Annotated in this window: 216 protein-coding genes, 1 tRNA gene, 1 pseudogene and 3 riboswitches (2 of these 221 only partly in view); of the genes and pseudogenes, 134 read left to right on the top strand and 84 right to left on the bottom strand. The window is 73.2% G+C overall.

Annotation, left to right across the window (positions count from 1 at the left end; translation table 11 throughout):
• On the top strand, positions 1-1,122 hold the 3' portion of the coding sequence (ftsW, locus tag ABD223_RS06610; RefSeq protein ID WP_344035008.1) for a putative lipid II flippase FtsW. 324 nt of this gene lie to the left of the window's left edge; 1,122 of the gene's 1,446 nt are visible here — the last part of the coding sequence; its start codon lies beyond the left edge, outside the window; the stop codon is at positions 1,120-1,122.
• Between the two features lie 346 nt (positions 1,123-1,468).
• Positions 1,469-2,077, top strand: coding sequence for a hypothetical protein (locus ABD223_RS06605; RefSeq protein WP_344035007.1), 609 nt, complete (start codon positions 1,469-1,471; stop codon positions 2,075-2,077).
• 170 nt (positions 2,078-2,247) lie between these two features.
• Here ABD223_RS06605 and ABD223_RS06600 read toward each other — a convergent pair whose 3' ends face one another.
• Entirely contained in the window at positions 2,248-2,784 is a 537-nt protein-coding gene (locus ABD223_RS06600; protein WP_344035006.1) for a hypothetical protein, read from the bottom strand.
• Positions 2,781-3,371, bottom strand: coding sequence for an RNA polymerase sigma factor (locus tag ABD223_RS06595; RefSeq protein ID WP_344035005.1), 591 nt, complete (start codon positions 3,369-3,371; stop codon positions 2,781-2,783). Before ABD223_RS06595 ends, ABD223_RS06600 begins: the two co-directional genes overlap by 4 nt.
• A 279-nt stretch (positions 3,372-3,650) precedes the next feature.
• Between ABD223_RS06595 and murG the strand changes: the two genes are divergently transcribed.
• The 12 genes from murG to ileS all read left to right on the top strand — a co-directional run bounded on the left by murG (position 3,651) and on the right by ileS (position 16,882).
• Positions 3,651-4,769, top strand: coding sequence for an undecaprenyldiphospho-muramoylpentapeptide beta-N-acetylglucosaminyltransferase (murG, locus tag ABD223_RS06590; protein WP_380645728.1), 1,119 nt, complete (start codon positions 3,651-3,653; stop codon positions 4,767-4,769).
• A gap of 94 nt (positions 4,770-4,863) precedes the next feature.
• Positions 4,864-6,261, top strand: coding sequence for a UDP-N-acetylmuramate--L-alanine ligase (gene murC, locus ABD223_RS06585; RefSeq protein ID WP_380645726.1), 1,398 nt, complete (start codon positions 4,864-4,866; stop codon positions 6,259-6,261).
• Complete coding sequence (locus ABD223_RS06580) at positions 6,258-6,980, top strand: cell division protein FtsQ/DivIB (protein ID WP_344035001.1); 723 nt, start codon at positions 6,258-6,260, stop codon at positions 6,978-6,980. The genes murC and ABD223_RS06580 overlap by 4 nt, the downstream gene beginning before the upstream one ends.
• Before the next feature lie 94 nt (positions 6,981-7,074).
• Complete coding sequence (locus ABD223_RS06575) at positions 7,075-7,572, top strand: DinB family protein (protein WP_344035000.1); 498 nt, start codon at positions 7,075-7,077, stop codon at positions 7,570-7,572.
• 208 nt (positions 7,573-7,780) lie between these two features.
• Positions 7,781-9,115 carry a cell division protein FtsZ gene (gene ftsZ / locus ABD223_RS06570; protein ID WP_344034999.1) on the top strand — a complete coding sequence of 445 codons (1,335 nt, stop codon included), beginning with the start codon at positions 7,781-7,783 and terminating at the stop codon, positions 9,113-9,115.
• Between the two features lie 232 nt (positions 9,116-9,347).
• Positions 9,348-10,052 (top strand): peptidoglycan editing factor PgeF, encoded by a 705-nt coding sequence (gene pgeF, locus ABD223_RS06565; RefSeq protein ID WP_344034998.1) that lies wholly within the window; start codon positions 9,348-9,350, stop codon positions 10,050-10,052.
• Between the two features lie 95 nt (positions 10,053-10,147).
• A complete protein-coding gene (locus ABD223_RS06560; RefSeq protein WP_380645724.1) occupies positions 10,148-10,846 on the top strand; it encodes a YggS family pyridoxal phosphate-dependent enzyme in 699 nt (232 codons plus the stop codon).
• 72 nt (positions 10,847-10,918) lie between these two features.
• Complete coding sequence (locus ABD223_RS06555; RefSeq protein ID WP_344034996.1) at positions 10,919-11,536, top strand: cell division protein SepF; 618 nt, start codon at positions 10,919-10,921, stop codon at positions 11,534-11,536.
• 20 nt (positions 11,537-11,556) lie between these two features.
• Positions 11,557-11,847, top strand: coding sequence for a YggT family protein (locus tag ABD223_RS06550; protein WP_344034995.1), 291 nt, complete (start codon positions 11,557-11,559; stop codon positions 11,845-11,847).
• 51 nt (positions 11,848-11,898) lie between these two features.
• Complete coding sequence (gene wag31 / locus ABD223_RS06545) at positions 11,899-12,717, top strand: DivIVA-like cell division protein Wag31 (protein ID WP_344034993.1); 819 nt, start codon at positions 11,899-11,901, stop codon at positions 12,715-12,717.
• 28 nt (positions 12,718-12,745) lie between these two features.
• Complete coding sequence (locus tag ABD223_RS06540; RefSeq protein ID WP_344034992.1) at positions 12,746-13,291, top strand: hypothetical protein; 546 nt, start codon at positions 12,746-12,748, stop codon at positions 13,289-13,291.
• A gap of 474 nt (positions 13,292-13,765) precedes the next feature.
• Entirely contained in the window at positions 13,766-16,882 is a 3,117-nt protein-coding gene (gene ileS / locus ABD223_RS06535; protein WP_344034991.1) for an isoleucine--tRNA ligase, read from the top strand.
• 398 nt (positions 16,883-17,280) lie between these two features.
• Here the strand turns inward: ileS and ABD223_RS06530 are convergent, their stop codons facing one another.
• The 3 genes from ABD223_RS06530 to ABD223_RS06520 all read right to left on the bottom strand — a co-directional run bounded on the left by ABD223_RS06530 (position 17,281) and on the right by ABD223_RS06520 (position 19,012).
• Positions 17,281-17,847, bottom strand: coding sequence for an RNA polymerase sigma factor (locus ABD223_RS06530; protein ID WP_344035374.1), 567 nt, complete (start codon positions 17,845-17,847; stop codon positions 17,281-17,283).
• Positions 17,848-17,945: 98 nt separating this feature from the next.
• Positions 17,946-18,488, bottom strand: a complete 543-nt coding sequence (locus ABD223_RS06525; RefSeq protein WP_344034990.1) for an RNA polymerase sigma factor — start codon at positions 18,486-18,488, stop codon at positions 17,946-17,948.
• Positions 18,489-18,562: 74 nt separating this feature from the next.
• Entirely contained in the window at positions 18,563-19,012 is a 450-nt protein-coding gene (locus ABD223_RS06520) for an SRPBCC family protein (protein WP_344034989.1), read from the bottom strand.
• Between the two features lie 48 nt (positions 19,013-19,060).
• Between ABD223_RS06520 and ABD223_RS06515 the strand changes: the two genes are divergently transcribed.
• The 7 genes from ABD223_RS06515 to ABD223_RS06485 all read left to right on the top strand — a co-directional run bounded on the left by ABD223_RS06515 (position 19,061) and on the right by ABD223_RS06485 (position 26,126).
• Positions 19,061-19,609 carry a TetR/AcrR family transcriptional regulator gene (locus ABD223_RS06515; RefSeq protein ID WP_344034988.1) on the top strand — a complete coding sequence of 183 codons (549 nt, stop codon included), beginning with the start codon at positions 19,061-19,063 and terminating at the stop codon, positions 19,607-19,609.
• Positions 19,602-19,883 (top strand): DUF167 domain-containing protein, encoded by a 282-nt coding sequence (locus ABD223_RS06510; RefSeq protein WP_344034987.1) that lies wholly within the window; start codon positions 19,602-19,604, stop codon positions 19,881-19,883. The genes ABD223_RS06515 and ABD223_RS06510 overlap by 8 nt, the downstream gene beginning before the upstream one ends.
• Positions 19,884-20,113: 230 nt before the next feature.
• Positions 20,114-21,586, top strand: a complete 1,473-nt coding sequence (locus ABD223_RS06505; protein WP_380645659.1) for a potassium/proton antiporter — start codon at positions 20,114-20,116, stop codon at positions 21,584-21,586.
• Between the two features lie 250 nt (positions 21,587-21,836).
• Positions 21,837-21,952, top strand: a riboswitch (SAM riboswitch).
• A 33-nt stretch (positions 21,953-21,985) separates the two neighbouring features.
• Positions 21,986-23,302 (top strand): aminotransferase class V-fold PLP-dependent enzyme, encoded by a 1,317-nt coding sequence (locus ABD223_RS06500; protein ID WP_344034983.1) that lies wholly within the window; start codon positions 21,986-21,988, stop codon positions 23,300-23,302.
• A gap of 15 nt (positions 23,303-23,317) precedes the next feature.
• A complete protein-coding gene (gene lspA, locus ABD223_RS06495; protein WP_380645657.1) occupies positions 23,318-23,890 on the top strand; it encodes a signal peptidase II in 573 nt (190 codons plus the stop codon).
• A 41-nt stretch (positions 23,891-23,931) separates the two neighbouring features.
• Positions 23,932-24,819, top strand: a complete 888-nt coding sequence (locus tag ABD223_RS06490; protein WP_344035372.1) for an RluA family pseudouridine synthase — start codon at positions 23,932-23,934, stop codon at positions 24,817-24,819.
• Positions 24,820-24,905: 86 nt separating this feature from the next.
• Positions 24,906-26,126 carry a multidrug effflux MFS transporter gene (locus ABD223_RS06485; protein WP_344034980.1) on the top strand — a complete coding sequence of 407 codons (1,221 nt, stop codon included), beginning with the start codon at positions 24,906-24,908 and terminating at the stop codon, positions 26,124-26,126.
• Here ABD223_RS06485 and ABD223_RS06480 read toward each other — a convergent pair.
• On the bottom strand, positions 26,123-27,028 hold the full coding sequence (locus ABD223_RS06480) for an AsnC family protein (RefSeq protein WP_344034979.1): 906 nt from the start codon (positions 27,026-27,028) through the stop codon (positions 26,123-26,125). The two genes, ABD223_RS06485 and ABD223_RS06480, sit on opposite strands and share 4 nt — an antisense overlap.
• A 148-nt stretch (positions 27,029-27,176) precedes the next feature.
• Here ABD223_RS06480 and dnaE point away from each other — a divergent pair, with 148 nt between their 5' ends.
• The 3 genes and pseudogenes from dnaE to ABD223_RS06465 all read left to right on the top strand — a co-directional run bounded on the left by dnaE (position 27,177) and on the right by ABD223_RS06465 (position 33,294).
• Positions 27,177-30,710 carry a DNA polymerase III subunit alpha gene (gene dnaE / locus ABD223_RS06475; RefSeq protein ID WP_344034978.1) on the top strand — a complete coding sequence of 1,178 codons (3,534 nt, stop codon included), beginning with the start codon at positions 27,177-27,179 and terminating at the stop codon, positions 30,708-30,710.
• Positions 30,711-30,790: 80 nt separating this feature from the next.
• Positions 30,791-32,024: pseudogene (locus ABD223_RS06470) on the top strand (cytochrome P450 family protein); the annotation flags it as partial.
• On the top strand, positions 32,011-33,294 hold the full coding sequence (locus ABD223_RS06465; RefSeq protein ID WP_344034976.1) for an adenosylmethionine--8-amino-7-oxononanoate transaminase: 1,284 nt from the start codon (positions 32,011-32,013) through the stop codon (positions 33,292-33,294). The pseudogene ABD223_RS06470 and the gene ABD223_RS06465, both read left to right, overlap by 14 nt.
• Here the strand turns inward: ABD223_RS06465 and ABD223_RS06460 are convergent.
• Entirely contained in the window at positions 33,274-33,888 is a 615-nt protein-coding gene (locus ABD223_RS06460; RefSeq protein WP_344034975.1) for a hypothetical protein, read from the bottom strand. The genes ABD223_RS06465 and ABD223_RS06460 overlap by 21 nt on opposite strands.
• Position 33,889: 1 nt before the next feature.
• The gene (locus ABD223_RS06455; RefSeq protein WP_344034974.1) at positions 33,890-34,135 is read right to left on the bottom strand and encodes a glutaredoxin family protein; all 246 of its coding nucleotides are present in this window, start codon (positions 34,133-34,135) and stop codon (positions 33,890-33,892) included.
• Between the two features lie 60 nt (positions 34,136-34,195).
• On the opposite strand from ABD223_RS06455, the gene bioD reads away from it, so the two are divergent.
• The 4 genes from bioD (at position 34,196) to ABD223_RS06435 (ending at position 37,118) form a co-directional block, all read left to right on the top strand.
• Positions 34,196-34,912: a dethiobiotin synthase gene (gene bioD / locus ABD223_RS06450; RefSeq protein WP_344034973.1), complete on the top strand. Its 717-nt coding sequence runs from the start codon at positions 34,196-34,198 to the stop codon at positions 34,910-34,912.
• Positions 34,913-35,008: 96 nt separating this feature from the next.
• Positions 35,009-36,025, top strand: a complete 1,017-nt coding sequence (gene bioB, locus ABD223_RS06445) for a biotin synthase BioB (RefSeq protein WP_344034972.1) — start codon at positions 35,009-35,011, stop codon at positions 36,023-36,025.
• Positions 36,022-36,213, top strand: coding sequence for a biotin synthase auxiliary protein BsaP (bsaP, locus tag ABD223_RS43835; protein ID WP_465269813.1), 192 nt, complete (start codon positions 36,022-36,024; stop codon positions 36,211-36,213). The genes bioB and bsaP overlap by 4 nt, the downstream gene beginning before the upstream one ends.
• 308 nt (positions 36,214-36,521) lie before the next feature.
• On the top strand, positions 36,522-37,118 hold the full coding sequence (locus ABD223_RS06435; RefSeq protein ID WP_344034971.1) for a DUF2567 domain-containing protein: 597 nt from the start codon (positions 36,522-36,524) through the stop codon (positions 37,116-37,118).
• Here ABD223_RS06435 and ABD223_RS06430 read toward each other — a convergent pair.
• The 5 genes from ABD223_RS06430 to ABD223_RS06410 all read right to left on the bottom strand — a co-directional run bounded on the left by ABD223_RS06430 (position 37,115) and on the right by ABD223_RS06410 (position 41,593).
• A complete protein-coding gene (locus tag ABD223_RS06430) occupies positions 37,115-37,927 on the bottom strand; it encodes a putative hydro-lyase (protein WP_344034970.1) in 813 nt (270 codons plus the stop codon). The genes ABD223_RS06435 and ABD223_RS06430 overlap by 4 nt on opposite strands.
• The gene (locus ABD223_RS06425; RefSeq protein WP_344034969.1) at positions 37,924-39,177 is read right to left on the bottom strand and encodes an MFS transporter; all 1,254 of its coding nucleotides are present in this window, start codon (positions 39,175-39,177) and stop codon (positions 37,924-37,926) included. Before ABD223_RS06425 ends, ABD223_RS06430 begins: the two co-directional genes overlap by 4 nt.
• Positions 39,178-39,470: 293 nt before the next feature.
• Positions 39,471-40,187: a type I 3-dehydroquinate dehydratase gene (locus ABD223_RS06420; RefSeq protein WP_344034968.1), complete on the bottom strand. Its 717-nt coding sequence runs from the start codon at positions 40,185-40,187 to the stop codon at positions 39,471-39,473.
• A 45-nt stretch (positions 40,188-40,232) separates the two neighbouring features.
• The gene (locus ABD223_RS06415) at positions 40,233-40,907 is read right to left on the bottom strand and encodes an LON peptidase substrate-binding domain-containing protein (protein ID WP_344034967.1); all 675 of its coding nucleotides are present in this window, start codon (positions 40,905-40,907) and stop codon (positions 40,233-40,235) included.
• A complete protein-coding gene (locus tag ABD223_RS06410; protein WP_344034966.1) occupies positions 40,904-41,593 on the bottom strand; it encodes an NUDIX hydrolase in 690 nt (229 codons plus the stop codon). The genes ABD223_RS06415 and ABD223_RS06410 overlap by 4 nt, the downstream gene beginning before the upstream one ends.
• 60 nt (positions 41,594-41,653) lie before the next feature.
• On the opposite strand from ABD223_RS06410, the gene nadA reads away from it, so the two are divergent.
• The 3 genes from nadA to nadC are packed head-to-tail and all read left to right on the top strand — an operon-like array spanning position 41,654 to position 45,149.
• The gene (gene nadA, locus ABD223_RS06405; protein WP_344034965.1) at positions 41,654-42,673 is read left to right on the top strand and encodes a quinolinate synthase NadA; all 1,020 of its coding nucleotides are present in this window, start codon (positions 41,654-41,656) and stop codon (positions 42,671-42,673) included.
• A complete protein-coding gene (locus tag ABD223_RS06400; RefSeq protein ID WP_344034964.1) occupies positions 42,670-44,289 on the top strand; it encodes an L-aspartate oxidase in 1,620 nt (539 codons plus the stop codon). Before nadA ends, ABD223_RS06400 begins: the two co-directional genes overlap by 4 nt.
• A complete protein-coding gene (gene nadC / locus ABD223_RS06395) occupies positions 44,286-45,149 on the top strand; it encodes a carboxylating nicotinate-nucleotide diphosphorylase (RefSeq protein WP_344034963.1) in 864 nt (287 codons plus the stop codon). The genes ABD223_RS06400 and nadC overlap by 4 nt, the downstream gene beginning before the upstream one ends.
• A gap of 111 nt (positions 45,150-45,260) precedes the next feature.
• Here the strand turns inward: nadC and ABD223_RS06390 are convergent, their stop codons facing one another.
• Positions 45,261-46,127, bottom strand: a complete 867-nt coding sequence (locus ABD223_RS06390) for a DUF2382 domain-containing protein (RefSeq protein ID WP_344034962.1) — start codon at positions 46,125-46,127, stop codon at positions 45,261-45,263.
• Positions 46,128-46,238: 111 nt separating this feature from the next.
• Complete coding sequence (locus ABD223_RS06385) at positions 46,239-47,048, bottom strand: carbon-nitrogen hydrolase family protein (RefSeq protein ID WP_344034961.1); 810 nt, start codon at positions 47,046-47,048, stop codon at positions 46,239-46,241.
• Positions 47,049-47,077: 29 nt separating this feature from the next.
• On the opposite strand from ABD223_RS06385, the gene ABD223_RS06380 reads away from it, so the two are divergent.
• Together ABD223_RS06380 and ABD223_RS06375 are read left to right on the top strand one after the other, a co-directional pair.
• Positions 47,078-48,637: an ABC transporter substrate-binding protein gene (locus ABD223_RS06380; RefSeq protein WP_344034960.1), complete on the top strand. Its 1,560-nt coding sequence runs from the start codon at positions 47,078-47,080 to the stop codon at positions 48,635-48,637.
• A 19-nt stretch (positions 48,638-48,656) separates the two neighbouring features.
• Positions 48,657-49,787 carry an aminotransferase class V-fold PLP-dependent enzyme gene (locus ABD223_RS06375; RefSeq protein ID WP_344034959.1) on the top strand — a complete coding sequence of 377 codons (1,131 nt, stop codon included), beginning with the start codon at positions 48,657-48,659 and terminating at the stop codon, positions 49,785-49,787.
• Positions 49,788-49,847: 60 nt separating this feature from the next.
• On the opposite strand, the gene ABD223_RS06370 is transcribed toward ABD223_RS06375, so the two are convergent.
• Entirely contained in the window at positions 49,848-51,167 is a 1,320-nt protein-coding gene (locus ABD223_RS06370; protein WP_344034958.1) for a M14 family metallopeptidase, read from the bottom strand.
• A gap of 151 nt (positions 51,168-51,318) precedes the next feature.
• Between ABD223_RS06370 and hisD the strand changes: the two genes are divergently transcribed.
• From hisD to ABD223_RS06350, 4 genes are all read left to right on the top strand, one after another.
• A complete protein-coding gene (gene hisD, locus ABD223_RS06365) occupies positions 51,319-52,635 on the top strand; it encodes a histidinol dehydrogenase (RefSeq protein ID WP_344034957.1) in 1,317 nt (438 codons plus the stop codon).
• Between the two features lie 74 nt (positions 52,636-52,709).
• On the top strand, positions 52,710-53,813 hold the full coding sequence (locus ABD223_RS06360; protein ID WP_344034956.1) for a histidinol-phosphate transaminase: 1,104 nt from the start codon (positions 52,710-52,712) through the stop codon (positions 53,811-53,813).
• The gene (gene hisB, locus ABD223_RS06355; RefSeq protein WP_344034955.1) at positions 53,810-54,412 is read left to right on the top strand and encodes an imidazoleglycerol-phosphate dehydratase HisB; all 603 of its coding nucleotides are present in this window, start codon (positions 53,810-53,812) and stop codon (positions 54,410-54,412) included. Before ABD223_RS06360 ends, hisB begins: the two co-directional genes overlap by 4 nt.
• On the top strand, positions 54,413-54,568 hold the full coding sequence (locus ABD223_RS06350) for a hypothetical protein (RefSeq protein ID WP_344034954.1): 156 nt from the start codon (positions 54,413-54,415) through the stop codon (positions 54,566-54,568).
• Between the two features lie 4 nt (positions 54,569-54,572).
• Here ABD223_RS06350 and ABD223_RS06345 read toward each other — a convergent pair whose 3' ends face one another.
• Positions 54,573-55,088: an RNA 2'-phosphotransferase gene (locus tag ABD223_RS06345; RefSeq protein ID WP_344034953.1), complete on the bottom strand. Its 516-nt coding sequence runs from the start codon at positions 55,086-55,088 to the stop codon at positions 54,573-54,575.
• Positions 55,089-55,138: 50 nt separating this feature from the next.
• Positions 55,139-55,600 carry a redox-sensitive transcriptional activator SoxR gene (soxR, locus tag ABD223_RS06340; RefSeq protein WP_344034952.1) on the bottom strand — a complete coding sequence of 154 codons (462 nt, stop codon included), beginning with the start codon at positions 55,598-55,600 and terminating at the stop codon, positions 55,139-55,141.
• A gap of 53 nt (positions 55,601-55,653) precedes the next feature.
• Between soxR and ABD223_RS06335 the strand changes: the two genes are divergently transcribed.
• Genes ABD223_RS06335 through priA form a run of 5 tightly spaced genes read left to right on the top strand, consistent with a single transcriptional unit; the run spans position 55,654 to position 59,117 of the window.
• The gene (locus ABD223_RS06335; RefSeq protein WP_344034951.1) at positions 55,654-56,343 is read left to right on the top strand and encodes a thiamine pyrophosphate-dependent enzyme; all 690 of its coding nucleotides are present in this window, start codon (positions 55,654-55,656) and stop codon (positions 56,341-56,343) included.
• Positions 56,340-57,239: a transketolase family protein gene (locus ABD223_RS06330; RefSeq protein ID WP_344034950.1), complete on the top strand. Its 900-nt coding sequence runs from the start codon at positions 56,340-56,342 to the stop codon at positions 57,237-57,239. The genes ABD223_RS06335 and ABD223_RS06330 overlap by 4 nt, the downstream gene beginning before the upstream one ends.
• Positions 57,240-57,248: 9 nt before the next feature.
• A complete protein-coding gene (locus ABD223_RS06325; RefSeq protein ID WP_344034949.1) occupies positions 57,249-57,725 on the top strand; it encodes a hypothetical protein in 477 nt (158 codons plus the stop codon).
• A gap of 12 nt (positions 57,726-57,737) precedes the next feature.
• Positions 57,738-58,373: an imidazole glycerol phosphate synthase subunit HisH gene (gene hisH / locus ABD223_RS06320; protein ID WP_344034948.1), complete on the top strand. Its 636-nt coding sequence runs from the start codon at positions 57,738-57,740 to the stop codon at positions 58,371-58,373.
• 9 nt (positions 58,374-58,382) lie between these two features.
• Entirely contained in the window at positions 58,383-59,117 is a 735-nt protein-coding gene (gene priA, locus ABD223_RS06315; RefSeq protein WP_344034947.1) for a bifunctional 1-(5-phosphoribosyl)-5-((5-phosphoribosylamino)methylideneamino)imidazole-4-carboxamide isomerase/phosphoribosylanthranilate isomerase PriA, read from the top strand.
• On the opposite strand, the gene ABD223_RS06310 is transcribed toward priA, so the two are convergent.
• From ABD223_RS06310 to cspE, 3 genes are all read right to left on the bottom strand, one after another.
• The gene (locus ABD223_RS06310) at positions 59,080-59,805 is read right to left on the bottom strand and encodes a Clp protease N-terminal domain-containing protein (RefSeq protein ID WP_344034946.1); all 726 of its coding nucleotides are present in this window, start codon (positions 59,803-59,805) and stop codon (positions 59,080-59,082) included. The two genes, priA and ABD223_RS06310, sit on opposite strands and share 38 nt — an antisense overlap.
• 32 nt (positions 59,806-59,837) lie before the next feature.
• The gene (locus ABD223_RS06305) at positions 59,838-60,212 is read right to left on the bottom strand and encodes a PPOX class F420-dependent oxidoreductase (RefSeq protein WP_344034945.1); all 375 of its coding nucleotides are present in this window, start codon (positions 60,210-60,212) and stop codon (positions 59,838-59,840) included.
• A 64-nt stretch (positions 60,213-60,276) separates the two neighbouring features.
• Complete coding sequence (gene cspE, locus ABD223_RS06300; protein WP_344034944.1) at positions 60,277-60,480, bottom strand: transcription antiterminator/RNA stability regulator CspE; 204 nt, start codon at positions 60,478-60,480, stop codon at positions 60,277-60,279.
• Between the two features lie 218 nt (positions 60,481-60,698).
• On the opposite strand from cspE, the gene hisF reads away from it, so the two are divergent.
• From hisF to hisI, 3 genes are read left to right on the top strand one after another with little or no spacing between them, the layout of a single operon-like run.
• Complete coding sequence (gene hisF / locus ABD223_RS06295) at positions 60,699-61,472, top strand: imidazole glycerol phosphate synthase subunit HisF (protein ID WP_344034943.1); 774 nt, start codon at positions 60,699-60,701, stop codon at positions 61,470-61,472.
• The gene (locus tag ABD223_RS06290; RefSeq protein ID WP_344034942.1) at positions 61,472-61,843 is read left to right on the top strand and encodes a hypothetical protein; all 372 of its coding nucleotides are present in this window, start codon (positions 61,472-61,474) and stop codon (positions 61,841-61,843) included. Before hisF ends, ABD223_RS06290 begins: the two co-directional genes overlap by 1 nt.
• Positions 61,840-62,184 (top strand): phosphoribosyl-AMP cyclohydrolase, encoded by a 345-nt coding sequence (gene hisI, locus ABD223_RS06285; RefSeq protein WP_344034940.1) that lies wholly within the window; start codon positions 61,840-61,842, stop codon positions 62,182-62,184. The genes ABD223_RS06290 and hisI overlap by 4 nt, the downstream gene beginning before the upstream one ends.
• On the opposite strand, the gene ABD223_RS06280 is transcribed toward hisI, so the two are convergent.
• Positions 62,177-62,791: a TetR/AcrR family transcriptional regulator gene (locus ABD223_RS06280; RefSeq protein WP_344034939.1), complete on the bottom strand. Its 615-nt coding sequence runs from the start codon at positions 62,789-62,791 to the stop codon at positions 62,177-62,179. The two genes, hisI and ABD223_RS06280, sit on opposite strands and share 8 nt — an antisense overlap.
• 93 nt (positions 62,792-62,884) lie before the next feature.
• On the opposite strand from ABD223_RS06280, the gene ABD223_RS06275 reads away from it, so the two are divergent.
• The 7 genes from ABD223_RS06275 (at position 62,885) to ABD223_RS06245 (ending at position 70,469) form a co-directional block, all read left to right on the top strand.
• Positions 62,885-64,426, top strand: a complete 1,542-nt coding sequence (locus ABD223_RS06275) for an anthranilate synthase component I (protein ID WP_344034938.1) — start codon at positions 62,885-62,887, stop codon at positions 64,424-64,426.
• Positions 64,419-65,045, top strand: coding sequence for a Trp biosynthesis-associated membrane protein (locus tag ABD223_RS06270; protein ID WP_344034937.1), 627 nt, complete (start codon positions 64,419-64,421; stop codon positions 65,043-65,045). Before ABD223_RS06275 ends, ABD223_RS06270 begins: the two co-directional genes overlap by 8 nt.
• A 188-nt stretch (positions 65,046-65,233) precedes the next feature.
• A complete protein-coding gene (gene trpC, locus ABD223_RS06265; RefSeq protein WP_344034936.1) occupies positions 65,234-66,046 on the top strand; it encodes an indole-3-glycerol phosphate synthase TrpC in 813 nt (270 codons plus the stop codon).
• A gap of 13 nt (positions 66,047-66,059) precedes the next feature.
• The gene (gene trpB / locus ABD223_RS06260; RefSeq protein ID WP_344034935.1) at positions 66,060-67,283 is read left to right on the top strand and encodes a tryptophan synthase subunit beta; all 1,224 of its coding nucleotides are present in this window, start codon (positions 66,060-66,062) and stop codon (positions 67,281-67,283) included.
• Complete coding sequence (gene trpA, locus ABD223_RS06255; RefSeq protein ID WP_344034934.1) at positions 67,280-68,065, top strand: tryptophan synthase subunit alpha; 786 nt, start codon at positions 67,280-67,282, stop codon at positions 68,063-68,065. The genes trpB and trpA overlap by 4 nt, the downstream gene beginning before the upstream one ends.
• Positions 68,066-68,712: 647 nt before the next feature.
• Positions 68,713-69,798 (top strand): prolipoprotein diacylglyceryl transferase, encoded by a 1,086-nt coding sequence (gene lgt / locus ABD223_RS06250; RefSeq protein WP_344035370.1) that lies wholly within the window; start codon positions 68,713-68,715, stop codon positions 69,796-69,798.
• Positions 69,799-69,803: 5 nt separating this feature from the next.
• Positions 69,804-70,469 carry a response regulator transcription factor gene (locus tag ABD223_RS06245; RefSeq protein WP_344034933.1) on the top strand — a complete coding sequence of 222 codons (666 nt, stop codon included), beginning with the start codon at positions 69,804-69,806 and terminating at the stop codon, positions 70,467-70,469.
• Between the two features lie 7 nt (positions 70,470-70,476).
• Here the strand turns inward: ABD223_RS06245 and ABD223_RS06240 are convergent, their stop codons facing one another.
• Positions 70,477-71,001: an AMIN-like domain-containing (lipo)protein gene (locus ABD223_RS06240; protein ID WP_344034932.1), complete on the bottom strand. Its 525-nt coding sequence runs from the start codon at positions 70,999-71,001 to the stop codon at positions 70,477-70,479.
• A gap of 176 nt (positions 71,002-71,177) precedes the next feature.
• Positions 71,178-71,708, bottom strand: a complete 531-nt coding sequence (locus tag ABD223_RS06235) for an AMIN-like domain-containing (lipo)protein (RefSeq protein WP_344034931.1) — start codon at positions 71,706-71,708, stop codon at positions 71,178-71,180.
• Positions 71,709-71,785: 77 nt separating this feature from the next.
• On the opposite strand from ABD223_RS06235, the gene ABD223_RS06230 reads away from it, so the two are divergent.
• Positions 71,786-73,144 (top strand): sensor histidine kinase, encoded by a 1,359-nt coding sequence (locus tag ABD223_RS06230; protein ID WP_344034930.1) that lies wholly within the window; start codon positions 71,786-71,788, stop codon positions 73,142-73,144.
• Between the two features lie 259 nt (positions 73,145-73,403).
• Here ABD223_RS06230 and ABD223_RS06225 read toward each other — a convergent pair whose 3' ends face one another.
• Positions 73,404-74,333, bottom strand: a complete 930-nt coding sequence (locus tag ABD223_RS06225; protein WP_344034929.1) for a TAXI family TRAP transporter solute-binding subunit — start codon at positions 74,331-74,333, stop codon at positions 73,404-73,406.
• 140 nt (positions 74,334-74,473) lie between these two features.
• On the opposite strand from ABD223_RS06225, the gene dctA reads away from it, so the two are divergent.
• The 6 genes from dctA to ABD223_RS06195 all read left to right on the top strand — a co-directional run bounded on the left by dctA (position 74,474) and on the right by ABD223_RS06195 (position 84,631).
• Positions 74,474-75,844: a C4-dicarboxylate transporter DctA gene (dctA, locus tag ABD223_RS06220; RefSeq protein ID WP_344034928.1), complete on the top strand. Its 1,371-nt coding sequence runs from the start codon at positions 74,474-74,476 to the stop codon at positions 75,842-75,844.
• A gap of 883 nt (positions 75,845-76,727) precedes the next feature.
• Positions 76,728-81,266, top strand: a complete 4,539-nt coding sequence (gltB, locus tag ABD223_RS06215; RefSeq protein ID WP_344034926.1) for a glutamate synthase large subunit — start codon at positions 76,728-76,730, stop codon at positions 81,264-81,266.
• Entirely contained in the window at positions 81,259-82,764 is a 1,506-nt protein-coding gene (locus ABD223_RS06210) for a glutamate synthase subunit beta (protein ID WP_344034924.1), read from the top strand. The genes gltB and ABD223_RS06210 overlap by 8 nt, the downstream gene beginning before the upstream one ends.
• A gap of 57 nt (positions 82,765-82,821) precedes the next feature.
• The gene (locus ABD223_RS06205) at positions 82,822-82,983 is read left to right on the top strand and encodes a hypothetical protein (RefSeq protein WP_344034923.1); all 162 of its coding nucleotides are present in this window, start codon (positions 82,822-82,824) and stop codon (positions 82,981-82,983) included.
• Positions 82,984-83,212: 229 nt separating this feature from the next.
• Positions 83,213-84,184: a trypsin-like serine protease gene (locus ABD223_RS06200; protein ID WP_344034922.1), complete on the top strand. Its 972-nt coding sequence runs from the start codon at positions 83,213-83,215 to the stop codon at positions 84,182-84,184.
• 66 nt (positions 84,185-84,250) lie between these two features.
• Entirely contained in the window at positions 84,251-84,631 is a 381-nt protein-coding gene (locus tag ABD223_RS06195; protein ID WP_344034921.1) for a carboxypeptidase-like regulatory domain-containing protein, read from the top strand.
• Between the two features lie 42 nt (positions 84,632-84,673).
• Here the strand turns inward: ABD223_RS06195 and ABD223_RS06190 are convergent, their stop codons facing one another.
• Complete coding sequence (locus ABD223_RS06190; RefSeq protein WP_344034920.1) at positions 84,674-86,677, bottom strand: helicase-associated domain-containing protein; 2,004 nt, start codon at positions 86,675-86,677, stop codon at positions 84,674-84,676.
• 93 nt (positions 86,678-86,770) lie between these two features.
• Between ABD223_RS06190 and ABD223_RS06185 the strand changes: the two genes are divergently transcribed.
• The gene (locus ABD223_RS06185) at positions 86,771-87,427 is read left to right on the top strand and encodes a DUF2461 domain-containing protein (RefSeq protein WP_344034919.1); all 657 of its coding nucleotides are present in this window, start codon (positions 86,771-86,773) and stop codon (positions 87,425-87,427) included.
• A gap of 104 nt (positions 87,428-87,531) precedes the next feature.
• On the opposite strand, the gene ABD223_RS06180 is transcribed toward ABD223_RS06185, so the two are convergent.
• Entirely contained in the window at positions 87,532-87,873 is a 342-nt protein-coding gene (locus tag ABD223_RS06180; protein ID WP_344034918.1) for a VanZ family protein, read from the bottom strand.
• An 82-nt stretch (positions 87,874-87,955) separates the two neighbouring features.
• Here ABD223_RS06180 and pyk point away from each other — a divergent pair, with 82 nt between their 5' ends.
• Both pyk and tesB read left to right on the top strand, forming a co-directional pair.
• Complete coding sequence (pyk, locus tag ABD223_RS06175) at positions 87,956-89,380, top strand: pyruvate kinase (RefSeq protein WP_344034917.1); 1,425 nt, start codon at positions 87,956-87,958, stop codon at positions 89,378-89,380.
• Between the two features lie 8 nt (positions 89,381-89,388).
• The gene (tesB, locus tag ABD223_RS06170; protein ID WP_344034916.1) at positions 89,389-90,315 is read left to right on the top strand and encodes an acyl-CoA thioesterase II; all 927 of its coding nucleotides are present in this window, start codon (positions 89,389-89,391) and stop codon (positions 90,313-90,315) included.
• Between the two features lie 5 nt (positions 90,316-90,320).
• Here tesB and ABD223_RS06165 read toward each other — a convergent pair whose 3' ends face one another.
• Positions 90,321-91,715, bottom strand: coding sequence for an aminotransferase class V-fold PLP-dependent enzyme (locus tag ABD223_RS06165; protein WP_344034915.1), 1,395 nt, complete (start codon positions 91,713-91,715; stop codon positions 90,321-90,323).
• A gap of 249 nt (positions 91,716-91,964) precedes the next feature.
• Here ABD223_RS06165 and ABD223_RS06160 point away from each other — a divergent pair, with 249 nt between their 5' ends.
• The gene (locus tag ABD223_RS06160; RefSeq protein WP_344034914.1) at positions 91,965-93,830 is read left to right on the top strand and encodes a sigma-70 family RNA polymerase sigma factor; all 1,866 of its coding nucleotides are present in this window, start codon (positions 91,965-91,967) and stop codon (positions 93,828-93,830) included.
• Between the two features lie 163 nt (positions 93,831-93,993).
• Here the strand turns inward: ABD223_RS06160 and ABD223_RS06155 are convergent, their stop codons facing one another.
• The 3 genes from ABD223_RS06155 to ABD223_RS06145 form a co-directional block, all read right to left on the bottom strand.
• The gene (locus ABD223_RS06155) at positions 93,994-95,358 is read right to left on the bottom strand and encodes a hypothetical protein (RefSeq protein WP_344034913.1); all 1,365 of its coding nucleotides are present in this window, start codon (positions 95,356-95,358) and stop codon (positions 93,994-93,996) included.
• Between the two features lie 186 nt (positions 95,359-95,544).
• Positions 95,545-97,428: a ricin-type beta-trefoil lectin domain protein gene (locus tag ABD223_RS06150; RefSeq protein ID WP_344034912.1), complete on the bottom strand. Its 1,884-nt coding sequence runs from the start codon at positions 97,426-97,428 to the stop codon at positions 95,545-95,547.
• 156 nt (positions 97,429-97,584) lie between these two features.
• Positions 97,585-98,592, bottom strand: a complete 1,008-nt coding sequence (locus tag ABD223_RS06145; protein ID WP_344034911.1) for a LacI family DNA-binding transcriptional regulator — start codon at positions 98,590-98,592, stop codon at positions 97,585-97,587.
• A gap of 121 nt (positions 98,593-98,713) precedes the next feature.
• Here ABD223_RS06145 and gndA point away from each other — a divergent pair, with 121 nt between their 5' ends.
• From gndA to ABD223_RS06130, 3 genes are all read left to right on the top strand, one after another.
• The gene (gndA, locus tag ABD223_RS06140) at positions 98,714-100,159 is read left to right on the top strand and encodes an NADP-dependent phosphogluconate dehydrogenase (RefSeq protein WP_344034910.1); all 1,446 of its coding nucleotides are present in this window, start codon (positions 98,714-98,716) and stop codon (positions 100,157-100,159) included.
• A 24-nt stretch (positions 100,160-100,183) separates the two neighbouring features.
• Positions 100,184-100,813: a rhomboid-like protein gene (locus ABD223_RS06135; protein WP_344034909.1), complete on the top strand. Its 630-nt coding sequence runs from the start codon at positions 100,184-100,186 to the stop codon at positions 100,811-100,813.
• Between the two features lie 691 nt (positions 100,814-101,504).
• Complete coding sequence (locus tag ABD223_RS06130; RefSeq protein ID WP_344034908.1) at positions 101,505-103,709, top strand: SulP family inorganic anion transporter; 2,205 nt, start codon at positions 101,505-101,507, stop codon at positions 103,707-103,709.
• Between the two features lie 179 nt (positions 103,710-103,888).
• On the opposite strand, the gene ABD223_RS06125 is transcribed toward ABD223_RS06130, so the two are convergent.
• Positions 103,889-104,209 (bottom strand): hypothetical protein, encoded by a 321-nt coding sequence (locus ABD223_RS06125; protein ID WP_344034907.1) that lies wholly within the window; start codon positions 104,207-104,209, stop codon positions 103,889-103,891.
• A 170-nt stretch (positions 104,210-104,379) separates the two neighbouring features.
• Between ABD223_RS06125 and ABD223_RS06120 the strand changes: the two genes are divergently transcribed.
• The 12 genes from ABD223_RS06120 (at position 104,380) to ABD223_RS06065 (ending at position 124,050) form a co-directional block, all read left to right on the top strand.
• Positions 104,380-105,228, top strand: coding sequence for a helix-turn-helix domain-containing protein (locus tag ABD223_RS06120; protein ID WP_344034906.1), 849 nt, complete (start codon positions 104,380-104,382; stop codon positions 105,226-105,228).
• 17 nt (positions 105,229-105,245) lie between these two features.
• Positions 105,246-105,437 carry a DUF397 domain-containing protein gene (locus ABD223_RS06115; protein ID WP_344034905.1) on the top strand — a complete coding sequence of 64 codons (192 nt, stop codon included), beginning with the start codon at positions 105,246-105,248 and terminating at the stop codon, positions 105,435-105,437.
• A 272-nt stretch (positions 105,438-105,709) separates the two neighbouring features.
• A complete protein-coding gene (locus tag ABD223_RS06110; protein WP_344034904.1) occupies positions 105,710-106,366 on the top strand; it encodes a DedA family protein in 657 nt (218 codons plus the stop codon).
• Positions 106,367-106,893: 527 nt separating this feature from the next.
• Entirely contained in the window at positions 106,894-109,743 is a 2,850-nt protein-coding gene (locus tag ABD223_RS06105; RefSeq protein ID WP_344034903.1) for an AfsR/SARP family transcriptional regulator, read from the top strand.
• Positions 109,744-109,850: 107 nt separating this feature from the next.
• Positions 109,851-112,178, top strand: coding sequence for a chitinase C-terminal domain-containing protein (locus ABD223_RS06100; RefSeq protein ID WP_344034902.1), 2,328 nt, complete (start codon positions 109,851-109,853; stop codon positions 112,176-112,178).
• A gap of 199 nt (positions 112,179-112,377) precedes the next feature.
• Entirely contained in the window at positions 112,378-115,356 is a 2,979-nt protein-coding gene (locus tag ABD223_RS06095) for a helix-turn-helix transcriptional regulator (protein ID WP_344034901.1), read from the top strand.
• Positions 115,357-115,681: 325 nt separating this feature from the next.
• Positions 115,682-116,434 carry an ABC transporter ATP-binding protein gene (locus ABD223_RS06090; protein WP_344034900.1) on the top strand — a complete coding sequence of 251 codons (753 nt, stop codon included), beginning with the start codon at positions 115,682-115,684 and terminating at the stop codon, positions 116,432-116,434.
• A 5-nt stretch (positions 116,435-116,439) separates the two neighbouring features.
• The gene (locus ABD223_RS06085) at positions 116,440-118,944 is read left to right on the top strand and encodes an ABC transporter permease (protein ID WP_344034899.1); all 2,505 of its coding nucleotides are present in this window, start codon (positions 116,440-116,442) and stop codon (positions 118,942-118,944) included.
• A 480-nt stretch (positions 118,945-119,424) separates the two neighbouring features.
• Positions 119,425-120,711: an extracellular solute-binding protein gene (locus tag ABD223_RS06080; protein WP_344034898.1), complete on the top strand. Its 1,287-nt coding sequence runs from the start codon at positions 119,425-119,427 to the stop codon at positions 120,709-120,711.
• A gap of 83 nt (positions 120,712-120,794) precedes the next feature.
• On the top strand, positions 120,795-121,691 hold the full coding sequence (locus tag ABD223_RS06075; RefSeq protein WP_344035369.1) for a carbohydrate ABC transporter permease: 897 nt from the start codon (positions 120,795-120,797) through the stop codon (positions 121,689-121,691).
• A 5-nt stretch (positions 121,692-121,696) separates the two neighbouring features.
• On the top strand, positions 121,697-122,626 hold the full coding sequence (locus tag ABD223_RS06070) for a carbohydrate ABC transporter permease (protein ID WP_344034897.1): 930 nt from the start codon (positions 121,697-121,699) through the stop codon (positions 122,624-122,626).
• Between the two features lie 56 nt (positions 122,627-122,682).
• Positions 122,683-124,050, top strand: coding sequence for a GH1 family beta-glucosidase (locus ABD223_RS06065; RefSeq protein WP_380645720.1), 1,368 nt, complete (start codon positions 122,683-122,685; stop codon positions 124,048-124,050).
• Positions 124,051-124,173: 123 nt separating this feature from the next.
• Here ABD223_RS06065 and ABD223_RS06060 read toward each other — a convergent pair whose 3' ends face one another.
• The gene (locus ABD223_RS06060; protein ID WP_344034895.1) at positions 124,174-125,208 is read right to left on the bottom strand and encodes a LacI family DNA-binding transcriptional regulator; all 1,035 of its coding nucleotides are present in this window, start codon (positions 125,206-125,208) and stop codon (positions 124,174-124,176) included.
• Positions 125,209-125,249: 41 nt separating this feature from the next.
• Complete coding sequence (locus ABD223_RS06055) at positions 125,250-126,362, bottom strand: GNAT family N-acetyltransferase (RefSeq protein ID WP_344034894.1); 1,113 nt, start codon at positions 126,360-126,362, stop codon at positions 125,250-125,252.
• 225 nt (positions 126,363-126,587) lie between these two features.
• Between ABD223_RS06055 and ABD223_RS06050 the strand changes: the two genes are divergently transcribed.
• On the top strand, positions 126,588-126,878 hold the full coding sequence (locus tag ABD223_RS06050; RefSeq protein ID WP_344034893.1) for a hypothetical protein: 291 nt from the start codon (positions 126,588-126,590) through the stop codon (positions 126,876-126,878).
• Between the two features lie 513 nt (positions 126,879-127,391).
• On the opposite strand, the gene ABD223_RS06045 is transcribed toward ABD223_RS06050, so the two are convergent.
• Positions 127,392-127,787 carry a hypothetical protein gene (locus tag ABD223_RS06045; RefSeq protein WP_344034892.1) on the bottom strand — a complete coding sequence of 132 codons (396 nt, stop codon included), beginning with the start codon at positions 127,785-127,787 and terminating at the stop codon, positions 127,392-127,394.
• A gap of 116 nt (positions 127,788-127,903) precedes the next feature.
• On the opposite strand from ABD223_RS06045, the gene ABD223_RS06040 reads away from it, so the two are divergent.
• Positions 127,904-128,470 carry a DM13 domain-containing protein gene (locus tag ABD223_RS06040; protein WP_344034891.1) on the top strand — a complete coding sequence of 189 codons (567 nt, stop codon included), beginning with the start codon at positions 127,904-127,906 and terminating at the stop codon, positions 128,468-128,470.
• A gap of 243 nt (positions 128,471-128,713) precedes the next feature.
• Positions 128,714-129,724, top strand: coding sequence for an AraC family transcriptional regulator (locus tag ABD223_RS06035; protein WP_344034890.1), 1,011 nt, complete (start codon positions 128,714-128,716; stop codon positions 129,722-129,724).
• Here the strand turns inward: ABD223_RS06035 and ABD223_RS06030 are convergent, their stop codons facing one another.
• Together ABD223_RS06030 and ABD223_RS06025 are read right to left on the bottom strand one after the other, a co-directional pair.
• On the bottom strand, positions 129,725-131,788 hold the full coding sequence (locus tag ABD223_RS06030; protein WP_344034889.1) for a 3-hydroxyacyl-CoA dehydrogenase NAD-binding domain-containing protein: 2,064 nt from the start codon (positions 131,786-131,788) through the stop codon (positions 129,725-129,727).
• Positions 131,789-132,991: an acetyl-CoA C-acetyltransferase gene (locus ABD223_RS06025; protein WP_344034888.1), complete on the bottom strand. Its 1,203-nt coding sequence runs from the start codon at positions 132,989-132,991 to the stop codon at positions 131,789-131,791.
• 195 nt (positions 132,992-133,186) lie between these two features.
• On the opposite strand from ABD223_RS06025, the gene ABD223_RS06020 reads away from it, so the two are divergent.
• The 8 genes from ABD223_RS06020 to glyA all read left to right on the top strand — a co-directional run bounded on the left by ABD223_RS06020 (position 133,187) and on the right by glyA (position 140,605).
• Positions 133,187-134,335 (top strand): acyl-CoA dehydrogenase family protein, encoded by a 1,149-nt coding sequence (locus tag ABD223_RS06020; RefSeq protein ID WP_344034887.1) that lies wholly within the window; start codon positions 133,187-133,189, stop codon positions 134,333-134,335.
• A complete protein-coding gene (locus ABD223_RS06015) occupies positions 134,336-135,466 on the top strand; it encodes a CaiB/BaiF CoA transferase family protein (protein ID WP_344034886.1) in 1,131 nt (376 codons plus the stop codon).
• Between the two features lie 609 nt (positions 135,467-136,075).
• Positions 136,076-136,237: a hypothetical protein gene (locus ABD223_RS06010; RefSeq protein WP_344034884.1), complete on the top strand. Its 162-nt coding sequence runs from the start codon at positions 136,076-136,078 to the stop codon at positions 136,235-136,237.
• A 190-nt stretch (positions 136,238-136,427) separates the two neighbouring features.
• Positions 136,428-136,913, top strand: a complete 486-nt coding sequence (locus tag ABD223_RS06005) for a helix-turn-helix transcriptional regulator (protein WP_344034883.1) — start codon at positions 136,428-136,430, stop codon at positions 136,911-136,913.
• Between the two features lie 260 nt (positions 136,914-137,173).
• Positions 137,174-137,545 (top strand): hypothetical protein, encoded by a 372-nt coding sequence (locus ABD223_RS06000; RefSeq protein WP_344034882.1) that lies wholly within the window; start codon positions 137,174-137,176, stop codon positions 137,543-137,545.
• Between the two features lie 15 nt (positions 137,546-137,560).
• Positions 137,561-137,863, top strand: coding sequence for a DUF3817 domain-containing protein (locus tag ABD223_RS05995; RefSeq protein WP_344034881.1), 303 nt, complete (start codon positions 137,561-137,563; stop codon positions 137,861-137,863).
• A 62-nt stretch (positions 137,864-137,925) separates the two neighbouring features.
• A riboswitch (glycine riboswitch) is annotated at positions 137,926-138,017 on the top strand.
• A gap of 1 nt (position 138,018) precedes the next feature.
• Positions 138,019-138,108: riboswitch (glycine riboswitch) on the top strand.
• Between the two features lie 111 nt (positions 138,109-138,219).
• A complete protein-coding gene (gene gcvT, locus ABD223_RS05990; protein WP_380645644.1) occupies positions 138,220-139,320 on the top strand; it encodes a glycine cleavage system aminomethyltransferase GcvT in 1,101 nt (366 codons plus the stop codon).
• Between the two features lie 19 nt (positions 139,321-139,339).
• On the top strand, positions 139,340-140,605 hold the full coding sequence (gene glyA / locus ABD223_RS05985; RefSeq protein ID WP_344034880.1) for a serine hydroxymethyltransferase: 1,266 nt from the start codon (positions 139,340-139,342) through the stop codon (positions 140,603-140,605).
• A gap of 556 nt (positions 140,606-141,161) precedes the next feature.
• Here the strand turns inward: glyA and ABD223_RS05980 are convergent.
• Positions 141,162-141,857: a COG4315 family predicted lipoprotein gene (locus tag ABD223_RS05980; RefSeq protein WP_344034879.1), complete on the bottom strand. Its 696-nt coding sequence runs from the start codon at positions 141,855-141,857 to the stop codon at positions 141,162-141,164.
• A 163-nt stretch (positions 141,858-142,020) separates the two neighbouring features.
• On the opposite strand from ABD223_RS05980, the gene ABD223_RS05975 reads away from it, so the two are divergent.
• From ABD223_RS05975 to ABD223_RS05960, 4 genes are all read left to right on the top strand, one after another.
• Positions 142,021-142,452, top strand: coding sequence for an SRPBCC domain-containing protein (locus ABD223_RS05975; protein ID WP_344034878.1), 432 nt, complete (start codon positions 142,021-142,023; stop codon positions 142,450-142,452).
• Positions 142,439-142,777 carry an ArsR/SmtB family transcription factor gene (locus tag ABD223_RS05970; protein WP_344034876.1) on the top strand — a complete coding sequence of 113 codons (339 nt, stop codon included), beginning with the start codon at positions 142,439-142,441 and terminating at the stop codon, positions 142,775-142,777. Before ABD223_RS05975 ends, ABD223_RS05970 begins: the two co-directional genes overlap by 14 nt.
• Before the next feature lie 66 nt (positions 142,778-142,843).
• Positions 142,844-143,602 carry a DUF899 domain-containing protein gene (locus ABD223_RS05965; protein WP_344034875.1) on the top strand — a complete coding sequence of 253 codons (759 nt, stop codon included), beginning with the start codon at positions 142,844-142,846 and terminating at the stop codon, positions 143,600-143,602.
• A 135-nt stretch (positions 143,603-143,737) separates the two neighbouring features.
• Entirely contained in the window at positions 143,738-145,867 is a 2,130-nt protein-coding gene (locus ABD223_RS05960; protein ID WP_344034874.1) for a S9 family peptidase, read from the top strand.
• Between the two features lie 76 nt (positions 145,868-145,943).
• Here the strand turns inward: ABD223_RS05960 and ABD223_RS05955 are convergent, their stop codons facing one another.
• The 4 genes from ABD223_RS05955 to ABD223_RS05940 form a co-directional block, all read right to left on the bottom strand.
• Entirely contained in the window at positions 145,944-146,786 is an 843-nt protein-coding gene (locus ABD223_RS05955) for a spermidine synthase (protein WP_344034873.1), read from the bottom strand.
• A complete protein-coding gene (gene speD / locus ABD223_RS05950; protein WP_344034872.1) occupies positions 146,783-147,196 on the bottom strand; it encodes an adenosylmethionine decarboxylase in 414 nt (137 codons plus the stop codon). The genes ABD223_RS05955 and speD overlap by 4 nt, the downstream gene beginning before the upstream one ends.
• Before the next feature lie 53 nt (positions 147,197-147,249).
• Positions 147,250-148,434, bottom strand: coding sequence for a type III PLP-dependent enzyme (locus ABD223_RS05945; RefSeq protein WP_344034871.1), 1,185 nt, complete (start codon positions 148,432-148,434; stop codon positions 147,250-147,252).
• A 98-nt stretch (positions 148,435-148,532) separates the two neighbouring features.
• Positions 148,533-149,756: a metallophosphoesterase gene (locus ABD223_RS05940; protein ID WP_344034870.1), complete on the bottom strand. Its 1,224-nt coding sequence runs from the start codon at positions 149,754-149,756 to the stop codon at positions 148,533-148,535.
• A 112-nt stretch (positions 149,757-149,868) separates the two neighbouring features.
• Here ABD223_RS05940 and ABD223_RS05935 point away from each other — a divergent pair, with 112 nt between their 5' ends.
• The 3 genes from ABD223_RS05935 to pabB all read left to right on the top strand — a co-directional run bounded on the left by ABD223_RS05935 (position 149,869) and on the right by pabB (position 153,591).
• Positions 149,869-150,372: a SigE family RNA polymerase sigma factor gene (locus ABD223_RS05935; RefSeq protein WP_344034869.1), complete on the top strand. Its 504-nt coding sequence runs from the start codon at positions 149,869-149,871 to the stop codon at positions 150,370-150,372.
• On the top strand, positions 150,369-151,292 hold the full coding sequence (locus tag ABD223_RS05930) for a hypothetical protein (protein WP_344034868.1): 924 nt from the start codon (positions 150,369-150,371) through the stop codon (positions 151,290-151,292). Before ABD223_RS05935 ends, ABD223_RS05930 begins: the two co-directional genes overlap by 4 nt.
• An 82-nt stretch (positions 151,293-151,374) precedes the next feature.
• Positions 151,375-153,591 carry an aminodeoxychorismate synthase component I gene (gene pabB, locus ABD223_RS05925; protein WP_344034867.1) on the top strand — a complete coding sequence of 739 codons (2,217 nt, stop codon included), beginning with the start codon at positions 151,375-151,377 and terminating at the stop codon, positions 153,589-153,591.
• A gap of 66 nt (positions 153,592-153,657) precedes the next feature.
• Here the strand turns inward: pabB and ABD223_RS05920 are convergent, their stop codons facing one another.
• A complete protein-coding gene (locus ABD223_RS05920) occupies positions 153,658-153,999 on the bottom strand; it encodes a histone-like nucleoid-structuring protein Lsr2 (RefSeq protein WP_033430611.1) in 342 nt (113 codons plus the stop codon).
• 271 nt (positions 154,000-154,270) lie between these two features.
• Here ABD223_RS05920 and ABD223_RS05915 point away from each other — a divergent pair, with 271 nt between their 5' ends.
• The 5 genes from ABD223_RS05915 (at position 154,271) to ABD223_RS05895 (ending at position 156,396) form a co-directional block, all read left to right on the top strand.
• Complete coding sequence (locus tag ABD223_RS05915; RefSeq protein ID WP_344034866.1) at positions 154,271-154,552, top strand: metal-sensitive transcriptional regulator; 282 nt, start codon at positions 154,271-154,273, stop codon at positions 154,550-154,552.
• Between the two features lie 105 nt (positions 154,553-154,657).
• Positions 154,658-154,731 (top strand) — tRNA-Leu (locus ABD223_RS05910).
• Between the two features lie 230 nt (positions 154,732-154,961).
• Complete coding sequence (locus ABD223_RS05905) at positions 154,962-155,354, top strand: hypothetical protein (protein ID WP_344034865.1); 393 nt, start codon at positions 154,962-154,964, stop codon at positions 155,352-155,354.
• A gap of 387 nt (positions 155,355-155,741) precedes the next feature.
• Positions 155,742-155,972 (top strand): sigma factor-like helix-turn-helix DNA-binding protein, encoded by a 231-nt coding sequence (locus ABD223_RS05900; RefSeq protein WP_344034864.1) that lies wholly within the window; start codon positions 155,742-155,744, stop codon positions 155,970-155,972.
• A 46-nt stretch (positions 155,973-156,018) separates the two neighbouring features.
• A complete protein-coding gene (locus ABD223_RS05895) occupies positions 156,019-156,396 on the top strand; it encodes a DUF6355 family natural product biosynthesis protein (protein WP_344035367.1) in 378 nt (125 codons plus the stop codon).
• A gap of 60 nt (positions 156,397-156,456) precedes the next feature.
• Here ABD223_RS05895 and ABD223_RS05890 read toward each other — a convergent pair whose 3' ends face one another.
• The 5 genes from ABD223_RS05890 to ABD223_RS05870 all read right to left on the bottom strand — a co-directional run bounded on the left by ABD223_RS05890 (position 156,457) and on the right by ABD223_RS05870 (position 161,994).
• A complete protein-coding gene (locus ABD223_RS05890; RefSeq protein ID WP_344034863.1) occupies positions 156,457-157,332 on the bottom strand; it encodes a dioxygenase family protein in 876 nt (291 codons plus the stop codon).
• 118 nt (positions 157,333-157,450) lie between these two features.
• On the bottom strand, positions 157,451-158,341 hold the full coding sequence (locus ABD223_RS05885) for an AraC family transcriptional regulator (protein WP_344034862.1): 891 nt from the start codon (positions 158,339-158,341) through the stop codon (positions 157,451-157,453).
• A gap of 162 nt (positions 158,342-158,503) precedes the next feature.
• Positions 158,504-159,274, bottom strand: a complete 771-nt coding sequence (locus tag ABD223_RS05880; protein ID WP_344034861.1) for a pentapeptide repeat-containing protein — start codon at positions 159,272-159,274, stop codon at positions 158,504-158,506.
• Positions 159,271-161,079, bottom strand: a complete 1,809-nt coding sequence (recQ, locus tag ABD223_RS05875) for a DNA helicase RecQ (RefSeq protein WP_344034860.1) — start codon at positions 161,077-161,079, stop codon at positions 159,271-159,273. The genes ABD223_RS05880 and recQ overlap by 4 nt, the downstream gene beginning before the upstream one ends.
• Positions 161,080-161,088: 9 nt before the next feature.
• The gene (locus tag ABD223_RS05870) at positions 161,089-161,994 is read right to left on the bottom strand and encodes a phosphorothioated DNA-binding restriction endonuclease family protein (RefSeq protein WP_344034859.1); all 906 of its coding nucleotides are present in this window, start codon (positions 161,992-161,994) and stop codon (positions 161,089-161,091) included.
• A gap of 44 nt (positions 161,995-162,038) precedes the next feature.
• On the opposite strand from ABD223_RS05870, the gene ABD223_RS05865 reads away from it, so the two are divergent.
• The 3 genes from ABD223_RS05865 to ABD223_RS05855 all read left to right on the top strand — a co-directional run bounded on the left by ABD223_RS05865 (position 162,039) and on the right by ABD223_RS05855 (position 165,114).
• Complete coding sequence (locus tag ABD223_RS05865; protein ID WP_344034858.1) at positions 162,039-163,127, top strand: HNH endonuclease; 1,089 nt, start codon at positions 162,039-162,041, stop codon at positions 163,125-163,127.
• Positions 163,128-163,137: 10 nt separating this feature from the next.
• Positions 163,138-164,610: an AAA family ATPase gene (locus ABD223_RS05860; protein WP_344034856.1), complete on the top strand. Its 1,473-nt coding sequence runs from the start codon at positions 163,138-163,140 to the stop codon at positions 164,608-164,610.
• Between the two features lie 66 nt (positions 164,611-164,676).
• A complete protein-coding gene (locus ABD223_RS05855) occupies positions 164,677-165,114 on the top strand; it encodes a hypothetical protein (protein ID WP_344034855.1) in 438 nt (145 codons plus the stop codon).
• On the opposite strand, the gene ABD223_RS05850 is transcribed toward ABD223_RS05855, so the two are convergent.
• Complete coding sequence (locus ABD223_RS05850) at positions 165,083-167,098, bottom strand: NACHT domain-containing protein (RefSeq protein WP_344034854.1); 2,016 nt, start codon at positions 167,096-167,098, stop codon at positions 165,083-165,085. The genes ABD223_RS05855 and ABD223_RS05850 overlap by 32 nt on opposite strands.
• 94 nt (positions 167,099-167,192) lie before the next feature.
• On the bottom strand, positions 167,193-167,990 hold the full coding sequence (locus ABD223_RS05845; RefSeq protein ID WP_344035366.1) for an alpha/beta fold hydrolase: 798 nt from the start codon (positions 167,988-167,990) through the stop codon (positions 167,193-167,195).
• An 82-nt stretch (positions 167,991-168,072) separates the two neighbouring features.
• Between ABD223_RS05845 and ABD223_RS05840 the strand changes: the two genes are divergently transcribed.
• Complete coding sequence (locus ABD223_RS05840) at positions 168,073-168,453, top strand: RidA family protein (RefSeq protein WP_344034852.1); 381 nt, start codon at positions 168,073-168,075, stop codon at positions 168,451-168,453.
• A gap of 3 nt (positions 168,454-168,456) precedes the next feature.
• Here ABD223_RS05840 and ABD223_RS05835 read toward each other — a convergent pair whose 3' ends face one another.
• The gene (locus ABD223_RS05835; RefSeq protein ID WP_344034851.1) at positions 168,457-168,876 is read right to left on the bottom strand and encodes a CoA-binding protein; all 420 of its coding nucleotides are present in this window, start codon (positions 168,874-168,876) and stop codon (positions 168,457-168,459) included.
• An 84-nt stretch (positions 168,877-168,960) separates the two neighbouring features.
• Here ABD223_RS05835 and ABD223_RS05830 point away from each other — a divergent pair, with 84 nt between their 5' ends.
• The gene (locus ABD223_RS05830; protein ID WP_344034850.1) at positions 168,961-170,253 is read left to right on the top strand and encodes a phosphoinositide-specific phospholipase C-related protein; all 1,293 of its coding nucleotides are present in this window, start codon (positions 168,961-168,963) and stop codon (positions 170,251-170,253) included.
• Here ABD223_RS05830 and ABD223_RS05825 read toward each other — a convergent pair.
• From ABD223_RS05825 to ABD223_RS05815, 3 genes are all read right to left on the bottom strand, one after another.
• Positions 170,250-171,056 carry a S1 family peptidase gene (locus ABD223_RS05825; RefSeq protein WP_344034849.1) on the bottom strand — a complete coding sequence of 269 codons (807 nt, stop codon included), beginning with the start codon at positions 171,054-171,056 and terminating at the stop codon, positions 170,250-170,252. The two genes, ABD223_RS05830 and ABD223_RS05825, sit on opposite strands and share 4 nt — an antisense overlap.
• A gap of 75 nt (positions 171,057-171,131) precedes the next feature.
• Positions 171,132-171,641 (bottom strand): DinB family protein, encoded by a 510-nt coding sequence (locus ABD223_RS05820; protein WP_344034848.1) that lies wholly within the window; start codon positions 171,639-171,641, stop codon positions 171,132-171,134.
• Positions 171,638-173,224: a thiamine pyrophosphate-binding protein gene (locus tag ABD223_RS05815; RefSeq protein ID WP_344034847.1), complete on the bottom strand. Its 1,587-nt coding sequence runs from the start codon at positions 173,222-173,224 to the stop codon at positions 171,638-171,640. Before ABD223_RS05815 ends, ABD223_RS05820 begins: the two co-directional genes overlap by 4 nt.
• 309 nt (positions 173,225-173,533) lie before the next feature.
• Between ABD223_RS05815 and ABD223_RS05810 the strand changes: the two genes are divergently transcribed.
• From ABD223_RS05810 to ABD223_RS05780, 7 genes are all read left to right on the top strand, one after another.
• Positions 173,534-174,496, top strand: a complete 963-nt coding sequence (locus ABD223_RS05810; RefSeq protein ID WP_344034846.1) for a hypothetical protein — start codon at positions 173,534-173,536, stop codon at positions 174,494-174,496.
• Between the two features lie 241 nt (positions 174,497-174,737).
• Positions 174,738-175,343 (top strand): ANTAR domain-containing response regulator, encoded by a 606-nt coding sequence (locus ABD223_RS05805; RefSeq protein ID WP_344034845.1) that lies wholly within the window; start codon positions 174,738-174,740, stop codon positions 175,341-175,343.
• 292 nt (positions 175,344-175,635) lie between these two features.
• Positions 175,636-176,811 carry a branched-chain amino acid ABC transporter substrate-binding protein gene (locus ABD223_RS05800; protein WP_344034844.1) on the top strand — a complete coding sequence of 392 codons (1,176 nt, stop codon included), beginning with the start codon at positions 175,636-175,638 and terminating at the stop codon, positions 176,809-176,811.
• A gap of 126 nt (positions 176,812-176,937) precedes the next feature.
• Positions 176,938-177,897, top strand: a complete 960-nt coding sequence (locus ABD223_RS05795; RefSeq protein ID WP_344034843.1) for a branched-chain amino acid ABC transporter permease — start codon at positions 176,938-176,940, stop codon at positions 177,895-177,897.
• Positions 177,894-179,054 (top strand): branched-chain amino acid ABC transporter permease, encoded by a 1,161-nt coding sequence (locus ABD223_RS05790; protein WP_344034842.1) that lies wholly within the window; start codon positions 177,894-177,896, stop codon positions 179,052-179,054. Before ABD223_RS05795 ends, ABD223_RS05790 begins: the two co-directional genes overlap by 4 nt.
• A gap of 32 nt (positions 179,055-179,086) precedes the next feature.
• Positions 179,087-179,827 (top strand): ABC transporter ATP-binding protein, encoded by a 741-nt coding sequence (locus ABD223_RS05785; protein WP_344035365.1) that lies wholly within the window; start codon positions 179,087-179,089, stop codon positions 179,825-179,827.
• On the top strand, positions 179,817-180,521 hold the full coding sequence (locus ABD223_RS05780; RefSeq protein WP_344034841.1) for an ABC transporter ATP-binding protein: 705 nt from the start codon (positions 179,817-179,819) through the stop codon (positions 180,519-180,521). Before ABD223_RS05785 ends, ABD223_RS05780 begins: the two co-directional genes overlap by 11 nt.
• Before the next feature lie 45 nt (positions 180,522-180,566).
• On the opposite strand, the gene ABD223_RS05775 is transcribed toward ABD223_RS05780, so the two are convergent.
• Positions 180,567-181,010 carry a DUF4352 domain-containing protein gene (locus ABD223_RS05775; protein ID WP_344034840.1) on the bottom strand — a complete coding sequence of 148 codons (444 nt, stop codon included), beginning with the start codon at positions 181,008-181,010 and terminating at the stop codon, positions 180,567-180,569.
• Positions 181,011-181,240: 230 nt separating this feature from the next.
• Positions 181,241-181,663: a hotdog fold thioesterase gene (locus ABD223_RS05770; protein ID WP_344034839.1), complete on the bottom strand. Its 423-nt coding sequence runs from the start codon at positions 181,661-181,663 to the stop codon at positions 181,241-181,243.
• A gap of 75 nt (positions 181,664-181,738) precedes the next feature.
• Here ABD223_RS05770 and polA point away from each other — a divergent pair, with 75 nt between their 5' ends.
• Complete coding sequence (polA, locus tag ABD223_RS05765; protein ID WP_344034838.1) at positions 181,739-184,414, top strand: DNA polymerase I; 2,676 nt, start codon at positions 181,739-181,741, stop codon at positions 184,412-184,414.
• A 143-nt stretch (positions 184,415-184,557) separates the two neighbouring features.
• Here the strand turns inward: polA and ABD223_RS05760 are convergent, their stop codons facing one another.
• Complete coding sequence (locus ABD223_RS05760) at positions 184,558-185,001, bottom strand: winged helix-turn-helix transcriptional regulator (protein ID WP_344034837.1); 444 nt, start codon at positions 184,999-185,001, stop codon at positions 184,558-184,560.
• A gap of 74 nt (positions 185,002-185,075) precedes the next feature.
• On the opposite strand from ABD223_RS05760, the gene ABD223_RS05755 reads away from it, so the two are divergent.
• From ABD223_RS05755 to ABD223_RS05745, 3 genes are all read left to right on the top strand, one after another.
• Positions 185,076-185,579, top strand: a complete 504-nt coding sequence (locus ABD223_RS05755; RefSeq protein ID WP_344034836.1) for a GNAT family N-acetyltransferase — start codon at positions 185,076-185,078, stop codon at positions 185,577-185,579.
• A 183-nt stretch (positions 185,580-185,762) separates the two neighbouring features.
• Complete coding sequence (locus tag ABD223_RS05750) at positions 185,763-186,359, top strand: AAA family ATPase (protein ID WP_344034835.1); 597 nt, start codon at positions 185,763-185,765, stop codon at positions 186,357-186,359.
• Positions 186,356-186,940 carry a Rossmann-fold NAD(P)-binding domain-containing protein gene (locus ABD223_RS05745; RefSeq protein WP_344034834.1) on the top strand — a complete coding sequence of 195 codons (585 nt, stop codon included), beginning with the start codon at positions 186,356-186,358 and terminating at the stop codon, positions 186,938-186,940. Before ABD223_RS05750 ends, ABD223_RS05745 begins: the two co-directional genes overlap by 4 nt.
• Before the next feature lie 59 nt (positions 186,941-186,999).
• On the opposite strand, the gene ABD223_RS05740 is transcribed toward ABD223_RS05745, so the two are convergent.
• From ABD223_RS05740 to ABD223_RS05720, 5 genes are all read right to left on the bottom strand, one after another.
• Positions 187,000-187,593 (bottom strand): TetR/AcrR family transcriptional regulator, encoded by a 594-nt coding sequence (locus tag ABD223_RS05740; protein ID WP_344034833.1) that lies wholly within the window; start codon positions 187,591-187,593, stop codon positions 187,000-187,002.
• Positions 187,590-189,485 carry a YhgE/Pip family protein gene (locus ABD223_RS05735; RefSeq protein ID WP_344034832.1) on the bottom strand — a complete coding sequence of 632 codons (1,896 nt, stop codon included), beginning with the start codon at positions 189,483-189,485 and terminating at the stop codon, positions 187,590-187,592. The genes ABD223_RS05740 and ABD223_RS05735 overlap by 4 nt, the downstream gene beginning before the upstream one ends.
• On the bottom strand, positions 189,482-190,105 hold the full coding sequence (locus ABD223_RS05730; protein ID WP_344034830.1) for a P-loop NTPase family protein: 624 nt from the start codon (positions 190,103-190,105) through the stop codon (positions 189,482-189,484). Before ABD223_RS05730 ends, ABD223_RS05735 begins: the two co-directional genes overlap by 4 nt.
• An 80-nt stretch (positions 190,106-190,185) precedes the next feature.
• Positions 190,186-191,109: a GNAT family N-acetyltransferase gene (locus tag ABD223_RS05725; protein WP_344034828.1), complete on the bottom strand. Its 924-nt coding sequence runs from the start codon at positions 191,107-191,109 to the stop codon at positions 190,186-190,188.
• Positions 191,110-191,119: 10 nt separating this feature from the next.
• On the bottom strand, positions 191,120-191,950 hold the full coding sequence (locus tag ABD223_RS05720) for a class I SAM-dependent methyltransferase (RefSeq protein ID WP_344034827.1): 831 nt from the start codon (positions 191,948-191,950) through the stop codon (positions 191,120-191,122).
• 191 nt (positions 191,951-192,141) lie between these two features.
• Here ABD223_RS05720 and rpsA point away from each other — a divergent pair, with 191 nt between their 5' ends.
• The 3 genes from rpsA to coaE all read left to right on the top strand — a co-directional run bounded on the left by rpsA (position 192,142) and on the right by coaE (position 195,581).
• Complete coding sequence (gene rpsA, locus ABD223_RS05715) at positions 192,142-193,635, top strand: 30S ribosomal protein S1 (protein ID WP_344034826.1); 1,494 nt, start codon at positions 192,142-192,144, stop codon at positions 193,633-193,635.
• Between the two features lie 163 nt (positions 193,636-193,798).
• Positions 193,799-194,398 (top strand): hypothetical protein, encoded by a 600-nt coding sequence (locus ABD223_RS05710; RefSeq protein WP_344034825.1) that lies wholly within the window; start codon positions 193,799-193,801, stop codon positions 194,396-194,398.
• Positions 194,399-194,426: 28 nt separating this feature from the next.
• Entirely contained in the window at positions 194,427-195,581 is a 1,155-nt protein-coding gene (gene coaE / locus ABD223_RS05705) for a dephospho-CoA kinase (protein WP_344034824.1), read from the top strand.
• Here coaE and ABD223_RS05700 read toward each other — a convergent pair.
• Both ABD223_RS05700 and ABD223_RS05695 read right to left on the bottom strand, forming a co-directional pair.
• The gene (locus ABD223_RS05700; RefSeq protein WP_344034822.1) at positions 195,557-196,075 is read right to left on the bottom strand and encodes a ribonuclease FAU-1 family protein; all 519 of its coding nucleotides are present in this window, start codon (positions 196,073-196,075) and stop codon (positions 195,557-195,559) included. The genes coaE and ABD223_RS05700 overlap by 25 nt on opposite strands.
• A gap of 136 nt (positions 196,076-196,211) precedes the next feature.
• Positions 196,212-196,724 carry a ribonuclease FAU-1 family protein gene (locus ABD223_RS05695; RefSeq protein WP_344034821.1) on the bottom strand — a complete coding sequence of 171 codons (513 nt, stop codon included), beginning with the start codon at positions 196,722-196,724 and terminating at the stop codon, positions 196,212-196,214.
• A 107-nt stretch (positions 196,725-196,831) separates the two neighbouring features.
• On the opposite strand from ABD223_RS05695, the gene ABD223_RS05690 reads away from it, so the two are divergent.
• Together ABD223_RS05690 and uvrB are read left to right on the top strand one after the other, a co-directional pair.
• Positions 196,832-198,076, top strand: a complete 1,245-nt coding sequence (locus tag ABD223_RS05690; protein ID WP_344034820.1) for a DUF5685 family protein — start codon at positions 196,832-196,834, stop codon at positions 198,074-198,076.
• A gap of 118 nt (positions 198,077-198,194) precedes the next feature.
• Positions 198,195-200,351 carry an excinuclease ABC subunit UvrB gene (uvrB, locus tag ABD223_RS05685; RefSeq protein WP_380645635.1) on the top strand — a complete coding sequence of 719 codons (2,157 nt, stop codon included), beginning with the start codon at positions 198,195-198,197 and terminating at the stop codon, positions 200,349-200,351.
• 126 nt (positions 200,352-200,477) lie between these two features.
• On the opposite strand, the gene ABD223_RS05680 is transcribed toward uvrB, so the two are convergent.
• Positions 200,478-201,419, bottom strand: coding sequence for an SDR family NAD(P)-dependent oxidoreductase (locus ABD223_RS05680; protein WP_344034817.1), 942 nt, complete (start codon positions 201,417-201,419; stop codon positions 200,478-200,480).
• A gap of 95 nt (positions 201,420-201,514) precedes the next feature.
• Between ABD223_RS05680 and ABD223_RS05675 the strand changes: the two genes are divergently transcribed.
• The gene (locus tag ABD223_RS05675) at positions 201,515-202,168 is read left to right on the top strand and encodes a TetR/AcrR family transcriptional regulator (protein ID WP_344034816.1); all 654 of its coding nucleotides are present in this window, start codon (positions 201,515-201,517) and stop codon (positions 202,166-202,168) included.
• Positions 202,169-202,466: 298 nt separating this feature from the next.
• The gene (locus ABD223_RS05670; RefSeq protein WP_344034815.1) at positions 202,467-202,856 is read left to right on the top strand and encodes an MmcQ/YjbR family DNA-binding protein; all 390 of its coding nucleotides are present in this window, start codon (positions 202,467-202,469) and stop codon (positions 202,854-202,856) included.
• Between the two features lie 10 nt (positions 202,857-202,866).
• On the opposite strand, the gene ABD223_RS05665 is transcribed toward ABD223_RS05670, so the two are convergent.
• From ABD223_RS05665 to ABD223_RS05650, 4 genes are all read right to left on the bottom strand, one after another.
• Complete coding sequence (locus ABD223_RS05665) at positions 202,867-203,439, bottom strand: hypothetical protein (protein ID WP_344034814.1); 573 nt, start codon at positions 203,437-203,439, stop codon at positions 202,867-202,869.
• Positions 203,436-203,675 (bottom strand): acyl carrier protein, encoded by a 240-nt coding sequence (locus tag ABD223_RS05660; protein ID WP_344034813.1) that lies wholly within the window; start codon positions 203,673-203,675, stop codon positions 203,436-203,438. Before ABD223_RS05660 ends, ABD223_RS05665 begins: the two co-directional genes overlap by 4 nt.
• Before the next feature lie 70 nt (positions 203,676-203,745).
• Positions 203,746-204,687, bottom strand: coding sequence for an ABC transporter permease (locus tag ABD223_RS05655; protein ID WP_344034812.1), 942 nt, complete (start codon positions 204,685-204,687; stop codon positions 203,746-203,748).
• Positions 204,684-207,548, bottom strand: a complete 2,865-nt coding sequence (locus ABD223_RS05650; RefSeq protein WP_344034811.1) for an alpha/beta fold hydrolase — start codon at positions 207,546-207,548, stop codon at positions 204,684-204,686. The genes ABD223_RS05655 and ABD223_RS05650 overlap by 4 nt, the downstream gene beginning before the upstream one ends.
• A 319-nt stretch (positions 207,549-207,867) precedes the next feature.
• Between ABD223_RS05650 and ABD223_RS05645 the strand changes: the two genes are divergently transcribed.
• The 5 genes from ABD223_RS05645 to ABD223_RS05625 all read left to right on the top strand — a co-directional run bounded on the left by ABD223_RS05645 (position 207,868) and on the right by ABD223_RS05625 (position 212,866).
• Positions 207,868-208,881, top strand: coding sequence for a TerC family protein (locus ABD223_RS05645; RefSeq protein ID WP_344034810.1), 1,014 nt, complete (start codon positions 207,868-207,870; stop codon positions 208,879-208,881).
• Between the two features lie 63 nt (positions 208,882-208,944).
• Entirely contained in the window at positions 208,945-210,852 is a 1,908-nt protein-coding gene (locus ABD223_RS05640) for a S9 family peptidase (protein WP_344034809.1), read from the top strand.
• Positions 210,853-210,922: 70 nt separating this feature from the next.
• Complete coding sequence (locus ABD223_RS05635; protein WP_344034808.1) at positions 210,923-211,603, top strand: Crp/Fnr family transcriptional regulator; 681 nt, start codon at positions 210,923-210,925, stop codon at positions 211,601-211,603.
• 68 nt (positions 211,604-211,671) lie between these two features.
• Positions 211,672-212,265, top strand: a complete 594-nt coding sequence (locus ABD223_RS05630) for a hypothetical protein (protein ID WP_344034807.1) — start codon at positions 211,672-211,674, stop codon at positions 212,263-212,265.
• A 46-nt stretch (positions 212,266-212,311) separates the two neighbouring features.
• Positions 212,312-212,866, top strand: a complete 555-nt coding sequence (locus ABD223_RS05625; protein WP_344034806.1) for a GNAT family N-acetyltransferase — start codon at positions 212,312-212,314, stop codon at positions 212,864-212,866.
• Positions 212,867-212,927: 61 nt separating this feature from the next.
• Here the strand turns inward: ABD223_RS05625 and ABD223_RS05620 are convergent, their stop codons facing one another.
• The 4 genes from ABD223_RS05620 to ABD223_RS05605 all read right to left on the bottom strand — a co-directional run bounded on the left by ABD223_RS05620 (position 212,928) and on the right by ABD223_RS05605 (position 216,153).
• On the bottom strand, positions 212,928-213,584 hold the full coding sequence (locus ABD223_RS05620; protein WP_344034805.1) for an RES family NAD+ phosphorylase: 657 nt from the start codon (positions 213,582-213,584) through the stop codon (positions 212,928-212,930).
• Positions 213,585-213,789: 205 nt separating this feature from the next.
• Positions 213,790-214,374, bottom strand: a complete 585-nt coding sequence (locus ABD223_RS05615) for a DNA-binding protein (protein WP_344034804.1) — start codon at positions 214,372-214,374, stop codon at positions 213,790-213,792.
• Between the two features lie 388 nt (positions 214,375-214,762).
• Positions 214,763-215,602, bottom strand: a complete 840-nt coding sequence (locus ABD223_RS05610) for a hypothetical protein (RefSeq protein ID WP_344034803.1) — start codon at positions 215,600-215,602, stop codon at positions 214,763-214,765.
• Between the two features lie 176 nt (positions 215,603-215,778).
• Positions 215,779-216,153 (bottom strand): FKBP-type peptidyl-prolyl cis-trans isomerase, encoded by a 375-nt coding sequence (locus ABD223_RS05605; protein WP_344034802.1) that lies wholly within the window; start codon positions 216,151-216,153, stop codon positions 215,779-215,781.
• A gap of 171 nt (positions 216,154-216,324) precedes the next feature.
• On the opposite strand from ABD223_RS05605, the gene ABD223_RS05600 reads away from it, so the two are divergent.
• Entirely contained in the window at positions 216,325-218,289 is a 1,965-nt protein-coding gene (locus tag ABD223_RS05600; protein ID WP_344034801.1) for a beta-propeller domain-containing protein, read from the top strand.
• Here the strand turns inward: ABD223_RS05600 and ABD223_RS05595 are convergent.
• A complete protein-coding gene (locus ABD223_RS05595; protein WP_344034800.1) occupies positions 218,282-219,043 on the bottom strand; it encodes an EI24 domain-containing protein in 762 nt (253 codons plus the stop codon). The genes ABD223_RS05600 and ABD223_RS05595 overlap by 8 nt on opposite strands.
• A gap of 171 nt (positions 219,044-219,214) precedes the next feature.
• On the opposite strand from ABD223_RS05595, the gene ABD223_RS05590 reads away from it, so the two are divergent.
• Complete coding sequence (locus ABD223_RS05590) at positions 219,215-220,534, top strand: helix-turn-helix domain-containing protein (protein WP_344034799.1); 1,320 nt, start codon at positions 219,215-219,217, stop codon at positions 220,532-220,534.
• A 133-nt stretch (positions 220,535-220,667) separates the two neighbouring features.
• Complete coding sequence (locus ABD223_RS05585; protein ID WP_344034798.1) at positions 220,668-220,904, top strand: hypothetical protein; 237 nt, start codon at positions 220,668-220,670, stop codon at positions 220,902-220,904.
• Positions 220,905-220,952: 48 nt separating this feature from the next.
• On the opposite strand, the gene ABD223_RS05580 is transcribed toward ABD223_RS05585, so the two are convergent.
• The 6 genes from ABD223_RS05580 to ABD223_RS05555 form a co-directional block, all read right to left on the bottom strand.
• Positions 220,953-221,132 carry a hypothetical protein gene (locus ABD223_RS05580; RefSeq protein ID WP_344034797.1) on the bottom strand — a complete coding sequence of 60 codons (180 nt, stop codon included), beginning with the start codon at positions 221,130-221,132 and terminating at the stop codon, positions 220,953-220,955.
• Between the two features lie 33 nt (positions 221,133-221,165).
• Positions 221,166-221,321, bottom strand: coding sequence for an N-acetyltransferase (locus tag ABD223_RS05575; RefSeq protein ID WP_344034796.1), 156 nt, complete (start codon positions 221,319-221,321; stop codon positions 221,166-221,168).
• 211 nt (positions 221,322-221,532) lie between these two features.
• On the bottom strand, positions 221,533-221,688 hold the full coding sequence (locus tag ABD223_RS05570; protein ID WP_344034795.1) for a hypothetical protein: 156 nt from the start codon (positions 221,686-221,688) through the stop codon (positions 221,533-221,535).
• Positions 221,685-222,134, bottom strand: a complete 450-nt coding sequence (locus ABD223_RS05565; RefSeq protein WP_344034794.1) for a DUF309 domain-containing protein — start codon at positions 222,132-222,134, stop codon at positions 221,685-221,687. The genes ABD223_RS05570 and ABD223_RS05565 overlap by 4 nt, the downstream gene beginning before the upstream one ends.
• 231 nt (positions 222,135-222,365) lie before the next feature.
• Positions 222,366-222,557, bottom strand: coding sequence for a VOC family protein (locus tag ABD223_RS05560; protein WP_344035364.1), 192 nt, complete (start codon positions 222,555-222,557; stop codon positions 222,366-222,368).
• Positions 222,558-222,623: 66 nt separating this feature from the next.
• On the bottom strand, positions 222,624-223,424 hold the full coding sequence (locus ABD223_RS05555; protein ID WP_344034793.1) for an SDR family NAD(P)-dependent oxidoreductase: 801 nt from the start codon (positions 223,422-223,424) through the stop codon (positions 222,624-222,626).
• A gap of 48 nt (positions 223,425-223,472) precedes the next feature.
• Between ABD223_RS05555 and ABD223_RS05550 the strand changes: the two genes are divergently transcribed.
• Complete coding sequence (locus ABD223_RS05550; protein ID WP_344034792.1) at positions 223,473-223,874, top strand: winged helix-turn-helix transcriptional regulator; 402 nt, start codon at positions 223,473-223,475, stop codon at positions 223,872-223,874.
• Positions 223,875-223,993: 119 nt separating this feature from the next.
• On the opposite strand, the gene ABD223_RS05545 is transcribed toward ABD223_RS05550, so the two are convergent.
• Entirely contained in the window at positions 223,994-224,704 is a 711-nt protein-coding gene (locus ABD223_RS05545) for a S1 family peptidase (protein WP_380645631.1), read from the bottom strand.
• A 117-nt stretch (positions 224,705-224,821) separates the two neighbouring features.
• Here ABD223_RS05545 and ABD223_RS05540 point away from each other — a divergent pair, with 117 nt between their 5' ends.
• Positions 224,822-225,655, top strand: coding sequence for an ADP-ribosylglycohydrolase family protein (locus ABD223_RS05540; RefSeq protein WP_344035362.1), 834 nt, complete (start codon positions 224,822-224,824; stop codon positions 225,653-225,655).
• Here ABD223_RS05540 and ABD223_RS05535 read toward each other — a convergent pair.
• The 3 genes in view from ABD223_RS05535 to ABD223_RS05525 are tightly spaced (at most 33 nt apart) and all read right to left on the bottom strand, a layout consistent with a single transcriptional unit that may run on beyond the window.
• Complete coding sequence (locus tag ABD223_RS05535) at positions 225,643-226,509, bottom strand: SRPBCC family protein (RefSeq protein WP_344034791.1); 867 nt, start codon at positions 226,507-226,509, stop codon at positions 225,643-225,645. The genes ABD223_RS05540 and ABD223_RS05535 overlap by 13 nt on opposite strands.
• Positions 226,509-226,814 (bottom strand): ArsR/SmtB family transcription factor, encoded by a 306-nt coding sequence (locus ABD223_RS05530; RefSeq protein ID WP_344034790.1) that lies wholly within the window; start codon positions 226,812-226,814, stop codon positions 226,509-226,511. The genes ABD223_RS05535 and ABD223_RS05530 overlap by 1 nt, the downstream gene beginning before the upstream one ends.
• Positions 226,815-226,847: 33 nt before the next feature.
• Positions 226,848-227,434: the 3' portion of an alpha/beta fold hydrolase gene (locus ABD223_RS05525; RefSeq protein ID WP_344034789.1), read on the bottom strand. 154 nt of this gene lie beyond the right edge of the window; only the last 587 of its 741 coding nucleotides appear in the window; the start codon falls outside the window, past its right edge — the gene reads right to left on this strand; its stop codon occupies positions 226,848-226,850.

The raw sequence follows: 227,434 nt of genomic DNA, 5'->3' as shown, positions 1-227,434 counted from the left end.
CTGGTCAGCGTGATCCTGCTCGGCCTGGTGCTCACCCCGCTGGGCACGTCGATCTACGGCGCGCAGTCGTGGTTCAAGGTCGGGCCGGTCTCGTTCCAGCCGATCGAGCCCGCCAAGCTCGCGCTGGCGCTGTGGGGCGCGCACGTGCTGGTCACCAAGCGGGCGCTGCTCAACCAGTACCGGCACCTGCTGGTGCCCGTGGTGCCGGTGGCGTTGCTGCTGTTCGCGCTGGTGATGCTGCAACCCGACCTCACCGGCACGATCACCCTCGGCGTGGTGCTGATGAGCCTGCTCTGGTTCGTCGGCGCGCCGATGCGGCTGTTCGGCGTGCTGGTCATCGCCGCGGTGAGCGGCGCGGTGGTGCTGGCGATCACCGCCGCCTACCGGCTCGACCGCCTCCAGTCGTTCCTGAACCCGGAGGACGACCCGACCGGCGGGGGCCTCCAGGCGACGCAGGCGCTGTACGCGCTGGCCGAGGGCGGGTTCTTCGGCAAGGGCCTGACCAACGGCAGCTCGAAGTGGCGCTATTTGCCCAACGTGCACAGTGATTTCATCTTCGCGGTGATCGGCGAGGAGCTGGGCTTCATCGGCTGCCTGCTGGTGCTGGGGCTGTTCGGCCTGCTCGCCGTGGTCGGCCTGCGGATCGCCGCGCGCAACACCGACCCGTGGATCCGCATGGTGTCCGCGACGCTGACCGTGTGGCTGGTCGCGCAGGCCGCGATCAACATCGGTTACGTGGTGCAGTTGCTCCCGGTCACCGGCATCACGCTGCCGATGATCTCCTCCGGCGGCACGTCGGTGGTCACCACCATGGTCGTGTTCGCCATCCTGGCCAGCTGCGCCCGCCACGAGCCGGAGGCGGTGGCCGCGCTGCGCTCGCTGGGACCGGGCCGGGTCGGCGGCGTGCTGAAGCTGCCCGCGCCCGAGGCGTACAAGCCGCCGCCCCGCCGCCGCCCGTCCCGGCCCTCCACGCCGCCCCGCGGGCGCAAGGCCGCGCCGCCGCCGGTGGACGAGAGGCGGATGGCCGGCCGTCACGCTCCGCCGTCGGAGTACCGTCGTCGCGAATCCCGCAAGGCCGGCCAGGACCGGGACGTGCGGTCGCGCCGCCGCGACGGCCGCTGAACCCGGCTTTCGGCGGCGGACCGGCGCGCATTCGTCGGAAAGCATTTCCGCAATGATCGGGCTGTGCCGCGCGCACCGCAAAAATCGGTGCGCGAGCCTGTCCCATCATCCCATGTCCACGGCGGGTTCCGTGCTGGTCGAGTGATTCCGTGGTGTTTCTTCGACCTGATCGGACTATTTCGTGGGTATGTAAACACCGCTGATACTTGTCGCGCCGGAAGTTGGGGTCGGGGGTCATTCAACCAGTGCTCCGGCGCCGCTCTGACCGTGATGAACAGGGCGGTGATCGTTCTTCTTGGTCTGTTCTCCCCAACCATTTCCGCTGAATGCGCAGGAGTGTGAAAACATGCAGACGAACCGAAGAAAGAAGATCACGGCCGCGTTCGCCGGGCTCGTGCTCGGCCTGGCCTGGGTGGTCTCCGCCCCGACCGCCTCCGCGACCGGGTCCAAGCCCGCCGCGGCGACGGCCACGGGCAACCACTGCACCATCTCCGTGGACACCAAGGCGGTGAGGTGCTTCGCCACCATCACCGAGTCGATCGCCCACGCCACCGGCGGTCGGGTGACCGACGCGCCCGCCGACGTCCTCGCCGCCGTCACCGACCCCGACGTGACGGCCAGGATCAACGGCGGCGGCCCCGGCGCGCTGGCCGTGCTCGGCATCCAGTACTACCTGGCGAACTACGGCAGCTACTCGTTGGCCGTCAACGGGCCCGACGTCGGCTGCGACCTCCCGGTCGACCCGCCGGAGTACTACGTCGCCCCGCTGCCGGACTTCACGTCCACCGGCGGCATCAACTGGAACAACAACATCCGGTCCTTCCAGGCGTACTCCGGTTGCTACCAGTTGATGTTCGACGACTCCGCCTGCACCGCCGCGATCTACGGTTGGGCCGGTTCCGCCGCCGACCTCGGCGCCGCCAACGACCGCACCGAGTGCATCTTCTGGTCTTAGTCGTCTTCTGGTCTTAATCGTCCGGTGGGTCCCCGGGGAGAATTCTCCCCGGGGACCCACCCGCGCCCGTCGGTCGTCCCGGTCGAGGCTTCGGCGGACGGCTACACCGCCCTTTCCCGGTCATTTCCGTCGAATTCCGCGACGCGCGTGCCACCGGACGCGGAACCCGTTCAGCTGTCGAGTTCCCCCAGCTCCGGCAGGCCGAGCCGCCCGCAGAGGCCCGGACCGCCCGGGAACACCCCGGCCACCCCGTCCGACACCACGCAGGCGGCCAGCGGCGGGATCGCGCGCCGGGCGAGGGGCGGGCCGGCTTTGGGGTCGTGGCCCCCCGGCGCCACCTGGGCCGAGGCCGGGCCGGCGGTCAGCGCGCCCACGCCCCACAGCTCGGCGCACAGGGCCACCGCCTCGTCGGCGACGTCGGCGGGCTTGCCCTCCAGGGTGACGCCCACCGCGTCGCTGCGGTGACCCCCGGGGTCGGCCTCGGTGTAGCAGCGGACCTGCTCGCGGACCGCGGCCGGCTGGGTCGCGACGTAGGCGGCCACGGCGACCCCGCCGGACAGCGCGCACAGCACCACCGCGCCGGGCACCGCCCAGCGAACGGCCCGGCGGTCCGGGCCCGTCCGCTCGGCGACCTCGGCCACCAGGTGCCTGCCGCGGGCGTCGAGCCGGTGCGGCGCCATGGGGATCTGGTCGAAGGGCTCGGTCATCGCAACTCCCTTTCCAAGGTGGCGGGCCGGTCGAGCAGCGCGCGCAGGTGCCGGCGGGCCCGGTTGAGCCGGGAGCGGACGGTGCCGACGGGGACCGCCAGGGCGATCGAGGCGTCCTCGTAGCTCAGGCCCGACCACGCGCACAGCGCCAGCACGTCCTGCTCCTCGCGGCGCAGTCGGTGGTAGGCGGGCAGGATCGAGGCCATCTCCACCTCGGCGTCCACGCGGAGCGCGGCCACCTCGGCCGGGTCCGCCTCGTCCACGACCGGGGGCAGCCGGGTCAGCGCCCGCTCGTACCGCCGCAGCGCCCGCACGTGGTTGCGCACCACGTTCGTCGCGATGCCCAGCAGCCACGGCAGCACCGACCCGGTGGCCGACGGCCGCAGCCTGCCCCGCTGCCGCCACGCCTCCAGGAACACCACCGAGGTCAGGTCCTCGGCCGTGCTCCAGTTCCCGGTGCGCCGGAAGCAGTGGTTGTAGACGGCGTTGGCGTGCCGCCGGAACAGCGCGCCCATGCCCGCCGCGTCGCCCGCGGCGGCACGGCGCCACAGCGCCTCGTCGGTTTCGACGGGCTCGACTGGGTCCATAGTCCACTCATGTCCGCTCGGCCCGGTGCGGTTCCACCCGGCGCCGGGTGGAACCGCCGCCGGGTTCGGCGCGTCGACCCCGGACCGCTCGCCTTGGACCGCTCGCCCCGGACCGCTCGCCTTGGACCGCCGGCCTGGGATCGTGCGCCTTGGACCGCCGGCACTGAGTCTCGTCGACCCGGGCGCACCCGGGCAGGTGTGGTTCCGCAGGGCGCCCCGCGCCGCCGTTGCTAGGCTCGGCGCGTCGAGTGGACGAGATCCCGACGAGATCCCGCAGCCCTGGAGGTTCCCCTGTCCGGCGATCGGCTTGTCCCCAACGGACCGTGCGTGGTGGTCGCCGGAGGCGGCACCGCCGGGCACATCGAGCCAGCCCTGGCCCTGGCCGACGCGGTCATGCGGCTGAGGCCCGACGCGCGCGTGGTCGCCCTGGGCACCGAGCGCGGCCTGGAGAGCAGGATCGTGCCCGCCCGCGGCTACCAGCTGGAGCTGATCCCGCCGGTGCCGATGCCGCGCAAGCCGTCACCGGACCTGCTCAAGCTGCCGCTGCGGGTGCGCGGCGCGGTCAAGCAGACCCGTGACGTGCTGGAGCGCGTCGGCGCGGACGTGGTGGTCGGCTTCGGCGGCTACGTGGCGCTGCCCGCCTACCTCGCCGCGCGCGGCCGGGTGCCGATCGTGGTCCACGAGGCCAACGCCAAGGCCGGCCTGGCGAACAAGGTCGGCGCGAAGTTCGCCGAGCGGGTCGCGGCCGCCGTGCCCGACTCGGGCCTGGCGGACGCCGAGGTCATCGGCATCCCGCTGCGCCACTCGATCACCACGCTGGACCGGGCGGCGCTGCGGCAGCGGGCCCGCGCCCAGTTCGGCCTGCACCCGACCGCGCCGACGCTGCTGGTGTTCGGCGGCTCCCAGGGCGCGCGGTCGATCAACACCGCGGTGGCCTCGGCGGCGCCGGCGTTCGCGCGGGCCGGGATCGGCGTGCTGCACGCGCACGGTCCGAAGAACACCGTGGCCGTCCAGTCGGTGCCGGGCGCGCCGCCGTACGTGCCGGTGCCCTACCTGGAGCGCATGGACCTGGCCTACGCGGCCGCGGACGCCGTGCTGTGCCGGTCGGGCGCGATGACCGTGGCCGAGGTGTCGGCGATCGGCCTGCCCGCGGTGTTCGTGCCGCTGCCGCACGGCAACGGCGAGCAGGCGCTCAACGCCGGCGCCGTGGTGTCGGCGGGCGGCGGCCTGCTGGTGCCCGACGAGGAGCTGACCCCGGAGTGGGTCGCGGCGAACGTGGTGCCGCTGGTCGCCGACCGCAACCGGTTGGCCGCGATGACCGCGGCGACGCTGAGCACGGGTCACCGCGAGGCCGACGAGGTGCTGGCCCGCATCGTGCTGGAGGTGGTCCGGAAGTGACGGCCCCGGTCGGCGGCCGTTCGAGCGCGAGGGGGATGGTTCGGTGAGCGACGTGTTGGAGCGGGTGCACCTGGTCGGCATCGGGGGCGCGGGCATGAGCGGCATCGCCCGCATCCTGCTCGCGCGCGGCGCGCAGGTGTCCGGCTCGGACGCCAAGGACTCGCGCACGGTGCTGGCGCTGCGCGCGCAGGGCGCGGCCGTGGCGGTGGGCCACGACGGCGCGCACCTCGACCAGCTGCCCGGCGGGCCCACCGCGGTCGTGGTGTCCACCGCGATCCGGGAGGACAACCCGGAGCTGGTCGCGGCCCGCGAGCGCGGGGTGGCGGTGCTGCGGCGGGCGGAGGCGCTGGCCGCGCTGATGGAGGGCCACCGCGTGGCCTGCGTCGCCGGCACGCACGGCAAGACGTCCACCACGTCGATGCTGACCGTCGCGCTCCAGCACTGCCGGCTGGACCCGTCGTTCGCCATCGGCGGCGACCTGAACGAGTCGGGCTCGAACGCGCACCAGGGCACGGGCGGCGTGTTCGTCGCCGAGGCCGACGAGAGCGACGGCTCGTTCCTGTCCTTCTCGCCGTCGGTCGCGGTGGTGACCAACGTGGAGGCCGACCACCTCGACCACCACGGCACGCCCGAGGCGTACGTGGGCGTGTTCGACTCGTTCCTGGAGCGGATCGAGCCGGGCGGCGTGCTGGTGGCCTGCGCGGACGACCCGGGTTCGGCGGCGCTGGCCGAGCGGGCCGCGAAGCTCGGCATCCGGGTCCGGCCCTACGGCCGCACCGCGGGCGGCCCGGGTTCGGCGCGGCTGGTCGACTACCGGCCGGAGGAGGTCGGCGGCCTGGTCCGGGTCGAACTGGCGCCCGTCGCCGGTGTCGCTGCCGGTGCCGCCGCTGTCGCCTCGGCCGAGGACGTCCAGGTCGTGGACGTGCGGGTCGCGGTGCCCGGCGAGCACATGGCCGGCAACGCCGTCGCGGCGCTGCTGGCCGCGCTGGAGCTGGGCGCGGACCGGGACGGCGTGCTGGAGGGCCTGGCCGCGTTCGGCGGGGTGCGCAGGCGGTTCGAGTACAAGGGGCGCGCCGCGGGCGTGCGGGTGTACGACGACTACGCCCACCACCCCACCGAGGTGTCCGCGCAGCTCACCGCGGCCCGCCCGCTGACCGGCGAGGGCAAGCTGGTCGTGGTGTTCCAGCCGCACCTGTACTCGCGGACCCGCCTGTTCGCCGACGAGTTCGGCGCCGCGCTCGGCCTGGCCGACGAGGTCGTCGTGCTCGACGTGTACGGCGCGCGCGAGGACCCGCAGCCGGGCGTCACCGGCGGCACGGTCGCCGAGCGCGTGCCGCTGGCCGAGGGCAAGGTGCACTACGAGCCGTCGTTCGACCGGGTGCCCGCGCTGGTCGCGGGACTGGTCGGGGACGGCGACGTGGTCGTCACCATGGGCGCGGGCGACGTGACGGTGCTCGGGCCGGAGATCATCGGGGAGCTGGACCGCAGGTGAGCACGAAGACGGCGCGTCGCCGCCCGCGGCCCGCGCCGCGGCGGCGCCCGTCACGCGCGCCGTCCCGGCGCACGGTGCTGCGCAGGCGGCTGGTCGCGGTCCTGGTCCTGGTGGTCGTCACCGCCGCCGTGTGCGCGGTGTGGTTCACACCCGCGCTCGGCGTCCGCGAGGTGCAGGTGCGCGGCGTGGCGGAGCTGACGACCGCGGAGGTCGTCGAGGCCGCCGCGATCCGGCCCGGCGCACCGCTGGCCCGGTTGGACGGCGGCGAGGTGGCCGAGCGCGTGCGCGCCCTGCCGCGGGTGGCCGACGTGCGGGTGGAGCGGGTCCTGCCCGGCCTGGTGCGGCTCACCGTGGACGAGCGGGACCCCGTGGGCGTCGTCAACGGGTCCGACGGCGCGCACCTGGTGGACGCCACGGGCCGGGACTACGCCACCGTGGCGCAGCCGCCGGCCGGGTTGCCCGAGCTGAAGGCGGCCGGCGACGCGCTGGCCGCGGTAGTGGCCGTGGTCACGCAGCTGCCGGAGGCGTTGCGGAGCGAGGTCCTGGTGGTCTCGGCCGACTCGCCCTCGGGGGTGCGGCTGACCCTGAGCGCCGGCCGCGAGGTCCGCTGGGGCTCCGCGGACGACACGCCGCGCAAGGCGGCCGTGCTGGACGTGCTGCTGACCCGGAAGGGGACCGTGTTCGACGTCTCCAGCCCGCAGCTGCCGACCGCGTCGTGAGGTTCCCCCGGTGAATCCCGCCACACCCGCGCACTCGGCCGACCCGGCCACACCGGCCACACCGGGCGGCGATACTGCCGACGTGACAGGGGAGATGAAGGACGATCGCGTCGAGGTGCCGTTCACGGGGGACGAGCGGACCCTGCTGACCGCGTTCCTGGACTACTTGCGCGGGACGATCGGGTTCAAGTGCGCCGGGCTGTCGGAGGAGCAGGCGCGGCGCGCGGTGCTCCCGTCGCAGCTCAACACCGCCGCGGGGGTGGTCAAGCACCTGCGGTGGGTGGAGAACTACTGGTTCCGGGTGGTGCTGTGCGGGCAGCCGAGCGAGGCGCCCTACACCCAAGAGGACCCCGACGCGGATTGGCGCGTCGAGCCGGGTGAGACGATCTCCGGTCTGCTGGCCGACTACGCTTCGGAATGTGCGGCGAGCCGGGAAGTCGCCGCGGGGCTCGACCTCGACCACGAGGTGGCGTTCCGCGGTGGTCGGATTTCCGCGCGCTGGGTGCTGATCCACATGATCGAGGAAACGGGTCGGCACGCGGGGCACCTGGACGTGGTGCGGGAACTGCTCGACGGCGCGACGGGCGAGTAGTGACCGCTCACCCGGTCAGGACACAACACGGCGTGGCTGCTGGACCGAGGCATTCCCGATGCATAACGTCCAGCAGGAACATACGGGGTTGACATAACTCTCCACCTCTGGTTGAGAGTTTCAATCCGGGTGGTGATCCGTCCGGGTGTGACACCGGTGGTCATCCACTCCAGCACATGAGCACGGACACGATCAGGAAGGCGGACCGATGACGCCCCCGCACAACTACCTCGCGGTGATAAAGGTCGTCGGCATCGGCGGTGGCGGCGTGAACGCCGTGAACCGGATGATCGAGGTCGGGCTCAAGGGCGTCGAGTTCATCGCGGTGAACACCGACGCGCAGGCTCTGCTGATGTCCGACGCCGACGTGAAGCTCGACATCGGCCGCGAACTGACCCGCGGCCTCGGCGCCGGAGCCAACCCGGAGGTCGGCCACAAGGCGGCCGAGGACCACCGGGAGGAGATCGAGGAGGTCCTCAAGGGGGCCGACATGGTGTTCGTCACCGCCGGCGAGGGCGGTGGCACGGGCACCGGCGGCGCGCCCGTGGTGGCCTCGATCGCCCGCAAGCTCGGCGCGCTGACGATCGGCGTGGTGACGCGGCCGTTCTCGTTCGAGGGCAAGCGGCGCGCCAAGCAGGCCGAGGAGGGCATCCAGGCCCTGCGCAACGAGTGCGACACGCTCATCGTGATCCCGAACGACCGGCTGCTCCAGCTCGGCGACATCGGCGTGTCGCTGATGGACGCGTTCCGGTCGGCGGACGAGGTGCTGCTGTCCGGTGTCCAGGGCATCACCGACCTCATCACCACGCCGGGCCTGATCAACCTGGACTTCGCCGACGTGAAGTCGGTCATGTCCGGGGCGGGCAGCGCGTTGATGGGCATCGGCTCGGCGCGCGGCGAGGGCCGGGCGGTGACGGCCGCCCAGAAGGCCATCAACTCGCCGCTGCTGGAGGCGTCCATGGAGGGCGCCCACGGCGTGCTGCTGTCGATCGCGGGCGGCAGCGACCTGGGCCTGTTCGAGATCAACGAGTCCGCGTCGCTGGTGCAGGAGGCCGCCCACCCGGACGCGAACATCATCTTCGGCACGGTCATCGACGACTCGCTCGGCGACGAGGTGCGGGTGACGGTGATCGCGGCCGGCTTCGACAGCGGCGGGCCGACGCACAAGAAGCTGGAACCGCAGGCGCTGGCCGGCTCGCAGCGCGGCAACCCGGTCGTCTCGGCGACGGCGGGTGAGCTGTCCGCGCCGCAGGTGCAGCAGCCGCCGCCGGTGGCGGCGCAGCCCACCGTGCCCGCGGTGCAGCCGGTGACGCCCGTGCAGCCGGTGTCGTCCGTGGAGCCGACCCAGGTCGTGCCGCAGCGGCCGACCGTGCCGCAGCAGCCGCAGGGCAACGGGGCGCCCTACGCGCCGCCGACGCCGCCGGCCGTGCCGCGCTCCCTGTCGCCGGGCCTGCCGACCAGCGGCAGCCTGCCCAACCGGGCCGTGCCGGTCACCGACGACCCGGACGACGAGGTCGACGTCCCGCCCTTCATGCGCCGCTGACCCCGCGCCCCCGGGCCCCCGAGCACCGCTCGGGGGCCCTTCGCGTGTCCTCCACTCAGGCATCGCGTGTCCTCCACTCAGGCATCGCATGTCGTCCAGTCCGGCACTGCGTGTCGTCCGGTCCGGATTCGCGGACCCTGCGTGTGGTGGTTTGAGCGGTGGGTTCGCGGTGTCCGAGTGGAGGACACGCGGTGCCGGAGTGGAGGACACGCGGGTCTGGGAAGCTGGTGGGGTGCGGATCCGTCGTGTTGTGACCACGCGTGAGGGTGGCGTGTCGAAGCCGCCGTATGAGTCGTTCAACCTGGGTGACCGGGTGGGGGACGACCCGGCCGCGGTGGCCGCCAACCGGGAGAGGTTGGCCGAGGGCGTCGGGTTGGGCGCCGGGCGGCTGGTGTGGATGGAGCAGGTGCACGGGAGGACGGTCGGCGTCGTCGACGGGCCCGTGGACGAGCCGTTGGAGGCGACCGACGCCGTGGTCACCCGGGAGCCGGGGTTGGGGCTGGCCGTGCTGACCGCCGACTGCGTGCCGGTGCTGATGGGCGACCCCGAGGCCGGGGTCGTCGCGGCGGTGCACGCCGGGCGGGTCGGCGCCCGGGTCGGCGTGGTGCCCGCGGCGCTGGCGCGGATGGTCGAGCTGGGCGCGGAGCCGGGGCGGGTCGAGGTGCTGCTGGGGCCCGCGGTGTGCGGGCAGTGCTACGAGGTGCCCGCCGCCATGCGGGCGGACGTGGAGAAGCACCTGCCGGGCAGCGCGAGCAAGACCCGTGGCGGCAAGCCGGCGCTGGACCTGCGGGCCGGGTTGTGGCAGCAGCTGGCCGACGCGGGGGTCGGCAGGATCGGAGTCGACCCGCGCTGCACGGTGGAGGAGAGGTCGCTGTTCAGCCACCGGCGGGAGCCGGGTACCGGGCGGCTCGCCGGGGTCATCTGGGTGGAGGCGTGAGCGAGGGCGTGGAGGCAGTGGAGGCCGCGGAGGGGGAGGCCGTGGAGGTTGCGGAAGGAGAGGGCGTGGAAGGCGGGGGAGTGGAGCTCGGGAGCGTGGAGCGGCGCGAGGAGTTGGCGTTGTCGCTGGCCGAGGTGCGCGCCCGGATCGCGAGGGCCTGCGCCGCCGCCGGGCGGGACGTCGCCGAGGTCGGGCTGCTCGCGGTGACCAAGACGTTCCCGGCCGAGGACGTGGCGGTCCTGCACGACCTCGGGCTGACCGAGTTCGCCGAGAACCGCGACCAGGAGGCCGGGCGGAAGACCCGCGAGTTCGCCGAGCTGCGGCCCGGCGCGCAGGTCCGGTGGCGCATGGTCGGGTCGCTCCAGCGGAACAAGGCCAGGTCGGTGCTGCGGTGGGCCGACCGGGTCGACGCGGTCGACTCGACCCGCCTGGCCGACGCCCTCGCCAAGGCCGCGACCGAACCGGTCGAGGTGCTGCTCCAGGTCAGCATCGACGGGGACGCGGCGCGCGGCGGCCACCCGATCGGTGACCTTCCGCGACTGGCCGATCACGTAGCACGATCGAGTGAACTTATTCTGCGAGGTGTGATGACCGTCGCACCCCTCTCCATGTCTCCACGGCAGGCGTTTGCTGCTCTGTACGAAGCGGTAACCCGCTTGCGGGACGATCATCCCGATGCCACCGTTGTCTCGGCGGGGATGAGCGGTGACCTGGAAGATGCCATTGCGCACGGATCCACGTGCGTGCGTGTCGGAACAGCGTTGCTGGGCAGCCGGAGACTAGCCTCGCCGTAACTGTCCGGAACCTCTGGGACGGCCGCGACGTCCTTGCGGGTAGGGATCATCGGCGGAGGAAGGGCTCGACCCATGAGCGGGTTTCACAAGCTGAAGGCCTACTTCGGGATGGTTCCCGCCGAGTACGCCGATGACCCCGACGCCTACGACGGTGACCGCCGGTACTCGGACTACCGGGCCGACTACGCCGAGCCCGAGGACTACGAGCCCTACCCCGAGCAGCGCAACAACCGCCGTCGCTCGTTCAACGGTTACCGTGCGGAGTTGGAGGAGGCGGACGACTACGAGCCCGATCGCGGCGCCCGGCCACGTCGGCCGTGGAGCCCGGAGACCCACGGCGCGCTGGCCGTCGAGCCCCAGCGCGAGCCGGTGAACAGGCCGCGCCCGGCACCCGAGCCCGCTCCCCACCAGCTGGGGCGCATCACCACGCTGCACCCGCGCAACTACAACGAGGCGCGGACCATCGGCGAGCACTACCGCGACGGCACCCCGGTGATCATGAACCTCACCGACATGGACGACGCGGACGCCAAGCGGCTGGTCGACTTCGCGGCGGGCCTCGCGTTCGCGCTGCGCGGCTCGATCGACAAGGTCACCAACAAGGTGTTCCTGCTCTCACCGCCGAACATCGACGTCACTGCGGAGGACCGGAGGCGCCTCGCGGAGGGCGGGTTCCTCAACCGCGACTGAGGGGTGGCACAGTTGACGGTGTGGATGCCCTCTGGCTCGTGGTCTACTACGTGTTGTTCTCGTTCTGGGTGCTGCTCACGGCGCGTGTCGTCGTGGAACTCGTCCGCAGTTTCGCCAGGGGCTGGCGGCCTGCGGGCGGGGTCGCCGTGGCCCTGGAGACCGTCTACACGGTAACCGATCCCCCGGTCCGCCTGCTGCGTCGGCTCATCCCGACCGTGCGGATCGGCGGCGTCGGTCTGGACTTGTCCATTATTGTGCTGTTGCTGGTCGTTATCATTCTGATGCGAGTAGCCGATCCCAGGCCGTTGTGAGGGGACAGGGTCCAGGGATCTCCACAGCCCAGGAGTGCGTGAGGTGATCTGATGCCGTTGACCCCCGCGGACGTGCACAACGTCGCGTTCAGCAAGCCGCCGATTGGCAAGCGGGGCTACAACGAGGACGAGGTGGACGCGTTCCTCGACCTGGTTGAGGGCGAGTTGGCCCGCCTGATCGAGGAGAACAACGACCTGCGCCAGCAGGTCGAGCAGCTCGACCAGCAGGTCGAGACTGCGCGTGCCGACCTGGAGGACGCGCGGGCGAAGATCGCCGCGGGTGTCGGTGGCCCCAGCCGGGTCGTCGACGAACCCCGCAGGCTCGCCCCCGTCCCGCCCCCCTCTGCCCTGGAGCAGACCTCGCCCGGCGGTGGTGGTGACCACCACGTGCAGGCCGCCAAGGTGCTCGGCCTGGCCCAGGAGATGGCCGACCGGCTCACCGGCGAGGCCAAGGCCGAGGCCGACGGGATGCTGTCGGAGGCGCGGACCAAGTCCGAGCAGCTGCTGTCCGAGGCCCGCGCCAAGGCCGACACCATGGTCAACGAGGCGCGCACGCGTGCCGAGACCATGCTGAACGACGCGCGGACCCGTGCCGAGACGCTGGAGCGGCAGGCGCGGGAGAAGGCGAGCGCGCTCGACCGCGACGCGCAGCGCAAGCACGCCGAGGTGATGGGGAACATCACCCAGGAGAAGAACACGCTGGAGAAGCAGATCGACAAGCTCCAGACGTTCGAGCGCGAGTACCGGACGCGGTTGAAGACCATGCTGGAGTCCTCGCTGCGCGACCTCCAGGACCGCGGCCCGGCCGCGCCGTCCGACGGTCGTCAGCAGGGCGGTTACACCTTCGGGGCACGTGCCGAGGCGGGCTGATCGGCGTCGCTGATCTAGTCTGCTGCACGTGCTGTACGTAGTCCTGCTGCTGGTGCTGGTCGCGCTGGGCCTGCTCGTGCCCGCGCTGACCAGCACCCAGACCCACTGGGCCTGGTTGTCGGTGGGTGCGAGCGGGGCCGCTGCCGCGGTCCTGGTGCTCGACTGGTGGTCTCGCCGCCGGTCGGGCGCCGGGGCCGCACCGGTCCCGGTGGTCGCTTCGGCGGTCCCGGGCCCAGGCCCGGTTCCCGGCGGCTCCGGCGCTCCTGCCGGGGACGACCCGTCCGGTGGTGGTTCCCGGGCCGGGGACGAGCCGGTCGGTGACCAGCAGGTCGAGCCCGGTGAAGAGGACGCGGACGCGGCGGATTCGCTCGTCGTGGCCGACCTGACCGACGAGGTCAGGGTGCTCGACGAACGGCCCCGCTACCACCTGGTGGACTGCTCCTGGCTCGGGGTGCGGGACTCGCTCGCGCTGCCGATCGACGAAGCCCGCCGGTTGGGGTTCACGCCCTGCGCGGTGTGCGCGCCGGACGCCTCGCTGGCGGCTCGGCACCGGGCCGCCGACGAGGCGTCGTAGGGCTGGTCGCAGGGCTGGTCGCAGGGCTGGTCCGTGAACCTCGGGGTTGGTCCGCGAACCTGTCGATCAGCTGTTGAGCGTCACGCGGGCCCGGAAGGCGGGCGCGCCGCAGCGCTGTTCCATCTCGATCGAGTGAACGGTGAAGCCGCCGTGATCATCGCCACACCCGAAGCCGTTCGAGGTGACGCGGAAGCCCCGGGTCGTGCCGGCCTCCCGAGGCCCCGGCCCCATGGGGAGAACTTCCCGATGCGGTTCGGCTACCCTGGTCGGTAGCACGGCGTTGACCCGGCCATCACCGGTGAGCCTCCGGAAGAACGGGCGCCAGCCCCAGTAGAACCGGACGGGTGCGGCCCGTCACAGCCGCTGAACGAGAGGCCAGTGCCTTCGCGCCCTGGCAAGCGAGGTGGTACCGCGGTGCGCCCGGAAGGGCGTGTCGTCCTCGTGAGCCGGTTGCACGCGAGCGAGGAGCGCACGATGGCCTACCCGAAGGCGGGCGAGGGTTCCGTACCCGCCCAGCCGTCCTTCCCCGCCCTGGAAGAGGGCGTGCTCGACTTCTGGAAGTCCGACGGGACGTTCCAGGCGTCGGTCGACGCCCGCCCGGCCGGTGACAACGGGTCCAACGAGTTCGTCTTCTACGACGGCCCGCCGTTCGCCAACGGCCTGCCGCACTACGGCCACCTCCTGACCGGGTACGTCAAGGACGTCGTGCCGCGCTACCAGACCATGCGCGGCAAGCACGTCGAACGCCGGTTCGGGTGGGACACCCACGGCCTGCCCGCCGAGGTGGAGGCCGAGAAGCAGCTCGGGTTCTCGTCCAAGAGCGAGATCGAGGCGTTCGGCATCGAGAAGTTCAACGACGCCTGCCGCACGTCGGTGCTCCGGTACACCGACCAGTGGCGCGACTACGTGACCCGGCAGGCCCGCTGGGTGGACTTCGACAACGACTACAAGACGCTCGACCTGGACTACATGGAAAGCGTCATGTGGGCCTTCAAGACCCTGTGGGACAAGGGCCTGGTCTACGAGGGCTTCCGGGTGCTCTGGTACTGCTGGCGCTGCGAGACGCCGCTGTCCAACACCGAGACGAAGATGGACGACACCTACCGGTCCCGGCAGGACCCGGCGGTGACGGTGGGCCTGCGCCTGGAGACCGGCGAGCTGGCCCTGGTGTGGACGACCACCCCGTGGACGCTGCCGTCCAACCTCGCGGCCGCCGTGCACCCGGACGTGGACTACGTCGTGGTCGAGTCGGGCGGGGAGAGGTACCTGCTGGCCGAGGCCCGGGTGGCGGCGTACGCGCGCGAGCTGGGCGAGGAGCCGCCGGTGGTGGCCCGCTACCGCGGGTCCGAGCTGGTGGGGCGGAAGTACCGGCCGCCGTTCGACTTCTTCGCCGGCCGGGAGAACGCCCACCAGGTGCTGGCCGCCGACTACGTCACCACCGAGGACGGCACGGGCGTCGTGCACATCGCCCCCGCCTTCGGCGAGGAGGACAAGGCCGTCACGGACGCTGCGGGCATCGACGTCGTGGTGCCCGTCGACGCGCACGGCCGGTTCACCTCCGAGGTGCCCCCGTACGAGGGGTTGCAGGTCTTCGAGGCGAACAAGCCGATCATCCGGGACCTGCGCGAGGCTGGCCTGCTGCTGCGCCACGAGACCTACGACCACCCGTACCCGCACTGCTGGCGGTGCGACAACGCGCTGATCCAGCGCGCGGTGTCGTCGTGGTTCGTCGCGGTGTCGCGGTTCAAGGACCGCATGGTCGAGCTGAACCAGCAGATCAACTGGGCGCCCGAGCACATCCGCGACGGCCAGTTCGGCAAGTGGCTGGAGAACGCCCGCGACTGGAACATCTCGCGGAACCGGTTCTGGGGCTCGCCGATCCCCGTGTGGGTGTCGGACGACCCGGCGTACCCGAGGGTCGACGTGTACGGCTCGCTGGACGAGCTGGAGCGCGACTTCGACGTGCGGCCGACCGACCTGCACCGGCCGGTCATCGACGCGTTGACCAGGCCGAACCCGGACGACCCGTCGGGTCGGTCCACCATGCGCCGGGTGCCCGAGGTGCTGGACTGCTGGTTCGAGTCCGGGTCGATGTCGTTCGCCCAGGTGCACTACCCGTTCGAGAACCGCGAGTGGTTCGAGGACCACTACCCGGGCGACTTCATCGTCGAGTACAACGGGCAGACGCGCGGGTGGTTCTACACCATGCACGTGCTGGCCACGGCGCTGTTCGACCGGCCGGCGTTCCGGAACTGCGTGGCGCACGGGATCGTGCTGGGCGACGACGGGCAGAAGATGTCCAAGTCGCGCCGGAACTACCCGGACGTGAACGAGGTGTTCCAGCGGGACGGGTCCGACGCCATGCGGTGGTTCCTCATGGCCTCGCCGATCCTGCGGGGCGGTGACCTGGTGGTCACCGAGCGGGGCATCCGGGACGCGGTGCGGCAGGCCGTGCTGCCGCTGTGGAACTCGTGGTACTTCCTGGCGCTGTACGCGAACGCCGAGGGCGTCGAGGGCACGTGGCGGACGGACTCGCCGCACGTGCTGGACCGGTACGTGCTGGCGAAGACCCACGACCTGGTCGTCTCGGTCGGCGGGCAGCTGGACGCGTACGACGTGTCGGGCGCGTGCGCGTCGATCCGGGACTTCCTGGAGGTGCTGACCAACTGGTACGTGCGGCGGTCGCGCGACCGGTTCTGGGCCGGCGACCGGGACGCGGTCGACACGCTGCACACGGTGCTGGAGGTCGTCTGCCGGGTGGCCGCGCCGCTGCTGCCGCTGACGACGGAGGCGGTGTGGCGCGGGCTGACCGGTGGGCGGTCGGTGCACCTGGCCGACTGGCCGGTGGCCTCGGACCTGCCCGAGGACGCCGGGCTGGTCGTCGCGATGGACAAGGTGCGGCAGGTGGCGTCGACGGCGTTGTCGCTGCGCAAGGCGAACAAGCTGCGGGTCCGGTTGCCGCTGGCCTCGCTGGTCATCGCGTCGGAGGACGCCGGGGTGCTGGAGCCGTTCGCGGAGGTGCTGCGCGACGAGGTCAACGTGAAGTCGGTGTCGTTGACCACGGACGTGGACGCCCACGGGCACTTCCAGCTGGCGGTCAACGCGCGTGCCGCCGGGCCGAGGTTGGGGCCCGAGGTGCAGAAGGTCATCAAGGCGGTGAAGGCCGGGGACTGGGCCGAGGTCGACGGGCGCGTCGTGGCGGCCGGGGTCGAGCTGTTCCCGGAGGAGTACGAGCAGCGGCTGGTGGCCCGGGATGCCGGCGCCACGGCGGCCCTGCCCGGCAATTCCGGGTTGGTGGTGCTGGACACCGTGGTGACCGGGGAGCTGGCCGACGAGGGGTTGGTGCGCGACCTGGTGCGGTTGGTGCAGCAGGCCCGCAAGGACGCCGGGTTGGACGTGTCCGACCGGATCTCGGTGGTGCTGGGGTTGCCGGATGGCGGGGTTGAGGCGGCGGTGCGGAAGTTCGAGCCGTTCGTGAAGTCGGAGACGTTGGCGGAGTCGGTGGAGTACGCGGCTGGGTCTGGTGCTCTTGGTGTTGAGGGTGTGGTGGGAGAAGGGCAGAAGGTGCGGGTCGCGGTGACCCGGGTCTGAGCTTGGTTGACCTTTGGGCTGGCTTTCTGGGCTGGCTTTCTGGGCTGGCCCCGGCTCGATTTGACATGGGGCCCTTACGAGTGCCGGAGGCAGGCCGCAGCCGGCAGGCACGGCGGGGAAGAGCGTCCCGCCGAGCCTGCCGGCTCCGACCAGCCTATGGCACTCGAACCCATGTCAAATCGGGCCTCGTCGGCCCCCTCCGGTCCCGTTCTACCCGCGTGTCGTCCAGTCGGACATCGCGTGTCCTCCGGTCCGGCATCGCGTGTCCTCCGGTCGGACATCGCGTGTCCTCCGGTCGGACATCGCGAGTCGTACGTTCGGGACGCGCGAGTCGAACACTCAGGACCATCGTGTCGAACGTTCAGGACCGGTGAGTTCTACATTCGCGACTTGTGGGGTTAGAGCAGGTCCTCGTCCTCCAGGCGTTGGCGGAGGGTGTTGAGGCACCTGCCCCTCGTGGGGCCGATCGAGCCACGGGGCATGGAGAGGGCTTCTGCTACCGCTCGGTATTCCGCGCGGCCCGCCAGGACGGTGAGGCGGAGGAGTTCTTGGCACTTGCGCGTCATCTTGTTGAACGCTTGCCACAGGCGGCGGTCGCGGTCGTCTTTCAGGGCTTCCGCTTCGGGTAGCCAGCGGTCGTCCGGCATGTCCAGGGCCGAGTCGGTGGAGAGGGCCGCTCGTCCGTTCTGGTCGCGCCACGCCCGTTGGGCCTCGCGGCGGGTGGCGACGATCAGCCAGCCGGCCACGGCTCGTGGTTCCTGGAGGCGGTCCAGGTGGCGCAGGAGGCTCAGCCAGACCGTCTGCACCACGTCCTCGGCGGTCGCCTGGTCCAGGCCGTTGCCGCGCGCCACGTGCCAGACCAGGGGGGTCAGCTCGGCGACCAGGGCGTTCAGGGCGTCGTGCGAGCCTGTCCTCGCCGCCACGACCAGGGCGGCCTGGCGGTCGTAGGGCGAGGTCTGCGCCATGATCGCCGCGACGCCCAGGTCGTCGGGGTCGGGGTCGTCCGGGATCGCTTCGGACAGCTCCGCCCGCAGGTGGTCCAGCCGGGGGTCCAGCTCGTCCGTCATCCCGTCCCCTTCCCGCGTCCCCGCACCCGGCGCTCCTCGTTGCCGACCCGTTCGGCGATCCGCGACCTGGCCTCGGACACGTACCTGCGCACCGACGCGCGCCGGCAGCCCAGGACCTCGGCGATCTCGTCGTCGTCGAAGGCCCAGAACCGCAGGACCAGGGCGGTGCGCAGGTGGTCCGGCAGGCCCGACACGGCCGCCAGGGTGCTGGTCAGCTCGTGCCACGTCTCGGGGTCCCGGTGGCGCTGCACCAGGATCCGGCGCGCGCCGCGGACCTCGTCGGTCAGCTCGCTGGGCCTCTCCCACCGGCGCGCCTGGTCGACGAGCAGGTTGCGGATCACCCTCACCAGCCAAGCACGTCTCGACGTCGCCGTGATCACCGGCCAGTTCCGCCACGCGCTGACGAACGCCTCCTGCACCGCGGACTCGTGGTCCAGGTGCGGCGACATCACCGCCGCGAACCTGAACAGGCGCGTGCGCTCGCGGTGGTAGAAGTCGGTGAAGGTGGCTGCGTGGTCGTCGGGGTCTTCCGCCGTCACGAACCCTCCTCCCTCGTGGTCTGCGCCCGGCAACGGGTAGACGGGCGAGACCTCGGGTTGTGGAGGAAATCCGGTCAGACCTTCCTCTTGGCCAGGGCGCGCAGCAACCTGACCCACGGAGACCACCTGTTCGGGTGAAGAGGTGGGTGGCCGGCGGCGCGGGCGGCGTTGTCCAGGAGGTCCTCGACCAGGGCGTCGTGCAGGTGGCGGATGGCCAGGGGCCAGGTCAGGCGGGCCCAGCCCCTGGTGCTGCCGACGATGGTGTGGCGCAGGCCGCCGGGCACGGCTTCGAAGGTGTGGGCGCCGATCAGGCCGATGCTCGGGTCGAAGGTGAACTCGATCCTCTGACCTGGGACGTAGCTGGTGCAGCGGTAGCGGATGAAGGCGTGGCCGCCGGTCGCGCCCCGGCCGAGGGGTCGGTCGAGGACGAGTGCCGGCCACGGGGGTGACGGCCAGAGCTCGGTGATGCGGTCGACGAGGTGGCCGGCGTTCGGGATGTGGCGCGTGTGGACGTTCCTGATCATGTTCTCCTCTTCCATACGGTGCCGTATGGTCCGGTAGCGTACGCAAGGGTGACGCGGAGGACGCCGGACGACTGGACCGGGGTGGCGCTGCGGGCCATGGCCGAGGGCGGGGTCGCCGCGGTCGCGGTGGAGCCGCTCGCGGCGCGGCTCGGCGCGACCAAGGGCAGCGCCTACTGGCACTTCCCGAACCGCGAAGCCCTGCTCAAGGCCACCCTGGAACGCTGGGAGCGGGAGCACACCGAGGCGGTCATCGAGCTGGTGCGGTCGGTGGAGGACCCCGCGGCCCGGCTGCGGCTGCTGTTCGGCACCGTGCTGGAGGCCGTCGAGCACAGCGCGGTCGAGCTGGCCGTGCTCGCGGCCAAGGATCACCCGGTCGTGGCGCCCGTGCTGGCACGGGTCACCGCCCGGCGGGTCGACTACCTGGAGGCGGTGTTCCGGGACCTGGGCTTCGCCGCCGACGTGGCGCGCCACCGGGCCGTCCTCGCCTACTCGATCTACCTGGGTCAGGCGCAGCTGCTGGCGGCCGCGCCGGACGTGGTCGCGGCTCGGCGGGCGCTGCTGGAGGAGACGCTGGCCCTGGTGACGAGCCGTGGGTGACGGGTTCCGGTTCGCGGTGCGGGTCAAGCCCGGGGCCCGGCGCGAGGCCGTCGGCGGGCGGTGGGGTGACGGCGCGCTGGTCGTCGCGGTCGCCGCGCCGGCCGTGGAGGGCAAGGCGAACGAGGCCGTGCGCAAGGCGCTGGCCAGGGCTTTCGGCGTGCGGGCCCGGGACGTGGCGGTGGTGGCCGGTGAGCGTGGCCGGGACAAGGTCGTGCGGGTCGACCTCGCCGCGGCCGTCGGCTCGGAGGTGCTGGAGCGGTTGCTCGGCGCCTAGTGCCCGGGTCGAACGGTCTCGGTGGTCCGTCATCGGGTGCGCCTTGAGGGCGGTCGGTCCGTTGTGGACGACGTGGTGCGGCCCCCGGCGTCCAACGTGGACTTGACCCGGTTCGCCGGGGTCGTTCGCGGTCGGCGGTGGCGTCGTTCGGCCGGTGCCGGATTAGTCCTGATCGCCGGCACCGGGGAGAATGACGGCGACGTGCGACGACAGGAGGTCGAGTGGGTGGTGTGACGGGTTTCCTCGGCATCGCCGCCGCGGTGCTCCTGATCTCGGTCATCGCGGTGCGGTTGTCGATCCGTCTCGGACTGCCGTCGCTCCTGCTCTACCTCGGCATCGGCGTGCTGCTGGGCGAGTCGGTGCTGGGCATCGAGTTCGAGGACGCGGACCTCACCCGGTCGCTCGGCACGGCCGCGCTCGTGCTGATCCTCACCGAGGGCGGGCTGACCGCGCGGTGGCGCGACGTGCGGCCGGCGCTGGGACTGGGCGTGGCACTGTCCACAGTGTCCGTCGGGGTCAGCATCGCGATCACGGGGTTCGGGCTGCACTTCCTGCTGGACATGGACTGGCGCACGGCCCTGCTGTGGGGCGCGGTGCTGTCGTCCACGGACGCGGCGGCGGTGTTCAGCGTGCTGCGCGGGGTGGGGGTGGGCAAGAGGCTCATCGGGCCGCTGGAGCTGGAGTCCGGCATCAACGACGCGCCGGTCTACATCGCCGTCGTGCTGCTGGCGGCGCCCGACCCGATCACCTGGACCGCGCCGCTGCTGATGCTCTACGAACTGGTCGCGGGCACGCTGATCGGGTTGGCGCTGGGGTGGCTGGGCGGCGTGGGGCTGCGCCGGGCGGCACTGCCCGCGACCGGCCTGTACCCGCTGGCCACGGTGGCGGTGTGCGTGCTGGCGTACACGGCGGGTGACCTCGCGCACGCGTCCGGGTTCCTCGCGGTGTACATCTCGGCGCTGGTGCTCGGCAACGCGCGGCTGCCGCACCGGTCGGACACGCTGTCGTTCGCCGAGGGGCTGGGGTGGCTGTCCCAGATCGGGCTGTTCGTGCTGCTCGGGCTGTACGCCTCACCCGGTCGGCTGCTCGACGCGGTGGTGCCGGCGCTGGTGGCGGGCGTGGTGCTGGTGCTGGTGGCGAGGCCGCTGTCGGTGCTGTGCGCGGCGCTGCCGTTCCGGGTGCCGTGGCGGGAGCAGGTGTTCATCTCGTGGTCGGGGCTGCGCGGTGCGGTGCCGATCGTGTTCGCGCTGATACCGCTGATCCAGGGCGTGCCAGGGGCGCAGCTGCTGGTGGACGCGGTGTTCGTGCTGGTCGTCGTGTTGACGGTGGTGCAGGGGACGACGCTGCCGTGGCTGGCGAAGGGGCTGAAGCTGGTCCGGTCGGGTGAGGCGATGGAGGTGCAGGTCGACTCGTCGGCGCTGGACGCGCTGGGGGCGGAGCTGCTCCAGGTGCGCATCCAGCGGGGGTCCAAGCTGCACGGCGTGTACCTGTCCGAGCTGCGGTTGCCGCCGGGGTCGTCGGTGAGCCTGGTGGTGCGGGGCGAGAAGGGGTTCACGCCCCAGCCGACCACGCGGTTGCAGGAGCACGACCAGCTGCTGGTGGTGTGCACGGACACCGCGCGCACGGCGACCGAGCAGCGCATCCGGGCGGTGGACCGGGCCGGGCGGTTCGCGCGCTGGAAGGGCGACGCCGGCCTGCCCTGAGCCGCGCGAGTCGTACGTCCAGGTCGACCGTGTCGTACGTTCCGGTACCCCGAGTTCTACGTTCAGGTACCCCTCGGGGTGACGCGAACGTGGAACTCGGGGGTCCTGAGCGTTCGACACGACGGTCCTGAACGTTCGACTCGCGCGTTCTGGGCGTACGACACGGTGGGTCTGGGGGTACGACTCGCGCGGGTCTCAGGATTTGGGCGGGGTGGTCGGGGGGTGGGGAGGGGGTTATGGTGGTGGGGAAGGTCATGAGTGCCAGTGCGAAGCCCGAGCTCGCTGGCCGGCAACCCTCCTCACCGCGGTGGGGTGCCCTCGGTGAGGACCTGGTCGCGCGCGTCGGGCGTGCGGCAAGCGCGGGTCTCCCGGGGGAGGTCCGGACTCCTGGAGGGTGTCGTGACCGTTGTCGTTTCCCCTGTTGTCGGTGCGGCGTTGCCGCGGACGGTGGGCGCTTCGCTGCGGGTGCCGGTGTTGACGGGGGAGCGGGTCGAGTACGCGAACCTGGACCACGCCGCCAGCGCGCCCTGCCTGGAGCAGGTGCGGGACGCCGTGGACGAGCTGCTGCCCTGGTACGCGAGCGCGCACCGCGGGGCCGGGTTCGCGTCGCAGGTGTCCACCAGGGTGTACGAGCAGGCGCGGGAGGCCGTGCGGCGGTTCCTGGGTGCGCGCGGCAGTGATGCCGTGGTGTTCACGCGCAACACCACCGATGCGCTGAACCTGCTGGCCAGGAGCTTGCCGAAGCGGACGGCGGTGGTGCTGTTCGACACCGAGCACCACGCGGCGCTGCTGCCGTGGCGCGGGCCGCACGTGCGGCGGCTGCGGACGCCGGGCGACCCGGACGCGGCGGTGCTGGAGCTGGACCGGGCGCTGCGCGAGGCGCCGGTCGGGCCGCGCCTGGTCGTGGTGACCGGCGCGTCGAACGTCACCGGCGAGGTGTGGCCGGTGGCCGAGGTGGTGCGGGTGGCGCGCCGGCACGGCGCCCGCGTCGTGCTGGACGCCGCCCAGCTCGCGCCGCACCGGCCGGTGGACCTGCGCGCGCTGGACGTCGACTACGCCGTGGTGTCCGGGCACAAGCTGTACGCGCCGTTCGGCGCGGGCGCGCTGGTCGGCCGGTCCGACTGGCTCCAGGCCGCCGAGCCCTACCTGGTGGGCGGCGGCGCGACGACCCGCGTCACCGACCGCGGCGACCGGCTGGGCGTGTCCTGGTCGAACGGGCCCGAGCGGCACGAGGCGGGCACCCCGAACGTGGTGGGCGTGCACGCCCTGGCCACCGCCTGCGACGTGCTGGGCCGCCACTGGGCGCGGACGCTGGAGCACGAGCGGGCGCTGCTGGCGCGGCTGCGCGAGGGCCTGCGGTCGGTGCCCGGCGTGGCGGAGCTGTCGCTGTTCGGGGCCGGGCACGACCGGGTGGGCGTGGTCGGCTTCACGGTCGGCGCGCAGGACGTCGGCTACCTGGCGGCGGCGCTGTCCGCCGAGCACGGCATCGGCGTGCGCGACGGCGCGTTCTGCGCCCACGTGGCCGTCCAGCGGCTGGCCGGCGGGCGCGCGTTGCGGGCCTCGATCGGGCTGGGCACCACCGAGGAGCACGTGGACCGGCTGGTCGAGGCGCTGCGCCGGCTGGTCACCGAGGGGTCGCGGTTCGCGTACGAGGTGCGGGACGGCCGCTGGGCGCCGGTCGAGGACGCGCGCCCGCTCCCGCCGTTCCTGCGCTGATGGGGATGCTGGACAATGGGCCGGGTGAGCACTGAGCCCAACACCGAGCCCGACGCCGAGGACCAACCGGAGACGCCGCTGCCCCCGCGCCGCGTCGCCCTGCTGGCCGTCATCGCGCCGCTCGTGCTGGCGCTCGACCTGGTCACCAAGGTCATCGCGGTGGAGCGGCTGGAGGGCCGGGAGCCGGTCGAGCTGTTCGGCGGCCTGCTCTACCTGCCGCTGATCCGCAACACCGGCGCGGCGTTCGGCCTGGCCGAGGGCTGGACGGTGATCCTCGCGCTGATCGCGTTCAGCGTGGTCGGCTTCATCCTGTGGATCGCCCGCCGGCTGCGGTCGGTCGGCTGGGCCATCGGCCTGGGCCTCATCCTGGGCGGCGCGACGGGCAACCTGGTCGACCGGGTCTTCCGCGCGCCCGGCCCGCTGCGCGGCGGCGTGGTCGACTTCATCTCGGTGCTCGACCCGTGGGGCAACTTCTTCCCCGTGTTCAACCTGGCCGACTCGGCCATCTGCGTGGGCGGCGGCGTGATCGTGCTGATGGCCCTGCTCCAGCGCGACTACGACGGCACCAAGGTGGAGAAGAAGAAGTGAGCGGTTACCGCAGCCTGCCCGTGCCGGACGGCCTGGAGGGCATGCGCGTGGACGCGGGCCTGGCCAAGCTCCTGGGCCTGTCCCGCACCGCGGTGGCGGCGCTGACCGAGTCGGGCGACGTGGTGCTGGACGGGCAGCCCGCGGGCAAGTCCGACCGCCTGGTCGCCGGCTCGGTGCTGGAGGTCACCCTCCCCGAGCCCGAGCGCCCGGTGCAGGTGCAGGCCGTGCCCGTGGAGGGCCTGGAGGTCCTGCACGAGGACGACGACGTGATCGTGGTCGACAAGCCGGTGGGCGTGGCCGTGCACCCGAGCCCCGGCTGGACCGGGCCGACGGTGGTGGGCGGCCTGGCCGCGGCGGGCATCCGCATCGCCACCTCCGGCGCCGCCGAGCGGCAGGGCGTGGTGCACCGGCTGGACGTCGGCACGACCGGCGTGATGGTGGTCGCCAAGAGCGAGGGCGCCTACTCCGCCCTGAAGCACGCCTTCAAGGAGCGGACCGTCGAGAAGCTGTACCACGCGCTGGTGCAGGGCCACCCGGACCCGATCAAGGGCACCGTCGACGCGCCCATCGACCGGCACCCCAAGCACGACTACAAGTTCGCCGTGATGGCCAACGGCAAGCCCAGCATCACGCACTACGAGGTGGTCGAGGCGTTCCGGGCGGCGTCGCTGCTGGACGTGCACCTGGAGACCGGCCGCACGCACCAGATCCGCGTGCACTTCTCGGCGCTGCGCCACCCGTGCGTCGGCGACCTGACCTACGGGGCCGACCCGGCGCTGGCCAAGCGCCTCGGCCTCACCCGGCAGTGGCTGCACGCCCGCACGCTGGGCTTCCACCACCCGGCCGACGGCCAGTGGGTCGAGTTCACCAGCGAGTACCCGGCGGACCTGGCGAACGCCCTGGAGCTGCTCCGCACCGAGAGCGCCTGAAGTGCGCGTGACCTGAGCCATATCGCTGTCCCCCCGTTGCTTCGGCTTGCAAAGCTTTTGGCAACCGAACCGGGGGACGAACAGCCATGGACAACAAGGCCCGCCTGGTGGCCCTACTGGGCACCCTGTGCTGCCTGGGACCGCTTTCCATCGACGCCTACCTGCCCGCGTTCCCGGAGATGGCGCGGGAATTCGGGACGGGCGAGTCGCAGGTCCAGCTCTCGCTGACCACCTTCATCATCGGCATGTCCCTCGGGCAGCTGCTGGTCGGGCCGCTGTCCGACTCGTGGGGCCGCCGGCGGCCGCTGCTGGTGGGCATCGGCAGCTACGTCGTCATCTCGCTGGTCTGCGCCGTCGCGCCGAGCGCGGTCGCGTTCTCCGCGCTGCGGATGCTCCAGGGCCTCGGCGTCGCGGCCGGGTTCGTGGTGGCCCTCGCGATCGCCCGCGACCGGTTCGAGGGCCTGGCCATGGCCCGCTTCATGTCGCTGCTGATGCTGGTCAACGGCATGGGCCCGGTGCTGGCCCCGGTGCTGGGCGGGCAGCTGCTGCGGTTCACCAGCTGGCGCGGCACGTTCGTCGCGCTCGCCCTGATCGCGTTCGTGCTGCTGCTCCTGCTGGCGTTCGGCCTGCCGGAGACGCTGCCGCCGGCCAAGCGCCGGCCCGCGAACCTGGCGCTGACCCTCAGGGTGTTCGGCGGGCTGCTGGCCGACCGGAAGTTCCTCGGCTACGCGCTGGCGTCGGCCCTGGCGCTGGGTTCGCTGTTCGCCTACGTCTCGGGCGCCTCGTTCGTGCTCCAGGGCGTGTTCGGGCTGACGCCGCAGCAGTTCAGCTACGTCTTCGGCGCGAACTCGGTGGCGATCTTCCTGGCGGGCCTGCTCAACACCCGGTTGACCGGCCGGGTCATGCCGCGCCCGCTGCTGCGGGCCGGCCTGGCGGGCGCGGCGGTCGGCGGTGTCGGGCTGGTGGTCGGCGCGCTGGTCGGCGGCGGCCTGGCGACGTTCCTGCCGCCCCTGTTCGTCCTCACGATCAGCGTCGGGCTGCTGATGCCCAACGCGTCCACGCTGGCCATGGCGCGGCACCCGGAGGCCGCGGGCAGCGCGTCGGCGGTGCTGGGCGTGCTGACGTTCCTGATCGGCGGGCTGATGGCCCCGCTGGTGGGCGCGGGCGGGTCGGCGAGCCTGCTGCCGATGGTGGTCGTGATGGGGTCGGCCGCGGTGCTGGCCGGGGTGCTGTTCGCGATCCTGACCAGGGGCGACGTGGGCATCACCCGGGAGGACGAGGCGCCGGTCGCGGCGCCCGCGCACTAGTCGTCGATCGTCCAGACCAGCGTGTTCAGGTCGGGTTCCGGGCGGGCGCTCCAGCGGACCGAGAAGATCCCCGTCTCCTCGGGCAGCACGTAGACGGTGTGCCCGCCCGCCGTCTCGCCCGGCTGCACGCCGATCTTGTGCGGCGGCCGGGACGACAGCGACACCGGGGCCTTGGTGACGGTCTCGCCGGTCGTGGTCATCAGCACCAGGTACATGTCCGGCAGCGCGTTGAACGGGACCTTGCCGGTGTTGGCCAGCTCGGTGTGCACGACCACGGCCCGCTCGCCGGGCGCGAGCTTGTAGCCCGCCGCGGTGAACAGGAAGTCGGCCGGGTCCACCACCTCGACCAGCTGGATGGTGAACCGGGCGCCCTCCAGGCCCTCGGTCGCCAGGGTGCTGCCGATCTTGCCGGTGCGGGAGCGCGGCGCGGGCTGCTGGTCGCCCCGCGCCCACCCGGAGGTGCCGGGCACGCCCCACGTGGTCATCGGCTCCGGCGCGGGGACGGGGCCCGACTGGGGCTGGGCCGGGAACGGTTGGCTGGGCGGGCCCTGGGCGGGCGCGTACGGCGGGTAGGGGCCGGACGGCGTGCCGCGCACCGAGCCCTGCTGCGGGTACGGGCCGCTGGGCGTGCCGCGGACCTGGCCGCCGGGCGGCTGGCCCGAGCCGCCGGGACCCGCGTAGCTGCCCCAGGCCACGCTGTTGGCCAGGGCCGCCCGGATGCCGTTCGGGTCGCACTCCACGCCGACCAGCAGCGGCAGCCCGCTGCCGGAGAGGGTGATGAGCCGGGTCGCCGCCTCGCGGGGGTCCATGCCCAGCTTCGCCGCCAGCTCGTGGACCGCCGCACGGCCCGATTCGGCGAGCAGCGCGAGCAGACGTGCGTCGACGGGATCCGGCGTTACCACACCTCCGAACGCTACCCGCCCACCGTGATCTCCGCGCCATCGGCCCGTCGGGTGGTGGGCGCCGACACGGTCGGACTAGTGTGCGACGGGCGGTGGCGCGCCCGTTCCGCCACCCGAGTTCCGTGCGGGTCCGCAAGGGGGTTCTGGCGTGGCTGACTCGTTCGTGCACCTCCACGTGCACACCGAGTACTCGATGCTCGACGGCGCGGCGAAGCTGAAGGACATGTTCGCCGAGTGCGAGCGGATGGGCATGCCCGCCGCCGCGATCACCGACCACGGCAACATGTACGGCGCCTACGACTTCTTCAGGCAGGCGACCGCCGCCGGGGTCAAGCCGGTCATCGGCATCGAGGCCTACCTGGCGCCCGACTCCCGCTTCAACAAGCAGCGCGTGCTGTGGGGCGACCCCGGGCAGAAGTCCGACGACGTCTCCGCCAGCGGCGCGTACACCCACCAGACCATCTGGGCCCGCACCAACGAGGGCCTGCACAACCTGATGAAGGTCTCCAGCCGGGCCTCCACCGAGGGCCAGCTGGGCAAGTGGCCGCGGATGGACTCCGAGCTGATCGCCGAGCACTCGGCGGGCCTGATGGCGACCACCGGCTGCCCGTCCGGCGAGGTGCAGACGCGGCTGCGGCTGGGCCACGAGCGGGAGGCCCTGGAGGCCGCCGCCAAGTGGCGCGACATCTACGGCGCGGACAACTTCTTCGTCGAGCTGATGGACCACGGCATCGAGATCGAGCGCCGGGTCCGCGACGGCCTGCTCGACATCGCCGGGAAGCTCGCCATCCCGTTCGTCGTCACCAACGACTCGCACTACACCTACGCCGAGGACCGCGAGGCGCACGAGGCGCTGCTGTGCGTGCAGACCGGCAAGACGCTCCAGGACCCGAACCGGTTCAAGTTCGACGGCACGGGCTACTACCTGAAGTCGCCGGAGGAGATGCGCGCGATCGACTCGTCCGACGCCTGGCAGGAGGGGTGCCGCAACACCCTGCTGGTCGCCGAGAAGGTCGACACGACCGGCATGTTCGCCTTCCAGAACCTCATGCCGCGCTACCCGGTCCCGGAGGGCCAGACCGAGGCGGAGTACTTCCGCGAAGAGGTCTGGGAGGGCATGCGGCGGCGGTTCCCGGAGGGCGTCGACGAGGTCCACACCCGGCAGGTGGAGTTCGAGATCGACGTCATCCTCCAGATGGGCTTCCCGTCCTACTTCCTGGTGGTCGCCGACTTCATCAACTGGGCCAAGGCCAACGGCATCCGGGTCGGCCCCGGCCGCGGTTCGGCCGCGGGCGCGCTGATCGCCTACGCGATGGGCATCACGGACCTCGACCCGCTGGCCCACGGCCTGATCTTCGAGCGGTTCCTCAACCCGGACCGCGTCAGCCCGCCCGACATCGACATCGACTTCGACGAGCGCCGGCGCGGCGACGTGATCCGGTACGTCACCGAGAAGTGGGGCGCCGACAAGGTCGCCCAGGTGATCACGTTCGGCACCATCAAGGCGAAGGCGGCGATCAAGGACTCCGCCCGCGTGCTGTACGGGCAGCCGGGGTACGCGGTGGCCGACCGCATCTCCAAGGCCATGCCGCCCGCCGTGATGGGCAAGGACATCCCGCTGTCGGGCATCTTCGACCCGCAGCACAAGCGGTACGCCGAAGCTTCCGAGGTCCGCTCGCTCTACGAGACGGACCCGCAGGTCAAGGAGATCATCGACACCGGCCGCGGCCTGGAGGGCCTGATCCGCAACGCGGGCGTGCACGCCTGCGCGGTGATCATGTCCGCGGAGCCGCTGACGGACCACATCCCGGTCTGGAGGCGGCCCCAGGACGGGTCGATCATCACGCAGTTCGACTACCCGACCTGCGAGACGCTCGGCCTGCTGAAGATGGACTTCCTGGGCCTGAGCAACCTCACCACGATCGACGACGCCCTGAAGAACATCGCGCTCAACGGCAAGGGCGACGTCGACATCACGCAGGTCCCGCTGGACGACAAGAGGGCCTACGAGCTGCTCGGCCGCGGCGACACGCTGGGCGTGTTCCAGCTCGACGGCGGCGCGCTGCGCGACCTGCTGCGGCTGATGCGCCCGGACAACTTCGAGGACGTCTCCGCCGTCATCGCCCTGTACCGGCCGGGCCCGATGGGCGCGAACTCGCACACGAACTACGCGCTGCGCAAGAACAAGCAGCAGGAGATCGTGCCGATCCACAAGGAGCTCGAGGAGTCCCTGGCCGACATCCTGGACACGACCTACGGCCTGATCGTGTACCAGGAGCAGGTCATGGCCATCGCGCGGAAGGTCGCGGGCTACACGCTGGCCCAGGCGGACCTGCTGCGCCGCGCAATGGGCAAGAAGAAGAAGGAGATCCTGGACAAGGAGTTCACCGGCTTCGAGAAGGGCATGGTGGACAACGGCTACTCGCCGGAGGCCATCAAGACCCTGTGGGACATCCTGGTCCCGTTCGCGGACTACGCGTTCAACAAGGCGCACTCCGCCGCGTACGGCCTGATCGCGTACTGGACCGCGTACCTCAAGGCGAACTACCCGGGCGAGTACATGGCCGCCCTGCTCACCACGAACTCGGACAACAAGGACAAGTCGGCGATCTACCTCGCCGAGTGCCGGCGCATGGGCATCACCGTGCTGCCGCCGGACGTCAACGAGTCCGAGCGCGAGTTCGTCGCGGTCGGCGACGACATCCGGTTCGGCCTCGGCGCGATCCGCAACGTCGGCGCGAACGTGGTCGACGCGATCATCAAGGCGCGCAAGGAGAAGGGCCGGTTCACCGACTTCTCCGACTTCCTGCGCAAGGTCGACGCCACGGTGTGCAACAAGAAGGTCGTGGAATCGCTGATCAAGGCGGGCGCCTTCGACTCGCTCGGCCACCCGCGCAAGGGCCTGCACATGGTCCACGTCGAGGCGGTCGACGCGATCATGCTGACGAAGAAGGAAGAGGCGCGCGGCCAGTTCGACCTGTTCGGCGACGGTGGGGGCGACGACGGCGGCGGCGGGGTGTTCGACGTCAAGATCCCCGACGAGCACTGGGAGTCCAAGCACCAGCTGACCCTGGAGCGGGAGATGCTGGGCCTGTACGTGTCGGGCCACCCGCTCCGGGGCGTGGAGCAGGTGCTGGAGTCCTATTCGGACGCCTCGATCGCGCGGATCCTGGAAGGCGACGTGCCGGACGGCACGCAGGTGACCCTGGGCGGCATCCTCGCCTCGGTGACCAGGCGGGTGAACAAGAACGGCGAGCCGTGGGCCTCGGCGCAGCTGGAGGACCTGGCCGGTGGCATCGAGGTGCTGTTCTTCCCCAAGAGCTACGTGGTGCACGGCATGTCGGTCGCGGAGGACGCGATCGTGCTGGTCAAGGCGCGGGTGGCGAAGCGGGAGGACCGGATCTCGCTGATCGCCAACGACCTGGTCGTGCCGGACCTGTCGGAGCTGGGCTCCCAGGCGCTGAAGCTGAAGGTCGCCGCGTCGCGGTGCGACCCGAAGCTGGTGACGTCGTTGAAGGAGGTCCTGCGGGCGCACCCGGGCACCACCGAGGTCCACTTGAACCTGATCATCAACGGCAGCCGCAACACGATGCTGAAGCTGGACGACGCGCTGCGGGTGAGCCCGACTCCTTCCCTGATGGGCGATTTGAAGGCGTTGCTGGGCCCGGGGTGCTTGGGCTGATCGGGTGATAGTCGTCCCCCGAGGGGACAAAAGCGGGCCCCGGATCGTTGAGTTAACAGGGTTAACTCAAGTGAAGGGGTCTCCATGGGGGAGAAGTTCCAGGGCTCGACCATGCTCGACGAGGAGTACTCGGCCGACCCGCACGCGTACCACGCCCGGCTCCGCGAGGAGCGGGCCGCCACCGAGGTGGTGCTGCCCCGCGGGACCAAGGCGTGGCTGATCACCCGGTACGAGGACGCCCGGGCCGCGCTCGCCGACCCGCGCTTCGCCAAGCACCACGAGCACCTCCAGCGGGTGATGGAGGTGTCCACGACGAACCCCGACGACAACGGGGCGCTGGAGCAGTCGCTGGTCCGGCACATGCTGAACATGGACCCGCCCGACCACACGCGGCTCCGCAAGCTCGTCACCAAGGCGTTCACCGCCCGGCGGGTCGAGCAGCTGCGGCCCCGCGTGCAGGAGATCACCGACGGGCTGCTCGACGCCGCGCAGGGCGCCGCCGGACCGGTCGACCTGGTGGACGTGCTGGCGTTCCCGCTGCCCATCACGGTCATCTGCGAGATGCTCGGCGTGCCGATGGAGGAGCGCGACGACTTCCGCGCCTGGTCCAACACGCTGGTCAGCGATTCGGACCCGGCGGAGATCGAGACGGCGGGCAAGGCGATGGGCGCCTACCTGTTCGGGCTGGTGGAGCACAAGCGCGCCAACCCGGGCGACGACTTCTTCTCGGCGCTGGTGCACGCCAGCGAGGACGGCGACCAGCTCGACCAGGGCGAGCTGATCGCCATGGCGTTCCTGCTCCTGGTCGCCGGCCACGAGACGACGGTCAACCTGATCGCCAACGGCGTCTACCACCTGCTGCGGCACCCGGACCAGCTCGCGCGGCTGCGCGCCGACCGGTCGCTGCTGCCGGGCGCGGTGGAGGAGTTCCTGCGCTACGAGAGCCCGGTCAACTACGCCACGTTCCGCTACAGCACCGAGGACGTCGAGGTCGGTGACGTGGTGATCCCGAAGGACAGCCTGGTGCTGGTGTCGCTGCTGTCCGGCAACCGGGACGGCTCGAAGTTCCCCGACGCCGACCGGTTCGACATCACCCGGCAGACGAGCGGGCACCTGGCGTTCGGGCACGGCATCCACTTCTGCCTGGGCGCGCCGCTGGCCCGGCTGGAGGGCGAGATCGCGGTCGGCGCGCTGCTGGACCGGTTCGACCTGGAGCCGGCGGAGGACCTGGAAGGGCTGGCGTGGCGGCCGGGGACGCTGATCCGGGGGCTCGTGTCGCTGCCGGTTAACCTCAGCCCCCGTGGAGCGCGATGAGCTGCTGAAGCTGGACCGGGAACACGTCTGGCACCCGTACGGGCCGATGCCGGGCGCCCTGGAGCCGTTGGTGGTGACCTCGGCCTCGGGCGTCCGGCTGCGGCTCGACGACGGGCGCGAGCTGGTCGACGGCATGTCGTCGTGGTGGGCCGCGATCCACGGGTACCGGCACCCGGTGCTCGACGCGGCGGTGCGCGACCAGCTCGGCCGGATGAGCCACGTGATGTTCGGCGGCCTCACGCACGAGCCCGCCGTGGCGCTGTGCGCGCGGCTGGTCGAGATCACGCCCGAGCCGCTGCGGCACGTGTTCCTGAGCGACTCCGGCTCGGTGTCGGTCGAGGTCGCGGTGAAGATGGCGCTCCAGTACTGGCGCTCGCGGGGCCGGCCGGAGAAGCGTCGGCTGCTGACGTGGCGCGGCGGCTACCACGGCGACACCTTCCAGCCCATGTCCGTGTGCGACCCCGAGGGCGGGATGCACGCGCTGTGGCGCGGCGTGCTGCCGGACCAGGTGTTCGCGTCGGCGCCGCCGGTGGAGCTGGAGACCGCCTACGTGCAGGAGCTGGCCGACCTGGTCGAGCGGCACGCGGGCGAGCTGGCCGCGGTCGTCGTGGAGCCCGTGGTGCAGGGCGCCGGGGGGATGCGGTTCCACGACCCCCGGTACCTGCACGTGCTGCGCGAGCTGACGCTGGCGCACGACGTGCTGCTGGTCTTCGACGAGGTCGCCACCGGGTTCGGCCGCACCGGGGAGCTGTTCGCCGCCGACCACGCCGGGATCAGCCCCGACGTGATGTGCGTCGGCAAGGCGCTGACCGGCGGCTACCTGTCGATGGCGGCCACGCTGTGCACGGAGCGGGTGGCCGACGGCATCTCGCGGGGAGAGGTGCCGGTGCTGGCCCACGGGCCCACGTTCATGGGCAACCCGCTGGCCTCGGCGGTGGCGCTGGCGTCGGTCGACCTGCTGCTGGGGCAGGACTGGCGGGCGGAGGTCGCGCGGATCTCGGCGGGGCTGCGCGGCGGGCTGGCGCCGGCGGTCGGCGCGCCGGGGGTGCTGGACGTGCGCGTGCTGGGCGCGATCGGAGTGGTCCAGCTGGACCACCCCGTCGACGTGGTCGCGGCCACGGCCGCGGCGGTGGAGCACGGGGTGTGGCTGCGGCCCTTCCGGGACCTGATCTACACGATGCCGCCGTTCGTCAGCGCCGACGAGGACGTGGCGGCGATCGGCGCGGCCGTGGTCGCGGCGGCCGCCGCGTCACGCGCGCAGCAGGGTTGACCCCCAGACCAGCAGCAGCGTCGCGTAGGCCACGCAGATCCAACCGATCTGCGGCTTGGTCGGCTCACCCTTGCGGCCGAGCAGCTTGGTGACCACGAGCCACCAGAGCAGGGCGACCACGCCGATCGCGAGCGGGGTGATGAACAGGCCGTACGCTCCCGCGAACACGCCCGCCCAGTAGTCGGTCGGCAGCACGACGGTCTGGGCGCGGCCGACGGGGATGCAGAACGCGGCGACCGCCGTCCAGGTCCAGGCGGTGACCTTGAGGCGCTTGACCGCGGCGGGGCGGGCGGTGTCCTCGTTGATCGCCAGGACGCCCCAGGCCATGAACGCGCCGCCGACGAACAGCCAGCCCGTGACGGTCGAGACGACCGGCACGCGGCCCACCAGCTCGCCGATGGCGGGGATCAGCTCGCCCCAGAGGAGGAAGTGGCCGGCGACGGCCACCGCGATGCCGCCGAGGATGAGACCCGTCTGGACCAGGCCCGACTGGCGGTTGAACCAGCCCACCTGCGCCGTCACGGCCTGGGCCGCGGCGTCCGCCCGCCGCCGCCGGGCCGGCGCCGGTCCGCGCTTGCGCTTCCCACCGCCCACGTCAGGCCTCCGGGGCGATCGCGGCGGCCAGTTCGGCGTTGGTCGGCTCGACCAGGACCCGGTCGTCCGGGAGGACGACGACGGGGATGTTCTTGCGGCCTCCGGCGAGGTCGACAGCCCGGTCCCGGGCGTCGTCGTCGTGCTCGACGTCCACCTCGGTGAACGGGACTTCGTGCTCCCGCAGCCATGCCTTCGCCCGGCGGCAGTCGCCGCACCAGTTCGCGCCGTAGAGGACGATCTCACCCATGCCGGTGACTGTAGAACGCGGTCGCCGGCGACGCTCCGTGCAGTCCTAGGCTGAACGTTCGTGAGCGTCCTCGTCATCACGGGCACAGGCACCGAAGTCGGTAAAACCGTGGTGGTCGCCGCGGTGGCGGCGCTGGCCGCGGCCGACGGCCGGCGCGTGGCCGTGCTCAAGCCCGCCCAGACGGGCATCCCCGCCGGCGCGCCCGGCGACCTCGCCGAGGTGGTCCGGCTCGCGGGCCCGGTGACGACGCGCGAGCTGCGCCGCTACCCCGAGCCGCTGGCGCCCGCCACGGCCGCGCGCCGGGCCGGGATGCCGACCGTGCGCCCGCAGGACGTGGCGACGGCGGCGGTGGAGCTGGCCTCGTCCCACGACCTGGTGCTGGTCGAGGGCGCGGGCGGGCTGCTGGTGCGGTTCGACGACGCCGGCACGACGATCGCCGACGCGGCCTGGGCGCTGAACGCGCCGGTGCTGGTGGTGGCGCACGCCGGCCTGGGCACGCTGAACACGACCGCGCTGACGGCGGAGGCGCTGCTGCGGCGCGGGCTGGAGTCGGTGGGCGTGGTGGTCGGGCGCTGGCCCGGCGAACCCGACCTGGCGTGCCGCACCAACCTGGTCGACCTGCCCGAGGCGGCCGGCGCGCCGCTGCTCGGCGCGCTGCCGGACGGCGCCGGGCTGCTGGGCCGCGACGAGTTCCTGGCGGTGGCCCGGGAAGGGCTGTCGCCCTGGTTCGGCGGCGCCTTCGACCCGGAGGAGTTCGCAGCTCCGCACCTGTGCTGAGACTTCGCCCGTAGTGACGCACGTCGCTGGGCCGGCCGGCCCCCATGCGGCACACTGACCGGCGGACCACCGCCGTCGTTCGTCTGAGGAGATGACGTGACCGCAGCCCCTGAACAGGTCGATGTGCTGGGCACCGCGCGCGAGCAGGTGCTGGAGCGTGGCGTCGGCCTGTCCGAGGAGCAGGTGCTCCAGGTCCTCCGCCTGCCCGACGAGCGGATCCCCGAGCTGCTGGAGCTGGCGCACGAGGTGCGCGTGCGCTGGTGCGGGCCGGAGGTCGAGGTCGAGGGCATCGTGTCGCTCAAGACCGGCGGCTGCCCCGAGGACTGCCACTTCTGCTCCCAGTCCGGCCAGTTCCCGTCCCCGGTCCGGTCGGCCTGGCTGGACATCCCGGGCCTCGTGCGCGCGGCCCGGCAGACCGCGGAGACCGGCGCGACGGAGTTCTGCATCGTGGCGGCGGTGCGCGGCCCCGACAAGCGGCTGCTGTCGCAGGTGCGCGACGGCATCAAGGCCATCCGCGAGGACGGCAACGACATCCAGATCGCGTGCTCGCTGGGGATGCTCACCCAGGAGCAGGTGGACGAGCTGGTGGCGATGGGCGTCCACCGCTACAACCACAACCTGGAGACCGCGCGGTCGCACTTCCCGTCCGTGGTGACCACCCACTCCTGGGAGGAGCGGTGGGACACGCTGCGCATGGTGGGCGAGGCGGGCATGGAGGTCTGCTGCGGCGGGATCATCGGCATGGGCGAGACGCTGGAGCAGCGGGCCGAGTTCGCGGCGCAGCTGGCGTCGCTGGACCCGGACGAGGTGCCGCTGAACTTCCTGATCCCGAACCCCGGCACGCCGTACGAGGACTACCCGGTGGTCGAGGGGCCCGAGGCCCTGCGCACGGTCGGCGCGTTCCGCCTGGCGCTGCCGCGCACGATCCTGCGGTTCGCGGGCGGCCGGGAGCTGACCTTCGGCGACCTGGGCGCGAAGCAGGGGATGCTGGGCGGGATCAACGCCATCATCGTCGGCAACTACCTGACCAACCTGGGCCGGCCCGCGCAGGCCGACCTGGACATGCTGAACGAGCTGTCCATGCCGATCAAGGAATTGAGCAAGACCCTGTGAGCTACTGCGGCTACTGCGGGAAGCCGGCGGACGAGACCGACCACGCGGCCTGCGCGTCGCGCCTGGGCGTCATCGACCCGCCGCGCTTCTGCGCGGAGTGCGCCCGGCGCATGGTGGTGCAGGTGACCCCCACCGGCTGGGCCGCCTCGTGCAGCAGGCACGGCGAAACCACCTCGACCCCGGCCTGACCCACCGCGCCCAGCGGTGCCCGACCGGACAACTCGCGGTGCCCGACCGGACGACTCGCGACACCGGACCGGAGGACACGCGCCAACCTCCAGCGTGTCCTCCACTCGGACATCGCGTGTCCTCCACTCGGACACCGCGTGTCCTCCACTCGGACACCGCGAGTCGTACGTTCCGGTCGCGCGAGTCGTACGTTCAGGACCACCGAGTTCTACGTTCAGGATCCGGTGAGCCCGCGTTCGGGACCGTCCGGCGTCGTTCGGGGCGCGCGGTAACCTGCCTGCGTCGGATCGTGGCAGGAGGTTTGCGGGTGGCTGAGGAACCGGTGGGCGAGCGGGCTGTGCCGGTCCGGGTGCCGCCCACGCCCGCGTACGAGTACTACTACGTGGTGCAGCGGCCCCGGGTCGTGGTGAAGCGCGACCTGCTGCCCGGCTTCTCCGTGCTGTCCGCGATCTCCCTGGTCGGCCTGCCGGTGGGGTGGCTGTGGGCGCTGCTGGCGCCGCCGCAGAACGTGCTGGTCCAGGCGGACGCCTCGCTGATCCCGGTGACCGGCGAGAGCTACCACCGGCTCGACGGGCTGATGCTGTTCGTGCTGATGGGGCTCGGGGCCGGGCTGCTGACCGGTATCGCCGTGTGGATGCTGCGGGAGCGGCGCGGTCCCGTCGTGATGGTGGCGGCGACCCTGGGTTCGGTGGTCGCCGCCTACCTGGCGCAGCGGACCGGCCTCGGCACGGCGGGCAGCCGGCACGCCCTGGAGTCCGCGCCCTCGGCGGGTGACCTGATCGCCCTGGCCCCGGTGCTGGAGACGTGGTGGGGCTTGCTGGCGTGGCCCTTGGGCACGGCCCTGGCGTACGGCTGCCTGGCCGCGTGGAACGGGTTGGACGACCTGGGGCGTCGGCTCGGCTAGACGACGTACGCCGTGTCGGGCACGTCGGTGACGAACATGTACCCCGGGGCGTGGGTGATGGCGAACGGCGGTTTCGACGCCATCACCGCCGCCTGCGGTGTCACGCCGCACGCCCAGAACACCGGCACGTCGCCGGGGTGCGGTTCGGCGGCGTCGCCGAAGTCCGGTGCGGCCAGGTCGCGGATGCCCAGGGCGGCCGGGTCGCCGACGTGGACCGGCGCGCCGTGGACGGCGGGCATCCGGGCGGTGACGGCGATCGCGGTGTCGACCAGGTCCTCGGGCACGTAGCGCATCGACACGACCATTGGCCCGTGCAGGCGGCCCGCCGGGCGGCATTGGACGTCGGTGACGTACATGGGGACGTTGCGGCCCTGCTCCACGTGGCGGAGCGGGACGTCCGCCCGCTTCAGGGCGGTCTCGAAGCTGAAGCTGCACCCGATGAGGAAGGCGACCAGGTCCTCGCGCCAGTGGGCGGTGGCGTCGGTGGGCTCGTCGACGAGTTCGCCGTGCTCCCAGACGCGGTAGCGCGGGACGTCGCGCCTGAGGTCCGCGCCCGCCGCGAGGGTCGTCGTCGTGCCGCCCTCGTCGGTGACGTCCAGCACCGGGCACGGCTTGGGGTTGCGCTGGGTGAACAGCAGCACGTCGTAGGCCCAGTCGCGGGGGACGGCGATCAGGTTCGCCTGCGCGTAGCCGTCGGCGAGGCCCGAGGTCGGGCCGGTGTGCGTCGCGCGGAGGTCGGCCGGGGTGCGGGCCGCGTGGAGGTCGGCCGGGGTGCGGGCCGCGCGGAGGTCGGCGGGGGTGCTCGTCATCGAAGTTCGACGCCTCTCGTCTCGGGGAGGCCCAGCAGGGCCAGGACGGCGATGCCGTAGGCGATCGCGCCGAAGACCATGCCGCCGCCGACGCCCATGCTGGAGGCGAGGAAGCCGACGGAGGTGGGGAACAGCGCGCCGACGGCACGGCCGAAGTTGTAGGTGAAGCCCTGGCCGGTGCCGCGCAGGTCGGTGGGGTACAGCTCGGCGAGGAACGAGCCGAAACCGCTGAAGATGGCCGATGTGGTGAAGCCCAGCGGGAAGGTGACCAGGAGCAGGACGCCGTTGGCGCCGTCGGGGATCTGGGTGAACAGCACGATCAGCACGGCGCTGAGCGCGGCGAAGAGGGTGAAGGTGCGCTTGCGGCCCAGCAGGTCGGACAGGTAGCCGCCGGTGATGTAGCCCGCGAACGCGCCGCTGATCAGCAGCGCCAGGTAGCCGCCGGTGTTGACGACGCTGAGGCCGCGCTCGGTCTTGAGGAACGTGGGCACCCAGCTGGCCAGGGTGTAGTAACCGCCCTGGACTCCGGTGGCGAGGAGGGCGGCGAAGAGGGTCGTGCGCCCCAGCGGGCCCCGGAAGATGGCCCGGAAGCTGCCCTTGCGGCTGCTGGACGCGCGCTTCTCGGTGGTGGCCGGCGCGTCCTCGACGTGGCGGCGGACGTAGAAGATGAGCACGGCCGGGATCGCGCCGGTCCAGAACAGCACCCGCCAGGCCGTGTCCGGCGGCAGGAAGCTGAAGACGGCCGTGTAGACGACGACGCTCAGCCCCCACCCCACCGCCCACGAGCTCTGGATGAACGCGACCGTGCGGCCCCGGTACTCCGGCTTGCAGTACTCGGCCACGAGGATCGCGCCCGCCGCCCACTCGCCGCCGAAGCCGAGGCCCTGGAGGGCGCGGAACACCATCAGCATCTCGTAGCTGGTGGCGAAGCCGCAGGCCACGGTGAACACGGCGTAGGTGATGACGGTGATCATCAGGGTGCGGACGCGGCCGATGCGGTCGGCCAGGACGCCCGCGATCGCGCCGCCCAGCGCGGAGACGACCAGGGTGACGGTGTTGAGCAGTCCCGCCTGGGCCTGGCTGATGCCGAAGTAGGCGGTGATGGCGAACAGGCTCAGGGGCAGGACCTGGAAGTCGTAGGCGTCGAGGCCGTAGCCGCCGAACGCGCCCGCGAACGCGCGCTTCCCCTTGCTGCCCAGGGTGTGGAACCAGTCGAACGGGCCGGTGGTGGGTGTTGCCCGGGTGCTCATGGTGTTCACCTCGTGACGGTCGGTGGTGCGGTGGGACCACGCTAGGGGATTGTTCAACAATCGGATAGGGACCGGGAAGGATTGTTGAACGATCGGAGGTGAAGTCACTCGGGTGGACGAGCGGGGGCGGCAGAGCGGGGCGGCAGAGCGGGGGCCGGGCGAGAAAGGCGGCGCGAAGGCGGGCCGGCGGACGTGGGCGGGCCAGGGCTTGGCGGAAGTGGCCGGGCGGAGGTGGCGGGACAGGGCCGGGTGAGGGGGCGCTGCGAGGCCGGGTGGAGGTGGTCGAGCGCGGGTCAGCTCTCGCGCCGGCCGTAGTCCGGGTGGAAGAGGCGCATCAGGCGGGACGTCTCGGGGAAGTCCAGTTGGCCGGACGTGGGCGCCGCGCCCAGGAACGTGTAGGTGATCTTGGAGCCCAGGGCGGGGAAGAGGATCCGGGACGCGGTGCCGACCTCGCCCATGCCGATGACGATCAGGTCGTCGCCCTCCAGCAGCACCGCGCAGAGGCGCTTGAGGTCGTCCCGCGAGCGGGCCACCGTGGAGATCTTCACGACGTCCGCGCCCGCTGCCCTGGCGTCCCGCGCCGTGGCCCGCAGGTCGTCGAGGGGCGGTGTCCGGTCGAAGTCGTGGAAGGAGACGACCGCCAGCGCGTCGTGCTCGCGGGCGGTGGCGATGACGTCGTCGAGGATCGCGCGCGACGACAGCTCCACGTCCACCGCGTCGACGTGGGGCGCGACGGCGCGGAAGAGGTCCAGCCGCTCCTCGTCGGAGCCCTGCCAGAACCCGCCCTCGGCCCTGGACCGGATGGTGGCCAGGGTGGGGAAGCCCTTGAACGCCTCGACCTGGCGCAGGACGTGCGCGGTCCCGGTGTCGGCGAAGCGGTCCACGCGGATCTCGGCCACGTCCACCCGCGCCGCGCCGGCCTCCTCGGCCGCCCGCGCGACGTCCCGGTCGTCGAAGCTGACCGCGACGAGGGGCGCACCGGTGTCGAACAGCGCCCGCAAGGTGTTCATCCGCGTCCCCCACCTGGTTCCAGTGCGGTCTGGGAGCTTACCGGCTCAGTTGCGGTGCGGGAGGTGACCCAGCTCGGACAGCGGCGCGGGCACGGCGTTCAGCGCGGAGACGATGCCCGCCTCGCGGTGCAGGACCTTGCGGACCAGGCGCAGCCGGCGGGCCGCGGACGTCTCCTCCAGCAGCGACAGGCGGTCTTCGAGGGTGAGCAGGCACTCGCCGGCCAGGGCGTAGGCCAGGTCCTCCACGGCGGTGTCCGCGGTGGGTTGGCGCAGGGCGGTGCTGGTGGCCTCGCGGTAGCGGCCGTGGGCGGCCCGCGCGCTCTCGGCGAGCAGCGGCAGCAGCGGTTCGACCTCGGGCGGGTGCGGCGAGTCCGGCAGCCACTCGACCGAGCCGACGAGGTACGGCGCGCTGTCCTCGTCCACGTCGAGCAGGCGGAACCTCCTGCCGCCCCTGGTGGTCAGGTCGAAGCGGCCGTCGGGCAGCCGCCTCGCGTCCTGGAGCACGGCGGTGCAGCCCACCCGGTGCAGCGCGCCCGCGTTGCCCTCGCCGACCTCCCACCCCTGCTTGATCGACACCACCCCGAACGTGCGCTCCGGCACCGCGCCGCTCACCAGGTCGACGGTGAGCTGCCGGTACCTCGGCTCGAACACGTGCAGCGGCAGGGACGCCCCGGGCAGCAGCACGGTGCCCAGCGGGAACAGGGGGAGCGTCGTGGTCACGGTCCCAAGCTACGGGTGGACGGTGGGCGCAGCACGGCGAACGGGTCGGTCACCCGCATTTCGCCGGAGACGAAGCGGAACAGCGCCGCGGGGCGGCCGCCGGCGGGGCCGGGCGGGGCGGTGGCCCCGGTCGGTTCGAGCAGGCCCCGGCGGGACAGCACGCGTTGCAGGTTCGTCGCGGAGACCTTGTAGCCCAGGGCCGCCGAGTACAGCGAGCGCAGCGCGGAGATGGTGAACGCCGGTGGCGCCAGGGCGAAGCCGAGGTTGGTGTAGGAGAGCTTGGCGGCCAGGCGGTTGCGGGCGCGGGCGCAGATGGCCTCGTGGTCGAACGCCGTGGGCGGCAGGGAGTCGACCGGGTGCCAGCACGTGTCCGAGGGCACCACGGGGTCGATGTCGGAGGGCACCAGGCCGAGGAACGCGGTGGCGATCACGCGCGCGCCGGGCACGCGGGCCGGGTTGCTGAACACGGCCAGCTGCTCCACGTGGGACAGCTGCCGCACGTCGACCTTCTCGGCGAGCTGGCGGCGGATGGAGGTCTCCACGTCCTCCTCGTCGCCGAGCCCGCCGCCGGGCAGCGACCAGCGGTGAGCGTGCGGCTCCTTTCCGCGCTGCCACAGCATGACCTGGAGTGACCCGGCTCTCACCTGGAGCACTGCGGCCACCACCTCATGTCCCGCGAGACCCACCCGGTGATACTATCGGCCCTGTTTTCGACCGATAGGCGAAAACTGGCTCAAGGAGGAAGCATGGTCGCGACCGCCTACGTCGAGCGCGCCTCGGACGGCGCCTACGACGGGATCGCGCCGGACGCCGACTGGCGGGACGAGGTGCTGGAGCTGGCGCGGGAGCGGGACGCGGTCATCCTCGCGCACAACTACCAGCTGCCCGAGATCCAGGACATCGCGCACCACACCGGCGACTCGTTGGCGCTCAGCCGCATCGCGGCCGCGAGCGACGCGTCCACCATCGTGTTCTGCGGCGTGCACTTCATGGCGGAGACCGCCAAGATCCTGGCCCCGCACAAGACGGTGCTGATCCCGGACGAGCGCGCGGGCTGCTCGCTGGCCGACTCGATCACGGGCGAGCAGCTGCGCGCCTGGAAGGCCGAGCACCCCGGCGCGGTGGTGGTGTCCTACGTGAACACCACCGCCGAGGTGAAGGCGGAGACCGACATCTGCTGCACCTCGTCGAACGCGGTGGACGTGGTGGCGTCCATCCCGGCCGACCGGGAGGTGCTGTTCCTGCCGGACCAGTTCCTCGGCGCGCACGTCAAGCGCGAGACCGGCCGGGACAACCTGCGCATCTGGGCGGGCGAGTGCCACGTGCACGCCGGCATCAACGGCCCCGAGCTGGCCGAGCGGGCGGCGGCGAACCCCGACGCGGACCTGTTCATCCACCCCGAGTGCGGCTGCGCGACCTCCGCCCTGTACCTCGCGGGCGAGGGCACCGTGCCCGCGGACAAGGTGAAGATCCTCTCGACCGGCGACATGATCACCGCCGCCCGGCTCACCAGCGCCAAGTCGGTGCTCGTGGCGACCGAGGTCGGGATGCTGCACCAGTTGCGCCGCGCCGCGCCGGAGATCGACTTCCGGGCGGTGAACGACCGGGCGTCGTGCCGGTACATGAAGATGATCACGCCCGCGGCCCTGCTGCGCTCGCTGCGCGAGAACCGGGACGAGGTGCACGTGGACCTGGAGACCGCCAGGCGCGCCCAGGGCGCCGTGCAGCGCATGATCGAGATCGGGCAGCCCGGCGGCGGGGAATGACCGACGTCCTGTGGGAGGCCCGCGCCGACCTGGTCGTGGTCGGCACCGGGGTGGCCGGTCTGACGGCGGCGCTGCGCGCGCGTGAGCTGGGGTTGCGGGTCCTGGTGGTCACCAAGGCGTCCGTCGGGGACGGCAACACCCGGTGGGCCCAGGGCGGTGTGGCGGTGGTGCTGCCCGGCGAGCACGACGAGGGCGACTCGGTGGACGCGCACGTGCGCGACACCCTCGTCGCGGGCGCGGGCCTGTGCGACGAGGACGCCGTGCGGGCGATCATCGCGGGCGGTCCCGCGGCGGTGACCAGGCTGCGCGAGCGGGGCGCGGTGTTCGACGCCGCGCCCGGCGGCGGGCTGGCGCGCACGCGGGAGGGCGGGCACTCGGCGTTCCGCGTGGTGCACGCGGGCGGCGACGCCACCGGCGCGGAGGTCGAGCGCGCCCTGCTGGCCGCGGCCTCCGACGGGCGGGTGCCCGTGCTGGAGGACCACGTCGCGGTGGACGCGGTGCGCACGTCGCTGGGCCAGGTGTGCGGGCTGCTGGTGCTGGACGGCAACGGCGCGCCCGGCGTGCTGACCGCGCCCGCGGTGCTGCTGGCCAGCGGCGGCCTCGGCCAGCTCTACCAGGCGACCTCCAACCCGGAGGTGGCGACCGGCGACGGGCTGGCGCTGGCGCTGCGGGCGGGCGCGGCGGCGGCGGACGTGGAGTTCGTGCAGTTCCACCCGACCGTGCTCTACACCGGGCGCGGCGCGCGCGGCCGGTGCCCGCTGGTGACCGAGGCGGTGCGCGGCGAGGGCGCGGTGCTGGTCGACGCGACCGGCGCGCGGGTCATGCGCGGCGTGCACCCGCTGGAGGACCTGGCGCCCCGCGACGTCGTCGCCGCGGCGATCACCCGGCACCTCGCGGGCGGCGCCGGCGGCGTGGACGACCACGTGTTCCTCGACGCCACCGGCGTGCCGGGCTTCGCGGAGCGGTTCCCGACCGTGCACGCGGCCTGCGCGGCGGCCGGCGTCGACCCGGCGCGCGAGCCGATCCCGGTGGCGCCGGCGGCGCACTTCGCGTGCGGCGGCGTGGTGTCCGACGTGGCCGGGCGGACCGGGGTGACCGGGTTGTACGCGGCGGGCGAGGTGGCGCGGACCGGGCTGCACGGCGCGAACCGGCTGGCGTCCAACAGCCTGCTGGAAGGCCTGGTCGTCGGCACGCGGGCGGCCGAGGCGGTCGCGGCGGACCTGGCGATGGGCCTGCTGGCGCGCTGCTCGGGCGACGCGGAGCTGCCGGTCGCGCCGGTGGCGGACCGGGACTCGCTCCAGCGGGTCATGTCCCGGTACGCGGCGATCGGCCGGGACGCCGAGGGCCTGGCCGTGGTCGGCTCGGTGCTCGACCTGTCCGCCGCGGACCGCGTGCTGAGCACGCGGGAGCTGGTGGAGGACGCGGCGCTGACCGTGGCCGCGCGGGCGCTGATCGCGGCGGCGGCCGCGCGCGAGGAGTCGCGCGGCTGCCACGTGCGCACCGACTTCCCGGCGCGGGACGACGCGCGGGGGCCGCGCAGCCGGGTGGTCCGGCTCAACCCCTCGGGTCAGCCCGTGCTGGCCGACCCCGTGGTGACGACGGTGGGAGTGGCATGAACGCCGGAGAACTGCTCGCGGGGTCGGCCCCCGGGCTCGACGTGGACGACGTGCGCCGGGTGATCGCCGCGGCGCTGGCGGAGGACCTGCGGTACGGGCCCGACGCCACGACCGCGGCGACCGTGCCCGCGGACGCGGTCGCGGTGGCGGAGCTGACGCCCCGCGCGGCGGGCGTGCTCGCGGGCGTGCCGGTGGCGCTGGAGGTGTTCCGGCAGGTCACCGACGTGGAGGTGCTCGAACGGCGGTCCGACGGCGACAAGGCCGTGCCCGGCGAGCCCGCGCTGGTGCTGCGCGGACCGACGCGCGGCCTGCTCACCGCCGAGCGCACCGCGCTGAACCTGGTGTGCCACCTGTCCGGGATCGCCACGCTGACCGCCGCGTGGGTCGACGCGGTGGCGGGCACCCGGGCGGAGGTCCGGGACTCCCGCAAGACGCTGCCCGGCCTGCGGCTGCTGGAGAAGTACGCGGTGCGGTGCGGTGGCGGCGTCAACCACCGGCTCGGCCTCGGCGACGCGGTGCTGATCAAGGACAACCACGTGCGGGCGGCCGGGTCGGTGCGGGCGGCGATGGCCGCCGTGCGCGCCCACGCGCCGGACCTGCCGTGCGAGGTCGAGGTCGACTCGCTGGAGCAGCTGGACGAGGCCGTGGCCGAGGGCGCGGAGCTGGTGCTGCTGGACAACTTCACGCCGGACGGCTGCGTCGAGGCCGTGCGGCGCGCGGGCGGCGTGCGCCTGGAGGCGTCCGGCGGCCTCACCCTGGACGTGGCCCGCGCCTACGCCGAGACCGGGGTGGACTACCTCGCCGTCGGCGGGCTGACGCACTCGGCGCCGGCCCTGGACCTGGGGCTGGACCTGCGCTGACGTGGGGCTGAACCCGCGTTGACGTGGGGTTGGACCTGCGTTGACCCGGGGCTGGGCCTGTGCTGACTGGCCGCGCCCGCACCCCGGCTCGGGGGTGCGGGCGCGCCCGGGTCAGGCGTGGCCCGGGTCGTCGCGCAGCTCGTCACGACCCGGGTTGCCCCGCCGGTCGTCGCGCTCCACGTCGACCTGCTCCTTGCGGACCTGGTCGCGCACGTGCTGCTGGTCGGCCTTGGTCTCCTTCTCCAGCCTGACCCGCTCCACGGGCTTGGCCGTCTTCTCCACCACCGGCTCCTGCCGGCGCAGCGTGACCTCGGCCTCCTCCTCGGCGAACGCGTGCCGGCCCGCCTCGCCGCCCTGGACGGGCTCGCGCACCACCCGGACCTCCTCGTGCTCCACCGGCACGGTCACGTCCCGCTGCTCGGTCACGGTGTGCTTGACCAGCCGCACCCGGCCCGCCTCGACGTCGCGGGTGCCGACCTGCACGTCCTCCTCGTACCGGGTGACCGCGTCGTCGGACGGGCCCTGCCGGGGACCGGGCCGCCTGCCGATCGCGTCCTGCGCCTGCGACTGCCCCTGCGCCTGCCCCTGGACCGACTCGGTCCCGGTGACCCCGACCCCGGTCCGCCCGCCGGGCAGGCGGTCGTGCTCGCCGCTGCGGCGGCCCGGGATCAGGTCGTAGTAGGAGTACAGCTCGTCCTGCTGCTCCTGCGACATGTGCTGGTCGGACACGTCGATGCTGGGCGCGCCCTTCACCTTCTGCTTGTCGACGTGCACCGTGATGGTGCCCGAGCCCATGGTCGCGTCCTGGATCGGGACGAACGTCTCCTTGAGCCCGAACAGACCGGTGTGCACGGACGCCCACACGGGCCGACCGTCGCGGTCGTCGAGCCAGACCTGCTTCACCGCGCCGATCCGCTCCCCCCGCTCGTCGATGACCTCGCACTCGTACAGTCGGTCGACTTCGGCCTGATTGATCATGGCCGGGTTCCCTTCGCTGTGTTGTACGTGCGAGCCAAGGGCTTCCCGGGCTGGTCGCGGGGCTAGTCGAGTGCCACCTGTACGTGTGACGGGCCTTCCCCCGAAAGAACTTCAGAGCCGGCGGTTGGCCAGCACGGGCAGCGCGCGGCGCGCCTGCTCGACGGTCCCCGGGTCCAGGTCGGCCAGGAGCAGGCCCGGCTCGCCGGCCAGCTGCTCGACCACCGAGCCCAGCGGCGAGGCCACCGCGCTGAACCCGATGCCGGTCGGCGCGTCCCCCTGGCCCGCGTTCCCGCCGTCGGCGCCCGCGGACCCGGCCGGCGGCTCGGCCTGACCGCACGCCAGCACCCACGACGTGCAGTCCAGCGCGCGGGCGCGCACCAGCAGCTCCCACTGCTCCCGCTTGCCCGGACCGGCGCCCCACGACGCGCACACCAGCACGGCCGTCGCGCCCCGGTCCGCCAGGGCCCGGAACAGCTCGGGGAACCGCACGTCGTAGCAGGTGGCCAGGCCGAACACGAGGCCGTCCACCGCGAAGACCACCGGCTGGGCGCCGGGCGCGACCGTGCGCGACTCGGCGAAGCCGAACGCGTCGAACAGGTGGATCTTGTCGTACCCCGCGTGGTGGCCGCCGCCGGTGACCAGCAGGGTGTTGGCGACCCGGCCGTCGGCCGCCGGGGTGAACATGCCCACCACGACGACCACGCCGTGCTCGTCGGCGATCCCGCGCACCGCGGCGGCCCACGGCCCGTCCAGCGGCTCGGCCACCGGGCCGAGGGGCACGCCGAAGCGGCACATCGTGGCCTCGGGGAACACCACCACCCCGGCGCCCCGCTCGACGGCGCGCGCGGTCTCGGCGCGCACCAGGTCGAGGTTGGCCGCCGGGTCGGCGGAGGAGTTGATCTGGCACAGGGCGACGCGCATGCCGTCCACTCTAGGTAGTGTCGGGTTCCGTGCGCCCCCTCCTGCCCACGCTCGTCGTCGTCGCCCTCCTCGCTGCCGCGGGGTGCACCGGCGACACCACACCGAGCGCCGAGGGCACCCCGGACGGCAGCGCGCTCGTGCTGGCCGACGCGGTCGAGCCGACCACGCTGAACCCGCTGCTCGGCTACGGCCGCGAGGGCGTGTCCAAGATCTACGACGGCCTCGTCGAGCACCGCGCGGACGGCTCCGTGCGGCCCCGGCTGGCCGCCGAGCCGCCGACACCCGCCGCGGACGGCCTGAGCTGGACGGTCGAGCTGCGGCAGGGCGTGACGTTCACCGACGGCACGGCGTTCGGGCCCGAGGACGTGGTGGCCACCTACCGGGCGCTGCTCGACCCGGCGTCCGGTTCGACCGAGCGCGCCGCCTACGACGGGCTCACCGGCGTGGAGCAGCTGGACGCGGACACCGTCCGGTTCACCCTCGCGCGGCCCCGGGCGGCGTTCCCGCACCTGCTGGTGCTCGGCATCCTGCCCAGCGAGGCCCTGCCCGGCGAGGCCCACGGCGTCCCGCTGGCGGACGTCGCGCCGGTCGGCACCGGCCCCTACCGGCTGGTCGAGTGGCGCAAGGGCGACCGGATGGTGCTGGAGGCCAACACCGCCCACTTCGACGGCGAGCCGAAGATCCGCAAGCTGACCGTGGTGTTCGTGCCGGACGACAACACCCGCGCCCAGCGGATGCAGGCGGGCGAGTTCGACGGCACCGAGCTGCCGCCCCGGCTGGCCGCGGCCTTCGGCAACGCCAACGGGATGCGCGTGATCACCCACCGCAGCGCCGACCTGCGCGCGGTGACCCTGCCCGGGGGCCCGGTGACCGGCGACAGCGCGATCCGGATGGCGCTCAACCTCGCGGTCGACCGCGAGGACCTGGTGGACAACCTGCTCGGCGGCAAGGGCGAGCCGGAGAGCACGCCGGTGCCCGCCGCGCTGCCGGAGTTCGTGGAGACGGCGGCCGAGTTCCCCCACGACGAGGCCCTGGCCGGGCTGCTGCTCGACCAGGCGGGCTGGGTGCGCGGCGTGGACGGCGTGCGCGTCCGGGACGGCGTGCCCGCCCGGTTCACGCTCATGTACCCGATCGGGGACGTGGTGCGCGCCGACCTGGCCACCGGGTTCGCCGCGGACGCCAAGGCGGTCGGCGTGGAGGTCCAGCTGGCCGGCCTGGGCTGGGACGCCATCCCGGCCAGGCTCGGCGCGGACGCCCTGCTGCACGGCGGCGGCAGCCCGTTCGACCCCGACCTGGCCGTCCACCAGCGGCTGCACACCGGCAACCCGTGGGGCTACGCGAACCCGCAGGTGGACGCGGCCCTGGACGCCGGGCGGTCGCTGCTGGACCCGGCGCAGCGGGCGGCGGCCTACAAGCAGCTCCAGCGGGCCTACGTGGCCGCGCCGGGCATGGTCGTCCTGGCCTCCGTGCAGCACACGTACGTGGTGCGGGAGAACTGGAACGGCTACCAGGAGGTCGTGGACCCCTACACGCGCGGCGCGCTGTCGTGGGGCCCGTGGTGGAACCTGGAGGAGTGGACGCCTCGCTGACCCACCGGGAGGACTTCGCGTGACCGCTTTCCTCGACTCGGCCGGTTCCTCGCTGCCACCGCGGGAGGTGCTGGACGAGGTCGTCGGGCACCTGCGGCGGGAAGCCGAGGTCGGCGGGTACGTCGCCGCGCGGGAGCGGGCCGACGACCTGGCCGCCGGCTACGGCGTGCTCGCCGACCTGCTGGGCGCCGAACCGGACGAGATCGCCTTCACCGACAGCGCCACCAGGTCCTGGCTGGCCGCGTTCGACGCGGTGCCGCTCGGCCCCGGCGACCGGGTGCTGATCAGCGAGGCCGAGTACGCGGGCACCGCGATCCCGATCCTGCACCGCGCCCGCGAGGCCGGGTACGAGGTCGACGCGGTGCCGTCCGACGCGTCCGGCCAGATCGACCTCGAAGCGCTGGCGGACGCGCTGGACGAGCGGGTCAAGCTCGTGTCGCTGACGCACGTGCCCACCAACAGCGGCCTGGTCAACCCGGTGCGCGAGGTCGTCGAGGCGGCGCACCGGGTGGGCGCGCTGGTGCTGCTGGACGCGTGCCAGTCGATCGGGCAGCTGCCCGTGCGCGCCGACGAGCTGGGCGCGGACCTGATCTCCGGCACCGGCCGCAAGTGGCTGCGCGGCCCCCGCGGCACCGGCGTGCTGGTGGTGCGCCGCGAGGCGGCCGACCGCCTCCGGCCGCGGCTGGTGGACCTGCACAGCGCCCAGTGGGTGGGACCGCGCGAGGTGCGGCTGCGCGAGGACGCGCGGGTCTACGAGATCTGGGAGTCGAACGTCGCCGACCGGCTCGGCCTCATCGCGGCGGCCGGGCACGCGCTGGCCCGCGGCCTGGACGTGATCGAGCGCGAGGTCTCCGACCGCGCCCGGCGGCTGCGGGAAGGGCTGGCCGAGCTGCCCGGCGTGACGGTGCGCGACGTGGGCGAGCGGCGGTCGGGCATCGTGACGTTCACCGTGGCCGGCGTCGCGCCGCAGGAGGCGCGGGACCGGCTGCTGGCGGAGGGCGTGGTGGTCAGCACCAGCGGCGCGTCGTCCACGCTGCTGGACATGAGCAGGCGCGGGCTCGACGAGGTGGTGAGGGCGTCGCCGCACTACTTCGTCGAGCCCGCCGAGCTGGACCGGGCCCTTGAGGCGATCGGCGGGTTGCGCCCCTGACACGGCGCGGGCCCGGCGGAACACCGCCGGGCCCCCACCGCCCTCAGGCTCCCGCGGCCGTCAGCAGGTGCGCCCGGTGATGCGCGGGACGCAGTCGGTGTAGTCCAGCAGCAGCTGGACCGCGGTGTCGTTGCGCGAGGTCTGCGCCGCGATCAGCGTGTCGCGCGGGTAGAAGCCGCTGGTGCCGCTCGCCGACCTGGGGTACATCTCGAAGGTGTAGCTCCAGATCTTGTGCGCGGCCCACATCCAGTCGTCCACCGAGCCGTCGGTGATGTAGAGGTCGCTGGCCTGCTGCGGGGTGTAGCCGTTCAGCGCGGCCATCCGCCTGCCCATGGTCTGGAACACGTTGGCCTGGGTGGCGTCCAGGCCCGCGGCGGTGTCGCTGTAGGTGTAGCCGTACGGCCACAGGATCAGCTCGGAGAACGTGTGCCAGTCGATGTGCGACTTGATCTGCTGCACGCCGCCGACCACGCGGCTGTTGGTGAAGTCGCGGACCCGGGCGACCTCCGGCGCGGAGAACGCCGCCGTGCCGCGGTAGGTGTCGCTGGACCCGCTGCCGCTGGAGCCGCCGCAGCAGCCCCACTGGTGGCCCCAGTTGCGGTTCGGGTCGGTGCCGGTCGCCGTCGAGTTCGGCTGCCGGTTCTTGCGCCACGCCCGGAACGAGCCGGTCGCGATGTCGTACTCCGAGCCGTCCGGGTTGACGCTGGGGATGACCCAGATCTCCCGGTTGTCGACCGTGTTCTTGATGGCCGAGTTGGACGCGTAGTTGTCCGTGTACCGCTTGATGATGTGCAGGCACATCTCCACGGTCAGGTGCTCGCGGGCGTGCTGGTTGCAGGTGAACAGCGCCTCGGGCTCGCTCTCGTCGACCGAGGGGTTGTCGCTGATCTTGACCGCCCACAGGTCGCGGCCCTGGTAGGACTTGCCGATGCTGCGCAGCGTGACCAGGTTCGGGTGGTCGGCCACGGCCTGGTTCAGCTCGGCGGTCATCTCCGCGAAGTTGTGGTAGCCGGTGTAGCCGGACGGGAAGTCCTGCGCGCCGACGTCGCCGGTCGGGTCGGCGAAGTCCGCCTTGCCGAGGTCGGCGAGCTGGGCGTCCGCGTCACCGAGGTTGTTCAGGGGCAACCCGGTGGCGCGCAGCAGCAGGTGCTGGCGGGGTTCGGCGATCACGGTGAGCTTGTCGCCGGTCTGGCCGAGCACGTCGACGCCGGTCCGGGCGATCCTGGTGCGGGCCTCCGGCGTGGTGGCGGTGACCTCGAAGACGGTCCGGTCCGGGACCTTCGCGGTCGTCGGCTGCGCGGACCCGGTGTGCAGGGGGAGCACCAGGGTCGCGCTCGCCAGCAGCGCTGCGGCGACGAGGCCGCTTCGCTTGGTGAACATGGATCCTCCATCATGGGCAGGGTTGCGACGGAGATGTGCCCACGCAGCGTGGTCCCCCGGTCACTCGTCGAGGTAGCCCCCGTTGGTCGGGTTCACCGCTTCGGTCGCGGGGTGACAGTTGACGGAATTCGCGACCGCTTACCCTTGGGTCATGCTCAACCGCATCGACCTGCGAGGTCGGGTCCCGTCAGCAGCCGAACTGCGCGCCGCGCTGCCGCGCGCCGAGGTCGACGTGGACGCGGTGCTGCATCACGTGCGGCCGATCGTGGAGGACGTGCGGGACCGCGGCGTCGAGGCCGTGCTGGAGCACACCGAGCGGTTCGACCGGGTGCGCCCCGCCGCCGTCCGCGTGCCGGTGGCCGAGCTGGAGCGCTCGCTCGCCGAGCTGGACCCGGCCGTGCGCGCCGCGCTGGAGGAGTCCGTCGCCCGCGCCCGCAAGGTCCACGCCGACCAGCGCCGGGTCGACACGACCACCCAGGTCGTGCCCGGCGGGACGGTGACCGAGCGGTGGGTGCCGGTCGGCCGCGTCGGCCTCTACGCGCCCGGCGGCCTGGCCGTCTACCCGTCGACCGTGGTGATGAACGTGGTGCCGGCCCAGATCGCCGGCGTCGAGTCGCTGGTGGTCTGCTCGCCGCCGCAGGCGGAGTTCGGCGGCCTGCCGCACCCGACGATCCTGGCCGCCGCCGCGCTGCTCGGCGTGACCGAGGTGTGGAGCGCGGGCGGCCCCATGGCGATCGCCCTGCTGGCGTACGGCGGCACGGACACCGACGGCTCGCCGCTGGAGCCGGTCGACGTGGTGACCGGTCCGGGCAACATCTACATGACCGCGGCCAAGCGGCTGCTGCGCGGCCTGGTGGGCATCGACTCCGAGGCGGGGCCGACGGAGATCGCGATCCTGGCCGACGAGACCGCCGACCCGGTGCACGTGGCCGCCGACCTGATCAGCCAGGCCGAGCACGACACGCTGGCCGCGAGCGTGCTGGTGACCACCTCGGTGGAGCTGGCCGACGCGGTGGACGCCGAACTGGAGCGGCAGGTCGGGGAGACCAGGCACCACGAGCGCATCCGCACCGCGCTGCGCGGCAGGCAGTCCGGCACCGTGCTGGTGAGCGGCGTCGACGAGGGCCTGCGGGTGGTCGACGTGTACGCGGCGGAGCACCTGGAGGTCCAGACCGCCTCCGCCCGCGAGGTCGCGGCCAGGGTGCGCGCGGCGGGCGCGGTGTTCGTGGGCGCGCACTCGCCGGTGTCGCTCGGCGACTACTGCGCGGGCTCGAACCACGTGCTGCCCACCGGCGGCTGCGCGCGGCACTCGTCCGGGCTGTCGGTGCAGACGTTCCTGCGGGGCATCCACGTCGTGGACTACAGCGAGGAGGCGCTGCGCGAGGTCGCGCCGCACGTCGTGGCGCTGGCCGACGCCGAGGACCTGCCCGCGCACGGCCAGGCGGTCACGGCGAGGTTCCGCGGATGAGGCCCGCCGACGTGAGCACCTCAGCGGAGGCGGCATTGAAGCCCGCCGACGTGAGCACCTCAGCGGAGGCGGCATTGAAGCCCATCGGAGACCGGGTGGAGCTGGGCGACCTCCCGCTGCGGGACGACCTGCGCGGCCGCACGCCGTACGGCGCGCCGCAGCTGGACGTGCCCGTGCGGCTGAACACCAACGAGAACCCCTACCCGCCCACGCCGGGCCTGGTGGAGGACGTGGCCAAGGAGGTCGCGGCGGTCGCGGCCGAGCTGCACCGCTACCCGGACCGGGACGCGGTGGCGCTGCGCGAGGACCTGGCGGCGTACCTGTCGTCGGCCACCGGCGTGCCGCTCACCGCGGCCAACCTGTGGGCCGCCAACGGGTCGAACGAGATCCTCCAGCAGGTGCTCCAGGCCTTCGGCGGGCCGGGCCGGGTCGCGCTGGGCTTCGAGCCGTCGTACTCGATGCACCCGATCATCGCGGCGGGCACGCGCACCGAGTGGGCGCCCGCGCCGCGCCGCGAGGACTTCTCGCTGGACGTGGAGCGGGCGGTCGAGGCCATCGCCGGGCACTCGCCCGACGTGCTGTTCGTGACCAGCCCGAACAACCCGACCGGGCAGAGCCTGCCGCTCGACGACCTGCGCGCGCTGGTCGAGGCCGCGCCGGGCGTGGTCGTGGTGGACGAGGCGTACGCGGAGTTCTCCTCGCGGCCGAGCGCGGTGGAGCTGCTGGCCGAGCACCCGGCGAAGCTGGTCGTGAGCCGGACCATGAGCAAGGCGTTCGCCTTCGCGGGCGGCCGGCTGGGCTACCTGGCCGCCGCGCCCGCCGTGGTGGACGCGTTGCTGCTGGTCAGGCTGCCCTACCACCTGTCCGCGCTGACCCAGGCGGCGGCGCGCGCGGCACTGCGCCACGCGCCGGAGACGCTGGGTTCGGTGGCGAAGCTCGCCGCCGAGCGGGACCGGGTGGTGGCCGAGCTGTCCGAGCTGGGCTTCTCGGTCGTGCCGAGCGACGCGAACTTCGTGCTGTTCGGCTGGTTCACCGACACGCGTGCCGCGTGGCGGTCCTATGTGGAGCACGGCGTGCTGATCCGGGACGTGGGCATCACCGGTCACCTGCGGGTGACGGTCGGCACCCCGGAGGAGAACGACGCGTTCCTCGCGGCGAGCAAGGAGGTTGGCCGGTGAGCCGGGTCGGCAAGGTGGAGCGGACCACCAGGGAGTCGTCGGTGCTCGTCGAGGTGGACCTCGACGGCTCCGGTCGGGTCGAGATCGCCACGGGCGTGCCGTTCTACGACCACATGTTGACCGCGCTGGGCGTGCACGGGTCGCTGGACCTGGTGGTCCGGGCGACCGGCGACGTGGAGATCGACGCGCACCACACCGTGGAGGACGTGGCGATCGTGCTCGGGCAGGCGCTGCGCGAGGCGCTGGGCGACAAGAAGGGCATCCGCCGGTTCGGCGACGCCTGGATCCCGATGGACGAGACGCTGGCGCACGCGGCGGTGGACGTGTCGGGCCGGCCGTACTGCGTGCACGTGGGCGAGCCCGAGCAGTTCAACACCTTCACCATCGGCGGCAACTACCCGTTCGTGCTCAACCGGCACGTGTTCGACTCGCTGGCGTTCCACGCGGGCATCGCGCTGCACGTGCGCGTCGAGTACGGCCGCGACCCGCACCACATCGCCGAGGCCCAGTACAAGGCGATCGCCCGCGCGCTGCGCGCGGCCGTGGAGCCGGACCCGCGCGTCGGCGGCGTCGTCCCGTCGACCAAGGGCGTGCTGTAGGTGCCGAAGGAGCTGGTCGTCATCGGTCTGCTCGCACTGGCGGGCTTCCTGGGCGGCGGCGCCTACAGCACCTGGAAGACCGTCCGGGGCCTGTCGGTGGCGCTCATAGTGCTGACCGCGGTGGCCCTGGGCGGGGCGGCGCTCTGGGTGCTGTAGGGCTTCACGCGGGGTGTTCGCGCAGGTAGGCGGGCGGCACCGCGGAGGCCAGCCACACGCCGTTCGCGCTCACGCGGAACTCGTGGCCGTCGGCGCGCATGGCCGCCGCGTCGACCTCCAGCACCACCGGCCTGCCCCTGCGCGACCCGACCCGCACGGCCGTCTCCACGGTCGCGGACAGGTGCACGTCGTGCCGCCGCATGGGCCGCAGCCCGTCGCGGAGGATCTCGGGCAGCGCCGCGCCGACCGTCCCGTGGTAGAGCACCGCGGGCGGTTCGGCCGCGGCCAGCCCCAGGTCCACGGCCACCGTGTGGCCCTGGCTGGCGCGGATGCGCCCGTCGACCACCTCGTAGCGCTTCTTGTCGTTGCGCGCCACCACCTCCAGCACGTGGTCCCGGCTCACGCCGAGCGCCGCCACGAACTCGCCGAGGTCCACCCAGCCCGCCGCGTCGAGCGCCAGGCCCGCCCGCTCCGGGTCGTGGCGGAGCACCTTGGACATCCGCTTCGACAAGCGGGTCATCTCCTTCTCCTGCACGAGCCCAGTGCAGCACGCCGCCGCAAGCGGGTTTCCTACAGGCCGCCCTCGCTGGCGGGCTTGAGCTTCGGCGCGCCGGGCCCGTTCGCGGCCTGCTCGTCCCCGAAGTTGTGCAGGTAGCAGCTGCGCAGCGACAGGCAACCGCACCCGATGCACGACGTCAGCCGGTCGCGCAGCCGCTGGAGCGCGTCGATCCGCGCGTCCAGCTCGGCCTGCCAGGTGGTGGACAGCCTGCTCCAGTCGGTCTTGGTGGGCGTGCGGCCGTCCGGCAGCGCGGCCAGCGCCTGCTGCACGTCCTCCAGCGACAGGCCCACCCGCTGCGCGGTGCGGATGAAGGCCAGCCGGCGCAGCACCGACCGCGCGTACCGGCGCTGGTTGCCCGCGGTCCGCTCGGACGCGATCAGCCCGCGTTCCTCGTAGAACCTCAGCGCGGTGTGGGGCACGCCGCTGCGCTCGGCCACCTGGCCGATGGTCAACATGTCCGGCAACTTGCTCACGTGCCCATCTTATGGGTTGACTTCGACTTAAGTCGAGGTTGTTCCCTGGTGTCATGACGGTGAGCGACGAGCCGGCGCACGCGGATCTGCCCGCGTTGTTCCGGCGGATGGCAGGGGACGAGAAGCACGAGTGGGCCGCGGCGTCCACGCTCGACGTGCTGTGGGTGCTCTACGACCGGGTGCTGGACGTCTCGCCGGACCGGGTGGACGACCCGGACCGCGACCGGTTCCTGCTGTCCAAGGGGCACGGGCCGATGGCCTACTACGCGGTGCTGGCCGCCAAGGGCTACCTGGAACCATCCATTTTGGACACGTGGACGGCGTGGGACTCGCCGCTGGGCCAGCACCCGGACCGCGTGCTGGTGCCCGGCGTCGAGATCAGCAGCGGGTCGCTGGGCCACGGCCTGCCGATCGCCGTCGGCACCGCGCTCGGCCTGCGCCTCCAGGGTCGCGCCGCGCGCACCGTGGTGCTGGTCGGGGACGCCGAGCTGGACGAGGGCAGCAACCACGAGGCGATCGCGCTGGCCGGGCGGCTGGCGCTGGACCGGCTCACCACCGTGGTGGTGGACAACGAGTCCGGCACGCACGGCTGGCCGGGCGGCGTGGCGCGCCGGTTCGAGGTCGAGGGCTGGCAGTCGTCCACTGTGGACGGGCGGGACCGGGGGGCGCTGCACGCGGCCCTCACGCAGGAGCACGCCGGGCGGCCCCTGGTCGTGGTGGCGAAGGTGGAGGAGGGGCGATGACGACCATGCGGCAGGTGTTCGTGGACACCGTCGAAGAGGTGATGCGGCACGACCCGCGGGTGGCGGTGGTGATCGCCGAGATCTCCCGCGACGCGTTCCGGCCCCAGGACCGGCTGATCAACGTCGGCATCCGCGAGCAGGCCATGGTGGGCGTCGGCGCGGGCCTGGCGCTGGCCGGGATGCGGCCCGTGGTGCACACCTACGCGCCGTTCCTGGTCGAGCGGCCGTTCGAGCAGGTCAAGCTGGACTTCGGGCACCAGGACGTCGGCGCGGTGCTGGTCGGCATCGGCGGCTCCTACGACGACCCGGTGTGGGGCCGCACGCACCAGGCGCCTGGCGACGTGGCGCTGTTCGACACGCTGCCCGGCTGGACCGTGCACGTGCCCGGCCACCCGGGCGAGGTGGAACCGGTGGTCCGGGCCGCGCTGGCGGCCGACGACCGGGTCTACCTCAGGCTGTCCCTGCGGCAGAACGCCGCGCCGCTCCCGGTGGTCGAGGGGTTCACCGAGGTGCGGCGCGGCGGGCGGGGCGTGGTGGTGGCGGTCGGGCCGATGCTCGACACCGCCCTGGCCGCCACCGAGGGGACCGACGTGACCGTGCTGTACGCGTCGCGGATCCGCCCGTTCGACGCCGCCGGGCTGCGCGCGGCCGTCGCGCGGACCGGCCGGGCCGACGTGCTGCTGGTCGAGCCCTACCTGGAGGGCACGTCGGCGCACCTCGCGGCCGAGGCGCTGGCCGACGTGCCGCACCGGCTGCGGTCGCTGGGCGTGCGGCGGGACTCCGAGCTGCGCGCCTACGGCACCGCCGAGGACCACGACTCGGCGCACGACCTCGACGTGCTCGGCGTGGCCGCGGCCGCGCGTCGGATGTTCGACCACCCGGCGGCTGCGGCATGATCCCTACCCGTGAGCGTGCCGAGAACCCTCATCTGGACCCCCGCGCCGACCGCCGAGTTGCAGCTGAACCTGCACCGCGCGGTCGCGGGCCCGGCCGCCCTGGTGCCGGTGGCCTCCGGGACGGTGCTGCTGCCGCCCAGGAAGATCGGGTTCTCGGCGGCGCTGGCGCTGGCCGGTCAGGTCCGCCTGACCGGCGCGCCCGCGCTGCTGGTGCGCTGGAGCCCGGCCGGTGAGGTGTGGACCGACGGCGGTGCGGCCGGCTACACCGGCGCGCCCCGCCGCCTGGTCGGCCTCGTCCGCTGGTGGCGGCTCGACGCCCGGCCCGGCGCGGCGGACCTGCCGGCCGACGCGGCCGAGGTCAGGGCCCTGGTCGACGAGGGCCGCGCGGACGCCTGGGTGACCAACCTCCCGGCAGGCGCGGGCCTGCCGATCAACACCGTGCTGCCCGTGGTGCCCGTGACGCAGGGCGGGTCGCCGCTGGCCTAGTAGCCTGGGCGTGTGGCACGAGTCGTCGTTTTGGACTACGGATCCGGCAACCTCCGCTCCGCCGAGCGCGCGCTCCAGCGCGTCGGGGCCGACGTGGAGGTCACGGCGGACCATCAGGCGGCACTCGACGCAGACGGCCTGGTCGTGCCCGGTGTCGGCGCGTACGCGGCGTGCATGGAGGGCCTCAACGCGGTCCGGGGCGGCCGGCTGATCGGGCAGCGCCTGGCCGGCGGGCGCCCGGTGCTGGGCATCTGCGTCGGCATGCAGATCCTGTTCGAGCGCGGCATCGAGCACGGCGTGGAGTCCGAGGGCTGCGGCGAGTGGCCGGGCACGGTCGAGCGGCTGGAGGCCCCGGTCGTGCCGCACATGGGCTGGAACACGGTCCGGGCGCCGGGCGGCACGCGGCTGTTCGCGGGCTTGGACCCCGACACCCGGTTCTACTTCGTGCACTCCTACGCGGTGCGGAAGTGGGAGCTGCCGGAGGGCGGCCCGCTCAGGGCGCCGCTGGTGACGTGGTCCTCGCACGGCGGTGACGACTTCGTCGCGGCGGTGGAGAACGGGCCGCTGTGGGCGACCCAGTTCCACCCGGAGAAGTCCGGCGACGCGGGCGCGCACCTGCTGGAGAACTGGCTGGGCACCCTCAACTAGGCTGTTCGCGTGACCTTCACGTTGCTCCCGGCCGTTGATGTGGCCAATGGCCAGGCCGTCCGGCTCGTCCAGGGCGAGGCCGGCACCGAGACCTCCTACGGCGAACCGCTGGACGCCGCGCTGGCCTGGCAGCGCGACGGCGCGGAGTGGGTGCACCTGGTGGACCTGGACGCCGCGTTCGGCCGGGGGAGCAACCGCGACCTGCTGGCCCGCGTGATCGGGCAGCTCGACGTGAAGGCCGAGCTGTCCGGCGGCATCCGCGACGACGAGTCGCTGGCCGCCGCGCTGGCCACCGGTTGCGCGCGGGTGAACCTGGGCACGGCCGCCCTGGAGGACCCGGCGTGGTGCGCGAAGGCCATCGCCGAGCACGGCGACAAGGTCGCGGTCGGCCTGGACGTGCGGATCGGCGAGCGCGGCTACCGGGTGGCCGGGCGCGGCTGGACCACCGACGGCGGCGACCTGTGGGACGTGCTGGAGCGGCTGGACCGCGACGGCTGCTCCCGCTACGTGGTGACCGACGTGAGCAAGGACGGCACGCTCCAGGGCCCGAACGCGGACCTGCTGCGCGAGGTGTGCGCGCGCACCGACGCGCCGGTCATCGCCTCCGGCGGGGTGTCGAGCGTGGCCGACCTGGTGGCGCTGGCCGCGCTGAACCGGGACGGCGTCGAGGGCGCGATCGTGGGCAAGGCGCTCTACGCGGGCGCGTTCACGCTCCCGGAAGCGCTGGCCGCGGTGCGCGGCTGATCGCGGCGGCGATCTCGGCGACGACGTGGGCCTCGGCGGCCTCCCCGGTCACGCCCGTGGCGGCCAGGGCGTCGGCCGCCGGGCCCTCGCCCAGGTGCAGCAGGCCGAGCAGCACGTGCTCGGTGCCGACGAAGCGGTGGCCGAGCCGCAGCGACTCGCGCACGGCCAGCTCCAGCGCCTTCTTGCAGCGGGCGCTGAACGGCTGCCGCGCGGGTGGCTGCCTGCCGGTGGGGTCCAGCGCGTTGAGCAGCGCCAGCCGCGTGGTGCCCTCCGCCGCTTCGAGCGCGGCGATGGTCTTGGCGGCCAGGCCGCCCGACTCGTCGAGCAGGCCCAGCAGCAGGTGCTCGGTGCCGATGCGCTCGCTGAACCGGGCGTGGTGGCGGGCGAGCAGGATGACGCGGCGGGCGCGGTCGGTGTAGCGGTCGAAGCTCGGCTTCAGCTCCGCCGACTCCTTGGGCACGAACCGCTTCTGCGCGGCCTGCTTGGTCACGCCGATGCTCTCGCCGATGTCGGTCCAGCTCGCGCCGGCCCGCCGCGCCTCGTCCACGAAGTGGCCGATGAGGTGGTCGCCCAGCTCGTCCAGCTCGCCGCTCAGCTCCACGGCGGCGGTCAGCCTGCCCAGCACGTCCCCGTGCTCGGTCGCGACCGCGACGATGAGATCGGTCAGCTGGACCGGCGAGGTGACCATCCGTCAACTCTAGGTTGACGTTCTTCCGACCGTCAACCCGTGGTTGACGGTGTGATCTCGATCCCGATCGAGCCCTCCCGGCCCCGGCGCAGGCGGCTGCCCAGCAGCGTGAGCCGCCCGAGCACGCCGTACTTCCGCGCGATCAGCCCCCGCACCCGGTCGCTGCCCGCCAGGTCGAGCAGCCGCGCCCGGCCCGGCACCTGGGGACCCGTGGGGTTGCCCTTGAAGTCGCACGGCCCGACCTCGACCTCGCCGCTGCGCCGGATGCGCTTGACCTTGCCCGCGTCGGCCGCCGACCAGGCGTAGACCGCCTCGCCGTCCCCGACCACCCACACGGGGGTGGGCACGGGCGCGCCGTTCTTGCGGTAGGTCGTCAACAACAGGTACTTGCCGTCTGCGAGGCCCATGCCCGCCAACGGTAAAGGCCCCGCCCGGACGATGCCGGACGGGGCCCCTACTGACCGGTTAGGGTCAGATGACCGTGACGTTGGTGGCCTGGGGGCCCTTGGCACCCTGACCGACGTCGAAGCTCACGCGCTGGTTCTCCTCCAGGCTGCGGTAGCCGCCGCTCTGGATCTCCGAGTAGTGCACGAACACGTCCGCGCCGCCGTCCTCGGGGGAGATGAAGCCGAAGCCCTTCTCCGAGTTGAACCACTTCACGGTGCCGTTAGCCATTTTTCTCCTCATACCACTTCCAGCGGGGCGAACGCACCCGCTGCGGTCGGTCCGGGCGTATGGACCTCAGAGGAGTCACACGCTCAAACGCCGTTTCGCGAGCGTGAAGACACGACACAAAACCTTCGACCTCCACCAGTTAAGCACACTTCGCGCCGGAATGCCGGCCCACCCGACCTGGCGATGTCCGCGCCGGGTCGACCCGTAGGCTTTTGGGCATGTCGGTAGCGGTGCGCGTGATCCCCTGCCTGGACGTCGACCGGGGCCGGGTGGTGAAGGGCGTGAACTTCACCAACCTCGTCGACGCGGGCGACCCGGTCGAGCTGGCGCGCGCCTACGACGCCGAGGGCGCCGACGAGCTGACGTTCCTGGACGTGACGGCGTCGTCGGGCGACCGCGAGACCACCTTCGACGTGGTCCGCCGCACCGCCGAGCAGGTGTTCATCCCGCTCACCGTGGGCGGCGGCGTGCGCAGCGCCGACGACGTGGACAAGCTCCTGCGCTCGGGCGCGGACAAGGTGAGCGTGAACACAGCCGCCATCGCCCGCCCCGAGCTGCTCGGCGAGCTGTCCCGCCGGTTCGGCGCGCAGTGCATCGTGCTGTCGGTCGACGCGCGCCGCGTGCCGGGGGGCGAGCGGCCGACGCCCTCGGGCTTCGAGGTCACCACCCACGGCGGCCGCCGCGGCACCGGCATCGACGCGGTCGAGTGGGCCGCGCGCGGCCAGGAGCTGGGCGTCGGCGAGATCCTGCTGAACTCCATGGACGCCGACGGCACCAAGGCCGGGTTCGACCTGGAGCTGATCCGGCTGACGCGCGAGGTCGTCGACGTGCCGCTGATCGCGAGCGGCGGCGCGGGGCGGGTCGAGCACTTCCCGCCCGCCGTGGCCGAGGGCGCGGACGCGGTGCTCGCGGCGAGCGTGTTCCACTTCGGCGCGCTGCGCATCGGCGACGTGAAGCAGGGCCTGCGCGACGCGGGCGTGGAGGTGCGGTGATGCTGCGCAACGCTCCCGTGGAGGCGCGGGTCGCCACCCTCGTCGGCGCGGCGGGCGCGCTCGCGTTCGTCCTCATGGGCCTGGTCCAGGCGCAGGTCGAGGCCGACTCGACGTGGCTGCGCTTCCCCGTCATCGTGGCGGTGCTGGAGCTGCTGGCCGTGGCCGGGCTGGCGGCCGGGCTGCGCCCCGCGCGGCTGACCGCGGCCTGCCTGTTCGGCCTGGTCGGCCTGATCCACCTGCTCGCCGTGCTCAACGACGGCGCGGTGTGGCTGCGCGTGCTGTCCGGCGTGCTCTCCGCCGCCCACGTGTTCGCCGTGGTGCTGCTCAACACCCGGCCGGCCCGGCTCCACTACTCCGGAGGACAGCGGTGACCAGCGCGCTCGACCCGTCCATCGCCGCCAGGCTCAAGCGCAACGCGGACGGCCTGGTGTGCGCGGTCGCCCAGCGGCGCGGCACCGGCGAGGTGCTGATGGTGGCGTGGATGGACGACGAGGCCCTGCACCGCACGCTCACCACCCGCCGCGCCACGTACTACTCGCGCAGCAGGCAGCGGCTGTGGGTGAAGGGCGAGACGTCCGGGCACACCCAGCGGGTCCACGAGGTGCGGCTGGACTGTGACGGCGACGCCGTGCTGCTGGTCGTGGACCAGGAGGGCGCGGCCTGCCACACCGGCGACGCCACCTGCTTCGACTCGGACGTGCTGCTCAGCTGATGTCGCCGGTCAGGTAGCGCTGGAGGTTCGGCGCGATCGCCCTGACCATGGTCTCCACGTCCGCCGAGGCGAACGGCTCGAACCGCACCACGTAGCGGACCACGCCCATGCCGAAGATCTGGCTGGCCAGCAGGGTGGCGCGCAGCTCGGCGTCCGGCGAGCCCAGGTGGCAGACGAGCCGCTTGAGCAGGGTGTGCACGAAGAACTGCCGCAGCACCTCGGCGACCTGCTCGTGCGAGGTGATGCTGCGGACCATGGCGGCGAACTGGCCGCCGCCGGTGGCGTCCCAGATGCCGATGAAGTTGCGCACGATCCGCTCGCCGACCTCCTCGGGCGGGCCGTCGAGCAGCCGCTCGACCAGCACGTTCGGGTCGATCGGCACCTGGAGCACGGCCTTGGCGAACAGGCCTTCCTTGCTGCCGAACCAGTGGTTGACCATGGCCGCGTCCACACCGGCCCGCGCCGCGATGGCCCGCACGGTGGCGCCCTCGAAACCGCGGTCGACGAACACCTCGCGGGCGGCGGACAGCAGGGCCTCCCTGGTGTCCTCGCCGCCGGCCCGGCGGCCGCGGCGCTTCGGCCCGATTTGTCGGGAGCTCTCGTTCACGCCACCATCATGGGCGAGGCAGGACCTTTTTTCAACGCGTGATGAAATGAGTCGGACCCGAAGGGCCCGCGGCCACCGGGCACAATGGCGCGCATGGTGAGCGTCATCGGTGCAGGCACCGGTCTGGGCGAGATCAGCCCCACGCGCGAGGAGTTCCGCGAGCTCGCCGCCCAGCGGCGGGTCATCCCGGTGGTGCGGCGGCTGCTGGCGGACGCGGAGACGCCCGTCGGGCTGTACCGCAAGCTCGCGGCCGACCGTCCCGGCACGTTCCTGTTCGAATCGGCCGAGAACGGCCGGTCCTGGTCGCGCTGGTCGTTCGTCGGCGCGCGCAGCGCGGGCGCGCTGACCGCGGACGGCGGCGAGGCGTACTGGCAGGGCCAGCACCCCGTCGGCCTGCCCGAGGGCGGCGACCCGCTGGCGGCGCTGCGCGAGACCATCGAGGTGCTGCGCACCGACCCGCTGCCCGGCCTGCCGCCGCTGACCGGCGGCATGGTCGGCTACATCGGCTACGACGCCGTGCGGCGGCTGGAGCGGCTGCCGTCGCGCGCCGAGGACGACCTGCGCCTGCCCGAGCTGGTCATGATGCTGGCCACCGACCTGGCGGCGCTGGACCACCACGAGGGCACCGTCACGCTCATCGCCAACGCCATCAACTGGGACGACTCGCCCGAGCGCGTGGACGCCGCCTACGAGGACGCCGTGGCGCGGCTGGAGCGGATGACGCTGGACCTCCAGGCCCCCGCGCCGCCCACCGCCGCCGTGTTCTCCCGGCCCAAGCCGGAGTTCACCCGCCGCCGGTCGCCGGAGGAGTACCGCGGCGTCGTGGAGCGGGCCAAGGAGGCCATCCGCGCGGGCGAGGCGTTCCAGGTCGTGCTGTCGCAGCGGTTCGAGGTGTCGACCTCCGCCGACCCGCTGGACGTCTACCGCGTGCTGCGCACGTCCAACCCCAGCCCGTACATGTACCTGCTGCGGCTGGAGGACTTCGACATCGTCGGGTGCAGCCCGGAGTCGCTGGTCACGGTGCGGGACGGCAAGGCGACCACGCACCCCATCGCGGGCACCCGGTGGCGCGGCGTCGACGAGGAGGAGGACGCGCTGCTGGAGAAGGACCTGCTGGCCGACCACAAGGAGCGGGCCGAGCACCTGATGCTGGTCGACCTGGGCCGCAACGACCTGGGCCGGGTGTGCAAGCCGGGTTCGGTGACCGTGGTCGACTTCTTCAAGGTCGAGCGCTACTCGCACGTCATGCACATCGTGTCCACGGTCAGCGGCGAGCTGGCCGAGGGGCGCACGGCGTTCGACGCGGTCGCGGCGTGCTTCCCGGCGGGCACCCTGTCCGGCGCGCCCAAGCCGCGGGCGATGGAGCTGATCGAGGAGCTGGAGCCGACCCGCCGCGGGCTCTACGGCGGCGTGGTGGGCTACCTGGACTTCGCCGGCGACGCGGACACCGCCATCGCCATCCGGACCGCGCTGATCCGCGACGGCGTGGCGTACGTGCAGGCGGGCGCGGGCATCGTGGCCGACTCGGACCCGGTGGCCGAGGACAACGAGTGCCTGAACAAGGCGGGCGCGGTGCTGTCGGCCATCGCCACGGCGGGGACCATGGCGCCGGCGGCGGAACCGACCCGTGTCTGACCCGGGACCGGCGCCCGGACCCGCCGAGGCCGAGGGCCCCGAAAGGGTGAAGGGCTCCGCGGGTGTGGAGGGCGCCAGGCCGGACGTGGAGGGCTCCGAGGGTGTGGAGGACTCCGAGAGCGCGGAGGAGCGGGCGGCGCGGCGGGCGCGGGCCGCGCGGCGGCGTCCACTGTGGATCGCCGTCGCCCTCCTCCTGGCGGGCGCGGGCGCGCTCGGGGCCGCCTCCGGCCTGACCTGGGACGCCGCCGCCGAGCTCGACGGCGGCGACGTGGTGCCCGCCCTGGCGCCGCTGGCCCTGCTGTGCCTGGCCGCCATCGCCGCCGTGGTGGCGCTGGCCGGGTGGGCGCGGCGCGCGCTGGGCGGCGTGGTGCTCCTCGCGGGTGTCGCGGCCGGCTTCCAGGGCGCGGGCGCCGACGGCCCGCTCACCGGGCGCGCCCTGGTCCTGGCGGGCGCGGCGCTGGTGGTCGCGGCCGGCGCGCTGCTGGTCGTGCGGGGCGCGGCGATGCCGAAGCTCGGCGGCGGCTACCAGGCGCCGGGCGCGGCCAAGCGGAGCGCCGATCCCGAGCGCGAGCTGTGGAACGCCCTGGAGCGCGGCGACGACCCCACTGATCGGGACTGACCCCGGAGCGCCGCACGTTTGCGCACGTGGACTCGCGAGGACCCTGATCAGCAGCGTGAACAGCGCGACCCCGGTGGCCCGAGCGGGTGCGCGACGGGGTTAGCATCCTCGTGGCGGGAAGGGGAGCATGACGTGCGGGAGCTTGCGACTGAACCGGAAGGTCTGACGGGGTCGAGCGAGGTGCTCGGATGACCACCGTGCTCGAATCGATCATCGAAGGCGTCCGGGAAGACCTCGCCCAGCGCGAGGCCGCGCTGCCCTTCGACGTGCTCAGGGAGCGGACGGCCAAGGTGGCGCCGCCGCAGGACGTGATGGCCGTGCTGCGCGGGCCCGGCGTGGGCGTCATCGCCGAGGTCAAGCGGCGCAGCCCGTCCAAGGGGCAGCTGGCCGACATCCCCGAGCCCGCGGACCTGGCGGTGCAGTACGAGCTGGGCGGCGCGCGCTGCATCAGCGTGCTGACCGAGCAGCGCCGGTTCGGCGGGTCCTTGGAGGACTTCGACGCGGTGCGCGCGGCGGTGGGCGTCCCCCTCCTGCGCAAGGACTTCGTCGTCAGCCCCTACCAGGTGCACGAGGCGCGCCTGCACGGCGCGGACCTGGTGCTGCTGATCGTGGCGGCGCTGGAGCAGAACGCCCTGGTCTCGCTGCTGGACCGGGTCGAGTCGCTGGGCATGACGGCCCTGGTCGAGGTGCACACGGCCGAGGAGGCCGACCGCGCGCTGGAGGCGGGTGCGAGCGTCATCGGCGTGAACGCCCGCAACCTCCACACCCTGGAGGTCGACAAGGACGTGTTCGGGCGGATCGCGCCGGGCCTGCCCTTCGACACCATCAAGATCGCCGAGTCCGGGGTGACCGGGCCGGGCGACCTCATGGCCTACGCGGGCGCGGGCGCCGACGCGGTGCTGGTCGGCGAGAGCCTGGTGACGAGCGGCGACCCCAAGGTCGCGGTGAACAAGCTGGTGACGGCGGGCTCCCACCCCGCGTGTCCCCGGCCGAGCCGGTAGAAGGAGGAGGCGCATGTCGCGCGGCCAGTTGGCTCCGACACCACACGACCCGGACGAGCGGGGCCACTTCGGGCCGTGGGGCGGCCGGTTCATGCCGGAAGCCCTCATCGCCGCCGTGGACGAGCTCGCCGCGTTCTACGAGAAGGCGCGGGTCGACCCGGAGTTCCTGGACGAGTTCTCCAGGCTGCTGCGCGACTTCGCCGGCCGCCCGTCGCTGCTCACCGAGGCGCCCAAGTTCGCCGGGCACGCGGGCGGCGCGCGGGTCTTCCTCAAGCGCGAGGACCTGAACCACACCGGCTCGCACAAGATCAACAACGTGCTGGGCCAGGCGCTGCTGACCAAGCGCATGGGCAAGAAGCGGGTCATCGCCGAGACCGGCGCGGGCCAGCACGGCGTGGCCACGGCCACCGCGTGCGCGCTCATGGGCCTGGACTGCGTCATCTACATGGGTGAGGTCGACACCGAGCGGCAGGCGCTCAACGTGGCCCGGATGCGGCTGCTGGGCGCCAGGGTGATCCCGGTGTCGAACGGCTCGCGCACCCTCAAGGACGCGATCAACGAGGCGCTGCGCGACTGGGTCGCCAACGTCGACGACACCCACTACCTGCTGGGCACCGCCGCCGGGCCGCACCCGTTCCCGGTGCTCGTGCGCGACTTCCACCGCGTCATCGGCGTCGAGGCTCGGGAGCAGGTCCTGGAGAAGGCCGGTCGCCTGCCCGACGTGGTCGCCGCGTGCGTGGGCGGCGGGTCCAACGCGATCGGCATCTTCCACGGCTTCATCGACGACCCGTCCGTGCGGCTGGTCGGCCTGGAGCCCGGCGGCGACGGCATCGAGACCAGCAGGCACGGCGCCACCCTCACCAAGGGCACGCCCGGCTCCCTGCACGGCGCCATGTCGTACGTGCTCCAGGACGCCGACGGGCAGATCGCCGAGGCGCACTCCATCTCGGCGGGCCTGGACTACCCGGGCGTCGGCCCCGAGCACGCCCACCTCAAGGACATCGGGCGCGCCGAGTACCGGCCGGTGACCGACGCCGAGGCCATGGACGCGTTCGCCCTGCTCTCGCGCACGGAGGGCATCATCCCGGCGGTCGAGTCGGCGCACGCGCTGGCCGGCGCGCTCAAGCTCGGCCGCGAGCTGGGGCCCGAGGGGCTCATCCTGGTGAACCTGTCGGGCCGGGGCGACAAGGACATGGACACCGCGATCAAGTGGTTCGGGCTGGGAGTGGACTCGTGAGCGGGCTGGGTTCGGTCTTCGAGACCTGTCGGGCGGAGTCGCGGGCGGCGCTGATCGGGTACCTGCCCGCCGGCTACCCGACCGTCGAGGGCTCGAAGGACGTGCTGCGGACGATGGTGTCGGCGGGCTGCGACGTGGTCGAGGTGGGCGTGCCGTTCTCCGACCCGGTCATGGACGGTCCCACCATCCAGCGCGCGGCCGAGCAGGCCCTGCGCGGCGGGTTCCGGGTGCGCGACCTGTTCGGCGTGGTCGAGTCGGTCGCGGCGGCCGGCGGGCGCGCCGTGGTCATGACCTACTGGAACCCCGTGCTGGCCTACGGCGTGGACCGCTTCGCCCGCGACCTCGCGGCGGCGGGCGGCCTGGGCGTCATCACGCCCGACCTGGTGCCCGACGAGGGCGCGGAGTGGGTCGGGGCGACCGACGCGCACGACCTGGACCGGATCTTCCTGGTCGCGCCGTCGTCCACGGAGGAGCGCATCCGGATGACCGCGCGGTCGTCGCGGGGCTTCCTGTACGCGACGTCGGTGATGGGCGTGACGGGCGCGCGCGACGTGGTGTCCTCGGCGGCGCCCGCGCTGGTCAAGCGGGTGCGCGAGCACACGGACCTGCCGGTGGGCGTCGGCCTGGGCGTGCGGAGCGGCGCGCAGGCGGCGGAGCTGGCCGCGTTCGCCGACGGGGTCATCGTGGGGTCGGCCTTCGTGTCGGCGGTGGCCGACGACGGGGTGGCGGCGCTGACGGAGGAGTTGGCCGACGGGGTGCGCAGGGCCACGACGGCGGTGTAGCACACACGTTCGAGTGAAGTAGGCCGTTCGGGGGGTTCGAAGGGTCGAAATCGTCGGTGCGCGGTGCCATCGTGGAGCCATGATCACGCGCCCTGACCTGCCCCTGTCCCTGCCCCTGCACACCGCCACCCTGCCCGGGGTCCGCACCCGGGTGGTGGGCCTGCTCGACGACACCCGGGTCGTGACGGGCCCGCCGGGCATCGCCCACCAGCGCGTCCTCGGTCGGTTGACCGCGGCTTTCGCGGCCGGCTGCCCGCCGGGGTTCGACGTCCTGCCGGGCACCCCGGTCCGGCTCTCCGCCGGTCGCCCGCTCGGGGTCGACCTGCTGGTCGGCTCATCCGGCCTGGTCTGCCGGTCCGTCCCGGTCGCCGCCGTCGCGCTGGTGGCCGAGGCGCCGTCCCCGGGCACCCGGGTGTTCGACCAGGTCTTCAAGCCCGTGCTGCACGCCGAGGCGGGCGTGCCGTCACACCTGGTCGTCGACCCGGAGGGGCCGGAAACCGTCGCGACCCCGTTCGAGCTGGAGGCGGGGGAGCACGTCGAGGTCGCGCGCGGCCGGGCCGGCGTGCCGGAGCTCGAACGACCCTTCCCGGTAACAATCGAGCTGTCGCGGCAGAGCCGAACGGCCGACCCACTACGGTGGTCCCGTGGTGACGAACTACCTCGCGACGATCCCCAGCCCCGACCAGGGCGTCTGGCAGCTGGGGCCGATCCCGCTCCGCGCCTACGCGCTGTTCATCATCCTCGGCATCGTCCTCGCCATCTGGTGGGGCGAGCGCCGCTGGGTCGCCCGGGGCGGGCTGAAGGGCGAGGTCACCGACATCGCCGTCTTCGCGGTCCCGTTCGGGCTGATCGGCGGCCGGCTCTACCACGTGGCGACCGACTACCACAAGTACTTCGGCGAGGGTCGCAACCCGCTGGACGCGCTGGCCATCTGGAACGGCGGCCTGGGCATCTGGGGCGCGATCGCCCTGGGTGGCGTCGGCGCGTGGATCGGCTGCCGCCGCAAGGGCATCCCGCTGCCCGCGATGGCGGACGCCCTCGCGCCGGGCATCGTCGTCGCCCAGGCGGTCGGCCGGCTCGGCAACTACTTCAACCAGGAGCTCTACGGCGGTCCCACCACGCTGCCGTGGGGCCTGGAGATCTACGAGCGGGTCGACCCGGAGACCGGCTTCAAGGACGACCTGGCCGGCGTGGCGCTGGACCACACCCCGATCGAGGTCGTGCACCCCACGTTCCTCTACGAGCTGCTGTGGAACCTGGGCGTGGCGCTGCTGATCGTGTGGGCCGACCGCAGGTTCCGGCTGGGCCACGGCCGGGTGTTCGCGCTCTACGTCGCGGGTTACACGGCGGGCCGGTTCTGGATCGAGCTGATGCGCACCGACCCGGCCACCGAGGTGTTCGGGCTGCGGATCAACGTGATCACCTCCGTGGTGGTCTTCATCGGCGCGGTCATCTACTTCTTCCTGGCCGCGAAGCGGGGGCCGCGGGAGGTGATCGTGCGGAGCGAGACACCTCCGGGTGACACCGGCGCGACCTCCGCCGATCCCGACTCCGGCGTCGAGGCCGACCGGACCAGGACCGGTGCGGCCGGTGCGCGCGCGGGCGGCGCGAGCGCGGCCGGCGCGGACGGGGCCGGTGATGACGGCTCGGCGACGGGCGAGGGCGCCACCGTGCCGGAGACCAAGGCCGAGGCCAGGCAGTCCGCGGACACCGGCGACCAGCCGGGGCAGTAGCGGGTATGCGCATCCTCGTCGTCGAGGACGACGACCGGGTGGCGCGAGGCCTGCTCACCGCCCTGCGGCACGCGGGCTACGAGGTGCACCGGGTCGCCACGGCCGCCGCGGCGCTGACCGCCCAACCGGCGGACGTGGTGCTGCTCGACCTGGGGCTGCCCGACGGCGACGGCCTGGACGTGCTGCGCGAGCTGCGCCGCCGGACCGGCACGGCGATCATCACGGTCACCGCGCGCGGCGAGGAGCGGGAACGCGTGCTCGGCCTGCGCCTGGGCGCGGACGACTACGTGGTCAAACCGTTCGGCACGGCGGAGCTGCTGGCGCGCATCGAGGCGGTCCTGCGGCGCACCCGCGCGGCCCGTGCGGCCGAGCGCGAGCACGAGGTGACCCTGGGCCCGCTGACCCTGGACCCGGCCGGCCGGGAGGCCAGGGTCAACGGCGAGCCGGTGCCGCTGACCCGCAAGGAGTTCGACCTGCTCGCCCTGCTGGTGGCGCGGGCGGGCACGGTGGTCAGCCGCGACCTGATCGTGGACCAGGTGTGGCAGGCGCACTGGGAGGCCCCGTCGCGCACGCTCGACACCCACATCGCGGCGCTGCGCGGCAAGCTCGGCGACGCGCTGCGCATCGAGACGATCCGGGGCGTGGGCTACCGGGTGGCGGCCCACGCCTGAACCGGCGTCACCAGGTGTGGGCGACGTCCACCACGAGGCGGTCGGGCAGCATGAGCACCCGGAACGGCAGCCGCGCCCGCACACCGAGCCCGATCGTCGTCGTGCCCTCCCACGAGCCGGCCATCACGACCTGCCGGAACGTGGCGTAGCCGGTCACGTCCACCAGCTCCATCGGGTCGTCGTACTCGTAGGTCGGGTCGAAGTTCTCGTCGTACGTGGCCGAGTAGGTGGTGACCTGGAGCCCGGCCCCGCCCCGCACCGGGATCGGGTTGCCCGACGGGTCCTGGACGATCTCGGGCACGTACCGCGCGGCGTACCCGCCGGGCGCGCCGGAGATGTCGAACACCAGCCGGTCGTAGCACTCGTGCCGCCCGGCCCGCAGGTCGGTCATGTGCGGGGCCTGGCTTTCGAAGAGCTGCTTGTCGCCGGAACCCCAGTCGACCGGGGCGCAGGCGGCCGGCGCGGCCGAGGCCGCGGGAGCCGCCAGTGCCAGCCCGAGCACCGCCGACACCAGCAGAGCGATCTTGCGCATCATGTGATTCCCCCTGACGCGAGCTCCCCCGCCCGCTCCGCGCATTGTGGCACGCGTCATGGTGCGGGGGAGGCGGTTCGGGGACCTCGCCGAGAGGGAAGGCCCGCTGCCAAGGAGGCCCGCTGTCAGGGGAGGCCCGCTGTCAGGGGAGGCCCGCTGTCAGGGGAGGCCCGCCGTCACCAGCTGTGGGCGACGTCCACTACGACCCGGCCGGGCAGCGTGAACACGCGGAACGGCAGCACCGCCCGCACGCCCAGACCCACGGTGGTCTGCCCCTCGAACGACCCGGCCCACGCGGCCTGCCGGAACGTGGCGTAGCCGGTCACGTCCACCAGCTCGGACCGGTTCGCGGGCACGTAGGTGGACCCGTTCTCGTCGTACGCGGGCGAGCCGACCGTGATCTGGAGCTTCCCGCCGCCGCGCAGCGGCACCGGCTTGCCGGAACCCTCCTGCACGACCTCGTCGACGTACTGCACCCAGTAGCCGTCGTTCACCCCGGCGAAGTCGAACACCAGCCGGTCGTAGCACTCGTGCTGCCCGGACCGGATGTTCGTCAGCACGCCCTGGGCGACGGGCCACTGGGACTTGGACCCGCTGCCCCACCCGGTCTCGCACACCGCGGCCGAGGCGACCGCCGGGGCGACCACCGCGGCGGGCACGGCGACGGCCACGGCCGCCGCGAGCACGACGGCAACTTTGCGTAACATCCCGTTTCCCCCATCACTCGTGGGCCGACGCGGCCCCTGGAGTGATGACGCACCTCACACCCGGGAGGTTGCCCCGCGTGCTGCGCCGCCTGCTGGTCCTGATCGTCCCGCTGCTGGTGGCGCTGGTGGCCGCGCTGGGCGTGCCGCTCGCGTTCGCCGTGGTGCAGCGCGAGAGCCAGGAGACCTACCTGGACCGGCTGGGCGACGCGAGCCGCTTCGCCTCGCTCGCCGAGAACGCCCTGGCCTCCGACCGGCTGACCGCGCTGCGCGACGAGCTGATCCGCTACGACCAGCTCTACGGCATCGAGGCCGCCCTGATCGGCGCGGACGGCGACGTCGTCGCGTCGTCCCGGCAGCAGTTCGGCCAGGCCGGCGACCCGCACGTGGCCACCGGCCTGAAGGCCGCGCTGAGCGGCTACCGGGGCGAGGCCGCCCAGGTCGTCTGGCCGTGGGAGCGGGTCAACCTGGTCGTGGTCGAACCGGTGGGCCGGGACAGCGAGGTGGTGGCGGCGGTGGTGACCGTGTCGCCGACCGAGGGGCTGAGGTCGGCGATCCTGCGCCAGTGGGGCGTGCTGGCCCTGATCGGCCTGGCGCCGATGCTCGCGGTGGTGGCGGTGGCCTGGCCGATGTCGCGCTGGGTGCTGCGCCCGGTCCGCAGGCTGGACGAGGCCACGGCCGCGGTCGCGAGCGGCGAGCTGGACGCGCGGGCCGACGAGGTGGGCGGCCCGCCGGAGCTGCGCCGCCTGGCGGCCAGCTTCAACGCCATGGTGGACGTGGTCGGCCGGGCCCTGCGCCGCCAGCGCGCCTTCGTCGCCGACGCCTCCCACCAGCTGCGCAACCCCCTGGCCAGCCTCCGCCTCGCGGTGGACAACATGGCGCCGCACGTCACCGACGAGGAGGGCCGCGAGGCCCAGCGCATCGCCGTCGACGAGGCCGAGGAGATGGGCCGCGTCCTGGACGCCCTCCTGGCCGCCACCCGCCTGGACAGCGCCTCGGCCGCCGAACCGGTCGACGTCGACAGCCTGCTGGCCACCCACGTCCCGGGCTGGCGGGCCCTGGCCGGGGACGTCCGCCTGGAGGTCGACGTCCCGCCGGGCCTGAGGGTCCTCGCACCGCCCGGCGGACTGGGCAGCGTGCTGGACGAACTGGTCGGCAACGCGGTCCGCCTCTCCGGCGCCACGGGCATCAGGATCTGGGTCGACCACGTCGGTGGCCGGGTGGAACTGCACGTCACCGACGACGGCACGGGCCTGACGCCCGAGGAGCGCGCCGCCGCGCTCAGCCGGTTCTGGCGGGCGCCCCGGCACCAGAACGTCGCGGGCACCGGCCTGGGCCTGTCGATCTGCGCGGAACTGGTCGCCTCGGCGGGCGGCGAACTGGTCCTGCGGCCGACCGACCCGCACGGCTTGGACGCCGTGGTCCGCCTCAACGCCTGACTCGGGGCTTCGGGAGAGGGACTTCGAGGCGCCGGCCTCCGAGACGCGCGGGCCGGCGCGCACGGCCGGGGCCGGGGGACCTGGGGGCCGGGGGACCTGGGGGCTCGATGGCCCGGCGTTCAGCGACCCGGTGCCCAGCGACCCGGTGCCCAGCGGCCAGCGGCCCAGCGACCCGGTGCCCAGCGGCCAGCGGCCCAGCGCTCAGCGGCCCAGCGGCCAGCGGCCCAGCGGCCAGCGGCCCGGCGCCCGCTTCCCCCGACTACCGCTTGTTCTCCCGGAACCAGCGGGCCGCGCCGTGGTGCAGCGGCACCTTGCCGGTGGCGATGCCGGTGCGCACGTTGATCCGGCTCGCCTCCGGGTGCCCGGCCGCGATGCGCTCGGCCTCGGTGAACACCGTCCGCGTCACCACCTCGACCAGGTCGTCGTCCAGCGACGTCCGCGCCAGCAGCAGGTTGGGCACGGCGAACGTGCGGCACGGGCCCACGCCCCGGTAGGTGGTGGCCGGGATGGTGGCCGGCACGTACGGGCCCGGGTACTCGTCCGCCAGTTCCACCGCCTCGTCGGGCAGGTCCAGCAGCCGCACCGGGAACGCCCGCAGCACGTCGTCGATCGCCGGGGTCGGGATGCCGGTCAGCGCGAGCAGGGCGTCGATCCCGCCACCGGCCAGCTGCCGGGCGGCCTCGCTGTGCTCCATGTTCCGCGCGTCCACCCGGATGCCCAGCAGCCCCAGCAGGCGCGAGCCGGTGAACTCCGAGCCCGACCCGACCGGCCCGATCGACACCGGCCGCCCGGCCAGGTCGGCCAGCGCGCGCACCGGGGACGTCGCGGGCACGGCGACCTGGAGGAAGCTGTCGTACAGCCGGCCGACGGCGCTGATGCCGCCCCGGTCCTCGGCGCTGAGCAGCGCGCTCTCCAGGGGGTCGAGCGACGACAGCCCCAGGTGGACCTCGCCCTCGCGCAGCAGCCGGGCGTTCTCCACCGACGCGCCGGTCGAGCGGGCCCGGACCCGGGTCGACGGCAGCTGGTCGGCCAGGGCGGCCGCGAGCGCGCCGCCCACCTCCTGGAACACCGCGCCGTCCGGGCCCGTGGCGAGCACCAGCTCCTCCGGGGCGGGCGTGTCCGTCGCGGTGCAGGCGGGCGCCCCGGCCGCGAGGGCGGCGAGCAGCACCGAGCGCCGGGACACGTGCACGCCCGCAGACTAGTCCCGCCGGCCGGGTGAACGGCGGGTTACGTCAGAGGGATCTGAAGTTTCGGGCGCGCGCCTTGTCCCGGTCGCGGTGTGTGCGCAGGCTCACCCCCTGACGCGAGCGCCGAGCTTCAGGAGGAGACGTGGTCAGCGCGCAAGCCCGTGAGCGCAAACCGATCTACAAGCACCTGTACTTCTGGGTGCTGGTGTCGATCGTGCTCGGCGTGGTCGTCGGGTACGCCTTCCCGGCCCAGGCCTCCGGCATGAAGTGGCTGGCCGACTTCTTCGTCGCGCTGGTCAAGGTCGTCATCGCCCCGACCATCTTCTGCACCGTCGTCGTCGGCATCGCGGGCCTGGGCAACCTGGCCAAGGCGGGCGGCCTGGCGCTGCGGACCATCCTGTACTTCACCGCGATGACCACGGTCGCGCTGGCCATCGGCCTGATCGTGGTGAACGTGGTGCAGCCCGGCCACCACGGTCCGCCCATCCCGATCAACGAGGACGCGGCCTCCGACACCCTGGAGGACGCCAAGACCGCCGAGACCGGCGTCACCGGGTTCATCCTCAGCCTGGTGCCCAAGTCGTTCGTCGGGGCGTTCACCGACGGGCAGCTGATCCAGGTGCTGGTGGTCGCGATCCTGGTCGCGGTGGCCGTGGCCGGCATGGGCAAGCGCGGCGAGCGGGTCGTGCAGGCCCTGGACACCGTCGCCAAGGTGATGTTCGGCGTCATCAAGATCGTCATGTACGCGGCGCCGATCGGCGCGTTCGGCGGCATCGCCTACACGATCGGCAAGTTCGGCGGCTCGATCCTGGGCAAGCTGGCGTGGCTGATGGGCTCGTTCTACGCGACGTGCCTGCTGTTCATCCTCGTGGTGCTGGGCGGCGTGGCCCTCTACGCCGGGTTCTCGATCTTCAAGTTCCTCCGCTACATCAAGGACGAGCTGCTGATCGTGCTGGGCACGTCGTCCAGCGAGTCGGTGCTGCCCCGGATGCTGGTCAAGCTGGAGGCGGCGGGCGCGGACAAGTCCGTGGTCGGCCTCACCATCCCGACCGGCTACTCGTTCAACCTGGACGGCACCTGCATCTACCTGACCATGGGCGCGATCTTCATCGCCCAGGCCACCGGCCACGACGTCCCGCTGGGCACCCAGATCGGCCTGCTGCTGTTCATGCTGCTGGCGAGCAAGGGCGCGGCGGGCGTCACGGGCGCGGGCCTGGTCACGCTGGCGGCCTCGCTCAGCGCGTTCGAGGCGAACAGCGCCATCCCGGCGGTGGGCATCGCCCTGATCGTGGGCATCGACCGGTTCATGTCCGAGGCGCGGGCCATCACCAACGTCATCGGCAACGGCGTCGGCGCCCTGGTCGTGGCCCGCTGGCAGGGCCAGCTCGACCGCGACCAGCTCCAGCGGGTCCTGGACGACCCGACCTCGGTCGACGCCGACGCCCTGATGGACCTCCAGCACGCCGAGGACGAGGCCGCCGAGCGCGAGCCGGCCGCCGCCGGCCGGAAGTAGGCGCGACACCCGGCGGCCCCCTCCCGATCCGATCGGGAGGGGGCCGCCCGGCTTCGGCGCCGCCCTCGAACAGGTTCGGGCCGCTCCCAGTGGAATTCGGCGCGACAGGGGTCCCGCGGGCGCGGCGTCGAGCGGTTGATCGATTCGCGCGCCCGGCGTGGCGCGGGCCGGAAATCGAGGGCGCGCCCGCGCGCGACCCGGGTCGGCCCCGCCCGCGAGGAGGCCGCTGAACAGCGATCACCCGGGCGTGGGCAGGGGGCTCCGCGGAGGGGGCGCCGCTCGTCCGCCGGGCAGGACCGCCCACGGGCGGGAATGCGCGGGACTGGTTTTCACTTGACCGGCTGAAATTCACCCGGTCCGGGTCCGCGGCCCGAAGACGTCGTCGCGGCGAGCAACACGGGCAATGCACACCGGCGCGTCGGCGGAAACGCCGTGCGTCCTACCGGTGGTGCGCGTCGTGGGCGGTCCGGTCGCGGGCCGAACGGGCGGCCGGGCGCGGCCGTTCGGCGGCGGTCCCCGACCCCCGCGCGGGGCGGGGGAACGGGGGACGGCCAGGTGTCCGCCTGGCGAACGCGGGGTATCCCGCTGGTGAGGAGTACGGGTCGGGCGCCCGTGTCAGGAGGGTCTCAGCGGCGCGCGGGAGGGGCCGGCAGCGCGTATGCTTAACAACGCGTAACAACGTCGGCCCTACTGTCGTTCCGTCGGGCCGAATCGTTACGTGTTGATGACCGAGATCACAGTGAGCATGGTGTGGTTCGGTTTCGCGACTGTTAAAGTCGCGTCAACACGCGGGCCATCGTCGTCCCGTGCCCAGCACCCGGATTCCCAGGACCTGGACACGAGGACTAGTTCGTCAGCCAGGACGACGAAGGAGGTCTGCGCAGTGATCTTCTCCGCCATCCCGTCCCCGCAGGGGCTCTACGACCCCACCGCCGAGCGCGATGCCTGCGGTGTGGCGATGGTCGCCGACATCCGAGGCCGCCGGTCGCACGACATCGTCGTCGACGCGCTCACCGCGCTGGCCAACCTGGAGCACCGCGGCGCGGCGGGAGCCGAACCGACCAGCGGCGACGGCGCGGGCATCCTGCTCCAGACACCAGACGCCTTCCTGCGGGAAGTGGTCGGCTTCGAGCTGCCGGGAGCAGGCGCCTACGCGGCCGGCATCGCGTTCCTGCCCGCCGACGCGGCCGAGCGCGCCAAGGCCGTCGAGCTGGCCGAGCGCGTCGCCGTCGAGGAGGGGTTGGAGGTCCTGGGCTGGCGCGACGTGCCCACCGACCCCGACCACGCCGACGTGGGCCCCACCGCCCGCTCCGTGATGCCGCACTTCGCCATGCTGGTGGTCGCGAGCGAGACCGGCCGCACCGGCGTCGAGCTGGACCGCCTCACGTTCGCCCTGCGCAAGCGGGTCGAGCACGAGTCGGTGACCGCCGGCGTCGGCACGTACTTCCCGTCGCTGTCCGCCCGCACGCTGGTCTACAAGGGGATGCTGACCACGGGCCAGCTGCCCGCGTTCTTCCCCGACCTGCGCGACCGGCGACTGGCCACCGCCATCGCCCTGGTGCACTCGCGCTTCTCCACCAACACGTTCCCGTCGTGGCCGCTGGCCCACCCCTTCCGGTACGTGGCGCACAACGGCGAGATCAACACCGTCCGCGGCAACCGCAACCGCATGCGCGCCCGCGAGGCGCTGCTGGCGTCCGACGTCATCCCGGGCGACCTGACCAGGCTCTACCCGATCTGCCACCCGGAGGGCTCGGACTCGGCGAGCTTCGACGAGGTGCTGGAGCTGCTGCACCTGGGCGGGCGCAGCCTGCCGCACGCGGTGCTGATGATGATCCCCGAGGCGTGGGAGAACCACGCGTCGATGGACCCCAAGCGCCGCGCGTTCTACGAGTTCCACGCCAGCCTGATGGAGCCGTGGGACGGCCCGGCCTGCGTCACCTTCACCGACGGCGCCCTGGTCGGCGCGGTGCTCGACCGCAACGGCCTGCGCCCGGCCCGCTGGTGGCAGACCGCCGACGGCCGCGTGGTGCTGGCCAGCGAGACCGGCGTGCTGGACGTCGCGCCGGACCAGGTGGTCGCCAAGGGCCGCCTCCAGCCCGGCAAGATGTTCCTGGTCGACACCGAGCAGGGCCGCCTGGTCGACGACGACGAGGTCAAGGCCGAGCTGGCCGACGAGCTGCCCTACGACGAGTGGCTGCACGCCGGCCTGCTGGAGCTGGACGACCTGGCCGACCGCGAGCACGTCGTGCAGAGCCACGACTCCGTGGTCCGCCGCCAGCTCACCTTCGGCTACACCGAGGAGGAGCTGCGGATCCTGCTCGGCCCGATGGCCGTCGGCGGCGCCGAGCCGCTGGGCTCGATGGGCACCGACACGCCGGTGGCCGCGCTGTCCCAGCGCTCCCGCCTGCTCTACGACTACTTCGCGCAGACCTTCGCCCAGGTCACCAACCCGCCGCTGGACGCGATCCGCGAGGAGATCGTCACCAGCGTCTCCCGGGTGATGGGCCCGGAGCAGAACCTGCTGGAGCCGGGCGCGGCGAGCTGCCGCCACATCAAGCTGACCTACCCGGTCATCGACAACGACGAGCTGGCCAAGCTCATCCACATCAACGACGACGGCGACCTGCCCGGCTTCGCGTGCACCGTCCTCTCCGGACTGTACGAGGTGGACGGTGGCGGCGCCGCGCTGGCGGCGGCCGTCGAGCGGGTGCGCCGCGAGGCGTCCGACGCCATCGCGCACGGGGCCCGCACCCTGGTGCTCTCCGACCGCGACTCCGACCACCGGATGGCGCCGATCCCGTCGCTGCTGCTCGTCTCCGCGGTGCACCACCACCTGGTGCGCACCAAGGAGCGCCTGCGCGTGGCGCTGGTCGTGGAGACCGGCGACGCCCGCGAGGTGCACCACATCGCCGCGCTGCTGAGCTACGGCGCCGCCGCGGTGAACCCGTACCTGGCCTTCGAGACCATCGAGGACCTGATCAACCAGGGCGCCATCACCGGCATCGAGCCGCGCAAGGCCGTCCGCAACTACGTGACGGCCCTGGTCAAGGGCACCTTGAAGATCATGTCCAAGATGGGCGTCTCCACCGTCGGCGCGTACACCGCCGCCCAGGTCTTCGAGGCCGTGGGGTTGTCCCAGGACCTGCTGGGCGAGTACTTCACCGGCACGGTGTCCAAGCTCGGCGGCGCGGGCCTGGACGTGCTGGCCGAGGAGGTGGCCCTGCGCCACCGCCGCGCCTACCCGGACAACCCGGCCGAGCGCGTGCACCGCAGGCTGGAGGTGGGCGGCGAGTACGCCTACCGCCGCGAGGGCGAGCTGCACCTGTTCACGCCGGAGACGGTGTTCCTGCTCCAGCACGCCACCAGGACCGGCAAGGAAGACGTCTACCGCCGCTACACCGCCGAGGTGGAGGCCCTGGCCCGCCAGGGCGGCACGCTGCGCGGCCTGTTCACCCTCAAGACCACCGGCCGCGCGCCGGTGCCGATCGACGAGGTCGAGCCGATCTCCTCGATCGTCAAGCGCTTCAACACCGGCGCCATGTCCTACGGCTCGATCTCGGCCGAGGCGCACGAGACGCTGGCCATCGCGATGAACCGGCTCGGCGGCCGGTCCAACAGCGGCGAGGGCGGCGAGGACCCGGAGCGCCTGTACGACCCGGAGCGGCGCAGCGCGGTCAAGCAGGTCGCGTCCGGCCGGTTCGGCGTGACGAGCGAGTACCTGGTCAACGCCAGCGACATCCAGATCAAGATGGCGCAGGGCGCGAAGCCCGGCGAGGGCGGCCAGCTGCCCGGCTACAAGGTGTACCCGTGGATCGCGCGCACCCGGCACTCCACGCCGGGCGTCGGCCTGATCTCCCCGCCGCCGCACCACGACATCTACTCGATCGAGGACCTGGCGCAGCTCATCCACGACCTGAAGAACGCCAACGAGCAGGCCCGCGTGCACGTCAAGCTGGTCAGCGAGGTCGGCGTGGGCACGGTCGCGGCGGGCGTGGCCAAGGCGCACGCGGACGTCGTGCTGATCTCCGGCCACGACGGCGGCACCGGCGCGTCACCGCTCAACTCGCTCAAGCACGCCGGCACGCCCTGGGAGGTCGGCCTCGCCGAGACCCAGCAGACGCTGCTGCTCAACGGCCTGCGCGACCGGATCACCGTGCAGGTGGACGGCGCCATGCGCACCGGGCGCGACGTCGTGGTCGCGGCCCTGCTGGGCGCCGAGGAGTTCGGCTTCGCCACCGCGCCGCTGATCGTCGAGGGCTGCGTGATGATGCGGGTCTGCCACCTCGACACCTGCCCGGTCGGCATCGCCACCCAGAACCCGGAGCTGCGCAAGCGCTTCACCGGCCAGGTCGACCACGTGGTGAACTTCTTCCACTTCGTGGCGCAGGAGGTCCGCGAGCTGCTGGCCGAGCTGGGCTTCCGCACCATCGACGAGGCCGTCGGCCACGCCGAGCTGCTGGGGACCGACGAGGCGATCGAGCACTGGAAGGCGTCGGGCCTGGACCTGTCGCCGGTGTTCCAGGTGCCCGAGACGCCCTACCGCACGGCCAAGCGCAAGGTCCGCGAGCAGGACCACGGCCTCGCGCAGGCCCTGGACCGCACGCTCATCCAGCTCGCCGAGGCGGCCCTGGAGGACGCCCACCCGGTGCGCCTGGAGCTGCCGCTGCGCAACGTCAACCGCACCGTCGGCACGCTGCTCGGCGCGGAGGTGACCCGCCGGTTCGGCGGCGACGGCCTGCCGGACGACACGATCCACGTGGCGTTCACCGGTTCGGCCGGCCAGTCGCTGGGCGCGTTCATCCCGCGCGGCATCACGCTGGAGATGATCGGCGACGCCAACGACTACGTCGGCAAGGGCCTCTCCGGCGGCCGGATCGTGGTCCGGCCGCACCCGGACGCGCTGTTCGCCGCCGAGCAGCAGGTCATCGCGGGCAACGTGATCGGCTACGGCGCCACGTCCGGCGAGATCTTCCTGCGCGGGCGCGTCGGCGAGCGGTTCTGCGTGCGCAACTCCGGCGCGCTCGCGGTGGCCGAGGGCGTGGGCGACCACGCGTTCGAGTACATGACCGGCGGCCGGGCCGTGGTGCTCGGGCCGACCGGCCGCAACCTGGCCGCGGGCATGTCCGGCGGCATCGCGTACGTGCTCGACCTCGACCCGGCGGCGGTCAACACCGCCATGGTCGAGCTCCAGCGGCCGAGCGGGGAGGACCTGCGCCGGCTGCGCGAGGTGGTGGAGAAGCACCACAAGCTCACCGGATCGACCGTGGCCGCGTCGCTGCTCGGCGACTGGCCCCGGCGGTCCGCCGCGTTCACCAAGGTCATGCCCGGTGACTACCAGCGCGTGCTCGAAGCGATGAGGCTCGCCCGCGCGGAAGGCAGGGACGTCGACCAGGCGATCATGGAGGCCTCCCGTGGCTGACCCGTACGGTTTCCTCAAGCACTCCCGCCAGGAGGCCAAGAAGCGCCCGGTCACCGACCGGGCGGCCGACTGGGACGAGGTCTACCTCGACCTCGGACCCGAGGCGCGCGACGAGCAGGTCCGCACCCAGGCGGCCCGCTGCATGGACTGCGGCGTCCCGTTCTGCCACTCCGGTTCGGCCGGCTGCCCCCTGGGCAACCTCATCCCCGAGTGGAACGAGCTGGTCCGCCGCGGCGACTGGGAGCTGGCCTCGGACCGGCTGCACGCGACGAACAACTTCCCGGAGTTCACCGGGCGGCTGTGCCCCGCGCCGTGCGAGGCGGCGTGCGTGCTGTCGATCAGCCACGACGCCGGCGGCCCGGTGGCCATCAAGCGCGTGGAGCAGGCCATCGCGGACGTGTCCTGGGAGCAGGGCCTGGTGCGGCCGACCCGGGCGCACGTGTCGTCGGGCCGGAAGGTCGCGGTCGTCGGCTCCGGCCCCGCCGGCCTGGCGGCGGCCCAGCAGCTGACCCGCGCCGGCCACGAGGTCACCGTCTTCGAGCGGGACGACCGGCTCGGCGGGCTGCTGCGCTACGGCATCCCCGAGTTCAAGATGGAGAAGAAGGTCCTCGACCGGAGGCTGGCGCAGCTCCGCAACGAGGGCACGAGGTTCGTGACGAGCTGCGAGGTCGGCGTCGACGTCACCGTGGAGCAGCTGCGCGAGCGCTTCGACGCCGTGGTCCTGGCCGTGGGCGCCCTGCGGGGCCGCGACGACCGGACCACTCCCGGCCGCGACCTCGACGGCGTCCACCTGGCCATGGACCACCTGGTGCCCGCCAACCGCGCCTGCGAGGGCGACGGCCCGCCGGCGATCGACGCGGCCGGCAAGCACGTGGTCGTCATCGGCGGCGGCGACACGGGCGCCGACTGCTACGGCACGGCGGTGCGCCAGGGCGCGGCGTCGGTGGTGCAGCTCGACCAGTACCCCATGCCGCCCGCCAAGCGCGACGACGAGCGCTCGCCGTGGCCGGTGTGGCCGTGGATCCTGCGCACCTACCCCGCGCACGAGGAGGCGGGGGAGCGGCGGTTCGCCGTGGCCGTGGAGGAGTTCGTCGGCGACGAGGCGGGCCACGTGCGGCAGATCAAGCTGCGCAAGGTCCGCGTGGAGCGCGACGCCTCGGGCCGGCGCGTGGTCGTGCCGGTCTCCGAGGAGGCCGAGCTGCTGCCGGCCGACCTGGTGCTGCTCGCCATCGGCTTCGAGGGCGTGGAGCACATGCCCCTGCTCGACGGCCTCGGCATCCGGCTCACCGAGCGGGGCACCGTCTCGTGCGGCTCGGACTGGCAGACGCAGGCGCCCGGCGTGTTCGTCTGCGGCGACGCCCACCGCGGCGCGTCCCTGGTGGTGTGGGCGATCGCGGAGGGCCGCTCGGTGGCCAACGCGGTGGACGCCCACCTCACCGGTTCGTCCGACCTGCCGTCCCCGGTGATCCCCAACCAGCTTCCGCTCGCCGTGGTGTAGCTGCCCCAGGGCACCACCGATCGCCCCCGACAACGGCGTCGGGGGCGATTTTTCCTCGTGGATCCCGAAAAGTGCGGATCGGCGTGGACGGGCCAGGCCGTGGTGACGACCCGCCGCCAGGACGCGGTGCTGCGCTACCCGGAATTCCGCGGGGGCGGCCCGGTGAACGCCGACGAAGTCGCCGAGGCGCTGTGGCGGTGTCCTGCTCCGGTGGTCTGATCATGCGGGGAGAACTCGACTGGGGCGTTCGACCTCGGCGCCCGCACGTCCCGGCAGGAGGCCCGGCGCGACGCCGTGCCCGCCGTGATCGCGCACCCGGACCAAGCGATCTGACTCGATCAACCCCACCTGGTCCGCCGAGCAGCGCAAATTTTCTTCACCGAAGTATCGGGATGGCGCACGGGGCCCTCCAGCACGCCGTTGGCATTCACTCCGCAGAGGAGACTCCGTGAACTCCAGTAGATCTTTCCCGCGCATCGTGACGATGGCGTCCGGTGCGCTGCTGGCCATGTCGGTGCTGGCGCCGACGGCTTCGGCGGGGGCCGCGAAACCCGCCGAGCTCGCGGTCAGCGACACCGGGGGCGTCACCCTGTCGGCCGCCGCGCCCACCGGGTCGCGCGGCGTCGACAGCTACCGGGGCACGGGCGCGACCGGGGACGCCGCCAAGGACGGCGCGCGGGACGTCCCGGCCGACCACCGCGTCCAGGGCTACCGGTCGCCGACCGGCGACGACTTCGGCGCCCAGTCCATCATCGGCTCGGACAACCGGACCCGGGTCACCCCGACCACGAGCTTCCCGGCCCGCGCCACGGTGCTCATCACCCGGACCGTGAACGGCGTGGAGAACCAGCACTGCACCGGCTGGATGTTCAGCGACGACCTGGTGATGACCGCCGGCCACTGCGTCTACAACCAGAGCAGCGGCTGGTACACCGGCCAACTCCGCTTCTACCCGGGCGCCGACGGCGCCGGCAGCCGCCCGTACGGCGGCTGCTCCGCGACCACCCTGCGGTCGAACACCGGCTGGACGGTCGACGGCAACGCCGACGCCGACTACGGCGGCGCCACCCTCGACTGCACCATCGGCAACACCGTCGGCTGGTACGGCGCCTACTGGACCACCGCGTCGCTGAACGGCACGTCCACGACCATCCAGGGCTACGGCGGCGACAAGGCCCAGCAGCAGTGGATCCACAGCGACCAGGTCCGCGTCAGCGATTCCCTGCGGCTGCGCTACGACAACGACACCGTGGGCGGCAACAGCGGCAGCTCGGTCCACACCGTCCGGGCGCCCGGTTCGTCGGGCTGCTCCGGCCAGTGCTCGCTGGCCGTCCACGCCTACGGCGCGGGTTCCGACGGCCACAACAGCGGCCCGCGCATCACCGAGAGCCGCTTCACCCTGATCGCGGGCTGGCGCTGACGGTCCACCGACCAACCCGCGACACCCCCGGTTCCGTCCTGGGGACGTGACCGAAGGGAGCAGATCATGGGACACGTCAGGACAGCGCTGCTGGTGGGCCTCCTGGTGCTGGGCGGGTGCGGTCGGGAAGCGGGCACGTCCTCGTCCGGCGGGCAGCCGCCGGTGAGCCCGTCCGGCCAGGTCGTCATCGCCGGCACGGTGGTGGACGGCGCGGGCCTGCCGGTCGAGGGCGCGCTCGTGCAGCCCAGGTCCGTGGACGACCCGCCGCGCCCGGTGCCGGAGTTGGCCGTCATCTCCGGTCCCGACGGCCGCTACGAGTGGGGCCTGCCCGCCGGCCGCTACGAGTTCACCGCCGTCAAGGGCGACCGGACCAGCGCCCCGGTCCAGGTCACCGCCGCCCTCGGCACGACCGACGCGCTCCAGGAGGTGCCGCTCCAGCTGCCCTGACGAGACCGCGGGCCCCGGACCGGCCGGTCCGGGGCCCGCGGCTCAGGCGCGGGCGACGACCTTCACCGACCGGATGTCGCTGACCAGGAACTCCCGCGCCTCCCCGCGCGGCCCGCACGTGGCCGTGAGGTTCCCCGCCGCGTGGTCGACCGGCGTGATCACGTGCCGCACCGCCGTGCGCGGCCCGTTGGCCACCGCGACCTCCACCGACGTGCGGGTGACCAGCGCCTCCGCCAGCAGCTGCACCTCGGAGTCGCCCAGCACCAGCGACTGGTCCCGCAGCAACCGCACCGCGCCCATCCGCCGCGACTCCGCGCAGGGCGGCACGTACCGCTGCCGGGGCCGCTCCCGGTCCACGAGCGCGGCGGCGAGCTCGTCGAGGTCCTGCCCGGCCAACTCCCGCCCGTCGCCCTTCCACCCGTCGCCCCTCCACCCGCGCCGACGCCCCACCGCCGGCGTGGCGCGCTGCCGGGGCACCCGCGCGACCACCGGCGCGCCGTCCGCCGCCGAGGCCGCCGGCGCGTAACCGACCGCCCGCAACAGCGCCAACGTCTCCGCCGCGGGCTTGGCCGAGCCCAGCACGTTCGGCCCGAGCGGCCGCAACGCCAACGGCGCCAACGACCGGTGCGCCGCGATCTCCGACAGCAGCTCCGGGTCCGCGGTCCGCACGCAGCACGCCACCGGCACCACCGTGATCCGCCCGTGCCGCCGGGCCGCCTCCCGCACCAGGTGCTCCACCTCGGCGGGAACCCCGTGCGAGGCCACCGACCCCAACCGGGCCAGCAGCGCGTCCGGCTCGTGCCCGAGGTCCAGCGCCCGCCGCACACCGGCGCCGGTGAACCGCCACACCCCGTCCCCGCCCTCGGCGACCAGCCCCAGCACCGACCTCAGCTCCCGGTCCGGCAGCCCCGCCACCACGGCGGTCAGGTCGGGCCTCAGCTCCGCCGTCGACGCCGTGGGCGGCACGAACCGACCGGCCACCGCCGCGATGGAGTCCCCGTCCTCCTTCGCCGCCGCGCCGGCGCCGGCCCCCACCACCGCCCGCCCCAACGCGGTCAACGCGCCCAGCGCCACCAGCCCCAGCGACTCGGCCTCCGCCAGCACCGCCTCGGTCGCGGCCGGGGCGTGCACCGCCGGCCGCGACCACACCAGCTCGGCCACCACCTCGTGCCGGTGCTCGAACGCCTCGTCCGGCCCGAGCTCCGCGTACCGGGCCAGCACGCCGCGCCGCGCCCGGTCGCCGGTGTCCGACGAGGACGGTTCGACCACCGCCTGCCGCTGCCTGCCCGGCACCCACACCAGCCGCGGCCACGCCTCGACCAGCGCGGCCAACCGGTCCGCCGTCGGCGCGGCGCGCCACGCGTCCGACCTGGTGGTGGGCAGCAGCCACCCGCCCTGCGCGGCCAGCAGCCCCACCTCCACCGCCAGCTCCACCCACAGCCGCACCCGCCGCTCGTCGGCGCCCAGCACACCCGCGACCCGGCGCAACTCCCGCAGCCCCAGCCCGCTGCGGCACGCCACCAGGTCCGCGTCGCAGCAGTCGACCAGCCGCGTCACGCCGTCCACAGTGGACGTCGCCGGGGCGATGCCCGCCCGGTCGGCGTAACCGCGGTGCTGCCCGGTCCGGCGCGGCGGGCGCGGCGCGGGCGTGATCCGGCGCGCGGGTTCCCCGAGCAGCGGCCGCAGGCCGGGCGAGCTGAGCACGCCCCTGCCCTCGGGCCACACCAGCGCGTGGGCGCGCAGCCGCGCCAGCACCCGCTTCAGCTCCGCCCGCCCCGCCTTCCCGTTGCAGCGCAACCGCTCGGCGAGCACCTCCACGTCCGCCCGCTCGCCCAGCCGCACCACCGCGTCCAGCACGTCCCGGCTCGCCTGGTCCAACCCCTCCACCGCGATCCGCAGCGACGACGCCGCGGTCAGCTCCTCGGCCAGCGCCCGCAGCGAGCGGGGTCGGGCCCGTGCGGCGTCCCCCCGCGTCGACAGCACGTCCCGGAGGTCCTGGACGTCGAGTTCCCGCAACCACGCCACGAGGGCCGCTTTCCTACCCACTCGGCTGATTATGCACAGAACGTGACGACCCGGTGATGCAGTGCTATAGCGCTCTCCAATAAGGCACGAATGGCCGAACGTAAGCTGGGCGCCGTGGAATTCAAGGGCTTCGGCGAGTACGCCATCGACTTCTACGACGGTCTCGTGGTCGACAACACGAAAGCGTACTGGGAGGACAACAAGCACCTTTACCACGCGGACGTGCGCGCGCCCATGGAGGCGCTGCTCGCGGCCCTGGAACCGGAGTTCGGGAAGGGAAAGGTCTTCCGGCCCTACCGCGACGTGCGGTTCAGCAAGGACAAGACCCCTTACAAGGACCATTGCGGCGGGGTCGTCGAACTCGGCCGCGGCGGCGGCGCGCACTACGTGCAGATCGGCACGGAGGGGTTGTTCGTCGGCGGCGGGTCGTTCGCGATGGCGCCGGACCAGCTCGCCCGCTACCGGGAGTCGGTGGCCGACGACCTGCGCGGCCGGGCGCTGGAGCGGGTGCTCGCGGAGCTGGCGGGTCAGGGGTGGGAGCTGCGCGGCGACAAGCTCAAGCGCGCGCCGCGCGGCGCGGACGCCGAGCACCCCCGGGCCGAGCTGCTCAAGCACAAGCGCCTGTACGTGGCGAAGGTCTGGCCGCCGGACGACGTGCTGCACGAGCCGGGGTGCCTGGACCGCGTGCGCGACGCGTGGCGCCAGGTGACCCCGCTGGTCGACTGGTGCGCGGACCACATCGGCCTCACCGAGGTGGGGTTCCGGCGGTGAGGGCGGCCCGGGGCCGGTCCCGGCCGACCGGCCGGCCGCGGCCCGGGGCGCCGGCACCAGGCCCGCTCCGGCCGTGACCCGGGGCTGGGCCCGCTGACCCGGGGCTAGGCCCGCTCCCGCCGGACCGGCAACAACCGGAACAGCAGCAGCCCGAGCCCGATCCCGGCCACGTCGACGAGCGCGTCGAGGACGTCACCCCCTCGGCCCAGCGCGGTGATGAGCCACTGCAACACTTCTGAGACCGCGGCGTAACCGACCAGGCCCGCCACCAGTCCCGCGACGGGCAGCCGCGCGTACCTCCCCGTGACCGTGAGCAGCGCGAACAGCAGGCAGTGGACCACCTTGTCGGTGCCCGGCGGCGAGTCGGGCACACCTGACTGGGGGGTGAACAACACGATGACGCTGAGCAACGAGGCGACCACGAACGGAAGGATTCTGACACCCACCAGGCAGATTCTGCCTGGTTCGCGGAGATTACCCCCGGGTACATCCTGATCGGTCCAGTGACAGGGACTACGCTGCACAGACGTGAGTCGACGCGCGAAGATCGTCTGTACGCTGGGTCCCGCCACCGCGACCGAGGACAAGGTCAACGAGCTGGTGGCGGCCGGTATGGACGTGGCTCGGATGAACTTCAGCCACGGCAGCCATGCCGACCACAAGCAGGTCTACGACCTCGTCCGCTCAGCGGCCGAAGCGTCGGGGCGGGCGGTCGGCATCCTCGCCGACCTCCAAGGACCGAAGATCCGCCTGGGGAGGTTCGCCCACGGGCCCGTCGAGTGGCGCACCGGCGACGTCGTCCGGGTGACGGTGGAGGACGTCGAGGGCACCCACGACCGCGTCTCCACCACCTACAAGCAGCTCGCGCAGGACGCCAAGGTCGGTGACCGGCTGCTGGTGGACGACGGCAAGGTCGGCCTGGTCGTGGTGGACGTCGACGGGCCGGACGTGGTCTGCGAGGTCACCGAGGGCGGCCCCGTCAGCAACAACAAGGGCCTGTCCCTGCCCGGCATGGACGTCTCCGTGCCGGCCCTGTCCGAGAAGGACATCGAGGACCTGGAGTTCGCGCTCAACCTGGGCGTGGACTTCATCGCGCTGTCGTTCGTGCGCTCGCCCGCCGACATCGACCTGGTCCACCAGGTCATGGACCGGGTCGGCCACGGCCGCAAGCCCGTCATCGCCAAGGTCGAGAAGCCCGAGGCGGTCGACAACCTCGAAGCCATCGTGCTCGCGTTCGACGGCGTCATGGTCGCCCGCGGCGACCTGGGCGTCGAGCTGCCGCTGGAGTACGTGCCGCTGGTGCAGAAGCGGGCGATCCAGATCGCCCGCGAGAACGCCAAGCCGGTGATCGTGGCCACCCAGATGCTCGACTCCATGATCACGAACTCCCGGCCGACCCGCGCCGAGACGTCCGACGTGGCGAACGCCGTGCTGGACGGCGCGGACGCGCTGATGCTGTCCGGCGAGACGTCGGTCGGCCGCTACGCGATCGAGTCGGTCAAGACCATGGGCCGGATCATCGAGGCCGTCGAGACCGAGTCGGTGGTGGTCCCGCCGCTGACCCACGTGCCGCGCACCAAGCGGGGCGTCATCTCCTACGCGGCGCGCGACATCGGCGAGCGGCTGAACGCGAAGGCGCTGGTGGCGTTCACCCAGTCCGGTGACACCGTGCGGCGGCTGGCCCGCCTGCACACGCACCTGCCGCTGCTGGCGTTCACGCCGGAGCCGAGCGTTCGCAGTCAGCTTGCTCTCACCTGGGGCACGGAGACGTTCCTGGTGCCTAAGGTTGACTCGACCGACGGTATGGTCCGCCAGGTGGACCAGTCGATGCTGTCCATCGGCCGGTACCAGCCCGGTGACCTGATGGTCGTCGTGGCCGGTTCGCCGCCCGGCACCGTCGGCTCGACCAACCTCATCCGGGTGCACCGCCTGGGGGAGGAAGACCACGCTTAGGAGATGACGTGACCGAGGCTGCCCGAGCCGCGGCTTCCGCCGGGTTCTCGGACGTCCCGCTGGACGCCGACGGTGTGCCGCACGGGCAGCCCGTGCTCGACCGCCTCGTGGCGCTGCTCGACCTGGAGCGCATCGAGGAGAACATCTTCCGCGGGGTGTCGCCCGCCGAATCACCCGTGAGGGTGTTCGGCGGGCAGGTCGCCGGCCAGGCCCTGGTGGCCGCCGGCCGGACCGTCGACCCCGGCCGGCACGTGCACTCGCTGCACTCGTACTTCATCCGGGGCGGTGATCCGACGGTCCCGATCGTGTACGAGGTGGACCGCATCCGCGACGGCCGGTCGTTCACCACCCGCCGGGTGGTCGCCGTGCAGCACGGCAAGGCGATCTTCTCGCTGTCGGCGTCGTTCCAGCTCGACGAGCCGGGCCTGGACCACCAGGACCGGATGCCCGAGGTGCCGCCGCCGGACTCCCTGCCGACCTACGCCGAGTCGGCGGCCGGGTACCTGGACAAGGTGGGCATGGCCCGCCTGCCCCGGCCCATCGACATCCGGTACGTGACCCGGCCGCCGTGGCAGGCGCGCGACGAGGGTCCGGGCGAGGCGCGCAGCCAGGTGTGGATGCGGGCGGACGGCGAGCTGCCGGACGACGACCTGCTGCACGTGTGCGTGCTGGCCTACGCCTCGGACATGACCCTGCTCGACTCGGTCCTGGTCCGCCACGGCGTGTACTGGGGCACGGACAAGGTGCTGGGCGCGAGCCTGGACCACGCCATGTGGTTCCACCGCCGGTTCCGCGCGGACGAGTGGTTCCTGTACGACTGCGCGTCGCCCTCGGCGTCCGGCGCGCGGGGCCTGGCGACGGGCCGCTTCTACGCCCGGGACGGCAGCCTGGTGGCGACCGTCGTCCAGGAGGGCCTGCTCCGCGTGCTGCGGTAGGCGCCTCAGCTCCCGCCGCCGGCCCGCAACGCCTCCCACAGCGCCCGCACGTGGTGCTCCCTCGTGCCCTCCGCCCCGATGGCGACGCGCACGGCGAACCGGCCGTTCACGGTCGTGTGGGTGACGAACGCCTCGCCGCTCGCGTTGACCCGGTCCATCGCCGCCCTGGTGGCCCCGTCGCCGTCGCGGTGGGCGATGGCGACCAGCGACAGCGACCTGGGCGCGACCAGCTCCCACCGCTCGTCGGCCTCGACCCACGACTCCAGCAGGGCCGCCAGCGCCACGTGCCCGCGCAGGTGCGCCCGCACGCCCCCCAGCCCGTACCAGCGCAGCACCGACCACAGCTTCAGCGCCCGGAACCGGCGGCCCAGCGGGATCTGCCAGTCGCGGTAGTCGACCACCGCGCCGGACTCGGTCGCGCTGTTGCGCAGGTACTCGGGGAGGATGGTCAGGGCGTCCACCAGCACGTTCGGGTGGGCGGTCCAGAACAGCGACAGGTCGAACGCGGTCAACATCCACTTGTGGGCGTTCGCGGTGAACGAGTCGGCCAGCTCGACGCCGTCGAACAGGGCGCGGAACTCCGGGCACAGCGCCGCCGGCCCGGCCCACGCCGCGTCGACGTGCAGCCAGGCCCCGTGCTCCGCGCACAGCGCCGCGACCTCCCGCACCGGGTCCACCGCGCCGGTCCCGGTCGTGCCGATGGTCGCGCACACGAGCACCGGCCGCCGCCCGGCGGCCACGTCGGCCCGCAACCGCTCGGCCAGCGCGCCGACGTCCATCGCCAGCGTCGCCGGGTCGACCGGGATCGACCGCACGGCCTGCTCGCCGAGGCCCGCCACCCGCGCCGCGCGCTCGATCGACGAGTGGGTCTGCGACGACACGTACACCGCCTCCGAGCCGTCCACACCGGACTGCCGCCACTTGCCGCCGGAGGACCGGTGCAGCGCCGCCAGCACCGCGACCAGCGCGGCGGACGACGCGGTGTCCTGGATGACCCCGCCGCCGAGGAAGCGCTCCGGCAGGCCCATGGCGCCCACCAGCTCGTCCATCAGGTGCTGCTCGACCTCGGTCGCGGCGGGCGAGGTGGACCAGAGCATCCCCTGCACGCCCAGGCCGGACGACAGCAGGTCGCCGAGCACGGACGGCAGCGACGCGTTGGACGGGAAGTAGGCGTAGAAGCCGGGGTGCTGCCAGTGCGTCGTGCCGGGCAGCACCACCCGCTCCAGGTCGTCGAGCAACCCGGCGAAGTCGCCGCCCTCCTCGCCCAACCCGCCCAGCCGCGAGCGCACCCACCCCGGCTCCACCCGGGCCCGGACGGGGAACTCCTCGACCCGCGCGCGGTAGTCGGCGATCCAGTCGACCACCTCGTGCCCGATCCGCCGAAACTCCTCAGCCTCCACCCCCACACGCTAACCCGCGCGAGTCGTACTTCCAGACCCCGCGAGTCGTACGTTCCGGTCGACCGTGTCGTACCTCCAGGACCCCCGGGTTCAGCGTTCGCGCACCCCGGGCTCGACGCGAACGTTGAACTCGGAGGTCCGGAACGTACGACACGGTGGACCTGGAGGTACGACTCGCGGGGTTTTGGTTATCTTGGCGGGCGCTGGCCGTCTCCGGTGGGTAAGCCCAACTCGGCCGAGAGGATCGGTATGCGCACACCAGGTGACGCCGAGGCGGTCAGGGCCGCGCAGCGCGGCGAGCCGGGCGCGTTGGACGCGCTGGTGGCGGCCTACCTGCCGCTGGTCTACAACGTCGTCGGGCACGCCCTCGGCGGGCACCCCGACACCGACGACGTGGTCCAGGAGACCATGCTCCGCGCGGTGGACGGGTTGTCCGGGCTGGCGCGGCCCGAGTCGTTCCGCTCCTGGCTGCTGGTCATCGCGATGAACCAGGTCCGCGACCACCACCGGCGCAGCCGGCCGCTGCCCGTCGACCACGAGGTGCTCGACCGCGCCGACCCCGGCGCGGACTTCGCCGACCTCGCCATCACCCGCCTCCAGCTCACCGGCCAGCGCCGGGAGGTCCTCGCGGCCACCCGCTGGATCGGCGACGACGAGCGCGAGGTGCTGTCGCTGTGGTGGCTGGAGCAGGTCGGCCGGATCACGCGCGCCGAGCTGGTCAGGGCCCTCGACCTCACCCCGCAGCACGCCGCCGTCCGGGTCCAGCGGATGAAGGCGCAGCTCGACGCGGCCCGGGTGGTCGTGCGCGTGCTGGCCATGCCCCGGTGCGGCGAGCTGGCCGAGGTGGTCGCCGACTGGGACGGCCGCCCCGGCGCGCTGTGGCGCAAGCGGATCGTGCGGCACGCCCGGGAGTGCCGCCGGTGCGGGCGCGGGTTCGACGACCTGGCCGCCGTGGACGGGCTGGTGGCCCGCATCCCGCTGGTGCCGGTGCCCGCCGGGTTCGGCCTGCTCGACCCGGGACCGGTCGACCCCGACCTGGCCGACCTCGACCTGCCCAACCTTGACCTGCCCAACCTTGACCTGCCCAAACCGGTTGCCGCGCACCCGGTCAAGCCGTCGTTCTGGGCCCACGCCGCCGCCAAGCCGCTGGTCGCGGCGGCCACGGTGGCGGCGGTGGTGGGCGCGGTCGCGCTGCTGCCGACCGAGCAGGCGCCGCGACCGGTCCCGGTGGCCGCGCCGATCACCGCCACGACCACGACCCTCGTGCCCGCCACCGCGTCCAGCCCGACGACCACGACCACCACCACCACCACGGCGTCCACGTCCACGACCACGACGACCACCCCACCGGTCGTCGCCGCACCGCCCGACGCCCTCCCGGCCACGCGGTCGACCAAGAAGGGTGTCAGCACCTGGCACTTCGACGGCGTCGGCCGGGCGCTGTCCGACGTCGGCGCGGGCTGGTTCTACAACTGGGCCACCACGCCGGAGGGCGTCCAGGCGCCGGGCGTGGAGTACGTGCCGATGATCTGGGGCGCGAAGACCGCGACCCCGGCCAACCTGGAGGCGGTGCGGCGGCAGGGCGGCACCCTGCTCGGCTTCAACGAGCCCGACCTGGCCGAGCAGGCGAACATGTCCGTCGAGCAGGCCCTCGAACTGTGGCCGCGGCTCCAGGCGACGGGGATGCGCCTGGGCAGCCCGGCCGTGGCCTACGGCGGCGACCGGCCGGGCGGCTGGCTCGACCGGTTCCTGGCCGGGGCCCGCGAGCGCGGCCTCAAGGTCGACTTCATCGCGCTGCACTGGTACGGCTCGGACTTCGGCCCGGCCGCCGTCGGTCACCTCAAGAGCTACCTGGACGCCGTGCACGCCCGCTACGGCCTGCCGATCTGGCTCACCGAGTACTCGCTGATGGACTTCTCCGGCGGCGGCGTGCGCTACCCGGGCGCCCGGGAGCTGGCCGACTTCGCGGGCGCGTCGTCCCGGATGCTCGAAGGCCTGCCCTACCTGGAGCGCTACGCGTGGTTCGCGCTCCCGGCCGACAAACCCGGCACCGGCCTGTACGCGCCCGGCGGGACGCCCAACGCCGCCGGGTCCGCCTACCGCGCCACCGGGTGACGGAACTCCCGTCGCCGCCGGTCGTGCGGCGGTGACGGGAACCGGTCCGCCCGCCGACGACCGGTCGTGCGGTCACGGCGGGCGGGCCGGTCAGCCGAGGAAGCCGGGAAGTCCGAGGAAGCCGGGAAGTCCGAGGGGCCGGGAAGGCCGGAGGCCGACGAGGTCAGCCGAACAGCGGCTGCCAGCGGCCGTCGAACCCGCCGTTGGCGGCCAGGTGCCAGCCGGGCGGCAGCCACGTGCCGACCTCGCGACCCCGGGCGTCGTCGATGCCGCCGGAGTGCACGAAGTACTCGTGCTGCCGCCAGTACGCGCCGTGCGAGGCCGGGTCACCGCTCACCGCGCCGCGCGTGCGGCCGAGGCCGTCCACGCCGGTGCCCGCGAACCCGCCGAAGTCGTCGCTGCCCGACGGCGTGTCCTCGTCCAGCTCGGCGGAGTACGCGCCGAAGAACCACGCCTTGGACAGGTAGCCCTCGCGGCCGTCGGTGAGGTCGGGCGCGGCGTTGTCGCGCGACGCGTTGTGGAACCGCTGACGGCCGGCGCCGATGCCCAGCGAGGGCGTCTCGAACAGCACGTCCACGACGTCGGTGTCCAGCCAGTGCCGCCGCCAGTCGCCCTGCGACCAGTGCGACGGCACGATGTCGGCGAGGTCCTGGAGCTCGTAGGTCAGCCGCTTGACCTGAGTCCACCGCACCCTGGTGCCGTTGTCGACCCGGCTGGCCTGGGTCGCGGCGTTGGCGCCGGTCAGCGGCACCGCCCCGAGCGCGCTCACCGCGCCCGCCGACCCCTCGGGGACGAACGCGTAGTGCACGTTGCGCTCGTCGTCCGCCCCGGAGATGCCGACCTCCGCGTTCCCGGTGGCCAACCGGCCCGCGATGTCCGACCACGGGTCGGTGACGTAGCGCAGCTCGTGCCCGTGCGGCCCGATGTCCGGCAGGTCGAAGTCGCTCTCGTCGGCCTGCCACAGCAGCAGGTGGCGGCCGGTCGGGACGTCCAGGAACCGCACGTCCGGGTCGGTCGACCGGCGCATGACGTGGTCCTTGTGGTGGGTGACGGTGGCGTTGGCGAAGTGCTCGCCCGCGCCGCCGGGGGTGCCGGTCACGCCGCGCACCACGATCTCGACGCGCTCCCAGTCGTGGATCTCGTCGCCGTCCTTGTCGGCGGCGTTGTAGACGTGGTAGAGGAGCACGAGGGACTTGGAACCGCCCTCGGTGAACTCCAGCAGCGCGGTGTAGAGCGTGGGGCGGACCTGCCAGTCGGGGCGTGCGCCCGCCAGGTGCTGGTCCACGTCCAGCCAGTTGGCGCGGTTGGTGGCGTAGTCGCCGTCGCGGTCGAAGTCGAAGTTCGCCAACCAGTCGCGGCCCTGCTTGCCGTCGTCCTCGTCGCCGCGCTTGAGGACGACCGGCGCGTAGTGCGACAGGTAGGCCCGGCGCTGGGCGGTGGTGAGCGACCAGGCGGCCGAGGCCTGGTGCGGCGCTACGAGGAGCGTGGCCAGGACCGCCGTGGTCAGGGTGAGCGCGCGGAGTCTCATGCCCCGATGGTGCTGCGCCCGCCGAACCCCCGGCGCGGTCGGCCGCGCCGGGGGTTCGGGAACGCGCGCGGTGGGGCCCCGTCCGGCCGCCGCCAAGTGGTGGGACGGGGCCCCTGTCGCGCACCGGCCGGGGTCCGCCCGCCGGTGGTGTGCGCGCGGGGCGGGTCCCCGCCGCCGGTCACGCGGTCAGGCGACGGTCCACTTCTGGTTCGCCGCGCCCGTGCAGGTCCAGATCTGGAGCCGGGTGCCGTCCGCGCTGGTGTTGCCGGTGACGTCCACGCACTTGTTGGCCGCCGGGTTCACCAGGTCGCGGGCCGCCGTGGGGGTCCACTGCTGGTTCGGGGTGCCGCCGCACGACCACAGCTGGAGCTGCGCGCCGTCGCCGGTGCCGCGGTCCTTCACGTCCAGGCACTTGCCCAGCGCGCGGATCGTGCCGTCGCCGGGGCGGGTCCACTGCTGGGCCGCGGAGCCGTTGCAGGTGTGGAGCTGCACGGCCGTGCCGTCGGCGCTGCTGCCGCCCGCGACGTCGACGCACTTGCCGGCCAGGCCGGTGATCGCGCCGCCGACGGGCGGGTTGCCGCCGCCCGGGGCGCCCTGCCAGGTGAACGTCGCCGAGGTGCGGGCGGGCAGGGTGTAGGTGAACGCCTGGTTGCCCCAGTTCACCCGGATCGACTGGGACGACGTGCCGCCGTTGTGGGCGATCAGCGCCTTGGAGCCGTCGGGGTTGCGGTAGGCCACGTTCTGCACGGCGCCGTTCGCGGTCGAGTCGATGCGGTGCGCGCCGGGCTTGACGAACTTGGTCAAGTGCCCGGTCGTGTAGTACTCGACCGTGTAGTCGACCTGGCCGGCGCGCGAGCCGCCCTCCTGGACCGTGATCAGGCCGGTGCACGTGCCGCAGCCGCCGTTGTGCGGCCCCATGTTCTGGTTCAGCGCCAGGCTCCACTTGACCAGGCTGGAGCTCCAGTTGCGGGCGTAGTTGACGATGTCGGCCATGTCCTCGTTGTGCTGGTTCGAGATCCACGTGCCGCCGGAGTGCTCGGTGCTGAACTGCTTCACGTTCGGGTACTGGTCGTGCACCTGCGTGCCGACGGCGGGGTCACCGAAGTAGCCGTGCCAGGCGATGCCGCCGAACAGCGGGTCGTTGCGCACGCCGGCGTCGCCCAGCACGCCCGAGCCGAAGTTGGCGTAGTCGCCGTAGTTCCAGTCGTGCACCAACACCTTCGTGTTGATCCCCGCGGCGCGGAACGCCGGGTAGAGGTTGTTCTTGGTGAACTCGACCAGGCCCGCCGGGTTCCAGCTCATGCCGGGGTAGTTCATCGCGGTCGGGTTGCCCGCCTGGCAGCAGTTGGGCTCGTTCTGCACGGACACGTAGTCGACCGGGATGCCCGCCGCCTGGTAGCTCTGCACGTACTTGACGAAGTACTGGGCGTACAGGGCGGCGTACTCCCACTTGAGCCAGCCCATCTGGTCCATGCGGCCGTTGTCCTTCATCCAGCCCGGCGCGCTCCACGGCACGCCCTTGACCCGCAGCTGCGGGTTGAGCTGCTTGGCCTGCTGGGTCAACAACCGCACGTTCGTGTCATAGCCGTTGGCGCCCCAGTCGTTCAGGTCGCAGCACGTGTCGTCCAGGGACACGTTGCCCGGTCGGGACAGGTCGGACGCCCCGATCGGGTTGCGCACGAACGACAGGCCGATGCCGTCGACCGGGTGGAACAGCTTGCGCATCGCCGCGTCCCGGGTGGCCGCGGAGACCGCGCCGCCGCGCAGCAGGTGGGCGGTGGTGTCGGTGATCGACGCGCCGCCGCCCTCGAACTGCTGGTAGCGGGTGTTCTCGTTGACGGTGATGGTGTGGGTGGCGCTGCCGCCGCTGGTGCTGAACGCGACGGACGGCTGCTGCGCCAGGCCCCGCGTGACCACGCGGCCGCCGCTGTCGGAGGTGGTGGTCAGGTAGACGTTGACCGACTCGCCCGCGGCGACCGCGGCGGGGGAGGGGGTGGCGGCCACGGCGGCGGCCGCGGTCAGGGCGGCTATCGCGGCGGTGGTGAAAGCCCGATGGCGGGTAGAGGGCACCTCGGACTCCTTTCACGACGGTGTGGGCAGGGTCCCGGCGGCGTGTAACAAATGAAACTTTTCTGGAACGTGTCCGCACGTGAAAGGAAACAATGGGTCGATACCCGTGTCAAGGGCGCGCCCCCAGCCCGGTAAATACCGTGAAAAGCGAGTGGCTCAGGAGTGCCGCACGGGCCCCGTGGAGGCCCTGACCACCAGTTCCGTGGCCAGTTCGACGTGCAGCGCCTCCAATTCGTGCCGGTCCAGCAGGCGCACCAGCAGCGTCACGGCCATCCGGCCCATCTCCTGCAACGGCTGCCGCACGGTGGTCAGCTCCGGCACCGAGGCCCGGCTCAGGTCCAGGTCGTCGAAACCCGCGACCGACACGTCGCCGGGCACCGACAGGCCGCGTTCCCGGGCCGCCCGCAACGCGCCGACGGCCATCTTGTCGTTGAACGCCACCAGCGCGGTCGGCCGTTCGGCCAGGTCCAGCAGCTCGCCCGCGGCCTGGTGGCCGCGCTCGTCGGTCGGCTCGTCCACGTGCCGCAGCAGCTCCGGCGACGGCAGCACGCCCACGTCGGACAGCGCCGCCGCGTATCCGGCGAGCCTGCCGTCGCCGGCCTGCCAGTCGCGCGGTCCGCCGATGACGCCGATCCGCCGGTGTCCCAGCTCCACCAGGTGCGCCATCAGCCGCCGCGCGCCCGCGAAGTGCGCCGCGGACACCGAGGCCACGTCGCGCGGCAGCTCGGTGCGCGGGTCCACCACCACGAACGGGAACCGCCGGTCCCGCAGCCGCACCAGCTCGTCGGCCGGCTCCGGCGGCAGGATCAGCACCGCGCCGCCGACGTCGGACCGGCCCGCCAGGTCCGGCAGCACCCGCCTGCGCTGCGCCGACGTGCCCGCGTCCAGCACCACCTGGTGGCCGTGCAGGGCCAGCGTCTCGGCCACCGAGGACACGATCAGTCCGAAGTAGTCGGTCAGCAGGTACGGGCAGCGCACGTAGATCGAGCCGGTCGGCTTGGCGCCGCGCGGCCTCGGCGCCCGCGCGCCCAGCTGGTCCACCGCCTTGAGGACCAGCTCGCGGGTGTGCTGGGCGACGTTCGCCTGGCCGTTGAGGACCCGGGAGACGGTGGCGATCGACAGCCCCGTCGCCCGCGCCACGTCCCGCACCGTCGCCCTGCTCATGCGCACCCCCGTTTTCCACTCTTGTTTCACGATGTTACAGCCGTCGGGTTCGGACTCGGTGCTTCGGATCCAAGGACGCCGAACACGTGCGCGAGCGCCCGAATTTCGGCAGGCTGTGCCAATGACCACCTCCGAGGCACCCGCGCGGATCGCCGTCACCGGGCTCGCCGTCATGGGCAGCAACCTGGCGCGCAACCTCGCCCGGCACGGCTACCGCGTCGCCGTGCACAACCGCAGCAACGCCCGCACCAAAGCGCTGGTCGAGGAGCACGGCCACGAGGGCGACTTCGTCCCCGCCGAGACGCTGGAGGAGCTCGTCGCGAGCCTCCAGACCCCGCGCCAGATCATCATCATGGTCAAGGCGGGCGGGCCGACCGACGCCGTCATCGACGAGCTGGTCCCCCTGCTGGAGCCCGGCGACATGGTGATCGACGGCGGCAACGCCCACTACGCCGACACCCGCCGCCGCGAGGCGAACCTCAGGGACGCCGGGCTGCACTTCGTCGGCGCGGGCATCTCCGGCGGCGAGGAGGGCGCGCTCAACGGCCCGTCGATCATGCCCGGCGGCTCGGCGGAGTCCTACCGGCACCTCGGGCCCGTGCTGGAGGACATCGCGGCGAAGGTGGACGACGTGCCGTGCTGCGTCCACGTCGGACCGGACGGCGCCGGGCACTTCGTGAAGATGGTGCACAACGGCATCGAGTACGCCGACATGCAGCTCATCGCCGAGTCCTACGACCTGCTGCGCCGCGTCGGCGGCATGACGCCCACCGAGATCGCCGAGGTCTTCCGCGGCTGGAACAGCGGCGACCTGGAGTCCTACCTGGTGGAGATCACCGCCGAGGTGCTCGGGCACTTCGACCCCGAGACCGGCGTGCCGCTGGTCGACGTGATCGCCGACGAGGCCGAGCAGAAGGGCACCGGCCGCTGGACCGTGCAGGAGGCGCTGGAGCTGGGCGTGCCGGTGACCGGCATCGCCGAGGCCGTGTTCGCCCGCTCGCTGTCCGGCCGGGCGGGGCAGCGCGAGGCCGCGCGCGACGCGTTCGGCGCCACCGACGTGTTCGCCTCCGACCGGCTCGCGGGCGGGCTGGTCGAGGACGTGCGGCAGGCGCTCTACGCGTCCAAGGTCGTGGCGTACGCGCAGGGCTTCGACCAGATGCGCGCGGCGAGCGCCGAGTACGGCTGGGACCTGGACCTGGGCGCGATGGCGACCATCTGGCGCGGCGGCTGCATCATCCGCGCCCGGTTCCTCGACCGCATCCGCGAGGCCTACGACAAGAACCCCGAGCTGGCCTCCCTGCTGGTGGACGACTACTTCCGGGACGCGGTGAAGTCGGCCGAGGCGGCGTGGCGGCGGGTCGTCGTCGGCGCGGTCGAGGCGGGCGTGCCCGCGCCCGGCTTCGTGTCCGCGCTGGCCTACTACGACGCCCTGCGCTCCGAGCGGCTGCCCGCCTCGCTGGTGCAGGGCCTGCGGGACTTCTTCGGCGCGCACACCTACCGGCGCACCGACCGCGAGGGCAGCTTCCACACCCTCTGGTCGGGTGACAGGTCTCAGGTGGACGCCTGAGCCGACCCGTTCGACCATGGCCGGGTGCGTGATCGCTTCCGGCGCCACCCCGTCACGGCCGGCTACCTGCTGGCCGTGGCGGGGCTCGCCCTGCTCATGCGGTTCGTGTTCGCCGACGAGGCGTCGGCCCAGGTGCACGAGTCGTTCAGCACCAACGCCCGCAACCTCGCCGACCACCCGCTGAGCGCCCTGCTGTGCAGCGCGTTCGTGCTCGACCCGGACGACGGCCCGGCGTTCACCGCGTCGGCGCTCGCGGCCGTGGCGGTGTGCCTGGGCCGCTTCGAGCGCGAGACCGGGCCGTGGCGGGCGGCGGCGGTGGTCCTGGCGGGCCACGTCGGGGCGACCCTGACGACCGCGGCCGTCATCTCTTCGGGTGTTTATCCGACCGACCTGACCGACGTCCTCGACGTCGGGATCGGCTACGCGGCCTTCGCGGCGGCGGGCGCGGCGACCGCGCTCGTGCCGCTGGTCCTGCGCCCGCCCTGGCTCGCGCTGGTGGTGGCGTACCCGCTGATCACCGCCCCGTGGTCCGGCTCCTCGTGGCTCGGCGCGGTGCCCGACTTCGAGGCGGTCGGGCACGTCGCGGCGGCGCTCCTCGGCGCGGCGGGCGGCGCCCTCGCCCTGCGCCGGTCCTCTGCGGCCGTGGGCCGCTGACCCCTCCGAGCAGGCCCGTCACCAGCCGTGACAGCGACCCGTTGATCAACACGTCCGGGTGGATCCGCTGTCAGAACGGCCACGTCGTCGTCATGATGGTGTCGACGCTGACCTTCAGCGACGCGGCTGTGCCGACACGTCCACTGTGCCGACACGGAGGTGCCACCGTGGCGACCACCCACCACCGCGCCGGGGCCGAGCGCCGACTCGTCGCCCTCCGGCCGCGCCCCCCGCTGCCCTTAGCCGCGCGCTGAGACCGCCGACCCGGCCCGCGCCGGGACCCGCCGCCTCGGCGATCCAGGCGATCCCGGTGACCTCGGCGATCCAGGCGACCTCGGCGACCCGGGGGATCCCGGCCACCCCGGAAACCCCGGCCACCCCGGAAACCCCGGCCACTCCGGAGCCGCCGGTGATCCCGGGCCACCGCCGGCCACCCCGCCACCCCGCCGTCGCGCCCACCGCCGCCGCCGGCGCCGACGCCCCTGGCGTCGCACCCGACGTCGTCAGCGCCCACCGTTCCCGACCACCGCCCCGGGCCACCGCGCCGGGGCCGCTCACCCCACGGCGACCCGCGTCCTCCACCCGGACCCGCGTCCCACCGCGACCCGCGTCCCCACCGGTGTCCGCGTCCCCACCGCGCCCCGCGCACCACCGCGCGGGGCGATCCCTCGCTGCTCGGAAGGACCGTGCGATGAACCGTCCACGCCCCACCAAGTCCCACGCCGGCGAGCACACCACGGCGGGCCCACCGGGGGGCCTCGTCGGCGTGCTCCGCCACGACCTGCCCGCCTCGGTGGTGGTGTTCCTGGTGGCCGTGCCGCTGTCGATGGGCATCGCCGCCGCCACCGGCGCGCCGCTGGTGACCGGCTTGGTCTCCGCGGTCGTCGGCGGTCTGGTCGCGGGCGCGCTCAGCGGCGCGCCGCTGGCGGTCAGCGGGCCGTCGACGGGCATGGTGGTGATCACCGCCGGCATCGTCGCGGAGCACGGCTGGGCCGCCACGGCCGCCATCACGCTCGCCGCCGGTGTCGTGCAGGTGGTGTTCGGCCTGGTCAAGCTGGGGCGGGTGGCGCTGTCGCTGTCACCGGCCGTGGTGCACGGGATGCTCGCCGGCCTCGGCTTGAGCATCGCCGTCGGCCAGCTCGCCGTCGTCCTCGGCGGCACGGCCGCCACGACCGTGCCCGACAACCTGGCGCGGGTGCTGACGACCGAGGTGAGCTGGACCGCCGTGCTGGTCGGGGCGCTCACCGTCGCGGTGATGCTGCTGTGGCCGCGCCTGCCGCGGGCCGCGCTCGTGCCCGCGCCGCTGGTGGCCGTGCTCGCCGCGACGGTGGCGACCGGCGGGCTCGACGTGGCGCGCGTCGACCTGCCCGACGACCCGCTGGCCGGGCTGGTGCTGCCGCGGCTGCCCGACGGCGGCATCGGCGGCGTGGTGTTCGCGGTGCTCACCGTGGCCGTGGTGGTCAGCGTGGAATCCCTGCTGTCGGCCGTCGCGATCGACAAGCTGCACGACGGGCCGCGCGCCGACCTCGACCGCGAGCTGGTCGCCCAGGGCACGGCCAACGCGGTGGCGGGCGCGCTGGGCGGGCTGCCGGTGTCCGCGGCGATCGCGCGCAGCTCCGCCAACGTGGCGGCGGGCGGGCGCACCAGGGCGTCCGCAGTGCTGCACGGCCTGTGGATCGCGGTGTTCGTGCTGGCGCTCGGTGCCTTGCTGGAGCTGATCCCGCTGGCCGCGCTGGCGGGCGTGCTGCTGGTGATCGCCCTGCGGCTGGTGGACGTGCGGCGGATGCGGGCGCTGTGGCGGCACGGCGAGTTCAGCGCGTACGCGGTGACGGTGCTGGGCGTGGTGGCCCTCGGGCTGGTGGAGGGCGTGCTGATGGGGGTCGCGGTGGCGGCGCTGCGGTCGCTGCACCGGCTGACCCGCACGTCGGTGCGCGTGGAGGCCGAGCCGGACGGCTACCGGGTGGTGGTCCGGGGCTCGCTGGTGTTCCTCGGCGCGGGCCGGCTGGTGCGCGGGCTGCGGTCCGTGCCGCTGGGGCAGCGGGTGGTGCTGGAGCTGCACCTCGACTTCCTCGACCACGGCGCGTACGAGGCGATCGACGAGTGGCGCACCGGCTACGAGCGGCTGGGCGGGCAGGTCGAGGTGGACGAGGTCCACGACACGTGGTTCAGCAAGGCCACGCGCGGCATCCCGGCGTTGCGCAAGACGCCGCTGTCGCCGCTGCCGAGGTGGTTCGCGCCGTGGTCGCACTGGCAGCGGCAGCGCGCGGTGACCGTGCCGCGGCAGCGCGAGGACGCCGACCCGATGATCCGCGGGATGCACGAGTTCGAGCGCACCACGGCGCCGCTGGTGCGGCCGTTCCTGGCGGAGCTGGCCGCGCAGGGGCAGCGCCCGCGGCAGCTGTTCATCACGTGCGCGGACTCCCGGGTGGTGCCGAACCTGATCACCACCAGCGGGCCGGGCGACCTGTTCTGCGTGCGCAACATCGGCAACCTGGTGCCGCCGGGCGGCGACCACTCGGTGGGCGCGGCGATCGAGTACGCGGTGGAGGTGCTGGCGGTCGAGACCGTCGCGGTGTGCGGCCACTCGGACTGCGGGGCGATGAAGGCCCTGGTCAACGGTTCGGCCCGGCCGGGCTCGCAGCTGCACGAGTGGCTGCGCGCCGCCGAGCCGAGCCTGATCCGCTTCCACGCGGCCGAGTCGGACCTGCCCGTCCTCGAACACCTGGCCGTCGCCAACATCGCCCAGCAGCTGGACAACCTGATGACCTACCCGAGCGTGCGCGAGGCCGTCGCCGCGGGCGCGCTGCGCCTGGTGGGCATGTACTTCGACATCTCCGAGGCCCGCGTCTACCTGGTGGACCCGACCCGAGCCGCCCTGCGCCCAGTCCACACCTGACCGCGTGTCCTCCACTCAGGCATCGCGTGTCCTCCACTGCGGCACCGCGTGTCCTCCGTTCCGGCACCGCGTGTCTTCCACTCGGGCCGGGCGGGTAGCGCACCGGGGAACGGGAACGTGCGGTTCGTGGTGTCTGAGTGGAGGACACGCGATGTCCAGGTGGAGGACACGCGCGGGGGTCAGCTGGCTCGGCGGAGGTGTTCGCGGTTGCCGGAGGGGCCGTCGTCGAAGACGGTGAGGCAGAGCTGGGTGGTGAGGTAGGCGCGGCACGGGGACGGGAGGCGGCGGCGCCACCAGCGGGTTCGGCAGGTGGGGCAGCGGCCGTGGTCGTCGGGGGTGTGCTCGTCGAGGAGGGCCTTGACCGCGGCCACCACGCGCGGCAGCTCGCTGCGCGCCAGGTCCGCCGCGGTCTCGTCGTCGCCGGTCGACGCCAGGTGGACCAGCGTGGCCAGGTGCTCGCGCAGGCACTTGTCGAGGTGGCTGAAGACCGTGCCGGACACCTTCGGCGCTCCTTCCGGTGGTCTGGGTGCCCAGAAGCCTGCGTGCGGTCACCAGCCACCTGCAAGTTGCGCTACACGAATGGATGACGACTCTTTGCTCCATCTGCGAACCGCCCCACACTGGAACTGATCAAAGTCCCGATCGGCCGCCGTCGCACGAGGAGGTGCGGATGTCCCGGGGGAGTAGCCCGACGCTGCGCAAACGCCGGTTGGTCAGCGAGCTGCGCAGGCTGCGCGAGGCGGCCGAGCTGACCATCGAGGAGGTGGGCGAGCGCCTGGAGTGCTCCGCGTCCAAGATCAGCCGCATCGAGACCGGCCGGGTCGGCGTCACCCCGCGCGACGTCCGCGACATGCTCGCCGCCTACGGCGCGGACCCCGATACCCGCGACGAGCTGGTGCAACTGGCCCGCGAGGCCCGCCGCCGGGCGTGGTGGGACGAGTTCGGCGACATCGCGCCCGGCCGCTACGTCGGGTTCGAGGCCGACGCCGAGTCCGTGCGCACCTACCAGGGCCTGGTGATCCCTGGCCTGCTCCAGAGCGAGGCCTACACCAGGGCGCTGATCCGGCACGTCCTGCCGGGCGCCGCGCCCGCCGAGGTCGACCGCCGCGTCGAGCTCCGCAAGGCCCGCCAGGCCCTGCTCACCGAGGACGACCCGCTGCGCCTGGACGTCGTGGTGGACGAGTCGGCGCTGCGCCGGGTGGTCGGCGGCCGCGAGGTGATGGCGGAACAGGTGCGGCGGGTGAACCGGATCGGCGACCTGCCGAACGTCACCCTCAGAGTCGCTCCTTTTGCCGCCGGCGGTCACGCCGCGATGGACGGCCCCTTCGTGATCCTCACATTTCCGGGGAAACTCGACCCGGACGTGGTATACATCGAAAGCTCACGGAGTGACGTCTATTTAGAACAGGTCACCGACGTCGCCAGGTATTCCAACATGTTTGCGCGGCTCTGCGCCGAATCGCTCGACCCGGTGGCTTCGGCCGCCTTGATCGAGCAGGTGGCGTGCGAGCTCACCTGAACCAGGAGTGAACTGCCATGCAACGAGAGTGGCGGAAGAGCAGTCGGTCGTCCGCCGCCGGGCCGGAGTGCGTGGAAATCGCGCTCGACGCGGCGGGTGCGGGCGTGCGCGATTCGAAGAACAGGGCCGGTGGCGGTCTCGGCTTCGGTTTCGCGCAGTGGTCGCGATTCGTTCTGACCGCGAAGAACGGCGTATTCGACCTGCGCTGAACCGCGCGGTCGGGCGGTGCGGTCAGGGGCGTGCCCGAGGGCGCGCCCCTGACTTCTGTCCAAAACCCGTACGACTGAGGTCTGGTGCGCGGTCCGACCGTGGTCCGATGCGCCCCTCCCGCCTGATCGGGTGAACTCTCCCCCGGAACGAGTGAAGCGGGTGCGGTCCCGACCGGTTGATCCGCCGGAACGTGACGGCCCTGACCTGCGCGACGACCGCCACCGCCGTCGAGCGGCACGGACCGCAGCGGACTCCCGGGGGGACGAGGACCATGGCCTTGCTGACCGATGCCCTGGAGGGGTTGGCCGGCCTGCCCCAACCCGCCGTGCTGGCGGTGACGGGCGCGTTGACGTTGGCCGAGTGCACGCTCGGCGTGGGCTTCATCGCGCCGGGCGAGGGCGCGCTGCTGCTGGCCTCCACCACGGCGACCACCGTGCCGAGGTTCCTGGTCATGTGGCTGGTGGTGTCGGTGTGCGCCGTGGCCGGCGACAACATCGGCTACTTCCTCGGCCGCCGCTACGGCGACCGGCTGCGCGACAGCCGGCTGGTGCGCAAGCTCGGGCAGGAGCACTGGGACCGGGCGGGCGAGCTGCTGCGCCGCCGCGGCGCGTGGGCGGTGTTCGTGGCGAGGTTCATGCCGGTGGTGCGGACCCTGGTGCCGGCCAGCGCGGGCGCCTGCGAGCTGGAGTACCGCCGGTTCCTGCCCGCCTCGATCGCGGGCGCGGTGAGCTGGTCGGCGCTGCACATCGCCATCGGCTCGGCCGCCGGGGCCTCGGCGAAGTACGTCGAGTCGGTGTTCAGCGGTGTGATGTGGGTCCTGCTCGGCCTCGCGGTGGTGGTCGGCGGGGTGGTGGCGCTGCGCAAGCGCCGCAAGGCCGCGCCGCGGCAGGGGCAGGGGCAGGCTCGGGAGCTGGAGGAGGTCGCCTGAGCGATCGCCCTGCCGGGGCCCTGCCGGGGCCAAGGGGCCGGGGCCAGGGGGCAGGGGCCGCGGAGCCCGGACCGCAGGATCGGGGTGTCGAGGCCAGATGCGTCGAGGCGAGGGGTGCCGGCGCGAGGGGTGCCGGCGCGGGAGGTACTGGCACGGGAGGTGCCGGCGCGACGCGAAGGGGCCGTGGTCGGGGGTTCGGTCCCGACCACGGCCCCGTTCACTGGGGGAGGGCAAGGGAGACGGGCCACCCCCTACCGGGTGGCCCGCTCCGGTGGTTCAAGGGACGAGGGCGGGCCGGCGTTCCGCCGCCGCGGGCTGGATGCCCCTTGCACGCCGGCACGCCCTCGTCGTTCTTGGAGACCGGCGGGTGTTCCGCCGTCTGGTCCAACCTCCCCCACCGGGGTTCGCCCTGTGTGGTTGGTCGGACACGCTTAGCGTAAGAATGCGGCTACAGGACGACTGGAGCCGGACTGAAGTGATCTCCTAGGCTTCGTCGTGGGCGAGGCACTTCGGCGGGGGATCGGTCGGTGGACAAGGGCGGCGGGGAGCACTTGCGGTTCGAGGTGCTCGGCCTGCTCAGGGCGGTGCGCGGCGGCGGGGAGGTCGACCTCGGCGCCGCCAAGCAGCGCGCCGTGCTGACGGTGCTGCTGCTGGCCCGCAACACCCCGGTGAGCCGGGACCAGATCATCGAGGCGGTGTGGGGCGACCACCCGCCCAGCAGCGCGGTCAACCTCGTGCAGACCTACGTGGCCGGCCTGCGCCGCGCCCTGGAGCCCAGTCGCGCCCGCCGGGCGCCGGCCGAGCTGCTGACCTCGGTCGGCGACGGCTACCTGCTGCGGGTCGAGCCGACCGCGGTGGACCTGGACGACTTCGAGCGCGGCGTCGTGGCCGCGAACCGGCTGCGGGCCTCCGGCGACCTGGTCGCGGCCGCCACCGCGCTGGAGGAGGCGCTGGCCCTGTGGCGCGGCGAGCCGCTGGGCGGGGTCGCGGGGCTGTTCGCCGAGGTCGAGCGCGGCCGGTTGGTCGAGCGGCGGCTCGCCGTGCTGGAGGAGCGGGCCGAGCTGATGCTGCTCATCGGGCGCGGCGCGGAGCAGATCCCGTCGCTGACCTCGCTGGTCGCCGAGCACCCGCTGCGGGAACGCGGCCACGGCCTGCTGATGCGCGCGCTGTGCCAGGCCGGGCGGCAGGCCGAGGCGCTGGCCGCCTACCGCGAGGCCCGCCGGGTGCTGGTGGAGGAGCTGGGCGTGGAACCCGGCCCGGAGCTGCGCAAGCTGCACCAGGCCGTGCTGTCGGGCGACAACCCGGAGCCGCCGACCAGGCCGATGCCGTCGCCCGCCGCGGAACCGGCGCAGGCGGTCCCGATCACGCCCGCGCAGCTGCCCCGCGCGTCGGTGTCCCTGATCGGGCGCGACGCGGAGCTGGCGCGGCTCGACGGCCTGCTGGCGGAGCACCCGGGCGGCGGGCTGGTGCTGGTGGTCACCGGCCCCGCGGGCGTCGGCAAGACGGCGCTGGCCCTGCACTGGGCGAACCGGGTGCGCGAGGACTTCCCGGACGGCCAGCTCTACGTGGACCTGCACGGCTACGACCCGAACCGGGAGCCGCTGGGGGCGGGCGAGGTGCTGAACCGGTTCCTGCGCGCGCTGGGCGTGCCGTCGCCGGACATCCCGGTGGCGGTGGAGGAGCGGTCGGCGCTGTTCCGCACGCTCATCGCGGACCGGCGCATGGTCGTGGTGCTGGACAACGCCCGCGGCTCGACCGAGCTGCTGCCGCTGCTGCCCGGACCGCCGTCGTGCGTGGTGGTCACGTCGCGCCGGCGGCTGGTCGGCCTGGTCGCGCACGCGGAGGCCCGGCTGGTCGAGCTGGACATGCTGGACGTGGACGCGTCGGTGGCCGTGGTGGGCCGGGTGGCCGGGCGGGACGGCGAGGAGACCGCCGCGCTGCGCCGGCTGGCGGTGCTGTGCGACGGGTTGCCGCTGGCGCTGCGGATCGCCGCGGCCCGGCTGGCGGTGTCGCCCGCGCTGAAGGTGTCGGAGCTGGTCGCGGAGCTGGACGACGAGCACGGCAGGCTCGCCGCGCTGGGCCTGGAGGACGAGGACTCGACGGTGCGGGCGGCGCTGGACGCCTCGCGGCGGGCCCTGTCGCCGCTGCCCGCGCGCCTGCTGGCGCTGCTGGGCCTGCACCCCGGGCCGGACGTGACGGCGTTCGTGGTCGCCGCGATGGCGCGCGTGCGGGTCTCGGAGGCCCTGCGCGCCCTGGACGCGCTGACCACCGCGAACCTGCTGTCGGTGAACGAGACGGGCCGCTTCGTCGCGCACGACCTGGTGCGCGTCTACACCAGGACGCTGGCCGCCGAGCTGGCTGCGGAGGAGCGGCGCTCGGCCACCGGCCTGATGCTCGACTACTACCTGCACTGCGCGGACCTGGCGGACGGGCGGCTGCCGGTGGCGCGGGGCAACAGCGTGCGGTTGGCGCCCGAGCACCCGCCCGCCGAGGTGCCGAAGCTGACCGGCTCGACCGAGGCGTTCGCGTGGCTGGACTCCGAGCAGGCCAACGTCATCGCCGCCGCCGAGCTGGCCGCGGAGGGCGGGGAGCGGGCGTGGCTGGTGCACGCGTGGCAGCTGCCGTACACGCTGTCGCGGTTCTTCTGGCTGCGGGCCGACCGGTCGACGTGGCTGCGCACCACCGAGACCGCGCTGGGGGCGGCCACGGAGCTGGGCGACCCCGAGGCGAAGTTCGTGATGCTGTTCAACTCCGGGATCGCGCTGGCGCAGTTCGGGCGGGTGGACGAGTCGCTGGCCCGGCACCGGGAGGCGCTGGAGGTGGCGCGGGCGTCGGGTGACGTGAACGCGCAGGCGCGGGCGCTGACCACGGTCGCGGACATGCTCCAGGGCCTGGGCCGGGTGGACGAGTCGGAGGCGTCCTACCGGGAGGCGCTGGAGGTCAGCCGGTTGGCCGGGTCGCGGTGGGCCGAGGCGAACGCGCACCACAACCTCGGGCTGCTGCACCTGGCGTCGCACCGGTACGACGAAGCGCGGGCGTGGCTGGGCACGGCCGTGGGCATGTACCGCGAGGTCGGCGAGCAGTGCGGCGAGTCGACGTGCCACACCGACCTGGCGATGGTGCTGCTGGAGTCGGGGCACGACGCGGAGGCGCTGGCGTCGGCGCGCACCGCGCTGTCGGTGGCCTCGGCGGCGGCCAGCCCGTACCACCAGGCGGTGGCGCACGACCGGCTGGCGGTGGTGCTCGACCGGCAGGGGCGGCCGGGCGCGGTGGCGCACTGGCAGCGCGCGGTGGCGCTGTTCACCGAGCTGGACGCGACGGAGGCGGACCAGGTGCGGGCGCGGTTGGCGCGGTCGCGGGCGGCCACCGCGGTCTGAGCCGCGTGATCGGTTGAGTGGTCTGGACCTATTGACAGGAAGGTCTAGACCTATTTACGTTCACGACGCTGCGTCGAGGTCGCCGCCTGGTGCAGGAGGTGCCCGTCGTGTCCCGAAGAAAGTTGTTGCCGCTGTTGGCTTCCCTCGCCGCGGTGGCCGGATTGGCCGTCGCGGTCCTGTCCCCGAACACGGCCGCCGCCGCGGGTGAGGAGTGCCGCCCCGACGGCCTCTACCAGACCCCCGGCGTCGCCGTCCCGTACTGCTCGGTCTACGACGCCGAGGGTCGGGAGCTGATGGGCCCGGACCACTCCCGCCGCGTCATCGGCTACTTCTCCAGCTGGCGCACCGGGCGCAACGGCACGCCCGCGTACCTGGCGTCCGACATCCCGTGGACCAAGGTCACCCACCTCAACTACGCGTTCGCGCACGTCAACGCGCAGAACCAGGTGTCGGTCGGCCCCGACGGCCCGGACAACCCCGCCACCGGCATGACGTGGCCGGGCGTCGAACTCGACCCCGCCCTGCCCTACAAGGGCCACTTCAACCTGCTCAACAAGCACAAGAAGCAGCACCCGAACGTGAAGACGCTGATCTCCGTGGGCGGCTGGGCCGAGACGGGCGGCTTCCTCAACCCCGACGGCACGCGCAACGCCAGCGGCGGCTTCTACAAGCTCGGTGCTCAGCCCCAGGCCACCGTCGACGCGTTCGCCGACTCGGCCGTGGCGTTCATCCGGAAGTACGGCTTCAACGGCGTCGACATCGACTACGAGTACGCCACCTCGAACAACCACGCGGGCAACCCGGACGACTTCTGGATCTCCAACGCCAACCGCGGCACGCTGTGGGCGGGCTACGAGAAGATCATGAAGTCGTTGCGCGAGAAGCTGGACCGCGCGTCGGCCCAGGACGGCAGGCACTACCTGCTCACCGCGGCCGTGCCCGCCTCGGGCTGGCTGCTGCGCGGGCAGGAGGCCTACCAGGTCACCCGATACCTGGACTACCTCAACATCATGTCCTACGACCTGCACGGCTCGTGGAACCACTTCGTCGGCCCCAACGCCGCCCTGTACGACGACGGCAAGGACGGCGAGCTGGCCGCGGGCGGCGTCTACACCGCGCCGCAGTACGAGGGCATGGGCTACCTGAACACCGACTGGTCCTACCACTACTACCGCGGCGCCATGCAGGCAGGCCGGATCAACATCGGCGTCCCGTTCTACACCCGCGGCTGGCAGGGCGTCACCGGCGGCGCCAACGGCCTGTGGGGCCGCGCCGCGCTGCCCGACCAGACGAAGTGCCCGCCCGGCACTGGTTCCGCGGTCGGCTCGACCACGCCTTGCGGCAACGGCGCGGTCGGCATCGACAACCTGTGGCACGACAGCACCGCGGGCGGCGCGGAGGTGCCCAGCGGCGTGAACCCCATGTGGCACGCCAAGAACCTGGAGAACGGCATCACGCCGGACTACCTCGCGCAGCACGGCCTCGACCCGGCCAACGACCCGACCGACCGCCTCACCGGCGCCTACCGCAGGTCCTACGACAGCACGCTCACCGCGCCGTGGCTGTGGAACGCCGACAAGAAGGTCTTCCTGTCCACCGAGGACGAGCAGTCCATCGCGGCCAAGGCGAAGTACGTGGCGGACAAGGGCATCGGCGGCATCATGATCTGGGAGCTGGCCGGCGACTACCGCTTCGACGCGGCCAAGGGCCAGTACACCGTCGGCGACACGCTGCTCACCAAGATCGACGAAGGGCTGCGCGGCGCCGCGCCGTACGGCAACCGCAAGGCCGCGGGCGTCGCGCCGGCCGACGTGCTGAACGTGTCCGCCACCGTCTCCGGGTTCGCGCTCGGCGACAACAACTACCCGATCACGCCCAAGCTCAGGATCACCAACAACTCGACCACGACCGTGCCCGGCGGCACGAAGGTCGAGTTCGACCACGGCACCAGCGCGCCGGGCAGCATGGCCGACCAGTCCGGGTTCGGGCTGCGGGTCACCGCCAAGGGCCACTCCGGCCCCAACGTCGGCGGGCTGAAGGGCGACTTCCAGCACGTCGAGCTGACCCTGCCCGCGTGGCAGCCGCTGGCGCCGGGCGCGTCGGTCGAGGTCGCGCTGAGCTACCAGCTGCCGATCGCCTCGCCGTCGAACTTCAAGCTCACCTTCGGCGGCAAGTCCTACGCCATCGCCTCCGACCACCCGCGCGCCGGCACGGGCGGTCCCGACCCCACCTCTACGACGACCACCACCACGACCACCACGACCAGCCAGCAGCCGAGCTGCACCGCGCCCGCGTGGGACCGCGCCAAGGTCTACAACGGCGGCAACGAGGTCTCGCACGGCGGCAAGCGCTGGCAGGCCAAGTGGTGGACGCAGGGCGACGAGCCGGGCGCCACGGGCGAGTGGGGGGTGTGGCGCGACCTGGGCGCCTGCTGATCCCCAGCGCCCCCGATCACCCCTTACCCGCCGCCTGCCCATCCCTTACGGCGGCGGGTAAGGGAACCACCCCCTCGGACCACGTGAACGACCGGACCGTGCCCGCGGGAAGAGGGCCGAGCGCGTGCCGTGGTGGCGAACAGCGAGGTGACGGCGGTCGGGGAATCATCACCCGTGAGGCCGTCCGAGGTGTGACAACATGCCTGGTGTGGCACGTCTCGGTTCCGGAATTCCGCTGGTGGCGCGTTGCCGGGAGCTGACCAGGCTGCGCGTCGCCCTCGACGAAGCGGCCCGCGGCGAGGCCTGCGCGGTGCTCGTCGCGGGCGACGCGGGGGTCGGCAAGACCCGGCTGGTCGACGAGCTGGCCGGTGCGGCGGGCGACGCGCTCGTGCTGACCGGCCGGTGCCCGGACATCGGCGGGACCGGCCTCCCGTACCCGCCCTTCACCGAGGCGCTCGGGCAGCTGCGGGAGGCCGGCCTGCTCGACGTCGCCGCCCGGCCCGCGCTCGGGCTGCTGCTGCCCGAGCCGGCCCCGCCGGTCGGGCACGACGGCAGCCGCGCCGTGTCCGGGCTGCCGTCCGTGCCGGTCGGGCGCGGCCCCGAGCAGGACGTGGCCGAGCTCCGGCTGTTCGACGCGGTGCACGGGCTGCTCGGCGAGCTGGCCGGGCGGCGGCCGGTGCTGCTGGTCCTGGAGGACCTGCACCGGGCCGACGCCTCCACCCGCCACCTGCTCCGGTTCCTGCTGTCCCGGCTGCGCGCGCAGCGGCTGCTGGTGGTCGCCACCTACCGCTCCGACGACCTGCACCGCGGCCACCCGCTGCGGCCCCTGCTCACCGAGCTGGTCCGGCTGCCCGCCGTGCGGCGGCTCGACCTGACCCCGCTGAGCGCGATCGACGCGCGGTCGCTGGTCGCGGCCCTGTCCGACGGCCTGCCCGACGACGTGGCGCTGGAGGTGGCCGAGCGCTCGGACGGCAACCCGTTCTTCGCCGAGGAGCTGATCGCGGCCGTCGCGAGCGGTGACGGCCGGGTGCCCCGGACGCCGGCCCAGGTGCTGCTGACCCGCGTCGAGCGGCTCGGCGCGGACGCGCAGCACGTCGTGCGGGTCGCGTCGGTCGGCGGCCGCTCGGTGCGGCACGACCTGCTGCGCGCCGTGGCCGGCATGGACGACGTGGCGCTCGACAGCGCGCTGCGCGAGGCGGTGCGGCACCACGTGCTGCTGGTCGAGCGGGGCGAGGTCTACGCGTTCCGGCACGCGCTGCTGCGCGAGGCCGTGCACGACGACCTGCTGCCCGGCGAGCGGGTGCGGCTGCACGCCGCGTACGCGGACCGGCTGGCGTCCACGGGCGGGCGCGGCGTGGCGGCGGCGCTGGCCCACCACGGCCTGGAGTCGCACGACCTGCCGCGGGCGCTGCGCGCCTCGGTGGAGGCGGCGCGGGAGGCGCAGGCGACCGGCGCGCCCGCCGAGGCGCTGCGGCACCTGGAGCGGGCGCTGGAGCTGTGGGCCGCGGTGCCCGCCGAGGCGCGGCCGGAGGACGTGACCGAGCTGGTGCTCGTGCGGCGGGCGTCCTGGGCGGCGGGCACGGCCGGGCAGCCGGAGCGGGCCATCGCGTTCGCCCGCACCGGCACGCGGATCGCGGACCCGTCGGACCCGGAGGGCGCGGCCGAGGCGTGGCTGCGCCACGCGCAGGCGTGCGCGGTGCTGGAGGGGCACGACGAGGAGGGCTACCGGGCGGTCGAGGAGGCGTGGCGGCTGGTCCGGGACCGGCCCGCGTCGCCCGCCCGCGCGTGGGTGCTGGCCGTGTGGGCGGCCGAGCTGCGGCACCGCCGGCAGTACGCCGAGGCGCGGGAGCGGGCCGAGCCGGCCGTGGCGGACGGGCGCGCGTCGGGCGCGGAGCCGGCCGTGGCGGACGCGCTGACCACGCTGGGGCTGCTGGACGAGTCCGCGGGGGAGGTGGCGCGGGCGCGGGAGCACCTGACCTCCGCGGTGGCGTGCGCGATGGGCGCGGACGCGGTCGGCACCGAGCTGCGCGCCCGGTACTCCCTCGGGCTGCACCACTACGACCTGGGCGAGCCGGCCGAGGCCGCGCGGGTGTTCGACGAGGGCGTGGCGCGGGCCGGGGCGACCGGGCTGACGTGGAGCTCCTTCGGCATCGAGCTGCGCATCCTCCAGGTGCTGGCCTGGTACTGCGTCGGCGAGTGGCACGACGCGGCGGACGCGGCCGAACCGCCCGGCCTGCGCGGGTCGAGCGCGGCGTCCGCCCGGCTCGCGGCGGCGGGCACGCACGTGGCGGTCGGCCGGGGCGAGTTCGAGCAGGCGGAGCGGGTGATCGGGCAGCTGCGCTCGGACTGGCGCCGCGACCCCCGGATCGCGCTGATCACCGGCGGCACGGGGGCCGAGCTGGCGCTGTGGCGCGGGCAGCCCGAGGTGGCCGTGGAGCTGGTCGCGGACGCCATCGAGTGGTCGCGGCAGGAGGACGAGTGGTTCCTCGCGGGCATCAGGCTGGCGGCGCTGGGCATCGCCGGGCACGCCGACCTGGCCGCGCGGGCGCGCCGGCGGCGGGAGCGGGAGGCCGAGGGCGCGGCGGTGGCGGCCGGTCGGGAGCTGCTGGCGCACGCGCGGTCGACGGCGGAGCTGGGGGCGCCGCGCACGGGCGAGCTGGGACCGGAGGGCCGGGCGTGGCTGGCGCGCGCGGTGGCCGAGGAGTCGAGGTTGACGGGCCCCGGCTCGCCCGACCTGTGGCGCCGCGCGGTCGACGGCTTCGGCTTCGGCGCGGTGTTCGAGCAGGCCGTGTGCCGGTGGCGGCTGGTCGAGGCGCTGCTGGGCGCGGACCGGCGCGACGAGGCCGTGGTCGAGCTGCGGGCGGCGGGCGCGGTGGCCGACCGCCTCGGCGCGGCCCCGCTGCGCGCGGCGCTGACCGCCGTGGCCCGCCGGGCCCGGGTGCCCCTCGGGGACGGCGGGCCGCGCGACCGCGTGGACCCCTTCACCCCGCGCGAGCGCGCCGTCCTGGAACTGGTGGCCCGGGGCCGCACCAACCGCCAGGTGGGCGAGGAGCTCCACATCTCCGAGAAGACCGTGAGCGTCCACGTGAGCCGCGTCATGGCCAAGCTGGGCGCCACCCGCCGAGCCGAAGCCGTGGCCAACGCCTTCGACCGGGGCCTGCTGGACCTCCCCGACTAACCGCGTGTCCTCCGCTCGGACATCGCGTGTCCTCCACTCCGGCATCGCGTGTCCTCCACTCCGGCACCGCGTGTCCTCCACTCCGGCACCACGAATTTCGCGTTCGCGACGCGCGACCCACCGGCGTGTCGTGCGCGAGCGGTCGACTCGCGGTGTCCGAGTGGAGGACACGCGATGCTTGAGCGGAGGACACGCGGGTCAGACTGGAGGTTGAGGGCGGGTCAGACCGGGGGGTGAAGCGGAGGTCGGGCGGCGGGGTGACGACTGGTGAGGCGCGGGGGACATAGCTTCATCCCAGTTCGGTTGGTCTAGGGAATGAGGGAGCATGTCCGCACTGGTGTCCGACATCGGGACCGGCACCGCCGCCGCGGCCGCGAACCTGGTGAAGGTGTACGGCAAGGGCGACACGGCCGTCCGGGCGCTGGACGGGGTCAGCGTCGCCTTCCAGGCCGGTCGGTTCACCGCCATCATGGGACCGTCCGGCTCCGGCAAGTCCACCCTGATGCACTGCCTGGCCGGGCTCGACAACGTCGACGACGGCACCGTGCACATCGGCGGCACGGAGATCACCTCGTTGGGCGACAAGGAGCTGACCAAGCTGCGCCGCGACCGCGTGGGCTTCGTCTTCCAGGCGTTCAACCTGCTGCCGACCCTCTCCGCCGAGCAGAACGTCCTGCTCGGCCTCGAACTGGCGGGCCGCAAGCCCGACCGCGAGTGGTTCGACACGATCGTCGACGTCCTCGGCCTGCGCGACCGCCTCAAGCACAAGCCCAGCGAGCTGTCCGGCGGCCAGCAGCAGCGCGTGGCCTGCGCCCGCGCCCTGGTCGCCCGCCCCGACGTGGTGTTCGCCGACGAGCCGACCGGCAACCTGGACTCGCGCTCCGGCGCGGAGGTGCTCGACTTCCTGCGCATGTCCGTGCGCAAGCTCAACCAGACGGTGATCATGGTGACGCACGACCCGGTCGCCGCGTCCTACGCCGACCGCGTGGTCCTGCTCGCCGACGGCAGGCTGGCGGGCGAGATCCAGGAGCCGACCGCCGACTCCGTGCTGTCCGCCCTGAAGCACCTGGGTGCGTGACCTGAATGTTGCGCACGATCATCGCGGGTCTCAAGGCCCGCACCGCGCGGCTCGTGCTGTCCTCGGTCGCCATCGCGCTCGGGGTCGCGTTCGTCACCGGCACCCTGGTGCTCGGCGACGCGATGAACGCCAGCCTGCGCGACGAGTTCGCCCGCAGCGCCCGCAACGTCGACGCCTCGGTCAGCCTGTCCGGCTCCAGCGACGCCAGGGGCATCACGCCGGAGCAGCTGGACGCCATCCGCCGGGCGCCGGGCGTGGCGGGCGCCGACCCGCGCGCCACCGCGCCGGTGCCGCTGATCGCCGCGGACGGCAAGGCCAGGCAGGCGTACGCCGTGCCGCTGGCCACCACGCCGGAGCTGCGCGAGTACGACATCGCGGAGGGCCGCTACCCGACCGCCGACGACGAGATCGCGGTCGACGCGCGCACCGCCGAGACCTCCAAGCTCGCCGTCGGCCAGTCCGTCGAGCTGCTGGGCCAGGACGACTCCCGGCGCTCTTTCACCCTGGTCGGCACCTACACGCAGGGCGGCTCCGAGATCGCGATGATGGGCGGGGACCACGTGGTGCTCCCGCCCGCCGCCTTCGCGGAGTTCAGCCGCGACGAGCTGCCGTACGAGGTGGTGGTCGCGGCGGCGCCCGGCGTCGCGCAGCAGCGGCTCGTGGACGACCTGCGCGGCGCCCTCGGCGAGGACGGGCTCAGCTTCCGCACCGGCGAGGAGGTGACGCAGGCGCAGCTGGCGCGGATCAGCTCGCAGGCGGGCGAGTTCACCACGGTGCTGCTGGCGTTCGCGCTGATCGCCCTGGTCGTCGCGTCCATGGTCATCTACAACACCTTCACCATCCTGATCGCCCAGCGCACCCGCGAGCTGGCCCTGATGCGCTGCGTCGGCGCGAGCCGCGGCCAGGTGTTCCGCGGCGTGCTGGCCGAGGCCGTGGTGATGGGCCTGGTGGCGTCGGTGATCGGCCTGCTCGGCGGGCTCGGCGTGTCGGCCCTGCTCCAGAAGGTGATCAACTCGTTCGACGGCGGCTCCGGCGAGGTGCTGCTGCCGGTGTCGGTGACGACCGTGGCCGCCGCGTTCGCGGTCGGCACGCTGGTGACCGTGCTGGCCGCGGTGCTGCCCGCCCGCAAGGCGACCCGGGTCGCGCCGGTGGCCGCGCTGCGCAGCCAGCTCGACAGCGGCGAGGAAATCTCCCGCACGAGCCTGCTGCGCGTGCTGACCGCCGTGCTGCTCGCGGCCGCCGGCGTCGGCGCGATCGCCTTCGGCCTGTCCATGAACGGCGAGGAGGCCGCCGCCTACGTCAGCGGCGCGGGCACGATGGCGCTGCTCGGCGCGGTCCTGGTGCTCGGCCCGCTGCTGGTCGGCCCGGTCAACCGGGTGCTGGGCGCGCTGCCGCGGGCGCTGTTCGGCGTGCCCGCGAAGCTGGCCTCGGCCAACGCGGGCCGCAACCCCAAGCGCACCGCCGCGACCACCGCCGCGCTGATGATCGGCGTGACCATCGTGTCGCTGGTGACCGTGGTCGCCAACAGCGCGCGGGAGACGGCGAACGCCCAGGTCGACGAGCGGATGCCCGCCGACTACACGGTGACCTCGTCCGTCTGGGACCGCCCGCTGCCGGAGGAGCTGGCCGGCCGGCTGGCCGCCGTGCCGCAGGTGGAGCAGGTCGCGCCGACCACCACCGTCTACGCCGACCGGGCCTACTTCACCGGCATCGGCCGCGACGCGCTGGGCAGCCTGTTCCGGCCCGTCGTGACCAGCGGGTCGCTGGACGACCTGGTCGACGGCACGGTCGCGCTGCGCCAGGAGTACGCGGAGCACGAGGGCCTGTCGGTCGGCTCGACGCTCGTGGTCAAGGACCGGGACGGCCGCGAGCAGTCGCTGCGGGTGGTCGCGGTGGCCACCGGCAACCGCCTGGCCGACGGCGTGATGACCCTGGAGACCTCGCGGCGGTTCGAGTCGGCCGCCGAGGGCCACGAGAGCGTCATGATCAAGCTCCGGGACGGCGCGACCGGCGGCCGCGCGGCGATCGAGGCCGTCACCGACGCCTCGCCGCTGGCGGTCCTGGACAGCGCGGCGGAGACCAAGGAGCAGCTGAGCCGGCAGCTCGACCAGGTGCTCGCGTTCATCTGGGCGCTGATCGGCCTGGCCGTGGTGATCGCCCTGTTCGGCATCGCCAACACGCTGACGCTGTCGGTGCTCGAACGGACCCGCGAGTCGGCGCTGCTGCGGGCGCTCGGCCTGACCCGGGGCCAGCTGCGGCTGATGCTGGTCATCGAGTCGATCCTGATGGCCCTGATGGGCGCGGCGATCGGCTTGGCGCTGGGCGTCGGCTTCGGCTGGGTGATCAACCGGGCGGTGTCCTCCGACGACGTCTCGATCGACCTGGTCGTCCCGTTCGGGCAGCTGGGCGTGATGCTCGTGGCCGCCGTGGTGGCGGCGGTGCTGGCCGCCGCGCTGCCCGCCCGGCGCGCCGCGCGGACCTCGGTGATCGCGGGGATCGCCGAGGCGTGAACCGCGGTGGCCCGCACCCCCTTCGGGGGAGGGTGCGGGCCGCCGCGCGTCACACCCGAGCAGTTCCACGACGCCGCCCGTCCGCGAAGGACGGGCGGCGTCGACCACCCGCCCCGGATCCCGCGGCGGGCAGCGCGTCGGCGGAGGACACCGGTTCACGGGTGCGGGGCGCCGGGACGACCCGGCGGTCGCGGGAAACTTCCGGCCCGCGCGTCCCGTCCCGTCCCGACGCCCCTCTACCCAGGTGCGAGGTGGCCCGAGCGAGGGCCGGGCCACCCCGCCCGCGCCGCTCCCGGCACTCACCCGCTGTCACGCGACGTCACTCCCCGCGCTCCGTAGCGATTCAGAAAGTTACGGAACGATGTCGTAGTACCGGTCCCCGTTGACATACCGCGCCGTCCGCCCGAGTGTGAGAGCGCTCTCATGAGAGCGCTCTCATGACGTCGGGGCGAGAGCCGGCGAACGCGTCGAGGAGGACGGATGAGCAGGATCCCGGTCGGTCGGGCGACAGCAGTCGCGGCCGTCACCATGGTCGCCACCCTGGTGGCCGCGTGCGGTGGCGGGGGAGGTGGGGCCGGCGACGACGGCAAGATCAAGCTGACGATCGGGGTCTTCTCCGACTTCGGGTACGCCGGCCTGATCAAGGAGTACCAGCAGGCGCACCCCACCATCGAGATCGAGCAGCGCACGGTCAAGATGGAGCAGCACCACACGCAGTTGGCCACCCAGCTGGCGGGCGGTCGCGGCGCGGCCGACATCGTGGCCATCGAAGAGGGCGCCATCGCCCAGTTCCGCCAGTCCAAGGACAAGTTCGTCAACCTGGCGGACCACGGCGCCAAGGAGCTGGAGGGCCAGTGGGCCCCGTGGAAGTGGAACCAGGGCACCACCGACGACGGCGACTTCGTGCTGGGCCTCGGCACCGACATGGGCAGCCTCGCCCTGTGCTACCGCCGCGACCTGTTCCAGGCCGCCGGCCTGCCGACCGAGCGCGAGGAGGTCGGCAAGCTGTGGCCGACCTGGGAGGACTACCTCAAGGTCGCCGACACCTTCACCGCCGCCACGCCGGACAAGAAGTTCGTCGACACCGCCCAGAACGTCTACAAGGCGATCCTCGACCAGACCGAGGAGGGCTACTTCGCCAAGGCCGACGACTCCTTCATCGGTGACCGGAACACCAAGGTGGAGGAGGCCTTCGAGCTGGCCGCCACCCTGGGCGAGAAGAAGCAGACCGGCGCGCTGGCCTCGTTCAGCCAGGACTGGAACGTCGCCCTCAAGCAGGCGTCCTTCGCCACCACCACCTGCCCCGCGTGGGCCCTCGCGCTGATCAAGGCGGGCGCGGGCGACGAGGCCGCGGGCAAGTGGGACGTGGCCGCCGCGCCCGGTGGCGGCGGCAACTGGGGCGGCTCGTTCCTGGCCGTGCCCAAGCAGGGCGAGCACACCGAGGAGGCCTACGAGCTGGCCAAGTGGCTGACCGCGCCCGAGCAGCAGAAGCGGATCTTCAAGGAGACCGGCAACCTGCCCAGCGAGCCCGCCGCGTACCAGGACCCCGAGGTCACCGCGACCAAGAACGAGTACTTCAACTCCGCGCCCGTCGGCGAGATCTTCGGCAACTCCGCGGAGAGCCTCCAGCCGACCTACCGCGGCACCAAGGACTCGGTCGTCACCCCGGTGTTCAACAACGCCCTCTCCCGCGTGGAGAGCGGCAAGCAGTCCACCGCCGAGGCGTTCGCCCAGGCGGTCCGGGAAGCCCGGGACGCGATCAAGTGACGGTCGCACCGGAGCGGACGGGGGCGGGGCGGGGCGCCGGCCCCGTCCCGCCCCCCGCCGGGCGGCCGTCGTGGCGGGACCGGTTGGGGCGCTGGGACACCAGGTACACGCCGTACCTGGTCGTCGCGCCGTTCTTCCTGGTGTTCGGCGTCTTCGGGCTCTACCCGCTGCTCTACACCGCGTGGGTCTCGCTGCACGACTGGCAGCTCATCGACGGCGACCAGGGCTTCACCGGCCTGGCCAACTACACCGAGCTGCTGGCCGACGAGAACTTCTGGAACGCGCTGGGCAACACCCTCAGCCTGTTCCTGCTGTCCACGATCCCGCAGCTGCTGGCCGCGCTCGGACTGGCCGCCCTGCTCGACCGGGGGCTGCGCGGCCGGGCGTTCTGGCGGGCGGGCGTGCTGCTGCCCAACGTCATCTCGGTGGCCGCGGTCGCGCTGGTGTTCGCGCAGCTGTTCGGCCGCGACTTCGGCATCGTCAACCACCTGCTCGGCGTGGTGGGGATCGACCCGGTGGACTGGCGCGCCGAGACGTGGGCCTCGCACCTGGCCATCAGCTCGATGGTCATGTGGCGGTGGACCGGCTACAACGCGCTGATCTTCCTGGCGGCCATGCAGTCGGTGCCCAAGGACATGTACGAGTCGGCGATGCTCGACGGCGCTTCCCGCTGGAGGGTGTTCTGGTCCATCACGGTGCCCAGCATCCGGCCGACCATCCTGTTCACCGTCATCGTGTCCACCATCGGCGGCATGCAGCTGTTCGTCGAGCCGCAGCTGTTCGACCCGGGCGGCACGGCCACCGGCACCGGCGGTGACGACCGGCAGTTCCAGACCCTGGTGATGTACCTGTACGAGAAGGGCTTCCGGCTGTTCGACGCGGGCTACTCGTCGGCCATCGCGTGGGTGCTGTTCCTGCTGGTGCTCGTGGTGGCACTGGTCAACTTCGCGGTGGCGCGGCGCATCGCGTCGAAGGGGTGAGGCGGATGGCGGTCGTTGCGCCCGGGGAGACGACCCGGGAGGCGTCCCGGGAGGCGCCGCGCAGGGCTCCCGGCAAGGGTTCCGGCAGAGCGCCGCGCGGCGCGTCGCGCTTCTCCGTCGCGCACGCGGGCCCGCTCTCCTACGCGCTGCTGGTCGTGGTGCTGCTCGCGTCGGTGTTCCCGCTGTACTACTCGTTCCTGATCGCCAGCAAGGACAACTCGGCGCTCGGCGACGCGGTGCCGTCGCTGGTGCCGGGCGGCAACCTGGTGGAGAACCTCACCCGGGTCTTCGACACCGTCGACTTCTGGCTCGCCATGCAGAACTCGCTGGTGGTCGCGGGCACGGTGGCGATCAGCAACGTCGTCCTGGGCACGCTGGCCGGGTTCGCGTTCGCGCGGCTGCGGTTCCGGGGCCGCAACTCGCTGTTCCTGGTCGTGGTCGGCACGTCGATGGTGCCCACGCAGCTCGGCGTGATCCCGCTGTACATGCTGATGTCCGACCTCGACTGGTACGGCACGCTCCAGGCGGTCGTCGTGCCCGCGCTGATCGGCGCTTTCTCGGTGTTCTGGATGCGGCAGGCGTGCGAGGAGTCGGTGCCGTACGAGCTGGTCGAGGCGGCGCGGGTGGACGGCTGCAACGTGCTGCGGACGTTCTGGCACGTGGCGTTCCCGGCCGTGCGGCCGCAGGCGGCGGTGATGGGCATGTTCACGTTCATGACGGCGTGGAACGACTTCTTCTGGCCGCTGATCGTGCTGGACCCGAACGACAGCCCCACCGTGCAGGTGGCGCTGTCTACGCTGGCCAGCGGCTACTACACGGACTACTCGCTGATGCTGTCCGGCGCGTCGCTCGCGGTGCTGCCGGTCGTGGCGATCTTCGTCCTGCTGGCCCGCCAGATCGTCGGCGGCATCATGCAGGGCGCGGTGAAGGGGTGAATCTCTCGGTGAACTTTCCGGCGACCACGACGGACCCGGCGGTCGACGTCGACCTGCTGCGCTTCCCGCCCGGCTTCACCTGGGGCGCGGCGACGGCGGCGTTCCAGATCGAGGGCGCGACCACCGAGGACGGCCGGGGACCGTCCATCTGGGACACGTTCGCGACCAGGCCGGGCGCGGTGCTGGGGGGTGACACGGGCGACCCGGCGTGCGACCACTACCACCGCTACGCCTCCGACGTGGAGCTGATGGCGTCGCTCGGCCTCGGCTCGTACCGGTTCTCGCTGGCGTGGCCGCGCATCCAGCCGCAGGGGTCCGGCCCGGTGGAGCCGCGCGGGCTCGCGTTCTACGACCGGCTGGTCGACGAGCTGCTGGGGCGCGGCATCCAGCCCGTGGTGACGCTCTACCACTGGGACCTGCCGCAGGCGCTGGAGGACCGGGGCGGGTGGCGCGACCGCGACACGGCGCACCGGTTCGCCGACTACGCGGCGCTGGCGCACGCCCACCTGGGCGACCGCGTGCGGGAGTGGACCACGCTGAACGAGCCGTGGTGCTCGGCGTTCCTCGGCTACGCCAGCGGCGTCCACGCGCCCGGCGTGGTCGACCCGAAGGGCTCGCTGGAGGCGGCGCACCACCTGCTGCTGGGGCACGGGCTGGCGCTGCGGGCGATGCGCGCCCAGGCGCCCGCAGACCACCGGTTCTCCATCGTGCTGAACTTCTGCGCGGCGCTGGCGGAGGACGAGGAGGCGGCCCGCAAGGTCGACGGCCTCCAGAACCGGCTGTTCCTCGACCCGCTGGCCGGTCGCGGGTACCCGGAGGACGTGCTGGCCGACACCGCGTGGCTGGGCGACTGGGCGGCCGCGGTGCGGCCCGGCGACCTGGACGTGATCGCGACCCCCGTCGACTGGATGGGCGTGAACTACTACAGCCCGACCCGCGTGGCCTCGGCGGCGGACCCGTCGGTGGTCGCGGAAGGGCCGTGGCCGGGCCTGCGGGGCGTGGAGTTCCTGCCGCCGCGGGGCGAGGTCACCGGTTTCGGGTGGGAGGTGCGGGCGTCGTCGTTCACCGCCCTGCTGGAGCGGCTCGGGCGCGACGTGGCCGTGCCCCTGGTGATCACGGAGAACGGGTCGGCCTTCCCGGACCGGGTCGTGGACGGCGAGGTGGTGGACGAGCAGCGGACCAGGTACCTGGTCGACCACCTGCGGGCGGTGCACGCGGCGCTGGAGGCGGGGGTGGACGTGCGCGGGTACTTCGCGTGGTCGCTGCTGGACAACTTCGAGTGGGCGGCGGGGTACAGCCAGCGGTTCGGCATCGTGCACGTGGACTACGGGACGCAGGTGCGGACGGTGAAGGGGAGCGGCCGGGCGCTGGCGCGGGTGATCGGCGCGAACGCCGTGCCGGCGCAGGGCTACGACCTGGGCTGACGGCTCGGGGCGGGGCCGGTGGAGGGCCTGCCCAGGACTTGTCAGGACCTGTCCGGGGAGGCCTGTCGAGGGCTGTCCGGCCGAGCCGGGCGGCCCTCGAACCACGGTGCCGGCCCCCACCGCCTACGGCGCGGACTCGCGCTTGACCAGCGACGTCGGCAGGACTTCCCGCCTCGCCTTGACCGGTTCGTCCCGCAACAACCGCAGCAGGTGCGCCACCATGTGGCGCACCTGCTCGGTGGTGTCCTGCCGCACGCTGGTCAGCGACGGGGACGTGTGGGGCGCGATCATCGGGTGGTCGTCGAAGCCCACCACCGCGACGTCCTCCGGCACCCGCTTCCCGACCTCGCGCAGCGCGTCCAGCGCGCCCGCCGCCATGTGGTCCGAGGCGATGAACGCCGCGTCGAGGTCGGGCACGCGCGCCAGCAGCGCCTCCATCGCCCGCTTGCCGCCCTCGCGGGAGAAGCCGCCCTCCTCGGTCATCAGCGCGGTCGTCTCGTCGTCGGCGCCGACCGCCCGCTGCCACCCGGCCAGCCGGTCCCGCGCCGAGTGCTCGTCCAGCGGCCCGGTCACCGAGACGATCCTCTTGCGGCCCATCGAGATGAGGTGCTCGGTGGCCAGCAGCCCGCCGCCCTCGTTGTCGTGGTCCACCAGGTGCATGCCGCGCAGCGACCCCCACGGCCGGCCCGCGTACACCACCGGCAGCGGCAGCTTCCGGGCCGCGAGCAGCACCTGGTCGCCCTTGTGCGGCGCGAACATCAGCGCGCCGTCCACGTGACCGCCCGCCAGGAACCGCTCGGCCCGCGCCTGGTCCTGCGGCGAGTGCACCAGCATGAGCACCATCTGCACGTCGGCGTCCGCCAGCGCCCGCGCCGCGGACCGGATCAGCCACGCGAAGTGCGGGTCGTCGAAGATCTTCGGCTCGGGCTCGGAGAACACCACGGCGACCGCGCCGCTGCGCCGCGTCACCAGCGCCCGCGCCGCGTGGTTGGGCTGGTAGCCCAGCTCGACCACGGCCGCCGTGACCGCCTCGTGCGCCTCCGGGCTGACCCTGGGGGAGGCGTTGAGCACCCGCGAGGCCGTCGCACGGGAGACGCCCGCCCGCGCGGCCACGTCCTCCAGCGTGGGTCGGGTGCCTGAGTGCGACTGGACGGACACGGGCACCACTCCTCGGACGATCTGCCTTACCCGGCCCCAGCTTAGCCGGAGGCGACCTGCCGGGAAGCGCTCTCCGACTGCACCGGACCGGTGATGTCGGCGTGGCCCGTGGAGATCGACACCCGCAGCAGCCCGTCCTCCCGCCGGGACGAGTGGGCCAGGCCCGCGCGCGCCGCCGTGCGGACCAGCCCGTCCTCCGCGGGCAGGCACCAGCCGACCAGCTCCCGGTACCCGGCCGCCCGCGCCGCGCGGACCAGGGCGCCGAGCAGCGCCGTGCCCACGCCCCGACCCTGCCAGGCGTCCTCCACCAGCAGGGACACCTCGGCGCTGTCCGGAGTGGACAGGGGGATGAGCTGCCCGAGCGCCACCACCCGGTCCGCGCACTGCGCCACGGTGGTCGTCCCGCGGGGCGGGCTGAGCAGCCGGTGCAGCCACCGCCGGGGCACCGTTCGCATCCCCGCGTGGTACCGGTTGAACAGGCTGCCCATCGAGCACCGGGCGTGCAGGTCGGCCACGGCGTCCTCGTCACCGGCCCGACCCGGCCGCAGCACCAGCGCCATCCCGTCGGAGGTCAGCAGCGCGGCGGGCTGCGGCGCGGGCGTGCCGCCGGCCGCCAGCAGGTCCAGCAGCGCCTGCGCCCGTGCCAGCTCGACCTGCGCGAACGGCGCCCAGCCGCGCCGGGCGAGCACGACCGCGCCGTCCCGCGAGACCAGCCGCGCGTGGTGCCCGGCCGAGTCGTCCGGGTCGTCCGACTCGGACGAGCCCGTCGAACCGGGCGACTCGGGCACGACCACCACGGAATCCGCCGCCAGCACCACCCGCAGCGCCTCGCACGCGGAGCCGGGGTCGCGCACCGCCCGACCGGCCGCGCGCAGCGCCGCCGTCGGGGCGTCGACCAGGTCCCGCACGTCAGCGGCGGTGATGCCGGCGCAGCGACCGCCTTCCGCGCGCACCGCGGCCACCAGGTCGGCGGGCAGCAGGCCGGGCGCGGCGCGCACGACCAGCTCGTCGACCACGCCGCCGGGCACCGGGATCACGGACAGGGCCAGCACGTTGCAGTCCCGCTCGGCCAGCCGGATGGTGATCCGGGCCAGGGCGCCCGGGCTGTCGTCCAGCTCGACGCGCAACCGCCAGGTCTTCGGTGTGGGCTCCATGGCACCCAGGCTGGTCCGCCGACGTTGCGGCCCGGGGACGACGGCGTTTCGGCTCCGTTGACGAGCGCCGTCACCGGGGCTCACCCACCTGCCGGCTCACCGCGCCCGAGTGGACGACACGCGATGCCCGACCGGACGACACGCGATGCCCGACCGGAGGACACGCGATGCCCGAGTGGAGGACACGCGCGGGGTCAGTCGTTGCAGTGCGGGGGTGGCAGGGGGTTGAGGGGGCTGCACGGCCAGGCGGTGCTGCGCGTCGACGGGGTGGTGGTGACCGTCGTCGTCGGGGGCGCCTCGGTGGTCGGTTGGCGCGGTGGCGGCGGCGGTGCGGCGGGGGCCGTCGTCGTGGTGGTGGGCCTGGTCGTGGTCGTGGAGCCGGGCGTCGGGGACAGGGCGTCCGGGGTCGCGCCGCTCGACGGCGGGACCGTGCTGGTCGAGGTGGAGGGCCGCTCGGTGATCCACGTGGAGATCGGCGTCTCGGCCTGGTCCCGGTCGTTCACCCCGTCGAGGTAGACCCCGATGAGAACACCCGTCAGCGCCGACGCCGCAACGGCCAAGCCGCACGTCGCCCACAGCACCCGCACAGCCGGCCTCCTCCGCAGAACGCACTCCTGGCGCAAGGTGAGCGGCTGAACAGTACCGCCCTCCGGACCCGTCCTGCCGCACCCAGTGCGCCCCGGCGGGCTCCGCCACCCGGTCCACTCCGCTGAGCACGGCTTTCCGCTCCGGTGCGGTCAACGAGCGGAACGGCCCGGCGGTGACGGCGGTCCGCTCACCCTTCCGCTCAGCGGATCGCACCCCGCTCACCAGGTCGTTCACCAGGAGTGCCGGTCACCGCCGCCGTCGTAGTCCGTGCACCCGATCGGGCGTCCCACGGCAGGGCAAACGCTTGCCGCGCCGGATCGCCGCGATCACCCCCGCCGGACGCGGTCACCCGGGACTTCGGGCGCCGGGCCGCACCACCGCGAGGTCCACCGAGGGTGAGTCACTTGTTCGGACGAGTGAACTTCACGAAGAGCGGGGCGCTCACCCCACGTCGCCCCGGCGCCGACTCGCGGCGAGCTGCCGCTCCAGCGCCGCCGTGCCGAGCACGCGGGCCAGCACCAGACCCGCTCCCGACAGGCCCGCCACCAGCACGGACCCGGTCATGTGCCACGTCGGCGCGTCACCCGTGCAGGCGAAGACGTCGGTGAACTTCTCGGCCGAGCAGGTGACGTACGCGACCGGCGCCAGCGCGATGCCCGTCGCGGCCACCCCGCCGAGCAGGGCCGCGCCGAAGGTGCGCATCAGCGGGAACGCGGCGTTGGCCGCGGCGGCCGCCGCGATGCCGAAAAGCAGTGGCACCGGGTGCGGGAACGGCCCGAACGCGGCGCAGCCCGCCATCAGCGCGCACACGACCACCAGACCGGTCCGTTCATCCACCCGGCGACCCTAACAACGCGCCCGGCACACGTCAGAACTTCGTAAGGCGTTTCGGGGCCCACGTCGCCCCTTGTTTCGCCAGAGTCGTCCCAGACGACGACTTCGAGAGGCGTGAGATGTCCAAGCGGGTAGTGGTGGCCGGGGTTGCCGGTGTCGTGGTGGTCGCGCTCGTGGTGGGGCTGTACCTGTTCCAGCCGTGGCGGCTGTGGACGGACCGGACCGCCGACGAAGCGCTGCTCGTGCCCGCCGGCCCCACGACCACCGGCCCCACGACCACCGGCATGACCACCGGCATGACCGCCGGCACGACCACCGGCACGACGCGGCCGCAGCCGGAGGGCCCGGTCGTGGTGGCCTCCGGGCCGTTCCGGTCGCTCGAACACGCCACCACCGGCAGCGCCTCCCTGGTCCGGCTGCCCGGCGGCGGGCACGCGGTGCAGTTCGAGTCGCTGGACACCAGCGACGGGCCCGACCTGTACGTCTACCTGTCGGCGCGGCCCGCCGAGGCGGAGGAGGCGGCGTTCGGCTCCGGTTTCACGAACCTGGGCAAGTTGAAGGCGAACAGGGGCAACCAGGTGTACGAGGTGCCCGCCGGCACGGACCTGTCGGGGGTCCGCAGCGTCGTGATCTGGTGCCAGAGGTTCTCCGCCGGCTTCGGCGTAGCACCGCTGGCACGAGCTTGACACGCAGCGGAAACACGAGGCGGTGGTCTGGGCCACCTATAGCCTTTTCGCCGTATTGACGTATCTGGTCTAGACCACTTAAAGTGATAGGTGCCACAACGTCCCTCGTGGGTGGGCGGGCGGATGCCCCATCGACGAGGAGCCGGCTCACTGGGGTGGGCCACCCGTTGGCGGCGGCGCGGCAAGCCTCTCTCTCCCCACGCCGCGCCGCCGCTCTCGGCACTTCGGGCACACTGACGGGCGATGCTCACCAGGACCATCGCCATCCACTACGTCCACGCCGCCCTGCGCGGAGCCCTGCGCCGCGGTCACGGCGCGGCCGGGTTCCTGGGCCCGGCGGGCATCGGCGAGGGCCTGCTGGCCGACGAGCGCGCCCGCGTCACCCCCGCCCAGTACACGAGGCTCGTCCAGACGCTGTGGGAGGTGCTGGACGACGAGTTCATGGGCCTCGGCCCGCAGCCGAGCAAGCGCGGCACGTTCCCCACGATGTGCCTGCTCGCGGTGCACTGCGCCTCGCTGGAGGAGGCGCTCCGGCGCGGCCTGGGGTTCTACGCGCTGTTCGACGTGCGGCCCGCGATGGCGCTGGGCGAGCGGGACGGCGCGGCCACGTTCACCCTGGACGCCGCGGGCGTGGACGACCCGGACCGGTTCCTGGTCGAGTCGCTGCTGGTGCTGTGGCACCGGTTCTCGTCGTGGCTGATCGGGCGGCGCATCCCGCTGCGCGGCGTCGACCTCGCCTACCCCGAGCCGCCGCACGCCGCCGAGTACCACCTGATCTTCGGCGCGCCCCTGCGGTTCGGCGCGCCGACGACCACGCTGCGCTTCGACACCCGGTTCCTGCGGATGCCGGTGGTCCAGGACGAGGCGGCGCTGAAGCGGTTCCTGCGCGGCTCGCCGGCCGAGCTGCTGTCGCGGCGCGACTACGGCGCGGACACCTCCAGCCTGGTGCGCCGCGTGCTCGGCGGCGGCGCGGCCGGCCTGGACGAGGTGGCCGCGGGCCTGGGGGTGAGCGCGCCCACGCTGCGGCGCAGGCTCGCCGCCGAGGGCACGTCGTTCCGCGAGGTGCGCGAGCAGCTGCTGCGCGACCAGGCGGTGGCGAGCCTGGTGCGCGGCGGCGAGTCGGTCGAGGAGCTGGCGCTGCGGCTCGGGTTCTCCGAGGCGAGCGCGTTCCACCGGGCGTTCAAGCGGTGGACGGGCAGCAGCCCCGGCGCCTACCGCACCGGGGCCGCGCCGCAGACCGGCGGGAACCGCTGATCAGAACGCCTCGCCGCGCGCCGCGCGCTCGCGCAGCGACGTCGGCGGCCGGAACCGCTCGCCGTAGGTGTCGGCCAGGTAGTCCGCCCGCTCCACGAACTCGCGCAACCCGTACGAGTTGACGAACTGCACCGTGCCGCCGCTCCACGGCGCGAAGCCGAAGCCGAGGACGCTGCCGACGTTCGCGTCGCCCACCGAGGTCAGCACGCCCTCGTCCAGGCACCGGATCGCCTCCAGCGACTGGATGAACAGCAGCCGGTCCTCGACGTCCCGCTCGGTCACGCCCGCCTCGGCCCTGGCGTAGCGCCGGAGCCCCGGCCACAGGGACTTCTTCCCGCCCTCGGGGTACTCGTAGAACCCGGCCCCGCCGGACTTGCCGGTGCGCCCCTCGGCCACCAGCTCCTCCAGCACCGCGAACGCCGGGTGGTCGCCCAGCGCGCCCGCGTTCGCCGGGTCGTCGGCCAGCGCCTGGTCCCGGATCTTGAGCGGCAGGGTCAGCGTCACCTCGTCGGACACCGCCAGCGGGCCCACGGCCATGCCGGCGCGCCTGGCGACGTTCTCGACCAGCGCCGGCGACACGCCCTCGGCCACCATCGACACGGCCTCGGTGACGTAGGTGCCGAAGGTCCGCGAGGTGTAGAAGCCGCGGCTGTCGTTGACCACGATGGGGGTCTTGCCGATCCGGAGCACGTAGTCGAACGCGCGGGCCAGCGTCTCGTCCGAGGTCTTCTCGCCGCGGATGATCTCCACCAGCCGCATCTTCGGCACCGGCGAGAAGAAGTGCAGGCCGATGAACCGCGTCGGGTCCTGCACGGCCGACGCCAGGCCGGTGATCGGCAGCGTGGAGGTGTTGGAGGCGATCACCGCGTCCGGCAGGGCCGCCGCCTCGGCCGCGGGCAGCACCCGGTTCTTCAGCTCGCGGTCCTCGAAGACCGCCTCGATCACCAGGTCGCAGCCCGCCAGGTCGGCGTCGGAGTCGGTGGGCGTGATGCCGGGCGTGTCGCCCGCGCCCTTCCGGGCCGCTTCCAGCGCCACGTCCTTGAGCACGACCTCGATGCCCGCCTTGGCGCTGACCTCGGCGATGCCCGCGCCCATCATGCCCGCGCCGAGCACGCCGACCCTGGTCACCTCCGTCCGCGCCACGCCGTCGGGGCGCGACCCGCCCGCGGTGATCGCGTTGAGCTGGAACCAGAACGTGGTGATCATGTTCTTGGCGACCTGGCCGGTGACCAGCTCGACGAAGTACCGGCCCTCCACCCGGAGCGCCGTGTCGAAGTCCACGAGCGCGCCCTCGACGGCCGCGGCCAGGATCTTCTCCGGCGCCGGGTACGCGCCGTGCGTCTTCTTCCGCAGCACGGCGGGCGCGGCGGCCAGCAGCCCGTACAGGTTCGGGTCGCCGACCCGCACGTCGGGCACCGAGTACCCGGGCCGGTCCCACGGCTGCACGGGCTCGGGGTTGGCCCTGATCCACGCCCGCGCCTTCTCGACCAGCTCCTCGCGCGTGGCGGCCAGCTCGTGCACCAGCCCGGCCTGGAGCGCCCGCGCCGGCCGCAGCTGCTTGCCCTCCATCAGCAGCGGCAGCGCCGGCTGCACGCCCAGCAGCCGCACCAAGCGCGTCACGCCGCCACCGCCGGGCAGCAGCCCCAGCGTCGCCTCCGGCAGGCCGAGCTTGATCCGGTCGTCGTCCAGCACCACCCGGTGGTGGCAGGCCAGCGCGATCTCGAACCCGCCGCCGAGCGCGGCGCCGTTGATCGCCGCCACGACCGGCCTGCCCAGCCGCTCCAGGCGCCGCAACTGGCCCTTGACCTCCTCCAGGAACCCGAGCGCCTCGGCGGCGCCGTCCGGCGTGACCCGGACCAGCAGGTTCAGGTCGCCACCCGCGAAGAAGGTCTTCTTCGCCGAGGTCAGCACGACACCGGTGACGTCGTCGCGCTCGGCCTCCAGCCGCGCGACCGCCTCGCCCATCGCCCGGTGGTACTCGGCGTTCATCACGTTCGCCGAGCCCGACATGTCCATGGTGAGCGTGACGATCCCCTCGTCGTCCCGCTCGAAGTGGATGGTCATCTACACCCTCTCGATGATCGTCGCGATGCCCATGCCGCCGCCCACGCACAGCGTGGCCAGGCCCCGGCGCAGGTCCCGGCGCTCCAGCTCGTCGAGCAGGGTGCCGAGGATCATGCAGCCGGTCGCGCCGAGCGGGTGGCCCAGCGCGATCGCGCCGCCGTTGACGTTGACCTTCTCGTCGGGCAGGTCCAGCTCGCGCCGGAACCTCAGCACCACCGACGAGAACGCCTCGTTGATCTCGAACAGGTCGATGTCCTCGACGGTCAGCCGCGCCTTCTCCAGCGCCTTGCGGGCGGCGGGCGCGGGACCGGTGAGCATGATCGTGGGCTCGGTGCCGACGACCGCCGTGGCGATGATCCGCGCGCGGGGCGTCAGCCCCAGCTCCCGGCCGCTCCGGGCGCTGCCGATCAGCATCGCCGCCGCGCCGTCCACGATCTGCGACGAGTTGCCCGGCGTGTGGACGTGGTCGATGCGCTCGACGGCGGGGTAGCGGTCGATGGCCACCGCGTCGAAGCCCAGGTCGCCGTGGAAGGCGAAGGACGGCTTGAGCTTGGCCAGGCCCTCCATCGTGGTCTCCGGCCGGATCGCCTCGTCGTGGTCGAGGACCACCGCGCCGTTCCGGTCGACCACCGGGACCAGGGACTTCTCGAACCACCCCTTGTCCCGCGCCAGGGTCGCCCGCTGGTGCGAGCGCAGCGCGTAGGCGTCCACGTCCTCCCGGGTGAAACCCTCCAGCGTGGCGATCAGGTCCGCGCTCACGCCCTGCGGCACGAAGTTGGTCGCCATGTTCGTCTCGGGGTCGGCCATCCACGCGCCGCCGTCGGAGCCCATCGGCACCCGCGACATCGACTCGACGCCGCCCGCGACCACCAGGTCCTCGAACCCGGACGCCACCTTCGCCGCCGCCAGGTTCACCGACTCCAGGCCCGACGCGCAGAACCGGTTGAGCTGCACCCCCGCCGGCCGCAGGTCCCAACCCGCCGCGAGCACGGCCGTGCGCGCGATGTCCGCGCCCTGCTCGCCGACCGGCGACACCACGCCGAGCACCACGTCGTCCACCGCCGAGGTGTCCAGGTCGTTGCGCCGCGCCAGCGCCGCGAGCACCCCGGAGGCCAGGGTGATCGGCTTGACGGAGTGCAGCGAACCGCGCTTTCCCCTGCCCCGCGGTGTGCGCACCGCGTCGAAGATCAAGGCTTCGCTCATGCACCCCACGGTAGGGACCGCGGCGGCCCACGCCCATGACCGCGACAGGTGACTTATTAGCTCACCCCGTGCCCCGGAGGTGTGCTCCCTCACCCGGTCCGGTGCACCGGCTTGACAATTGCGCTCACGATCGACCGCCCGAGTGGCACGTCCCGGTCATGGCGGCCCCGCCCGGCCGGTGGCACCGTCGACACCATGCCAACTCGCCGTTCGCCGTGGATGACAGAGGACCTGGACCAGCTGCGCGAGCTGGCCCGCGCGTTCTTCGCCAAGGAGGCCGTCCCCCACCAGGAGCGCTGGGCCGCGCAGAAGCAGGTCGACCGGGAGTTCTGGACCAAGGCGGGCGGGCTGGGCCTGCTGTGCCTGTCGATCCCGGAGGAGTACGGCGGCGGTGGCGGCACCTTCGCGCACGAGGCGGTGCTGCTGGAGGAGCAGGCGCGGGCCGGCGACAGCTCGTGGGGCAACAGCGTGCACAGCGGGATCGTCGCCCACTACGTCCTCGCCTACGGCACCGAGGAGCAGAAGCGCCGCTGGCTGCCCCGGCTCGCGTCCGGCGAGCTCGTGGGCGCGATCGCCATGTCCGAGCCCGGCGGCGGGTCCGACCTCCAGAACATCAAGACGCGGGCGCTGCGGCGCGGCGACGAGTACGTGCTCACCGGCTCCAAGACCTTCATCACCAACGGCGTGCAGGCCGACCTGGTCGTCGTGGTCGCCAAGACCGACCCCGCGCAGGGCGCCACGGGCATCTCGCTGCTGGTCGTGGAGACCGCGGACGCGCCCGGTTTCCGCCGGGGCCGCGTGCTCGACAAGGTCGGCATGAAGGGGCAGGACACCGCCGAGCTGTTCTTCGACGACGTCCGCGTGCCCGCCGCGAACCTGCTGGGCACCGGCGAGGGCCAGGGGTTCATCCAGCTCATGCAGCAGCTGCCCCAGGAGCGGCTGATCATCGCCGTGGCGTCCATCGCGGGCATCGAGGCGGCGGTGGACCTGACCCTGTCCTACGTCAAGGAGCGGACGGCGTTCGGGCGGGAGCTGATCAAGTTCCAGAACACCCGGTTCACGCTGGCCGAGTGCGCCACCGAGGCGCGCGTGACCAGGGCGTTCGTCGACGAGTGCGTCACCGAGCACCTGGTCGGGCGGCTGGACGTGCCCACGGCGGCGATGGCCAAGTGGTGGGCGACCGAGCGCCTGTGCCACGTGGTCGACGAGTGCGTCCAGCTCTTCGGCGGCTACGGCTACATGACCGAGTACCCCATCGCGCGCGCGTGGGCGGACGCGCGCGTGCAGAAGATCTACGGCGGCACGAACGAGATCATGAAGGAAATCATCGCGAGGTCCCTCTAGATGGCCGGGCCGCTGGAGGGGCTGGAGGTCGTCGAGCTGGCCGGGCTGGCGCCCGCCCCGTTCGGCTGCATGGTGCTCGCGGACCTGGGCGCGTCCGTGACCAGGGTCGACCGCGTCGGCGGCGGCGCGGAGGTGCCGGTCGGCGTGCTCGGCCGCGGCCGCCGGTCGATCGGCGTGGACATCCGCCGCCCGGAGGGCGTCGACCTGGTGCTCCGGCTGGTCGCGCGGTCGGACGTGCTGGTCGAGGGCTTCCGGCCCGGCGTGACGGAGCGCCTGGGCATCGGCCCCGCGCAGTGCCTGGCCCGCAACCCGCGCCTGGTCTACGGGCGGATGACCGGGTGGGGGCAGACCGGTCCGCTGGCCGACCGGGCGGGGCACGACATCAACTACATCGCGGTGGCCGGCGCGCTGGAGCCGATCGGCCGGGCCGGCGCGCCGCCGACCGTGCCGCTGAACGTCGTCGGCGACTTCGGCGGCGGCGGGCTGCTGCTGGCGCTCGGGCTGCTGGCCGCCCTGTACGAGCGGGACCGGTCCGGGCGGGGCCAGGTCGTGGACGCGGCGATGGTCGACGGCGCGGCGCTGCTGACCACGTTCCTGCACGGCATGTCGGCGGCGGGTGCGTGGCCGGGCGGCCGCGGCGAGAACCTGCTGGACGGCGGCGCGCCGTTCTACGACGTGTACGAGGCGGCGGACGGCAAGTACGTCAGCGTCGGCGCGCTGGAGGAGAAGTTCTACGCCGAGCTGCTGACCGTGCTCGGGTTGGCGGGGGAGGACGTGCCGAGCAGGCACGACCCCGCGAACTGGCCCGAGCTGAGGTCCCGGATCGCGGCGGCGGTGGCCACGCGGACGCGGGACGAGTGGGCGGCGCTGGCGGGTGGCGCGGACGCGTGCCTGGCGCCGGTGCTGGCCCCCGGCGAGGCCCCGGGGCACGCGCACAACGCGGAGCGCGGGGCGTTCGTGGAGGTGGGCGGCACGACCCAGCCGGCGCCCGCGCCGCGGTTCGACCGGACCCCGGCGGCCGTGCCCGCCCCGCCGCCCGCGGTGGGCGAGCACACGGCGGAGGTGCTGGCGGAGCTGGGGCTGGCGGCGGACGAGGTGGCGGAGCTGCGGCGCGCCGGCGTGGTCGGCTGAGCGCCGGTCGACTCCTCGGGCCGGGCGTTCGACTCGCGGGACTCGACCGTTCGACTGGTCGCGACCCACCTTCGGCGCCCGCCGTTCGACGCTGCGGGACCGCTCATTCGACCGGTCGGCCCGGGAGTTCACCCTCCGGGGTGTTCCGCTCGATCACCGGGTCTCCCGGTCGGTCTCCGGCGCGTTCCGGTCGATCCGGCTGTTCCGGTTCATCCGGTGATCGTGAATGGGCGCGAAAAATCACCTGAAGAGGTGGTGAAAAATATCGGCGGCCGACATCGGGCTTTGTCACGCTAGGTGCGCGACCCGCCGCAAACAGGTGAGGAGCAGTACGGACGTGATGGTGTCGCTCAACTCCGGTGTTCGTGCCATGGGGGGTGGGCGAGTGCCCGTATCTAGGTGATCGGCGGGACCGCAGGTGCCCTTGATAGTCCGTTCGGGTGACACCGGGCGGGGTCGATGTGCGTCTGCGTGGTTGTCCACGCCACCGCCTGGGGGATCACAGGGGGTTTGGCGTTCGTCATCCGGGTGAATGAGGGAGCATGTCGGGTGACGCGGCGGGCACGCGCCCGCCTGCCCCTGCCCCGTGATGCGGACGGAGACCGATCAGTGAACGTCAAGAAGGTGGTGACGCTGGCGGCGGTCGCGCTGGTGCTGTTCCTCCTGATCACCCAGCCGAACGAGTCGGCCGAAGCGGTGCGCACGGCGCTCGGGTGGCTTGAGCAGGGCGCTCAGTCGATCATCACCTTCGTCCGCAGCCTCTTCGCGTAGCGGCCCGCCGAACTCCGCTCAGTGCGGTCACCAGCAGTGACATCGGGCTTCCATCGTTGGACCGTACGGGTGGAATGAGGGCTATAACGCGCTGGTAACAGGGTTTTTGACAAACCGGGGTCTAGCGGTTGTCGGTACCCGCTAATACGGTGCGCTGCATTGGCTGATCTTCGACCGATGAGGAGGCAGAATGGTCGAGGACTCCGGAGTCGACGAGCTGCTGCGGCAGTGGGCGGCTGAGCGCTCGGACGACGCGGAGCTGCAAGAGGTGAACCGGATCAAGGACGCGTGGCTCGCGGAAGCCCCGCCGTCCCCCGGCATCCCCGTGCAGCGGGCGAGTGGTGGTCCCCGTGGCCTGGTGCGGGTCGAGTCCGCTGACCCCGCCTACGTGGCGGCGATGCGGAAGCGGGCGCCCGAGGTGCCCGAGGCCCTGCTCGCGGCCGCCGCCAGCTACTGGCAGCTGGTGGGCGACCTGTCCGAGGCGGAGCAGTGGTGGGACGCGGGCATCAGCCCGCTGGACCAGCGCGCTCTGGACTACCGGGCGGCCGGGCTCACGCCCGCCGACCTCGGTCGTCGGCTCGGACCGATGACGGTGCTCCAGCACCTGCGTCGAGGCAGTGCGGCGGCCTGGTGCGTGGCCAGGTTGCAGAGGCAACGCCGGGACGGCGTGGCCTAGTCCGGAACGAGAGGGGCGGGCTCCTGTGGTCGGGAGCCCAAGCCCGAGGGGTGGGCTCCTGCGGGAGGAGCCCTCGCCCAACACGGGTCCCGAGCGCACCGCCGTGACCGGCACGCCGCCGTGACCGGCAGGGATGCCGCGACCGACAGAGGCGCACGGAAGAGGCGCACGGACCCGCACCGAGCCGAACCGGGTGAACCGGGTGAACTCGGCAAACCCGACCGTTCGACCTGCTCGGCACGCGAAGTACCCTGGAGTTCGTGCCGGGCCTCATCACCCCCAAGCGGACCGCCATCGCGCTGGTCTGCCTGCTCTCCCTCATCGTGTGCTGCGGCCTCGCCTACTGGCAGTGGGCGCGGTTCTCCGAGGCGGGCGGCACGTTCCAGAACCTCGGTTACGTCTTCCAGTGGCCCCTGTTCGGCCTCTTCCCCGCCTTCATGGTGTGGCGCATCCGCAAGCTGGACGCCCAGCGCAAGGCGGAGGCCGCCAACCCGGCCGAGGAGCCGGTGGGCGACCCGGCCGGCCGGGTCGTTACGGTTGAGCCCGTCAGGAGAGCGCACGACGACGAGGACGACGAGCTGGCGGCCTACAACCGCATGCTCGCCGAGTTGCACGCGCGGGACCAGCGGTGAAGCGAAGGTAGGGCGATGAACGGCGCGTTGACCAGGTTCCGGTTCATGGCTTACGTGGTCGGTGTCGGCCTGCTGCTGCTCGTGGCCGCCATGTTCGCCAAGTACGTGGGCGACAGCGAGACCATGATGCGGATCGTCGGCCCGGTGCACGGCTTCCTCTACGCGATCTACCTGGTGCTGACCGTCGACCTGGCGCTCAAGGCCCGCTGGTCGATCAAGGCCACGGCCCTGGTGCTGCTCGCCGGCACGATCCCGTTCGTGTCGTTCTACGCCGAGCGCAGGGTCGTGGAGAGCCTCCGGACCGGCAAGGCCCTGTGACCAGGGTTGACCGGGCCGCCGGGCCCGCCTAGCGTCTGGCGGTACCAACTGAACACGGCCGTCGACGTCGCGCGGGAGAGTCCCCAGGTGAGCTGGGGCGCCGAAGGAGCAACCCCTCCCCGGAATCTCTCAGGCACAGCTACCGCCGATGAAGGCAACTCTGGAAAGCAGGCGCCCGGTGCGCCTCGCCCACGGTGCAAGCCGCTCACCAGCGGCGAAGCTCTCAGGCTCATGACAGAGGGGGAGGCTCACTCAGACGAGGAGTCTCCGATGGACCGTGTCATCTCCCACACGTGCCCGCCGACCCGACCGGTCGGCGCTACCGGCATGTCCGCACCCCCGGAGGACCGCGCCTGATGGAAAGCCGCCGCACGCCCCTGCACGCCGAGCACGAGGCGCTGGGCGCCATGTTCACCGACTTCGCGGGCTGGCGGATGCCGCTGCGCTACGACAGCGAGCTGGCCGAGCACCGCGCGGTGCGGACGTCGGCGGGCCTGTTCGACCTGACCCACATGGGTGAGATCGTGCTCACCGGGCCGGAGGCGGGCGCCGCGCTGGACCGCGCCCTGGTCGGGCACGCCTCCGCGATCGGCGTCGGCCGCGCCCGCTACACCATGATCTGCGAGGCCGACGGCGGCGTGGTCGACGACCTGATCGTCTACCGGCTGGGTGACCAGGAGTACCTGGTCGTGGCGAACGCCTCCAACGCGGCCGTGGTGCACGAGGCGCTGGTGGCGCGGGCCGAGGGCTTCGACACCACCGTCGAGGACCGCTCGACCGACTACGCGCTGCTCGCCGTCCAGGGCCCGAGCTCCACGGCGATCCTCGAAGGCCTCACGCCCACCGACCTGTCGACGGTCAAGTACTACGCCTCCTACCCGACCGAGGTGGCGGGCAAGCCCGTGCTGCTGGCCCGCACCGGCTACACCGGCGAGGACGGCTTCGAGCTGTTCACCGCACCGGCCGACGCGCCCCACGTGTGGCGGGCGCTGCTGGAGGCCGGCGCGCCGCACGACCTGAAGCCCGCCGGCCTCGGCTGCCGCGACACGCTGCGCCTGGAGGCGGGCATGCCGCTGTACGGCAACGAGCTGGGCCGCGAGCGCACGCCGTTCCACGCGAACCTGGGCCGGGTGGTCAAGCTCGACAAGCCGGGCGACTTCGTCGGCCGCGACGCGCTGGCCGCCGTCGCCGAGCGGGGCGTGGACACCACCCTGGTCGGCCTGAAGACCACCTCGCGCCGCGCGCCGCGGCACGGGTACCCGGTGCTGGACGCGGCGGGCGACCCGATCGGCGAGGTCACCAGCGGCGCCCTGTCGCCGACGCTGGGCTACTCGGTGGCCATGGCCTACGTGGCCGTCGACCACACCCGGCCGGGCACGTCGCTGTTCGTCGACGTCCGGGGCAAGCACGAGCCGGTGGAAGTCGTCGCCCTGCCGTTCTACAAGCGAACCAGCTGACCCCAGGAGAGAGATCCACATGTCCGAGCACTTCAACACCTCCCTCGCGGAGTTCGACCCGGAGGTCGCGAACGCGGTCGCCGCCGAGCTGCACCGGCAGCAGAGCACGCTGGAGATGATCGCCTCCGAGAACTTCACGCCGGTGTCGGTGCTCCAGGCGCAGGGCTCGGTGCTGACCAACAAGTACGCCGAGGGCTACCCGGGCCGCCGCTACTACGGCGGCTGCGAGAACGTCGACGTGATCGAGCGGCTGGCCATCGAGCGGGTCAAGGCGCTGTTCGGCGCGGGCTTCGCCAACGTGCAGCCGCACTCGGGCGCGCAGGCCAACGCGTGCGCCATGTTCGCCCTGCTCCAGCCCGGCGACACGATCCTGGGCCTGGACCTGGCGCACGGCGGCCACCTGACGCACGGCATGAGGATCAACTTCTCCGGCAAGCTCTACAACGTGGTGCCCTACCACGTGTCGGACACCGACGGCCGGGTCGACATGGCCGAGGTCGAGCGGCTCGCCCAGGAGCACCGGCCCAAGCTCATCGTGGCCGGCTGGTCGGCCTACCCGCGCCAGCTGGACTTCGCCGAGTTCCGCCGCATCGCCGACTCGGTCGAGGCCTACCTGATGGTGGACATGGCGCACTTCGCCGGCCTGGTGGCGGCGGACCTGCACCCCAGCCCGGTGCCGCACGCGCACGTGGTGACCACCACCACGCACAAGACGCTGGGCGGCCCGCGCGGCGGGGTCATCCTGACCAACGAGCCGGACCTGGCCAAGAAGATCAACTCGGCGGTGTTCCCCGGCCAGCAGGGCGGCCCGCTGGAACACGTGATCGCGGGCAAGGCGGTGGCCTTCAAGCACGCCGCGTCCCCGGAGTTCGCCGACCGCCAGCGCCGCACGGTCGAGGGCGCCAAGATCCTCGCCGACCGCCTGTCACAGCCCGACGCGACCGCCGCAGGCGTGAAGGTCCTCACCGGCGGCACCGACGTCCACCTCGTGCTGGTCGACCTGGTGGCGTCCGAACTGGACGGCAAGCAGGCCGAGGACCGCCTGCACGAGGTCGGCATCACGGTCAACCGCAACGCGGTGCCGAACGACCCCCGCCCCCCGATGGTCACCTCCGGCCTGCGCATCGGCACCCCGGCCCTGGCCACGCGAGGCTTCGGCGCAGCGGACTTCACCGAGGTGGCCGACATCATCGCAGCCGCCCTCCAGCCGTCACCGGACCTGGCGGAACTGCGCGCGCGGGTCGACGTGCTGGCAGCCAAGCACCCGCTGTACCCGACCCTGTGAAGCACGGCACGAAGTAGCCCGCCCTTCGGTCGTCCCGCACCACCCGCCTGCGGGACAACCGAAGGGCACACCCCTGAACGTAGAACTCACCGGTCCCGAACGTTCGACACGGTGGACCTGAACGTCCGACTCGCGCGTCCTGAACGTACGACTCGCGATGTCCCACCGGACGACTCGCGATGCCTGACTGGACGACACGCGATGTCCGACTGGAGGACACGCGGACTCTCGGGTTGACGCGCAGCGTCAGAGCGGTGCCGCGCTCGTCCTCTCCCGTATGGCCTGGGCGCAGCCCTACCGCGCTTGTCAAGGGGTCCGCACGCCCTTCGCGGACCCCTTGACAAGGGTGGTTGCCTCCGGCAGGCCATACGGGAGAGGACGAGCGTCCCGCCCCTCCCCCGGAGGCCTGCCCAGCGGCGAGCGACCGCCCGTGAACCCCGCCAACCCCGGCCAACCCCGGCCAACCACGCCAACCCCGCCCCACCACGACCGCCGCGCAACGCCCTGATCCCCCGGCCAACCCCAGCCGGGGGATCAGGGCGCTCCACGGTGGACTTCACGCGGCCGGCGCGGTCACCCCGGGCGGCAGGCACTCGACGTTCCGCTTCCCGTTGGGCTGCACCACGAACCACGTGCCACCGACGCCCTGCCCCTTCCACTGACCCGGGGCCTCGTCCTTGGCGTAGGTGTAGAGCGGCCAACCGTCCAGGGTGACCTGCTCGGAACCGTCGGCGCGCTTGACCGTCGACACCAGCGCCGGGTCGACGCCCCGCAACGCGGGTTCGCCGCCGTTGGACAGCAGCGGCGGCCAGGTGACCGCGCACTGACCCTCGCAGTTGGACTTCGCCGGCTTGGCCGTGTCCTTGTCGAACCGGTACAGCGTGCGCCCGTCGCCGTCCTGCACGACGTCACCCATGCGGGGGACGCTCTTGCCGACCAGGGTGATCTGCGGACCGGCGGGCGCAGCCTGCGCCTCCGGCGCGGAGGCCTCCTCACCCGCGCCCTCCCCGGCAGCATCCCCAGCCGCGTCCCCGGCCGAATCACCGGCCGCATCCCCCTCGCCCGGGGCGGCTTCCTCGCTGGTCGCGGGCGCCAGCGGCGCCTCGTACTCCTGCGCCCCGGCGTCCACCTGCTCGGTCTGGGCCACGGTGGTGCCCCGCAGCACGGTGGTGTTGGACGTCCACACGACCAGCGCGAGCACGGCCACCAGGCCGGCCGCGACGGCGATGGCGACGCGGTTTCGTTGGATCACACTCAACTCCTCCTCGGTCCGTCGATCGCTCCACCGACGATTACGGCCCTGTCACGGCAACGGTTCAGCTCCCGGCGAAGTCAGGGGTGGGCCTCTTCCATTGACGCAACTTCCTGGTTGCCATACTTTCTAGCAACCGAACGGTTGCAACTTGGAGGACGTCGTGGGCTTTCCCGATCGCATCGAACGCACCCTCGAACTCGCCCACCCGCCGCGCGCGGTGTGGGACGCGCTGACCACCGCCGAGGGCCTGGGCTCCTGGTTCGGCAACGAGGCGACGGTGGACCTGAGCGTGGGCGGGGTGATCCGGCTGTCGTGGGAGGGCGGCCACGCGGTCGACCTGCGCGTGGAGCGGGTCGAGGAACCGTCGGTGTTCGGGTTCACCTGGCCGGTCGACGGGCTCCCGGAGGACGAACGGCACCGCACCTACGTCGAGTTCACCCTCGAACCCGTCGACGGCGGCACGCGGCTGGTCGCGGTCGAGACCGGCTTCGCCCGGCTGCCGGAGGACGCCGGCCGCAAGGCCCACGACGCCCACGTCCAGGGCTGGAAGAACGAGTTGGCCGACCTGGCGGCCCACCTTGACGCGGCCTGACGACGAGGCGATCGCCGAACAGGTCTTCACCGCACTGGCCGACCCGAGCCGGCGGGCGGTCCTGGCCGCGCTGGCCGAGGTCGGCCCCTCCACCGCCACGGACCTGGCCGCCCGCCTGCCGATCACGCGGCAGGCCATCGCCAAGCACCTGGCCCTGCTGACCGAGGCCGGCCTCGTGACGGCCGAGCCGGGGGAGCGGCGCCGGGTGCGCTACCGGCTGCGCTCCGCGCCGATGCGGGTCGCCCAGCGGTTCCTCGCCGCACTGGCCCGCGACTGGGACGGCCCACTCGGCGCGCTGAAGGACCACCTGGACCGGAACGCCTGAACCGGAACGGAACCCCTCCAACCCAACCCCTCGACCGCAACCCTTGAACCCGAAAGCGAGCACACGGTGAAGACACCACCGATCGTCCCCCAGACCGAGTGGGAAGCGGCGCGCCTGGCCCTCCTGGTGAAGGAGAAGGAACTCACCCGCGCCCGCGACGCGCTGGCCGCCGAGCGCCGGCGCATGCCGTGGCTGGCGGTGGAGGCGGACTACTCGTTCGACACGGCGGAGGGCCCCAGGTCCCTGCTCGACCTGTTCGAGGGCCGCCGCCAGCTGATCGTCTACCGCGCGTTCTTCGAACCGGGCGTGTTCGGCTGGCCCGACCACGCCTGCCGCGGCTGCTCCATCGTGGCCGACCAGGTGGCCCACGTCGCCCACCTCAACGCCCGGAACACCACCCTCGTCTTCGCCTCGCGCGCCCCGCAGGCCGACATCGCGCGGGTGAAGGAGCGCATGGGCTGGACGATGCCCTGGCACACGATCACCGACGGCTTCGACGTCGACTTCGGCGTGGACGAGTGGCACGGCACCAACGCGTTCATCCGCGAAGGCGACCGCGTGTTCCGCACCTACTTCGTCAACCACCGCGGCGACGAGCAGATGGGCGGCACCTGGAACTACCTCGACCTGACCGCCCTCGGGCGGCAGGAGGAGTGGGAGGACTCGCCCGAGGGGTACCCACAGGAACCGCCTTACCAGTGGTGGAACTGGCACGACGGGTACGACGCCGAGCAGGCCCCGGAGTGGCTGGCGAAGGTCGCCGAGTCCGGGAGCACCCGACCCGCGCCCCCGCCGACCGAGCAGGCGTGCGGTTGTAGCGCCTGAGCGCTCAACGACCCGCCCAACAGCCCACCCCACCCACCCTGCCCACCCTGCCCACCCACAGCCCGTCAACACCCCCGCGGCGGCCGGCGCGTTCGGCGGTCGGTCGCCGCGAGGTCGAGGCCATAAGGTGTGCGAGTGGGCAACGAGATCTCCTTCCCGCGCCAACAAGCGCGCACCCAGCGGTTCACCCTCGGCGCACCGCGGACCTTCACCGTCGCACCCGACGGCGCCAAGGTGTACTTCCTGCGCACCGCCGCGGCCACCAGCCGGGCGAACGGGCTGTGGGCGTTCGACACCGCCTCGCGGACCGAGTCGCTGCTGGTCGACCCGGGCGTCCTGCTGACCGACCCCGAGGACCTGTCCCCGGAGGAGCGGGCGCGCCGCGAGCGCAGCCGCGAGCAGGCCGCCGGCATCGTCGGCTACTCGACCGACGCGGACGTGCGCCGGGCCGCGTTCACCCTGTCCGGCAGGCTGTTCGTGGTGGAGCTGGCCACCGGCGAGGTCCGCGAGCTGCCGGTCACCGGGTCCGTCATCGACCCGCGGCTGGACCCGACCGGCCACAAGCTGGGCTACGTCGCCGAAGGCGCGCTGCACGTGGTCGACCTGGACGCCGTCGGCGACCCGGGCGCCGACGAGAACTCGGGCGCCGGCGAGGACCGGATCCTCGCGGAACCCGACGGCCCCGACGTCACGTGGGGCCTGGCCGAGTTCATCGCGGCCGAGGAGATGGGCCGCCACCGGGGCTACTGGTTCTCCCCGGACGGCGGGCGCGTGCTGGCCACGCGCGTGGACAACTCGCCGGTGTCGCGCTGGCACATCGCCGACCCGGCCAACCCCGCCACCCCGGCGGCCGAGATCGCCTACCCCGCGGCGGGCACGCCCAACGCCGTGGTCGAGGTGGCGGTCCTCGGCGACGGCCGGGTCGACGTCGCGTGGGACCGCGAGGCGTTCCCCTACCTCAACGCCGCGTCGTGGACCTCGGCCGGCCGGCCGCTGCTCCAGGTCCAGTCCCGCGACCAGCGCCGCGTCCAGGTGCTCGCGGTGGACGTCGAGACCGGCGCCACCGAGGTGGTCGCGGACGACACCGACCCGCACTGGCTGGAGGTCGTGCCCGGCGCGCCGCGCTGGACCCCCGGCGGCGAGCTGGTGCGCGTGCTGCCGGTGGACGGCGCCAACCGGCTCGTGGTCGGCGACCGGGCGTGGACCCCGGACGGCCTCCAGGTGCGCGCGGTGCTGGACGTGGCCGAGGACGGCGTGCTGCTCACGGCCTCCGCGGACGACCCGACGCAGGTCCACGTGCACCTGGCCACCGCGGACGGCGTCACCCGGCTGTCCACTGAGGACGGTGTGCACAGCGCCGTCCGCGGCGGCGGGGTGCTGGTGCTCGTGTCGACGGGGATGGACCACTTCGGCGCGAAGGTCACCGTGTCCGCCACCACCGCCGGCTCCGCCACCGCCACCGCCGCGCCGGCCGAGATCGGCACGTTCGCCGAGACGCCCGTGCTGACCCCCGACGTCCGGCTGCTGACCGTGGGCGAGCGGGACCTGCGCGCCGCCCTGCTGTTCCCGCGCGACCACGTGCCGGGCACGAAGCTGCCGGTCCTGCTCGACCCGTACGGCGGCCCGCACGCCCAGCGGGTCCTCGCCGCCCGCAACATCTACCTCGCCTCGCAGTGGCTGGCGGACCAGGGCTTCGCCGTGCTCGTCGTGGACGGCCGCGGCACGCCGGGGCGCGGGCCCGCGTGGGAGCGCGACATCGCGTTCGACTTCGCGGGCGCCACGCTGGAGGACCAGGTGGACGCGCTGCGCGCGGCGGCCGAGGTCGAACCGGACCTCGACGTGAACCGGGTGGGCATCCGCGGCTGGTCCTACGGCGGCTACCTGGCGGCGCTGGCCGTGCTGCGCCGCCCGGACGTGTTCCACGCGGGCATCGCGGGCGCGCCGGTCACCGACTGGCGGCTCTACGACACCCACTACACCGAGCGCTACCTCGGCCACCCGGACGACGAGCCCGAGGTGTACGACGCGAACTCGCTCATCGCCGACGCGCCGAAGCTGGAGCGCCCGCTGATGATCGTGCACGGTCTGGCCGACGACAACGTGGTGGCCGCGCACACGCTGCGGCTGTCCAGCGCGCTGCTCGCCGCCGGCCGCCCGCACACCGTGCTGCCGCTGTCGGGCGTCACCCACATGACGCCGCAGGAGCAGGTCGCCGAGAACCTGCTGCTGCTCCAGGTCGACTTCCTCAGGAAAGCCCTGGCCTGACACGAACCGGGAACCCCGCCCGACACGAACCGGGGGCCGTCCCGCACAGCAGGACGGCCCCCGGCCCCTCACGGCGTCACGCCCGCGAGTGCCGCACCAGGTAGGGCGGGATCGAGTTGCCGCGCAACGCCAACTCGTCGATCGTCCCCGGCCGGTACCCGGACCCCGGCAGCCGCTCGACCATCAGCGCGGTCGGGTCGGCCACCTCGTCGGCCCGGCCGAACAGGTAGGCCCACTCGTGCTCGTCCGAGCCGTAGTACGCCACCGTGCCGAACACGTCGCCGAACCGCTGCCACATGCGGACCAGCGTGGTGTTGCGCCACATCGTCTGGCAGCCCGCCTGCGACACCACGACGCCGCCCGGCGTGAGCAGCGCCTTGCACATGCGCAGGAACTCCTCGCCGTACAGGCGGTTGTGCTGCGCCTCCTCCTCGCGCTCGTCCGGCAGGTCGACCAGGACGATGTCGTAGCGCTCGGAGGTGGTGCGGATGTGCTCGTACCCGTCGATGTAGCGCACGCGGACCGGGCCCTCGCCCTTCTCCGCCAGCGCCAGCTCGTCGAGCGTGTAGCCGTAGGGCAGGTGCTCGGCGCACAGCTTCACGGCCTGCTCGTCGATGTCGATGTGGTCGACCACCGACGCGCCCGCCGCCACGGCCATCTGGCACACCACGCCCTCGCTCGACCCGATGACCAGCACCCGGTCGACGCGGTCCGCGAGCAGCAGCGCGGGGACCATCAGCGCCTCGTGGTAGGTCAGCTGGCTGAACTCGGTGCTCTGCCGGTCGTCGTCGCAGAACAGCGACAACCCCTGGGAGGTGCGGGCGATCACCAGGTGCTGGAACGCCGTGCGCGTGTCGACCACGACCTCGTCGACGTCCCAGTGCCTGGTCAGGCCGGTCGCGAGCGGTTCGCGGATCAAGGCTTCTCCTCACCGACGAGCGCGGGCACGCGGTTGCTGCCCCGCTCGATCATGTCCGTCCGCGTGGACGCGGCACCCAGCGCTTCGGCCAGGAGCTGCACCGCGAGCGCGGGCTTGGCGCGCGTGCCGCACGTGAACACGTCCACGAACACCTTCCCGACCTCGGGATAGGTGTGGATGGACGCGTGCGACTCCGACAACAGGGCCAGCACGGTGACCCCTTGCGGCTCGAACTGCTTGGAGACCACCTCCAACACCGTGGCATCAGCCTGGGTGAGCGCTTCGCCGAGCGCGTGCCGCAGGAACCGCTCGTCGTCCAGCAGTTCCGGGCTCACGCCTTCCAGCTCGGCCAGCACGTGCTGTCCTGCGAACAAGCCAACCGGCTCGGGCCCGCACGGGAGTTCGGACATCAATCACTCCAAACATCTTCAGGAGGGGGTTGCGAGGACAACCGGGGGCGCGCTCATCGCACGCAGTAGGTGGCCAATGGCGGGAAGCCGTTGAAGGCCACGGACGAGTAGCTGGCCGTGTAGGCCCCGGCGCCGAGCAGGTCGACGTGGTCGCCGGCCCGCAGGTCCAGCGGCAACTCGTAGCGGGTGTGCTGGTAGAGGACGTCGTCCGCGTCGCACGTCGGCCCGGCCAGCACGACCGGCCCGGAGGGCTCCGCGGGCAGCGGCGCGCCGTCGCGCCCGCACACCAGCGGGTAGGCGATCGCCTCGCCCTCGGTCTCGGCCAGCCCGCCGTAGCGGCCGACGTCCAGGAAGACCCAGCGCCGTTCGTCCGAGTAGGACTTGTGCGACACCAGCACGACCTCGGAGCGCAGGAGCCCGGACTCGGCCACGACCGCGCGGCCGGGTTCGATCATGACCTCGGGGGAGAAGTCCCCGAAGTGGCGCGCGATCGAGGCGGTGATGGCGCTCGCGTAGTCGGCCAGCGGCGGCGGCTGCTCCAGGTACCCGGCCGGCAGGCCGCCACCGAGGTTCACCGTGGTCAGCGGCAGCCCCTCGGCGCGCAGCTTCAGCACGACCTCGGCGGCGTCGGCGATCGCGCCGTCCCACCCGCCCGGGTCGAGCTGCTGCGAACCGGCGTGGAACGCGACGCCGAGCGGAACCAGTCCCAGTTCCTGACTCAACCGCAGGAGATCTGCCGCCATCTCGGGCGCGCAGCCGAACTTCTTCCCGAACGGGTACGTGGAACCCTTGCTGTTGACCAGGATCCGCAGCAGCACCGACGCGCCGGGCGCGTGCGCGGCGATCGCGCGCACGTCCTGTTCGCTGTCGGACACGAAGAGTCGCACTCCGCGCCCGTGGGCGTAGGCGATGTCCCGCGCCTTCTTGATGGGGTTGCTGTAGGAGATCGAGGCCGGCGCGGCGCCGCGCGCCAGGCACAGGTCGATCTCCGCGGGCGAGGCCACGTCGAAGCTCGACCCCTCGCCCGCCAGCAGCTCCACCACCTCGGGCGCCGGGTTCGCCTTCACCGCGTAGAAGATCCCGACCCGCGGCAGCGCGGCGCGGAGGGCGGTGAACCGCTCGCGCACGGTGGGCAGGTCGATGACCAGGCAGGGCGTGTCCGGTCGATCTCGGTCCAGGAAACGACGAATACGAGCTGTTGCCTCGTGCAGCCGGTGATCGGCAAAGCTCTTCGTCATCTCGCTAGGGGTCCCCCTCCGCAGCCGTGGACTGGCACGGCCTGACCGTCTGCTGGCACGGCGGTCCACGGTACGCGGTGGAGGCGAAAAACGCGCTATCAGCCGGCGAAGTTGTGACGCAGCTCCACGACCGCGATCTCCGGCGGCGCGCCGACGCGGACCGGCGGACCCCAGAAACCGGCGCCGTTCGAGGTGTAGACCCGGGTGCCGTCGACCGTCTCCAGACCGCTGCGCACCGGCTGCTGGAGCCCCACCAGGAGGTGGAACGGGAACATCTGGCCGCCGTGCGTGTGCCCGGACAGCTGGAGGTCCACACCGTGCTTGGCGGCCTCGCGCACCTGCACCGGCTGGTGCGCCAGCAGCACCACGGGCCGGCTCGTGTCGCGCCCGTCCAGCGCCCGCGCGTAGTCCGGCGCGTCGCCGAACGACTCGCCGTTGACGTCGTTGACGCCCGCGAGGTCGAACGCCGCGCCCGCGCGCTCGATCGCCAGCCGCTCGTTGCGCAGCGGGTTGACCCCGAGCCGCTCCAGCTCGGTCAGCCACGGCTCCGCGCCCGAGTAGTACTCGTGGTTGCCGGTGACGAAGAAGCTGCCGTGCGTGCTCGTCAGGTCGCGCAGCGGAGCCGCCGCCTCGCCCAGCCGCTCGACCGTGCCGTCGACGAGGTCGCCGACGATCGCCACCAGGTCCGCCTGCTGCTCGTTGATCATGCGCACGAGCCGCTCGGTGTGCTCGCGGCCGAGCAGCGGCCCCAGGTGGAGGTCGCTGACCACGGCGATCCGGTAGCCCGACAGCCGGGGGTCGAGCTTGTCCAGCGCGATCGGCACCCGGTTGACCCGCGGGTCGCCCAGGGCCTGCGTCGCGCCGTAGCCGACCACGCCCGCGGCCGCGACCCCGCCGGCCGCGGCGAGCGACCGGGCGATGAACAGCCGCCGGCCCACGTCGACGCCGGGCGCCTCGGGCACCGGCGCGGACACCGCCTCGGGATCGCCCTCGGCGACCTCCGCGCCCACCGCGACCGGCACCTTCTCCTGCTCGCGCGCCTTCCGCACCAGCAGCCGCCTCGGCACCTCCAGCACGGCCAGCAGCAGGACCAGGTAGTACGCCACGGCGAGCCACAGGTAGCCGGGCCAGGCGATCAGCGCGTCGAACGACGTGCCCAGGCGGGTGATCGACAACGCGGCCATCATCAGCACGTAGAGCAGCACGACCGCCACCGTGCCGACCTGGCGGGCACGTCCCGGCGCGGTCGTGTCCCGCACCACGCGCTTCCAGATGTAGTAGTGGGCCGCGCCCAGCACGACGGCCAGCAACAAGACGAACAAGCCGGTCCTCCCCAGGGGTGATGCGTCCAGTTTCCACGAATTCCGAACCTGGTGTGCAACCCCCTGGCGACCTGTGAGCGTGTTTACCCCGTACCGCAGTGGGGAGGGACACATGAGTGACCGGGACACCGCGTTCGCGGAGTACTTCGCGGCGCGGTCCGAGGCCATGCGCGGCACGGCGTACCTGCTGTGCGGCGACTGGCACCGTGCCGAGGACCTGGTGCAGGCCACGTTCACCAAGCTCTACCTGGCCTGGCGGCGGATCGACCGGCACGAGGCACTCGACGCCTACACCCGCCGGACGCTGGTCCGGACGTTCGTCTCGGAGCTGCGCCGGGGGTGGTTCCGCAAGGAGCGGGTCGGCGAGCCGGTCGTCGAGCCGGCCGCGGTCGCGCCGGGCTCGGCGGAGGACCGGCTGGTGCTGCTCGCGGCGCTGGCGCGGGTGCCGCCGAGGCAGCGCGCCGTCCTCGTCCTGCGGTACTGGGAGGACCTGTCGGTGGAGGACACCGCCAGGGCGTTGGGCTGTTCCGAAGGAACGGTGAAGAGCCAGGCCGCGCGGGGGCTGCAGACGCTGCGCGGCCTGATCACCCCCCATCAGGGAGAAAAGGTGCGATGAACGAGCACGAGCTGAGGAGCGCGATGCGCGACGCGGTGGTGGCGAGCAGCCCGCCGCCGCCGATGGACGCCGGGGCTGCACTCGACCGGGGCAGGCGGGCCCGCCGCCGCCGCAAGGCCACGTGGGGCGCGAGCCTCGCCGTGGTGGGCATCGCGGTGGGCGCGGTGCTGGCGCCGAACCTGGTCGGCGGCGCGGGGCGGGGCGAGGCGCCGGTGGCCTCGGGTTCCTCCGAGGACACCCGGCCGCCCTCGGTCACCCCCGCCGCGCCGCCGTCGCAGCCGGTCGGCGTCACCAGGGGCGCGCCGCCGCCGGCGGCGAGCACCCGGCCGTCGTGGCCGGACGGGCAGACCGACCGGACCGCGACCAGGGGACCCCGCGCGGACCGGGCCCGCGGGCTGCTCGACGACCTGAGGGCCGCGCTGCCCGCCGGGTTGGCGGGAGAGGACCGCGAGCGGATCGGCCACCCCGACCACGGCCCCATGACCCGTCACCAGGGCCAGTACGCGGACACCGTCGACGGCGTCGAGGTGTGGGAGTACACCGCGACCACGCCGGTCGTGCGGCCCGGTGAGCCGGCGGTGGCCGAGCTGTGGATCCAGGTCGAGACCAGGGGCAACAACCGGGTCGGCGGCGAGGCGTGCGAGGCGGCCACCCGGCACCCGCACCCCCTGTCCGGTGGCGGCTGCGAGGTCGTCGAGGTCGACGGCAAGCGGGTCGGCGTGGTGACCGGGGCCGTCGCGGACCCCGTGCGCAACACCTACGACGCCGGCGCCTTCTACCGGCACCCCGACGGCACGCTGGTGATGATCGGCGTGTCCAAGGCCTTCGGGGAGTCCGGGCACCCGGGCATGGCGTCGGTGCCGCTGGACGGGCGGCAGCTGGCCGCGCTGGCGGTCGACCCCAGGTTCCACCTGGGCTAGCGGTTCCCCCGGGGAGGCCGGTGTGTCCGGCCTCTCCGGGGCCACCCTTTCGGGTGTTCTTGCAGGTACCGTGCTGTTCGCCATGCGGACCCTGCTCATCGACAACCACGACTCGTTCACGTTCAACCTCTTCCACGACCTGGCCGAGGTGAACGGGCGGGAGCCGGTCGTCATCGCCAACGACGACCCGGGGTTCCGGCTGTCCTGGCTGTCGTCCTTCGACAACGTCGTGATCTCGCCCGGACCCGGCCGGCCGCAGGAGCCCGGCGACTTCGGGCTGTGCCGGGCGGTCGTCGAGCACGCCGCCGTGCCGCTGCTCGGGGTGTGCCTCGGGCACCAGGGGCTGTGCCTGGCGCACGGGGCTTCAGTCGAACGGGTGACACCCCGGCACGGGGTGGTGGACGAGGTCCGGCACACCGGCGTGGACCTGTTCGCCGGCCTGCCGTCGCCGCTGGCGGTCGTGCGGTACCACTCGCTGGCGGTGTCCGACCTGCCGCCGTCGCTGGAGGCGATCGCCTGGGCGCCCTCGGACGGGGTGCTGATGGGGGTGCGGCACCGGTCGCGGCCCGCCTGGGGCGTGCAGTTCCACCCGGAGTCGGTGTGCACCGCGCACGGTCGCGCGCTCCTGGCGAACTTCCGCGACCTGACCGAGGCGGCGACCCCGGAGGCGGCGGTCGCGCCCGCGCGCCTGCCTGCCGAGGGCGTGCGCCTGCCCGCCGCGCCGGTGCACCTGCCCGCCGGGGCCGTGCACCCCTCTGCCGTGCACCCCTCTGCCGTGCACCCCTCTGCCGTGCACCCCTCTGCCGTGCACCCCTCTGCCGGGCCGTCTCAGGCCCCCGCGCCCCCGCCTGCCGGGCCGTCCCAGGCCTCCGCCCGCCCGCCTGTCAGGCCCTCTCAAGCCCCCGCGCCCGCGCCGACCCGCGAGGTGCTGGTGCGGCGCGTCGACGCCCACCCGCCGCCCGAGGACGTGTTCGCGGCCCTCTACGGCGCGTCCACCGACGCCTTCTGGTTGGACAGCGGCCTGGAGGGGGAGCGGGGGCGGTTCTCCGTGATGGGCGACGCCGGCGGCCCCCTCGCCCGGGTGGCGACCTACGACGTGGGGACCGGCCGCGTGACCGTCGGCGGCGAGGCGCACCCCGGCCCGTTCCTCGACTGGCTGGAGGCCGACCTGGCGGCGTGGCGGGTGGCCCCGCCGGACGTGCCGTTCGACTTCGCGCTCGGCTGGGTGGGCTACCTCGGCTACGAGCTGAAGGCGGAATGCGGCGGCGACGCGGCCCACCGTTCGGAGCAGCCCGACGCGGCATTCGTCTTCGCCGACCGGGCGCTCGTTTTCGACCACCATTCCCGCCGCACCTACCTGCTGGCGCTGTCCGACGACGACGGCTGGCTCGACCGAACGGCGCAATTCCTCCACGGATTCACACCGGGTCCGACCGAGCCGCCGTCACCCGCCCGCTCGGGAACGGTCGTGGCGCGGCACGGCCGTTCCGAGTACCTGAAGCTGGTGGCGGCCTGCCAGGACGCCGTGGCGGCCGGCGAGAGCTACGAGGTGTGCCTCACCAACACCGTGACGTGGAACGGCGAGGTCGACCCCTGGGGGGCTTACCGGTTCCTGCGCGCGACGAGCCCGGCGCCGTTCGGCGCGCTGCTCCGTTTCGGTGCGCTCTCCGTGCTCAGCACTTCACCCGAGCGGTTCATCCGGGTCGACCGATGGGGTGTCGTGGAATCGGAGCCAATCAAGGGGACGCGACCCCGCGGCGCCACCGCGGCGGAGGACGGGGCTTTGCGGGAGTCCTTGGCGACCAGCCCGAAGGACCGCGCGGAGAACCTGATGATCGTGGACCTGGTCCGCAATGATCTGGGGCATAACGCGGAAGTCGGCAGCGTCGAGGTGCCCAGGATCTTCGAGGTGGAGAGCTACGCGACGGTGCACCAGCTCGTCAGCACCGTTCGGGCGAGGCTCCGTTCCGGGAGTTCCGCGGTGGCCGCCGTTAGGGCGGCGTTCCCGGGCGGGTCGATGACGGGGGCTCCCAAGATCCGGACAATGCAGATCATCGACGGGCTGGAAGCCGGGCCCCGCGGTGTGTACTCGGGGGCGCTGGGTTACTTCTCACTCTCCGGAACGGCCGACTTCAGCATCGTCATCAGGACGCTGGTGGTGGACCGCGACAAGGCGAGTTTCGGGGTCGGCGGGGCGGTCATCGCGCTGTCCGACCCGGTGGCCGAATTCGAGGAGACGGCCGTCAAGGCAACCGCCCTGCTCAGGCTGCTGGGAGCCGCTTTCCCGGGACGTGGTTGAACCACGTGACCAGCGGTTTCCCCTGCGGCGACCTGGGGCCTCCGCAGGGGAAAACCGGCTCGCCGGTCAGGAGGCGTGCGCTTCCTGGAACTGGACGACCAGGCCCTGGGGAATGCGACCCCGGTCGGAGATCTGGTGCCCCTGGGCGCGCGCCCAGTCCCGAATCGCCTGCGCCTGGGCCTTGTCACCAGCCTTTACCGTGCTCTTGCCGGTACCCTTGCGCTGCTTGCGGCCGCCGGCGCGGCGCGCCTTGGCGACGAAGTCGGCCAGGGAGTCGCGAAGCTTGTCCGCATTCTCCTTGGAGAGGTCGATGGAGTACTCCACACCGTCCAGCGCGAAGGTCACGGTCTCGGCGGCTTCGCTGCCGTCGAGGTCGTCGATGAGTTGGACGACGGTCTGCTGTGCCACTGTTCCTCCGTGTGTGCTCGCATAGCGCGTGCTGCCCTCGACTTGTGCAGCGCCACACGCTTCGGACGACACCATAGTGCACGACCGGAATATTGCCTAACCTTTCGCGCTGAAAATGTGACTGATGCCCCCGGACGGGTCATTTCGCGGGCTAAACCACAGGTCTGAAATGTGAGGGTGCCCGAACCCCGAACCGTGGTCCGTGTCACACCCGGTCGAGTGTCCTATCCTGGTGGGGGATACCCGCCCAGGGTAGGGAAGGTCGGGAGCGATGCACGGTTACACGGCGGACAAGGACGCATACCTCAAGCGGTTGCGGCGGATCGAGGGGCAGGTCCGCGGCCTCCAGCGGATGATCGAGAACGACGAGTACTGCATCGACGTCCTGACCCAGATCTCGGCCGCGACGAAGGCGTTGCAGGCCGTCTCCCTCGGGTTGCTGGACGAGCACCTCAAGCACTGCGTGGCCCAGGCCGTGGCCGAGGGCGGCGACGTGGCGGACGAGAAGATCGCCGAGGCGTCGGCGGCGATCGGCCGCCTGGTCAGGTCCTGACGCGGTCGGGGCGCACCGGGACGTCGCCGGGCCGCGGCCGTGACGCGCCGGGGCGCGGGGTGGTCGGCGGCCGGGCGGGGCGGATCCAGTAGAGTGCTCCCGCCGGCCCCCGTAGCCCAATCGGCAGAGGCAGCGGACTCAAAATCCGTCCAGTGTGCGTTCGAGTCGCACCGGGGGCACGTCTCGTCCTCGCCGGTGCTCCTCCGGTCGGTGCGCCCGGCACCGCCACGCGATCGTGTCGCGCCTCGTGCGCCTGTGCCGTGCGCGCGCCCCCGATGCCGTCCTCTGATCGCGGGCACATCCCCACCCCGGACCACGGGCAGCCGCTCGCCGGGGCTTTCCCGTTGGTGTCCATTGTGGACCAGGACGTGGCGGGCGGCGGGAATTCGCGGCATCTAGGGTGATCCACATGGGTGGATACACGGACGCGGAGGGCAGGACGCTCCGCACTGCCGTCTACGGCGCGATGGTGCTCGTCTCGGTCGCGGAGGAGGGGGCGCTCGACCAGGAGAGCCACGCCGGCATCCGGGCCATGGCGGCGCTGCCGCCCGCGGTGCGCGAGGCGGTGGACGCGGCCGCTCCCGAGCTGCCCTCGGGGTCCCTGGCGGACGTCGAGGCCGGCGTGCTGGCGGCGTTGCGGGACTCGGTGGCGCTGGTGGCCGCGCGGTCGGCCGTCGAGGCGGACGGCTTCGCGGCGGCCGTGGTCGCGATGTGCGAGGAGGTCGCGGTGGCCGACGGGAGCGTGGGGCGGGACGAGGGCGCGGTGCTCGGTCGGGTGCGGGAGGCGCTCGGCCTGGGTTGAGCGCGCGCGGGTGGCGGTCCTCGGGCCGCCGCCGAGTGGTGGGGACGTCCCGCCGGCGGGACGTCCCCGTTCGCCCCGGATCGCCGCCGCTTTCGCCGCGACCACCGGTTATCGGGTGATCGCGTGGTCGAGTCCGTCCGGCCCCGATGTTTTTCGTTGACGGTTCAAGAGCGCTCGTCCCAGCTTGGCCAGGACCGGCCGCGACCGTGGTGATCGGTCGGCGCGGGTCGCTTTCGCCAAGGTCTGCCTGAGGTGGCGCACCTCCGAGCGCCACGGTGAGTTGCGCGGGTACCTGAAGAGCGTGCTGCACAGCGTTTTCGTCGATTCACGCCGGCGGGCGCCGGTCGGGAGCTGCTGGGCGGCGCGATCCCGGAGGACCTGCCGGGCGTGCCCGTGGAACACCACCCGGTCGAGGCGCACTGGCCCGTGCTGCACTCGTTCGGCCTCCTGCCGCAGAGGCAGCGCGAGGTCATCTTCCTGCGGTTCTGGGCCGACCTGGACACGGTGGAGACCTCTCGCGTGCTCGGCTGCACCACCGGCTCCGCCACCAGCCGGACGAGCCGCGGGCCGGCCCGACTGCGCGAGGCGCTCACGGGCGACCCGGCCGTGGTTATCTGATCGTCACCTCCTCCTCTCGGCGTGGACGCGCTCCGGTCTCGTGTTCATGAGCGTTGGCGGAACGTTCCGCGAAACCGATGGGAGCTTCGGTGGAGAACGCCTTGAAGGTCGCCCTGGTCGGCTTGTTCGCGATCCTGGGTGCTTTGCTGCCGAGCGTCGGCGCGGGTGCCGCTCCGGCAGGGACGGCGGCGGTTCCGCGGCCTCCGCGTCCGCCGCGGCGTCGGCGGGAGAAGCGATCCCGTGCGGCTGCTTCGAGAACGCGGAGGCCGCTTATTACGGCCACTGCGGCGACACCACGGTCATGATCAAGGTGGACTACCACCACGGCCGGCCGTCGATGTACACGTGCGTCGGCCCTTGGACGCTCACCTACCTGGGTTCCGACGACGACGTTTCGAACGCCTTCCACATCGGCCTGTGCTGACGAGGTGGTCGAACCCCGCGGCCCGCGCCGAACAGGCGCGGGCCGCGGTCGTCATCCGGGTCAGGAGGTCCGCCACAGGGCGGGGACGTTCGGCGGCTCCCAGCCCGGCTGGGCCAGGTGCGCCTGGAGGCAGACGTACTCGACGCCGCCGTAGGTGACCTTCGTACCGGGCGCGTAGTTGGTGCCCGCGGCCCACGTGCCGCCCGGCTGGCCCGGCGTGGTGGTGGTGGTCGTCGTGGTGGTCGGGCCCGGTTGCTGCGGGACGTTCAGCACGAAGTCGAACGCCGCCTCGCGCGCGCCGCCGACGCTGCGCACGGTCATCAGCAGGCGCGGGTCGAAGATGGTGTCGGTGTTGTTGCGCGGCTCGCCCGGGAAGTACAGCTGCGTGGTCAGCACCGGGCGGCCGGGGGCCTGCACCTTCACGTGGATGTGCCGCGTCCGGCCCGGGTACAGGCCCGGCACGATCGTGGACAGGGTGAAGGCGCCGTTGGCGTTGGTGAACTGGTGGCCGCGGAAGCGGAAGCCCGTGTTGTCGTACACGCCGTTGACGTCGGCCTGCCAGAAGTCCAGCAGCGCGTTGGCGATCGGCCGGCACGCCAGGCCGAACACGTAACCGGTCACCGTCAGCCGGGTGCCCGGCGTGCCGGCATCGACCAGCGACGTGCGGCGCGGCGAGTTCGGCTTGAAGTACGGGCCCTCGGTCTGCGGCGGCGTCGGGTCGTCGCCGTCGTCGCACGTGGGGGTGGGCTCCAGCAGGCCGCCGCCCTGGCCGAGGTCCCGCGCCAGGGCCGGCACGCCCATCATCGCGACGGGCAGCGAGACTCCCGCCGCGAGCGCGGCCCGCAGCACCGTCTTGCGGCTGAACCTGCGGTCGTCCGCCTCCGCGCCGAGTGGTTCCTCGGGCGCGGTGCGCCCACCGTCCGCCGATGCATCCATGATTGCTCCTCGTGGGGGCGTGGTTCGGGTTCACGACGAAACTACGAGGGCGTTTCACCGGCGGACGATGGACGGAACCGGCCGGTCGTGGTGATCCTCACGGGCGCTGTTGTCACTGTTAACGGCGGTCCGCGCCACGCCGGAACCCGCCGGGGCTCACCCCGGTCTCGCGCCGGAAGAACCGGCAGAAGTAGGCGGGGTCGGCGAACCCGACCCGGGCCGCGACCTGCCGCACGGCCAGGTCCGTCTTGGCCAGCAGCCGCTTCGCCTCGCGCGTGCGCGCCTCTCTGACCAGCTCGGACGGGGTGCGGCCGGTCGCCGCCTTCACCGCCTCGGTCAGGTAGCCGGGTGTCACGCCGATGCGCTCCGCGCAGGCGCGCACCGACCACAGCGCGTGCTCCGTGCGCCCGGCGAGCCGGGCGAACTCCTCGGCCACCGCGCCGGCCCGCACGGGCGCGGCGGCGGGCGTGGCGGGCAGCCGGGCGGCGCGCACCACCAGCACGTGCAGCAGGGCCCGCAGCACCGACCCCGCGCCCTCGGCGCCGCGCCGGTGCTCGTCGTCCAGCTCGGCGACCAGCCGCAGCATCCGGTGGTGCGTCGGCTCGTCCAGCGTCAGCCACGGCCGCTCGCTCAACCGCCGCAGCAGGTCGCGGTCCGACGGGTGGTCGAGCAGGAAGTCGTCGGTGAACAGCACCACGAACCCCTCCAGGTCGCGCGCGTCCACCCAGTGGTGCACCTGGCCGGGCGCGATCACGCACAGGTGCGGCGGCGCCAGCTCCCAGCGGGCCAGGTCCACCACGTGCGCGCCGGTGCCGCCGGTGACGTAGACGATCTCGTGGAAGGTGTGCCGGTGCGGGAACGACGCCCGCGACATCGGGCCGATCGCGTCGAAGGTGCCCATGGCGAACGGCGGCGCCCCGGGCGCCGGCACCTCCAGCCGGTGCATCGGCAGCGCGCCCTCGCGCGGCGCCTGGCAGGGCGTTCCCGGTAACACGGTGGTGCCGCGCATCGTCGACGGTCCTCTCAGGGTGAAGGTCCAGACCAATTACGGTGAACCCACCTTGGCACGGGAGGCGTCGCTGCGGAACGCGCCGACCGGTTGGCCTCGCGAGTCGTCCTGAGCTGGTGTTATAGGGCGCGCGTTATGGCCCGCGGGATCACCCGCGTCCGGTCAGCCCCAGTGGGCGGGGTGGACCAGGCCTTCGGGCAGGCGGGTCCGCCGGTCGCCCCTCGCCGCGTCCACCTGGGCCTGGGTGAGGTAGAAGCTCCCGGTCAGGTCGGCGCCCGACAGGTCGGCGCCGCGCAGGTCCGCGCCGATGAAGTCCACCAGCCCCAGGTCCGCGTCGCGCAGGTTCGCGCCGATCAGGTACGCGCCGCGCAGGCTGTTCGCGCGCATCCGCGCCCCGCGCAGGTCCTTGCCGATCAGGTCCGCGCCCCGGCGGTTGCGGCCCTTGCCGCGCACCAGCTCGCTCGCGCGCAGCAGCAGCGCGTTCGCCCTGCCCCAGTACCGGTCGACGTCCAGGGCCAGCAGCTCGTCCGGGGTGCCGCCGGCCGCTTCGTCGACCTCCGCGAGCAGCGCGCCGACCTCGTCGCGCAGGGGACGGGCGGGCGCCAGCTCCAGGGTCGCGGTCAGGTACCACAGCAGCTCGTGCAGCCGGCGCACCACGGGGAACACGTCGAGCACGCGCTCGTCGCGCCGGACCTCGCCGCCGAACGTCACCTGCACGACCCGCTGGCCCGCGCCGAAGCAGTCGTAGACCGTGCAGCCGGTGAAGCCCCTGCCCCGCAGCTCGGTGTGGATGCCGCAGCGGGAGTCCGGGCCCAGGTTCGGGCACGGCGTGCGGGCGGGCTTGTCGATCGCGAAGTCCACCGACTTGGCGAACGCGGGCACGACGCAGCACAGGCCGGCGCAGCGCGAGCAGTCCGCGCGGAGCTCGGTCATGCGCTCAGCTCGTCCAGGATCTGCTGACCGTACTTGGCCAGCTTGTTCTCCCCGACCCCGTTGACGGTGCCCAGCTCGGACAGCGTGGTGGGCCCGGACGAGGCGATCTGCCGCAGCGTGGCGTCGTGGAAGATCACGTAGGCCGGGACGCCCTGCTCCTTCGCGGTCGCCGCCCGCCACGCGCGCAGCCGCTCGAACACCGGCGCGGCCTCGGCGGACAGCTCCACCTGCGGCGCGGCGGCCTTGGCGGTCTTCGCGGCCTTGACCTTCGCGGCGCGCTCGGGCTCGCGGCGCATCATGACCTTGCGGCCCTGGAACAGCACCTCGTCGCTGGCCGGCGTGGTGACCAACGTCGAGTACTCGCCCTCCACGGCGAGCAGGCCCTGCGCGAGCAGCTGCCGGACCACGCCGCGCCAGCCGCTCTCGTTCAGCTCGGTGCCGATGCCGAACACCTTGAGCTGGTCGTGGTCGTGCTGGATGACCTTGGCGGTCTTGCGGCCGAGCAGGATGTCGATGGTCTGCCCGGCGCCGAACTTCTGCCGCCGCTCGTTGCGCAGCCGCACCACCGTGGACAGGGCCTTCTGCGCGGCGACCGTGCCGTCCCACATCTCCGGCGGGGCGAGGCACGTGTCGCAGTTGCCGCACGGCTCGCCGCCCTGGCCGAAGTAGTTCAGCAGCTGCACGCGCCGGCACTCGACCGTCTCGCACAGCGCGAGCATCGCGTCCAGGTGGGCCATCAGCCGGCGGCGGTGCGCCTGGTCGCCCTCGGAGTCGTCGATCATCTTGCGCTGCTGCACGACGTCCTGGAGGCCGTAGGCGAGCCACGCCGTGGACGGCAGCCCGTCGCGGCCCGCGCGGCCGGTCTCCTGGTAGTAGCCCTCCACGGACTTCGGCAGGTCGAGGTGGGCGACGAAGCGCACGTCCGGCTTGTCGATGCCCATGCCGAACGCGATGGTCGCGACCATCACCAGGCCGTCCTCGCGCAGGAAGCGGGACTGGTTGGCCGAGCGCGTGCCCGCGTCGAGGCCCGCGTGGTAGGGCAGGGCGCGGATGCCGTTCTGGGTGAGGAACTCGGCGGTCTTCTCGACCGAGTTGCGGGACAGGCAGTAGACGATGCCCGCGTCGCCGGCGTGCTCGGTGCGCAGCAGTTCGAGCAGCTGCTTCTTCGGCTCGTTCTTCGGCACGATGCGGTACTGGATGTTCGGCCGGTCGAAGCTCGCCACGAAGTGCTTGGCGTCGGTCAGCTTCAGCCGCTCGGCGATCTCCGCGCGGGTGGTCTCGGTCGCGGTCGCGGTGAGCGCGATCCGCGGCACGTCCGGCCACCGCTCGTGCAGGTGCGACAGGGCCAGGTACTCGGGCCGGAAGTCGTGGCCCCACTGGGAGACGCAGTGCGCCTCGTCGATGGCGAACAGCGCGATCCTGCCGCGGTCCAGCAGCCGCGCGGTCTGCTCGGTGCGCAGGCGCTCCGGGGCGAGGTAGAGCAGGTCCAGGTCGCCGGCCAGGAACTCGGCCTCCACCATGGCCCGCTCGTCGGGGAACTGGGTGGAGTTGAGGAAGCCGGCGCGCACGCCGAGGTCGCGCAGCGCGTCCACCTGGTCCTGCATGAGCGCGATCAGCGGCGAGATCACCACACCCGTGCCCTCGCGCACCAGCGAGGGGATCTGGTAGCACAGCGACTTGCCGCCGCCGGTGGGCATGAGCACCAGGGCGTCGCCGCCCGAGGCGACGTGGTCGACGATCACCTGCTGGTCACCGCGGAAGGACTCGTAACCGAAGATCCTTCGCAGGACCTCTTGCGAAGCCATTGGCCGATCCTAACCAGGCCCACCGACAGAGCTGCTCCGGCGACCCCGGAAGACGTGTTCGCGGTGCCACGCGAAGTAACCGGCCGAGCGCTCGCCGCCCCGCGCCACCCGGCCCTCGACGAAGGGCAGGTGGGAGGCCGGCAGGTCGTCGGACGCCAGCACCGCGCCCCGCTCGTCGACCGCCAGGTGGCCCAGCTCGAACAGCCGGTCGCAGCCCAGCGCGCAGGCGAGCATCGCCACGGAGCCCAGGTCGAGGCGCTCCTCCGGGCCGCACCGGGCCCGTGGCTTGATGTGGGCGGCGACCAGGAGTTCGGCGGGCAGCACCCGCCCGCACAGCGCGCACGGTGCGCCGGTCGCGCCACCGAGCAGCAGGTCCCGCAGCTCGCCCTGCTCCTTCCGGTAGGTGGCGACCGTCATCCCGTCCAGGTCGGACGGCGCCGGCGCCAACCCGACCCGCCGCCACAGCGCCTCGTGGTCGACCCCTCCGAGGTGCCCCTCCCGCAGCACGCGCAGGGCGCGCTCGCGGATCGCGACGTCACCCAGCAGCTCGGCGGCCCGCTCGGTGAACCCGGCCAGCGCGCCCGCGTCCGCGGAGGTCGGCTCCTCGGCCAGGCCGCGCGTCTCCCACAACCCCGGCGCGGACCGCAGGTGCCAGAACGGGTACTGCGGCGTGACGTGCGACCCGGGGTGCCCGAACTCGCGCAGCACCTCGCCGACGGGCCCCCGGAACTCGGCCCACCCGAACAGCCGGTCGTGCCCGCGGACCAGCTGCCCCACGGCCCACACCAGCGCGAGCGGCTTGTGCCGCGACACCACACCGCGCTGCCGGTGCCTGACCAGCCCTTCCAGGTCGCGGAACAGGTCCTCCGCGCCCCACTCGCCGGGCTCGACCCGGGGCCACTCGACGTCCACCACGTCCGCCAGGATCCCACCTCCCGCGTTGCGCCTACGCTGCACCGGTGGCCTACACCGACGTTGGCGTGGAGCACGTGCTCCGGGCGATCGCGCTGTTCGACGAAATCGGTCGCGAGGAATTCCTCCAACAGCACGGGTACAAGAAGGCTCGCGAGTACCTGTTGGCCCACAACGGCCGCGAATACGACTCCAAGGCGATCGTCGGTGTCGCGCACGGGTTCGTCGACGGTGAGCGGCCGCTGGCGTGGGACGAGTTCAGCGGTGGGGCGAGCCACGCGGCGGGTCACCTGTGCGCCCTCGGCTTCGAGGTGCGGGGCATGCCGGTCTTCTCCGCCGAGGCGTTCCTGTCGGGGCTGCTGGCGACCCACCGGGAACGGGTGGCCAGGGCGATCACCCTGCTGTGGGCGGTCGGGCGCGCGGCGGACCGGGGCGCGCCGCCGCTGCACACCCGGCACGTGCTCCGCGACGAGGTGGGCCGGCTGCTGGCCGACCACGGCCAGGCGGTCGAGCCGGACCGGGTCGTGCGCGGGCTGGCGCACCCCGGGCTGTGGGTGGCCGGGCAGGAGAGGGCGGGCTTCGTCGCGCCCGTGCACGGGAAGCTCCGGCGCGAGGTGCCGTTCCGGACCTGGGTGGTCAACGCGGTGCGCCTCCGGCTGCTGGACGGCTCGGTCGACCACGAGGAGCTGTTGGCGGCTGTCGGGCTGGCCGGGCACGCCACGGTGAGCGGGGTGGCCGGCACGGCCTCGCCCGCCGAGCGGCGCGAGCGCACCGTCTCGGCGGTCGTGCGGGACCCGGCCCACGTGAAGCGGGTCAAGCGCTGGTACGACGACCGGTGCCAGTTCTGCGGCACCCGCCTGAGCACCGCGTTCGGCCACTACAGCGAGGCGGCCCACATCCGGGGGCTGGGCCTGCACGGCGGGCCGGACCAGCCGGCCAACATGCTGTGCCTGTGCGCGAACTGCCACGTCGAGTTCGACCACTTCGCCCTCTACGTGGACGAGGGTGGCGTGGTGCGCCGCGTCCGCGACCGGTCGGAGGTCGGGCGCGTGCTGCGGCACCCCGAGCACCACGTCGACGAAGCCCATTTCGCCTATCACCGGGAACTCTGCGTGATCGACCTCACACCCGCGTAGGGTGGGTTGCATGGGGGAACTGGACGGGGACGAGGCCAAAGCCCTGGCGGGCAGCCTGCGGGAGTTGTTCAACCAGGCCACCGCCCTGCTGGTCGAGGACGGCGCGGCGGCGCCGCTGGTGGCGAAGATCCGCGACCACCTCGGGTGCGAGCTGGACCAGGTGCTGTCCGTGGCCACGCGGCTGGACTCGTGGGAGCACGTCAACCTGCAACGCGGCGTGGACGCCTACCTGGCGGCCCACTCGCCGGGCGCCGAGTGGTTCGGGGTGGTCGGCCAGCACCGCGCCCACCACGAGGACATCCTCGGCATGCTCTACGCGGCCAGGCACGGGATGCCCCACGGCCTCGGCGCCGCCGACTACTCGACCGCCGCCGCGGGGCCGGAGGAGAGCGTCGAGGTGGTGCAGCTCGGCCTGGCGCCGACCACGGCCCCCGACGGCACGCCGGTCTTCGTCGGGATCCGCGGCAGCACCGAGTTCGGGCCGCCGCTGTGCCGGTTGGAGGTGCTGGCCGCCGAGCGCGGCGCGGCGCGGGCGGTCGGGGCCGAGGTGGAGCGGTTGATGCGCGAGCACGACGCGTTCCGCCGCAAGGTGCTGTCGTTCGAGGTGAGCGAGCACCGCGGCAACGAGCTGCTGTCCTTCCTGCCCCGCCCGGACCTGGGCCCGGACGACGTGGTGCTGCCGGACGGCGTGCTGGAGTCGATCGAGCAGCACGTCGTGGGGATCGCCGAGCACTCCGAGCGGCTGCTCGCGGCCGGTCAGCACCTCAAGCGCGGCCTGCTGCTGCACGGCCCGCCCGGCACCGGCAAGACCCACACCGTCCGCTACCTGATGAGCCGCCTGCACGACTGCACGGTGATCCTGCTGACCGGCCGGGCGATGCGGCTGGTCGCCCAGGCCGCCGCCCTGGCGCGCCGGCTCCAGCCGTCCATGCTGGTGATCGAGGACGTGGACCTGATCGCGATGGACCGCGGTTTCACCGACGGCCCCACCAACCCGCTGCTGTTCAACCTGTTCGACGCGATGGACGGGGTCGGGGCGGACGCCGACGTGACGTTCGTGCTCACCACCAACCGCGCCGACGAGCTGGAGCGGGCCCTCGCGGACCGGCCCGGCCGGGTCGACCTGGCGGTCGAGGTGCCCCGGCCGGACGCCGAGGGCCGCCGGCGGCTGCTGGAGCTGTACGGGCGCGGCGTCGAGCTGCGCGCCGACCTGGCGCCGGTGGTCGAGGCGACGGAGGGCGTGACCGCGTCGTTCATCAAGGAGCTGCTGCGCCGGGCCGTGCTCGACTCGGTGCGCGCGGGCCACGAGGGCGCTCCCGTGATCGGCGACGAGCTGGCCGACCTGGCCCGCGGGATGGCGGCGGAGCGCACCTCGCTCACCGGCATCCTGCTCGGCGGCACGGACCGGCCGACGGTCGGGGCGAAGCTCGGCGCGGAACCGGACGTCGTGGTCCGCGCGCGGCGAGCCGGACTACGTCGGTGAGCGCAGGCCCGACAGCCGCTCCTCGCCCGACGCGGTGACGGGGGCCGGGGCGGCACGCTGTCGGGCATGGGACCCCGAGCGCGCAAGACGTGGCTGGCGCTGCACGTCATCTCCTCCGTCGGCTGGTTGGGCGCCACCCTCGCGAACCTGGCCCTCGCCTCGGCCGCCTTCGGCGCGCCCCAGCTCTACCGGGCCATGGCGCTGCTGGGCGACCTCGTGGTCCTGCCGCTGGCGCTGACCGCCCTGACCACGGGCGTCGTGCTGTCGCTGGGCACCAGGTGGGGCCTGGTGAAGCACCGGTGGGTGCTCGTGAAGTTCGCCCTGACCGTCGTCGCCGTGGCCGCCACGGCGTTCTCCCTCCGGCCCGAGCTGCACGCCGCGGCGAGCGGGGTGGCCGGCGCCGGTCGGGGCGTGTTGGCCGCGTCGTGCGTGTCGCTGTCCATCTACGTCTTCAGCACGGTCGTCTCGGTCTTCAAGCCCTGGGGGCGGACGCGGTGGGCTTGAGGTCGGCACGCCTGCGCGCCACGCACGCCGCCAGCTCCACCGGGTCGCACCCGGCCAGGTGGTCGCGCACCGCGGCGTGCGGGAACCGGTACCCCTCGACCAGCAGCACGCGGTCGCGGGCGGAGCGCAGCAGTGCCTTGCGCCGCAACGGGAACTCGTCCAGGGCCAGCGGGCGGGACAGGGGTTCGGCCACCGCGTCGAACGGGCGGTTCGCGATCGGCGCCACGGCCAGCCCGATCAGCAGGCCGGTCACCGGGCCGAGGGCCGCCAGGCGCGCGTCGCCGCCCGCCGGCGCGGCGAGCCCCGCGCCGACCAGGCCCGCCAGGGGCAGCCAGCGCAGGCCCGCGGCGGCCGGTCTGCCCAGGTCCGACCACACCGCGGTCACGCCGCCGACGAACGCGCCGGTCACCGCGCCGGCCGCGAGGCCCGCGCCCAACCCGGCGACCAGCTCCGGCGACGGACCGGTCAGCACCATCACCCCGGCCGGCGCCAGCGCGCACACCACCGCCCAGTACGGGTCCCGGGTCACGGCGTGCGCGATGGCCGTCGCCACCGCCACGACGAGGCCGAACACGACCGCTCCCGGCCAGCGGGCCACCTGCCCGCCCACCCACGCGCCCGCCGCGGCCGCCCCGCCGACCACCGCCGCGCCGGCCGCGAAACCCGCCGCCGCCCACCCCAGGGCACGGCGCGCCGACCCGCGCCCAGGCCCGCTCACCGCGAAACTGCCGTGCGGCAACGAAACCACGGCCACGGCGGCGAACGCGGCGGGAACCAGGCCCAGCCGCACGCCCACCACGAAGCACAGCGCCGCCGCCCCGCCCGCCAGCGCGCCCGGCACGGCCCGCCGGAACAGCCGCCACACGGCCGCCTCGCCGACGAAGTCCAGCCACACCTCGCGCCGCGGCAGCCGGGCGCGCACCACGAGGTCGCGCCGCCGCCGCGCGACCAGCGCCAGGAACCGCAGCGCCCGCACCACCCGCTCCGGAGCGCCGGGACCGCGCGCGGCCGACTCGACCAGGTAGGTCTCGACGATCCCGCGGTACTCCGCCCGGCCCGCCCGGTACCCCAGGGCCAGCAGCCCGAACGCCAGCGGCGTGCGCACCTCGTCCCCCAGGTCGGGGTCCTTCCGCAGCGCCTCGTGCAACCCGTCCAGCCGCGGCGCGCACGTGGTGACCAGGTCCAGCACGTCCTCGCGCCGCAGCGCCTCCACCCGGACCACCTCGCGGCGCGGCAGCCGCTGCCACCCGTCGTCCCGGTCGGAGGCGCACAGCACGACCGGCGACGGCTTCAGCGCGGCGATCCGGTCGAGGCACTCGGCGCGGTCGGCCTCGGGCAGCTCGTCCAGGTCGTCGAGCAGCCACACCAGTTCCTGGTCGCGCAGCCACCGCCGGGCGACCCGCGGCGCGATCCGGTAGCGGTCGGCGATCTCGCCGAGCAGCCACTCGCCGAGGTCCTCGCCCCGACGCCACCCGCCCAGGTCCACCACCACCGGCACGGGCCGCAGCGGGTCCTCCCGCGCCGCCGCCACCAGCCGCTCGGCCAGCTCCAGCAGCAGCGTCGTCCGGCCCGAACCGGGCTCGCCCAGCACCACCAGCGCGGTGCGGACGCGTCCCGGCAGGCGCGGCCCGACCTCGGGCGCGACACCCACCTTGAGCCGCACCTCGCCGGCCAGCGCCCCGTCGAGGCGGTCCCGGACGAAGCCCTCGACGCGGTCCAGCGCGGCACCGCGGTGCGCGGGGTGCGCGGGTCGCCGCCGCAGCAGCAGCGCCCGCAGCGGTTCCCACGCCGCGAGGGCCGCGGTGACCGCGGACAGCGCCGCGAGCGCGGGCCACGACCACCTCGCGTACGGGCCGAGCACGTGCGCCGCCGAGCCGCCGGTGACCGTGTTGACCGCGATCGGCACGAGCACCAGACCCGTCACGCCGCCCGCGGTGATCAGGGCGGTCAGGCGGGACGCGCGGGCGAGCCGTCGGGTGTTCATGCCGTCCTCCCACCAGGTCGGGCACGACGGTAACGGCGTTCCGAGCGCGGTGGTAGGCGAGTTCCCGTGGTCAGGGGGTCACGCAGCGTGCGCGCTAAGAGGTCAGGAAGTCCACCAACAGGCGGTTCACGGCGTCGGGCTGTTCGAGGTAGCCGTAGTGCCCGGCGTCGGCGACCTCCTCGTACCGCGCGCCGGGGATGGCGCCGGCCACCTCGCGCGCCAGGTGCGGCGGCAGCACGCGGTCGTCGGCGAAGCCCACCACCAGGCAGGGGACCGCGATGTCCCGGTAGGCGGCGAGCCGGTCCTCGTGCTCGTCCACCTCCATCTGCGCGCGGACGCCCGCGGACACGGCCGAGCCGCCGAACTCGAAGATGTCGAGCCAATCGCGCACGCCCACGCCGCGCAGGGTCGCGGGCGACAGGTTCAGCACCGCGTTCACCGCCGCGTGGTAGCGGCCGGGCAGGGTGATGCCCTCGTCGTGCAGGGCGCGCTGGCCGCGCGACAGCGCCAGCTGCATCGGGTCGTTGCGCCCCGAGGTCGCCAGCATCACGGCCTTCGACACCAGCTCCGGGCGCGCCAGCGCCAGTTCCTGCACGACCCGCGCGCCCATGGACGTGCCGACCGCGTGCGCCCGCCCGCCCAGCGACTCGATCAGCGCGGCGGTGTCGCCGACCAGGTCCTCGATCACGATCCCGGACGCGCACTCGTCCGTCGGCGGGATGCCCCGGTTGTCGAAGGTGGCCACCCGGAAGCCCGCCGCGCGCAGGGCGGGGACCTGGTGCGCGTGCCACACGCGACCCGGGCTGCCGGTGCCCATCACCATGACGACGAGGTCGCCCCCGCCCTCCACCTGGTAGCTGAGGTTGATCCCGTTGAGCGCGACGACCGGCATGGCCCGCAGGCTACTGATCGACTCCGCCGGGCCGCCAGGAACCCGCTGGGTGCGGTCCCGCCGCGCGGTTAGGGTGACGCCCATGAGGCGAGCGATCCTGTCGGGTTCCACGTTCGAGGAGCAGATCGGCTACGCGCGGGCCGTGGTGGACGGCGACTGGGTGCACGTCTCGGGCACCACCGGCTTCGACTACGCCACCATGACCATCCCCGACGACGTGGTGGCGCAGGCGGAGCAGTGCCTCGTCAACGTCGGGTGGGCGCTGGCCGAGGCGGGCGCCTCCTTCGCCGACGTGGTGCGGGTGACCTACTACCTGCCGGACGCGAAGGACTTCGAGCCGTGCTGGCCGGTCCTGCGCCGGGTGTTCGGCGAGGTCCGGCCGGCGGCGACGATGCTGGAGTGCGGCCTGGCCGACCCGCGGATGCGGATCGAGGTCGAGGTGACCGCCCGTCTCGGCGGCTGAGCGTCAGCGCGGGCCGTGCTCGGCCCACTCGATGGCGGGGCAGCGGTCCATCACCACGTCGAGTCCCGCCGCGGTGACGCGCTCGTAGGCCGCCTCGTCGACCACGTCGAGCTGGAACCACACCGCCTTCGCGCCGATCTCCACGGCCTGGTCGGCGAACTCGCCCGCCGCCTCCGACCGGCGGAACACGTCCACCACGTCGACCTGGAACGGGATGTCGGCCAGCGACGCGTAGCCGGGCTCGCCGTGCACGGTCTCGGCGGACGGGTGCACGGGCACGACGCGCTTGCCCCGCTGCTGGAGGAACCTGGCGACGCCGTGCGCGGCGCGGCCGGGCGAGTCGGACAGGCCGACGACGGCCCACGTGTCGCCGGAGGCCAGGACGCGGCGGATCTTCTCGGGGTCACCCCACGGTTCACTCATCCTTCCAGCCTAGTCCGACCGACGTGAACTTAATTCGCGTTACTCTCGGCGCAGCCGCCGCGCAGCCCGCGAGAGGACGTCCTGATGCGCGCCACCCGAACAGCACTCGCCGCCACGCTGCTCGCCCTGCTGGCACCACCCGCCGGCCAGGCCGCCGCCCAACCCCCTGCCCGGCTCGCCGAGACCACCGTCTACCTGCAAAGCGCGACGACCGGCCTCAACGCGGGCGTCTCGGGCACCTCGGTGCTCCAGCGCCGCCCCAAGGGCGACGAGGACCGCCAGCAGTGGACGTGGTCCGGCCGCACCCTGCGCGAGGGCGACCGCTGCCTCGGCCGCAGCGGCGACCAGGCGGTCACGCTGCCCTGCGACAGCGCCGACGCCCAGTGGGACGTGCTGCCCGACGGCGACCGGCACCGGCTCAAGGTCCCCGGCGCCGACCGCCACCTCGTCGCGAGCGGCGCCGACCAGGTTCGGGTCGGCTCCGGCGCCGACCTCTGGTACCTCACCCCGGTCTCGCCCGTCCTCACGCCCGCGCCGCCGGAGGGCGAGCGGCGACTGGACCAGGTCACCTTCCTCACCGCGCACAACGCCTACGCCAACGGCGTGGACGGCGGCTTCGCGCCGCCCTTCGTCAACCTCGCGCCCAACCAGGCCAGGGGCATCTCGCAGCAGCTCGCCGACGGCGTGCGCGGCTTCCAGCTGGACGTCCACCACACGCCCGACGGCGCGATCCTGTGCCACAACAGCTGCACGCTGGTCAGCCGCCCGGTGGCGCTGTGGGTGGACGTGCAGCGGGTGGTGGACTTCCTGCGCGCCAACCCGACCGAGTTCGTCACGCTCTTCCTGGAGGACTACGTGCCGGCCGACGTGCTGCGCGCCGAGCTCAACCGGGTCAACGGCCTCGCGGACGTGCTGTTCCGGCCCGACCGGGCGGGCGTGCGCGCCACCGGGTGGCCCACCCTCGACGCCCTGCGCGCGGCGAACGACCGGCTGCTGATCTTCACCGACCGCACCCGCTCGGCCGACGGCGCGCTGCCGCGCGACGGTTTCGGCGTGATGTACCAGCAGGAGTGGACCGTGGAGAACCACTGGTCCATGGGGCCTGGGCTGGGCGGCTCCGACTGGTCCTGCCACAGCCGCTGGGGCACGCCGCTCAACCGCACCGAGCCCGGCTTCCGGCCGCTGTTCGTGATGAACCACTTCCGCGACGTGCCGTTCACCGGCACCGCGACCACCGACAACGGCAAGCTCGCCGACCGCGCCCGGCGCTTCTGCGAGCCCGCCGCCCGCAAGACCCCGACCTACCTGGCCGTGGACCACTACCACCTGGGCAACCCGATGGCCGCGGTCCAGGCCCTGTCCGCGGCGCGCTTCTAGGCGCGGGGGCGCGGCAGCTCGCAGCCGGGGGCGGTCAGGTCCACCCGACCGCCCCCGGTCAGGCACGGCACGAGCGAGTGGGTCCGCTGCGCGTACTTGGCGCCCTGGCGGACGGTCACCTCGCCGTTCTCGTCCACCTCGCACGGGTTGTGCACGGTGCAGCGCTCGCCGCCCTCGTTGCCGGTGTTGTTCACCGCCACCACGCGGCCGGTCGCGTCGTCGACCACCGGGGAGCCGGACGTGCCGCCGGTGGTGTCGCAGCCCTTCCCGTAGCGCAGGGAGCCGGTCCAGGTCCACCGGCCCTCGCGCAGCTCGTGCACGTACCCGTCCACCGCGCACGAGTAGACCTCGCGCCAGTAACCGGAGACCACGTGGACCCCGGCGCCGGGCGCGGCCGGCTCCGGCGACAGCTCCAGCGCGCTCGTGCCCATCGCCTCGACCTCGGCGTAGGTCGAGGCCACCCGGTACAGCGCGACGTCGGTGCCGGTCATCGTCGCGTACGCCAGGCTCGTCGCCCGCAGCCTGCCCAGCTCGCCCCGGCCGTCCTTGCCCAGCACGGTGAACGCGCGGTCGGCGGGCTCCTCGACCACCGCCTCGCCCGGGTCCATCATCCGCGCGCAGTGCCCGTTGGTGAGCACCAGCGCCGGGTCCTCCGGCCGGTGCCCCGGTGGCCGGACCACCGAACCCGAGCAGCCGCGCAGCGACACGACCCCGGTGAAGTCGACCGGGGGCGCGGCGGCGGCCGGGGCGGTGGACAGGGGCAGCACGAGCGCGGCGGCGAGCACGGCGACCAGGTGGCGCATGGGGTGATCAAAACAGCGGCGGGCGGGTGCCGCATGGAGCTTCACCCGCCCGTGCCTCACCCGGAAGAAGGACGGTTACTCGCCCTTCCGCCCGTCCGCCAGCTCGCGCAGCAGGTCGAGGTGGCCGACGTGCCTGCCGGTCTCCTGCACGAGGTGCGCGAGCACCCAGCGGACCGTGCGCCCGTCGCCCCGGGAGTCGGCGCGCGTGCGGTCGTCCGGGCCCAGGCCGCGCAGCGACTCGGCGGAGCGCTCCCACTCGGCGCGGTACTCGGCGACCACGGACTCGACCGTGTCGCCCTCGCGCAGCCGCCACGACGCGTCCGCGTCCTCGCCCCACAGCGACGGCGCGTCGACGCCGCCCGCCTCGATGGACAGCCACCACCGCTCCACGGCGGTGAGGTGGCGCAGCACGCCCAGCGGCGTCACCACCGGCGAGGTGGGTATCGGCGCGCGGGAGGCGTCGTCGAGGCCCAGCCCCTCGACCTTGGACACCGCGGTCAGCCGCAGGAACACGAGGAACTCGGTGAGCAGCCGCAGCTCGTCCCGCGCGTCGGGCGCGGGCCACGTGCGTTCGTTCGAACTCATGTTCGAACTTTACGGTACCAGCGGGGCGAGGTGGTCGGCGGTGGCTTGAGCCGCGCGCGGACCACGAGCACGTTCGGGCCGTCGCGCCGGGTGTAGTCGGCGAGCCGGTCGCGGAACGCCGCGCCGAAACCGCCCACGGCGGACGCCTCCACGCCGAAGCTGCGCGCCAGCGCCACGAAGTCGGGGTTGGCGAGGTCCACCCCGAACGGCTCCCGCCCGCCCGACACCTGGTCGTGGCGCAGCATCCCGTAGCCGCCGTCGTCCACCAGCACCACGGTCACGGGCAGGCGCTCCTGCGCGGCGGTGGCCAGGTCGCCGCACGCGAACAGGAAACCGCCGTCGCCGCACACCGCCACCACGCGCCCGGTCAGGGCCGCGCCCAGGGAGGCGGGGAAGCCGAAGCCGAGCGTGCCCCAGCCGACCGGGTAGGCCAGCTCGCGGGGCCGGGTGAACCTGCCGAACCCGCCGACCCAGTAGCCCGCCACGCACATGTCCACCACCACCCGGTGGCCCTCCAGGGCGTCCAGCAGCGGCACGGCGTCCGGCTCGTCGGCCTCCACGGCCTTGCGCACCAGGCCGTTCAGCTCGGCGACGCGCTGGGCGAGGCCGTCGTCCGGTCGCGCGGGCACGGCGTCCACGAGCGCCGCCACCACCGCGCGGGCGTCACCGCGCAGCGTGACGTCGGGGGTGTAGTTGCGGACGGTCTCGACGTTGACGCTCAGCAGCTTCGGGGGAGCGGGCTGGAGCCAGTCCTGGGTCATCACGCCGTCGAAGTCGCTGCCGACGCCGACGACCAGGTCGGCCTCGTCCCACAGCGCGCCCACCTCCGGCAGGTGCACGGGGCCGTGCACGACGTGCGGGTGGTCGACCAGGCCGCGCGCGCCGTAGGTGGTCACGACCGGGGCGCCGATCCGCTCGGAGAGCGCCGCGACGGCCTCGCCCGCGCCCGCCCGCGCCGCGCCGCCGCCCGCCCAGATCAGCGGCCGCCGGGCGGCGGCGACCAGGTCGACCCCGGCGGTGACGTCGGGCGTCGCGGGCACGCGGGTCGGGATGCGGCTCCACCCGCCCGCGTCGGCGCGGAGGAAGTCCGTCGGCACGCCCAGGTAGACCGGTCCCCGCGGCGCGGAGGTGGCGAGCAGCGCGGCGCTGTCGGCGTAGGTGCCGATCGAGTCGGTCGTGCGCAGCGTCCACCCGCCCTTGACCACGGGCAGGAACATGGCCCGCTGGTCGCGCGTCTCGTGCAGCGCGCCGCGGTACTCGCCGGGGCGGCGCAGGGTCGACGGGATGTCGGTGGCCACGACCAGCACCGACGAGCCGGACGCGAACGCCTCGCCGGTGGCGCCCAGGCAGTTCGCCGCGCCCGGACCGGTGGTGACCAGGGCGACGCCGAGCCCGCCGGTGGCGCGGGCGTGGCCGTCGGCGGCGTAGACGGCGGTCTGCTCGTGGCGCACGCCGACCAGCCGGATCCCCGATCCGCGCAACGCCTCCCACAGCTCCAGGTTGTGCACGCCGGGCAGTCCGAACACGACCTCCACGCCGTGCGCGGCCAACACCTCCAGCAACCGCTCCGCCCCGCTCGCCATTCGGCAGACGCTAGGGACGACGGGCGGGCCGGGCAACGCCACTCGGCGGATTCGGCCGAACACGCCGCGCGACCCGCCGGTGCCGACCCCGCCGCGAACGCGCGCGTCCCGGCCGCGCGCCCCCTGATATCGTCGTCGGCGGCGTGTACGGGCAGACGTGAGGCTGGAGCCACCCCCCGGCAAGAGGGTGGCGCTGATCCGCCGCGGGGTGCGGGCACCCCTGCCCGGGGCAACACCTCAGCACATCGTCGACCGACGCGTGACCGCGTCCTTGTCACGCCGGGCCGGGCGGCGGGAGCGAGGACTGCCGTGGCACGGACGTCGTTGACCGAACAGCTCGTCGACCTCCGCCGGTCCTACACCGGCGAGAACACCTCCCAGGCCACCCCGGCCGTCAAGGCGGTCCTGCGCGGCCTGCCCCGCGCCGGGCGCGAGCGCGTGGTGGAGGCCCTGCGCGGCCGGGCCGACGCGCGCGGCCCGTTCCTGCCCGACGCCGAGGGGCACGACCAGCGCACCCTGGAGTGCGTGCTGCTGCGCGTCGGCCTGGACGCGGCCTCCCACCTCCAGCTCCGGCCGCCCGCGAGCATGGTGCGCCCGGCCCACGCGTTCCGCGCCGTGGAACCGCTGCCGCACCCGCGCCTGCACCTCACCGAGCACGCCCTCGGCCCGCTGCTCTACGAGCTGCTGCCCCGCCGGGACGGCGACTGGGTGGCCGGTGTGCCCGGCCTGCGCGCCACGCGCCACCCGCGCTCGGTGGAGCTGCGGCTGATCGGCCTCGACGCGGCCGCGCACGTCGCGGGCGTCGACGACCGGGCGTGGGCCGAGGGCCTGCGGTACGTGCGCAACCTGATGGAGGGCCGCGAGCTGCGTGGCGACTTCGTCGACGGCCCGCTCACCACCGCCGAGCGCGAGCACCTGGACGAGACGCCGCACCCGACCGGCGCGGGCAGCCTGGTGCTGCGCCGCTACCACCTGTTCGCGGACGCGCCGTGGGTCCGGGTCGCGGGCCGGGGCGGCCAGTTGTGGGTGGAGTGGCCCGAGGGCCTGGGCGTGACGCGGGTCGCCGACCGGCTGCTGCACCCGGTGTTCGGCCTGCCCGAGGCGGTCGAGACCCCCGGCGGCCCGGGTGAGCTGGGCGTCTCCACCGGCTGGTACGACGTGTTCCTGCGCGAGGTCCAACCGCCGGACCCGGCGAACGAGCCCGCGCTGGCCGCGATGGAGTGGCCGCGGGGCGTGACGGGGTGGTGGGAGCCGCCGCACGAGGCCGGGTGAATTCCCCGACCGGTCGTCCGCCGATGGCGGTAATCCGTTCCCAGTGATCGTCCCCGGGTGAGTCCCAGGGGACGACCACCGGGTGCGTTCAGCCGATCGGTGTGCGTCCTCACCGGCGAAGTCGCGCTCGGTGGCCGTGATCACGGCCGGAGGTCGTGGGCGCGGGTCGGCACGCCGGTAGACTGCGCTTTCACCCGGCGCGTTCGCGCCGGCCCGCCGCCAGAGTGTCAGGAGGACCCCGGTGACCCAGCAGGCTGCCGAGGCCCAGCCCGAGGTCACGCGCCGGCGCGTGCTCGTGGCCGAGGACGAAGCCCTCATCCGCCTCGACCTGGTCGAGATGCTGCGCGAGGAGGGTTACGAGGTCGCGGGACAGGCCGCGGACGGCGACGAGGCCGTGACGCTCGCCACCGAGCTGCGCCCCGACCTCGTCATCATGGACGTCAAGATGCCGAAGGTCGACGGCATCGAGGCCGCCTCCGCGATCGCCGGCCAGCGCATCGCGCCGGTGGTCATCCTCACCGCCTTCAGCCAGCGCGAGCTGGTGGAGCGCGCCCGCGACGCCGGTGCGATGGCCTACCTGGTCAAGCCGTTCGCCAAGCGCGACCTGGTGCCCGCGATCGAGCTGGCCATGAGCCGGTTCGCCGAGCTCACCGCCCTGGAGGACGAGGTCGCCGGTCTCACCGAGAGGCTGGAGACCCGCAAGGTCGTCGAGCGCGCCAAGGGCCTGCTGATGACCAAGCAGGGCCTGAGCGAGCCCGAGGCGTTCCGCTGGGTGCAGCGCACCGCCATGGACCGCCGCACCACGATGAAGGCCGTAGCCGAAGCCGTCATCGAAAACTTCGGCTGAGTTCCGCTCCTCCCTCTTACGCACCCCGTTACCCGTTCGGATATCGGACGGGTAGCGGGGTTGATTGATTGGTTACTGCCCGCATTGAGGTCGTGACCTGCGGCGATTTGAGCTGGATTTAAGATTGTTAACTGTGTGGCAATTCCGGTGACTACCGTCACGATGTGGACACAGAGCAGGAAGACCACCTGTTCAGCGAACTCATCTGAAGCTACGTTCCTGCCCTAACCCACGCCCTCGTGTGAGGGCTCCGCCTACCGGCGGGCTGGTTGGTGTCATGGGAGGTATTCCGGTGTCAGGAGCACGACTCGGCCGAGTTCTGGCGCTGGCGGCGGCTTCGTCGCTGGTGCTCGCGGCTTGCGCGGGCGGCGGGGGCGGCGGCGATGCGGGCGGGGACGCCTCGACGGTCAAGATCGGGTTCATGGGTGACCTCACCGGTGAGAACTCCGCGATCGTGATCCCGCCCTTCAACGGGGCGAAGATGGCCATCGCGGAGTACAACGCCAAGAACCCCGCGGTCAAGATCGAGTTGGAGGAGTACGACAGCCAGGGCAAGCCCGACCAGGCGACCTCGCTGATCACGCAGGCCATCGGCCAGGACAAGGTCGTGGGCCTCATCGGCCCCGCGTTCTCCGGTGAGTCGAAGGCCATCGGCGCGCAGCTGGAGGAGAACAAGATCCCCAGCGTGTCGCCCTCCGCCACCAACCCGGGCCTGGCCACCAACGGCTGGACCTACTGGCACCGCGTCGTGGCCAACGACGACGACCAGGGTCCCGGCATCGCGGAGTTCCTGGTCACGGCCAAGAGCCCGAAGAAGGCGTTCGTCCTGTCCGACGACCAGGAGTACTCGGTCGGCCTGGCGGACGCGGTCGCCAAGTCCTTCGAGGGCAAGGGCGTGACCGTCGAGCGCGACAAGTTCGCCAAGGACGCGTCCGACTACTCCTCGACCGTCACCAAGGTCGCCGCGTCCAACCCGGACGTGATCGTCTTCGGCGGCTACTACGCCCAGGCCGGCCGCCTGCTCAAGCAGCTGCGCGACGGCGGCGTGACCGCCACGTTCGCCTCCGGTGACGGTTCGCTCGACCAGCAGCTCGTGACCGGCGCGGGCACCCAGGCCGCCGAGGGCGCCGTCCTCGCCTGCCCGTGCAACATCCCGTCGCCGGACGTGACCGGGCCGCTGAAGACGTTCTTCGACAACTACAAGAAGGCCGCCAACGCCGACCCGGCGATCTACTCGACCGAGGGCTACGACGCCGCGACCGCCTTCATCAAGGCCGTCGAGGCGGGCAACACCACGGGCGAGAAGATCAACGAGTTCCTGAAGACGGTGAGCTTCGAGGGCGTCTCCAAGCCGATCAAGTTCAAGGCCAACGGCGAGCCGGAGAACAACGCCATCTTCGTCTACCAGGTCAAGGACGGCGTCTTGAAGCTGCTGGGCCCGGCCGAGTCGGCCAAGCTCGAAGGCTGATCCCCGAGACGGAATCAGGCAAGCAGGCTGAGTTGGGGAGCGGGAGCGTCGTGGGAACGACGGCTCCCGCTCCCCACCACTATGGCGAAGTTTCTCCCCCCGCCCGTCTCGTGAGGCAAAGCTGTCATGGATGACTTTCTCAACCAGTTCCTACCCAGCACGGTGGGCGGACTGGTGTTCGGCTCCATCTACGCGCTGATCGCCCTCGGCTACACGATGGTCTACGGCGTGCTGCGTCTGATCAACTTCGCGCACTCCGAGATCTTCATGATCGGCACGTTCGCGTCGCTCGTGACGATCACGGCCATCGCGCCCTCGGCGCCGCTGACCGGGGTCGCGCTGTTCGGCATGATGTTGTTGATCATCGTGATCTCGGCGGCCGTATCCGGTGGCGCCGCGATGCTGCTGGAGCTGGTGGCCTACCGGCCGCTGCGCAAGAAGGGCGCGACCCGGCTCACCGCCCTGATCTCCGCGATCGGCGCGTCGCTGTTCCTCCAGGAGCTGTTCGCCCTGGTCATCATCCCGTGGTTGACCGACAAGCCCGGCCGCAACCAGCAGCCCTCGCCGCGCATCGTCGACCGCGACACCGTGTTCACCCTCGGCAACGCGGCGGTGCGCCTGGACCACATCATCGTGGTCGTGGCGGCGGTCGTCATGATGATCGCGCTGGACCGCCTGGTGAACCGGACCAAGATCGGCCGCGGCATCCGGGCCACCGCGCAGGACCCCGAGGCCGCCGTGCTGATGGGCGTCAGCATCGACAACATCGTGCGGGTCACGTTCCTCCTCGGCGGCGCCATGGCCGGCGTGGCGGGCGCGCTGTACCTGATGGAGTTCGAGAACACCGATTACCGGATCGGCTTCGTGCTCGGCATCAAGGCGTTCACCGCCGCGGTCCTGGGCGGCATCGGCAACCTGCGCGGCGCGCTGCTCGGCGGCATCGCGCTCGGCCTCATCGAGAACTGGGGCGCGATCTTCCTCGGCTCGGAGTGGAAGGACGTCATCGCCTTCACCATCCTGGTGGTCGTGCTGATGTTCCGCCCGACCGGCATCCTGGGCGAATCCCTTCAGAAGGCCCGCGCATGAAAGGCAACGGAGTGACCAGCAACTCGAATCCGTTGAGGCGCGTGGGCGCCCTGTTCGACGGCGCCCGCGACTGGTGGGAGCACGCCAGGAGCTGGCAGCGGTACCTGGTGTACCTCGCCGCGATCGCGTTCGCGCTGGTCCTGCCCGCGCCGTGGATCGGCTCCTTCATGTCGCCGGGCGCGGACTGGACCACCGTCCTGATCTACCCGATCGGCACCTACATCCTGCTGGCGGTCGGCCTGAACGTCGTGGTCGGCCAGGCGGGCCTGCTCGACCTCGGGTTCGTCGCGTTCTTCGCCATCGGCGGGTACTCGGTGGCCTACTTCGGCACCAACCCCGACTTCAAGTGGGGCGTCTGGATCGCCATCGGGTTCGGCATCCTGATGGCCGCGGTGTCCGGTGTCATCCTCGGCGCGCCGACGCTGCGCCTGCGGGGCGACTACCTGGCGATCGTGACGCTCGGGTTCGGTGAGATCGTCCGCATCACCGCGAACAACACCGACGCGATCGGCGGCGCGCGGGGCATCACCAACATCCCGCACCCGAACTTCTTCGGCTTCCAGTTCAAGCTCGACGCGGCCCCGTACTACTACCTGATGATCGCCGCGATCGTGCTGGTGATCATCTTCTCGGTGCGGTTGCAGAAGAGCCGGGTCGGCCGGGCCTGGGCCGCGATCCGCGAGGACGAGGACGCGGCCGAGCTGATGGGCGTGCCCACGTTCAAGTTCAAGCTGCTCGCCTTCGCCATCGGCGCCATGATCGGCGGCCTGGCGGGCGGCATCTACGCGAGCAAGGCCGTGTTCATCGAGCCGAACACCTTCCCGTTCATCCTCTCCGCGACCATCCTCGCGGCGGTCGTGCTCGGCGGCGCGGGCAACCTGCCCGGCGTCATCCTCGGCGCGTTCGTCATCGCCTGGCTGCCCGAGCGGTTCCGCGAGTCGGCGTGGCTGGAGGAGAAGCTGGGCGAGAGCCCGGCCGAGTACCGCATCCTGCTCTTCGGCGCGGTGCTGGTGCTGATGATGGCCCTGCGGCCGGAGGGGTTGCTGCCCTCGCGGCGGCGCAAGGCCGAACTGCACGAGGGCACCGGCGGCATGGGCACCATGGGCGCCGAGGTCCCGGGTCCGGACACCGAGGTCTCGACGGAGGCGGCCAAGTGAGCACTCCCGTCCTTCAGCTCGACAACGTGACGATGCGCTTCGGCGGGGTGGTCGCGCTGCGCGAGGCGAGGATCACCGTGAACGAGGGCGAGATCTTCGCCCTGATCGGCCCGAACGGCGCGGGCAAGACCACCGTGTTCAACGTGGTCACCGGCGTGTACGCGCCGACCGAGGGCCAGGTGCTGTTCAACGGCGCGCAGATCGGCGGCGGCAAGCGGTTCAAGATCACCAAGATGGGCGTCGCCCGCACGTTCCAGAACATCCGGCTGTTCCACAACATGTCGGCCCTGGAGAACGTGATGGTGGGCGCGGACGCGCACCACAAGACCGGTGCGGTCGGCGCGACGCTGAACCTGCCGTGGCACCGCAAGGAGGAGAAGCGCGGGCGCGAGCTGGCGCGGGAGCTGCTCGACTTCGTCGGCATCCCCGGGCGGACGCACGAGACCGCGAAGAACCTGCCCTACGGCGACCAGCGCAGGCTGGAGATCGCCCGCGCGCTCGCCACGGACCCGAAGCTCCTGCTGCTCGACGAGCCGGCCGCGGGCATGAACCCGGCGGAGAAGGAGTCGCTCCAGGCGCTGATCCGCAAGATCCGCGACAGCGGCCGCACCGTGCTGCTGATCGAGCACGACATGAGCCTGGTCATGGGCGTCAGCGACCGCGTGGCGGTGCTCGACTTCGGCCAGCTGATCGCAGAAGGGCTGCCGCACGAGGTGCAGAACGACCCGAAGGTCATCGAGGCGTACCTGGGGGTGTCCGAAGATGCTTCTTGAGATCAAGGACATCCACGTCCACTACGGCAAGATCGCCGCGATCAAGGGCATCAGCCTCGAGGTCAACGAGGGTGAGATCGTCTCGCTCATCGGCGCCAACGGCGCGGGCAAGACGACCACGCTCAAGACGATCTCCGGGTTGCGCCCGCTGACCAGCGGGAAGGTGCTGTTCAACGGCGACGACATCTCCCGGATGCCGGGCCACAAGCGGGTGCGGATCGGCATCGGGCAGTCGCCGGAGGGCCGGGGCGTGTTCCCCGGCATGACGGTGCAGGAGAACCTGCTCATGGGCGCCTACACCCGCACGGACGACCTGAGCGCCGACCTGGCCGAGGTGTACGAGCTGTTCCCGCGCCTCGCGGAGCGCAAGAACCAGTTCGGCGGCACCATGTCCGGCGGCGAGCAGCAGATGATCGCCATCGGCCGGGCGCTGATGACCAAGCCGAAGGTGCTCCTGCTCGACGAGCCGTCGATGGGCCTCGCGCCCATGCTCATCGCGCAGATCTTCGAGATCATCAAGGAGATCAACAAGCGCGGCACGACCGTGCTGCTGGTGGAGCAGAACGCGCAGCAGGCGCTGAAGCTGTCCCACCGCGCGTACGTGCTGGAGACCGGCCGGGTGGTCAAGAGCGCCCCCGGCCCGGAGCTGCTGCACGACCCCCAGGTGCGCGCGGCGTACCTCGGCGGTCACTAGTCCGGGTGATCCCCGCCGGTCCGGTCGGACCGGCGGGGATCCGGCTCACGACCCGGTCAACGGGATCTCGGTGCCCGTGGCGTCCTTGAGGTCGGTCAGCGTGGGCCCGCCGTACACGCGCAGGGCGCGGGGCTCCGCCCCGGCCGGGATGTCGTAGTACGCGTCGTACTCCAGGCGCACGTTCGCGCCGAGGTCGACCACGTCCGGCTGCCGCTTGACGAGCATGGCCTGCTCGTCCGCCTCGTGCTCGCCGCCCCCGCCGTCGACCAGCACGTGCCTGCGCGCGGCGAAGGACACGCTGCTGCGCCCGTTGTTGACCACGCTCATCCGGACCCGCACGAACTGCCCCTTGGCGTGGAACTCGGCGTGGCTCCCGATCAGCGTCGGCATCCCGGTGGTCAACCCGACCAGCGTGAACGCCGTGTCGCCGTCCGCCGTGGTGGGCACCCGCAACACCACCTCGTCGGGCCGCGCGGTCCCCACGGGCACCGGATAAGCCTCGGACTCACCGGCCTGCCCGGCCTCCTCGCCACCCACTTCCCCGCTCTCGCACCCCGCAACCAGCAACAACACCCCGACCACCGCGCGTGTCCTCCACCCGGGCATCGCGTGTCCTCCACTCAGGCATCGCGAGTCGAACGCTCAGGACCACCGTGTCGAACGCTCAGGACCCCCGAGTTCACCACTCGCGACCCCCGGACGTCACCCTCCCGGGGGTCTCAGCGCTTCGGGGCGTCCTTCAGGAAGCACGTCAGGCGCGCCGTGCACACCCGGCGGTCCTGCTCGTCGGTGATGACGATCTCGTACGTGGCGGTGCTGCGGCCCCGGTGCACGGGCGTGCACACGCCGGTGACGAGACCCTCCGTGACGCCCCGGTGGTGCGTGCACGACAGCTCCAGGCCCACGGCGATCCGCTCCGGCGCCGCGTGCATCGCCGCCGCCACCGAGCCGAGCGTCTCGGCCAGCGCCGCGCTCGCGCCGCCGTGCAGCAGCCCGTACGGCTGCCGGTTGCCCTTCACCGGCATCGTCCCGACCAGCCGGTCTACATCCCATCGGGTGATCTCGATGCCGAGCTTGTCGGTCAGCTGCTCGTGGGCGGACGCCTGGTCGGTGCCGGGGACGTCCTCGGGCGATGTCGTCACGGGCGGTCTCCACGGGTGTTCACGTGTCTGCTCCACGGGTGCGGGACTGTCGGACCCTCACCCTAGACTCGCCTCGTGAGCACTCCAGAAGCCTCCCGCCTGCTGCTGGTCGACGGCCACTCGATGGCCTACCGGGCGTTCTTCGCGCTGCCCAAGGAGAACTTCCAGACCGCGACCGGTCAGACCACCAACGCGGTGTACGGCTTCACCTCGATGCTGATCAACCTGCTGCGCGACGAGCAGCCCACCCACATCGCGGTGGCGTTCGACGTCTCGCGCAAGACCTTCCGCACCGAGGCGTACGCGGAGTACAAGGCCGGCCGCAGCGAGACCCCGGACGAGTTCCGCGGCCAGGTCGACCTGATCAAGGACGTGCTGGGCGCGCTCCAGATCCCGGTGCTCACCAAGGACGGCTTCGAGGCCGACGACGTCATCGCCACGCTCACCGCGCAGTCGACCGCGCTCGGCTGGCACGTCCTCATCAGCACCGGCGACCGCGACGCGTTGCAGCTGGTCAACGACCAGGTGACGGTGCTGTACCCCGTCAAGGGGGTGTCGGAGATGGCCCGCTACACGCCGGAGTTGGTGCTGGAGAAGCAGGGCGTGCCGCCCGAGCTGTACGCCGACTACGCGGCGGTGCGCGGCGACTCCTCGGACAACCTGCCCAACACCCCCGGCGTCGGCCCGAAGACGATCGTGAAGCTGCTCAACCAGTTCGGGACGCTCGACGGGCTGATCGACCACGTCGACGAGGTGTCCGGCAAGGTGGGCGACGCGCTGCGGGCCAACCTGTCCAACATCGTGCTGAACCGGCAGCTCACCGAGCTGGTGCGGGACGTGGAGCTGCCCGCGGGCCCCGACGACCTGGTGGTCCGGCCGTGGGACCGCGACGCGGTGCACCGGCTGTTCGACGAGCTGGAGTTCCGGGTGCTGCGGGACCGCCTGTTCGCCACGCTGTCCACCGCCGAGCCGGAGGCCGAGGAGGGCTTCGAGGTGCGCGGCGGCGCGGTGCCGTCCGGCGCGCTGGGGTCGTGGCTGGCCGAGCACGCGCGCGGTGGCCGGGTCGGCGTCGCGTTCCGCTCCTCGGGCGCGGAGCTGGAGGGCCTGGCGCTCGCCGCGGCCGACGGCGAGGGCGGGTACGTCGAGGTGGCCTCGCTGACCGAGGAGGACGAGAACGCGCTGGCCGGGTGGCTGGCCGACGAGTCGGCGCCCAAGGCCGCGCACGACCTGAAGCTGCCGCTGCGCGCGGTGCGCGCCCGCGGCTGGTCGCTGCGCGGCGTCACCAGCGACACGGCGCTGGCGGCGTACCTGGTGCGGCCGGGCCAGCGGTCGTTCAACCTGGACGACCTCGCGCTGCGCTACCTCAAGCGGGAGCTGCGCGCCGAGGAGTCGGGGGACAACCAGCTGTCGCTGCTGGCCGACGAGGAGGAGGAGCGGCAGAAGGTCGCCCAGGGCGCGATCGTGCGGGCCTTCGCGGTGGCGGAGCTGGCCGACGCGCTGGACGTCGAGCTGGAGCGCACCGGCCAGGCGTCGCTGCTGGCCGAGCTGGAGCTGCCGCTGGAGCACGTGCTCGACGAGGTCGAGGCGGTCGGCATCGCGATCGACGCCGAGCACCTGGCGGCGCTGGAGGCGCACTTCGCGGCGGGCGTGAAGCAGGCCGCCCAGGACGCGTACTCGGTGATCGGCCGGGAGATCAACCTCGGCTCGCCCAAGCAGCTCCAGGTGGTGCTGTTCGACGAGCTGGGCATGCCGAAGACGAAGAAGACCAAGACCGGCTACACCACCGACGCGGACGCGTTGCAGAACCTGTTCGAGGCGACGGAGCACCCGTTCCTCCAGCACCTGCTCGCGCACCGGGACGTGACCAGGCTCAAGAGCACGGTCGACGGCCTGCTCAAGGCGGTGGCCGACGACGGTCGCATCCACACCACGTTCCACCAGACGATCGCGGCGACCGGGCGGCTGTCGTCCACCGACCCGAACCTCCAGAACATCCCGATCCGCACGGACGAGGGCAGGCGCATCCGCCAGGCGTTCGTGGTCGGGCCCGGGTACGCCGAGCTGATGACGGCGGACTACAGCCAGATCGAGATGCGGATCATGGCCCACCTGTCCGAGGACGAGGGGCTGATCGAGGCGTTCCGCAGCGGCGAGGACCTGCACACGTTCGTGGCGTCCCGCGCGTTCTCGGTGCCGACCTCCGAGGTGACGCCCGAGCACCGCCGCCGCGTCAAGGCCATGTCCTACGGGCTGGCTTACGGGCTGTCCGAGTTCGGGCTGGCGCAGCAGCTGCGCATCTCGGCGGCGGAGGCGCGGGAGCAGAAGGAGGCGTACTTCGCCCGGTTCGGCGGGGTGCGGGACTACCTGAACGCGGTGGTGGAGGAGGCCCGGAAGAAGGGCTACACCGAGACCATCCTCGACCGCCGCCGCTACCTGCCGGACCTGAACAGCGACAACCGGCAGCGGCGCGAGATGGCGGAGCGGATGGCGTTGAACGCGCCGATCCAGGGCAGCGCGGCGGACATCATCAAGGTGGCCATGCTGGGCGTGTTCCGGGCGCTGGCGGACTCCGGGCTGCGGTCGCGGATGCTGCTCCAGGTGCACGACGAACTGGTGCTGGAGGTGGCCGAGGGGGAGCGCGAGCAGGTGGAGGCGCTGGTGCGCGAGCACATGGGCAACGCGTACGAGCTGTCCGTGCCGCTGGAGGTCTCGGTGGGCGTGGGCCGCTCCTGGGACGACGCGGCGCACTGACGGGCTCGGCGCTGACGGACGCGGCGCGCTGACGACACGGACTCGGCGCGCTGACGGACTCGGCGGGCTGACGACCACGGGTCCCCGGGCTCGCGCAGCGGTGCCCGCCGGCGCGACCCGACCGGACCAGCGGTGCGTCCAGGTCACCGCGGCGGCGTGACCTGGACGTCCCGGGCGGTCAGCTCGACCCCGCACCCCTCGCACGTCACGTGCACCCCCACCCCGCCGCCGCACGAGCGGTGGCTCAGGTCGAACGACGGCCCCTCCTCGGGCGCCATCCACCGGTCGCCCCACCGGCGCAGCGCCATCAGCACCGGGTAGAGGTCGAGCCCCTTCTCGGTCAGCCGGTACTCGTACCGCGTCCGCGCGTCCTTGTACGCCTCGCGGCGCAGCACGCCCGCCTCCACCAGCGTGCCCAGCCGGTCGGTGAGCACGCTGCGGGAGATGTCCAGCGCCGACTGGAAGTCCTCGAACCGACGCGTGCCCAGGAACGCCTGCCGCAGCAGCTGCAACGTCCACCGCTCGCCCAGCAGCGCGGCGGGCAGGGACACGGTGCACAGCTCGTCGACGACTCTCACGGGGGCCACACCCCCTACGATACCGCTTGCGTTCGGAAAACAGATCCAGCTAGGGTTCGATTTCCGAACTCAGGGGGTCGTCGATGAAGGTCCGCGAACTGCACCGAGCCGAAGCGGGCGAGGTCGTCGACACCGTCTTCCGCGGCCTGTCCCCGCGCAGCCGCTACCTGCGCTTCCACGCCCCGGTGCCCCGCCTCACCGCCGCCATGCGCGCCCGGCTCACCGACCTCGACGGCCGCGGCCGGGCCGCGGTCGTCGCGGAGTCCCGCCGCGCGCCGGTCGGCATCGCCCGCCTGGTCGCCACCGGCGAGGACGCCGCCGAGGTCGCGGTCGCCGTGGTCGACCCGTGGCAGCGCCGCGGCGTCGGCACCCGGCTCGTCACCGCCCTCGGCGAGCTGGCCGGCGACCTGCGCTACACCGAGCTGCACGGCGACGTGCTCGGTGAGAACGCGGCGATGCTGCGCGTGGTCCGCCGCGTCTTCCCCGGCGCCCGGCTGACCAGGGAGGAGGACGACGTGGTCCGGGTGTCCTGCTCGTCGGCGTTCGACCTCACCCACGAGGACCTGGTGGCGGGCTTGCGGTGGTGAGCCGCCCGCAACGCCCCTGGTCCGGCCGCCCGCGGGCCTGCCCAAATCTGTCCACTGTGGAAACCCCGATCACGGGGAGGCGGGTGGGCGGCCCGGCGCGGGCGGTGGTCCTGTCAGCCCTGCGGCGGAGCCCGTTCGGGTGGATCTTCCTCAATGCGAGGATTGCGAAGGTAGCCTGATCGGGTGCCGTTCCTGGGATCAGCCGACGAGTTGCCGCACCCTCCACGGCGCGTACTCGTGACAGGGACCTCGGGGTCCGGGAAAACGACCCTGGCGCGTTCCGTGGCAGCCGCCCTCGGCCTGTCCTGCGTGGAGATGGACTCACTCTTCCACGGTCCACAGTGGACACCCAGGTCGGAGTTCCTCGACGACGTCCGCCGGTTCGCCGAGGGCGCGGCCTGGGCCACCGAGTGGCAGTACACCGCGGCGCGCCCGCTGCTGCTGGAGCGCGCCGACACCCTGGTCTGGTTGGACCACCCGCGGCACGTGGTGATGCGCCGGGTGGCGGTGCGCACGGCGGTGCGCCGGTTCCGCCGCCAGGAGCTGTGGAACGGCAACGTGGAACCGCCGCTGCGGACCGTCTTCACCGATCCCGAGCACCTGTTGCGGTGGGCGTGGCGGTCGCACCGCCGCACCGGGGAGCGGGTCGGCGAAGTGCTGGCCGGCGAGCACGGGCCCAGACTCGTGGTGGTGCGGTTGAGAGGACAGCGTCAGGTCGACCAATGGCGGTCCGGCCCGTTGCGCCGGGCCGCGGAGCGGGGCGAGGAGTCGGTGCGATGAGCGAGCGGACGGCGTTGGTGCTCGGTGGCACGGGGATGCTGAAGGGCTGCGCGGACGAGCTGCTGAACCAGGGCTGGCAGGTGGTGCTGCCCAGTCGCCGGGCCGACACGGGCCTCGGCCGGGCGGCGCGGGCGTCGCTGGGCGCCCGCGGCCACGTGCCGCAGCAGGCCGGGCGGGCGCGCCCGGTGGTGGCGGACTGGGCGCGGCCGGAGGAGCTGGCGGAGCGGGTGCGGGCGGTCCTGGAGCGGCCCGCCGACCTGCTGGTGGCGTGGGTGCACGCGAGCTACCGGGACGACGTGCTGCGGGCCGTCGCGCCGCTGCTCGCGCCGCCCGCGCCCGTGGTGGAGGTGCACGACAGCGGCGCGATCCAGCCGGTGCGCGGAATGCCGGACCCGGTGCTGGAGGGTCACCCGACGCAGCAGGTGGTGCTGGGCTTCGTCCGGCAGGGTGACGCCCACCGGTGGCTCAGCCACGAGGAGACGTCGGAGGGCGTGCTGGAGGCCGTGCACCGCGCGCTGGAGGGCAGGGCGCCCTCGGTGCACCAGATCGGCGAGATCGACACCTGGGTGATGCGGCACTAGCCGGCGGCACCCGGATCCGGGCCAACCCGGATCCGGGCCAACCCGGACCCGGGCCGACCTCAACCCGGGCGCAGCCCTCGGACCAGGAGCAACACCGATTCGCGCACGTCCGCGCGGCTGCGCTCGGGTTGGAACACCTGCCAGTCCAGGGCGATCACCAGCAGGGTCCCGAACAGCGCCGCGGCCGCCGTGCCGACCTCCACGCCCTCGGGCAGCAGGTCGGCGTCGGACAGCCGCTGCACCTGGCCGCGGATGATCGACACGATGTCGTCGCGCAGCAGGCTCAGCGTGCCGTGCCACTGGCCGGGCGTGCGCCACAGCTCGGAGACCAGCAGCTGCCCGAACGCCGGGTACTCGGCGAAGAACCCGAGCATCCCGTCCACCAGCGACGACATCGCCGCCTCGGTCCGGGCCTCGTCCTCGGCCACCCGCAGCCGGCCCGCGAGCAGTTCGACGCCGTGCCGCAGCAGGGCGTCCACCAGCGCGTCCTTGCTGGCGAAGTTGTAGTAGACGGTGCCCTTGGCGACCCCGGCCTCGGCCGCGATCTCCTCCACGGTCACGCTCGCCGCGCCCCGTTCGCCGACGAGCCTCAGCGCGGCGTCGAACAGCTTCTGCTTGGTCGCCGCGGTGCGGCCGGTGCGGGCGCCGGTCACAGCGCCGGCTCGGGTTCGAGGCGAGACGGGGTCCACACCCGCTGCTTATAGGCGGCGAACGTCGCCAAGGCAAGGCCCCCGAGCAGGTAGGCGACCAGGACCAGGGCGTCCTGGCCCGCGCGACCCGAGGGGCCGCCGTACATGAGGTGCCGCAGCCCGTCCACGGCGTAGCCCATGGGCAGGCCGTGGTGCAGCGGGTGCAGCGGCGCCGGGATCGTCTGCCACGGGAACGTGCCGCCGGCGCTGATCAGCTGGAGGATCAGCAGCACCAGGCCGATGAACTTGCCGACCGCGCCGAACAGGGCGTTCAACGCGTGCAGCACCGCCACGAACGTCGCCGACACCAGCAGCAGGAACGCCAGGGCGGCGACCGGGTGCGCGGGCCGGATGCCCACCACCAGGGTGACCGCCGCGAACATCACCACGACCTGCGCCGCGCCCAGCAGCACGCCGGGCAGCCACCCGCCCACGGCCACCCGCAGCGGGTTGCGGCCCGCCGCCAGGCCGCGCCGCGACAGCGGCCTGAGCAGCAGGAACAGCACGTACGCGCCGATCCAGGTGGCCAGGCCGAGGAAGAACGGGGCCAGGCCCGCGCCGTAGGTGCCCGCCGAGGTCTGGCTCACCCCGCGCACGCTCACCGGGTCGCCGATGGTGTGGGCGGTGGACTCGCGGGTCGGGTCGTCGGGCGCGGGGATCTCGGACACGCCCGCGTTCAGCCCGTCGCGCAGTTGGTTCGCGCCGTCGACCAGCCGCCGCTCGCCGTCGAGCAGGGCGGACGCGCCGTCGCGCACCCGCGCCGTGCCGGTGGAGACCTGGTTCGCGCCGTCGGTGAGCCGGGTGACCGCCTCGGCGAGGGCGGGCGTGCCCGCGGCGAGCCGCGCCGCGCCGTCCGAGACCTGCGCGGCACCGCCGGCGAGCGCGCGCAGCTGCCCGGCCGCGCCCTGCACCTGCGCGTTGGCGTCGTCGACGGGCCGGCGGGCGTCGCCCAGGACGCCGAGCACGCGCTGCACCTGCTCCTCGGTGAACCCGAGCGCGCGCAGCCGCGCGGCCACGTCCCCGCCCGCCGTGTCGAGCCGGTTGACCAGGTCCTGGGCCTTGGCCGCGTAGTCCTCGGCGGTCTCGGCGACGGTCTCGTTGCCGTCGGCGACCCGCTTCGCGCCGTCGGCCAGCTGCCGGGTCCGGGCGGGCAGGTCGCCGGTGGAGTCGCGGAGCCGGGTGAGCCCGTCCGCCACCTGCGCCGCGCCGTCGGCCAGCGCGGGCGTGCCGTCGGCGAGCCGCTGAGCGCCGTCGTGCGCCTCCTGCTGGCCGCTCGCGAGCCTGGTCGCGCCCTCCGCGGCCTCGGCGGTCCGCTGCCGGACGGTGGAGAAGCCGAGCAGCAACCGGTCCGCCGCCTCCGCGCCGACCTGCGCCGACACCGACCGGCGCACCTCGGCGACCACCTGGTTGGCGATGGTGGAGCCGAGGTAGTTGTTCGCGTCGTTGGTGGTCAGCACGATGACGCCCTGGCGCGGGGTGAACTCGCCGGACGAGAGCAGCGCCCGGGAGAAGTCCGCGGGCAGGGTCAGCGCGAAGGTGAACGTCCCGTCGCGCACACCGGCCTCGGCCCGGTCGGCGTCGACCCGCCGCCAGTCGAACCGGTGGCCGTCGACCAGCTCCCGGGCGACGTCGTGCCCGGCGTCCAGGCGCGTGCCGTCGCCCGCGGTGGCGCCCTCGTCCTCGACGACCAGCGCCGCGGGCACCTGGTCGAGATGGGCGTACGGGTCCTTGTTGGCGTACAGGTACAGCGCCGCGTACAGCAGCGGGACCAGCGTCAACGCCACCACCGCGAGCTTGGGCAGCCTGCCGGAGGTGACCCGGCGCAGCTCGTTGAACGCCATCCGCAGCGCGCTCACCGGTCCTCCTCTGGGGTGTTGTCCGCGCCGATCCGCGCGGCGGGTGCGTCCAGCAGGGCGGCGGAGGCGGTGGTGCACAGCACGACCACCGAGCGGTCCTCGGTGACGTGCGCGCGGGCCAGGTCCAGCCATCCCGGCGGGTCGGGGTGGTAGCGGTCCGGCGAGTCGAGCACGAGCACCTCCGCGCCCGGCCGCCCGGCGGCCAGCTCCAGCGCCAGCGAGCACCTGACCTGCGCCGGGACCCGCTCCACGCGGGTGCCCAGGTACCGGTCGGCGTCCCGCGCGGCCAGCCAGTCGGCCACGGCCCCGCGCCCGCCGCGCACGTGGTTGAGGGCCAGTTCCTCGCCGACCGCGGCGCCCAGCGGCAGTGCGCCCTCGGGCTCGCTGACCCCGGGCGAGTCCACCGGCACGACCCGCCGGCGCAGCTCGGCGGCCTCGGGGGAGACCCGGCCGGTGGTCGGGCGCATCCGCCCCGAGAGCACCAGCGCCAGCGCGGTGTGGCCCCGACCGGGATCACCCGCCACGACTATCAGCTCACCGGGTCTGACCAGCAGGGACGTCGGTTCGAGGAGTGGGCCGTGTGGACCGTCGACCCCGACGCGCCTGGCGTGCACCTCCACCGCTCGACCTCCTTTGAACTGACCGGTCAGTTCAAATAGTGGTCCGAGAGGGGGCGCCCCGCAACTCCCGGGGGTGTGACCTAGCGCAACGCGCCCGCCGGGCGCACCTCCCACATCGTCCACAGTGGACGATAGCCCTGCCGGGGCCAGAACACCGAGGACAGCGGGTTCGGCGGGTTGTAGTAGAGGTAGGTGCCGACCGTGCCCAGCCGCGCCAGCTCGCGGTGCGCGAACGCCACCAGCTGCCTGCCCACGCCGGTGCCCCGCGCGCCCGGCAGCACCGACACGCAGTTCACGTAGCCCCAGCGGCCCGGCGGCAGCCGGCCGCCCGTCCAGTTGCCCGGCTCCGCGGTCACCACCGCGCACTCGGCCAGGCCCACCGCCACGCCGTCGCGCTCGGCCAGCCACGCCAGGCCGCCCGCGGCCAGCCGGTCGGCCAGCGCCCGCCGCTTGAGCTCCACCGCGTCCGGCCGCCGCACCGTGGAGCCGACCATCGACGAGTAGTGCAGCTCGGCCAGCGCCAGGGCGAGCACGGCCTCCAGGTCCCCGGGCGTGGCCCGGCGGATCGTCGCGGCGCCCGGCACCGGCGGGCTCGTCGCCTGCCGCACCGCGATCACGGTCAGCGGCACCAGCCCGTGGTCGAGCAGGGCCCTGCTCGACTCCGCGTCCCGGCTCGGCCAGGTCAGCACGCACGCCGAGTCGCGCTCGGCCGGTCGCACCAGGTCCAGCCGCTTGCGCCAGGCGCGCAGCAGCGCGTCCATGCCCGCGCCGCCGGTGCCGCCCAGCAGCGGCGACAGCTCCCACACCTCGGTCGCCGACCACAGGCGGGCGGGGGAGCGGCGCTCGTGCACCTGGTGGTGCAGCACGCCCGCGACCCGCGTGCCGTCCGGCAGGGCCGCGGTGACCACGTCCCCGTCCGCCGGCGCCGCCGCCGCGGGCAGCAGCGGGTCGATGCTCGCGAACCGCGCGCTCTGCGCGTCCACCAGCACCCGCCCGACGGTCATGCCAGGCAGGCTACGGCTTCCTGGTGCGGAAGATCGCGGTGCCCGGGAACAGCTGGCCGCGCAGCGGGCTCCACTGCCCCCACTTGCGGGTGTGGCCCTCCGGCCACTCCGGTTCCACCAGGTCCAGCAGCTCCAGCCCCGCGCCGACGAGGGCCCGCACGTAGTCCCCGGTGGTCCGGTGGTGCTCCACGTACGTGGCCGATCCCGCCTCGTCGACCTCGACGTACGGCGTCCGGTCGAAGTACGACTGGGTCACGGTCAGCCCACCCGGTCCAGGGTCGTCCGGGAAAATCCACCTCATCGGGTGAGTGACCGAGAACACCCACGGCGCGCCCGGCCGCAGCACGCGGGCCACCTCGCGGAACACCTCGCCCACGTCCGCCACGAACGGCACCCCGCCGAACGCCGAGCACGCCGCGTCGAAGGACCCGGCCCGGAACGGCAGCTGGTCGGCGCTGGCCTGGACCAGCGGCACGTCGAGCCCGGTCCCCGCGTTGGCCGCGCGGGCGTGCCGCAGCATCCCGGCCGACAGGTCGAGCGCCACCGCGCGCGCCCCCCGGCCGGCCAGCCAGCGCGCGCACGGCGCCGAGCCGCAGCCGACCTCCAGCACCCGCAGCCCGCGCACGTCGCCCAGGAAGCGGGCCTCGGCCTCGCGGACGCCCTCCGGGCACCACACGAAGTCCGCGGCGCCCAGGAAGCCGCCGTGCTCGGCGTGGTAGTCGTCGGCGTCGGCGTCCCACCACCTCCGGTTGGCCGCCCGCGACTCCGCCGCGTCCGCGCCCCTCTTGGCGATGCCGGTGGTGCCGAGCGCCAGTTCGGCGCTCGCGTGCTGGTCGGACACACTGCTCCATTCAAGGGGACCGGTTTGCCCGGCCCGTGCCGGGCCGCGTACGATATCGCCTGCGTAGTGGGTTCGCGCTGCTCAGGATCGGTGATCACCTGGTGAGTCGGTCTTCGCGGTCGGGGCGTGCCCACCGCGAAGCGTCAAACCCGCAGGCCAACTAACCAATCCGTACCGGAGCCACCTACCTGATGTCCACCGACACCACCACTGTCCCGGCTGCCACCGCGCCGAAGCAGCAGATCGCTATCAACGATATCGGGACGGAGGAGGACTTCCTCGCCGCCATCGACAAGACCATCAAGTACTTCAACGATGGCGATATCGTCGAGGGCACCATCGTCAAGGTCGACCGGGACGAGGTCCTGCTCGACATCGGCTACAAGACCGAGGGCGTCATCCCCTCGCGCGAGTTGTCGATCAAGCACGACGTCGACCCCAACGAGGTTGTGAAGGTCGGTGACGAGGTCGAGGCCCTGGTCCTCCAGAAGGAGGACAAGGAAGGTCGGCTGATCCTCTCCAAGAAGCGCGCGCAGTACGAGCGCGCCTGGGGCACCATCGAGGCCCTCAAGGAGAAGGACGAGCCGGTCCGCGGCACGGTCATCGAGGTCGTCAAGGGCGGCCTGATCCTGGACATCGGCCTGCGCGGCTTCCTCCCCGCCTCCCTCGTGGAGATGCGCCGCGTGCGCGACCTCCAGCCGTACGTCGGCCGGGAGCTCGAAGCCAAGATCATCGAGCTGGACAAGAACCGCAACAACGTGGTCCTGTCCCGCCGCGCCTGGCTGGAGCAGACCCAGTCCGAGGTGCGCAGCGAGTTCCTCAACCAGCTCCAGAAGGGCCAGGTCCGCAAGGGCGTCGTGTCCTCCATCGTCAACTTCGGCGCCTTCGTGGACCTGGGTGGCGTGGACGGCCTGGTGCACGTCTCGGAGCTGTCCTGGAAGCACATCGACCACCCCTCCGAGGTCGTCGAGGTCGGCCAGGAGGTCACCGTCGAGGTCCTCGACGTCGACATGGAGCGCGAGCGCGTGTCGCTGTCGCTCAAGGCGACGCAGGAAGACCCGTGGCGCCAGTTCGCCCGCACCCACGCGATCGGCCAGATCGTGCCGGGCAAGGTCACCAAGCTGGTCCCGTTCGGCGCGTTCGTCCGCGTGGACGAGGGCATCGAGGGCCTGGTCCACATCTCCGAGCTGGCCGAGCGCCACGTCGAGATCCCGGAGCAGGTCGTGCAGGTCGGCGACGACGTCATGGTCAAGGTCATCGACATCGACCTGGACCGCCGCCGCATCTCGCTCTCGCTGAAGCAGGCGAACGAGGGCTTCACGCCGGACTCGGAGTTCGACCCGACCCAGTACGGCATGGCCGCCGAGTACGACGACCAGGGGAACTACATCTACCCCGAGGGCTTCGACCCGGAGACCCAGGAGTGGCAGGAAGGCTTCGACAAGCAGCGCGAGGAGTGGGAGCGGCAGTACGCCGAGGCCCACACGCGCTACGAGGCCCACATGAAGCAGGTGGCGAAGGCCGCTGTCGCCGAGGAGGAGGCCGCCGGCGAGACGAACTACTCGTCCGGTGGCGACGCCCCGGCCGCCGCGTCCTCCACGGGCGCCCCGGCCCAGGCCGGCGGCACCCTGGCCAGCGACGAGCAGCTGGCCGCGCTGCGGGAGAAGCTGTCGGGCGGCGCCTGATCGCTCCCGTTCGCTGAACCACACCGGTCGCCCCTCGCCCACCACGGGCGGGGGGCGACCTCCTTTTCCGGGGACTTCAACCTCCACGCAGAGTCACCGGAACCTGACTTCTTGCCGCGAAACCCTTCCATTGCGCTAAATTGATCACCCTATGGGTGCGCGGATGGTGGTACTCGCGGTGCTGGCGGTCCTGTGCTCGGCGTGCTCGCCCGGACCGCCGCCGACCGGCCCGCCGCCCCAAATCCCGACGATCCTGCCGCCCACCACGATCACCTGGGTCCCGCAGATGGTGGACCGCGAACTGCCCACCGACTGCGCGCTGATCGTGCCGACCGACGTCCTGGGCACCCACCTCGGCCAGGAGCTGCCCGGCGCGCTCCAGCAGGTCGTCGGCATCCCCGAGCCGTCCATCGGCCGCACCGCCAAGATCGACTGCTATTACGGCGTCGCCGACGGCCGGGGCATCGCGACCGCGCCGGTGGTCATCGGCCTGGCCACGTACGCGGACGAGCCCACCGCCGCCGGCCGCGTCACCGACAGCGTGGACGCCGAGCGCCGCGAGGGCGCGACCGCCGCCCAGGTCGACGTGGGCAGGCACAAGGCCTCTCTGGTGACGACGCGCGACGAGCGGCTGCTCATCGGTTCGCTGGGCAAGACCACGTTCGTGGCGCGCGCGAAGGCCGGCGTCGTCCCGGACGACCGGGTCGGCGCCTTCCTCACCGCCGTGGCGCAGCAGTCGATGACCCCTCTCGAAGAGGACTGACGCCCCCGCAGCCGGCAGGCTGTGCGCCATGTTGCGAGTGGGTCTCTCCGGGGGAATCGGTTCGGGCAAGTCGACGGTGGCGGCCAGGTTCGCCGAGCGCGGCGCGGTCGTGGTCGACGCCGACCGGCTCGCGCGGGAGGTGCTCGAACCCGGGACCGAGGGCCTGGCGGAGGTCGTCGAGGCGTTCGGCGCGGACGTCCTGGACGCCTCCGGCGCGCTCATCCGCCCGGCCCTGGCCGCGAAGGTGTTCAGCGACGAGTCGGCCCGCGCCACCCTCAACGGCATCACCCACCCGAGGATCGCCGCCCGCACCGCCGAGCTGATCGCCGCCGCGCCCCCCGAGGCGATCGTCGTGCACGACGTGCCGCTGCTGGTGGAGAACGGCCTGGCGCCGCTGTACCACCTGGTGGTCATCGTGCACGCGGACGTCGAGGAGCGCGTGCGGCGGCTGGCCGGGCGCGGCCTGGCCGAGGACGACGCCCGCAGGCGCATCGCCGCCCAGGCCGACGACGGGCGGCGCCGCCGGGTCGCGGACGTGTGGCTGGACAACTCCGGCGCGCCCGGCGCGGTGCTCGCGCGGGTCGACGAGCTGTGGGCGGACCGGCTGGTGCCCTACGAGGCCAACGTCCGGCTGCGCCGCGCCGCGGGCGGCTCGCCGGTCGTGGCGCCCTACGACGAGACGTGGCCCGCGCAGGCCGAGCGCGTCGCGGCCCGCCTCGGCGTGCTGGCCGGCGGGCGGCCGGTCGAGCACGTCGGCCCCACGGCCGTGCCCGGCCTCGCGGCCGAGGACGTGCTGGAACTCCAGCTGGGCGTGCGGTCGCCGGAGGAGGCCGCCGAGCTGGAGGACGTGCTGTCCGACGGCGGTTTCCCGGGCCTCGGCGTCGGCCGGGACACCGTCAGGCGGCCGGGCGACGCGCCGGAGGCGTGGGCGAAGCGGCTGCACGGGGGCGCGGACCCGGGGCGGCGGGTCACCCTGCACGTCCGGGTCGAGGGCGGCCCGGCGTGGGAGTGGGCGGTCCGCTTCCGGGACTGGCTGAGGGCCGACGCGGCGGCCCGCGCCGAGTACGGGGCGCTGGTCGAGCGGCGCCGGGGCGACGATGACCACGGCCTCGCCGAGGAGTCGTGGGTGGAGCGCGCCACGGCCCGCTTCGAGGCGTTCTACAGGGACGGCCAGGTGTCGTAGATGCCGCGGTGGGTCAGCCAGACCTGGAGGTCGTGGCGGTGCAGGCTGACCTCCTCCAGGGTGCGGTGCACGGTGCGCAGCGCCTGGTCGGCGTCGTCCGGCCCGAGCACGCGCCCGGCGACGGCGGCCGCGAACTCCTCGGAGCGCACGATCCGCGCGGTCGTGCCGCCCGGCACGGCCAGGCCCAGCAGCAGGTCCGTGGTGCGCCACGCGCGGCCGTCGCGCCGCACCCGGACCGCGCTGAGCACGCTCGGACCGCTGCGGGCGTGCCGGGAGCGGGGTCGGTGGTGGGTCAGCCGCAGACCCAGCTCCGGCATCAACCAGGTGACCTCGGAATCGGAGAACGGGTCCTCGGGCGTGGGGCACTCCAGCCTCAGCCCCCAGTCCTCGACCCGGCACGTGGTCAGGTGTCGCGACGTGCCGCTGGAGTAGCTGCGAACTGCGCTGATGGTGTCGACCACGTCGACCAGCTGAGGTGTGATGACCGCTCCCACGCGATCCGAGGGTAGCCGCCGGTGTGCTCCCGGTAACTGTCCGGGTCGATTTGTTACATCACGGTCTGTGGTGTATGCGGTCTCTATACGGTGACGGAGTGGGAGGGCGATTGACCTGCGGGTGTCACTGTCTGTATTACCGCCGACGCCAGGTCGTGATCGTTCCCTGCGCGGCCAGCCAGCGTTCCGCGTCGTGGCCGTGCGCGGCGATCCCGGCCACCGCGCGGTAGGTCGTCTCCAGCGCCCACTGGGCCCGCCCCGGTGGGAGCAGCCCCCGGTCCAGGGCGGCCAGCAGCTCGTCGGTGTCCAGCACGGTCACGCTGCGCCCGGTGCGCACCACCAGGTCCAGGTACAGGTCGACGGTCTTCCACACCGAGCCGCTGGAGCTGATCTCCGCCACGTCCACGTACAGGTCGTAGTCGCGCTCGTGACCGGGGTGCCACGTCCACCGGGTGACGCGCAGGCCGTGCGCGGGCAGCAGCCACGACTCGGTGTGCGCCATGTCCGGGTGGCCGGGCATGGGCCGGGCCATGTAGAGGCCGTGGGGTGTCAGCCGGTACTCGTCGACGCCGCGCGAGTACCCCTTCGGGTCGGTGTTGCTCTTGGCGTCGATGTCGAAGTACTCGATCTTCGGCGGGTGGATGTGCATTCGGGTCCCGGCGGAGCTCGGCGTCACAAGGCCGACCTTAGGCACCCTTACCCGTACAACACTCACCTTTATCACCCAAAAGTAGGATGATCGCTTAGTCTTCGCGCATGTTCGGCATCATCCGCCCCTGCCGGAACCGCCTGGGCCCCGAGCTGCGCGAGTCGTGGCTGGCCCACCTGTGCGGCCTGTGCCTGGCGTTGCGCGACGACCACGGCCACCTGGCGCGCGTGGTCACCAACTACGACGGCCTGGTCATCTCCGCGCTGGTGGAGGCGCAGACCGGGCGTTCACGGCGGTCGGCGGGCCCGTGCGCGCTGCGCGGCATGCAGTCGGCCGACGTCGCCGTGGGCGCGAGCGCGCGCCTGGCCGCGTCGGTGTCCCTGGTGCTGGCCTCCGCGAAGGTCGACGACCACGTGTCCGACGGTGACGGCGCGTTCGCCCACGCGCCGCTGCGTGGCGCGGGCAGGCGGGTGGCGCGCCGCTGGGCGACCCAGGCCGCCGAGACCGGCGCGGACCTCGGGTTCGACACCGCCGTGCTGGTGGACGCCGTGCGGCGGCAGCCCGGGGTGGAGTCGGCGGCCGGCCCCGGGACGTCGCTGCTCGCGGTCACCGAACCGACCGAGACCGCCTCCGGCGAGGCCGCCGCGCAGGCGGCGCTGCTGGCCGGGCGGCCCGGGAACGCGGCGCCGCTGCGCGAGGTCGGGCGGCTGTTCGGGCGGCTGGCACACCTGATCGACGCGGTCGAGGACCTGGCGGACGACCGGGCGTCGGGCGCGTGGAACCCGCTGCTCGCGACCGGCACGACCCCGGCGGAGGCGCGCCGGCTGTGCGACGACGCGGCGCTGGGCATCGAACTCGCCCTGCGCGAGGTCGAGTTCACCGACGACCGCCTGGTGCACGCGCTGCTGGTGCACGAGGTGCGCGAGTCGATCCGCCGGGCGTTCGGCGAACCCCGCGCGCACGACCACCGGCGCGACCCCGTGCCGCCGTTCGGCGCGCCACCCGGGACCTACTCGCCGCCGCCCGGCCACGTGCCGCCGCCCGGTTACGCGCCGCCCGGCGCGACCGGTCCCGGCGGTCCTGCCGGTCCGACCGGTCCCACCGGTCCGACACCGCCCACCGGCGGCGGCCCGGCCGGCTCCGGCAGCGGCCTGTGGTCCTGGCCGAAGCTGCGGACGCCGCCCGCGAGCCGGGGGTTCTTCGCCGGCTGCCTCGCGGTGCTGTACCAGTGCGGCACCTGCCAGTACTGCTGCCGCGACCCCTATCCCGGGCCGTGGAGCGGGAAGCGGCGCGAGGCGTGGTGCAACTGCGACTGCGGTCCCGGCTGCGACTGCAACTGCTGCGACTGCTGACCCCTGCGGTCGGCCCTGCGGCGGTCGGTCCCAGCGGCCGCTGCCTCCTCCCTGCCTCGTTCTTCCCCCTGACCTGCGCCGACGGAAAATGTCAGACCGGGGGCGTACCTTTCTGGGCGTGGCATTCCCTACCGAGATCCCGGTCAAGGCGCACTCGTCGCACCGTCCCGTCGGTGACATCCCCCGCACCGACGGGCAGTTCCGCGTGGTCAGCGACTACCAGCCGGCGGGCGACCAGCCGGCGGCGATCGCGGAGCTCGAACGGCGCGTCCGCGCCGGGGAGAAGGACGTGGTCCTGCTCGGCGCCACCGGCACCGGCAAGTCGGCCACCACGGCGTGGCTGGTGGAGAAGCTCCAGCGGCCCACGCTGGTGATGGCGCCGAACAAGACGCTGGCCGCGCAGCTGGCCAACGAGCTGAAGGAGTTCTTCCCCGACAACGCGGTGGAGTACTTCGTCAGCTACTACGACTACTACCAGCCCGAGGCGTACATCCCGCAGACGGACACGTACATCGAGAAGGACTCGTCGATCAACGAGGACGTCGAACGGCTGCGCCACTCGGCCACGATGAGCCTGTTGACCCGGCGCGACGTGATCGTGGTCGCCTCCGTGTCGTGCATCTACGGCCTGGGCACGCCCCAGTCGTACCTCGACCGCTCGATCAGCCTCCGGGTCGGCGGCGAGATCGAGCGCGACCTGCTGCTGCGCGCCCTGGTCGACGTGCAGTACTCGCGCAACGACATCGCGTTCAACCGGGGCACGTTCCGCGTGCGCGGCGACACGGTCGAGATCATCCCGGCGTACGAGGAGCTGGCCATCCGGGTCGAGTTCTTCGGCGACGAGATCGACAAGCTGTACTACCTGCACCCCCTGACCGGTGACGTGGTCAAGGAGGTCGACGAGCTGCGCATCTTCCCGGCGACCCACTACGTGGCCGGGCCCGAGCGGATGGAGAAGGCCATCCGCAACATCGAGGAGGAGCTGGCGGAGCAGCTCTCCAGGATGGAGCGCCAGGGCAAGCTGCTGGAGGCGCAGCGGCTGCGGATGCGCACCACGTACGACATCGAGATGATGCGCCAGGTCGGCTTCTGCTCCGGCATCGAGAACTACTCGCGCCACATCGACGACCGGCCCGCCGGCACCGCGCCCGCGACCCTCATCGACTACTTCCCGGACGACTTCCTGCTGGTCATCGACGAGTCGCACGTGACCGTGCCGCAGATCGGCGGCATGTACGAGGGTGACGCGTCCCGCAAGCGCAACCTCGTCGAGCACGGCTTCCGCCTGCCCAGCGCGCTGGACAACCGCCCGCTGACCTGGGAGGAGTTCGCCGACCGGATCGGCCAGACCCTCTACCTGTCCGCGACGCCCGGCCCGTACGAGATGGGGCAGGCCGGCGGCGAGTTCGTCGAGCAGGTCATCCGCCCCACCGGCCTGGTCGACCCGGAGGTCGTGGTCAAGCCGACCGAGGGCCAGATCGACGACCTGGTGCACGAGATCCGCATCCGGGCGGAGCGCGACGAGCGGGTGCTGGTCACCACGCTGACCAAGAAGATGGCCGAGGACCTGACCGACTACCTCCTCGAACTCGGCATCCGGGTCCGCTACCTGCACTCGGACATCGACACCCTGCGCCGCGTGGAACTCCTCCGCCAACTGCGCCTCGGCGAGTACGACGTCCTGATCGGCATCAACCTGCTCCGCGAGGGCCTCGACCTGCCCGAGGTGTCCCTGGTCGCCATCCTCGACGCGGACAAGGAGGGCTTCCTCCGCTCGGGCACCAGCCTGATCCAGACGATCGGCCGCGCGGCCCGCAACGTCTCGGGCGAGGTCCACATGTACGCGGACCGGATCACCGACTCGATGCGGCACGCGATCGACGAGACCAACCGCAGGCGGGCCAAGCAGGTCGCCTACAACGAAGAGCGGGGCCTGGACCCCCAGCCGCTGCGCAAGAAGATCACCGACATCCTCGAACAGGTCTACTCCGAAGCCGAGGACGCCCTCGAACCGGGGGGCTCCGGCCGCAACGCCTCGCGCGGCAAGAAGCCCAACGGCGACCCGGGCGCCTCCGGCCGCAGCTCCGGCGTCCTGGCCGACCGCGACCCGTCCACCATGGCCAGGTCCGAACTGGCGGACCTGGTGCAGAGCCTGACCGACCAGATGATGGCGGCGGCGCGAGAGCTGAAGTTCGAGCTGGCGGGCAGGCTGCGCGACGAGATCCAGGACCTGAAGAAGGAACTGCGCGGCATGGACGCGGCGGGGGTGAAGTAGCCCTTGCCCAACCCGATCGAGTGATCATGACGGCCACCATGTACGAAAACGCCGTTACGCTCATCGGTTGAGAAGAACGGAGCCCCGAGACCACCCCGGCACCCCGAAACACCCCGCCGGCACGTCTCAAGCACCGAACGGGACCGGGAGAACCACCTCCACCCGGTCCCGCTCGGTGACCAGGGCCCAGCACGCCTCGGCGAGGTCATCGGGATCAACAACCCCCAGCCTCACCCCACCCCCCACGGCTGCCCCGGCCGCCGCTGCTGCCTCCCCCGCCAGCACCGCGCCCGCCGCGCCTGCCTCTGTCCCTGCCGAGCCTGCCGCTCCCGCGCCTGCTGGCACTGCGCCCGCCGCCCCCGCCGCTGCCGCTGCCGCTGCCGCCCCGGCCCCCGCCGTTGCCGCGCCTTCGGCTGGCCCCTCTGGCCGCGCGCCCTCCGGCAGTTCCAGCGCTTTCGGCAAGGTGAACTCGCCGCTGAGCAGTCGGTGGTACGCGGCGCTGCGGTCGACCATCGCGGCGACGGTGAGCATGCCTGCGTATACCCCTCGGGTGGCCAGTTCGGCGTGCAGGGATTGCACGTAGTTGCGCATGGCGGCCATCGCCGGTCCGATGCCGCTCATGCCCGGGTGCCCGTGTGCGGCCGAGGTGCCCTGGCCCACGAGGATGGCGCCGTCGCCCCGCTCCAGCATTTCCGGCAGCACGGCGCGCACCAGTTCGACCGGTGTGAGGAGGAACAGGTCGAGCAGGCCTCGCAGCGTGTCGGCGTCCAACTCGGCTGCGGGGGTGAAATCCTTGGACGGCGCTGGTGCGTAGTGCAGGACGTCGATGCGGCCGAAGTGCTTCCTGATGGTGGCTACCAGTTCGGGCGCGCGAGTCGGGTCGGACAGGTCGGCGGGGAACGCCTCCGCCTCGATCCCCGTTGCCAGGAGTTCCGCGCGCAAGGCCCTCAGCGGGTCGTGGCGGCGGGCTACCAGGGCCACCCGGTAACCCTCGCGGCCGAATCGCTTGGCGATCGACGTGCCCAGGCCGGCGCCTGCCCCGAACACCGCTATCGTCTTCGACGTCATGGGCGCCCCCTTAACTTGATGTGAGTGTCAACTTCTGTGTCACCGTAGCAAATAAGTTGAGGGTGGCGTCAAGTTTCAGCTGGGAGAATGGGCGCATGATTCCCACCGGTGGCACCCCGCGCCTGCGACGGGACGCGCAGCGCAACATCGAGAGGCTGAAGGCCGCCGCGATCGAGGTGTTCCGCGAACGCGGTTTGTCGACACCGCTGGAGGACATCGCCACGCGTGCCGGGGTCAGCACCGGCACCCTCTACAACCGGTTCGGCAGCCGCGAGGCGTTGATCGACGCCGTCATGCCGGAGCTGGTTTCCGTGCGCCTCACCCACCTGCTCGGCCGGGTTCGCGAGCACACCAACCCGTGGCGGCGGTTCGTTGCCTACGTCGAGGGCGTGGCCGCCCTCCAGGCGGACGAACCGGCGCTCAACGACCTCATCTCCCGCCGGTTCCCGGCCGCCGCCGAGTTGACCCGCATCTGCGACGAGGCCCTCGCCGAGGGCGCCCGCCTGGTCGAGGACGCCAAGCGCCACGGCTCCCTGCGCGCTGATTTCACCATCGGTGACCTGGGTATCGCCCTGTGGTGCAACGGTCAACTCGTCCGTGTCACCAGGACGACCGCGCCGGACGCTTGGCGCCGCAACATCGCCATCTTCCTCGACGGCGCCCGCGCCAAGGCCGCCCACGACCTGCCGGTGGGGCCTGAGGCGCTGTTCGCTGTGCAGGAAGCATTCACCGCCCAACCGCCACGATGAGCGCCACGCCGAGCGCCCGCCGAGCGCCCGCTGAGCGCCCGCTGAGGGAAGGCGAGTGGTGGAAGGCGACTGGGAGAAGGCGGGTGGGGATGCGGGTGAAGGGAAGGCGGGCAGGGGAAAGCGAGTGGGAGGCAGGGTGAGGGAAAGCGAGTGGGGGAGGCGGGGAAAGGGAAGGTCGGCGGTGGATTCCGCGGTCATTCCGCATGAGCCCGTCGAGCGCCAACCCGGGCCCCACGCGCGCTAGCTTGACCAGGTGACACCCGACCGCGTGACACCCGAAGGCGTGGTTCCCGAAGGCGTGGCTCCCGACGCCATGGCGCTCGACGACGTGCCCCCCGACGCCATGGCGCTCGACGAGGTGATCGCCCACTGCCTGGCCAAGCCCGGCGCCGAGGAGACCTACCCCTGGGGCGACGAGGAACTGGTCTGCAAGGTCGGCGGCAAGGCGTTCGCCTTCATCGGGTCCGCCAAGCACACCGTGGGCGTGAAGTGCGGCGCGAACGCCGAGGAGGCCGCCGAGTGGCGGGAGCGCCACCCCGGCCACATCACGACCAGCGCCTACATCGGCCGCTACGGGTGGAACACGGTCGACCTCACGGGCACTGTGCCGGATGATGAAATCCGTGAGCTGCTCGACGCCTCTTACGACGCCGTCGTCGCCAAGTTGCCCAAGGGGAAGCGCCCCTGAGACCCCGGGCTCACTTGCGGGGGCTGCGGGACCACTTGAGCAGTGCTCGGATCGTCATGTCCTGGTTGACGACGTGCAGCACGCGCCGCGCCTGGTAGTTGATCGACGCGGCCCGCCGGGTGTCGCGGTCGCCGCTCTTCAGCGGCACCAGGGCGTAGTACCGGAAGTTGTCCAGCAGGGAGATTTCCCCGATCAGCGCCGCCCTGTCCTCGTCGCGGGCCAGGCGCAGCTCGTCGTCCCTGATCACGTAGATCCGGTTCTCCCGGTCGCCCAGGCAGGCGTAGAGGCAGTTCAGCTCCTGGAGCACCCGCTTCGGCGTGAAGTCGTAGAACCGGTAGTACAACCCGGAGATGGCCTTGCGCTTGGAGTGCAGCTCCGCCGCCGTCGGCAGGGCGTCCAGCCGCAGCCCCGCCAGCGAGCTCACCTCCTCGCACAGCTCCCGGCGCAGGCGCAGGTACACGTCGATCACCTTGGCCGCGACCAGGTTCGCCTGGCGGCGGCGCTCCACCAGCAGGCTGGACAGGAAACCCAGCCCCGCGCCCAGGACGAGGGTCAGCACGGGCACCAGCACGGCCGTCGTCAACGCCCGCCCCGGTCCGCGAGCCGGGCCAGGTCCTTGATCGTGCGGGCCTCGAACAGCGTCTCCGGCGTGACCTCGACCCCGTGCGCCTCGCGCAGCCGCGCGGCGATCTCGACCATGCACAGCGAGTCGGCGCCCAGCTCCAGCAGCGGCACCTCGTCCAGCGACCGGTCCGGCTCCACCGCCAGCACCTCGGCCACGTCGGCCCTGATCGCCGACAAGCGCGCCTCGACGTCCATCGACACCCCCCTCCGCACAGACTAAGGGGGCGCCGGGTGAGAACCCGACGCCCCCGTGAAGGTCCGGACCTCAGCTGGTGATGTCCTTGCGCGCGAACTTCCGCGCCGCCAGCAGCGTGAAGAACGCGCCGAACGCCAGCGCCGAGAACGTGCCCCGCGCCAGCTGCGACCAGTCCACGTCCGTCGACAGCAGGTCCACCCACGCCAGCGCGTAATGCGTCGGCAGGTAGTCCCGCAGGTCCTCCAGCGCCGTGATCTGGTCGAGGATCTGCGACAGGATCGACACCAGCACCGCCCCGCCGACCGCGCCCAGCGGCGCGTCCGTGGACACCGACAGGTACAGCGCCAGCCCGGCCAGCCAGAACAGGTGGATCGAGATGTACACGACCGCCAGCGCCAGGCCGTAGACCCCGGTCCCGAACGACGCGGCCTCGCCCGTGGGCGACACCGTCTCGCCGGCCCCGTACCAGAGCACGCCGACGCCCAGCGCCACCGCGGGCAGCAGCACCATCGCGAGCACCGACAGCAGCCCGGACGCCAGCGCCTTCTGCCGCAGCAGCCGGTGCCGGGGCACGGGGGCCGCCAGCAGGTACTTCAACGACGACCACGACGCCTCGGACGCGATCGTGTCGCCGAAGAACAGCGCCACGATCATCGGCAGCAGGAAGCTGCCCGACACGAACAGCGTCAGGATCACGAAGTTCACGCCGCTGGCCGTGGCCAGGTCGACGAAGCCGCCCGACCGCCGGTTCGGCTGCGACTGCCCGATCTCGAACGCCACCACCAGGATGAACGGCAGCAGCACCAGGAAGCCCAGCACCATCTGCGTCCGCCTGCGCCGCAGCTGCCGCGCCAGCTCGACCCGGATGCGCAGCGTCCGGCCGGCCCGGTAGCCGGCCCTGGAGCCGTCCGGCGCGACCTCCGCCCGCTCGGTCGCCGCCGCGGCGGTCAGGTCCGCGATGGCGTCCGGGTCGGTGTGCACCCCGTTGGCACGCACTCCATTGGTACTCATTCGCCCACCAACTCCAGGAACGCGTCTTCCAGCCGGCGGCGCGGGCCGGCCTGGTCCACTGCCACGCCCGCCGCCACGAGGGCTTCCAGCGCCGAGGCCCGCGGCGTGCCGTTGAGGCTCGCGTGGACCTGCTCGCCGTCCACGTGCACCTCGTGCACGCCGAACAGGCCGCGCAGCACGGAGGCCGCCTCCTCGGGCCGGTCGACCCGGAAGCTCGCCTCGCCGCTGCCCGTCGCGATCTCCTCGACCGGACCGGCCGCGACCAGCGTCCCCTTGTGCATCACCACGACGTGCGTGCACGTCTGCTCGACCTCGGCGAGCAGGTGGGAGGACACCAGCACCGTGCGCCCCGCCGCCGCGTAGCGGCGCAGCACCTCGCGCATCTGGTGGATCTGGGGCGGGTCGAGCCCGTTGGTCGGCTCGTCGAGCACCAGCAGGTCCGGCAGGCCGAGCATGGCCTGCGCGATCGCCAGCCGCTGCCTCATGCCCTGGCTGTAGGTCCGCACGCGCCGGTGCACGGCGTTGCCGAGGCCCGCGATCTCCAGCGCCTCCTCGACGTGCGCCTGCTCCGCCGGCCGGCCGGTGGCCGCCCAGTACAGCTCCAGGTTGGCCGCGCCGGACAGGTGCGGCAGGAAGCCGGAGCCCTCGACGAACGACCCGATCCGGGACAGCACCGGCGCGCCGGGGTGCACCTTGTGCCCGAACACCCGGATGCCGCCCCCGCTGGGCCGGATCAGGCCCATCAACATGCGCAGCGTGGTCGTCTTGCCCGCGCCGTTCGGGCCGAGCAGGCCCAGCACCTGGCCGTGCTCCACGCGGAACGACAGGTCGCGCACCGCGACCAGCCCGCCCGGGTAGGACTTGGTCAGGTCCTCGATCACCAGCGGCACGTCCGCCAGCTCCGGGTCGACGTCCGCGGCCAGCCGCCGCCGGAACCACGCCACCACGGCCGCGATCCCGCTCGCGATCAGCACGATCCCGATGCCCCACAGCGCGCCGGTCGGCACGTCGCTGGTCGCGTTCACGCCCGGCACCACCGGCACCGACAGCGCGGGCGAGGCCAGCGACACCCGGTACGCGGCCGGCTGGGAGGCGTTGGCGTAGGCCTGGTCGGTGGTGGACACCACGAGCTGGAACCGGTGGTCGCTCTCCACCGGCCGCACCGCGCCGGGCAGCGTCACGGTCACCTCGACCGGCGTGCCGTCGGCGGGCAGGTTCGACACCCGCACCGGCGCGACCGCGGAGCCGGGCAGCACCCGGACCCCGTTGGCGTCGGCGTCGTAGAGCTTCGCGAACAGCACCGCGCCCTCCGGCGGCACCGGCTGGCCGGGCACCGCGGCGACGCGCAGCCGCACCGTCGACGAGCCGGTGAGCAGCGTCTGCCCGGTCTGCGGCTCGCTCTGGAACACCGCGGTCTGGCCGGGCAGGTCGAGCGAGAGCCGCGAGGACAGCGAGCTGGACCGCGACAGCACCGACCCGAGGCCGGGCAGGCTGGACACGGCGGCCGGGTTGCCGCCCGCCGGGTTCACCACGAGCTGCTCGCGCCCGGTCAGCGGCACGTCCACCCGCCGCACCGGCTCGGAGCCGGCCACGCCGGGGTAGGCGGGCGCGACGACGTTGCGCAGCGACGGCGAGCCGCTGCTGCGGAACGCGCCGACCACGGTGTACTCGAAGTCGGTGCCGGGGTCCTCGCCCTCGCCGCTGAGGTGGAACGCCAGCCAGTCGGCGATCTGCCCGCGCAGCTCCGGGCCCGGCGAGCCGCCGTCGTGGCCGCCCGCGTACCAGACGACCTTGACCTTCGCGCCGTTGGCGGCGATCTGGCGGGCGTTGGCGTCGGCCTGGTCGAGGCCGAACAGGGTGTCCTGCTCGCCCTGCACGATCAGCGTCGGCTGGGTGATCTTGTCGGTGACGGCGGACGGCGACGCCCGGCGCAGCACCTCCAGGGTCTGCGGGCCGGCCCGGCCGGTGGTCGCGACCTCGGTGTAGGCGGCGCACACGTCGGCCTGGAAGCGGCCGCACGCGCCGGTGACCGGGCCGGTCGGCCGGACGTCGTCCGGCGCGGTGGCGGGCGGCTGTGGCGCGGCGGCCGCCGCGCCGCCCAGGCCCTGGTCGTCGTCGTCCTCCTGGCCGGGCTCGCTCGCCTCCTGGCCGGGGTTGGTGGCGTCGGCGCCGGACAGGCCAGCGGAGAAGAAGATGCCGGCCCACGACCGCTTGAACACGCCGTTGGCGGCGAACGCGCCGGACGCCGGGGTCGAGGCGTCCACGCCGTCGGCGCGCCCCGAGTTCGGCAGCAGCGCCTGGGCCAGGTCGTTGTAGGTGATGACGGGCGCGATGGTGTCCACGCGCGGGTCCACGCCCGCGAGTGACAGCGCGAGCGCGCCGCCGTACGAGCCGCCGGTCACGCCGACCCGGGGGTCGCCGCCGCCGTCGCGCTCGACCTCCTCCCGGCTGGCCAGCCAGTCGAGCAGCTCCCGCGCGTCGGCGACCTCGTGGTCCAGCGAGTTCAGCGCGATCTGCCCGGTGCTGCGGCCGAAGCCGCGCGCCGACCAGGCGAGCACGACGAACCCCCGCTGGGCCAGCTCGGTGGCCTGCGCGGTGACGCTCGCCTTGCTGCCGCCGAAGCCGTGGGGGAGCAGCACGGCGGGCGCCGGCGTGCGCTCGGGGAGGTACAGGGTGGTGTCGATCTGCACGGTGCGGTCGCTGCCGGGGCTTTCCGGCACGTCGATCACCGCGTCGCGGGTGCTCACCGGGGGCGGTTCGTCTCCCTGGCGCGTCCAGACCACGGTGGCGCCGACCAGGGCTACCACGATGACCAGCGCGGGGAGCGACCACCTGCCGCGGAGGCGGTTGAGGGGGGCCACGCAGTTGACCTTAGGTGTGATTGGCTGAGAACGGGCTGTGAGCACCGCGCCGGGCTCTCAGCGAACGCCGGGCGGCAAAACGGACCGATCTGGCTCGTGACACGACGCAATCCGGTGCCGCTGATCACCCCGGGTAGCGCGAAGCAGCGGTCATGGGTGAGACTATCCGCAGGTGGAGGGGAGTACTCCCTACACGGTGGTGTCGTCAGCACGGAGCCCGGCGCGGGGTTCCCGGTGCCACCGGTCGGCGTTCGCTTTCAGCCGGCGGAGGAGACCTCCGGTCATTGGCGTGCGCGCTATGCACCGGAGGGTTGTTTCGATGTCTGTTCCCGTGTGGCTGTGGCTCGCCACGATCGCCGGTCTGCTGGTCCTGCTGGCGATCGACCTGTTCATCGTCGACCGCAAACCGCACGAGGTCACGATCGGCGAGGCCGGTCGGTGGGTGTCCTTCTACATCGGTGTCGCGGTCCTGTTCGGCCTGGGCGTCTGGTACTTCGCGGGCGGCACCCCGGCGGGCGAGTACTTCGCCGGGTACATCACCGAGTACTCGCTCAGCGTGGACAACCTGTTCATCTTCCTGATCATCATGAGCACCTTCAAGGTGCCGGCGATCCACCAGCACAAGGTGCTGCTGATCGGCATCCTCATGGCGCTGGTCATGCGCGGCATCTTCATCGCCGTCGGCGCGGCCGTGATCGCGCAGTTCAGCTGGGTGTTCTACCTGTTCGGCGCGTTCCTGATCTACACCGGGTACAAGCTGGCGTTCACCAACCACGACGACGACGGCGAGGAGTACAAGGAGAACATCGCCACCCGGGTCGTCCGCAAGATCTACCCGGTGACCGACGGCTACCAGGGCGGCAAGTCGTTCATCAAGATCGACGGCAAGCGGTTCGTCACGCCGATGTTCATCGTCATCGTCGCCATCGGCACCACCGACCTGCTGTTCGCCCTCGACTCGATCCCGGCGATCTTCGGCCTGACCAAGGAGCCGTTCCTGGTCTTCACCGCCAACGCGTTCGCCCTGATGGGCCTTCGGCAGCTGTACTTCCTGCTCGGCGGCCTGCTGAACAAGCTCATCTACCTGTCCATCGGGCTGTCGGTCATCCTGGGCTTCATCGGCGTGAAGCTGATCCTGGAGGCGCTGCACACCAACTCGCTGCCGTTCCTCAACAACGGCGAGCCGCTGCACGTGCCGACCGTCGGCATCGAGGTGTCGCTCTCGGTCATCATCGGCGTGCTGCTCATCACCACGGTCGCGAGCCTGGTCAAGGTCAAGCGGCACCCCGAGGCGGCCAAGCACGTCGGGGCGAGCTCCGATCCCGGGAAGTGACGTTCTGTGAGCGTCAAAAACTTGTAAGCCTTGCTAAAGATCCTTCGGGTAACGTGCCGGGACGTGCGCCCCGATGACTTGCAGCAGCTGAACCTGCCCGGCTCCGTGACGGTCCGCGGCGACCTGGTCCTGGTGAACGTCGCCACACCGGACGTCGCCGCGAACGCCTACCGGGGCGGGCTGCACCGCGTGCCGCTGGACGGCGGCGGGCCCCGGCGTTGGACGTGGGCGGAACGCGACCTGGCCCCCCGGATCTCCCCGGACGGGCGCTGGGTCGCGTTCCTGCGCGTCGAGGAGCGCGGGGCGACGCCCCAGCTGCACGTCATGCCCGCGGACGGCGGCGAGGCGCGCAAGCTCACCGACCTGCGGCTGGGCGCGGGCGCGCCGTCGTGGGCGCCGGACTCCCGGCGGATCGCGTTCACCTCGCGGGTGCCCGAGGCCGGCCGCTACGGCGAGCCGCTGGAGGGCGAGGACGCGGCGCCGAAGCCGGACGCCGAGGCGCCGCGCCACATCACCCGGCTCGACTACCGGTTCGACGACCTCGGCTTCACCGGCGACCGCCGCCCGCGGCTGTTCACCGTCGACGCGCTCGACGTCGACGCCGCGCCGGTGGAGCTGACCGACGGCTCGTTCGGCGTGGCCGAGCCGACCTGGACCGCGGACGGCGAGCGGCTGGTCTTCGTGGCCGAGCGCGACCTCGGCGCGGTCGAGACCCTCAACACCGACCTGTACTCGGTGCCCGCGGCGGGCGGCGAGCCGGAGCTGCTGGTCCGGTCCGCCGGCCAGGCGCACTGCCCGGTCGCCCTGCCCGGCGGCGGCGTGCTGTTCTACGGCGCCGAGGCCGACGGCGTGCACGCCGTCGCGCGCAACCAGGGACTGTGGCGGTTCGACGGCGGCGAGCCGGTGCGCATGACCGACACCGAGACCGTCGACTGCGAGAAGGGCTCGGGCCCGGCCGTGGTCACCGCCGCCGGCGTGCTCGTGGCGGTGCGCAACCGGGGCGCGGTCGAGCTGCGCCGGGTGCCCGCGGACGCCGTCGGCGCGACGCTGGACCAGCTGGAGCCGCTGGCCGGCGAGCGCGGCGAGGTCAAGTCCTTCGACGCCGACGGCGACACCGTCGTCGCGGTGGTGAGCACCCCGGACAACCCCGGCGAGGTCGTGCTGGTCGGCGGCGGCCCGCTGACCGACTTCGGCTCCGCCGTGCCGCTGCGCCCGGCGGTCGAGCTGACCGGCGGCGCCCCCGACGGCTACCCGGTGCACGGCTGGCTGGTGCTGCCCGAGGGCGAGGGGCCGCACCCGGTGCTGCTGGCCGTGCACGGCGGCCCGTTCATGTACCACGGCTGGGGCTTCTTCGACGAGGCCCAGGTGTACGCCGCGGCCGGGTACGCGGTCGTGCTGCCCAACCCGCGCGGCTCCGCCGGGTACGGGCAGGCGCACGGCCAGGCGGTCGTCGGCGCCTTCGGCACGGTCGACGTGGCCGACGTCCTCGCGGTGCTCGACCTGGCCCTGGAGCGGCCGGAACTCGACGCCGACCGCGTCGGCGTCATGGGCGGCTCCTACGGCGGCTTCATGACCACCTGGCTGTCCGCGCACCACGGCGAGCGGTTCCGCGCGGCGTGGAGCGAGCGCGCCGTCAACGCGTGGGACTCGTTCTCCGGCTCCTCGGACATCGGCTGGTACTTCACCGAGGCGTACTGCGGTCCGGACCCCGAGGCGCACCGCGCCATGAGCCCCCTGACCTATGCCGAGAAGATCACCGTGCCGTTCATGGTGGCGCACTCCGAGCACGACTGGCGCTGCCCGCTGGAGCAGGCCCAGCGGCTGTTCGTCGCGCTGCGCCGCAACGGCGTCGAGGCCGAGATGCTGATCTTCCCCGGCGAGGGGCACGAGCTGACCAGGTCGGGCAAGCCGCGCCACCGGGTGCAGCGCTTCGAGCACGTGCTCGCCTGGTGGGGGCGCCACTTGGGCTGAAACAGCCCGAAAAACCGGGTCGACACCTCCCGCGGGCGGCACACTGGGCCTCCCGCGGAGGGAGTCGGACATGGCCGTCCCGTCGAAGTGGCCCGCAGGCACCTACCTGGACACGCTCGCGCCGGCCGGTCGCGCCGAGCTGCTCGGCCTCGGCGCGCCGAAGACCTTCCGGCGCGGCGAGGTGATGATGCGCGAGGGCGACGGGTCGGACCACGTCGTCCTGCTGCTCCAGGCGCTGGTGAAGGTGACGCAGGCCCTGGACAACGGCCGCGTCGCGCTGCTCAACATCAAGGTCGGCGGCGACGTGGTCGGCGAGATGGCGTTCCTGAGCGGCGAGCCGCGCTCGGCGACGGTGACCGCGTGCCTGGACACGCGGGCGCGGGTCGTCCCGGCGGCGCAGTTCCAGCGCTACCTCGGGGAGTTCCCCGACGCCAACCTCGCCCTCACCCGGATGATCATGAACACGCTGCGCTGGAACCAGCAGCGCCGGGTCGACTTCAACGGCTACCCGGCCTCGGTGCGGCTGGCCCGCGTGCTGGACCACCTCGTCGAGGCCTACGGCAGGCCCGGACCCGGCGGCGTCAGCCTCCGGCTCGGCCTGACGCAGGGCGAGCTGGGGTCGCTGGTCGGCGTCGAGGAGGACACCGCGCGCCGCGAGCTGCGCGCCCTGCGGGACCGGGGCGTGATCAGCATGGGCTACCGGGCGATCACCGTGGTGGACCGGGCCGTGCTGCGCGGGATGGCTTCCTGATCCGACAGGCGACAGGAAACCCGGCCATCGCCCTGTTTCCACCGGCCCGCCGGGGCGATGCTCGAAGGGTGAAGCTGGACACGATGCCCCCGCTCGACGGCCTGGTCTACCGACTCGTGGTCGCCGTGGACGTGGAGGGGTACAGCAAGCTCGACGCCCTGGACCAGTCCCTGGTGCAGTCGAGGCTGGGCGAGGTGCTGGACCTGGCCGCCCACGACGCGGGACTGGACCGCTCCCACTGGTACCGGCAGGTGCGCGGCGACGGCGAGCTGGCCGTGCTGCCCGGGGACGCCGACATCGCGTGGGTGATCGCCCACTTCACGGAGCGGCTGGCCGCCAACCTCGCCGACCTGCGCCGCGCGGGCACCCCGCTGCGGATGCGGGTGGCCATGCACTGCGGCACGCTGACCGCGGGGAAGTTCGGCCTGGTCGGCGACGCGCCCATCGTCACCTGCCGGCTGCTGGACGCCAAGGTCGCCCGCCAGGAACTGGCGACCACCCGCTCCGACCTGGTGCTGGTCGTCTCGGAACGGCTGTTCGACGACGTGGTCCGCACCCGCTTCCACGACCTCGACCCGTCCCGGTTCCGCGCCACCCGGTTCCGGGTGAAGGGGGTGTCGTACGCGGGCTACCTCTGCCCCGGCCCGCCGAGACGCGGTTGACCCGAAACCTGGCGAACGGCGCGGTGCTTGCGGCAGGCTCTGGCGGATGCAGTGGACCGTGCGGGCCGCCCGGCCGGACGACGCGCCGGAGATCGCCCGGATCAACGTCGAGGCCTGGCGGCACTCCTACCGGGGCATCGTCGCCGACCCGGTGCTGGACCGGATGGTGCCGGAGAGCAGGCTGCCGGCGTGGGCGCGGGTGCTGCGGTTGCCCGAACCCAGCCGGGTGTTCGTCGCGATCGAGCCCGGCACCGGGCGGATCGGCGCCTACTGCGCGGTCGACGAGGTCCGCGCGACCACCGACGCGCACCCCGACCTGCACACCGGGCAGCTGGTGGCGATCTACGCCGACCCCCGCTACCACGGCACGGGCGCGGGCCACCTGGTGCACGAGGCGGGCCTGCGGCACCTGCTCGACCAGGGGTTCCGGTACGCGGTCCTGTGGGTGTTCCAGGACCACGCCCGCAGCCGGGCGTTCTGCGAGGCGCACGGCTGGCGGCACGACGGTTCGGTGCACCGCGGCGAGCAGCGGCTGCCCGAGGTCCGCTACGGCCGGTTCCTGCCCGCGCCGCGCCGGAACCGGCAGGCCAGTCGGGCTTAGGGCGGGTGCTCGGGGACGGGGTTCGGTCCTGGGGGCTGGTCCTGGGGGCTGGTCCTGGGGGTCAGCCGAGCAGCGTGTAGTTCAGCTCTTCGCACACCCGCGCCAGGGGCAGGTCCAGCCCGGGGTGCTCCAGCGGCAGCAGCACGTCCGGCGAGTCGGGCAGCCCGGTGCCGCCCGGCGGGTCCCACAGGCACACCGCGGGCGCGCCGGAGTCCATCGACGACCGGTACCACAGGCCGTCCAGCTCGGGGTGGGCCGCCCGGATCGCCCTGGCCCACTGCTGCGTCAGGTGCTTGGGCCCGGAGCTGATCTCCTGCGACGCGCCGACCCGCGTCGGCCACAGGCCGGCCAGGTCGAGCAGCCGCAGGGTGCGGCGGGGGCGCAGGACCACCATGAACGGGCTGCGCGTGTTCCGGTCCACCACGGAGGTCGCCTGGAACACCTCGGCGACGGAGGTGCGCACCGACAGGCCGAAGTACATCACGCCCTGGTCGTGCGCGTGCGCGAGCGAGCCGTCCGGCGACGGGGGCTGGGTGTCGAAGCGGGCGTGGGGCAGCGGGCCGGTGTAGCGGAAGCTGTTCCAGCGCTGCGGGTGCAGGCCCTTGGCGGCGAAGACGCGCACCAGGCGGGTGGCGCGGTGCACAGCCACCACGTCCTCGGTGCGGCGCAGGCTCGCCTGGAGCACAGCCGGGGAGGGCGGCTGGGGGAGCCGTGACATCTGCGTCCAGTGTTCTCGGGGGCGTGGGGTCGGCGGGCGGGTCGGCGCGTGGGCCGGGTCGGGCGGGCCGGGTGGGCGGGTGCGGGTGTCGGGCGGGGTTGGCCGGCGGGTGTGCGGGTGGGGGGGAGGATGCGGGTTGGCTGGTGCGCGGTTGGTCGGCGTGCGGTCGGGTCGGGTCGGTCGGCGTGCGGTTGGGTGGCGCCGGTCAGGCGGGCGTGCCCAGTTGCGCGGCCATCGCCGCCACCCGGCGCGGGTCACCGCCCGCCAGCAGCCACTCCCGCGGCGTGGTGGGCGAGCCGTCCACCAGCAGGTCCTCCTGCTCGGTCGTCATGAACCCGGCCACCACCAGCGCGGGCTGGTCGGCCGGCACCGCGGCCAGCACGACCTCCAGGCCGGGCAGCACGCCCGCGCCCGCGAACTGCCACGCGGGCAGCCGCCAGCTGCCGCGGTCCTTCCACCCGACCAGTCTGCCCACGCCGAGCCGGTGGCGCACGCGGCTGGTGTCCACGCCCAGCTGCCCGGCGGCCTCGGCGACGGTCAGCGCCGAGTCGCGCAGCACGGCGTGCGCCACCACGGTCCGCGCTCGCGCCTGGTCGTCGGCGACGCGGTGGGAGCCGAGGTCGAGCCCCACGTCCCGCAGCGCGTCGCGCTGGTCGGGGGGGAAGTAGCTCGTCGGGTCGGGGTGCGGTGGGGCCAGCCGCTTGGCGGCATCGGCGACGAGTGTCAGGAACTCGTCGGGGGTGACCTGGAGGCCTGCCTTCGCCAAGACCGATGCCAGAGCAGTACTCATGCGCACAGGGTATCCCGAGCGTGCGCTTTTGTGCGGGGAGATAACTCGAATGTCCGAAGATCGGAACTCTGTGCGCACAACACACGACACTACGTAAGCAAAGGTGCTCGGGCACGGTGATCTGGCCCTCACCCGACCGCTGAACGTGGGCAGGGCGGACAACTGCCGGTGGGGTGGGGAGGAGTCGGGGGAGCCCGCTCGGCCGCCGCCGGCGCGGCCCGCTCGGCCACTGTCAGGGCCACTTCTTCGGCCGCCGCCGGGGCTCCGCCCGCCCATCCGCCGCCGGGGCTCCACCCGCTCGGCCGCCGCTGCTCAGCCGTCGCCCGGGGCCGCTGCCCGGGGCCGCTGTCCGGGGCCGCCGCTCCCCGCCGGGTCGCGCCGGCGCCGGTCAGGAGCCGCCCGTGATCAGGGCGACCGCGCGGTCCCTGGTGGCCTCGTCCACCTCGCCCAGCCGGAACCCGCGCGAGACGATGTGCTCGACCAGGTCCGGCTCCGGCGGCAGCCCGTGCTTGCGCAGGTAGTGCGGCACCGCGCCGGCCCAGATCCAGGCGCCGTCGGTGCGGAAGTTCAGCGGCACGTCCTGCTCCCCCGGCACGAACTCGTCCTCGTCGAAGTTCCGCGCCGCCAGCACCACGGGCGCGCCCTCCAGGTACGCCAGCAGCGCCTCGCCCAGCTGCTGGTCGATCACCTGCCGGTTGACCACCGGGCGGCCCGCCTCGTCGCGCCCGTCGTAGACGTGCGCGGTGCGCAGCCCGCCCTCGGGCGCGGGCTTCGGCAGCGGCGGCAGGCCGACCCGCTGCCGCAGCCAGTCCGGGATCCGGTCGTCCTGCCGGGGGAACGTGCGCAGCTCGTCCTGGAAGCCGATCACCGGCGGCGCGTTGCGCCAGCGCGGCTCCTCGTCGGCGTTGAAGTCCACCGAGAACGCCGCCGGCGCCTCGATCTCGTACACCGCGCTCAGCCACGTGCCCCGGTCCGACTGGTGCATCCCGGCGCGCAGCCGGCCGAACAGCTGCACCACGTCCATCGGCGGTCGCACCGGTCGCCACTGGCCGTCCGGTCCCGCGAACGCCAGGTCCACCTCGATGTGCCGCCCGGCCGCCCGGTACTCCGCCCGCACCCGCTGCCAGCCCTGCGGCAGCGCGGGGAGCATGGCGCGGCCGATGTGCTTGATGAGCCGGTTCTGCTCCTCTTCGGACAGCGGTGTGGCCGGCTGACCTGGCTGGCTCATGCGACGAACACCCTCTCGGCTCCCCCCGGACGCGGAGCCCTGATCCTAACGGCCGGGGCCCGGCCCGGGGGTCGAGTCGGCGGAGGCGCCGACCGGCCCCGCCCGGGTCCGGCGGAGGCGCCGGGCGCGGGCGGGGCCCGGCACAGGACCGGGCCGGGCGCGGGGCCGGGTGCCGCCTAGTTCACGCCGAGCAGGTCCACCACGAAGATCAGCGTCTCGCCCGGCTTGATCACGCCGCCCGCGCCGCGGTCGCCGTAACCCAGGTGAGCCGGGATGACGAGCTTGCGCCGGCCGCCGACCTTCATGCCCTCCACGCCGCGGTCCCAGCCCTGGATGACGCGGCCACCGCCCAGCGGGAACGTGAACGCCTCGCCGCGGTCCCAGGAGGCGTCGAACTGCTCACCGGTCGAGTGCGCCACGCCGACGTAGTGGACGTGCACGAGCTGGCCGGCCGTCGCCTCGGGCCCGTCGCCGACCTCGATGTCCTCGACCACCAGGTCGGCGGGCGCCGGGCCCTCGTACGGCTCCACCACGGGCTTGCTCGGGGCCATTGTCGCTCTCCCTGTGCTCTGCGAGCCGCCACCGGTCGGGGGCGGTCGGCGACTACTCAATCACGTTGCCGCGAGGCGGGCAGACCGGCCCGCCGGCCACCGCGACGACCGCCGCGCCGACCGCCGCGCCGACCGCGCAACCGTTCCACCGCCCCGTCACGTCCTGGGGTCATGACGCGAAGGTCCTTGCGCGGACGGGCCGCCCTGCTCGGCGGCGCCGCACTGGTGGTGGCGATGAGCACGGCCTCGGCCGCGCCCGTCGCGGTGGGAGCGCGGCCCGCGCCGCTGATCGAGGCGGTGCCGGTCGACCTGGTGGCGTTCGACACGTGCGACACCGCGCTGGCCGAGCTGCGCCGCGCGATCGCGCCCCACGTCGGCGCGTACGGCTTGGGCGGCCACGGTTCCTCCACCCGGGCCGACGGCGAGGTGGCCCTCGATTCCCGGGCGGGCGCCACGCCGCCGGTCGCCGCGCAGCGCGAAGCCGCCGCCGTGCCCGACCAAGCCGCCGTGCCCGGACGACCGGGCGGCGCCGGGCATTCGAGCACCAACGCGCACGAGTCGGGAGTGGACGAGCCGGACCTGGTCAAGACCGACGGCGAGCGGGTCGTCACGGTGGCGGACGGCAGGCTGCGCGTGGTCGACGCCGCGGACCGCCGGGTCACCGGAACGCTGGACCTGCCCGGGGGCCACGCCTCCCGGCTGCTGCTGCACGGCGACCGGGCGCTGGTGGTGTCCACGTCCACGTCGGCGGCGCCGGTGTCGACGCCCGAGCGGGGTGTCGCGGACTCGCCCGCGGAGCAGGGGTCCTCGATCACGTTGGTCGACCTCGCGGGCGAGCCCCGCGCGCTCGGCTCGCTGACCTTCACCGGCCGGTTCGTCGACGCCCGCCAGACCGGCGACGTCGTGCGCGTGGTGGTGCACTCCGGGCCGCGCCTGCCCTGGGTCCACCCGACGGACGGCCGCGGCGCGGCGCGGTCGCTGGTCGAGAACCGGGAGGTCGCGGCGAGCGCGCCGATCGAGGCGTGGCTGCCGCGCTACGAGCTGGTCGACGTCGACGGGTCGCGCGCGCAGGGCCCGCTGGTGGCCTGCGACCGGCTCAGCCACCCGGTGGGGGACCCGGCCACGTCCGTGCTGTCCGTGCTGACCTTCGACTTCCCGGGTGAGCTGGGCTCCGGCGACGCGGTCGCGATCACGGCCGACGGCGACACCGTCTACGGCACCGGCACGTCCCTGTACGTGGCCGACGACCACCGGCTGCGGCCCCGGTCGCGCACCGCGCCCACCGCGCCGACCACCGCGATCCACCAGTTCGACACCTCCCGCCCCGGCCCGCCGCGGCACGTGGCGTCCGGCGAGGTGCCCGGTGCGCTGCTCAACCAGTACGCGCTGTCCGAGCACGACGGTCACCTGCGGGTGGCCACGACGACCTCCGAGCCGGCGGACGTCACCGAGGACCGCAACTCCGCGAGGCGCGGGGTCCGCACGCAGAGCTCGGTGACCGTGCTCAAGCGGGAGGGCAAGGCGTTCGAGCAAGTCGGAGCGCTGGACGGCCTCGGCGTCGGCGAGCGGATCTACAGCGTCCGGTTCGCCGGACCGGTCGGCTACGTGGTCACCTTCCGGCAGGTCGACCCGCTCTACGCGCTGGACCTGTCCGACCCGGCGAACCCGCGCCGCGTCGGCGAGCTGAAGATCACCGGCTACTCGGCCTACCTGCACCCGGCGGGCGACGGGCGGCTGATCGGCGTCGGCCAGGAGGCCACCCGTCAGGGGCGGACCACCGGCACGCAGGTCTCGCTGTTCGACGTGTCGGACCCGGCCGCGCCGACCAAGGTCGCGGGCCACCACCTGCCGGGCGCGCACTCGGAGGTCGAGTTCGACCCGCACGCGTTCCTGCTGTGGCGGGACCTGGTGGTCGTGCCCGTGGTGGACGGGGGCGCCACCGGCCTGCTGGTGCTGCGACTGGGCGACACCGGGTTCACCGAGCTCGGCACGGTCCGCGGCCGGGGTGCGGCGCACCACCCGGGTCCGTTGCGGGCGCTGGTGATCGGCGAGGAGCTGTGGGCGGTGTCCGCGGCGGGCGCGCAGGTCTCCGGGCTCGCGGACCTGGCTCAGCGGGCGTGGGTGCCGTTCACCTGAGCTGGTCGTGCAGCAGGCGGTGCGCCAGCACGGTGCCGCCCGCCATCGACGCGGGCAGCACCACCAGGGCGGCCAGCGGGACCAGGCACAGCAGGTAGGCGGGCACGGCGAAGCCGAGCGTGACCGCGCGCCGCTTGCGCAGCACCTGCCTGCGCACCTTCAGGCTCAGGCCGCGGCGGGTGAACGGGATCGCGGTCAGCTCGATGCCGAGCAGCGTGGCGTTCACGCACACCGCGAGCACCGGCACGACCGTCTGCCCCAGCACCGGGATGAACCCGGCGAGGAACAGCGGGACCGCGCACAGCAAGGCCAGGCCGATCAGCAGCACCGCGTCCTTCGCGCCCACGGCGGCCGACCGCAGCCACGTCACCTCCTCGGCCTCGGGCACGCCGCCGAGGTGCTCGTCCTCGATCGTCTCCGCGATGTGCTCGTAGAAGGGGCCGCCGATGATCAGCGTGATGGCGGTGAACAGCAGCAGCCCCACGGCCACGAACGCGCCGATGACGCCGAACCCGGCGACGAACCTGGTGACCGCGCGCAGCGCCTCGCTCCAGTCGTCGGCGAACGGCGTGAGCCAGGCGGCGATCTCGTCGACCCACACCGCGAGCGCCACCAGGCCGCCGGTCAGCAGCACCGTGGTGATCAGCGCCGGGATCGCGCCGATGAGCAGCAGCTTCGGCGACCGGATCACCAGCCCGAACCCCTGGCCGAACAGACCGACACCGGTCGAGAAGTCCCGCAGCACCCTGATCACGGCCGGGAGCATATCCGCGCGCGCCGAGCCGGCGGGGCGTTCCGGGCACGGCCCCCGGTGTGCGGTGCCCCACCACCGGCGGCGCGCCGGGTTCGGCAAACCCCGCAACGGCGGTTTGCCGGACCCGGGAGCGGTGCCAGGATTCGGGATCTGCCGTGGGAGGGGTTGACCATGCCACTGGACCACAACGGCCCGACCGCCGGCCGCCCCGCCCCGGCACACCCCGCGGGACCGCTGCCGCCGCTGCCGCCGTCGCTGTGGGAGGGCCGCGAGGTCCAGGAGGCGGTCCGCAACCAGGCGCCGGGAGCCGTGGTGGCGGCGGCCCGGCGCGCGCACGGGCTGCGCCAGGACGAGCTGGGCGCGCTCGCCGGGTTCTCCCAGTCGGCCGTCTCCCGGCTGGAGTCCGGCAGCAACATCGCCTTCGACGTGCGCGTGCTGCGCCCGCTCCAGCGCCTGCTGGGCATCCCGGCCCACCTGCTGGGCCTCGCGGACGAGGGACCGCCGCCGGGCCCGCGGCGCCCAGGGCAGGCGCCGCCGGGGTTCGCCGACGCGCTCGACGGGCTGGTCGGCGTCGAGGTCGACGCGCTGATGGCGCTGACCGGCGCGGCCGTGGCGGGCGGCCCGCTGACCCCGGACGCGCTGAGCAGGCTGATGGTCCTGCGCCGCGTCCTCAACGAGGCGCACAACCGGCGCGGCTCCGGGCCGCTGATGCCGACCGTGCGCGCGATGTACGACTTCGTCGACGCGCTGCGCCGCTCGGCCCGCGGCGAGCAGCGCCGCGAGCTGCTGGGCATCGCCGCCGCGTACGCCGAGTTCCTCGGCTGGCTGCACGCGGAGAGCGGCGACCCGCGCGGCGCGAGCCGGTGGACGTGGCGCGCGCTGGAACTGGGGCAGGCGGCCGACGACCGGGACGCGGTCGCCCACGCCTACGTGCGCATGTCCCGGCTGGCCGAGGGCGAGGGCGACGTCGACCGCGTGCTGGGCCTGGCCCGCGCCGCGTCCCGCGCGCGGGGGCTGAGCCCCGTGGTGCGGGCGATCGCGCTGGGCCAGGAGGCCCGCGGCCTGGCGCTGACGGGCGACCAGTCGTGCATGGACCGCCTCGACCGGGCCGCCGCCGAGTACGCGCGGGGCGAGGCGCACACCGGCGACGAGTACCGCATCGGCTACTGCTTCACCGCGGACCACGTCGAGGTGGAACGCGCGGCGTGCTGGCTGGAGCTGGGCGAGGCCGGCCGGGCCATCGAGGTGTACGAGGAGGTCCAGCAGCGGCTGTGGCGGCGGATGTGCGTGTCGGAGCAGGGGATGCACTCGGCCAAGCGCGCCCACGCCCACGCCATGGCGGGCGACGTCGAGGTGGCCGCGTCGCTGGGGTACGCCGCGCTGGACGCGGCCCGCACCACCCGGTCCGCGCTGGTGCTGCGGGAACTGGGCCGGTTGGGCCAGTGGGAGGGCGCGCCGGAGGTCGCCGAGCTGGCCAGGGGCGTCCGCTGAACACGCGTATGCGTCTGCCGCATGTGGCGGCTCCGATTCGGCATCGGCGCTGGGGCGGGGTCGCCGCGCCACCCCAGGATGGCGACGTGACCGACGCTGGTCCCACGACGGCGTGGAGGGAGTTGGTGGTGGCGTGAACGGCTCTCAACGGGCCGAGGAGCCCCTGCTCCTCGTGCGCAGGCGCGGCGGCCCGATCGACGACCGGGTGGGCAGCTGCCACCTCGTGCCGCTGCCGGACGGCACCCGGTCGGCGCTGGTGGCGCTGTGCGGCGAGCGGATCGACGTGAGCGCGGCGGAACTGCTGCCCGAACCGGACGGCGTGCCCTGCGTGGCGTGCCTGCTGATCGGCGCGCCGGCCGGCGGTGACTGACGCGGGAGGGCCCCGGACCACACCGGTCCGGGGCCCTCCGGTCACGGGTCAGCGACGTCGGCGGAAGCTGAGCGAACGCGCGCCGGCGCCCACACCCGCCAGGTGCAGGGCCACGCAGAGCAGGCCGGCGAAGAGCAGCGCGCCGCTGTCCATCACGCCGAGCGAGGCTCCGGCGAGGTCCAGCAGGAAAGCCAGCCCGAAGATGACCGCGGCGATGATCGCAAGCACTTGAGCCTCCCGGGGAGAGTTGTCGACCCCGAATTACCCGGCCGCGACCTCGCCGAAGCGGGCATTCGGACCAATCTCCAGCCCGAGGTGGGTCGGCGGACCGGGATCGGGCACGGGCAGCTCGTGGAAGCCCAGCCGGTCGTAGAACGCGCGCGCCGCCGTGTTGACCGTCAGCATCCCCAGGTGCACGCCGGGCCGGCTCCGGCACGACCATCCGCTCCGGGTGGTGCAGCAGCCACACCACCTCCTCGGTGGGCGTGGCCGGCTCGGCCACCGGCGGGTACCGGTCGGCGACCTCCGGCAGCCACTCCTCCGCGAACCGCTCCGCGAAGGCCGGCGTGTCCGCGGCGCCGATGACGTACCCGACCGCGCGCTCGCCGTCGTCGGCCACGAAGGCCGGCTACGGCTCCAGGTCCGTGCACGGCCAGGCGAAGATGGTCGGCATCAGCTCCGGGTCGGGGTAGAGGCGCCGCGAGTCGCCGCCCGCGTCGGCGGTGCGCACGCAGACGTCACCGACCGCCTCGCGGTCGCCTTCCCGGTAAGGCCTGATGATCACGGTCGTCCTCCGGTCAGCCGCGGCACGCCGTCGCCCGACGCGGCCCAGGCCACCAGCCCGGCCACGTCCACCCCGTGCGGCGGGTCGTCGCGGTACGGCTCGATGTTGCGGGCGCCCCGGCCCAGCAGCGCCGCCGCGCCGGACGCGTTGCCGCGCGCGGCGTGCGTCAGGCCGACGGCCAGCTGCGCCAGGCCGCGCCAGAGCTCGCGCTCGGGTTCCGGCGCGGTCTTCCAGGCGTCCTCCAGCACCTCGTGGGCGTGGAACGGGCGCCCGGTGTCGAGCAGCCGCTGGGCTTCGGCCAGCGACTCACCCGGCTCGCGCGGCACGCCCTCGGGTTGGCGCTCCACGCCCGGCTCGTCGTAGGGCAGCGGGCGGCCGAGCCCGTCGCGCGGTCGCGCGTTGCGCGCCCGGCCCTGCTCGTCGCGGTCACGGGGGCTGGTCGACATGCCTTGATCGTGACACGAACCCGGCGGGCGCGGGCGGCGACGCGGCCGATGCCGGTCGTTCCCGGGCCGACCCCCCGATCGGCCTGGACCAACTCCAGGACCAGTCCACTCGTGCCCCGCCCGCACCTACCCCGCGCTTCGCCGCGCCCACCCCGCCCGTCCTGCCCGGCCTTGCCCCGCCCGGCTTTGCCCGGCCTTGCCCCGCCCGCGCTCCGCCCGGCCCGTCCCGCGTCAGCCCCGGATCGGCCCGGAGAACCGCAGCTGGTTGCCCGACGGGTCGCGGAACGCGCAGTCCCGCACCCCGTAGGCCTGGTCCACCGGCTCCTGCATCACCTCCGCGCCCGCCGCGCGCACCCGCTCGAACGCGGCGTCGCAGTCGTCCACCCGGAAGATCAGCGCGCCGAGCGAGCCCTTGGCCGGCAGCTCCTTGATCGCCGCCGCGTCGTCCGCGGGCCGGCCCAGCCCGTCTCGTACCCGGCGCCGCGCACCTCACGCACCGGCGCCCGCCGTGATCCCGGCCAGCACGCGGTAGAGCCGGGCAGCGGACTCCCGGTCGAACTCGGGCCTGCGGAGGTCGACCGGCTTGCCCGCCCGGGACGCGGTGAGCGGCGCGGCCGGCGGGTTCGCCAGGAAGGGCCGCACCTGGTCCGCCGCCTGCTCCGGCGTCCGGCCGAACAACCGCGCCGACAGGTCGGTCAGCCTGCCCAGCGGGCCGCCGACCTGCCTGCCGAGCCCGGTGTCGACCACCATCGGGTTGTGCAGCACGCACCGCACCGCGCTGCCGGGGTGCCGGTCGGCGAACCCCGCGCCGAGCAGGTCGACGGCCCGCGCGGCCTGCATCGTGGCCCGGAAGGGGCTGTACTTCCGCTCCAGCGCCAAGTCGTCCCACTGGATCCCGTGGCCGCGCAGCCCGGCCACGCCGCACAGGTGCGCCACCACCGGGGTCTTCGCCTGGTCCAGCAACGGCAGCAGCCGCTCGACCACCAGGTACCGGCTCATCGCGTACAGGGCGAAGCCGTGCTCCAGCCCGTCGGGCGTGACCAGCCGCCGCGGGGTGAACCAGCCCGCGCCGAGCACCAGGTGGTCGAGCACGTCGAACCGCGCGGCCACCTCGTCGGCCACCGCGGTCGTGCCCGCCACCGTCGTCAGGTCGCCGCGCACCAGCTCCGCGCCCGCCGGGGCGACCGCGGACCGGCCGACCACGACCACCCGGTCCCCCTCGGCGGCCAGCCGTTCCGCCAGCGCCTTCCCGATGCCGTTCGTGCCACCGGTGATCACCACGTTCGCCATAACCTGGAGCCTGGTACGCGTCCCGACGAGGCGGAAGAAGGCACATCCATGTCACTGGTCCCGGCGCCGGTCACGGCCGCCGACCGCGCGGCCTGCTCGGCGGGCGAGCTGCTGGCCAGGGTGGGCGACAAGTGGAGCGTGCTGCTGCTCGCGCTGCTGGCCGAGCGCCCGTACGGCTTCAACGAGCTGGACCGCGCGGTGCACGACCTGAGCCGCCGCATCCTCACCCGCGCGCTGCGGCAGCTCGAACGGGACGGCCTGGTGCGCCGCGAGGTGCGGCCGGGCCGGGCCGCCGGCGTGGAGTACGAGGCGACGGACCTCGGCCGCTCCCTGCTGCGCCAGGTGGTGCCGCTCGGCACGTGGGCGCTGGAGCACGAGGACGAGATCCGGGCCGCCCGAGCCCGCTACGACAACGAACCGGGCGGCCGGTCACCGTCTACAGAAGACTGACGAGAAGTCCTCAGTGGACTGGAGTGGCCCGTTCGCGCGACCGGAGCGGTCACCGGTCGCGCGGACGGGCCCGGCGGGTCACCGGGTTCGGGTGCCCGGCGACCCGCCGACCACCGGGGTCAGACCCCGGCGATCGACTGGATCCACGACCGGTACCGCGTGACGTTGGTGTACGCGGTGGTGGTCTGCCGGTCGCTGGTGGAGGCGACGCCGACCTGCGCGCCACCGGCCATCATGGGGCCGCCGGAGTCGCCGCCCGCCGTGATGCCGTTGCCGCGCCGGGCGCAGATGGCCGAGCCGCCGTAGGCGTCGGTGCACCCGCCGGTCACCGTCACGTTGGCGACCTTCAGGTACTGCGACTGGCAGTTGGCCTCCGAGCCGCACTGGGACGTGGCGCCCCAGCCGTACACCTGCACGGACTGGCCGACGGTGACCGAGCCGGCCGCGCCGAGCCGGGCGTAGGTCGCGGACACGGACCGGTCCAGCCGCACCAGCGACAGGTCCGACGAGTGGTTGTAGGTCTGCACGCCGTTGGCCGTCGTGCCGCCGCTGCTCTGGTCGAGGCTGCCGATGCGGAACGACAGCCCGCCACCGGTCACGCAGTGCTTGGCGGTGAGGATCCACGTCGGCGCGATGATGGTCGCGCTGCACGTCTGCCGGCCGTTGGAGAACAGCCGGGCCGCCCACGGGGCGTTGCTCGCGTAGCCGCCGCCGATGATGTACGGCGTGACCTCGCCCCCCGGGGCCGGCGCGGCCGAGCCGCTGGGGGCCAGGGCCAGCAGGGAGAGCAACGCGGCTGCGAGCGCGGGGATCAGCCTGGTAATTCGCAAGGTTCCTCGTTTCCGAAGACACGCGATTTCTCGCGCACAGGGTGTCTTGGGTCACGGAATTCGTACCACTCGTTCGAGTGAAAAGGGGTATATCGAAACAGTTATAACGTGAGCGCCATGCTCGTCGAACTGGCCATCGGGGACGCGTACGGCGCGGGCTTCGAGTACGCCGACCCCGACTACGTGACCAGGCACAACACCCTCGCCGGGTATGTGCGCAACCCCGTGCACCCGCGCTTGGAGCCGGGCCGCTACACCGATGACGCGCAGATGACCCTGGCGCTGGCCGAACTGCTCGTCTCGGGGGAGCCGTGGACGCGGGAGGCGGTCGCCGAGGCGTTCGTGACCGCGTTCCACCGCGATCCGCGCGAGGGCTACGCGCGCGGTTTCCACGCGTTCCTGGGCGCCGTGCGCACGGGGGAGGAGTTCCTGGCGCGCATCCGACCGGGCAGCGACAAGAGCGGCGCGGCCATGCGGGCCTCGCCGCTGGGGCTCCTGCCGACGCCGGCCGACGTGCTGCACCACACCGACGTGCAGGCGCGGGTCACGCACGACACCCCGGGCGGGGTGGCGGCGGCGCGGGCCGCCGCGCTCGCCGTGCACCACTGCCACCACGGCCTGGGCCCGGTGGCGTCGGTCGGCGCGTGGGTCGCCGACCGGCTCGGGTCACCGGTGTGGGCGGAGCCGTGGCGCGGCCCGGTCGGGTCGAAGGGCGTGGCCTGCGCGCGGGCGGCGCTGACCGCGCTGGCCGCCGGCCGCACGCTGAGCGGGGTGCTGCGGGCGTGCGTGGCCTTCACCGGCGACGTGGACACGGTCGCGACCATCGCCCTGGCCGCCGCCTCGCGGTCGGCCGAGATCGTCCCGGACCTGCCGCGGGCGCTGGTGGACGGCCTGGAGAACGGCGCGTACGGCCGCGACCACCTCGCCGCCGTGGACGCTCAGTTGCGGTAGCGCTCGACCAGTTCCGCCACCCGCTCCTCCGGCCACGGGCAGCGGACCTCGCCGAGGGCGGCGGCGAAGAACAGCTCCAGGTGCGCGTGCCACGCGGCCAGCGCCAGCGGCGCGAACGCCGGGTCGGTCGGCTCGTGCGCCAGTTCGACCCGGTTGCCGTGCTCGGGGTGGGAGTGGAACTCCCACCGCACCCGGCCGGTGGGCGAGTCGTACGCCAGCACCCGCGGCGGCGTGCGCTCGACGAGCGGGCCGGCGGGCACGTGCGGGTTGGTGGCGCGCACCGGGACGCCGTCCTCGCCCTCGGTGAGCAGCGCCCACAGCTCGTCCAGCGGGCGCCACACCAGGTCGCGGGCGAACCGCACCACGCCGTCCTCGAACCGGCCCGCGTCCAGGCCGAACTCGCGCGCGTAGCGCTCGATCGGCCCAAGCGCGTCGCCCGGGGCCCCGGCCGGTCGCCCGTCGAGCCGCGCCCCGAGCGCGGCCAGGCACGTGTCCCACCCGGCGGCGGTGCGGGCCGCGCCGCGCTCGTCGGCCACCACGTGCGTGAACACCAGCAGGCAGCCGCGCTCGTGCGGCCGCAGCTCGAACCGCAGCACGTCGGCCTCCCACCGGAACGCGAACACCCTCGGCGGGTCCCACTCCAGCACCTCGCCCCCGGTGACCTGGTCGGGGAAGGAGAACGTCAGGCGCCGCCCGTCGATCGCCACCCCGGCAGGGAACCAGTGCTCCAGCTCGCCTGGTTCGCTGATCGCCCGCCACACCTTGGCGGGCGGGTGGGACAGCACCCGCTCGAAGCGCAGCACGGGCTTGCCCCCGACCCGCTCCAGGCGGGCTCGTCGCGGTTCGACGTCCATCAGTCCATCCCGTCCAGTCGGCGTTCCAACGCGTCCAGGCTCCGTTCCCACATCCGCCGGTAGGGCGCGAGCCAGGCGTCGACCTCGGCCAGTGGTTCCGGCCGCAGCCGGTAGAGCCGCCGCTGCGCGTCCCGGCGCACCTCGACCAGGCCCGCCTCGCGCAGCGCCCTCAGGTGCTTGGACACGGTCGGCTGGCTCACCGCGAGCCCGTCGACCAGGTCGTTGACCGGGCGCTCGCCGTCCCGCAGCGCGTCGAGGATGCGACGCCGCTGCGGGTCGGCGAGCACGGCGAACGTAGATGCCATGTCAGGAATATAGCCGCTGCGGAATATAAGGTGTCACCCCGCGCGGGTGATCGGCATCAGGGGCCGGGGCGTGGTGGTCAGGAACTCCGCGATCACCGACGCGCACAGCTCCGGCCGCTCGAACGGCATCAGGTGCGACGTGCCCGGCAGCACCGCGAGCTGCGCGCCCGCGACGCCCCGGTACATCGCCACGGTGTGCTCCAGGTGCACGATGTCGTCGTCGCTGCCCAGCACGAGGGTCGGCGCGGTGATCGCGGCGAGGTCCACCACCTCGTCGGAGTGCGCCGCCCGCGCGTACTTCTCCACCACCACCGGCAGGTGGTCGCGCCCGTCCGGCGACACCTCCGCGTACCGGTCGGCCAGCTCGGCGGGCAGCTCGCCGCCCGGCTGCGGCAGGAACACCCAGCCGTCCTTGGCGAACGCGGTGTTCAGCACGACCAGCCTGCGCACCAGGTCCGGCCGCCGCTGCGCCAGGCCGAGCGCCACCACGCCGCCCGCGCTGTAGCCGACCAGGTGCGCCGGCCCGCCGACCACCTGCTCCAGGAACGCGGCCAGGTCACCCGCCAGCACGTCCGCGTCCACCGGCCCCGGCACGTCGGGCGTGCGCCCGTGGCCGCGCC

The sequence above is a fragment of the Saccharothrix xinjiangensis genome (assembly GCF_039527585.1).
Taxonomy (GTDB): Bacteria; Actinomycetota; Actinomycetes; order Mycobacteriales; family Pseudonocardiaceae; genus Actinosynnema; species Actinosynnema xinjiangensis.
This window is presented reverse-complemented; position numbering and strand designations above follow the sequence as displayed.

Bases quoted from the DNA above. Each gene is read 5' to 3' on its own strand.
- ABD223_RS06605 (WP_344035007.1), top strand. From the start codon at position 1,469: ATGCAGACGAACCGAAGAAAGAAGATCACGGCCGCGTTCGCCGGGCTC.
- ABD223_RS06600 (WP_344035006.1), bottom strand. From the start codon at position 2,784: ATGACCGAGCCCTTCGACCAGATCCCCATGGCGCCGCACCGGCTCGAC.
- ABD223_RS06595 (WP_344035005.1), bottom strand. From the start codon at position 3,371: ATGGACCCAGTCGAGCCCGTCGAAACCGACGAGGCGCTGTGGCGCCGT.
- murC (WP_380645726.1), top strand. From the start codon at position 4,864: ATGAGCGGCATCGCCCGCATCCTGCTCGCGCGCGGCGCGCAGGTGTCC.
- ABD223_RS06575 (WP_344035000.1), top strand. From the start codon at position 7,075: ATGAAGGACGATCGCGTCGAGGTGCCGTTCACGGGGGACGAGCGGACC.
- ftsZ (WP_344034999.1), top strand. From the start codon at position 7,781: ATGACGCCCCCGCACAACTACCTCGCGGTGATAAAGGTCGTCGGCATC.
- ABD223_RS06555 (WP_344034996.1), top strand. From the start codon at position 10,919: ATGAGCGGGTTTCACAAGCTGAAGGCCTACTTCGGGATGGTTCCCGCC.
- wag31 (WP_344034993.1), top strand. From the start codon at position 11,899: ATGCCGTTGACCCCCGCGGACGTGCACAACGTCGCGTTCAGCAAGCCG.
- ileS (WP_344034991.1), top strand. From the start codon at position 13,766: ATGGCCTACCCGAAGGCGGGCGAGGGTTCCGTACCCGCCCAGCCGTCC.
- ABD223_RS06530 (WP_344035374.1), bottom strand. From the start codon at position 17,847: ATGGCGCAGACCTCGCCCTACGACCGCCAGGCCGCCCTGGTCGTGGCG.
- ABD223_RS06520 (WP_344034989.1), bottom strand. From the start codon at position 19,012: ATGATCAGGAACGTCCACACGCGCCACATCCCGAACGCCGGCCACCTC.
- lspA (WP_380645657.1), top strand. From the start codon at position 23,318: ATGGGCCGGGTGAGCACTGAGCCCAACACCGAGCCCGACGCCGAGGAC.
- ABD223_RS06490 (WP_344035372.1), top strand. From the start codon at position 23,932: ATGCGCGTGGACGCGGGCCTGGCCAAGCTCCTGGGCCTGTCCCGCACC.
- ABD223_RS06485 (WP_344034980.1), top strand. From the start codon at position 24,906: ATGGACAACAAGGCCCGCCTGGTGGCCCTACTGGGCACCCTGTGCTGC.
- ABD223_RS06455 (WP_344034974.1), bottom strand. From the start codon at position 34,135: ATGGGTGAGATCGTCCTCTACGGCGCGAACTGGTGCGGCGACTGCCGC.
- ABD223_RS06430 (WP_344034970.1), bottom strand. From the start codon at position 37,927: ATGACGAGCACCCCCGCCGACCTCCGCGCGGCCCGCACCCCGGCCGAC.
- ABD223_RS06425 (WP_344034969.1), bottom strand. From the start codon at position 39,177: ATGAGCACCCGGGCAACACCCACCACCGGCCCGTTCGACTGGTTCCAC.
- ABD223_RS06420 (WP_344034968.1), bottom strand. From the start codon at position 40,187: ATGAACACCTTGCGGGCGCTGTTCGACACCGGTGCGCCCCTCGTCGCG.
- nadA (WP_344034965.1), top strand. From the start codon at position 41,654: ATGGTCGCGACCGCCTACGTCGAGCGCGCCTCGGACGGCGCCTACGAC.
- ABD223_RS06400 (WP_344034964.1), top strand. From the start codon at position 42,670: ATGACCGACGTCCTGTGGGAGGCCCGCGCCGACCTGGTCGTGGTCGGC.
- nadC (WP_344034963.1), top strand. From the start codon at position 44,286: ATGAACGCCGGAGAACTGCTCGCGGGGTCGGCCCCCGGGCTCGACGTG.
- ABD223_RS06390 (WP_344034962.1), bottom strand. From the start codon at position 46,127: ATGATCAATCAGGCCGAAGTCGACCGACTGTACGAGTGCGAGGTCATC.
- ABD223_RS06385 (WP_344034961.1), bottom strand. From the start codon at position 47,048: ATGCGCGTCGCCCTGTGCCAGATCAACTCCTCCGCCGACCCGGCGGCC.
- ABD223_RS06370 (WP_344034958.1), bottom strand. From the start codon at position 51,167: ATGTTCACCAAGCGAAGCGGCCTCGTCGCCGCAGCGCTGCTGGCGAGC.
- hisD (WP_344034957.1), top strand. From the start codon at position 51,319: ATGCTCAACCGCATCGACCTGCGAGGTCGGGTCCCGTCAGCAGCCGAA.
- ABD223_RS06345 (WP_344034953.1), bottom strand. From the start codon at position 55,088: ATGACCCGCTTGTCGAAGCGGATGTCCAAGGTGCTCCGCCACGACCCG.
- ABD223_RS06335 (WP_344034951.1), top strand. From the start codon at position 55,654: ATGACGGTGAGCGACGAGCCGGCGCACGCGGATCTGCCCGCGTTGTTC.
- ABD223_RS06330 (WP_344034950.1), top strand. From the start codon at position 56,340: ATGACGACCATGCGGCAGGTGTTCGTGGACACCGTCGAAGAGGTGATG.
- ABD223_RS06310 (WP_344034946.1), bottom strand. From the start codon at position 59,805: ATGGTCACCTCGCCGGTCCAGCTGACCGATCTCATCGTCGCGGTCGCG.
- ABD223_RS06305 (WP_344034945.1), bottom strand. From the start codon at position 60,212: ATGGGCCTCGCAGACGGCAAGTACCTGTTGTTGACGACCTACCGCAAG.
- cspE (WP_344034944.1), bottom strand. From the start codon at position 60,480: ATGGCTAACGGCACCGTGAAGTGGTTCAACTCGGAGAAGGGCTTCGGC.
- hisF (WP_344034943.1), top strand. From the start codon at position 60,699: ATGTCGGTAGCGGTGCGCGTGATCCCCTGCCTGGACGTCGACCGGGGC.
- ABD223_RS06290 (WP_344034942.1), top strand. From the start codon at position 61,472: ATGCTGCGCAACGCTCCCGTGGAGGCGCGGGTCGCCACCCTCGTCGGC.
- ABD223_RS06275 (WP_344034938.1), top strand. From the start codon at position 62,885: ATGGTGAGCGTCATCGGTGCAGGCACCGGTCTGGGCGAGATCAGCCCC.
- trpC (WP_344034936.1), top strand. From the start codon at position 65,234: ATGACCACCGTGCTCGAATCGATCATCGAAGGCGTCCGGGAAGACCTC.
- trpB (WP_344034935.1), top strand. From the start codon at position 66,060: ATGTCGCGCGGCCAGTTGGCTCCGACACCACACGACCCGGACGAGCGG.
- ABD223_RS06245 (WP_344034933.1), top strand. From the start codon at position 69,804: ATGCGCATCCTCGTCGTCGAGGACGACGACCGGGTGGCGCGAGGCCTG.
- ABD223_RS06240 (WP_344034932.1), bottom strand. From the start codon at position 71,001: ATGCGCAAGATCGCTCTGCTGGTGTCGGCGGTGCTCGGGCTGGCACTG.
- ABD223_RS06235 (WP_344034931.1), bottom strand. From the start codon at position 71,708: ATGTTACGCAAAGTTGCCGTCGTGCTCGCGGCGGCCGTGGCCGTCGCC.
- ABD223_RS06195 (WP_344034921.1), top strand. From the start codon at position 84,251: ATGGGACACGTCAGGACAGCGCTGCTGGTGGGCCTCCTGGTGCTGGGC.
- ABD223_RS06160 (WP_344034914.1), top strand. From the start codon at position 91,965: ATGCGCACACCAGGTGACGCCGAGGCGGTCAGGGCCGCGCAGCGCGGC.
- ABD223_RS06155 (WP_344034913.1), bottom strand. From the start codon at position 95,358: ATGAGACTCCGCGCGCTCACCCTGACCACGGCGGTCCTGGCCACGCTC.
- ABD223_RS06145 (WP_344034911.1), bottom strand. From the start codon at position 98,592: ATGAGCAGGGCGACGGTGCGGGACGTGGCGCGGGCGACGGGGCTGTCG.
- gndA (WP_344034910.1), top strand. From the start codon at position 98,714: ATGACCACCTCCGAGGCACCCGCGCGGATCGCCGTCACCGGGCTCGCC.
- ABD223_RS06130 (WP_344034908.1), top strand. From the start codon at position 101,505: ATGAACCGTCCACGCCCCACCAAGTCCCACGCCGGCGAGCACACCACG.
- ABD223_RS06120 (WP_344034906.1), top strand. From the start codon at position 104,380: ATGTCCCGGGGGAGTAGCCCGACGCTGCGCAAACGCCGGTTGGTCAGC.
- ABD223_RS06115 (WP_344034905.1), top strand. From the start codon at position 105,246: ATGCAACGAGAGTGGCGGAAGAGCAGTCGGTCGTCCGCCGCCGGGCCG.
- ABD223_RS06110 (WP_344034904.1), top strand. From the start codon at position 105,710: ATGGCCTTGCTGACCGATGCCCTGGAGGGGTTGGCCGGCCTGCCCCAA.
- ABD223_RS06095 (WP_344034901.1), top strand. From the start codon at position 112,378: ATGCCTGGTGTGGCACGTCTCGGTTCCGGAATTCCGCTGGTGGCGCGT.
- ABD223_RS06090 (WP_344034900.1), top strand. From the start codon at position 115,682: ATGTCCGCACTGGTGTCCGACATCGGGACCGGCACCGCCGCCGCGGCC.
- ABD223_RS06085 (WP_344034899.1), top strand. From the start codon at position 116,440: ATGTTGCGCACGATCATCGCGGGTCTCAAGGCCCGCACCGCGCGGCTC.
- ABD223_RS06080 (WP_344034898.1), top strand. From the start codon at position 119,425: ATGAGCAGGATCCCGGTCGGTCGGGCGACAGCAGTCGCGGCCGTCACC.
- ABD223_RS06070 (WP_344034897.1), top strand. From the start codon at position 121,697: ATGGCGGTCGTTGCGCCCGGGGAGACGACCCGGGAGGCGTCCCGGGAG.
- ABD223_RS06055 (WP_344034894.1), bottom strand. From the start codon at position 126,362: ATGGAGCCCACACCGAAGACCTGGCGGTTGCGCGTCGAGCTGGACGAC.
- ABD223_RS06040 (WP_344034891.1), top strand. From the start codon at position 127,904: ATGTCCAAGCGGGTAGTGGTGGCCGGGGTTGCCGGTGTCGTGGTGGTC.
- ABD223_RS06035 (WP_344034890.1), top strand. From the start codon at position 128,714: ATGCTCACCAGGACCATCGCCATCCACTACGTCCACGCCGCCCTGCGC.
- ABD223_RS06030 (WP_344034889.1), bottom strand. From the start codon at position 131,788: ATGACCATCCACTTCGAGCGGGACGACGAGGGGATCGTCACGCTCACC.
- ABD223_RS06025 (WP_344034888.1), bottom strand. From the start codon at position 132,991: ATGAGCGAAGCCTTGATCTTCGACGCGGTGCGCACACCGCGGGGCAGG.
- ABD223_RS06020 (WP_344034887.1), top strand. From the start codon at position 133,187: ATGCCAACTCGCCGTTCGCCGTGGATGACAGAGGACCTGGACCAGCTG.
- ABD223_RS06015 (WP_344034886.1), top strand. From the start codon at position 134,336: ATGGCCGGGCCGCTGGAGGGGCTGGAGGTCGTCGAGCTGGCCGGGCTG.
- ABD223_RS06005 (WP_344034883.1), top strand. From the start codon at position 136,428: ATGGTCGAGGACTCCGGAGTCGACGAGCTGCTGCGGCAGTGGGCGGCT.
- ABD223_RS05995 (WP_344034881.1), top strand. From the start codon at position 137,561: ATGAACGGCGCGTTGACCAGGTTCCGGTTCATGGCTTACGTGGTCGGT.
- gcvT (WP_380645644.1), top strand. From the start codon at position 138,220: ATGGAAAGCCGCCGCACGCCCCTGCACGCCGAGCACGAGGCGCTGGGC.
- glyA (WP_344034880.1), top strand. From the start codon at position 139,340: ATGTCCGAGCACTTCAACACCTCCCTCGCGGAGTTCGACCCGGAGGTC.
- speD (WP_344034872.1), bottom strand. From the start codon at position 147,196: ATGTCCGAACTCCCGTGCGGGCCCGAGCCGGTTGGCTTGTTCGCAGGA.
- ABD223_RS05945 (WP_344034871.1), bottom strand. From the start codon at position 148,434: ATGACGAAGAGCTTTGCCGATCACCGGCTGCACGAGGCAACAGCTCGT.
- ABD223_RS05935 (WP_344034869.1), top strand. From the start codon at position 149,869: ATGAGTGACCGGGACACCGCGTTCGCGGAGTACTTCGCGGCGCGGTCC.
- ABD223_RS05930 (WP_344034868.1), top strand. From the start codon at position 150,369: ATGAACGAGCACGAGCTGAGGAGCGCGATGCGCGACGCGGTGGTGGCG.
- pabB (WP_344034867.1), top strand. From the start codon at position 151,375: ATGCGGACCCTGCTCATCGACAACCACGACTCGTTCACGTTCAACCTC.
- ABD223_RS05915 (WP_344034866.1), top strand. From the start codon at position 154,271: ATGCACGGTTACACGGCGGACAAGGACGCATACCTCAAGCGGTTGCGG.
- ABD223_RS05905 (WP_344034865.1), top strand. From the start codon at position 154,962: ATGGGTGGATACACGGACGCGGAGGGCAGGACGCTCCGCACTGCCGTC.
- ABD223_RS05895 (WP_344035367.1), top strand. From the start codon at position 156,019: ATGAGCGTTGGCGGAACGTTCCGCGAAACCGATGGGAGCTTCGGTGGA.
- ABD223_RS05890 (WP_344034863.1), bottom strand. From the start codon at position 157,332: ATGGATGCATCGGCGGACGGTGGGCGCACCGCGCCCGAGGAACCACTC.
- ABD223_RS05885 (WP_344034862.1), bottom strand. From the start codon at position 158,341: ATGCGCGGCACCACCGTGTTACCGGGAACGCCCTGCCAGGCGCCGCGC.
- ABD223_RS05880 (WP_344034861.1), bottom strand. From the start codon at position 159,274: ATGACCGAGCTCCGCGCGGACTGCTCGCGCTGCGCCGGCCTGTGCTGC.
- recQ (WP_344034860.1), bottom strand. From the start codon at position 161,079: ATGGCTTCGCAAGAGGTCCTGCGAAGGATCTTCGGTTACGAGTCCTTC.
- ABD223_RS05860 (WP_344034856.1), top strand. From the start codon at position 163,138: ATGGGGGAACTGGACGGGGACGAGGCCAAAGCCCTGGCGGGCAGCCTG.
- ABD223_RS05855 (WP_344034855.1), top strand. From the start codon at position 164,677: ATGGGACCCCGAGCGCGCAAGACGTGGCTGGCGCTGCACGTCATCTCC.
- ABD223_RS05850 (WP_344034854.1), bottom strand. From the start codon at position 167,098: ATGAACACCCGACGGCTCGCCCGCGCGTCCCGCCTGACCGCCCTGATC.
- ABD223_RS05845 (WP_344035366.1), bottom strand. From the start codon at position 167,990: ATGCCGGTCGTCGCGCTCAACGGGATCAACCTCAGCTACCAGGTGGAG.
- ABD223_RS05840 (WP_344034852.1), top strand. From the start codon at position 168,073: ATGAGGCGAGCGATCCTGTCGGGTTCCACGTTCGAGGAGCAGATCGGC.
- ABD223_RS05835 (WP_344034851.1), bottom strand. From the start codon at position 168,876: ATGAGTGAACCGTGGGGTGACCCCGAGAAGATCCGCCGCGTCCTGGCC.
- ABD223_RS05830 (WP_344034850.1), top strand. From the start codon at position 168,961: ATGCGCGCCACCCGAACAGCACTCGCCGCCACGCTGCTCGCCCTGCTG.
- ABD223_RS05825 (WP_344034849.1), bottom strand. From the start codon at position 171,056: ATGCGCCACCTGGTCGCCGTGCTCGCCGCCGCGCTCGTGCTGCCCCTG.
- ABD223_RS05820 (WP_344034848.1), bottom strand. From the start codon at position 171,641: ATGAGTTCGAACGAACGCACGTGGCCCGCGCCCGACGCGCGGGACGAG.
- ABD223_RS05815 (WP_344034847.1), bottom strand. From the start codon at position 173,224: ATGGCGAGCGGGGCGGAGCGGTTGCTGGAGGTGTTGGCCGCGCACGGC.
- ABD223_RS05795 (WP_344034843.1), top strand. From the start codon at position 176,938: ATGGATGACTTTCTCAACCAGTTCCTACCCAGCACGGTGGGCGGACTG.
- ABD223_RS05790 (WP_344034842.1), top strand. From the start codon at position 177,894: ATGAAAGGCAACGGAGTGACCAGCAACTCGAATCCGTTGAGGCGCGTG.
- ABD223_RS05785 (WP_344035365.1), top strand. From the start codon at position 179,087: ATGCGCTTCGGCGGGGTGGTCGCGCTGCGCGAGGCGAGGATCACCGTG.
- ABD223_RS05780 (WP_344034841.1), top strand. From the start codon at position 179,817: ATGCTTCTTGAGATCAAGGACATCCACGTCCACTACGGCAAGATCGCC.
- ABD223_RS05755 (WP_344034836.1), top strand. From the start codon at position 185,076: ATGAAGGTCCGCGAACTGCACCGAGCCGAAGCGGGCGAGGTCGTCGAC.
- ABD223_RS05745 (WP_344034834.1), top strand. From the start codon at position 186,356: ATGAGCGAGCGGACGGCGTTGGTGCTCGGTGGCACGGGGATGCTGAAG.
- ABD223_RS05725 (WP_344034828.1), bottom strand. From the start codon at position 191,109: ATGACCGTCGGGCGGGTGCTGGTGGACGCGCAGAGCGCGCGGTTCGCG.
- rpsA (WP_344034826.1), top strand. From the start codon at position 192,142: ATGTCCACCGACACCACCACTGTCCCGGCTGCCACCGCGCCGAAGCAG.
- ABD223_RS05710 (WP_344034825.1), top strand. From the start codon at position 193,799: ATGGTGGTACTCGCGGTGCTGGCGGTCCTGTGCTCGGCGTGCTCGCCC.
- coaE (WP_344034824.1), top strand. From the start codon at position 194,427: ATGTTGCGAGTGGGTCTCTCCGGGGGAATCGGTTCGGGCAAGTCGACG.
- ABD223_RS05695 (WP_344034821.1), bottom strand. From the start codon at position 196,724: ATGCACATCCACCCGCCGAAGATCGAGTACTTCGACATCGACGCCAAG.
- ABD223_RS05690 (WP_344034820.1), top strand. From the start codon at position 196,832: ATGTTCGGCATCATCCGCCCCTGCCGGAACCGCCTGGGCCCCGAGCTG.
- ABD223_RS05680 (WP_344034817.1), bottom strand. From the start codon at position 201,419: ATGACGTCGAAGACGATAGCGGTGTTCGGGGCAGGCGCCGGCCTGGGC.
- ABD223_RS05675 (WP_344034816.1), top strand. From the start codon at position 201,515: ATGATTCCCACCGGTGGCACCCCGCGCCTGCGACGGGACGCGCAGCGC.
- ABD223_RS05660 (WP_344034813.1), bottom strand. From the start codon at position 203,675: ATGGACGTCGAGGCGCGCTTGTCGGCGATCAGGGCCGACGTGGCCGAG.
- ABD223_RS05655 (WP_344034812.1), bottom strand. From the start codon at position 204,687: ATGAGTACCAATGGAGTGCGTGCCAACGGGGTGCACACCGACCCGGAC.
- ABD223_RS05645 (WP_344034810.1), top strand. From the start codon at position 207,868: ATGTCTGTTCCCGTGTGGCTGTGGCTCGCCACGATCGCCGGTCTGCTG.
- ABD223_RS05635 (WP_344034808.1), top strand. From the start codon at position 210,923: ATGGCCGTCCCGTCGAAGTGGCCCGCAGGCACCTACCTGGACACGCTC.
- ABD223_RS05625 (WP_344034806.1), top strand. From the start codon at position 212,312: ATGCAGTGGACCGTGCGGGCCGCCCGGCCGGACGACGCGCCGGAGATC.
- ABD223_RS05620 (WP_344034805.1), bottom strand. From the start codon at position 213,584: ATGTCACGGCTCCCCCAGCCGCCCTCCCCGGCTGTGCTCCAGGCGAGC.
- ABD223_RS05615 (WP_344034804.1), bottom strand. From the start codon at position 214,374: ATGAGTACTGCTCTGGCATCGGTCTTGGCGAAGGCAGGCCTCCAGGTC.
- ABD223_RS05610 (WP_344034803.1), bottom strand. From the start codon at position 215,602: ATGAGCCAGCCAGGTCAGCCGGCCACACCGCTGTCCGAAGAGGAGCAG.
- ABD223_RS05605 (WP_344034802.1), bottom strand. From the start codon at position 216,153: ATGGCCCCGAGCAAGCCCGTGGTGGAGCCGTACGAGGGCCCGGCGCCC.
- ABD223_RS05600 (WP_344034801.1), top strand. From the start codon at position 216,325: ATGACGCGAAGGTCCTTGCGCGGACGGGCCGCCCTGCTCGGCGGCGCC.
- ABD223_RS05590 (WP_344034799.1), top strand. From the start codon at position 219,215: ATGCCACTGGACCACAACGGCCCGACCGCCGGCCGCCCCGCCCCGGCA.
- ABD223_RS05565 (WP_344034794.1), bottom strand. From the start codon at position 222,134: ATGTCGACCAGCCCCCGTGACCGCGACGAGCAGGGCCGGGCGCGCAAC.
- ABD223_RS05555 (WP_344034793.1), bottom strand. From the start codon at position 223,424: ATGGCGAACGTGGTGATCACCGGTGGCACGAACGGCATCGGGAAGGCG.
- ABD223_RS05550 (WP_344034792.1), top strand. From the start codon at position 223,473: ATGTCACTGGTCCCGGCGCCGGTCACGGCCGCCGACCGCGCGGCCTGC.
- ABD223_RS05540 (WP_344035362.1), top strand. From the start codon at position 224,822: ATGCTCGTCGAACTGGCCATCGGGGACGCGTACGGCGCGGGCTTCGAG.
- ABD223_RS05535 (WP_344034791.1), bottom strand. From the start codon at position 226,509: ATGGACGTCGAACCGCGACGAGCCCGCCTGGAGCGGGTCGGGGGCAAG.
- ABD223_RS05530 (WP_344034790.1), bottom strand. From the start codon at position 226,814: ATGGCATCTACGTTCGCCGTGCTCGCCGACCCGCAGCGGCGTCGCATC.